General features: G+C 63.9%; 153 protein-coding genes, 13 tRNA genes and 1 pseudogene. 90 read left to right on the forward strand and 77 right to left on the reverse strand.

Features of this window, described 5'->3' with window-relative positions:
• The 9 genes from F2P46_RS15510 to F2P46_RS15550 all read right to left on the reverse strand — a co-directional run.
• On the reverse strand, nucleotides 1-211 hold a 211-nt coding region (locus tag F2P46_RS15510), incomplete at its 3' end, for a transposase (protein WP_166891246.1).
• Nucleotides 212-601: 390 nt separating this feature from the next.
• Complete coding sequence (locus tag F2P46_RS15515) at nucleotides 602-1,882, reverse strand: AMP-binding protein (protein ID WP_166891248.1); 1,281 nt, start codon at nucleotides 1,880-1,882, stop codon at nucleotides 602-604.
• A complete protein-coding gene (locus tag F2P46_RS15520) occupies nucleotides 1,879-2,232 on the reverse strand; it encodes an MmcQ/YjbR family DNA-binding protein (protein WP_166891250.1) in 354 nt (117 codons plus the stop codon). Before F2P46_RS15520 ends, F2P46_RS15515 begins: the two co-directional genes overlap by 4 nt.
• A gap of 10 nt (nucleotides 2,233-2,242) precedes the next feature.
• Nucleotides 2,243-3,064 carry an ABC transporter ATP-binding protein gene (locus F2P46_RS15525; RefSeq protein WP_166891252.1) on the reverse strand — a complete coding sequence of 274 codons (822 nt, stop codon included), beginning with the start codon at nucleotides 3,062-3,064 and terminating at the stop codon, nucleotides 2,243-2,245.
• 62 nt (nucleotides 3,065-3,126) lie between these two features.
• Complete coding sequence (locus F2P46_RS15530; protein WP_166891580.1) at nucleotides 3,127-4,419, reverse strand: ABC transporter substrate-binding protein; 1,293 nt, start codon at nucleotides 4,417-4,419, stop codon at nucleotides 3,127-3,129.
• Between the two features lie 42 nt (nucleotides 4,420-4,461).
• On the reverse strand, nucleotides 4,462-5,520 hold the full coding sequence (locus F2P46_RS15535) for a branched-chain amino acid ABC transporter permease (protein ID WP_166891254.1): 1,059 nt from the start codon (nucleotides 5,518-5,520) through the stop codon (nucleotides 4,462-4,464).
• Nucleotide 5,521: 1 nt separating this feature from the next.
• A complete protein-coding gene (locus F2P46_RS15540) occupies nucleotides 5,522-6,418 on the reverse strand; it encodes a branched-chain amino acid ABC transporter permease (RefSeq protein WP_166891256.1) in 897 nt (298 codons plus the stop codon).
• 166 nt (nucleotides 6,419-6,584) lie between these two features.
• On the reverse strand, nucleotides 6,585-7,391 hold the full coding sequence (locus F2P46_RS15545) for an ABC transporter ATP-binding protein (RefSeq protein WP_166891258.1): 807 nt from the start codon (nucleotides 7,389-7,391) through the stop codon (nucleotides 6,585-6,587).
• A gap of 58 nt (nucleotides 7,392-7,449) precedes the next feature.
• Nucleotides 7,450-9,408 (reverse strand): AMP-binding protein, encoded by a 1,959-nt coding sequence (locus tag F2P46_RS15550; protein WP_208296643.1) that lies wholly within the window; start codon nucleotides 9,406-9,408, stop codon nucleotides 7,450-7,452.
• Nucleotides 9,409-9,636: 228 nt separating this feature from the next.
• On the opposite strand from F2P46_RS15550, the gene F2P46_RS15555 reads away from it, so the two are divergent.
• The 7 genes from F2P46_RS15555 (at nucleotide 9,637) to F2P46_RS15585 (ending at nucleotide 15,443) form a co-directional block, all read left to right on the forward strand.
• Complete coding sequence (locus F2P46_RS15555; protein ID WP_229509315.1) at nucleotides 9,637-10,248, forward strand: Crp/Fnr family transcriptional regulator; 612 nt, start codon at nucleotides 9,637-9,639, stop codon at nucleotides 10,246-10,248.
• 77 nt (nucleotides 10,249-10,325) lie between these two features.
• Entirely contained in the window at nucleotides 10,326-12,134 is a 1,809-nt protein-coding gene (locus F2P46_RS15560; RefSeq protein ID WP_208296640.1) for an aminopeptidase P family protein, read from the forward strand.
• Nucleotides 12,134-12,400 carry a hypothetical protein gene (locus F2P46_RS15565; RefSeq protein ID WP_166891263.1) on the forward strand — a complete coding sequence of 89 codons (267 nt, stop codon included), beginning with the start codon at nucleotides 12,134-12,136 and terminating at the stop codon, nucleotides 12,398-12,400. The genes F2P46_RS15560 and F2P46_RS15565 overlap by 1 nt, the downstream gene beginning before the upstream one ends.
• Nucleotides 12,401-12,424: 24 nt before the next feature.
• Nucleotides 12,425-13,171, forward strand: coding sequence for an MgtC/SapB family protein (locus F2P46_RS15570; protein ID WP_166891265.1), 747 nt, complete (start codon nucleotides 12,425-12,427; stop codon nucleotides 13,169-13,171).
• A gap of 13 nt (nucleotides 13,172-13,184) precedes the next feature.
• Nucleotides 13,185-13,763, forward strand: a complete 579-nt coding sequence (locus F2P46_RS15575; protein WP_166891267.1) for a DUF924 family protein — start codon at nucleotides 13,185-13,187, stop codon at nucleotides 13,761-13,763.
• Nucleotides 13,764-14,591, forward strand: a complete 828-nt coding sequence (locus F2P46_RS15580) for a Rossmann-like and DUF2520 domain-containing protein (RefSeq protein WP_166891269.1) — start codon at nucleotides 13,764-13,766, stop codon at nucleotides 14,589-14,591.
• Between the two features lie 489 nt (nucleotides 14,592-15,080).
• The gene (locus F2P46_RS15585) at nucleotides 15,081-15,443 is read left to right on the forward strand and encodes a hypothetical protein (protein WP_166891271.1); all 363 of its coding nucleotides are present in this window, start codon (nucleotides 15,081-15,083) and stop codon (nucleotides 15,441-15,443) included.
• Between the two features lie 6 nt (nucleotides 15,444-15,449).
• On the opposite strand, the gene F2P46_RS15590 is transcribed toward F2P46_RS15585, so the two are convergent.
• Nucleotides 15,450-16,031 carry a molybdopterin-dependent oxidoreductase gene (locus tag F2P46_RS15590; RefSeq protein ID WP_166891272.1) on the reverse strand — a complete coding sequence of 194 codons (582 nt, stop codon included), beginning with the start codon at nucleotides 16,029-16,031 and terminating at the stop codon, nucleotides 15,450-15,452.
• Nucleotides 16,032-16,089: 58 nt separating this feature from the next.
• Here F2P46_RS15590 and F2P46_RS15595 point away from each other — a divergent pair, with 58 nt between their 5' ends.
• Nucleotides 16,090-16,683, forward strand: a complete 594-nt coding sequence (locus F2P46_RS15595; protein ID WP_166891274.1) for an alpha-ketoglutarate-dependent dioxygenase AlkB — start codon at nucleotides 16,090-16,092, stop codon at nucleotides 16,681-16,683.
• Nucleotides 16,684-16,886: 203 nt separating this feature from the next.
• Entirely contained in the window at nucleotides 16,887-17,444 is a 558-nt protein-coding gene (locus F2P46_RS15600) for a porin family protein (RefSeq protein ID WP_166891275.1), read from the forward strand.
• 143 nt (nucleotides 17,445-17,587) lie between these two features.
• Here the strand turns inward: F2P46_RS15600 and F2P46_RS15605 are convergent, their stop codons facing one another.
• A complete protein-coding gene (locus tag F2P46_RS15605; RefSeq protein WP_166891277.1) occupies nucleotides 17,588-18,061 on the reverse strand; it encodes a transposase in 474 nt (157 codons plus the stop codon).
• Nucleotides 18,062-18,187: 126 nt separating this feature from the next.
• Complete coding sequence (ettA, locus tag F2P46_RS15610) at nucleotides 18,188-19,855, reverse strand: energy-dependent translational throttle protein EttA (RefSeq protein ID WP_054265535.1); 1,668 nt, start codon at nucleotides 19,853-19,855, stop codon at nucleotides 18,188-18,190.
• A gap of 303 nt (nucleotides 19,856-20,158) precedes the next feature.
• Between ettA and F2P46_RS37680 the strand changes: the two genes are divergently transcribed.
• Nucleotides 20,159-20,932, forward strand: a complete 774-nt coding sequence (locus F2P46_RS37680; protein WP_166891280.1) for a choice-of-anchor L domain-containing protein — start codon at nucleotides 20,159-20,161, stop codon at nucleotides 20,930-20,932.
• A 63-nt stretch (nucleotides 20,933-20,995) separates the two neighbouring features.
• On the opposite strand, the gene rarD is transcribed toward F2P46_RS37680, so the two are convergent.
• Nucleotides 20,996-21,862 (reverse strand): EamA family transporter RarD, encoded by an 867-nt coding sequence (gene rarD / locus F2P46_RS15620; RefSeq protein ID WP_166891586.1) that lies wholly within the window; start codon nucleotides 21,860-21,862, stop codon nucleotides 20,996-20,998.
• Nucleotides 21,863-22,118: 256 nt separating this feature from the next.
• Here rarD and F2P46_RS15625 point away from each other — a divergent pair, with 256 nt between their 5' ends.
• The 3 genes and pseudogenes from F2P46_RS15625 to F2P46_RS38815 all read left to right on the forward strand — a co-directional run.
• On the forward strand, nucleotides 22,119-23,999 hold the full coding sequence (locus tag F2P46_RS15625; RefSeq protein WP_166891283.1) for a potassium transporter Kup: 1,881 nt from the start codon (nucleotides 22,119-22,121) through the stop codon (nucleotides 23,997-23,999).
• 134 nt (nucleotides 24,000-24,133) lie between these two features.
• Nucleotides 24,134-24,586: an FKBP-type peptidyl-prolyl cis-trans isomerase gene (locus F2P46_RS15630; RefSeq protein WP_166891286.1), complete on the forward strand. Its 453-nt coding sequence runs from the start codon at nucleotides 24,134-24,136 to the stop codon at nucleotides 24,584-24,586.
• Nucleotides 24,587-24,907: 321 nt separating this feature from the next.
• Nucleotides 24,908-24,961 (forward strand): annotated as a pseudogene (locus tag F2P46_RS38815) (hypothetical protein); the annotation flags it as partial.
• A gap of 15 nt (nucleotides 24,962-24,976) precedes the next feature.
• Here F2P46_RS38815 and F2P46_RS38260 read toward each other — a convergent pair.
• On the reverse strand, nucleotides 24,977-25,108 hold the full coding sequence (locus F2P46_RS38260; protein WP_267875866.1) for a hypothetical protein: 132 nt from the start codon (nucleotides 25,106-25,108) through the stop codon (nucleotides 24,977-24,979).
• Here F2P46_RS38260 and F2P46_RS15635 point away from each other — a divergent pair.
• Nucleotides 25,074-25,730, forward strand: coding sequence for an HAF repeat-containing PEP-CTERM protein (locus F2P46_RS15635; RefSeq protein ID WP_166891289.1), 657 nt, complete (start codon nucleotides 25,074-25,076; stop codon nucleotides 25,728-25,730). The genes F2P46_RS38260 and F2P46_RS15635 overlap by 35 nt on opposite strands.
• Here the strand turns inward: F2P46_RS15635 and F2P46_RS15640 are convergent.
• From F2P46_RS15640 to F2P46_RS15680, 9 genes are all read right to left on the reverse strand, one after another.
• Entirely contained in the window at nucleotides 25,705-26,187 is a 483-nt protein-coding gene (locus F2P46_RS15640) for a GNAT family N-acetyltransferase (RefSeq protein ID WP_229509305.1), read from the reverse strand. The genes F2P46_RS15635 and F2P46_RS15640 overlap by 26 nt on opposite strands.
• A gap of 11 nt (nucleotides 26,188-26,198) precedes the next feature.
• Nucleotides 26,199-27,242 carry a histone deacetylase family protein gene (locus F2P46_RS15645; protein WP_166891292.1) on the reverse strand — a complete coding sequence of 348 codons (1,044 nt, stop codon included), beginning with the start codon at nucleotides 27,240-27,242 and terminating at the stop codon, nucleotides 26,199-26,201.
• Between the two features lie 26 nt (nucleotides 27,243-27,268).
• Nucleotides 27,269-28,861: a glutamate--cysteine ligase gene (gshA, locus tag F2P46_RS15650; RefSeq protein WP_166891295.1), complete on the reverse strand. Its 1,593-nt coding sequence runs from the start codon at nucleotides 28,859-28,861 to the stop codon at nucleotides 27,269-27,271.
• 143 nt (nucleotides 28,862-29,004) lie between these two features.
• Nucleotides 29,005-30,840, reverse strand: coding sequence for a DUF885 domain-containing protein (locus tag F2P46_RS15655; RefSeq protein WP_166891298.1), 1,836 nt, complete (start codon nucleotides 30,838-30,840; stop codon nucleotides 29,005-29,007).
• 47 nt (nucleotides 30,841-30,887) lie between these two features.
• On the reverse strand, nucleotides 30,888-31,721 hold the full coding sequence (gene prmC, locus F2P46_RS15660; RefSeq protein WP_166891301.1) for a peptide chain release factor N(5)-glutamine methyltransferase: 834 nt from the start codon (nucleotides 31,719-31,721) through the stop codon (nucleotides 30,888-30,890).
• Between the two features lie 2 nt (nucleotides 31,722-31,723).
• Nucleotides 31,724-32,197 carry a disulfide bond formation protein B gene (locus F2P46_RS15665; protein WP_166891304.1) on the reverse strand — a complete coding sequence of 158 codons (474 nt, stop codon included), beginning with the start codon at nucleotides 32,195-32,197 and terminating at the stop codon, nucleotides 31,724-31,726.
• Nucleotides 32,198-32,418: 221 nt separating this feature from the next.
• Nucleotides 32,419-33,495: a peptide chain release factor 1 gene (gene prfA / locus F2P46_RS15670; protein WP_166891306.1), complete on the reverse strand. Its 1,077-nt coding sequence runs from the start codon at nucleotides 33,493-33,495 to the stop codon at nucleotides 32,419-32,421.
• 82 nt (nucleotides 33,496-33,577) lie between these two features.
• Nucleotides 33,578-34,852 carry a glutamyl-tRNA reductase gene (hemA, locus tag F2P46_RS15675; RefSeq protein WP_166891308.1) on the reverse strand — a complete coding sequence of 425 codons (1,275 nt, stop codon included), beginning with the start codon at nucleotides 34,850-34,852 and terminating at the stop codon, nucleotides 33,578-33,580.
• A 205-nt stretch (nucleotides 34,853-35,057) separates the two neighbouring features.
• Nucleotides 35,058-35,747 (reverse strand): response regulator transcription factor, encoded by a 690-nt coding sequence (locus F2P46_RS15680; RefSeq protein ID WP_166891310.1) that lies wholly within the window; start codon nucleotides 35,745-35,747, stop codon nucleotides 35,058-35,060.
• Nucleotides 35,748-35,990: 243 nt separating this feature from the next.
• On the opposite strand from F2P46_RS15680, the gene F2P46_RS15685 reads away from it, so the two are divergent.
• Nucleotides 35,991-36,482 carry a hypothetical protein gene (locus F2P46_RS15685; RefSeq protein ID WP_166891312.1) on the forward strand — a complete coding sequence of 164 codons (492 nt, stop codon included), beginning with the start codon at nucleotides 35,991-35,993 and terminating at the stop codon, nucleotides 36,480-36,482.
• A 34-nt stretch (nucleotides 36,483-36,516) separates the two neighbouring features.
• On the opposite strand, the gene minE is transcribed toward F2P46_RS15685, so the two are convergent.
• Genes minE through minC form a run of 3 tightly spaced genes read right to left on the reverse strand, consistent with a single transcriptional unit; the run spans nucleotide 36,517 to nucleotide 38,362 of the window.
• Nucleotides 36,517-36,768 (reverse strand): cell division topological specificity factor MinE, encoded by a 252-nt coding sequence (gene minE, locus F2P46_RS15690; protein WP_166875981.1) that lies wholly within the window; start codon nucleotides 36,766-36,768, stop codon nucleotides 36,517-36,519.
• Between the two features lies 1 nt (nucleotide 36,769).
• A complete protein-coding gene (gene minD / locus F2P46_RS15695; protein WP_166875984.1) occupies nucleotides 36,770-37,585 on the reverse strand; it encodes a septum site-determining protein MinD in 816 nt (271 codons plus the stop codon).
• Nucleotides 37,586-37,612: 27 nt separating this feature from the next.
• Nucleotides 37,613-38,362, reverse strand: coding sequence for a septum site-determining protein MinC (minC, locus tag F2P46_RS15700; protein WP_166891314.1), 750 nt, complete (start codon nucleotides 38,360-38,362; stop codon nucleotides 37,613-37,615).
• Between the two features lie 237 nt (nucleotides 38,363-38,599).
• Between minC and F2P46_RS15705 the strand changes: the two genes are divergently transcribed.
• Nucleotides 38,600-39,478, forward strand: coding sequence for a hypothetical protein (locus F2P46_RS15705; protein WP_166891316.1), 879 nt, complete (start codon nucleotides 38,600-38,602; stop codon nucleotides 39,476-39,478).
• A gap of 26 nt (nucleotides 39,479-39,504) precedes the next feature.
• On the opposite strand, the gene metE is transcribed toward F2P46_RS15705, so the two are convergent.
• Nucleotides 39,505-41,796: a 5-methyltetrahydropteroyltriglutamate--homocysteine S-methyltransferase gene (gene metE / locus F2P46_RS15710; RefSeq protein ID WP_166891318.1), complete on the reverse strand. Its 2,292-nt coding sequence runs from the start codon at nucleotides 41,794-41,796 to the stop codon at nucleotides 39,505-39,507.
• A gap of 109 nt (nucleotides 41,797-41,905) precedes the next feature.
• Here metE and F2P46_RS15715 point away from each other — a divergent pair, with 109 nt between their 5' ends.
• From F2P46_RS15715 to F2P46_RS15760, 10 genes are all read left to right on the forward strand, one after another.
• On the forward strand, nucleotides 41,906-42,814 hold the full coding sequence (locus F2P46_RS15715; RefSeq protein ID WP_166891321.1) for a LysR family transcriptional regulator: 909 nt from the start codon (nucleotides 41,906-41,908) through the stop codon (nucleotides 42,812-42,814).
• 165 nt (nucleotides 42,815-42,979) lie between these two features.
• Complete coding sequence (locus tag F2P46_RS15720; RefSeq protein WP_166891322.1) at nucleotides 42,980-43,309, forward strand: hypothetical protein; 330 nt, start codon at nucleotides 42,980-42,982, stop codon at nucleotides 43,307-43,309.
• A 65-nt stretch (nucleotides 43,310-43,374) separates the two neighbouring features.
• Nucleotides 43,375-44,553, forward strand: coding sequence for an acetyl-CoA C-acetyltransferase (locus F2P46_RS15725; RefSeq protein WP_166891325.1), 1,179 nt, complete (start codon nucleotides 43,375-43,377; stop codon nucleotides 44,551-44,553).
• 151 nt (nucleotides 44,554-44,704) lie between these two features.
• Nucleotides 44,705-45,445, forward strand: a complete 741-nt coding sequence (phbB, locus tag F2P46_RS15730; protein ID WP_166891328.1) for an acetoacetyl-CoA reductase — start codon at nucleotides 44,705-44,707, stop codon at nucleotides 45,443-45,445.
• Between the two features lie 72 nt (nucleotides 45,446-45,517).
• A complete protein-coding gene (locus tag F2P46_RS15735) occupies nucleotides 45,518-46,237 on the forward strand; it encodes an AAA family ATPase (RefSeq protein ID WP_166891330.1) in 720 nt (239 codons plus the stop codon).
• Nucleotides 46,230-47,249 (forward strand): DUF1993 family protein, encoded by a 1,020-nt coding sequence (locus F2P46_RS15740; RefSeq protein WP_166891332.1) that lies wholly within the window; start codon nucleotides 46,230-46,232, stop codon nucleotides 47,247-47,249. Before F2P46_RS15735 ends, F2P46_RS15740 begins: the two co-directional genes overlap by 8 nt.
• Nucleotides 47,230-47,790, forward strand: coding sequence for a hypothetical protein (locus F2P46_RS15745; protein ID WP_166891335.1), 561 nt, complete (start codon nucleotides 47,230-47,232; stop codon nucleotides 47,788-47,790). The genes F2P46_RS15740 and F2P46_RS15745 overlap by 20 nt, the downstream gene beginning before the upstream one ends.
• 59 nt (nucleotides 47,791-47,849) lie before the next feature.
• On the forward strand, nucleotides 47,850-48,806 hold the full coding sequence (gene pip, locus F2P46_RS15750) for a prolyl aminopeptidase (RefSeq protein WP_166891337.1): 957 nt from the start codon (nucleotides 47,850-47,852) through the stop codon (nucleotides 48,804-48,806).
• Nucleotides 48,807-48,870: 64 nt separating this feature from the next.
• On the forward strand, nucleotides 48,871-49,329 hold the full coding sequence (locus F2P46_RS15755) for a DUF2721 domain-containing protein (protein ID WP_166891340.1): 459 nt from the start codon (nucleotides 48,871-48,873) through the stop codon (nucleotides 49,327-49,329).
• Between the two features lie 16 nt (nucleotides 49,330-49,345).
• Nucleotides 49,346-49,801: a hypothetical protein gene (locus F2P46_RS15760; RefSeq protein ID WP_166891343.1), complete on the forward strand. Its 456-nt coding sequence runs from the start codon at nucleotides 49,346-49,348 to the stop codon at nucleotides 49,799-49,801.
• A 19-nt stretch (nucleotides 49,802-49,820) separates the two neighbouring features.
• Here F2P46_RS15760 and F2P46_RS15765 read toward each other — a convergent pair whose 3' ends face one another.
• On the reverse strand, nucleotides 49,821-50,312 hold the full coding sequence (locus F2P46_RS15765) for an SRPBCC family protein (RefSeq protein WP_368737917.1): 492 nt from the start codon (nucleotides 50,310-50,312) through the stop codon (nucleotides 49,821-49,823).
• A gap of 248 nt (nucleotides 50,313-50,560) precedes the next feature.
• Between F2P46_RS15765 and F2P46_RS15770 the strand changes: the two genes are divergently transcribed.
• On the forward strand, nucleotides 50,561-52,600 hold the full coding sequence (locus F2P46_RS15770) for an NADPH-dependent 2,4-dienoyl-CoA reductase (protein ID WP_166891349.1): 2,040 nt from the start codon (nucleotides 50,561-50,563) through the stop codon (nucleotides 52,598-52,600).
• A gap of 64 nt (nucleotides 52,601-52,664) precedes the next feature.
• Here the strand turns inward: F2P46_RS15770 and F2P46_RS15775 are convergent, their stop codons facing one another.
• Both F2P46_RS15775 and F2P46_RS15780 read right to left on the reverse strand, forming a co-directional pair.
• Nucleotides 52,665-53,786, reverse strand: a complete 1,122-nt coding sequence (locus F2P46_RS15775; RefSeq protein WP_166891352.1) for a beta-ketoacyl-ACP synthase III — start codon at nucleotides 53,784-53,786, stop codon at nucleotides 52,665-52,667.
• Nucleotides 53,787-53,896: 110 nt separating this feature from the next.
• Nucleotides 53,897-55,354 carry a S41 family peptidase gene (locus F2P46_RS15780; RefSeq protein WP_166891355.1) on the reverse strand — a complete coding sequence of 486 codons (1,458 nt, stop codon included), beginning with the start codon at nucleotides 55,352-55,354 and terminating at the stop codon, nucleotides 53,897-53,899.
• A gap of 306 nt (nucleotides 55,355-55,660) precedes the next feature.
• Between F2P46_RS15780 and F2P46_RS15785 the strand changes: the two genes are divergently transcribed.
• Nucleotides 55,661-57,910, forward strand: a complete 2,250-nt coding sequence (locus F2P46_RS15785; RefSeq protein ID WP_166891357.1) for a TonB-dependent receptor — start codon at nucleotides 55,661-55,663, stop codon at nucleotides 57,908-57,910.
• A gap of 69 nt (nucleotides 57,911-57,979) precedes the next feature.
• Nucleotides 57,980-60,022, forward strand: coding sequence for a M13 family metallopeptidase (locus tag F2P46_RS15790; RefSeq protein WP_166891360.1), 2,043 nt, complete (start codon nucleotides 57,980-57,982; stop codon nucleotides 60,020-60,022).
• Between the two features lie 123 nt (nucleotides 60,023-60,145).
• On the opposite strand, the gene F2P46_RS15795 is transcribed toward F2P46_RS15790, so the two are convergent.
• The gene (locus F2P46_RS15795; protein WP_166891362.1) at nucleotides 60,146-61,024 is read right to left on the reverse strand and encodes a cytochrome c5 family protein; all 879 of its coding nucleotides are present in this window, start codon (nucleotides 61,022-61,024) and stop codon (nucleotides 60,146-60,148) included.
• A gap of 196 nt (nucleotides 61,025-61,220) precedes the next feature.
• Between F2P46_RS15795 and F2P46_RS15800 the strand changes: the two genes are divergently transcribed.
• The 3 genes from F2P46_RS15800 to F2P46_RS15810 all read left to right on the forward strand — a co-directional run bounded on the left by F2P46_RS15800 (nucleotide 61,221) and on the right by F2P46_RS15810 (nucleotide 62,577).
• A tRNA-Arg gene (locus F2P46_RS15800) sits at nucleotides 61,221-61,296 on the forward strand.
• Between the two features lie 84 nt (nucleotides 61,297-61,380).
• Nucleotides 61,381-61,692 carry a hypothetical protein gene (locus tag F2P46_RS15805; protein WP_166891365.1) on the forward strand — a complete coding sequence of 104 codons (312 nt, stop codon included), beginning with the start codon at nucleotides 61,381-61,383 and terminating at the stop codon, nucleotides 61,690-61,692.
• 288 nt (nucleotides 61,693-61,980) lie between these two features.
• Nucleotides 61,981-62,577 carry an HAD family hydrolase gene (locus F2P46_RS15810; RefSeq protein ID WP_166891367.1) on the forward strand — a complete coding sequence of 199 codons (597 nt, stop codon included), beginning with the start codon at nucleotides 61,981-61,983 and terminating at the stop codon, nucleotides 62,575-62,577.
• 45 nt (nucleotides 62,578-62,622) lie between these two features.
• Here the strand turns inward: F2P46_RS15810 and F2P46_RS15815 are convergent, their stop codons facing one another.
• On the reverse strand, nucleotides 62,623-63,255 hold the full coding sequence (locus F2P46_RS15815) for a hypothetical protein (RefSeq protein ID WP_166891370.1): 633 nt from the start codon (nucleotides 63,253-63,255) through the stop codon (nucleotides 62,623-62,625).
• A 290-nt stretch (nucleotides 63,256-63,545) separates the two neighbouring features.
• Between F2P46_RS15815 and F2P46_RS15820 the strand changes: the two genes are divergently transcribed.
• Nucleotides 63,546-64,352 carry an NAD(P)-dependent oxidoreductase gene (locus tag F2P46_RS15820; RefSeq protein WP_166891373.1) on the forward strand — a complete coding sequence of 269 codons (807 nt, stop codon included), beginning with the start codon at nucleotides 63,546-63,548 and terminating at the stop codon, nucleotides 64,350-64,352.
• Between the two features lie 10 nt (nucleotides 64,353-64,362).
• Here F2P46_RS15820 and F2P46_RS15825 read toward each other — a convergent pair whose 3' ends face one another.
• The 15 genes from F2P46_RS15825 to F2P46_RS15895 form a co-directional block, all read right to left on the reverse strand.
• Entirely contained in the window at nucleotides 64,363-64,929 is a 567-nt protein-coding gene (locus tag F2P46_RS15825; protein WP_166891376.1) for an HNH endonuclease, read from the reverse strand.
• Complete coding sequence (locus F2P46_RS15830) at nucleotides 64,926-65,087, reverse strand: hypothetical protein (RefSeq protein ID WP_166891379.1); 162 nt, start codon at nucleotides 65,085-65,087, stop codon at nucleotides 64,926-64,928. The genes F2P46_RS15825 and F2P46_RS15830 overlap by 4 nt, the downstream gene beginning before the upstream one ends.
• A 47-nt stretch (nucleotides 65,088-65,134) precedes the next feature.
• A tRNA-Cys gene (locus tag F2P46_RS15835) sits at nucleotides 65,135-65,211 on the reverse strand.
• Between the two features lie 8 nt (nucleotides 65,212-65,219).
• A tRNA-Trp gene (locus F2P46_RS15840) sits at nucleotides 65,220-65,295 on the reverse strand.
• Between the two features lie 50 nt (nucleotides 65,296-65,345).
• Nucleotides 65,346-65,431: transfer RNA gene (locus tag F2P46_RS15845), tRNA-Leu, on the reverse strand.
• 163 nt (nucleotides 65,432-65,594) lie between these two features.
• A tRNA-Arg gene (locus F2P46_RS15850) sits at nucleotides 65,595-65,670 on the reverse strand.
• A gap of 5 nt (nucleotides 65,671-65,675) precedes the next feature.
• Nucleotides 65,676-65,765: transfer RNA gene (locus F2P46_RS15855), tRNA-His, on the reverse strand.
• A 61-nt stretch (nucleotides 65,766-65,826) separates the two neighbouring features.
• Nucleotides 65,827-65,912 (reverse strand) — tRNA-Leu (locus tag F2P46_RS15860).
• A 103-nt stretch (nucleotides 65,913-66,015) separates the two neighbouring features.
• Nucleotides 66,016-66,106, reverse strand: a tRNA-His gene (locus F2P46_RS15865).
• 60 nt (nucleotides 66,107-66,166) lie between these two features.
• Nucleotides 66,167-66,252, reverse strand: a tRNA-Leu gene (locus F2P46_RS15870).
• Nucleotides 66,253-66,354: 102 nt separating this feature from the next.
• Nucleotides 66,355-66,430: transfer RNA gene (locus F2P46_RS15875), tRNA-His, on the reverse strand.
• Nucleotides 66,431-66,550: 120 nt separating this feature from the next.
• Nucleotides 66,551-66,641, reverse strand: a tRNA-Asn gene (locus tag F2P46_RS15880).
• Nucleotides 66,642-66,677: 36 nt separating this feature from the next.
• Nucleotides 66,678-66,763 (reverse strand) — tRNA-Tyr (locus F2P46_RS15885).
• A gap of 86 nt (nucleotides 66,764-66,849) precedes the next feature.
• Nucleotides 66,850-66,923: transfer RNA gene (locus F2P46_RS15890), tRNA-OTHER, on the reverse strand.
• 273 nt (nucleotides 66,924-67,196) lie between these two features.
• On the reverse strand, nucleotides 67,197-67,589 hold the full coding sequence (locus F2P46_RS15895) for a hypothetical protein (protein ID WP_166891382.1): 393 nt from the start codon (nucleotides 67,587-67,589) through the stop codon (nucleotides 67,197-67,199).
• Between the two features lie 184 nt (nucleotides 67,590-67,773).
• Here F2P46_RS15895 and F2P46_RS15900 point away from each other — a divergent pair, with 184 nt between their 5' ends.
• Nucleotides 67,774-67,962, forward strand: coding sequence for a helix-turn-helix transcriptional regulator (locus tag F2P46_RS15900; RefSeq protein WP_166891385.1), 189 nt, complete (start codon nucleotides 67,774-67,776; stop codon nucleotides 67,960-67,962).
• A gap of 12 nt (nucleotides 67,963-67,974) precedes the next feature.
• Here F2P46_RS15900 and F2P46_RS37685 read toward each other — a convergent pair whose 3' ends face one another.
• The 3 genes from F2P46_RS37685 to F2P46_RS15915 form a co-directional block, all read right to left on the reverse strand.
• The gene (locus tag F2P46_RS37685) at nucleotides 67,975-68,397 is read right to left on the reverse strand and encodes a type II toxin-antitoxin system YafO family toxin (protein WP_166891387.1); all 423 of its coding nucleotides are present in this window, start codon (nucleotides 68,395-68,397) and stop codon (nucleotides 67,975-67,977) included.
• An 11-nt stretch (nucleotides 68,398-68,408) separates the two neighbouring features.
• Complete coding sequence (locus F2P46_RS15910) at nucleotides 68,409-68,627, reverse strand: hypothetical protein (RefSeq protein WP_166891389.1); 219 nt, start codon at nucleotides 68,625-68,627, stop codon at nucleotides 68,409-68,411.
• Between the two features lie 187 nt (nucleotides 68,628-68,814).
• Nucleotides 68,815-70,662, reverse strand: a complete 1,848-nt coding sequence (locus F2P46_RS15915; protein WP_166891391.1) for a PPC domain-containing protein — start codon at nucleotides 70,660-70,662, stop codon at nucleotides 68,815-68,817.
• A gap of 378 nt (nucleotides 70,663-71,040) precedes the next feature.
• On the opposite strand from F2P46_RS15915, the gene F2P46_RS15920 reads away from it, so the two are divergent.
• The 6 genes from F2P46_RS15920 to F2P46_RS15945 all read left to right on the forward strand — a co-directional run bounded on the left by F2P46_RS15920 (nucleotide 71,041) and on the right by F2P46_RS15945 (nucleotide 79,510).
• Nucleotides 71,041-71,229, forward strand: a complete 189-nt coding sequence (locus tag F2P46_RS15920; RefSeq protein WP_166891393.1) for a hypothetical protein — start codon at nucleotides 71,041-71,043, stop codon at nucleotides 71,227-71,229.
• Nucleotides 71,223-71,609 (forward strand): PIN domain-containing protein, encoded by a 387-nt coding sequence (locus F2P46_RS15925; protein ID WP_166891395.1) that lies wholly within the window; start codon nucleotides 71,223-71,225, stop codon nucleotides 71,607-71,609. The genes F2P46_RS15920 and F2P46_RS15925 overlap by 7 nt, the downstream gene beginning before the upstream one ends.
• Before the next feature lie 308 nt (nucleotides 71,610-71,917).
• Nucleotides 71,918-74,698, forward strand: a complete 2,781-nt coding sequence (gene prsT / locus F2P46_RS15930; protein WP_166891397.1) for an XrtA/PEP-CTERM system TPR-repeat protein PrsT — start codon at nucleotides 71,918-71,920, stop codon at nucleotides 74,696-74,698.
• 523 nt (nucleotides 74,699-75,221) lie between these two features.
• Nucleotides 75,222-75,800: an N-acetyltransferase gene (locus F2P46_RS15935; protein ID WP_229509306.1), complete on the forward strand. Its 579-nt coding sequence runs from the start codon at nucleotides 75,222-75,224 to the stop codon at nucleotides 75,798-75,800.
• A gap of 119 nt (nucleotides 75,801-75,919) precedes the next feature.
• The gene (gene prsT, locus F2P46_RS15940) at nucleotides 75,920-78,688 is read left to right on the forward strand and encodes an XrtA/PEP-CTERM system TPR-repeat protein PrsT (RefSeq protein ID WP_166891399.1); all 2,769 of its coding nucleotides are present in this window, start codon (nucleotides 75,920-75,922) and stop codon (nucleotides 78,686-78,688) included.
• Nucleotides 78,689-78,742: 54 nt separating this feature from the next.
• The gene (locus F2P46_RS15945) at nucleotides 78,743-79,510 is read left to right on the forward strand and encodes an N-acetyltransferase (protein WP_229509307.1); all 768 of its coding nucleotides are present in this window, start codon (nucleotides 78,743-78,745) and stop codon (nucleotides 79,508-79,510) included.
• Here the strand turns inward: F2P46_RS15945 and F2P46_RS15950 are convergent.
• From F2P46_RS15950 to F2P46_RS15985, 8 genes are all read right to left on the reverse strand, one after another.
• Entirely contained in the window at nucleotides 79,507-81,084 is a 1,578-nt protein-coding gene (locus F2P46_RS15950; RefSeq protein WP_166891401.1) for an FAD-binding protein, read from the reverse strand. The genes F2P46_RS15945 and F2P46_RS15950 overlap by 4 nt on opposite strands.
• Nucleotides 81,085-81,193: 109 nt before the next feature.
• A complete protein-coding gene (locus tag F2P46_RS15955; protein WP_166891403.1) occupies nucleotides 81,194-82,135 on the reverse strand; it encodes an EDSAP-1 family PEP-CTERM protein in 942 nt (313 codons plus the stop codon).
• A 157-nt stretch (nucleotides 82,136-82,292) separates the two neighbouring features.
• Nucleotides 82,293-83,393 carry a nucleotidyltransferase family protein gene (locus F2P46_RS15960; RefSeq protein WP_166891406.1) on the reverse strand — a complete coding sequence of 367 codons (1,101 nt, stop codon included), beginning with the start codon at nucleotides 83,391-83,393 and terminating at the stop codon, nucleotides 82,293-82,295.
• A complete protein-coding gene (locus F2P46_RS15965) occupies nucleotides 83,390-84,304 on the reverse strand; it encodes an HprK-related kinase A (RefSeq protein ID WP_166891408.1) in 915 nt (304 codons plus the stop codon). The genes F2P46_RS15960 and F2P46_RS15965 overlap by 4 nt, the downstream gene beginning before the upstream one ends.
• Complete coding sequence (locus F2P46_RS15970; protein ID WP_166891411.1) at nucleotides 84,301-84,579, reverse strand: HPr-rel-A system PqqD family peptide chaperone; 279 nt, start codon at nucleotides 84,577-84,579, stop codon at nucleotides 84,301-84,303. Before F2P46_RS15970 ends, F2P46_RS15965 begins: the two co-directional genes overlap by 4 nt.
• A gap of 43 nt (nucleotides 84,580-84,622) precedes the next feature.
• The gene (locus F2P46_RS15975) at nucleotides 84,623-85,276 is read right to left on the reverse strand and encodes a hypothetical protein (protein WP_166891414.1); all 654 of its coding nucleotides are present in this window, start codon (nucleotides 85,274-85,276) and stop codon (nucleotides 84,623-84,625) included.
• A gap of 224 nt (nucleotides 85,277-85,500) precedes the next feature.
• Nucleotides 85,501-86,109, reverse strand: coding sequence for an XrtA/PEP-CTERM system exopolysaccharide export protein (locus F2P46_RS15980; RefSeq protein WP_166891599.1), 609 nt, complete (start codon nucleotides 86,107-86,109; stop codon nucleotides 85,501-85,503).
• A 144-nt stretch (nucleotides 86,110-86,253) separates the two neighbouring features.
• Nucleotides 86,254-87,084 (reverse strand): serine protease, encoded by an 831-nt coding sequence (locus F2P46_RS15985; protein WP_229509308.1) that lies wholly within the window; start codon nucleotides 87,082-87,084, stop codon nucleotides 86,254-86,256.
• A 473-nt stretch (nucleotides 87,085-87,557) separates the two neighbouring features.
• Here F2P46_RS15985 and F2P46_RS15990 point away from each other — a divergent pair, with 473 nt between their 5' ends.
• The 16 genes from F2P46_RS15990 to F2P46_RS16065 are packed head-to-tail and all read left to right on the forward strand — an operon-like array spanning nucleotide 87,558 to nucleotide 107,632.
• Entirely contained in the window at nucleotides 87,558-89,093 is a 1,536-nt protein-coding gene (locus F2P46_RS15990) for an XrtA system polysaccharide chain length determinant (protein WP_166891416.1), read from the forward strand.
• 25 nt (nucleotides 89,094-89,118) lie between these two features.
• On the forward strand, nucleotides 89,119-90,024 hold the full coding sequence (locus F2P46_RS15995) for an XrtA-associated tyrosine autokinase (protein ID WP_166891418.1): 906 nt from the start codon (nucleotides 89,119-89,121) through the stop codon (nucleotides 90,022-90,024).
• Entirely contained in the window at nucleotides 90,017-91,564 is a 1,548-nt protein-coding gene (locus F2P46_RS16000) for a TIGR03016 family PEP-CTERM system-associated outer membrane protein (protein WP_166891420.1), read from the forward strand. Before F2P46_RS15995 ends, F2P46_RS16000 begins: the two co-directional genes overlap by 8 nt.
• Before the next feature lie 16 nt (nucleotides 91,565-91,580).
• Nucleotides 91,581-92,624 carry an XrtA/PEP-CTERM system-associated ATPase gene (locus F2P46_RS16005; protein WP_166891422.1) on the forward strand — a complete coding sequence of 348 codons (1,044 nt, stop codon included), beginning with the start codon at nucleotides 91,581-91,583 and terminating at the stop codon, nucleotides 92,622-92,624.
• A complete protein-coding gene (locus F2P46_RS16010; protein WP_229509310.1) occupies nucleotides 92,621-93,505 on the forward strand; it encodes an XrtA system polysaccharide deacetylase in 885 nt (294 codons plus the stop codon). Before F2P46_RS16005 ends, F2P46_RS16010 begins: the two co-directional genes overlap by 4 nt.
• Nucleotides 93,502-94,599, forward strand: a complete 1,098-nt coding sequence (locus F2P46_RS16015) for a FemAB family XrtA/PEP-CTERM system-associated protein (RefSeq protein ID WP_166891424.1) — start codon at nucleotides 93,502-93,504, stop codon at nucleotides 94,597-94,599. Before F2P46_RS16010 ends, F2P46_RS16015 begins: the two co-directional genes overlap by 4 nt.
• A 2-nt stretch (nucleotides 94,600-94,601) precedes the next feature.
• Entirely contained in the window at nucleotides 94,602-95,819 is a 1,218-nt protein-coding gene (locus F2P46_RS16020) for a TIGR03087 family PEP-CTERM/XrtA system glycosyltransferase (RefSeq protein WP_166891426.1), read from the forward strand.
• Complete coding sequence (gene xrtA, locus F2P46_RS16025; RefSeq protein ID WP_368737918.1) at nucleotides 95,819-97,378, forward strand: exosortase A; 1,560 nt, start codon at nucleotides 95,819-95,821, stop codon at nucleotides 97,376-97,378. Before F2P46_RS16020 ends, xrtA begins: the two co-directional genes overlap by 1 nt.
• The gene (locus F2P46_RS16030) at nucleotides 97,375-98,538 is read left to right on the forward strand and encodes a TIGR03088 family PEP-CTERM/XrtA system glycosyltransferase (protein ID WP_166891428.1); all 1,164 of its coding nucleotides are present in this window, start codon (nucleotides 97,375-97,377) and stop codon (nucleotides 98,536-98,538) included. The genes xrtA and F2P46_RS16030 overlap by 4 nt, the downstream gene beginning before the upstream one ends.
• Nucleotides 98,526-100,430 carry an XrtA/PEP-CTERM system amidotransferase gene (locus F2P46_RS16035; RefSeq protein WP_166891429.1) on the forward strand — a complete coding sequence of 635 codons (1,905 nt, stop codon included), beginning with the start codon at nucleotides 98,526-98,528 and terminating at the stop codon, nucleotides 100,428-100,430. The genes F2P46_RS16030 and F2P46_RS16035 overlap by 13 nt, the downstream gene beginning before the upstream one ends.
• 17 nt (nucleotides 100,431-100,447) lie before the next feature.
• Complete coding sequence (locus F2P46_RS16040; RefSeq protein WP_166891610.1) at nucleotides 100,448-101,662, forward strand: TIGR04063 family PEP-CTERM/XrtA system glycosyltransferase; 1,215 nt, start codon at nucleotides 100,448-100,450, stop codon at nucleotides 101,660-101,662.
• Nucleotides 101,659-102,840 (forward strand): glycosyltransferase family 4 protein, encoded by a 1,182-nt coding sequence (locus F2P46_RS16045; protein ID WP_166891431.1) that lies wholly within the window; start codon nucleotides 101,659-101,661, stop codon nucleotides 102,838-102,840. Before F2P46_RS16040 ends, F2P46_RS16045 begins: the two co-directional genes overlap by 4 nt.
• The gene (locus F2P46_RS16050; protein ID WP_166891432.1) at nucleotides 102,831-103,790 is read left to right on the forward strand and encodes a glycosyltransferase; all 960 of its coding nucleotides are present in this window, start codon (nucleotides 102,831-102,833) and stop codon (nucleotides 103,788-103,790) included. The genes F2P46_RS16045 and F2P46_RS16050 overlap by 10 nt, the downstream gene beginning before the upstream one ends.
• Nucleotides 103,787-104,893 (forward strand): glycosyltransferase family 1 protein, encoded by a 1,107-nt coding sequence (locus F2P46_RS16055; protein ID WP_166891434.1) that lies wholly within the window; start codon nucleotides 103,787-103,789, stop codon nucleotides 104,891-104,893. Before F2P46_RS16050 ends, F2P46_RS16055 begins: the two co-directional genes overlap by 4 nt.
• 1 nt (nucleotide 104,894) lies before the next feature.
• Nucleotides 104,895-106,175, forward strand: a complete 1,281-nt coding sequence (locus F2P46_RS16060; protein WP_166891437.1) for a glycosyltransferase — start codon at nucleotides 104,895-104,897, stop codon at nucleotides 106,173-106,175.
• Entirely contained in the window at nucleotides 106,172-107,632 is a 1,461-nt protein-coding gene (locus F2P46_RS16065) for a lipopolysaccharide biosynthesis protein (protein ID WP_166891440.1), read from the forward strand. The genes F2P46_RS16060 and F2P46_RS16065 overlap by 4 nt, the downstream gene beginning before the upstream one ends.
• A gap of 67 nt (nucleotides 107,633-107,699) precedes the next feature.
• Here the strand turns inward: F2P46_RS16065 and F2P46_RS16070 are convergent, their stop codons facing one another.
• Entirely contained in the window at nucleotides 107,700-107,957 is a 258-nt protein-coding gene (locus tag F2P46_RS16070) for a hypothetical protein (protein WP_166891443.1), read from the reverse strand.
• A 124-nt stretch (nucleotides 107,958-108,081) separates the two neighbouring features.
• Here F2P46_RS16070 and F2P46_RS16075 point away from each other — a divergent pair, with 124 nt between their 5' ends.
• Nucleotides 108,082-111,291, forward strand: coding sequence for a hypothetical protein (locus tag F2P46_RS16075; RefSeq protein ID WP_166891446.1), 3,210 nt, complete (start codon nucleotides 108,082-108,084; stop codon nucleotides 111,289-111,291).
• Nucleotides 111,292-111,297: 6 nt separating this feature from the next.
• Here F2P46_RS16075 and F2P46_RS16080 read toward each other — a convergent pair whose 3' ends face one another.
• From F2P46_RS16080 to F2P46_RS16100, 5 genes are all read right to left on the reverse strand, one after another.
• Nucleotides 111,298-113,421, reverse strand: a complete 2,124-nt coding sequence (locus F2P46_RS16080) for a GNAT family N-acetyltransferase (RefSeq protein WP_166891449.1) — start codon at nucleotides 113,419-113,421, stop codon at nucleotides 111,298-111,300.
• The gene (locus tag F2P46_RS16085) at nucleotides 113,385-114,551 is read right to left on the reverse strand and encodes a DegT/DnrJ/EryC1/StrS family aminotransferase (RefSeq protein ID WP_166891452.1); all 1,167 of its coding nucleotides are present in this window, start codon (nucleotides 114,549-114,551) and stop codon (nucleotides 113,385-113,387) included. Before F2P46_RS16085 ends, F2P46_RS16080 begins: the two co-directional genes overlap by 37 nt.
• Before the next feature lie 5 nt (nucleotides 114,552-114,556).
• Nucleotides 114,557-116,422, reverse strand: coding sequence for an asparagine synthase-related protein (locus tag F2P46_RS16090; RefSeq protein WP_166891455.1), 1,866 nt, complete (start codon nucleotides 116,420-116,422; stop codon nucleotides 114,557-114,559).
• 88 nt (nucleotides 116,423-116,510) lie between these two features.
• Nucleotides 116,511-117,746, reverse strand: coding sequence for a pyridoxal-dependent decarboxylase, exosortase A system-associated (locus F2P46_RS16095; protein WP_166891458.1), 1,236 nt, complete (start codon nucleotides 117,744-117,746; stop codon nucleotides 116,511-116,513).
• Nucleotides 117,743-119,356, reverse strand: a complete 1,614-nt coding sequence (locus F2P46_RS16100) for an acyl-CoA ligase (AMP-forming), exosortase A system-associated (RefSeq protein WP_166891461.1) — start codon at nucleotides 119,354-119,356, stop codon at nucleotides 117,743-117,745. The genes F2P46_RS16095 and F2P46_RS16100 overlap by 4 nt, the downstream gene beginning before the upstream one ends.
• Nucleotides 119,357-119,926: 570 nt before the next feature.
• Between F2P46_RS16100 and F2P46_RS16105 the strand changes: the two genes are divergently transcribed.
• The 12 genes from F2P46_RS16105 to F2P46_RS16165 all read left to right on the forward strand — a co-directional run bounded on the left by F2P46_RS16105 (nucleotide 119,927) and on the right by F2P46_RS16165 (nucleotide 130,724).
• Nucleotides 119,927-121,249 (forward strand): putative O-glycosylation ligase, exosortase A system-associated, encoded by a 1,323-nt coding sequence (locus F2P46_RS16105; RefSeq protein ID WP_166891464.1) that lies wholly within the window; start codon nucleotides 119,927-119,929, stop codon nucleotides 121,247-121,249.
• Complete coding sequence (locus tag F2P46_RS16110; protein WP_229509311.1) at nucleotides 121,246-122,292, forward strand: polysaccharide deacetylase family protein; 1,047 nt, start codon at nucleotides 121,246-121,248, stop codon at nucleotides 122,290-122,292. The genes F2P46_RS16105 and F2P46_RS16110 overlap by 4 nt, the downstream gene beginning before the upstream one ends.
• A 260-nt stretch (nucleotides 122,293-122,552) precedes the next feature.
• Entirely contained in the window at nucleotides 122,553-122,798 is a 246-nt protein-coding gene (locus tag F2P46_RS16115) for an acyl carrier protein (protein WP_099873596.1), read from the forward strand.
• Complete coding sequence (locus tag F2P46_RS37690; protein WP_229509312.1) at nucleotides 122,798-124,582, forward strand: hydrolase 1, exosortase A system-associated; 1,785 nt, start codon at nucleotides 122,798-122,800, stop codon at nucleotides 124,580-124,582. Before F2P46_RS16115 ends, F2P46_RS37690 begins: the two co-directional genes overlap by 1 nt.
• Before the next feature lie 322 nt (nucleotides 124,583-124,904).
• On the forward strand, nucleotides 124,905-125,531 hold the full coding sequence (locus F2P46_RS16130; RefSeq protein WP_166891467.1) for a M48 family metallopeptidase: 627 nt from the start codon (nucleotides 124,905-124,907) through the stop codon (nucleotides 125,529-125,531).
• Between the two features lie 56 nt (nucleotides 125,532-125,587).
• Nucleotides 125,588-126,799: a VanZ family protein gene (locus F2P46_RS16135; protein WP_166891470.1), complete on the forward strand. Its 1,212-nt coding sequence runs from the start codon at nucleotides 125,588-125,590 to the stop codon at nucleotides 126,797-126,799.
• A gap of 117 nt (nucleotides 126,800-126,916) precedes the next feature.
• Nucleotides 126,917-127,582 carry a tetratricopeptide repeat protein gene (locus F2P46_RS16140; RefSeq protein ID WP_166891473.1) on the forward strand — a complete coding sequence of 222 codons (666 nt, stop codon included), beginning with the start codon at nucleotides 126,917-126,919 and terminating at the stop codon, nucleotides 127,580-127,582.
• Between the two features lie 185 nt (nucleotides 127,583-127,767).
• Nucleotides 127,768-128,583, forward strand: coding sequence for a tetratricopeptide repeat protein (locus F2P46_RS16145; protein ID WP_166891476.1), 816 nt, complete (start codon nucleotides 127,768-127,770; stop codon nucleotides 128,581-128,583).
• Between the two features lie 23 nt (nucleotides 128,584-128,606).
• Nucleotides 128,607-129,266: a tetratricopeptide repeat protein gene (locus F2P46_RS16150; protein ID WP_166891479.1), complete on the forward strand. Its 660-nt coding sequence runs from the start codon at nucleotides 128,607-128,609 to the stop codon at nucleotides 129,264-129,266.
• A 214-nt stretch (nucleotides 129,267-129,480) separates the two neighbouring features.
• Nucleotides 129,481-129,813: a T6SS effector amidase Tae4 family protein gene (locus tag F2P46_RS16155; RefSeq protein ID WP_368737920.1), complete on the forward strand. Its 333-nt coding sequence runs from the start codon at nucleotides 129,481-129,483 to the stop codon at nucleotides 129,811-129,813.
• On the forward strand, nucleotides 129,810-130,220 hold the full coding sequence (locus F2P46_RS16160) for a hypothetical protein (RefSeq protein ID WP_229509313.1): 411 nt from the start codon (nucleotides 129,810-129,812) through the stop codon (nucleotides 130,218-130,220). Before F2P46_RS16155 ends, F2P46_RS16160 begins: the two co-directional genes overlap by 4 nt.
• A 225-nt stretch (nucleotides 130,221-130,445) precedes the next feature.
• Nucleotides 130,446-130,724, forward strand: coding sequence for a hypothetical protein (locus tag F2P46_RS16165; protein ID WP_166891484.1), 279 nt, complete (start codon nucleotides 130,446-130,448; stop codon nucleotides 130,722-130,724).
• Between the two features lie 16 nt (nucleotides 130,725-130,740).
• Here the strand turns inward: F2P46_RS16165 and prsR are convergent, their stop codons facing one another.
• From prsR to F2P46_RS16190, 5 genes are all read right to left on the reverse strand, one after another.
• Nucleotides 130,741-132,099, reverse strand: a complete 1,359-nt coding sequence (gene prsR / locus F2P46_RS16170) for a PEP-CTERM-box response regulator transcription factor (RefSeq protein WP_208296641.1) — start codon at nucleotides 132,097-132,099, stop codon at nucleotides 130,741-130,743.
• Between the two features lie 31 nt (nucleotides 132,100-132,130).
• Nucleotides 132,131-134,206 (reverse strand): XrtA/PEP-CTERM system histidine kinase PrsK, encoded by a 2,076-nt coding sequence (prsK, locus tag F2P46_RS16175; RefSeq protein ID WP_166891490.1) that lies wholly within the window; start codon nucleotides 134,204-134,206, stop codon nucleotides 132,131-132,133.
• 120 nt (nucleotides 134,207-134,326) lie between these two features.
• Nucleotides 134,327-135,733, reverse strand: coding sequence for a TIGR03013 family XrtA/PEP-CTERM system glycosyltransferase (locus F2P46_RS16180; RefSeq protein ID WP_166891494.1), 1,407 nt, complete (start codon nucleotides 135,731-135,733; stop codon nucleotides 134,327-134,329).
• A 68-nt stretch (nucleotides 135,734-135,801) separates the two neighbouring features.
• Entirely contained in the window at nucleotides 135,802-136,863 is a 1,062-nt protein-coding gene (locus tag F2P46_RS16185) for an SDR family oxidoreductase (RefSeq protein ID WP_166891497.1), read from the reverse strand.
• Between the two features lie 42 nt (nucleotides 136,864-136,905).
• Entirely contained in the window at nucleotides 136,906-138,198 is a 1,293-nt protein-coding gene (locus tag F2P46_RS16190; protein ID WP_166891500.1) for a nucleotide sugar dehydrogenase, read from the reverse strand.
• 966 nt (nucleotides 138,199-139,164) lie between these two features.
• On the opposite strand from F2P46_RS16190, the gene F2P46_RS16195 reads away from it, so the two are divergent.
• Nucleotides 139,165-139,614, forward strand: coding sequence for a hypothetical protein (locus F2P46_RS16195; RefSeq protein WP_166891503.1), 450 nt, complete (start codon nucleotides 139,165-139,167; stop codon nucleotides 139,612-139,614).
• Nucleotides 139,615-139,706: 92 nt separating this feature from the next.
• Nucleotides 139,707-140,042 (forward strand): hypothetical protein, encoded by a 336-nt coding sequence (locus F2P46_RS16200; protein ID WP_166891505.1) that lies wholly within the window; start codon nucleotides 139,707-139,709, stop codon nucleotides 140,040-140,042.
• Nucleotides 140,043-140,056: 14 nt separating this feature from the next.
• Here F2P46_RS16200 and F2P46_RS16205 read toward each other — a convergent pair whose 3' ends face one another.
• Nucleotides 140,057-140,869, reverse strand: a complete 813-nt coding sequence (locus tag F2P46_RS16205; RefSeq protein WP_166891508.1) for an ATP-grasp domain-containing protein — start codon at nucleotides 140,867-140,869, stop codon at nucleotides 140,057-140,059.
• Nucleotides 140,870-141,194: 325 nt separating this feature from the next.
• Here F2P46_RS16205 and F2P46_RS16210 point away from each other — a divergent pair, with 325 nt between their 5' ends.
• Nucleotides 141,195-141,704: a hypothetical protein gene (locus tag F2P46_RS16210; protein ID WP_166891511.1), complete on the forward strand. Its 510-nt coding sequence runs from the start codon at nucleotides 141,195-141,197 to the stop codon at nucleotides 141,702-141,704.
• 131 nt (nucleotides 141,705-141,835) lie between these two features.
• On the opposite strand, the gene F2P46_RS16215 is transcribed toward F2P46_RS16210, so the two are convergent.
• On the reverse strand, nucleotides 141,836-142,147 hold the full coding sequence (locus F2P46_RS16215) for a hypothetical protein (RefSeq protein ID WP_166891514.1): 312 nt from the start codon (nucleotides 142,145-142,147) through the stop codon (nucleotides 141,836-141,838).
• Between the two features lie 121 nt (nucleotides 142,148-142,268).
• Here F2P46_RS16215 and F2P46_RS16220 point away from each other — a divergent pair, with 121 nt between their 5' ends.
• Together F2P46_RS16220 and F2P46_RS16225 are read left to right on the forward strand one after the other, a co-directional pair.
• On the forward strand, nucleotides 142,269-142,538 hold the full coding sequence (locus F2P46_RS16220) for a MoaD/ThiS family protein (RefSeq protein WP_166891517.1): 270 nt from the start codon (nucleotides 142,269-142,271) through the stop codon (nucleotides 142,536-142,538).
• A 2-nt stretch (nucleotides 142,539-142,540) separates the two neighbouring features.
• Nucleotides 142,541-143,629, forward strand: a complete 1,089-nt coding sequence (locus F2P46_RS16225; RefSeq protein WP_166891520.1) for a sialidase family protein — start codon at nucleotides 142,541-142,543, stop codon at nucleotides 143,627-143,629.
• Here the strand turns inward: F2P46_RS16225 and F2P46_RS16230 are convergent.
• Nucleotides 143,608-144,246, reverse strand: coding sequence for a TetR/AcrR family transcriptional regulator (locus F2P46_RS16230; protein ID WP_166891523.1), 639 nt, complete (start codon nucleotides 144,244-144,246; stop codon nucleotides 143,608-143,610). The two genes, F2P46_RS16225 and F2P46_RS16230, sit on opposite strands and share 22 nt — an antisense overlap.
• Nucleotides 144,247-144,372: 126 nt before the next feature.
• On the opposite strand from F2P46_RS16230, the gene F2P46_RS16235 reads away from it, so the two are divergent.
• Nucleotides 144,373-145,410, forward strand: coding sequence for an MBL fold metallo-hydrolase (locus F2P46_RS16235; protein ID WP_208296642.1), 1,038 nt, complete (start codon nucleotides 144,373-144,375; stop codon nucleotides 145,408-145,410).
• Nucleotides 145,411-145,733: 323 nt separating this feature from the next.
• Nucleotides 145,734-146,087 (forward strand): energy transducer TonB, encoded by a 354-nt coding sequence (locus tag F2P46_RS16240; protein WP_166891529.1) that lies wholly within the window; start codon nucleotides 145,734-145,736, stop codon nucleotides 146,085-146,087.
• Between the two features lie 52 nt (nucleotides 146,088-146,139).
• On the opposite strand, the gene F2P46_RS16245 is transcribed toward F2P46_RS16240, so the two are convergent.
• Nucleotides 146,140-148,581, reverse strand: coding sequence for a TonB-dependent receptor (locus tag F2P46_RS16245; RefSeq protein ID WP_166891530.1), 2,442 nt, complete (start codon nucleotides 148,579-148,581; stop codon nucleotides 146,140-146,142).
• Between the two features lie 277 nt (nucleotides 148,582-148,858).
• On the opposite strand from F2P46_RS16245, the gene F2P46_RS16250 reads away from it, so the two are divergent.
• The 12 genes from F2P46_RS16250 to F2P46_RS16305 all read left to right on the forward strand — a co-directional run bounded on the left by F2P46_RS16250 (nucleotide 148,859) and on the right by F2P46_RS16305 (nucleotide 159,462).
• A complete protein-coding gene (locus F2P46_RS16250; RefSeq protein ID WP_229509314.1) occupies nucleotides 148,859-149,902 on the forward strand; it encodes a LacI family DNA-binding transcriptional regulator in 1,044 nt (347 codons plus the stop codon).
• Between the two features lie 114 nt (nucleotides 149,903-150,016).
• Complete coding sequence (locus F2P46_RS16255) at nucleotides 150,017-152,362, forward strand: glycoside hydrolase family 65 protein (protein WP_368737919.1); 2,346 nt, start codon at nucleotides 150,017-150,019, stop codon at nucleotides 152,360-152,362.
• Nucleotides 152,359-153,003 (forward strand): beta-phosphoglucomutase, encoded by a 645-nt coding sequence (gene pgmB, locus F2P46_RS16260; RefSeq protein ID WP_166891533.1) that lies wholly within the window; start codon nucleotides 152,359-152,361, stop codon nucleotides 153,001-153,003. The genes F2P46_RS16255 and pgmB overlap by 4 nt, the downstream gene beginning before the upstream one ends.
• A gap of 143 nt (nucleotides 153,004-153,146) precedes the next feature.
• Nucleotides 153,147-154,376, forward strand: a complete 1,230-nt coding sequence (locus F2P46_RS16265) for an MFS transporter (RefSeq protein WP_166891536.1) — start codon at nucleotides 153,147-153,149, stop codon at nucleotides 154,374-154,376.
• A gap of 51 nt (nucleotides 154,377-154,427) precedes the next feature.
• Nucleotides 154,428-155,438, forward strand: a complete 1,011-nt coding sequence (locus F2P46_RS16270; RefSeq protein ID WP_166891539.1) for a substrate-binding domain-containing protein — start codon at nucleotides 154,428-154,430, stop codon at nucleotides 155,436-155,438.
• A gap of 236 nt (nucleotides 155,439-155,674) precedes the next feature.
• On the forward strand, nucleotides 155,675-156,601 hold the full coding sequence (locus F2P46_RS16275; RefSeq protein WP_166891542.1) for a reverse transcriptase family protein: 927 nt from the start codon (nucleotides 155,675-155,677) through the stop codon (nucleotides 156,599-156,601).
• A gap of 39 nt (nucleotides 156,602-156,640) precedes the next feature.
• Nucleotides 156,641-157,039, forward strand: coding sequence for a hypothetical protein (locus tag F2P46_RS16280; protein WP_166891545.1), 399 nt, complete (start codon nucleotides 156,641-156,643; stop codon nucleotides 157,037-157,039).
• Nucleotides 157,040-157,062: 23 nt separating this feature from the next.
• On the forward strand, nucleotides 157,063-157,353 hold the full coding sequence (locus tag F2P46_RS16285; protein WP_166891548.1) for a hypothetical protein: 291 nt from the start codon (nucleotides 157,063-157,065) through the stop codon (nucleotides 157,351-157,353).
• Between the two features lie 59 nt (nucleotides 157,354-157,412).
• On the forward strand, nucleotides 157,413-157,604 hold the full coding sequence (locus F2P46_RS16290; protein ID WP_166891551.1) for a hypothetical protein: 192 nt from the start codon (nucleotides 157,413-157,415) through the stop codon (nucleotides 157,602-157,604).
• A complete protein-coding gene (locus tag F2P46_RS16295; protein WP_166891554.1) occupies nucleotides 157,605-158,048 on the forward strand; it encodes an AAA family ATPase in 444 nt (147 codons plus the stop codon). It abuts the gene before it with no gap.
• Nucleotides 158,038-158,796 carry a tRNA(His) guanylyltransferase Thg1 family protein gene (locus F2P46_RS16300; protein WP_166891557.1) on the forward strand — a complete coding sequence of 253 codons (759 nt, stop codon included), beginning with the start codon at nucleotides 158,038-158,040 and terminating at the stop codon, nucleotides 158,794-158,796. Before F2P46_RS16295 ends, F2P46_RS16300 begins: the two co-directional genes overlap by 11 nt.
• 123 nt (nucleotides 158,797-158,919) lie before the next feature.
• Nucleotides 158,920-159,462 carry a phage holin family protein gene (locus tag F2P46_RS16305; protein WP_166891560.1) on the forward strand — a complete coding sequence of 181 codons (543 nt, stop codon included), beginning with the start codon at nucleotides 158,920-158,922 and terminating at the stop codon, nucleotides 159,460-159,462.
• Between the two features lie 48 nt (nucleotides 159,463-159,510).
• On the opposite strand, the gene icmF is transcribed toward F2P46_RS16305, so the two are convergent.
• From icmF to F2P46_RS16320, 3 genes are all read right to left on the reverse strand, one after another.
• Nucleotides 159,511-162,810 carry a fused isobutyryl-CoA mutase/GTPase IcmF gene (gene icmF, locus F2P46_RS16310; protein ID WP_166891563.1) on the reverse strand — a complete coding sequence of 1,100 codons (3,300 nt, stop codon included), beginning with the start codon at nucleotides 162,808-162,810 and terminating at the stop codon, nucleotides 159,511-159,513.
• Nucleotides 162,811-162,934: 124 nt separating this feature from the next.
• Complete coding sequence (locus F2P46_RS16315; protein WP_166891566.1) at nucleotides 162,935-166,498, reverse strand: indolepyruvate ferredoxin oxidoreductase family protein; 3,564 nt, start codon at nucleotides 166,496-166,498, stop codon at nucleotides 162,935-162,937.
• Nucleotides 166,499-166,719: 221 nt separating this feature from the next.
• On the reverse strand, nucleotides 166,720-167,652 hold the full coding sequence (locus tag F2P46_RS16320; protein ID WP_166891569.1) for a LysR substrate-binding domain-containing protein: 933 nt from the start codon (nucleotides 167,650-167,652) through the stop codon (nucleotides 166,720-166,722).
• 117 nt (nucleotides 167,653-167,769) lie between these two features.
• On the opposite strand from F2P46_RS16320, the gene F2P46_RS16325 reads away from it, so the two are divergent.
• Nucleotides 167,770-168,990, forward strand: a complete 1,221-nt coding sequence (locus tag F2P46_RS16325; protein WP_166891572.1) for an HD-GYP domain-containing protein — start codon at nucleotides 167,770-167,772, stop codon at nucleotides 168,988-168,990.
• 67 nt (nucleotides 168,991-169,057) lie between these two features.
• Here the strand turns inward: F2P46_RS16325 and F2P46_RS16330 are convergent, their stop codons facing one another.
• Nucleotides 169,058-170,098, reverse strand: coding sequence for a GGDEF domain-containing protein (locus tag F2P46_RS16330; protein WP_166891575.1), 1,041 nt, complete (start codon nucleotides 170,096-170,098; stop codon nucleotides 169,058-169,060).
• Nucleotides 170,099-170,560: 462 nt separating this feature from the next.
• Here F2P46_RS16330 and F2P46_RS16335 point away from each other — a divergent pair, with 462 nt between their 5' ends.
• Complete coding sequence (locus F2P46_RS16335) at nucleotides 170,561-170,743, forward strand: Flp family type IVb pilin (RefSeq protein ID WP_166891577.1); 183 nt, start codon at nucleotides 170,561-170,563, stop codon at nucleotides 170,741-170,743.
• Nucleotides 170,744-171,221: the final 478 nt, after the last annotated feature.

A 171,221-nucleotide genomic window follows, 5' to 3' on the forward strand; every position in this document is an offset into this window, starting at 1 on the left:
ACGCCGATTTCGCCACGAAATGGTGAAGGGACTGGTGTTTGGCGCGTACTTGCGTCGGCTTGATGTGCGCCGCCAGCGGCTCGACGCTCTTACGCGCGATCGGCAGCATCAGCCCTTGACAGTAGTCTTTCAGACTTGTCCTGCGATCCATATGACCCAACGCGCTGCACAGCCGCTCAAGATACATATCCAGCTCAGCCAAATTCGTCATTCCCGTCTCCTGTCGTTATGGACATTTCAACAGTATACGCACATAATTGAATTTATGACACAGTAAGACTAGCAGCCTGTCGGACTTGGGATCGTCGGCTGCAAAAATACCTGGAACGGTCCATATTTCGCCGCTTTCTCGGCCAATAGCTCGCTATTGGCACGGCGAAATCGTCAAAATCTGGCCTCGCCCAGCTATTTTTTCGCTTCGACTCCCCAAGTCCGACAGGCTGCTAGCGGTGATTTTAGCGTTTTGAGACAGCCTTGAAGGCGGGGATGCATAGCACCTTTGAGCATACGTGTTATGGATCCCCGCCGAGTGCCGCCTTGGCGCGAGGACGACGGCCTGAAGGTTCGCTGTACTAACTGGTCGCCGTATCGAGTCTGCGATTTAACTGTAATCCCGCAAATCCTCGATCACCTTGCCATCGTCAGCCAGGGTCCCCGGCGACTCGAACCGCACCTCCCCGCGCAGCTTGGTCACCTCGCGAATCGACTCCACAATCGCCGCCGCCTGCGCCGCGTCCGGCGCCGTGGCCACCTCGCAGTGCAAGGTCATCACATCGTTCGCCATCCTCCCGGTCACCACCAAACGCGCCTTCAAAATCCCCGGATGGCGCCGCACGATATTATTCACCTGCGACGGATGCACGAACATCGCGCGCACCTTGGTAGTCTGGTCGGCGCGTCCCATCCAGCCGCGAATCCGCGTGTTGGTGCGCCCGCAGCGCGACGGCGCCGCGTCCACCAGCAGCGCCGACATATCCCCGGTCGCAAAACGGATCAGCGGATAATCCGCATTGAACAAGGTCACCACGATCTCGCCGATGTCGCCCGGCGCCACCGGCTCGCCGCTGCCGGGCCGCACGATTTCGAGCACCACGTCTTCGTCCAGCACCATGCCCGGATTGAGCACGCCGCCGGTGGCGGTTTCGTACGCCATGCTGCCGATATCGGCCGACGCATAGGTCTGGAACACGTGCGGCACGCCGTTCTCGCGAAACCATGTGCGCAAGGACTCCGGCAGCGCCTCGGCGCCCATCAGCGCGCGCTGCATGCTGCTGATATCGGCCCCCATCTCGCGCGCCTTCTCGATGATGATGCGCAAAAACGACGGCGTGCCCACATACGTATCCGGACGCAGGTCGGCGATCGCCTGCACCTGCATCTCGGTCTGCCCGGCGCCGGCCGGAATCACCGCGCAGCCGATGCGCGCCGCCCCGCCTTCGACCATGAAGGCGGCCGGCGTGAAGTGATACGAAAAACAGTTCTGCAGCAGCCCGCCCGCGCGCACGCCGGCCGCGTACATCGGTCGCGCAAAGCGCCACCAGTCCTGGCCGCGCCCCTCCGGATCGAAAATCGGCCCCGGCGACACATACACGCGCGCCAGCTCGCCCACGGGCGTCACCGCCAGCCCGCCGAACGGGCGCGACGCCGTCTGCAGCGCCTTCAGGTCGGCCTTGCGCGTGATCGGCAGCGACGCCAGCGCGGCGCGGCTGTTGATGGCGGGGCTATCGACGCCGTCGAGGATGCGCGCCCAACCCGGCGCGCTGCGGGCGCGCTCGATCAGTTGCGGCAAGCGCGCCATCAGGTCGCGTTCGCGTTCCCGCGGGTCGCGCCTCTCCAATGCGTCGAGCGTGTCGACGGTATCGACGGGGCAGTCCACCTTCATGCTTCTTCTCCGATCTGGCGTTGCAGCTTGCGCGTCAGTTTTGCAAAAATCAGTTCATAGGCGCGCCGCAGCAGCGCCGCCGCTTCGGCATCGCTGAGCGCCTTAGCGTTCTCCACGTACACCCACTTCGCCCGCGCCAGGTACGGTGCCGGAATGATGCCGGGGCGGTCGGTCAGCTCCAGAAACCGCTCGTCTTCCACCTTGAAGCAGATGCCTTGGGCGGGCACCGCGTGGTCCGACATCGCGAACATTTTCTCGCCCACCGAATACACGGCCCGCGTGTCCCACTTCCGGTCTTCGGTTGCGCCGGGAAAGGTGCGGCACAGCGCCTTGGCAACTTCAAAATCCATGGTCGATCCTTCAAGCCAGCCAGCGTTTGCGGCGGCGATAAAATTTCATGTCCCTGAAGCTCTTGCGCCCGGCCCCGGACACGCCCAGATAGAATTCCTTCACATCCTCGTTGCTGGCCAGTTCCTTCGCCTCGCCTTCCATCACCACACGGCCGTTTTCGAGGATGTAGCCAAAGTCGGCGTAGCGCAGCGCCACCGTGGTGTTCTGCTCGGCCAGCAAAAACGACACGCCTTCCTTCTGATTGAGATCCTTGACGATGTCGAAGATCTCTTCGACGATCTGCGGCGCGATGCCCATCGACGGTTCATCGAGCAAAATCATGGACGGCTTGGCCATCAGCGCCCGTCCGATCGCGCACATCTGCTGTTCGCCGCCCGATGTATAGCCGGCCAGGCTGCCGCGCCGCTCTTTCAGGCGCGGAAAATACTGGTACACAGCTTCCAGCGCGGCTTTCAGTTCGGCGCGCGAGATATTGCGCGTGTAAGCGCCGGTCAGCAGGTTTTCTTCGATGGTCAGGTGGCCGAAGCAGTGACGGCCCTCCATCACCTGCGACAGGCCGCGCTTGACCAGCTCATTGGGCGTGAGATGGTCCACCCGTTCACCCTTGAACTGCACCTCGCCCTTGGTCACGTCGCCACGTTCGCCGCGCAGCAGGGTCGAAATGGTTTTCAGCGTGGTCGACTTGCCGGCGCCGTTGGCGCCCAGCAGGGCCACGATCTTGCCCTTTGGGACCTGCAGCGACACGCCCTTCAAAACCAGGATCACATGGTCGTAAATGACTTCGATGTTATTGACCGACAGGTACGGGGTGCTGGCAGCGATGCTGTTCATAGGCTCTTTGCGGTGTAAAAATCCCGCGCGCCGCTGCTCTGGCGCGCGGGCAAGGGACTGGTTTATTTCATGCAGCTAGGCGTGATCTTTTTCTCGGCGGCGTAGGCTGCCGACGACTCCTCGACCAGCTTGCGCGTGAGGGCCTTGTCGCCCACCACCCAGGTCGGCGTGATGGCGATCCACTTCTTGCCGTCCCACTGCTGCACCTTGACCGCGCCCGAACCTTCGTGGTCGTCGCAGCTGGTTTTGATGGTCGGGAACATGCCGAACGCACCCAGCGCCTTCTGGCGCGCCTCGTCCACGTTCAGGTTTTCCAGGCCCCAGCGAATCTGCTCGCCGCTCATGGTCTTGCCCTTGCCGAATTTGTCCTGCGCCACGCGGATCGCCTCCACCCACAAGATGCCCGCGGTCAGGCCGCGCATGTGGTACACCGAGCCGATACGCGCCTGGTCTGCCAGGTTGCCTTTGCCGGCCGCGTAGACCTTCTTGCGGATATCGTCGATCAGCGGGTAGTTACCCGGCGTGTTGAAGGTCATCGAGGTGTAGCCCTTGGCGGCGTCGCCCGACGGGATCATGTCTTCTTCCGAACCGGCCCACCACACGCCCAGCATTTTCTCGCGCGGGAAGCCGTTGCGCTGCGCGGTCTTGATGGCGACCGAATTCATCACGCCCCAGCCCCACAGGATCACGTGGTCCGGCTTGGCCTGGCGGATCTGCAGCCACTGCGACTGCTGTTCGCTGCCCGGCGGCGCCACCGCGATCTTGATCAACTCGAAGCCGTACTGCTTGGCCTGCGCTTCCAGTACCGGTAGCGGTTCCTTGCCGAAGGCCGAGTCGTGGTACAGGTGGACGATCTTTTTGCCTTTCAGCTTGGCGTAGCCGCCTTCCTTGTCGGCCAGGTACTTGATCATCGCCGCCGCCTGGTTCCAGTAGCTGGTAATGAGCGGGAACACGTACGGGAACACCTTGCCGTTGGCCGCGTCCGAGCGACCGTAGCCGAGGGTCGTCATCGGGATCTTGTCCTGCACCAGGCGATCGAGCACGCCGTAAGCGATGCCGGTGGAGAGCGGCTCGACCATGCTGGCGCCGCCGTTCTTGGTCTTGAGCCGTTCGTAGCACTCGATCCCGCGCGACGGGTTGTATTCGGTCTCGCATTCTTCCCACAGGATCTTGACGCCATTGACGCCGCCATTGGCGTTGACCAGGTTGAAGTAATCGATCGCGCCGCCGTAAAAGCCCGAGCCGCCGGACGCGTAAGGACCCACGCGGTAGGAGGGCAGCGCGATAAACTGGTCGGCCGCCTGCACCTGGTTGAAGGCGCCGATCAGGGTGGCGCACAGCATGATGCTCTTCATCTTATGTTTTACGTGATTCATTGTCGTCTCCGGAAGAATGCGTTAATGCGGGAACGGCCAAAGCCGCAGTTTTTCTTTACCTACCTGCCACAGGCGCGCAAGGCCATGGGGCTCCACGATCAGAAAAAAGATAATCAGCGCGCCGAACACCATCAACTCCAGGTTCGACGCCACCGAGGTTGGCAGCGAGAGGCTATGCGCCAGGATATTCAAAAAGACCGGCAGCAGCACGATGAAGGCCGCGCCAAGGAAGGAACCAAGCACCGAGCCGACCCCGCCGATGATGATCATGAACAGGATGCGGAACGACAGGTCGAGGTTGTACGCTTCCGGTTCGACCGTGCCCAGATAGGCATAGGCGTACAGCGCGCCGGCCACGCCGCAGTAGAAGGAACTGACCGCGAACGCCAGCAGCTTGGTGCGCATCGGCCGAAATCCAATCACTTCGGCCGCCACGTCCATGTCGCGCACCGCCATCCACGAGCGGCCCACGTTCGAGCGGATCATGTTCTTGGCCAGCAGCGCCATGAGCGCAACGATCGCCAGCACCAGCACGTATTTGCTGGCCGGCGTATCGAACTGGTAGCCGAAGATGACGATCTTCTGGGCCGTGATCACGCCCGAAGCGCTGCCATTGGTCAGGTAGGGGATCTTGGTCAGGCACCAGACCACGAAGAACTGGGTCGCCAGGGTCGACGCGGCCAGGTAGAAGCCGCGGATGCGCAGCGACGGCAGGCCGAAGGCGATGCCCACCATGGCCGCGCACAGGCCACCGAGCACAAAGGCGAGCAGCATCGGAATGCCGGGCAGGCGCGCGATGAAGTTAAACGAGGCGAACGCGCCGACCGCCATGAAGGCGGCGGTGCCGAGCGAGAGCTGGCCGCAATAGCCGGTGAGAATGTTCAGGCCCAGTGCGGCCAGCGAAAAGATCAGGAACGGGATCAATATCGCCGAGAGCATGTAGGGCGAGGCGAACAGCGGCACGATGCCGAGCGCCAGCAGCAGCAGGGCGCCCAGGGCGATGCGGTCCTGGCGGATCGGGAAGATCTGGCCGTCGGCTTCGTAGGTGGTCTTGAATTGTCCGGCTTCGCGGTAAAACATATCAGATTCTCCGGATGATTTTTTCGCCGAACAGGCCTTCCGGCCGCACCAGCAGGAACAGCAGGGCCAAGACGTACGGGAACCAGCCTTCGATGCCGCCGCCGACCATCGGCCCGATGTAGACCTCGGCCAGTTTTTCGGACGCGCCGATGATCAGGCCACCGACGATGGCGCCGGGGACGGAGGTAAACCCGCCCAAAATGAGTACCGGCAGCGCTTTGAGGGCGATGAAGGTCAGTGCGAACTGCACGCCGTTGCGCGCGCCCCACAACAGGCCCGCCACCAGCGCCACCAGTCCGGCCACGGACCACACTACGGCCCAGATCTGCTGCAGCGGGATGCCGACGGCGAGTGCAGCCTGGTGGTCGTCGGCCACCGCGCGCAGGGCGCGGCCGACTTTGGTTTTCGAGAACAGCAGGGCGAGCGCGGTGACCAGCAGCGCGCAGATGGCAGCGGCGGTGACGTCGAACTGGGAGACGATGATGTTGTAGTTGTCGAGCAGGTAGGGAATCGGCACGTCTTCGATCGGCAGGTCCAGCTTGTGCACCTGCGAGCCCCACAGCAGCTGCGCCAGGCCTTCGATGAAGAAAGCAAGGCCGATGGTGGCCATGAAGAGGGTGATTTCGGGCTGGTTGACCAGCGGGCGCAGGACCACCCGTTCGATGGCCAGGCCGAGCGCGATCATGACGACGATGGTCATCGGGATGGCGAGCCAGATCGAGACGCCGAACTTGTCGATGATGCCGACGCAGGTGAGGGCGGCGAAGAACACCATCGCGCCCTGGGCGAAGTTGAACACGCCGGAAGCTTTGTAGATCAGCACGAAACCGATGGCCACCAGCGCGTACATGACGCCGGAGAGCAGGCCGCCGATGAGGACTTCAAAGAAAAAATTCATGGTGCGTCCCTAAAGAAGAACTCGTCGTTCCCACGCAGGCCCCGTAGGCCACCGACCGCAGAACCGTCGTTCCCGCGCAGGCGGGAACCCAAGTTCGTAGATACGCCATTGGCTGCGGCAAAAAATTGGGTTCCCGCCTGCGCGGGAACGACAGTCAGGTGCGGCCTCAATGCGCTACTCCCAGATACGCATTAATCACGTTTTGATTGCTGCGCACTTCATTGGGCGTGCCGTCCCCGATCTTCTTGCCGTAATCGAGCACCACCACCCGATCCGAAATATCCATCACCACGCCCATGTCGTGCTCGATCAGAACGATGGTGGTCCCGAACTGGTCGTTCACATCGAGGATGAACCTGCACATGTCCTGCTTCTCTTCCACGTTCATCCCCGCCATCGGCTCGTCGAGCAGCAAAATATCGGGTTCGGCGGCCAGCGCCCGTCCCAGCTCCACGCGCTTTTGCAGCCCGTACGGCAGCCGTCCCACCGGCGTCTTGCGGATCGCCTGGATCTCCAGGAAGTCGATGATCTCTTCCGCCTTTTCGCGGTGCGCAATCTCCTCGCGCCGCGCCGGACCCCAGTACAAGGCCTGCATCAAAAAATTCGACTTCATCTTCAGGTTACGGCCGGTCATGATGTTGTCCAGCACCGTCATCCCCTTGAACAGCGCGATGTTCTGGAACGTGCGTGCAATGCCCGCCTTGGCCGCGCTGTAGCAGTCCATGTTCTTGCGGTGCTCCCCGCGCAGCACGATCTCCCCTTGCTGCGGGCGGTACACGCCGTTGATCACGTTCAGCATCGAGCTCTTGCCCGCACCATTCGGACCGATGATCGCGCGGATTTCGTGCTGCCTGACGTTGAACGAAATATCGGTCAGCGCCTTGACCCCGCCGAACGACAGCGAGATATTGTTCAGGTCAAGGATCACCGGCCCGATCTTGCGCGTCGAGCCCTGCGTCGCTGGATCATTCATCGCTGGTTCATTCTTCGCCGGTTCATTGGGTTCGTTCATGTTCATCGCGACGCGCTCCTCACGCAGCCTTCTCCAAAACGGGGTAGGTAGTGGCCCCGCAGATGCGCAAATCGGCGCTGGCCAATCCCACGCGGCCATCTTCGAACTTGACCTGGGTGCTGATGAACTGACTGGCCTTGTCGGTGTACAGCGCCTCGATCAGCACCGCGTATTTGTCGGCGATGAATTTGCGCCGCACCTTGCGCGTGCGCGTCAGTTCATCGTCGTCCGGGTCGAGTTCTTTGTGCAAGATCAGGAAGCGGTGGATCTGGGTCGCGCCCATCAGCTCCTCGACAGCCAGGTCGGCGTTGACCTTCTCCACGCAGTCGCGTATCAGGTCGTAGGTGGTGCCGTGCGCAGCCAGGTCGGTGTAGCCGGCGTAGGCGATATTGCGCCGCTCGGCCCAGTTCCCGACCGCTTCCATGTCGATATTGATGAACGCGCATACCTGCTTGCGCGCGTTCCCGAACGCGACCGCCTCTTTGATAAACGGGAAGAATTTGAGCTTGTTCTCGATGTAGTTCGGCGCGAAGATCGCGCCGCAGTCCATCTTGCCCACGTCGGCTGCGCGGTCGATGATTTTCAGGTGGCCTTCGCTGTCGAAAATGCCGGCGTCGCCCGTATGAAAGTAGCCGTCGGCGTCGATGACCTCAAGCGTGGCGTCGGCGCGCTTGAAGTAGCCCGCCATCGTGGCGATGGACTTGACCAGCACTTCGCCGCTGGCGGCAATCTTGACCTCGACGCCGGGCGCCGGCAGGCCGACGCTGTCGAATTTGATGTTCCCGTCCGGTTGCAGGCACACGTAGGCGCAGGTTTCGGTGGAGCCGTACAGCTGCTTGAGGTTGACGCCGATCGAGCGGTAGAAGCGGAACAGATCCGGTCCGATCGCTGCGCCGGCGGTGTACGCCACGCGCACGCGCGACAAGCCAAGCACGTTCTTGAGCGGTCCGTACACCAGCAGGCTGCCCAGCGCATAGGCGGCGCGGTCCGCGCTTGACACCGGCTTGCCATCCAAAATATCGGCGCCGCAGCGCTTGGCCACGTCCATGAAGTGGTGGAACATCTTGCGCTTGATGGCGCCGGCGTCTTCCATCCGGATCATGACGGTGGTGAGCATGTTCTCGAACACGCGCGGCGGCGCAAAATAGTAGGTCGGCCCGATCTCGCGCAGGTCGGTCAGCACCGTGTCGCCCGACTCCGGGCAGTTGACCGTAAAACCGGCCACCATGGCCTGCGCCAGCGAGAACAGGCAGTCGCCCACCCACGCCATCGGCAGGTAGGAGAGAATGTCTTCGTGGTCGGTGAGTTTATCGAAACCGACCCCGCCCACGCCGGCCGCCATCAGCGCCGCATGCGACTGGCATACGCCCTTCGGTTTGCCGGTGGTGCCGGAGGTGTACAGGATGATTGCTATGTCGCCGCCGCCGCCGGCCGCCACGGCCGCGTCGAACGCGCCGGGATGGGCTTTGTCCCACGCGCGGCCGAGCACCTGCAGCGCCGCGAACGAGGTCAGGCCGGCCTGCTTGTAGTGGCGCATGCCGCGTTCGTCATCAAAAGCGATGTGGCGCACCTGCGGGCACAGGGCCTGCAATTCGAGCAGCTTGTCGACCTGTTCCTGGTCTTCGACGATGGCAAAGCATATTTCAGCGTCGTTCAATACGTAGGCCATGTCGGCCGCCGGCGCATCCTGGTACAGCGGCACCGGCACGCCGCCAAAGGCTTGCGCGGCCAGCATGGCCCAGTACAGGCGCGGGCGGTTGTCGCCGATGATGGCCAGGTTCATTCCGCGCGTGAAACCGAGCGAGGCCAGGCCGCAGGCCAGCGCGCGCACCTCGGCGTTGACCTCCAGCCAGCTCCAGGTCTGCCAGATGCCCAGGTGCTTTTCGCGAAAGGCGGGGCGCTGCGGGCGTTGCTGTCCGTGCGCCAGCAGGCGCCGTGGAAAAGTCTGCAATTGCGAGCCATCGAATGTCTGCACCAGCGTCCCCTTTTGTTTGTCCGGCCCCCCTCCGCAACGGCAAATGCGGGGTGGCGCGCTTTTTGTGTGATGATATTAGCTCGCGTTGGACAAGGAGGTTGTCTTTTGGATGACAATTGCGCCTCAAATTCGCGACTTTCGATGCTGCGATGCACAATGACAAACCAGACACAGACATTAATAGATCACTTGCGCTCAACCATCTGGGCGCGCACCCTCACGCCCGCCGAGATGATCCGGGTGGAGGCCGACTGCTTCGAACAGTTCGTGCCCAAGGGCGGCTTTGTATGCCGCAAGGGTGAGCCGCTGGAAAACTGGGTCGGGATCATCGACGGCCTAGTCAAGATCAACAACTTTTCGCCGTCCGGGAAAAACGTCACTTTCGCCGGCGTGCCGACCGGCGGCTGGTTCGGCGAAGGCTCGCTGCTCAAGGACCAGACCCGCAAATACGATGTGATGGCGCTGCGCGACACCCGCGTGGCGCGCATGCCGCGCGAAACGTTCGAGTGGCTGCTGGAAGTGAGCCTGCCGTTTACCCGCTTTTTGCTGATGCAGCTCAACGAGCGCCTGGGCCAGTTCATCGGCCTGGTCGAAAACGACCGCATGCTCGACATCGACACCCGCGTGGCGCGCTGCCTGGCCGCCATGTTCAACTCGCATTTGTATCCGGGGCTGGAAAAGCTGGTGCAGATTTCGCAGGAAGAAATCGGCTACCTGTCGGGCGCTTCGCGCCAGCGCGCCAACCAGGCCTTGCAACTGCTGGAGAAGGAAGGCCTGGTACGGCTCGACTACGGCGGCATCCGCGTGCTCGACCTGGAAGGGCTGCGCCACTTCCAGGCGTGACCCCCGCGTTCGCGCCACGGCCGGGCGCGATAGAGGTATCATAAGACCCAATGACACCACCCGATTCAACGCTGCCCATGCCTACATCCACCGCGCGCGACGAGCGCCTCGCGCAGCTGCGCGCCGCCATGCGGCTCGCCCGCGTCGACGCCTGCGTCATCCCTTCGTCCGATCCGCACCTGTCCGAATACCTGCCCGGCCGCTGGCAGGGGCGCGAATGGCTGACCGGTTTCACCGGCTCGGTGGGCACCTTCATCGCCACCGCCGACTTTGCCGGCTGCTGGACCGATGCCCGCTACTGGACCCAGGCCGAGACCGAACTGGCCGGCAGCGACGTGCAACTGATGAAAATCCCGTCCGGCGCCAGCCTGCTGCACATCGACTGGCTGGCCGCCAACCTGGCTGCGGGCCAGACGGTGGCGGTGGACGCGCGCGTGCTCGGCCTGTCCAGCGCGCGCCTGCTGGCGGACGCCTTGAAAGCGCGCGGCGTCCATCTGCGCACCGATATCGACCTGCTGGACGCCGTCTGGAGCGAGCGCCCGGCGCTGCCGCCCGCACCGGTGTTCGAGCACGCCGCGCCGTTCGCGTCCCTAAGTCGCGCCGACAAACTGGCCGCCATCCGCGCCGCCATGGCTACACTGGGCGCGAACCGCCACTTCATCTCGACTCTCGACGACATCGCCTGGCTGTTCAACCTGCGCGGCGCCGACGTAAGCTACAACCCGGTCTTCCTGGCGCATGCGCTGCTGACAACCGATAGCGCGACCCTGTTTGTGGCCGAAGCCAAGGTCCCGGCCGACCTGCGTGCGCGCCTCTTGCAAGATGGCGTGACCCTCGCCCCGTACGAAGACGCCGCCGCCGCCCTGGCCGCGCTGCCGCCAGGTGCAACGCTGCTGATCGACCCGCGCCGCATCACCGCCGGCATGCGCGAGGCTATCGCAGCGGGCGTCAACGTGATCGAAGCGGTCAATCCGAGCACCTTCGCCAAGTCCAGAAAATCCGCGCTTGACGCAGCCCACGTGCGCGCCACCATGGAGCACGATGGCGCCGCCCTGTGCGAATTTTTCGCCTGGCTGGAGGCCGAACTGGCCAACCCGGCGCGCGCGCCGTTGACCGAAGTGGCGATCGATCGCCAGATCACGGCCGCGCGCACACGCCGGCCCGGTTTCGTGAGCCCCAGTTTCGGCACCATCGCCGGTTTTAACGCCAACGGCGCCATCATCCACTACCGCGCCAGCGAGGCCGCGCACGCCGTCATCGAAGGCGACGGCCTGCTGCTGATCGACTCCGGCGGCCAGTACCTGGGCGGCACCACCGACATCACCCGCGTGGTGCCGGTCGGCGCCACCAGCGAGGCGCAGCGGCGCGACTTTACCCTGGTGCTTCAGGGCGTGATCGCGCTGTCGTCGGCGCGCTTCCCGCGCGGCACCCGCTCGCCGATGCTCGATGCGCTGGCGCGCGCCCCGATCTGGGCCGCCGGCATCGATTACGGCCACGGCACCGGCCACGGCGTCGGTTTCTTTTTGAATGTACACGAAGGGCCGCAGTCGATTTCGGCAAGCGCCATGCCGGAGCCGCACACCGCCATGGAAGAAGGCATGATCACCTCGGTCGAACCGGGCATCTACCGGCCCGGCCGCTGGGGCATCCGCATCGAAAACCTGGTTCTCAACGTGGTGCTTGATGCGACCGAATTCGGCCACTGGCTGCGCTTCGAAACCTTGACCTTATGCCCGATCGACACGCGCTGCCTGCACCTGCCGCTGCTGCGCGCCGACGACATCGCCTGGATCAACGACTACCACGCCACCGTACGCGCGCGCCTCGCGCCGCATGTCAGCGGCCCGGCCGCCGCCTGGCTTCAACTACGCACACAGGAGATCTGATGTCGACCGCACGTTCAACCCGCGCCAGCGCCGCCGTCGACCGCCTCAAGGTCCGCAGCGGCAACGCCGGCTATTCCATGGCCCGCACCGGCGACGGCCTGTTCTTCCTGTCCGAAGCGCCGGGCGAGCCGCCCCTGTGCGCGCCGCTCGAACTTGATGAGTTTGTCGCCTTCGTCAACAAGCTCGGACCGCAGGTGGCGCGGCGCGTCAGCAAGCTCGATGTCGCCTTCGAAAAGCAGCTGGTGAAGAAGAAGCCCGCACCATAATGTAGTTCCGCACAAGGACAGCGCATGCCCACCATGGAATTACTGTCGGCCTACTGGTCGAAACCCGAAATCGCCACCAATGGGCTGATCCTGCTCAATTTGCTCGGCGCGCTGATACTCGGCCTATTGGTCGGCTACGAACGCTCATACCACGGGCGCGCGGCCGGCATGCGCACCTATGGCCTGGTGTGCATGGCCTCGGCCGCGCTGACCATTGTGGGCGGCTATCCGGGCTTCTGGTTCGGCGGCCATGGCGCCTCGCTGCTGGCCGCGGTCGACCCCACGCGCGTCATCCAGGGCATCGTCACCGGCATCGGTTTTTTGGGCGCGGGCGTGATCATGCGCGAAGGGTTCAATATCAGCGGCCTGACCACGGCGGCATCGATCTGGACCTCGTCGGTGATCGGCATCCTGGTCGGCGTCGGCTTTTATCTGGCGGCGATGGGGCTGGCCTTCTTTTCGGCGATGATCATGATTTACCTGTCCAAGGTCGAAGCATGGCTGCCCTCGCGCCACGCGGTGGCGGTGATGATGCGCTTCAAGCGCGACTTCGTGCCGCGCGAAGATGCGCTGCGCCGCATTGCGCTGGCGCGCGGCTACGCTATCGCCGGCGGCTCGCTCACCATCGGCAGCGAGAACAATATGCAGGAATGGCGTTTCGTGGCGCTGGCGCTGTCCAAAAAGAGCGGTGCGCCGCTGTCCGACCTGGCGGCCGAACTGGCGCAATTTAACGGCATCGACAGTTTTCAAATCTCCCATGCCCGTAACTAGCCAAGGAGCTGCCATGAAGGCACAAGACGTACTTGATTTCTGGTTCCTGCCCGCCGGCGCCGAAGGCCACGGCCAAGCGCGCGACGCCTGGTTTCGCAAGAGCGACGCTTTCGACGCCGAGGTGGCCGAGCGCTTCGGCCCCCTGCTCGAACACGCGCTCGCCGGTGGACTGCGCGAGTGGGACGACGAAGGCCCCCAAGGCGCGCTGGCGCGCATCGTGCTGCTCGACCAGCTCACGCGCAACGCCTGGCGCGGCCAGCCGGCGTCGTTTTCTGGCGACGCGCTGGCGCTGGCGGCGGCCATGCGCCTGGTCGAGAGCGGCGCCGACAAAACGCTCACGCCGGTGCAGCGCTGGTTCGCTTACATGCCCTTCGAGCACGCCGAGGATGCCCGCATGCAGGGGCGCGCGGTGGAACTGTTCTCCGACCTGGCGCAGTACGGCAAGGCCTTCGAAGGCGCGCTCGATTATGCGCACCGCCACCGTGGCGTGATCGCGCGCTTCGGCCGCTTCCCGCACCGTAACGCGATCCTGGGACGCGCCTCGACGCTTGACGAAATCGAATTCCTCAAGCAGCCGGGATCGGGCTTCTAGGTGGCGCGCACGCTCAATATCGTCGGCGCCGGCCATGTGGGGCGCGTGCTGGGGCGCCTGTTCGCCGCCGCTGGCGCATTTGCGGTGGGCGATGTGCTGACCCGCTCGCACGCGGGCGCGCTCGACGCCGTCGGCTTCATCGGGGCCGGGCGCGCGGTGTCGGCCATGGACCAGATGCGCAGCGCCGACGTGTGGATGCTGGCCGTCGGCGACGACCAGATCGGCGCCGTGTGCGCGCAACTGGCGCTCTGTCATCCATTACAGGGCGCCATCGTGTTCCATTGCAGCGGCGCCAAGTCGTCGGCGCAGCTGGCGCCGGCCACGCAGGCCGGGGCGCTGGCGGCGAGCGTGCATCCGATCCGCAGCTTTGCCGATCCGGCACAGGTGGCGCAGCACTTCGGCGGCACTTTTTGCGGGGTCGAGGGCGATGCCGGGGCGCTCGCCGTGCTCACGCCGGCCTTGCAAGCGATCGGCGCGCAGCCGGTGGCGATCGACGCGCAAGCAAAAACCGTGTACCACGCGGCCTCGGTGTTCGCTTCGAATTACCTGGTGACGGTGCTCGACGCCGCGCTGCGCGCCTACCAGGCGGCGGGCGTGCCGGAACCGGTGGCGCGCGCGCTGGCGCAGCCGCTGGCGGCGGAAAGCATGGCCAATGTGTTCCGCCTGGGCGCGCCGGCGGCGCTGAGCGGGCCGATTGCGCGCGGCGACATGGATACCGTGGCGCGCCAGCAGGCGGCGCTGGAGGCGTGGGACGAGCCGACCGGGGCGCTGTACGCGGCGCTGGTGCCGCCGACGCAGGCTCTGGCGCGGCGCAAGGCGCGCGGCTAAGGAGCACGGTTCACGCTTATGCAACGCGGCTGATGCATTAATGCGAAAAGATGCAACCATGCATCGACAAACGCAAAAAATCGCAATAAGCTAAGTAAGTGTGCAGAAATTATTGTCACTTATAGCGAACAGAAGCGGATGCCTTGCAAGGCGCACGCCGCGCAGACTCCTAGCAGCCTGTCGGACTTGGGGAGTCGAAGCGAAAAAATAGCTGGGCGAGGCCAGATTTTGACGATTTCGCAGTGCCAATAGCGAGCTATTGGCCGAGAAAGCGGCGAAATAGGGACCGTCCCAGGTATTTTTGCAGCCGACGATCCCAAGTCCGACAGGCTGCTAGCGGTGGGCAACGCAGCAAGGCGCCGCTTATGGAAGCTAGAAATGACAAGAATTTATGCGCACTTACTTAGACCGTTACGGTGATGTTGCGGGAGACTTGCCAAAACGGCAGGGATCGCCATGCCGCTGCTTACGTCGACCAGGGAGACCAGCATGCTATTTTTGAAAAGTACGTCTGTCACAAAGGCGCCCGGCATTTATGAAGTCGACATCGCCGCCAAGCCGCCCGGCAAGACCTTCGGCGTATTCATCGCCACCGACCCCGACAATCCCCCGAATTCGATTCTCGCCGGCCTGACCGAGCTGGGCTTCCAGAACACCCACAGCGAGGCCTACACCCACAAGGATCGCGGCAAGGTGCTCGACCTGCACTTTCAAAAAGATGGCACCGACATCTTCAAAGGCTGGAAAACCGAAGAGTGCGAGGAGAACCTGAAAGCCATTGATACCTTGTTCGGCAACGTCGGCATCAGCGTCACGCCGCGCGTGATGTCGCTGGCCGAAGCGTATTCCTGAGCCGACCTAGCCGGCCACCTCGATGTGATACAGGGCCCACGGACAGGCGCCGAAGCGTTCGGCCAGCGGCCGCGCCGCCATGTCCGCAAAGCGGTCCGCATCGTACACCGCCCATAGCGGCCCCAGTCCGCCCAGCGCCATCGGTTTGCCGTCCAGATGGGTGGCGACAATGAAGCGCTGCGCGCGCGCCTGCGCCACCGGCAGCGCCACCGCATAGCCATCGACCGCGCGCAGCAGCAGTTTGCCGTCCTCGCGCGGGCGCGTGCCGGAGAGCGCCACCACATCGAGCAGCACCGGCCCGCGCAGCGTGTGCGGCCTGGCGTCGTATTCCAGGGTAGGGCGGATGCTCAGCGCGGGCAGCGCCAGCAGGGCGCCGAAGTCGATGCCGAAGGCTTTGTCGAAGCTGAGCTTTTGTTTGTGCATCATCTGGTCGAGCACCGGGTCGAACGGGCCGCGGTTGCTGTGCGCCAGCGCCCCGGTCAGGGTCAGCAGGGCCGGTCCGGCTGCGCGCCCGGCATTCGCGCCGCTGGCTGCGCCCGGCAGGGCGGCCGCGCTCAGGGCCGCGCCCAGGAAGTGGCGTTTTTTCATGCGAAAATAGCTCCGTCGTTAAGTACCCACAGTGTCTTCCTGCCATCATACCGCCCCCATGGACCTGTTTCAAGAAAGCCTGCTCACGCCGTTCCCGCTCGACGACGGCACCTTGTCGGTGCTGACGCAACTGCCCTTGCGCCTGCCTAACGCCGAGGTGCTGGCGCGCCTGGTTGCCGATACCGACTGGCGCGCCGAGTCGATCACCCTGTGGGGCAAACAGCACCTTCAGCCGCGCCTGACCGCCTGGCATGGCGAGGCGGCCTACACCTATTCCGGCCTGCGCCTCGCACCGCTGCCGTTGACGCCGCTGCTGCTGGAACTCAAGCATGCCGTCGAGGCCGCCTGCGGGCACCGCTTCAATAGTGTGTTGCTCAATTACTACCGCAACGAACGCGACAGCATGGGCATGCACAGCGACGACGAACCCGAGCTCGGAGCGCAGCCGGTGATCGCTTCGCTCAGTTTCGGCGCGTCCAGAACCTTCATCCTGCGCCATAAAGGGACGAAACAGACACTTAAACTAGGCTTAAATGACGGTACTCTAATAGTGATGTCAGGAAACACTCAAACGTACTGGCAGCATGGAATCAACAAGTCAACGCGCACGATTGGGCCGCGAGTGAACCTAACTTTCCGCTACATCTATTAATTTTCGCTTAACGTGCGCTAACTGAAAAATATATATAGATGAACCCCCGGTCAGTTATTTGCCGCGAGGGTGATTTTTCTCGTTACATCTGCTTACAAGTCTTACGGAATGGGACTTCATGCGTCCTTTCGCTGGTGCTATCTTGATTACCTCGCAATTCATTGGGAATTGCGGAACAGACTGTTTCACACAAAGGATTCCGCATGAAAAAGCTCATTTTTGCATTGATCGCCGGCGCCACCGCGATGACCGCCGCACAAGCTCAAAGCCCTGCTCCGTACATCGGTCTGGGCGTGGCATCGTCCGACCACAATTTCAAAATCGGCGGTAGCGACTTCGACGGCGACGGTTTCAAGCCATCGCTGAAAGTCTTCGGCGGCGTGGACATTACCCCGATGTGGGGCGTGGAAGCCGGTTACACCGACCTGCGCAAGGCTGAATACGATTACAAGATCGGCAACAACAGCTACACCGGCAGCACCGAAGGCAAGCGCGCTTATGTCGCCGGCAAGGGCACCATGCCAGTGAACGAGATGTTCTCGGTCTACGGCAAGCTGGGCGTCGGTTACAGCAAGGTCGACAGCACCTCGTCGAACCTGAACTACAAGGAAAGCGACACTGGCGTGTACGCGGGTGTTGGCGCTCAGTACAACATCAACAAACAGGTCGCCCTGACGCTCGAATATGAGCGCTATGGCAAGAGCAAGGACTTCGGTGCCAAGGCAGACGCCATCACCGTTGGCGCTCGTTACAACTTCTGATGATGGGCCAGGGCTGACGCGCCACGCGCGCAGTCCGGGCCGCTCCTGACAGAAGGGCAGACCGGAACAGGCACGGCGCCTTCCAGTGTGTGCAGCAAGCGCCCCCTCCGCTTGTTGTACCCATCGGGAGGCGCTTTGTTTGTTTACAGGCGCTCGTCGGCCACCATGCCCGCCGCGATGAAACGGTGCAGCGACGACCATTGCCAGTCGCGCGGCGCGGCGCACAGGCCGTGGCGCAGGGGATTGTGGTGGATGTAGTCGACCAGGCCGGCGTAGTCGTCGGCGCCGACCGGATGCTGCTGGTAGTGCGGTTCCCAGATGTTGTCCAGGCCCGCTCTCGCGCGCGACTTGCCCAGCGACTTGGAAAACGCGATCTTGACCGCGCGCCAGCGCGCCGCGCAATCGTGGTCGCCTGGGGGCAGGGTCCAGATGGCGTGGGCGTGGTCGGGCAGGGCGACCCAGGCATCGACATGGAATGGTTTGCGGCTGCGCGCCTGGCGGATCGCTTCGCCGAAGGCGGAAATATGGTCGGTCAGCAGAGTGCCGCCGCGCCCGGACAGGCGCACCGTGAAGAAGTAACTGTGCCCGGCGACCCGGTTGGCGCGATAGTCATTCATCTTTCCAGTATGCCGGGCAGGGCGGGCTTGTCGTTCGGTCAGCGCCAATCTGGCGTGGTTTTATAGCGTGCTGTGCTGCAAAAAACGCTTGCGCCACCCCGCAGGCGGGGTGGCTTGCGGCGCCGCTTACACCGTGAGCGGCTTGTAGCGGATGCGCTTCGGCTTGGCGCCTTCTTCACCCAAACGCTTCTTCTTGTCCGCTTCGTATTCCTGGTAGTTACCGTCGAAGAAGGTCACTTGCGAGTTGCCTTCGAAGGCCAGGATGTGGGTCGCGATACGGTCCAGGAACCAGCGATCGTGGGAAATGACCATGACGCTGCCGGCAAATTCCAGCAAGGCATCTTCCAGCGCGCGCAGGGTTTCCACGTCCAGGTCGTTGGACGGTTCATCGAGCAGCAGCACGTTGCCGCCTTGCAGCAAGGTCTTGGCCAGGTGCAAACGACCGCGTTCACCACCCGAGAGGTTGCCGACGATCTTTTGCTGGTCCGAACCCTTGAAGTTGAAGCGGCCCAGGTAGGCGCGCGAGGGCATGTCGAAACGGCCCACGGTGAGCGTGTCGGCGCCGCCGGCCACGTCGTCGAACACGGTCTTGGTATTGGCCAGGTCGTCGCGGTTCTGGTCGACGATGGACACGCGCGCGGTCTGGCCGATCGCCACTTCGCCACTGTCGGGCTGCTCTTTGCCGGTGATCATCTTGAACAAGGTCGATTTACCGGCGCCGTTGGGGCCGATGATGCCGACAATCGCGCCCGGCGGCACGATGAACGACAAATTCTCGATCAGCATGCGGTCGCCGAAGGACTTCGAGACGTTCTTGAATTCGATCACGTCATTGCCCAGGCGCTCGGCCACGGGAATGAAGATCTCGGAAGTCTCGTTGCGCTTCTGGTATTCGTGCTCGGACAGCTCGTTAAAGCGCGCCAGGCGGGCCTTGCTCTTGGCCTGGCGGCCCTTCGGATTCTGACGCACCCATTCCAGTTCCTTGGCGATGGTTTTCTGGCGCGAGGACTCGGTTGCTTCTTCCTGCTTGAGGCGGTTGCTCTTTTGCTCCAGCCACGAGCTGTAGTTGCCTTTCCATGGAATGCCATGGCCGCGGTCGAGTTCGAGAATCCATTCGGCGGCGTTGTCGAGGAAGTAGCGATCGTGGGTGATGCCGACCACGGTGCCCGGGAAGCGCAGCAGGAATTGTTCGAGCCAGTCGACCGATTCGGCGTCGAGGTGATTGGTTGGTTCGTCGAGCAGCAACATGTCCGGTTTCGACAGCAGCAGGCGGCACAGCGCCACGCGGCGCTTTTCGCCGCCGGACAGGATGCCGATCTTGGCGTCCCACGGCGGCAGGCGCAGCGCGTCGGCGGCCATTTCCAGCTGCAGGTTCAGGTTGCCGCCGTCGGAGGTCGAGATGATCGCTTCCAGGCGCGCCTGTTCGGTCGCCAGCGCATCGAAGTCGGCGTCTTCGTCGGCGTACGCCGCGTACACCGCTTCGAGCTTGCCTTGCGCTTCGAACACTTCGCCCAGGCCCGATTCGACCACCTGGCGCACCGTCTGCTCGGGATCGAGCACCGGTTCCTGCGGCAGGTAGCCGATGTTCAGGCCCGGCATCGGCACGGCTTCGCCCTGGATGTCGGTATCGATCCCGGCCATGATTTTCAGCAAGGTCGACTTGCCGGAGCCATTCAGGCCCAGCACGCCGATTTTGGCGCCGGGGAAGAACGACAGGGAAATATCCTTGAGGATCTGACGCTTGGGCGGGACGATTTTGCCCACGCGATTCATGGTATAGACGTAATTGGCCATTGAGTTTCTTGAAATGGGGACGGAAGGTCAACAGGATACAATAAGTCGCCCCGGCTTTGGCTCTTTCCTGCGCCGGCCGGCTGGCCGGTCCGGCGAACAGTGTCCCCTTTTATGCATATTGCAAGTTTTATGCCGGGTGAGTGTCGGGATTATTTACACTTGCAAACATAGCGACGCGCAATGTTTCCGCAAGTCATTGATTTTGCGCATCTTTTGCTTTTGGGCATGAAAATTGCTTTAATTGCATGGGGCAGCAAGCGCCAATAAAAACAAATTCCACCTCTTACCTGAAAAGATAACTCAATGACATTCAATTTGATCCGCAGCGTGATGTCGGCCGCCGCACTGATTCTGGCCACCAGCTCGGCGCATGCCCTGGTTGTAAGCAACTCCACCAACGCGACTGACTTGGCCAAGGCCCTGGGCGGCACTGGCGTCGCCATCAGCAACGCCAGCCTGGTCAGCGCCACCCCGACCGCGAGCGGCATCTTTACCAAAGGCGGCAATATCGGTTTCGAGCAAGGCGTCCTGCTGACCAGCGGCGTAACCAGCTGCGCAGTCGGCGTCAACAACGGCCCTGGTTGCTCGGGCGCCGGCACCACCACCTCGCTGAAATTCGACTTTACCAGCACCACCGGCAACATCTTCTTCAACTATGTGTTCGCATCCGAGGAATACAACGAATACGTCGGCTCCAAGTTCAACGACCTGTTCGAACTCAAGCTCAACGGCGTGAACATCGCCCTGGTGCCGGGCAACAACGGCGTGGTGTCGATCAATAACGTCAACGCGGGCATCAATGCCGGCTACTACCGCGACAATGGTACGAACACCATCGCGACCGGCTATGATGGCTTGACCACGGTCATGACCGCCAAGGCCTTCGGCCTGGTTGGCAAGAACACCTTCGAATTCCTGATCCAGGACCGTGGCGACGCCAACCTGGACTCGGGTGTGTTCATCCAGGGCGGCACCTTCGCCGCCGATCCGGTCGGCGTGCCTGAACCGGGCAGCCTGGCCCTGCTGGGCCTGGGCCTGGCCGGACTGGCCGTCGCCAAGCGCAAAAAAGCGGCGTAAGCACATCGCCTGATAAAAAATAGCGGCCCGCGGGCCGCTATTTTTCATGCCGACGCAGCGCGTCTATTTGCGCCTGAGCAATCCTTCCGCCGCATACAGCGCCAGCGCGCCCCAGATGATGGCAAAGCCGATCATGCGCTCCTGGGTAAACGCTTCGTGGAACAAAAAGATCCCGAGGCTGAGCTGGATGGTCGGCCCGATGTATTGCAGCAAGCCGAGCACCGACAGGGGAATCTTGCGCGCGCCGCTGGCAAACAGCAGCAGCGGAATGGCCGTGATCGGCCCCGAGGCGATCAGCAGCCAGCGGGTGGTGTTCGATGGCGTGTCGAGAAAGGCGTTGTCACCGGTCATGGTCAGCCAGATGACGAAGCCGAGCGCGAACGGGAACAGCAGCATGGTTTCGAAGGACAAGCCTTCCAGCGCGCCCAGCGAGGCGGTCTTGCGCAGCAAGCCGTAGCCGCCGAAGGAGGCGGCCAGCGCCAGCGCGATCCAGGGCATGCGCCCGGCTTGCCAGGTCAGCCACAGCACGCCGCAGGTGGCCAGCGCGATCGCGAGCCACTGGACGACACGCAGCCGTTCCTTGAGGATCAGAAAGCCGAGCATCACATTGAACAGGGGATTGATGAAGTAGCCCAGGCTCGCTTCGATCACGTGGCCGCTGTTGACCGCCCAGATGTACAGCAGCCAGTTGAGACTGAGCAGCAGGGCGCTGAGCGCGAAACTGGCCACCACGCGCGGCTGGCGGCGCAGTTCGCCCAGCCATTTCCATTGCTGGCGGATGGTCAATACGATTACCAGGAACAGCAGCGACCACAGCACCCGGTGGCCCATGATCTGGGCCGGCGGCACTTCTTTGATGGCATGGAAATACAAGGGAAACAGACCCCAGCACAGGAAGGCCAGGGCGGCGGACAGGATGCCGGTACGCATGAGTGACAATCAGAGATTCATTGGATCAACATTATCCCGCAGTTAGGGGAAGCTTGCTGGCCACCGGCCATTTGCCGATGATGCCAATCTGCCATCGGGAACGCGCTCATCCGCACAGTGGGTTTATCATGGCGTCTTCAAAAGCAAGTGCAATCTTGCTGTAACCAGAGGTATACATGATGCAACGAATTGTGCTTGCTTTTTCCACAGTCATCTTTTATTGTGCAATGCACCAAAACAAGAATATGGTGCAATCTTGACAGCGCAACACAAGAAGAGCAGCCTGGCGGCCCTGACCCTGGCCGCCGTCGGTATCGTGTACGGCGATATCGGCACCAGTCCCCTGTATACCCTCAAAGCCGTGTTCCACGAAGACCACGGGCTCACGCTGAACACCCCCAACCTGCTGGGCATCATTTCCCTCATTTTTTGGGGCCTGACCCTGATTGTCTCGCTCAAGTACGTCGCCCTGATATTGCGTGCCGACAACCGCGGCGAGGGCGGCATCATGGCCTTGATGGCGCTGGCGCTCAATTCGGTGACCAAGGCCTCCAAATGGTATTTCCCGCTGATGGTGCTGGGCGTGTTCGGCGCCACCATGTTCTATGGCGACAGCGTGATCACGCCCGCCATTTCGGTGCTGGGCGCGATCGAAGGGCTGGAAGTGGCGCTGCCCGGCATCCCCAACTGGGTGGTGCTGCTCATTACCGCCGTGGTGCTGGTGGCCCTGTATTCGGTGCAGCGGCGCGGCACGGCCGGCATCGGGCGCTGGTTCGGTCCGGTCATGCTGGTCTGGTTCATCGCCCTGGCGGTGATGGGCGTGGTCAATATTATCGAGGCGCCGCAGATCCTGGCCGCGCTCAATCCCCTGCATGCCTTGCGCTTCATGCTGGAAAACAAGTACACCGCCTTCATCGCGCTCGGCGCGGTGGTGCTCTCGCTGACCGGGGCCGAGGCCTTGTACGCCGACATGGGCCACTTCGGCAAGAAACCGATCCGCGCGGCCTGGTTCCTGATCGCCTTTCCGGCGCTGGCGCTGAACTACATGGGCCAGGGCGCGCTGCTGATCATGCATCCCGAGCACGTCAGCAATCCTTTCTACAACCAGCTCGGCAGCTGGAGCATCTACCCGCTGGTGCTGCTCTCGACCATGGCCGCCGTGATCGCGTCGCAGGCGACCATTTCCGGCACCTTCTCGATGACCAAGCAAGCCATCGCGCTGGGCCTGATGCCGCGCATGCGCGTGCTGCACACCTCGGAAAGCGAAATCGGCCAGATCTACATCCCGGCCGTCAACTGGCTGCAACTGGTGGTGGTGCTGATCGGCGTATTGATTTTCCAGTCTTCGGACGACATGGCCGGCGCCTACGGTATCGCGGTCACCGCCACCATGCTGTGCACCACCGTGCTGACCTTTTTCGTGACCCGCTACCGCTGGCACTTGCCGCTGGTGCTGTGCTTCGGCGCGACCGGCTTTTTCATCATCATGGACATCATGCTGTTCTCGTCGAGCACCCTGAAACTGTTCCACGGCGGCTGGTTCCCGCTGTTGCTCGGCGCAATTTTGTTTACCGGCATGATGACCTGGAAGCGCGGGCGCCAGCTGGTGTTCGAAAACCTGCAGTCGCACGCCATTCCGCTCGACGAATTCCTGCAGTCGCTGTTCGTGGCGCCGCCCACGCGCGTGTACGGCACCGCGATTTTCCTGCGCGGCGAAAGCGACGGCGTGCCGCATGCGCTGCTGCACAACCTGTCCCACAACAAGGTGCTGCACGAGCGCGTGGTGTTCCTCACCGTGCACATGATGGAAGAGCCGTGGGTGCCGGCCGCCGAGCAGGCCAAGGTGACCGACCTGGGCCACAACTGCTTCCAGATCAATGTGTTCTACGGCTTCAAGGATGAACCGGATATTCCCAAGGTGCTGGTCCAGTGCGCCGAGCTCGGCCTGCCGTTCGAGATGATGGAAACGTCCTTCTTCATCGCGCGCCAGACCGTCATTTCGGCTCCGGGCGGCGGCATGGCGCCCTGGCGCGAGCACCTGTTCGTGACCATGTCGCGCAACGCCCGCGGCGCCGCCGACTACTATCAGATTCCACCGAACCGGGTGATCGAGCTGGGTACCCAGGTTGAAATCTGATCGGCGGCGACGCAATACAAGTCGATACATATGCGCCACATAATCGCCACACTTTTGATGCGACACGAATAGTGCGGTGACGGGCAACTGCTGCTAAACTTTGGCAACTTTTTCCGTCACCGTCCAAGGATTCCATGAAACTCAAGCTTACTCTCGCCGCCGCCTTTGTCGCCACGCTCGCCCTGACCGCTTGCGGCAGTTCCGATGACAGCCCGGTCCAGGTGCCGCCACCGGCGGTCACCAACCCGACCACCTTCGCCAGCAAGGACGTGGTGATCGGCACCGGCACCACAGCGGCGCTGGGCAAAAACATTACCGTGCATTACAGCGGCTGGCTGTACGATTCGAGCAAACCGGAAAACAAGGGCACCCAGTTCGAAACCACCGTCGGCAAAACGCCGGCCACGTTCGCGCTGAACCCGGGCAACCTGATCGAAGGTTGGACCGACGGCATCCCGGGCATGAAAGTGGGCGGCAAGCGCACCCTGACGATTCCCGCCGCCAAGGCCTACGGCGTCGCCGGCCGGGGCGTCATTCCAGGCAACGCCGGCCTGGTGTTCGACATCGAACTGACCGAAGTGAAGTAATTTCCCTCCCGGCGCGCCTCCGGTGCGCCGCTGTCCGATCCTTTCCCATCCCGAAAGGATCGGGCCATGCCTGCCCGCGCACGCCTGCCCGCCAATACCGATCCTCCCCGCCATCGACCATGCCGGGCTGCCGCCGCCTGCGCGGCGCACGCATGACATAACACAGCATGCGCGGCCCTGCGGCGCGCACGATGGCAGCTTGTCCACCTTTGAGGATGCGCCATGTCCACTCGCCTTGCACTCGCGCTGTTGCTGTCCGCCACGGCCGCCACGGCCGCCGCCGCTGTACCGACCTATACCGTGACCGTCCTGCCCGATGGCATGAGCCCGGCCGGCATCAACAATGCCGGCCAGATCGTCGGCACCCGCAACGAGCACGCCTACCTGTGGTCAAGCGCCGGCGGCGTCGACCTCGGCACCTTGGGCGGCGCCAGCAGCACCGGCGCGGCGCTCAACCGCTTCGGCGAGGTGACCGGCCAGGGCCTTTTTGCACAGCGGCGGCACGATGAAAGATCTCGGCACGCTCGGCGGCGACTACGCGGCCGCCGCCGGCATCAACAACGCCGGGCAGGTGGTCGGCACCTCGGTGGTGCAAAAGGATGCGTCCTATCCGGTCTCGGCCTTCATCTACCAGAACGGGGTGATGAGCAAACTGCCCGGCTGGAGCGACGATTCGAGCGGCGCGGCCGCCATCAACCAGAAGGGCCAGGTCACCGGTTTCGCCTGGGACGGCGGCGAAAAAGCCTTTCTGTACACCGACGGCAGCATGCGCAAGCTCGGATCGGTGGGTGAATTGCTCAGCTGGGGCACGGCGCTCAACAAGCTCGGGCAGGTGGTCGGCCATCTTGGCGAGCCGCCCGATCCCGTCATGTTCGGCTTCGTCTACGCCGACGGCGTGATGCGCGACCTGAACACGCTGATCGACCCGGCGCTGGGCTGGGTGGTGCGGGACGCGGTGGGCATCAACGACGCTGGCCAGATCGCGGCCTGGGGCTGCCGCGGCGACGAGTGCGGCGGCCTGTTGCTGCAGCTGGCCAGTCCCGTGCCCGAGCCGCGCGCCACGGCCATGCTGATGGCGGGATTGGCGCTGCTGGGGCTGGCGTGGCGCAGCCGCAAGTTCAGCGCAGCATATCGACGTGCATGATGCCGTCTTCGTCGTAGGGCGCGCCGACGGTGGCGAAGCCGAAGCTGGCGTAGAACGCTGCCAGGTGCTGCTGGGCGCCGATGCGGATGCGCTGGCCCGGATACTGGCGTTCGGCGCGCGCGATGCCCTCGGCCAGCAGGGCGCGTCCGCTGCCGCCGCCGCGCGCCCCCCTGGTGGTGAGCACGCGCCCGAGCGACATCTCGGCGAACTTCACGCCGGGGGCGAGGCAGCGCAGGTAGGCCGCCAGCACGCGCGCGCCATCGACCGTGTGCCAGCCGAGCAGGTGGTGCGCGCCCTGGTCGTAGCCATCCATGTCCGGATACAGGCAGGTTTGTTCGAGGATGAACACATCCTGGCGGCTGGCCATGACCGCGTACAGGTCGGCGCCGGAGAGTTCGTCGAAGTGGCGCCATTCCCAGGCGATGGACGGGTTGATGGTCATCGTTTCTACTTTCATTGTTGTGCGTTCTAGTTAGCGGTTTCAAAACCTTCAAGCACGTTGACCACATTGATGCCGATCTCGCTGACCGCATAGCCGCCTTCGAACACGAACGCGGTCGGCAGTCCGGTATGGGCGATGCGTTCGCCGATACGCAGGAAATCGCTGCTTTGCAGCGCGAACGACGACAGCGGGTCGCCCGCGAACGTATCGACCCCGAGCGAGACCACCAGCGCGTCCGGCGCGAAGCCGGCCAGCTTGACGCAGGCCGATTCGAGCGCCAGGAACCACTGCGCCGGAGTCGATCCGGCCGCCAGCGGCAGGTTCAGGTTGTAGCCCGCGCCTTCGCCGTCGCCGCTCTCGCCGGCGTGCCCCAGGTAGAACGGATACTCGCCGCGCGGATCGGCATGGATCGAGATGAACAACACGTCCTTGCGGCTGTAGAAAATGCTCTGCGTGCCGTTGCCATGGTGGTAGTCGATATCGAGGATGGCGACCTTCCTGGCGCCGTCGTCGAGCAAATGCTGGGCCGCCAGCGCGGCATTATTGAGGAAGCAGTAGCCGCCGAAAAAATCGGCGCCCGCATGGTGGCCGGGAGGGCGGGTCAGCGCGAAGGTGCCGCGTTCGCCCAGGCGCAGCGCATGCGCGGCGTTGACCGCGCAGTCGGCCCCGGTCTTGGCGGCGATCCAGGTGCCGGCCGTGAGCGGGGTGCCGCTGTCCATCGAGTACAGGCCCATGCGCGCGGCAAAATTATCGGGCTCGATATCGGTGCGCATGCCGCGGATCGGCCACACCGACGGAAACGCGTCCTTGTCGGCATTGGCTTCGTCGAGCGCGACCCACTCGCTCCAGGCGCTGCGCAAGAAATGCAGGTAGCGCGGCGTGTGGATGCGCTCGAGCGAGACCAGCGACACGCCATGCGGCGTGACCACCTTGCCCAGGCCGCGCCGTTCGAATTCGGCCAGCACCATCTCGACCCGCTCCGGCTTTTCGAAGCAGGGCACGAGGGCGCCGCGGAACATCTCGTGGCGCCCCCGGTGCTGGGCATGGTGCTCGTTATAGAAGGTCAGCACGGCCGCTCCCGCTGTCAGTGACCACCTCAGTCACCACATAATGTGCTGCTGTTGTAGGCCGCCACGAAGTCGTCGAAGCTGCCGCTCTGGGTCTGCTCGATGATGGCTTGTTCGGCCAGCGAGGCCGCCGCCATCTCGTCGAACAGCGCCGCTTCGGCCGGCATCAAGGGGCTGTCGCGGAAGGTCGCCGCATGCAGCTCGCTCTGGCGCAGGCCGAAGGCGGCCGAGGAGCCGAGCGCGCGCACTTCGTCCAGCACCCGCGCCGATGGCGTCAGGGCCGCATTGGCGACCTTGGCGCGCTGCGCGGCCAGCGAGGCCGCATGCACGCCGTCTTCGTTGTGGGCGCTGTCGAGCAGCGCCGCCACCGGGGCGATGCGCTCGATCAGTTGATCGGCCCACTCCCGCAAGCCGATCTCTTCGCCGTTGCGGGTCAAGGCCAATCCGGGACGGCGGCCTTCCTTGACCGTGCGCGCGAAATTGCGCGCGTGGACCAGGCTTTCCATGTGGTTGATCAGCGGGCTGTCGTCGAGCGCGCAAAACAGCAGGAAGGCATCCATGAAGCGGCCCGTTTCGACGCTGATGCCGATCGGTTCGAACGGATCGACATCGAGGCAGCGCACTTCGATGTACTGCACGCCGCGCTTGCACAGCGCCTGCACCGGACGCTCGCCGGTGCGGATCACGCGTTTCGGGCGGATGGTCGAATAGTATTCGTTCTCGATCTGCAGCACGTTGGTCGAAAGCTGGATCCACTGGCCATCGCGCTTGGTGCCGAGCGCCTGGTACGGCTTGTAGGGCCGGTTCACGGCATCCATCAAGGTGCTGACATAGCTTTCGAGCGAGTTCTCGTGCGGCGTCAGGCCAGATTGCGCGTCGTTCTGGTAACCGAGGTCGCTCATGCGCAGGCTGGTTGCATACGGCAGGTACAGCGTGTCGTCGGACAGTTTTTCGAGCTGGTGTTCGCGCCCGCGCAAAAAGCCGGTGGAGAGCGCCGGCGAGGCGCCGAACAGGTACATCAGCAGCCAGCTGTAGCGGCGGAAGTTGCGGATCAGGGCGATGTAGCTTTCGGACTGGAAGTCGCGCAGCGCGCTGCGCCGTTCTTCGGCGATGCCTTCGCTGCTGGAAAACAGCTGGAACATCTGCTCCGGCAGCGAGTAGTTGTAGTGGATGCCGGCGATGCACTGCATCGCTTTACCGTAGCGCAGCGCCAGGCCGCGCCGGTACACGTGTTTGAGCATGCCGATGTTCGACTTGCCGTACCAGGCGATGTCGATGTCTTCTTCGGCCGGCAGCTCGCACGGCATCGATTCGCTCCACAGCATTTCGTCGCCCAGTTTGGTGTAGGCGTAGCGGTGGATGGCGTCGAGTTTGTGCAGGGTGGTGCCGATATCGTTTTCCGCCGGCGTGATGAATTCGAGCAGGGCTTCAGCGTAGTCGGTGGTGATCTGCGGGTGGGTCAGCGCAGCGCCCAGCGCTTGCGGGTGCGCGCTGCGCGCCAGGCGCCCGGCGCGGTCCACGCGCAGCGTTTCGCGCTCGATGCCGCGCAGGCCCTGGCCCAGCAGGGCGCGGTGTTCATCATCGTCGAGCAGGGCCAGGCGGCGGGTCAGTTGGTTCGACACGGTGAATCCTTTCTTGTACTGCCAAATAGGTAAGTGCTGCGAGATTAACCGAAATCCGGCCAGCGCGCCTGAGGGTTGGATTTGTTGCCGGGATGGGGCTTGGGTTTTGCTACAAAGATTATTGTATATGCAATGCGGCCGCGCTAAGAGGCCGGTTTTTTGGCCGCCGCGATCCACGCGTCGACCTGCTGTTCGAGCAGCGCCAGCGTCAGCGGCCCGTTATCGAGCACCACGCTGTGAAAGCGCCGCAGGTCGAATTTGTTGCCCAGCGCGGCCTGCGCCTTCTCGCGCAGCGCGCGGATTTTCAACTGTCCGACCTTGTAGCCGAGCGCCTGCGCCGGCCAGGCGATGTAGCGGTCCACTTCCAGCTCGTTGTCGCCCGGCGCGTTGGCGGTGTTGGCGTTCATGTAGTCGAGCGCCTGCTGGCGCGTCCAGCCCTGGGTGTGGATGCCGGTATCGACCACCAGCCGCACCGCGCGGAACATCTCGGCATTCAGGTGGCCGAAGGCGGAAAAGGCATCCTTGTAAAAACCCAGCTCGGGGCCGAGCGTTTCCGCGTACAAGGCCCAGCCTTCGCCATACGCGCCGTGCCAGCCGTGGCGGCGGAAGGCCGGCAGGTCGGCGATGTCGGCCGCGCGCGCCACCTGCAGGTGGTGGCCGGGCAGCGCTTCGTGCAGGGCCAGCGTTTCCATTTCCCACATGGGGCGCGTTTCGATCAGCGAGGTGTTGACCACGAACGCCGCCGGCCGGTCGGCGGCGCCGGCCTCGTACCAGGCCGCGCCCAGCTTCTCGGTGCCCGCGCCGGTGGCCGCCTTGACCAGCACTTCCTGCGCCGGCGCGGTCGCGAACAGTTTCGGCACGGCCGCGTTGGCGCGCGTGATGATGCGCCGGTAGCGCGCCAGCAGCGCGTCGCCGCTGGTGTAGAACAGGCGCGGATCGGTCTTGGCGAACACGATGAACTGGGCGAAGCTGCCGCTAAAACCGGTGCGCGCGATCGCTGCCGTCATCCCGGCGCGCAGGCGCGCCACTTCCTTCAGTCCCAGCGCGTGGATGGCGGCCGGCGCCATTTCGATGGTGGTCTGGCGCGTCACCGCCAGCAGGTAGTAATCGAGGCCGGACGGCAGCGCGCTGGCCGCGATCGACTCGCGCGCGACCGGCACGTATTCGTTGCGCAGGAATTCTTCCAGCTCCTGCAGCGCCGGCGCCACCCGGTTGCGCAGCGCCGCCGGACCGGCCAGCGCCAGGGCGTCGCGCACCGGCTTGTCGATGCTGGCCGGGATCTGGCGGAACGGCTGGCCGAGCGGACCGTCGACCGCGTTTTCGCGCAGCTGCTTGAGCAGCGGCGGCACCGCGCGCACGGTCACCTTGGGCGCCACCCAGCCGCTGCGCATGCCTTCGCGCAGTTGCTCGATCAGGCCCGCGACGTGGGCCGGCACCGCGTCCAGGCGCGCCAGGTAGTTACGGTAATCGCCCTCGGTGGCGAACGGCATCTGCGCGGCCAGTTGCGCCAGCGTGATGTGCAGGCCGGCGTAAGCGCTGATCGGCTGCGCCTGGAACGGGTACAGGGCGGCCGCCTTGACCGCCTGTTCTTTCTCCCACACGAACAGGTCGTAGGACAGCTGTTGCTGCGGACTCAGCTTGTCGCGCTCGATCTGCCTGGCCTGGTCGAGCATCTTGCGCTGGTGCGCATTGGCGGCGCGGCTGGCGACCAGGGTGGTCTCGCTCAGGGCCGCGTCGTAGCGGTAGTCGCCCACCGAGGTGGCGTATTCGGGCTGGTTTTGCAGGCGCCATTCCCAGTCGCCGTCGAACAGCGCGCGCGCCTGCTGGTCGGCTGCCTGTCGTTCCGCTGTGGGGCGTTCCGCGGCGAGGCGTTCGACGGCCGGGCGCTCTTGCGCCGGCCGTTCGGGCACGCCGGCTTGCCCCGCGCCGGCGGCCAGCGGGGCGAGCATCAGGACAGAGGTGGCGATCAGTTTGCGCATCTGATCATTTTAGCAAAGGGGACGGTGCGCACGTTGCACCGCAGAACTTATATGGCGCCGCCGATCCGTGCGCCGCTGACGCGTTCGATGCCGGCCAGGTCGCGCCAGCTCTGCACCTCGCGGTAGCCGCCTTCGGCCAGCAGGGCGCGCACCTGGGCGGCCTGGTCGTAGCCGTGCTCCATCAACAGCCAGCCTGCGGCCGCCAGATGGTGTGGCGCGCCAGCCACAATGGTGCGCAGTGCCGACAGGCCATCGGCGTGGTCGGTCAGCGCGCCGACCGGCTCGAAGCGCAAATCGCCTTGGGCCAGGTGGACGTCGCCGTCGGCGATGTAGGGGGGATTGGCGACGATCAGGTCGAACGACTCGCCGGCGATGGCGCCGAACCAGTCGCTTTGCACGAAGCGCACGACGGCGCGGTTGGCTTGCGCGTTGGTGCGCGCCACCTCGAGCGCGGCGGCGCTGACGTCGAGCGCCGTGACGCCGGCGTCGGGCCGGGTGTGCGCCACGGCCACCGCGATGGCGCCGCTGCCGGTGCCCATGTCGAGCATGCGGCCGCGCACGGGCAGGCGTTCGAGCGCCAGTTCGACCAGCAGTTCAGTGTCGGGACGGGGAATGAGCACCGCCGGGTTGACGGCGAAATCGAGGCCGTAGAATTCGCGCCGCCCGACGATGTAGGCAATCGGTTCGCCCGCCAGGCGCCGTTGCACCAGCGCCGCCAGCGCCCCCGCCTCGGGCGCGCTGAGCACCCGTTCGGACTGGGTAATGAGGCCAATGCGCGTGATGCCGAGCGCATGGCAGGCCAGGATGCGGTTTTCCAGCGGGTCGAGCGGCAGCAGCGACTGCAGCGCGCCGACGCGCGCGCCGGCGCCAATCGTCCACATGATCAGCGGTTGCCGCGCCGTGCCAGCACGAACAGCAGCAAGGCGCTGATGATGGCCAAGCACAGGGTCGACCATTGCGGGATCGACAGGCCGAGCAGGGTGTCGACCGCGTCTTCGCACAGGCCGTCGGCTTCGAAGATCCATGGCAGGTAGACCGCGGTCGGGACTTTATTGAGCATGGTCTGCATCGGGTCGATGCCGCACGACAGGCCCGGATGGGCCAGCACCCACAACTGCTTGCCGGCGTAGAACAGGCCGGTCAGGGAGCCGGCCAGTCCGAAGAAGGTCCACAATTTGAACTGCTTGGCCGACGCCGCCGCCAGGCACACCAGTCCGCAAAAGAAGTAGGCGTAGCGCTGGATCACGCACAGCGGGCATGGCAGCATGTTCTTGTAGTGCTGCAGGTACAGCGCCGCGCCAATCAGGGCGAAGCAGACGGCGGAAAGGGTCATCAGGAGCGTGCGGTTGTTGGGCATCGTTTCAGGTCCTAGAAGTGTTTTTGTTTGCGGGGACCTCGAACAACCTACTGCGCGCCGCAATTGTCGTCCTGCGATGCTCACCGTACCTTCGTACGGCTGCGCTTCTCGGACGACACTTGCGCCGCTCGCTACGGTTGTTCGAGGTCCCCTGGCGTCTCTTGACATGCGGCCTGGGTACGCCGCATTGCACAGTCTACAACGTAAGGCTTACGAATTGTTTAATCGCCGAGGGCGGCCAGCAATTCAGCCTGGTGTTCGGCCGCCAGCGCGTTGGTCAATTCGGTCAGTTCGCCGTCCATGATGAAGTCGAGTTTATACAGGGTCAGGTTGATGCGGTGATCCGTCATGCGGCCCTGCGGGAAATTATAGGTGCGAATCCGTTCGCTGCGGTCGCCCGAGCCGATCAGGCTTTTGCGGGTGGCCGCTTCCTTCGACTGCTGCTCGCGCAACTGCACGTCCTTGATGCGCGCCGCCAGCACTTTCAGGGCCGAGGCCTTGTTCTTGTGCTGGCTGCGGTCGTCCTGGCATTCGACCACGATCCCGGTCGGCAGGTGGGTGATGCGCACCGCCGAATCGGTCTTGTTGATGTGCTGCCCGCCGGCGCCCGAGGCGCGGTAGGTGTCGATGCGCAGGTCGGCCGGGTTGATGTTGACGTCTTCGACTTCGTCCGCTTCCGGCATCACCGCCACGGTGCAGGCCGAGGTGTGGATGCGGCCCTGGGTTTCGGTGGCCGGCACGCGCTGTACGCGGTGCCCGCCCGATTCGAATTTGAGCTTGGAGTAGGCGCCGTTGCCGATCAGGCGCACGATCACTTCGCGGTAGCCGCCCAGGTCCGACACCGATTCCGACACCGTCTCGACCTGCCAGCGATTGCGCTCGGCGAAGCGCGCGTACATGCGCAGCAGGTCGCCCGCGAACAGGGCCGACTCGTCGCCGCCGGTGCCGGCGCGGATTTCAAGGAAGATGTTGCGCTCGTCGTTGACGTCTTTCGGCAGCAGCATTTTTTGCAGGTCCATCTCCAGCTGCGCCACGCGCGCCTTGCCGGCTTCGATTTCTTCCTGCGCGAAGTCCTTCATGTCCGGGTCCGAGAGCATCTCCTGCGCGTCGGCGATATCGTCCTGGGCGCTCTGGTACTCCTTGAACAGCGCCACCAGCGGGCCGATTTCGGCGTGCTCGCGCGTCATCTTGCGGTAGGCGTCCATGTTCGAGGTGGCGCCTTCGCTCATGAGCAATTCGTCAAGTTCGACAAGGCGGTTGGCCAGTTGATCCAGCTTGGCCAGCATCGATGGTTTCATAGGGTGCTCGTGTAAGGTAAGGGAAGCTAACAACCGGGAACGGCCGCAGGGCTGCGGCGCGGTACGACAACTGGCTTGGGCGCTAACGGCGGCCGCGGAACAACTGGGGCAGCAAGGTCGCCAGGCGCGCGCGCTCGTCGCCCTGGGCGCGGTGCAGCGCCTGCTGCGGGCCGTGCAGGAACTTGGCGGTCAGGCCCTTGGAGAGGGCGTCGAGCACGGCGTCGACATCGTCGCCGCGCGCCAGCATTTTTTTGGCGCGTTCGAGTTCGAACAGGCGCATCGCTTCGCTGTTTTCTTGCAGGTCCTGGATGACGGGCACCATGGCGCGGTCGTCGATCCAGTGCATGAACGACTGCACCCGCGTTTCGATGATGGCTTCGGCCTGGGCCACGGCGGCCTGGCGGCTCTCCAACCCGGTCTGGACCACTTGTCCGAGGTCGTCGACGGTGTACAAAAACACGTCGTCGAGACGCCCGACTTCGGCCTCGATATCGCGCGGCACGGCCAGGTCGACCATGAACATCGGTTTATGGCGGCGCGCCTTGATCGCGCGCTCGACCAGGCCCAGGCCAATCAATGGCAGCGAGGACGCGGTGCAGGAAATGACGATGTCGAACTGCGCCAGCTGCTCGGGCAGCGCGGCCAGGCGGATCGCACGGCCGTTGAAACGGTGCGCCAGCGTCTCGCCGCGCTCCATGGTGCGGTTGGCGATGGTGATGTTTTTCGGGTTCTGGGCCGCAAAGTGCGTGGCGCACAACTCGATCATTTCGCCGGCGCCGATGAACAGCACATTCTGGTCGGAGATCTTGTCGAAGATGCGTTGCGACAGGCGCACCGCGGCGGCCGCCATCGACACGCTGTGGGCGCCGATTTCGGTGGTGCTGCGCACTTCCTTGGCCACCGAAAAACTGCGCTGGAACAGCTGGTGCAGGTAGGTGCCGAGGCCCCCGGCTTCGTCGGCCAGGCGCATCGCGTCTTTCATCTGGCCGAGGATCTGCGGTTCGCCCAGGACCATGGAATCGAGCCCCGAGGCGACCCGGAATGCATGACGCACGGCGGCATCGTGCGGCAGCATGTACAGATGCGGGCGCAGTTCGGCGAAGTTGAGCTTGTGGTAATCGGCCAGGAAGTGGGCGCTCGCATCGAGCGGATTGGCGACATCGCTGGCGGCGTACATCTCGGTGCGGTTGCAGGTCGAGAGGATCGCCGCTTCGTCGCCGCCACGGGCGTCGATGCGGGCAAACCAGCCGCGCGCCGCCTGCACCGCCTGGCCGAGCTGGTCAGGCGCGAGCGCCAGCTGCTCGCGAAGCGAGACCGGTGCGGTGGTGTGATTGAGGCCGACGGCGAGCAGTTGCATGGCTTTACATTGTACGGATGTGTACCGCCATTATACCGTGATGTGTCAAGGACCTACTGAAAGGAGGGTTTTTTGGTGCGGGAGGGCAACGATTGGGGAAGTTGCGGCGATCTTGGCACGCTTGCGTTACGGTCGTTTCCGCCACTGGCAAAACCGTCATCCCCCACCTTCGCGGGGACAACAAAGCCGAGTTTGCCGGCTCAGGCTACGCCCCAAGCTTTTCCAGCCGATATCCATAGCTGTACACCGGCACCAGCCTGAAGCCATTTTCCGGGCGCAACTGCAACTTGTTTCTTACACGCGACACATGGGTATCCATGGTGCGTGACGGCACCGCCGTTTCGCGGATCCACACCGCTTCATGAATATACGCGCGCGACAGGGGACGGCCGATATTCCGAAAAAACAACAGTGCCAGGTAGAATTCTTTGTGTGTGACTTCGATGACGTTGCCGTCCATCAGCAACCGGCCCGGCCGGGTTTCGAAAATATACGGTCCGAACTGGAGTTGTTCGGCCCCGTTCTGGGCCGGGTAGGCGCGCCGCAGCAGGGCTTGCACGCGCGCCACCAGTTCGCCCCGGCGTAGCGGCTTGACCATGTAATCGTCGGCGCCGGCGCCGATGCCGGCCACGATGTCATCTTCGGCCGAGCTGCTGGTAAGGAACATCATGGGGGTGGTGGAGGGCAGCTTTTCCTTGGCGCGGCGCAGTACTTCGGTGCCGTTCATGTCGGCCACCTGCCAGTCCAGGATCAGCATGTCGACGCTGTCTTTACGTAGCTGTCCGAGCAAATCTTTACCACTGTCAAACGACTGACAGACGTGTCCGGCGGAGGTCAGCACCTGGCAAATCAGGTCTGCCTGGCTGCGGTCATTGTCTAGGACGGCAATTCTCATGGTGGCGTGTGTCGAACGTAAAAACGTGTCGTAGGAGGAGTCCTACCTTGTGCTATTGAATAGTTACTCTGAATATAACAGACTTTTACAAAGCAACACTAATTGGAACACATTAATTTACATTCGGCAACGAACTGATCTGCCGTGCCATCCCCTCGTTTGATTACACGGTACACTGGAAAAACGCCGATTTCAATCGACTTTTTGAGTCTAGAAGGAAATTTACATATCGAAAGGAAAACCATGAACAAAGACTTGACAGCGATTCCAGGCAATCCCGAAGCGATTTTGCAAGTGCGCGAAGCATGCCGGCGCATGGTGCGCAACCGCGCGGCCGTCTCGGCCGGCATATCGGCGTTGCCGGTTCCCGGGCTCGATGTGATGTCCGACCTGACCATGCTGACCGGACTGGTGAACGACGTCAACGCGGCCTTTGGCCTGTCCGCCGAACAAGTCGAGCACTTGCAGCCGACCTACAAGCGCATCGTCTTCGGGGCGGCGGCGGGGGTGGGCGGCATGATGGTGGGAAAATTAATCACGCGCCAGCTGGCGCTGCGGCTGCTCAAGCGCAGCGGCGGCAAGGCGTTTGTGAGGTCGGCCGCGCGCTTCGTGCCGCTGGCCGGCCAGGTGGCCTCGGCGGCGATCGGGTTTACCGTGTTCCGCAAGCTCGGCTACGACCATGTGGACGCCTGCGCCACGGTCGCGCGCGAATTGCTGGCGGCGCGCGCCGTTTAGCAGCGCGCCGGGTGGCACGCCAGTGCCGGACCGGTCAGGTATCCGGCAACACCACGTTTACTTCAAGCACTTCCAGGTTGCCCTGGCGGTCCAGCGACAATTTGATGTCGTCCGGATTGACGCGGGTGTACTTCGAGATCACTTCAAGCAGTTCGCGGTGCAGCGCCGGCAGGAAATCCGGGCCGGTGCGGTGACCGCGTTCGCGCGCGATGATGATCTGCAGGCGCTCCTTGGCCGCAGTGGCGCTTTTCGGCTTGGAGGGAAACAGGAATGAAAGCAGGGCCATATCACTTTACTCCGAAGATGCGCTGGAATATGCCTGGTTTTTCATAGCTGGTAAAGCGCAGCGGTACATCGTCGCCGAGGAAGCGCGAGACCACGTCCTCGTAGGCCTCGGCCACGTCGGTGCCCTTGAAATGAATCGCCGGATTGCCCTGGTTCGATGCGTGCAGCACCGATTCGGACTCGGGAATGATGCCGACCAGGGGAATGCGCAGGATTTCCTGCACGTCCTGGTAGGACAGCATTTCGTCGTTCTCGACCCGCTTGGGCGAGTAGCGCGTGATGAGCAGGTGTTCCTTGACCGGCTCGGCACCGGTCTGGGCGCGGCGCGACTTGGCCTGGATGATGCCGAGGATGCGGTCCGAATCGCGCACCGACGACACTTCCGGATTGGTCACGATGATCGCTTCGTCGGCGAAGGTGAGCGCCATCAGCGCGCCATGCTCGATGCCGGCGGGCGAATCGCAGATGATGTATTCGAAGCCCATGTTGATCAGGTCGTGCAGCACGCGTTCGACGCCTTCTTCCGACAAGGCATCCTTGTCGCGCGTCTGCGAGGCCGGCAGGATGAACAGGTTGTCGCAATGCTTGTCCTTGATCAGCGCCTGGTTGAGCGAGGCTTCGCCATTGATGACGTTGATCAGGTCGTAGACGACCCGCCGTTCGCAACCCATGATCAGGTCGAGATTGCGCAGGCCGACGTCGAAGTCGAGCACGGCGGTCTTGTGGCCACGCATGGCCAGGCCGGTAGAAAAGCTGGCGCTGGAGGTCGTCTTGCCGACGCCACCCTTGCCGGAAGTCACAACAATAATTCTTGCCACAGGGGGTCCTTTTTTCGTATCTGGTATTTAAACGCGGGATGCCGGACTGATCGACAGTATATCGATGCGGTCGCCGATCAAGCGGATTTGCGTCGGCTGGCGCGCCAGCTGCGGCGCGAAGCCATCTTCGAACGTGCGGTAGACGCCGGCGATCGAGACCAGCTCGGGCTGCATCGCCATGGCGAAGATGCGCGCGTCGGCATTACCCGAGGCGCCGGCCAGGGCGCGTCCGAACAGCGACGCGTAAATATGAATGCTGCCGTCGGCGATGATTTCGGCGCCGTTGTTGACCACCGCCGTGACGATCAGGTCACCGCCGCGCGCATACACGCGCTGGCCGGCGCGCACCGGGGTGTCGATGATCATGGTGCCCGGCGCGACGATCGCGCTGGCCGGGGCGGGCGCCGCGATGGTCGCTGCCGGCGCGGCCGCTTCGCTGCGCGCCTTGTCGCCGCTGGCGCCGTCGTCGAGCGAGAGGCCGCGCGCGCGGATCGCCTCGTGCATGGACGCCGGGGCGCCGCGCACGGCCACCGCGTTCAGGTGGTATTTCTTGAGCAAGGTGACCATCTTGTCCCAATCGATGCGCGGCGCGTTCTCGGCCAGGGCGCTGATATCGATCACGGCGAATTCGTCTTCGAAGAAATCGGCCGAGCCGCCCGTCATCTGCTTGAGCGCCGCATCGATCGCCAACGGGTCGGCCGAATACAGAATCGTGGAGATCGCCACCACGGTGGAGATCTTGATTTCGATAGGCAGTTGGGACGGGCTTTTGAGCATAGACGAGTCGTGAGGGATGGGCGGATCACCGTCCAAAGTGGCGCAGGCTCGTGCATTCTACTGTGAAAATTGCGGTTAGGGGAGGGTTGTCCCGCATGTTCCGCGAGGCAACTTCAAACCGGTTTTGAGGCATGCGTCATTCATGCGGGGCGAATAATTGGTGTAGTCTCGATGGCCTTTGATCCCCCGCTCGGGGAGGATGTGGTACAAGCGTGCGGTACACTGAAAGGAACCATCGTGAATAAGCCGGTCGACAAAACAGCGCTGAAATTGCTATCGAAATATAGCAGCCTGTCGCAGGCGATTGCCCGTTCTGAACATCCACTGGAGGCATACGAACAGCGTTGGATCGACGCGCGCGGGGTCACCAGCGACGAGCAATTCGCTTACCTGAAAGAGCAGGGCCTGGCCTTCGATCCGGTCGACATCGAGCATGATGAAGCGGTCCAGCGCTGTGTCGAGTACGCGAAGCAATGCCAGAAGTCCCACGTGACCGATCTTTTCCTGTCGAGCTTTACGAGCGGGCGCCTTGATTATCGCAGTGGCCTCGCGCCGTTTGCCATGATGCAGACCATGCCGGACCATGGCTTCACGCAATCGTCCGCGCCGCGCTTTTGCGCCATTTGTTCCGGCTACGATATCTATAGCGGGATGGACGCCACCGACTGGAACGTGGATCGCTACACCGCCGGATCGATCAGTCTGCTGAAAACGCCGGAGGTGATCCAGTTTTACCTCGCTCAACATGTACAACTCACCCGCCAGGCGCCCACGGCGGAGGATTTCCGCATTTTCAACGCGATTCTCGATACCTTGCGCTCGCTCGAGGCGCAGACCAAACCGACGCAAGTGCACCGATACCTGAAAAAAATCGACGGTTTCAAGGCGAGCGTCCACCAGTGCAGGGTCTTGCTGGAAGCGCTGGGCATCGCCGGCATTCTGGAGACCGAGAAACACAAAGGCTACCTGACGCACTACACCAATCCCGGGCTCGCGCCATCGAAATCGCACAAATCCGATTGGGCCTACCCGGTCGATTTCTGGACCGGCGCCGATGGGGTTAACAAGGAAGCCCTCGCATTCTGGTTTGGCGCCTATCCCGAGATCCGGCTTTGATGCGACGCCTTACCGCAAGCGCCGCCTCAGGCCCGCATGCGCCGCGCCGCCGCCACCATGTTGACCAGCGCCGCCTCGGTCTCGGCCCAGCCGCGCGTCTTCAGCCCGCAATCCGGATTGACCCACAGATTGGCCGCCGGAATCACCCGCGCCGCCTTGCGCAACAGGCGCTCGATGGCGTCCGTGCCCGGCACCGCCGGCGAATGAATGTCGTACACCCCCGGCCCGATCTCGTTCGGATAGCGGAACTTGCCAAAGCCATCTAACAGCGCCATGTCCGAGCGGCTCGTTTCGATGGTGATCACGTCGGCGTCGAGCGCGGCGATCTGCGGCAGGATGTCGTTGAACTGGGCGTAGCACATATGCGTGTGAATCTGGGTGTCGTCGCGCGCCGCGCCGGCCGTGATGCGAAACGCGCGCGTGGCCCACGCCAGGTAATCGTCCCAGCGCGCGCGCCGCAGCGGCAAGCCTTCGCGCAGGGCCGGTTCGTCGATCTGGATGATGCCGATTGAGGCCGCCTGCAAGTCCGCCACTTCGTCGCGCATCGCCAGCGCGATCTGCAAGGCGGTCAACGCGCGCGGCTGGTCGTCGCGCACGAACGACCACTGCAGGATCGTCACCGGCCCGGTCAGCATGCCCTTGACCGGGCGCGCCGACAGGCTCTGCGCATGCACGGCCCAGTCGACCGTCATCGCGCGCGGGCGCGCCACGTCGCCATACAGCACCGGCGGCTTGACGCAGCGCGAGCCGTACGACTGCACCCAGCCATGCTGCGTAAAGACGAAGCCGTCGAGCTGTTCGCCGAAATACTCGACCATGTCGTTGCGCTCGGCTTCGCCATGCACCAGCACGTCGAGCCCGATGGCTTCCTGGCGCGCCACCGCGTGCGCGATTTCGGCCCGCATCGCGCTTTGATACTGGTCCAGCGGCAGGGCGCCCCGACGAAAGGCGGCGCGCGCGGCGCGGATCGCCGTCGTCTGCGGAAACGAGCCGATGGTGGTGGTGGGAAACGCCGGTAGCCGCAAGCGCGCACGCTGCACCACCTGGCGCGCGGCAAACGGGGCGCCGCGCCGGTCTGCGTCGCCCGGCAAGGCTTGCACCCGGGCCGCGACGGCGTCCCTGTGGACGCGGGTGCTGCGGGCGCGGCTGGCAATCGCGGCGCGCGCCTCCATCAACTGCGGCGCATCGTCTGCGCGCAAGGCGGCTTTCAGGGTCGCCAGCTCAGAGAGCTTTTCGGTGGCAAACGCCAGCCATGAACGCACCTCGGGGTCGAGCGCGCTTTCGTCGGCCAGGCTCAGGGGCACGTGCAGCAGCGAACACGAGGGCGCCAGCCAGAGCGCGCCGCGCTTGTCCAGCAGCGGCTTGAGCACGGCGATGGCCGCGTCGAGGTCGGTGCGCCAGATGTTGCGCCCGTCGACGATGCCGACCGACAGCACCTTGGGCAGGGCCAGCCAGTCGCACACGCTGGTCAGCTCATGCGCCGCGCGCACGCCGTCCACATGCAGGCCGGCCACCGGCAGGCGGCAGGCCAGGCCGAGGTTTTCTTCCAGCGGCGAAAAATAGGTCGCCAGCATGATGCGCGCGCCGGACTGCGCCAGCAGCCAGTAGGCGATCTCGAAGGCGTTGCGCCATTCCTGCGGCAAGTCCAGCCCGAGGATCGGTTCGTCGATCTGCACCCATTCCACTCCCTGGACTTTCAGGCGCATCAACAGGGTCGTGTAGACCGGCAGCAGCTTTTCGAGCAGGCCCAGGCGATCAAAACCGGCCTCGCGCGCCGTGCCCAGCCAGAGGAAGGTGAGCGGGCCGATCAGGGTGGCCTTGACCCGGTGCCCGAGCGCTTGCGCTTCAAGCACCTCCGCCAGCAGGCGTTCGCCGGCCAGCGTAAAGGCGGTCTCCGGGCCGAATTCCGGGACCAGGTAATGATAGTTGGTGTCGAACCACTTGGTCATGTCGAGCGCGTGGCCGCTGTGTTGTCCAGCATGCGGATGGCCGCAGCAACCGTCATGCTCGCCGCGCGCCATGGCGAAATAGCGCGTCAGCGGCGTGCTCGCGCCATCGAAGCCGAAGCGCGCCGGTTCGCAGCCGAACAGCTGGATGTGGCCGGCAACCTGGTCGTAGAAGGCGAAGTCGCCCACCGTCACCAGTTCCAGCCCGGCGTCGGCCTGCAAGGCCCAGTGGCGCGCGCGCAGGGCGGCGCCGGCCGCTTCCAGCCCGGCTTCGTCGAGCTCGCCGCGCCAGAAGGCTTCGAGGGCGGTTTTCAGTTCGCGCCGCGCGCCGATGCGGGGAAAGCCAAGTACGTGGGTGTGCAGCGTTTTCATGATGTCATCGAGATTTCATTGTTGGTGTGTAAAGTTTGCGGCAAAGTGTCATATAATCAAAACGAAACATTTTGCAGTTCCGCATGAAAAATTTTCATTGATCGAGATCATGCTAGAACTTCGACATCTGCGCACGCTGACCGCCTTGCGCTCATCCGGCAGCCTGGTGCGCGCCGCCCAACTGCTGAACCTGACGCAATCGGCCCTGTCGCACCAGGTCAAGCTGATGGAAGAGCGCTATGGCGCACCCCTGTTCGAGCGCAAGTCGCTGCCGATCGCGTTTACCGCCACCGGCATGCGCCTGTTGCAGCTGGCCGACCAGGTGCTGCCCGAGGTCGAGCAGGCCGAACGCGACGTGGCGCGCCTGTCGCAGGGCGACCGCGGCCAGTTGCGCGTGGCGCTCGAATGCCACACCTGCTTCGACTGGCTGATGCCGGTGATGGACGCCTTCCGCCAGCGCTGGCCCGACGTCGAGATCGACCTGGTGTCGGGCTTTCACAGCGAGCCGATCGAGTTGCTGCGCAGCGGCCAGGCCGACCTGGTGATCGGTTCGGCCGGCGGGCCGGAGTACACCGTGTTCCCCCTGTTCCGCTACGAGATCCTGGTGGTGCTGGCCCAGAAGCACCGCCTGGCCACCCAGCGCCGCCTGGAAGCGCCCGACTTCGAGGGCGAAACCCTGATCACCTACCCGGTGCCGGAAGAGCGGATCGACCTGATCCGCGAAGTCTTGCGCCCCGCCAATGTACGCTTCGAGCGCCGCACGGCCGAGCTGACCGTGGCCATCCTCCAGCTCGTCGCCAGCCGGCGCGGCCTGGCCGCGCTGCCCAACTGGGCCATCAAGAATTACGTCGATTACGATTACGTGCTGTCGCGCCCGGTGGGCGAGTTCGGCCTGTGGAGCGACCTGTTCGTGTCGGTGCCGCCGGCGCTGGCGGCCAAGGCCTACGTGAGCGACTTCGTCGGCGTGATCCGCGAACAATGCGCGCGCACCCTGGACGGCATCACCTTGCTTAGCTGATATTCAAGCGGGGTAATTTGCGGCCGCACGGCAATCCCCGATTGTTTTTAGTAAATAAGCTGATAAGATTGATTTTGCTCAAACTCGAACGGAACCTGGAAACTAAGATGGAGGACTTTGTCACGCTGTGAGCTGTCAAAGCCTGTCCATCCGAAAAGGGAAACCATGTTTTCAAGTTCCGACCCATTTTTCCGCTCCATGCGGGAACTGTTCGACACCCAAGCGGGCATGTATCAACGCAGCGTCCACGCAGCCATGGATGCGGGTGTGTCCGCGACGCAAGTCAATGTCGATTCGATAAGAACCCTGCTTGCCACCGCCACCGTCGCCATCCGGCAGTGGCAATGCGCGGGCGGCGCCAGCAACTGGCTGACCCCGGTTCCGCGCGATGCATGGCAGTTTGCAATTTTCGGTCGGCCCCAGCTGGCCGCGCCGCCCGCCGGCGCAGCCTCCGGAACGGCGGACGGCACCGCGCTCGCCGAAGGGCAAGCCTAGTGCCGGGCCGCTCACTTGAAACCCCACTGGCCACAGCGCCAGAACACAGCACATCGGAGATTCACATGGAAGACGTCGTAATCGTGGCCGCTGGCCGTACCGCAGTCGGTAAATTTGGCGGCGCACTCGCGAAAATCCCCGCCGCCGAACTGGGCGCCCACGTCATCAAGCACCTGCTGGCCAAGATCGACCTCGATCCGGCCAAAGTGAACGAGGTCATCCTCGGCCAGGTGCTCACCGCCGGCGCCGGCCAGGGCCCTGCGCGCCAGGCCGCCCTCAAGGCCGGCTTGCCCGACATGGTGCCGGCGTTCACCGTCGGTAAAGTCTGCGGCAGCGGCCTGAAGGCCACCCACCTGGCGGCCCAGGCCATCAAGTGCGGCGACGCCGACATCATCATCGCCGGCGGCCAGGAAAACATGAGCGCCTCGCCGCACGTGCTGCCTGGCTCGCGCGACGGTTTCCGCATGGGCGACACCAAGCTGGTCGACACCATGATCGTCGACGGCCTGTGGGACGCCTTCAACCAGTACCACATGGGCGTAACGGCCGAAAACGTCGCCAAGAAGTATGAAGTCTCGCGCGCCGAGCAGGACGAATTCGCGCTGCAGTCGCAGCTCAAGGCCGAAGCCGCGCAAAAGGCCGGCAAGTTCAAGGATGAAATCATTCCCTTCGAAATCGTGTCCAAGAAGGGCACCGTGGTGTTCGACACCGACGAGTATCCGAAGCACGGCACCACGCTCGAATCGCTGGCCAGCCTGCGCCCCGCTTTCGACAAAGCTGGTACCGTTACGGCCGGTAATGCGTCGGGCCTGAACGATGGCGCCGCCGCCGTGATCATGATGTCCGCGTCCAAGGCCAAGGAACTGGGCTTGAAACCCCTGGCGCGCATCAAGGCCTATTCCTCGGCCGGGCTGGACCCGTCCATCATGGGCATGGGCCCGGTCTCGGCGACCAGGCTGTGCCTGCAAAAAGCCGGCTGGACCCACGAAGACGTGGACCTGATGGAAATTAACGAAGCCTTCGCCGCACAGGCGGTTGCCGTCAACAAAGAAATGGGCTGGGATACCAGCAAGATCAACGTCAACGGCGGTGCAATTGCACTGGGGCACCCGATTGGTGCATCGGGCTGCCGCGTGCTGGTGACCTTGCTGCACGAAATGATCCGCCGCGACGCCAAGCGCGGGCTGGCCAGCCTGTGCATCGGCGGCGGCATGGGAGTTGCTTTGGCAGTAGAACGCGACTGAACCTCGTTGCGCGCAAGCGCAATGGAGTGACACGGAGCGACAATGAGCGCAGCGGGGCACGACCCGGCGGCGCTCGAGCGGAGCAAGGGCGGTTCCAATCCCGCCCCCGCGATTTGGTTGGAGTTGGTGTATAAAAACAGGAGAAGACAACATGGCTAGAGTTGCATTAGTGACCGGCGGTATGGGCGGTTTGGGCGAGGCGGTCTGTTTCAAACTGGCCGCCCTCGGGTATCGGGTCGTCACCACGTATTCCCCTGGTAACAAAAAGGTCGCCGAATGGCTGGCGACCACCAAGGACATGGGCTACGACTTCAAGGCGTATGAGTGCGACGTGGCCGACTACGATTCGGCGCAGGCTTGCGTGGCCAAGATCGCCGACGAAGTCGGTCTGATCGACGTGCTGGTCAACAACGCCGGCATCACGCGCGACATGACGTTCAAGAAAATGGACAAGCCGAACTGGGATGCCGTCATGGCGACCAACCTCGACTCCGTTTTCAACATGACCAAGCCGGTGTGCGATGGCATGGTCGAGCGCGGCTGGGGCCGCATCATCAACATCTCGTCGGTGAACGGGCAGAAGGGCGCCTTCGGCCAGACCAACTATTCGGCCGCCAAGGCCGGCATGCACGGCTTCACCAAGGCGCTGGCGCTGGAAGTGGCGCGCAAGGGCGTGACCGTCAACACCATCTCGCCAGGCTACATCGGCACCAAGATGGTCATGGAAATCCCGAAAGAAGTGCTCGACACCAAGATCATCCCGCAAATTCCGATGGCGCGCCTGGGCAAGCCGGAAGAAGTCGCCGGCCTGGTCGCCTACCTGTCGTCGGACGAAGCCGCTTTTGTGACCGGCGCTAACATCGCCATCAACGGCGGACAGCACATGTCCTGATCGCCGCACACCAGCGGCAGGACCCGAAAAGCACTGCCTGCGGGTGGTGCTTTTTTTCACCGAGGACGTCCCATGGCGATCAGCGCCAAACCCTATCTGCGCGAAATTTCGATCGCTGATGAAGCCGAGATCGATTTCGACAACTATCCCTTCACTATTCCCGCCGTGCGCGACATGGGGGTGATAGAGCCGCATGCCGACGTGACTTTTTTTGTCGGTGAGAACGGTGCCGGCAAGTCGACCCTGCTCGAAGCGATCGCCGTGGCGCTGGGTCTGCCCAGCGAAGGCGGCAGCCGCAACGTCCATCGGGCGCAGCAGGATGTGTCGTCGCTCCAGAACTGCCTGAAACTCGTCAAAAGCTTCCGCAAGCCGGCCTGGTCGTACTTCCTGCGCGCCGAAAGCCTGTTCAATGTCTTCAGCTATCTTGACGACCTTCCTCCTGGCGGCGGGCCGTCGAAGCACATCCGTTCGCACGGCGAAGCCTTCATGGACGTGATCCTGGAGTTTTCCGCTGGCGGCCTGTACCTGCTCGACGAGCCCGAGGCGGCTCTCTCGCCCAATCGCCAGCTGGCCGCGTTGTCAGCCATCGACCAGCTGGTCAAGCAGGACTGCCAGTTCATCATCGCCACCCATTCGCCGATCCTGCTGTCGTACCCGAACGCCAAAATCCTGCAGTTCGACGGCAGCGGCATTACTGAAGTGGCGTTTGAGGACACCGAACATTTCGCGGTAACGCGCGACTTTCTCAACCACTATCCGCAGCGCCTCAAGCAACTGCTCGCCGATGACTGACCACAGGAACACCACCGACTTGAATACCACCTCCACGCTCACCTTCAGGCTCGCCACCGTTGCCGACATCGCCGCCATGTCGGCCATTCGCCTGGCCGTCACCGAAAACCGCCTGCGCGATGCGGGCCGCATCACCACCGCCATGTACCGCGACTATCTGGATGGCGTGGGCCGCAGCTGGGTGTGCGAGGACGACGGCGTCATCGCCGGCTTTGCCAGCGCCGACCGCGCGCAAGGGTCGATCTGGGCGCTGTTCATCGACCCGGCGCGCGAAGGGCAGGGCATCGGCAAGCGCCTGCTGGCGCTGGCGGTCGAGGATTTGTTCGCACAGGGGCACGAGCAGATCGTGCTCTCGACCGGCGCCGACACGCGCGCCGACATCTTTTACGAATCGCAGGGATGGGAGCGCGGCAAGATGAAAGACGATATCGAAGTCCAGTATTCGCTGCAACGCCTGCGCGAGGCGCCTGCGGCGACCGACAATCTGTACGAAGCGAGCGTGCCGGTGTTCCTGCGCTACCTGGGCCGGCTGCGCGCCATGCTGGCGCTGGCCGAAGCGCATCCGCAAGGCACTGCGCTGCTCGACGCGCGCCTGGCGCCGGGCATGCTGACCCTGGCGGTGCAGGCCGAGGTGGCGGCCAACTTCGCCGTGCGCGCCTGCGCCCCGCTGGCCGGCAGCACCTTGTCCGACAGCGGCGCCTTTCCCGCCAGCGCGCTGCGCGACAGCGGCAAGTTCCCGGCGACCTACAAGGGCCTCGGCCAGCGCATCGACTTCGTGCTCGGTTTCCTGGACGCGCTCACGCCCGCGCAGTTCGACGGCGCCGCCAGCCGCATGTTCAGCGACCGCGCCGGCGAAGCCCTGGTCACCTTGCCCGGCCAGCCCTTCCTGCTGCAGTACGCGCTGCCGAACTTCTTTTTTCACCTGACCGCCGCTTACGCCATCCTGCGCCAGAACGGCGTTGCGATCGGCAAGGCCGATTTCGACGGGTTTCATGTCTACACCAATGCTTGACCATTCGCCGGCGGCCCTGCTGCATGAACTGCTGCTGCGCGGCCTGTGGAGCACCGTGATCGACGAAGCCGCGCCGCAAGCGCTGCGGCGCCAGGGCGGCGCGGTAGCGCGCTTGCTCGCTGCCGGCGTCGACCCGCACGACCTGGTGGACGTCATCCGCGAGGCGCAGGTCGACACCATCTACAACGTGGCGCAACTGATCGACTGGCCCGATGAGCATCTGGCGCCGGATGCGGCGCCCGAGGTCCGGTTGACTGCAAGCCTGGTGCACGCCGCCGGCGTGGCGCAGCCGCTGCCCGAGCTGCATTCCTGCCTGATGGAGCGCGACCCGAGCGGGCGCGCGGGCGAGCCGCGTTCTCCCGAGCTGCGTCAATACGGCATGCTCGAGGCGGACGCGCGGCAGCAAATCGGCGCCCTGATCGGCGAGCGCAAATTCCCGGCCGCCGCCGTCCTGTGGAAGCGGCACGCCGGCGGCGATCTGAAAGCCGCCCTGGCCGCAGTACAGCAGCTGGCCGCGCAAGCGTGGCAGGGCGCCTGCTGAAGCGGCGGCCGCGCCGCGCCAGTGCGCTACAATCGACTGTCAACCATAAGAGGACTCCCATGCCCGCCATCCCGACCTGCCTGTTCCCGCCGATCCAGCCGACCCGGCACGGCATGCTGCAAGTCGATGCGGTCCATACCATCTACTGGGAGGAAGTGGGCAACCCGAAAGGCATCCCCGTGCTGTTCCTGCACGGCGGCCCGGGCGCGGGCCTGTCGCCCCAGCACCGGCGCTTTTTCGACCCGCAGCAGTACCGCATCATCCTGTTCGACCAGCGCGGCGCCGGCAAGTCGACCCCGCTGGGCGAGTGGCGCGACAACACCACCCAACTGCTGATCGAGGATATCGAAACCCTGCGCGCGCAGTTCGGCGTGGACAAGTGGCTGGTGTTCGGCGGCTCGTGGGGCTCGACCCTGGCGCTGGCCTACGGCGAAGCGCACCCCGAGCGCTGCCTCGGCTTCATCCTGCGCGGGATTTTCCTGTGCACCGCCGCCGAAGTGGACTGGTTCCTGCACGGCGTGCGCTGGTTCTACCCGGAGCTGTACGACGAATTCGTGGCCCCGATTCCCGAAGCCGAGCGGGCCGACCTGCTCACCGCCTACACCACGCGCATGCTGTGCGACGATCCGGCCGTGTACTGGCCGGCGGCGCGCGCCTGGAGCCGCTTCGAAGGACGGCGCGTGTTCCTGCTGCCGCAGCCGGAAGATACCGCCTCCGACACGCTCGACCTGGGCGTGGGCCGGCTCGAATCGCACTACATGGCCAACGGCGGCTTTTTGCGCGAAGACCAGTTGGTGCACGATGTCGGCCGCATCGCGCACCTGCCGTGCGTGATCGTGCAGGGCCGCTACGACGTCATTTGCCCGCCGCTGTCGGCCTACCGCCTGCACCAGGCCTGGCCCGGTGCGCGCCTGCGCATGGTGGCCGACGCCGGCCATGGCGCGCTGGAGGCGGGCATCGCCCGGGCGCTGGTGGGCGCCACCGAGCAGTTCAAGCGCAGCGGGCGCTTCGATTAGCGACGGCGGGGGTGGCCCTGCTACACTAGCGGCTGTGCATGCATAACCACTATTTTAGCGCCCTATGAACCTCCAGCTCACCGATATCGGCCACGTCATCCAGCTGGCCATTGCGCCGGTGTTCCTGCTCACCGGCGTATGCACCAACCTGATGGTGCTGACCAACCGCCTGGCGCGCATCATCGACCGCTCGCGCGTGCTGGAAGACCGCCTCGACATCGCCTACCAGGACGCCTACATGGATGAACTGGACGTGCTGTACCGGCGCTGGCACCTGATTAACTACGCCATTGCACTGAGCACCGCCTGCGGCCTGCTCGTTTGCCTGGTCATTGCGCTGCTGTTCCTGGGCGATACCACCAACGTCCCGCTCGACCAGTACATCGCCGGCCTGTTCGTGATCGCGATGCTGTGCCTGATCGGCGCCTTCGTGTACCTGCTGGTCGAAATTTTTGTCGCGTCCAAGACGCTGCGTTCGCGCAGGCACGTGCGTCCGCCCGGGTCCCTGCCGAATCCACACTAACAGATTGAGTTTTCTTATGCACGATTATCAACGTCCCCCGACCCTGTACCGCTACGCGCCGCGCGCCGAACTGGAAGCCGCGCTGACCCTGGGGCAGTTTCGCCTGGTCCCGGTCAACAACTGCCTGACCCTGTCGTTTTCGCAGGCCTGGGACAAAGCCCTGTTCGACGTGTTTTCGCCGGCCGACTGCTGTCTGGTGATCCACAATAGCGAGGAATTCGGCGAGCGCCTGCACCGCGCCGTGCAGCGCACCCTGCCAAGTTGGGCCGGCATCGACGGCGCCGTCGAATACGGCGTGCGCGCGGCCCTGGGCGCGGCCTTCACCAAGAGCAGCGCCGAAGCCGAAGAACGCGAGTGGCAGTTCGCCTGGCGCGCCATGGCGCCGCAAATGAGTCTCAATCCCGTGACGGTCAAGATCGGCAGCATCGAAACCTTCGCCGAACTGCGCGAGCCGCACAGCTACCAGGCCTGAGTTTCCCAGCTATCCCAGCTCAGTTACCGGGACTGTCGCCCCGTTCGAGCCGCGCCAGCACCGCTTTCATCATGCGCTCGATGTCGGAGCGGATGATGTTCGCGCCCAGCATGCCGGGCACGTAGAACTTCGGCACCAGCTTGCCGCTGTAGACGATGCGCGTGCCGCCCGTCTCGGGCACCGGCACCAGCTCCCAGCGGCACTGGTAGACGCGCATGTCGCCGGTGACCAGGCTGATGTCGATGGCCGTCATCGGCTCTTCGCTGGCCTGCACGATCAGGTGGATATCGCGCCGGATGAACAAAAAGCTGGCCACCCCGAACTGCTCGATGATGGCCTTGTTGCCGGTGCGCGAAAGGACCTTGGAGGTTTTCAGGTCCGGCACGAACTCGGACATGCGGTCGTAATTGGTCAGCACTTTCCATACGGCAGCCGGCGACGCGCGTACCTCGCCGCTCGACGCGACCTCGAACACGTGCTGGTCGGCCACGTCGACACGCTTGACCGTCACCTCCAGCCTGGATTGGGCCAGGACGGGCTCGGAACAGGCGAGAAGGCAACAAAATAGGATTCGCGGAAACATGGACCCAGCCTACGGGAAAGCGGCGGGCCTGACAAGCAGGCACGCTCAAGCGTGCGCGCGATAGCGGGTCGGCGGGCCGGCCGAAGATTAGAACCCGGCATCTACAGAAGTAGGTTGTAATGTCGTCTCGACATGCAGTGCCGACGCTCCGTCTTTACGCCTCCACCCAACCGACCATGACAAACCAACCTTATCCCCACCTGCTCGCGCCCCTGGACCTCGGCTTTACGACCCTGCGCAACCGCGTCATCATGGGGTCGATGCACACCGGGCTGGAAGACCGCTTCTACAACTACGGCAAGCTGGCCGCGTTCTACCGCGAGCGCGCCAGGGGTGGCGTGGGGCTGATCGTCACCGGCGGCATTTCGCCCAACCGCCAGGGCTGGCTGCTGCCGTTCGGCGGCACCCTCAATTTCGCGGGCGACGTGATCAACCACCGGCGCGTGACGAAGGCGGTGCACGAGGAGGGCGGCAAGATCCTGATGCAGATCCTGCATTCGGGGCGCTACGGCTACCAGCCGCTGGTGGTGTCGGCGTCGAACGTGAAGTCGCCGATTTCGCCGTTCAAGCCGCGCGCGCTGACGGAAGCCGGGATCGAAGCGACCATCCGCGACTACGCGCGCTGCGCCAGGTTGGCCAAACGGGCCGGCTACGACGGCATCGAAGTGATGGGCAGCGAAGGCTACCTGCTCAACCAGTTCCTGTGCGCGCGCACCAACCTGCGCCAGGACCGCTGGGGCGGCAGCATCGAGAACCGCATGCGCCTGGCCATCGAGATCATCAAGCGGATTCGCCTGGCGGTCGGTACCGACTTCATCATCATGTACCGCCACTCGCTGCTCGACCTGGTCGAAGGCGGCAACACCTGGGACGAGGTGGTCAAGGTGGCGCATGCGCTGGAAAGCGCCGGCGTCACCATCCTCAACACGGGGTATGGCTGGCACGAAGCGCGCGTGCCGACCATCGTCACCTCGGTGCCGCGCGCGGCCTTTGCCAGCGTGGCCGGGCGCCTGCGGCGCGAGGTAAAGATTCCGGTGGTGGCGTCGAACCGCATCAACATGCCGTTCGAAGCGAACGACATCATCGCGCGCGGCGACGCCGACATGGTGTCGATGGCGCGCCCGTTTTTGGCCGATGCGCAGTTCGTGGCCAAGGCGGCGGCCGGGCGCGCCGACGAGATCAACACCTGCATCGGCTGCAACCAGGCCTGCCTCGATCACACCTTCTCGAACAAGCGCGCCAGCTGCCTGGTGAACCCGCGCGCCTGCCACGAGACGGAGCTGGTGTACGCGCCCACGCGCCGCGCGCGCAAGGTGGCGGTGGTGGGCGCCGGCCCGGCGGGCTTGTCGGCGGCGACCGTGGCGGCCGAATGCGGGCACGCGGTGACCCTGTTCGATTCGAGCGAGTCGGTCGGCGGGCAATTCAAGATCGCCATGCAAATCCCGGGGAAGGAAGAATTCGCCGAAACGATCCGCTATTTCTCGCGCAAGCTGGAGCTGACCGGCGTGACCGTGCGCCTGGGTGAACGGATCACGCGCGAAGCGCTGCTGGCCGGTGGTTTCGACGACGTGATCGTCGCCACCGGCATCAAGGTGCGCATGCCGCCGATCGAAGGGATCAAGCATCCCAAGGTGCTCTCGTACATCGACGTGTTGCAGAACAAGGCGCCGGTGGGCAAGCGCGTGGCGATCATCGGCGCGGGCGGGATCGGGTTTGACGTAGGCGAGTATTTGCTGCACAACCCGGCGCACCCCTTGCCGTTGCCGGTGGCCGAGTGGGCCGGCGAGTGGGGCGTGGACCTGGAAGCGACCACCAGCGGCGGTCTGGTGGCGCCGCACGCGGCCGAACCGGTGCGCCAGCTGTTCCTGATGCAGCGCAAGGCATCCAAGCTGGGAGCGGGGCTGGGCAAGACGTCCGGCTGGGTGCACCGCGCGACCTTGAGCCGGAATGGCGTGGTCATGCTGGCGGGGGTCACGTACAACAAGATCGACGATCACGGGCTGCATGTCACGGTGAACGGGGAAGAGCGCCTGATCGCGGTCGACAACGTGATCATCTGCGCGGGGCAGGACAGCCTGACGGAGCTGATGCCGGAAGAGGGCGCGGCGGCGCAGGGCGGGCCGGTGTTCCACAAGATCGGCGGGGCCGCGCTGGCGGCCGAACTGGACGCCAAGCGCGCCATTAAGGAAGGCGCCGAACTGGCCGCGCGGCTTTAGACATCGTCGTTCCCGCCAAGGGGGCCGCCGAGGCCGGGAACGACGGATCGAAGGTTAGCGGCTATTACTTCTTGCGCACCACCACGCAGCCGATCGAGTACCCCGCGCCGAACGAGCAAATCACGCCGTGCGAGCCGCTCGGCATATCGTCCTGGTACTTGTGGAAGGCGATGATCGAACCGGCCGACGAGGTATTGGCGTACGTGTCGAGGATGACCGGCGCTTCCTGCGGTTCGGCGTCGCGCCCGAGCAGCATGCGGGTGATCAGCAGGTTCATGTTCAGGTTGGCCTGGTGCAGCCAGTAGCGCGCTACCTGCGCCACTTCCAGCCCGGCGTTGGTGACCGTCTCGCGGATCATCTCGGCCGCCATCGGGCACACTTCCTTGAACACCTTGCGGCCCTGCTGGCGGAACAGCTTGTCCGGCTTGCCCACGCCGGATTCGTCGAAACGGTTCATGAAGCCGAAGTTGTTGCGGATGTTGTTCGAAAATTTGGTCTTGAGCTTCGACTCCAGGATCTCGAACTGGTGCGCGCTGGTCGCCGTGTCGGCCGCTTCGATCACGATCGCGGTGCAGGCGTCGCCAAAAATGAAGTGGCTGTCGCGGTCGCGAAAGTTCAGGTGGCCGCTGGTGATCTCGGGATTAAGCACCAGCACCGCGCGCGCCTGCCCGCTTTGCACCGCCGCCATCGCCATCTGGATGCCGAAGGTGGCCGAAGAACAGGCCACGTTCATGTCGAAGCCGAAGCCGTCGATGCCCAGCGCTTCCTGCACCTCGACCGCCATGGCCGGGTAGGCGCGCTGCATGTTGCTGCAGGCGACCAGCACCATGTCGATGTCAGCCGCCGTGCGTCCGGCCCGGTCCAGCGCCTGGTGCGCCGCCGCCACGCAGATTTCGGCCTGCAGCGAGATGACCTCGTCGGCGCGCTCGGGAATGCGCGCCGTCATGCGCGCCGGATCGAGAATGCCGGTTTTTTCCATCACATAGCGCGATTTGATGCCCGAGGCTTTTTCGATAAAGGCCGCGCTCGAGCCCTCAATGGCGGTCAGCTCTCCCGCCGCGATGGCATCGGCGTGCTCGGCGTTGTACAGCTCGGCGTAGGCGTTGAAGGCGACAACCAGCTCTTCGTTGGAGATCGAATGGGGCGGCGTGAACAGGCCCGTGCCGCTGATGACGACTTGTTTCATGGTGAAGCTTTCAAATAGGGTAAGCCGGGCATGACCCGGCAGGTGGCGACGATTCTACACAATGAGATTGGCGCTGGCGAGAAAAGCGCGGGGGGAGCGGCGGCCGGCGCTTATTTTGCTTTGTTGGCGGGCGTGGGCGCGGGCGTGGCCTGGGCCACCGGCGGTCGCTCTGCCATGGCCGCCTTGGCCAGCTGCACCGGCAAGCCTTTCAGGTGCTTGATGGCCTGCGCCAGCTGGAAGTCGTCGGCGCCGCCGTACTCGAGCGGTTTGCGCTTGCGCTCGAGCGCAACCAGGCGGCGCTGGGCCTCGAGCTGCTCGCGCGTGCTGGCCGCGCTTTCCTTGTCACGATCGTTCGACAGGTGTTTTTCCAGGTCGGCCTCGCGCATGCGAAAGCCGTTCAAGCCATCGCCATCGGCGTTTTCGTCCACCAAAAAGTCGGGAATGATGCCGCGCGCCTGGATCGAACGCCCGGCCGGGGTGTAATAGCGCGCCGTGGTCAGCTTGACGGCGGTGTCGCTGCCGAGCGGCTTGATGGTCTGCACCGAGCCCTTGCCGAACGTGCGGCTGCCGAGGATGACGGCGCGCTTGTAGTCCTGCAGCGCGCCGGCCACGATTTCGGAGGCCGAGGCCGAGCCGGTGTTGACCAGCACCACCATCGGCACCGTCTTGAGCGCGGCCGGCAGCCTGGCCAGCGCGTCGCCGTTGCCCTGCAAGGTGTAGAACTCGGGAGTGCCAAGGTAGTTCTGGCGCGAGTTGGCCAGCTGGCCGTTGGTCGAGACGATTTCTGCGCCTTTGGGCAAAAACGCGGCCGAGACGCCGATGGCGCCCTGCAGCAAGCCGCCCGGATCGTTGCGCAGGTCCAGCACCAGGCCCTTCAGGCCCGGATCCTGCTGGTACAGGGCCGCGAGGCGGGCCGCCATGTCGTCCACGGTCGGCTCCTGGAATTGCGAAATGCGCAACCAAGCATAGCCCGGCTCGATCATCTTGCCCTTCACGCTTTTCTGGATGATTTCCTGGCGCATGATCGTCATCACCAGCGGCAGCGGCACATCCTTGCGCTGCAAGGTCAAGGTGACCTTGGTCATCGGCTCGCCGCGCATCTTCTTGATGGCTTCGTCGATGCCCAGGTTCTGGATGGCCTCGTTGTTGATGCGCGTGATCAGGTCGCCCGCCTTGATGCCGGCGCGCCAGGCCGGCGAATCCTCGATCGGAGCCACGATCTTGATGAAACCTTCTTCGCTTTGGGCAATTTCGATGCCGAGGCCGACGAACTTGCCCTGGGTGCCTTCGCGCAGGTCGCGATAGGCTTTCTTGTCGAGATAGGCCGAATGGGGATCGAGCGAGGCCACCATGCCGGTCAGGGCCTCGGTCAGCAGTTTTTTGTCGGAAACGGGTTCGACATAATCGGTTTTGATCAGATCGTAGGCCTCGGACAGCTGGCGCAACTCCTCGAGCGGCATGCCTTGCTCGACCGGCTTTTGCGCGAGTGCCGAAAACTGCATGGAAATAGCCACGCCGGCAATGGCGCCCAGGCTGAGCAGCCCGGAGTTTTTGAGGGTAGAGCCCATGATGTCACCTACGATGCGAAGAAAAGGCGCCAGTTCACCTGATGAGCTGGCACGAATCCAGTATAACCCCCGAAGGCGGTGTCAGGTCTGACATTCGTACACGATCCCGGCTGTAGCGCAAACCCTGATGTCGAGGCCGTGTCCGAATGTCAGACCTGACACCGGGGTGGGGTTGTGTATCGAAAAGTAAAAAAACCATGCCCGATGGTTCCCCCCGGAATGCAGGGGCTAGAATGCGGTCATCGCGAGCCACGTGACGCGCCAACATTTGCCGTCCAGCCAGCCTGATCCACCACTGAACCCCCGATGAGCAAACTGATTCCCTTCGCCTGCGCCGCCCTGATTGCCGGTAGCGCTTGCTCCGTCCATGCGCAAGACACGTCCGCCGTGCCTCCGGCCGTGTCGGCGGACATGCCCGCCGCACCGGTCGCCAAGGCCGGCCCGGCGCCAGCGGCCAAGCCCGCAGCCGGCGTGACTGCGGTCACCATCAACGGCAGCCGCGCCGACGATACCGAATCGCGCCGCCTGTCGACCGCCGCCAAGATGGTGTTCGGCCGCGAGGAACTCGACCGCAATGGCGACAGCAGCGTCGGCGAAATCCTCAAGCGCTTGCCTGGCGTGACCATGGGCGGCCCGCCGGGACGCGGTGGCGGCGGGGTGCGCATGCGCGGCCTGGGCAACGGCTACACGCAAATGCTGGTCAACGGCGAGCGCCCGCCGGCCGGGTTTTCGCTCGAATCGCTCTCGCCCGACCAGGTCGAACGCATCGAAGTCATGCGCGGCCCGGTGGCCGAGCACAGCACCCAGGCCATCGCCGGCACCATCAACGTGGTGTTGCGCGAGGGTTACCAGCAGAAAGATATCCAGCTCAAGCTGTCCGACAGCATCGAGGACGGCCGCCACGGCCCTAACGTGTCGCTCACCATGCCCGGCAAGGCGGGCGCGCTGAGCTGGCTGATGAGCGGCTCGGCCGGCACCAGCCGCCAGTATGACGAGAGCGTCACCACGTACGAAGATGCGGATCCGGCCGGCCTGCTCCTCAAAGACCAGCAAGTCGACGCCCACAGCAGCCGCAGTGCGCGCTCGCTGCACCTGACCCCGCGCCTGTCGTATAAATTCGACAATGGCGACACGCTCAATTTCCAGCCGTTCTTGATGTATAACCGCAGCGAAGGCAACAGCGACAGCCTGCTGACCCAGCGCATCGGCCCGCCGCAACGCGAATACGCGCTGGCGCTGGCGGACTCGAGCTCGTCGATGACAATGTTGCGCGGCTTCGGCAACTGGCTGCACCGGATGGACGCCGGCGCCAAGCTCGACGTCAAGTTCGGCTTCGGCGCCGGCCGCAGCGAAAGCACCTCGCTGCGCAATCAGTACGCCGACAATGGCGCGCTCAAGGATGACTTCAACGACGTCGATACCTCGCGCAACCATAGTTTGAACAGCGGCGGCAAGTACAGCACGCCGCTGGCCAAGGGCCATCTGCTGGCGGCCGGCTGGGAGGTCGAAGGCGGCCACCGCGAGCAAAGCACGGTGGCGCTGGTCAACGGCCGCGCCCAGTTCGCCGAATCGGGATCGAGCATGACGGCCGACACGCGCCGCGTGGCAACGTACGTGCAGGACGAATGGGACATCACGCCGCAATGGTCGGCCTATGTCGGGCTGCGCTGGGAAGGCATCCGCACCAGCGCCACCAACCAGGGGCGCGACGTGCGCAACAACAGCAGCGTGTGGAGCCCGGTGCTGCACTCGGTCTGGCGCATTCCCGGCCATGACAAGGACCAGGTCCGCGCCAGCCTGACGCAGAGCTACCGCGCGCCCCAGCTGAACGACCTGATCGCGGTGCCGACCTACTCGCAGCTCAACAGCGCGACCCGTCCCGACCGCACCGGCAACCCCAACCTCAAGCCGGAACTGGCGCAGGGTATCGACCTGGCCTACGAGCATTACCTCGGCAAGGGCGGCATCCTCAGCGCCAGCGGGTTTATCCGCAAGATCGATAACCTGATGCGGCGCGAACTGACCCTGCGCGACACCCCGGACGGTCCGCGCTGGCTGTCGAGCCCGTCGAACATCGGCAGCGCGCGCACCAGCGGCATCGAACTGGAAGCGAAGTTCCAGCTGGCCGACCTGGTGACGGGCGCCCCGACTATCGACCTGCGCTCGAACTACAGCCGCTTCTGGTCGAGCGTGGACGGCATTCCCGGCCCCGACAACCGGCTCGACCAGCAGGCCAGGCAGACCGCCAACGTCGGCCTCGACTGGCGCCTGAAAGAGATGCCGATGACGCTCGGCGGCAGCGTCAACTGGACCCCGGCAATCCTGGTGCGCACCAGCGCCGACGAAGTGGCCACCAGCGGCGTGAAACGCCAGTTCGACGTCTACGGATTGTGGAAGTTCAGCCCCGCCACCCAGCTGCGCATTTCGGCCAACAACCTGCTGAACGACGACTACCTGTCCGGGCGCACGGTCACCAAGGGCGGTATCGCGCAATCGTCGGACGCGGCCAGCCGCACCTACACCACCTGGACCGTGCGCCTCGAAATGAAGTTATAGTATTCGACTGTGGCCACAAGCCATTTTTCACTTGCCCCATCATTACTTGCCCCATAAGGACACCCACCCGTGAAACGTTATCTCCTGAGCACCCTGACCCTGAGCCTGGCGGCCGCGTTTGCCAGCGCCGCCGAACCGGTAAAACCCGTCGGCCCGCTTTCCGGCATCGACATGCAATACATCGACAGCAGCGTGCGTCCGCAGGACGATTTCTTCAATTACCTGAACGGCGTGTGGCTGAAAAAGACCGACATCCCGGCCGACAAGTCGAGCTGGGGCACCTTCGCCCAGTTGCGCGACGACACCTTGCCGCAACTGCGCACCCTGATCGAAGCCGCCCAGGCCGAGAAGAACAAGAAAGCCGGCAGCGAAGCCCAGAAAATCGGCGACCTGTACACCAGCTACATGAACGAAGCCAAGCTGGAAAAGCTCGGCTACAAGCCGCTGGCCGGCGAACTGCAGCGCATCCGCGCGCTGCGTGAAAAGAAAGCCATCCCGGCCCTGATCGCGCACCTGTCGCAGATCGGCGTCGCCACGCCGTACGGCATCTATGTGGGCCAGGACAGCCGCGAATCGACGCGCTACGCCACCTACATCAGCCAGAGCGGCCTGGGCTTGCCGGACCGCGACTACTACCTGAAAAAAGACGACGCCAAGCTCTCCGAGGTGCGCGCCAAGTACGAGCGCCACATCGAGAAAACGCTGGGCATGGCTGGCCATAAAGATGCGGCCGCCGCAGCCAAGGGCATCCTGGCGCTGGAAACCGCGCTGGCCGAAGTGCAGTGGAGCAAGGTCGACCTGCGCGACCCGGTCAAGCGCTACAACAAGGTCGAGCTCGCCAAGCTGGGCGAGCTGACCCCCGCCTACGACTGGAAGAACGCGCTGGGCGCGGCCAATATCGCGGGCAAGGTCGACTACGTCATCGTCGGCCAGCCGAGCTATCTGTCCGGCTTTAACCAGGTGCTGGAAAAAACCGACCTGGCGACCTGGAAATCGTATTTCGAATGGCATCTGCTGAGCAGCTATGCCGAATACCTGTCGAAAGAGTTCGTCGACGCCGATTTCGCTTTCTTTGAAACCGTGCTCAAGGGCGTGCCGGAGAATGAACCGCGCTGGAAGACCGGCGTTGCGACCGTCAACACGGTGCTGGGCGAAGCGGTCGGCAAGCAATACGTCGGCAAGCATTTCCCGGTCGAGCGCAAGGCGCGCATGGAAGAGCTGGTGCAAAACCTGCTGATGGCCTACAAAGAGAGCATCGACACGCTCGACTGGATGGGGCCGGAAACCAAGAAAGAAGCCCAGGCCAAGCTGGCCAAGTTCCGCCCGAAGATCGGTTATCCGAGCAAATGGCGCGATTACTCGGCGCTGACGGTCAAGCAGGACGATTTGGTCGGCAACATGATGCGCGCGCGCACATTCGCCTACAACCGCAGCATCAACAAGCTGGGCAAACCGATCGACCGCGAAGAGTGGGGCATGACGCCGCAGACAGTGAACGCTTACTACAGCTCGACGATGAATGAAATCGTGTTCCCGGCGTCGATTTTGCAGCCGCCGTTCTTCGACATGCGCGCTGACGATGCGGTGAACTACGGCGCCATCGGCGCGGTGATCGGCCACGAGATCAGCCATGGCTTCGACGACAAGGGCAGCCAGTCCGATGGCGACGGCAACCTGCGCGAATGGTGGACCAAGGAAGACCGCGCCAAGTTCCAGGCCAAGGCCGACATGCTGGTCAAGCAGTACAGCGGCTACAGCCCGCTCAAGGGCTACAACGTCAATGGCGAGCTGACCCTGGGCGAGAACATCGGCGACAACTCGGGCGTGGCGATCGCCTACAAGGCCTACAAGCTGTCGCTGGGCGGCAAAGCGGCGCCGGTGATCGACGGCCTGAGCGGCGACCAGCGTTTCTTCATGGGCTTCGGGCAGGTATGGCGCATGAAAATGCGTGAAGCGCAGCAGATCGTGCAGGTCAAGACCGATCCGCATTCGCCGGGCCAGTTCCGCGCCAACGGCACCATGATGAACCAGCCGGCCTTCTACGAAGCGTTCGGCGTGAAGGAAGGCGACAAGATGTACCTGCCGCCGAAAGAGCGGGTCACGATCTGGTAATGTCGTGAGATGAGATGACGAGGGCCACGCGAGTGGCCCTTTTTTGTACGCCAGGTTTTGGGTGGATATCTCCAGACGAAAAAAACCGCCCTGAACGAGCGGTTTTTGTTGAATGCTGAACGCTTACTTGGCTGCGGCAACCATGAAATCGACCGCGGCCTTGACTTCATCATCCGAAGCCGACGAACCGCCTTTGGCAGGCATGGCACCGGCTTTGCCGATGTAGCCCTTGAGCGCGTGTTCGTACAGCAATGGTGCGCCCTGGGCGATGCGTGCGGTCCAGGCGGCCTTGTCGCCGAGCTTCGGCGCACCGGCGATACCTGCACCGTGGCAAACGACACATGAGGCGTTATAGATGGTCTTGCCTGTATCGGCGGCCAGCTTCGGCGCTTCGGCCGGTGCTGCCGCCGCAGGGGCCGGGGCCGCAGCAGGTGCTGGTGCGGCTGCTTCGGCTGGCGCCGGCGCCGCTGCTTCGGCAGCCGCTGCCGCTGCTGCCGGTGCTGCTGGTTCCTTGAACTTGGCGCCGCTCTGGTTCGCCATGTGCACGACCGCGCGCGCTACTTCGACATCATCGAGGTCCGGATTGCCGCCGCGGGCAGGCATCGCGCGGATACCCTCGATCGCGTGCTTGACCAAGGTATCGTAGCCTTGAGCGATACGCGAGCCCCATGCGCCGGGATCGCCCATTTTCGGCGCACCAGCTGCGCCCGTTGTGTGGCAGGCTGCGCAGTTAGCCGTGTACACGGCGTCGCCAGCGAGGAAAATCTTCGGTGCGTTGACATCCTTGAGCGTGAAGCCTTCGTCGGCCAGCGGACGCAGGCGTGCGGCGATCGCTTCGGCTTTCTGGCTTTCGGTGCCGGCGCCCGTGGTTTTGGTCGTCGTCACGAACGTCACGAGCAGAATGATGCCGATGACAGTGACCAGGAAGAAGCCGGCAACCGCAGCGACGAGCTGCTTGGGTGTCCGGATCGCGGATTCGTGTTCGTTGTGTGCGTCGCTCATGATGTCCTTAGTACAATATTCAAAAAGCTGCCGGCCGGTCGTGTTCGCATGATGAACTTGCAAATACTCGCCAAACCCGCGATTATAGACTCAAAGCACCTCTTATGGAACGCAAATTCCCTGTAACGCGACACTTTCCATGGACGCGAGGCCAGAAAAAACGGTATCCTTCGCCTCACGTTCGATTTTCCTCAGCGCGGCTGTAGCTCAGTGGATAGAGTATTGGCCTCCGAAGCCAAGGGTCGTGGGTTCGATCCCCGCCAGCCGCACCAACATCTTCAATCAAATCAACAGCATGGCGATTGCGATGTTGCGCGCTGCTGCGCTCGTGTCGGCACCGTTTATCCACGAAGGACATGATGGCAATCAGCGCAAAAGGCAAGCGTCGCATCTCCGTCAATGAGCGCGTGTATCTGTGGCGCATGTTTGAAAACTACGATCAGAGTTGGTTTGATGGCGTTCAGGTGACTGTCGCAGCGGTGGACCAAGCGCTGTTCGTGCGCTATGGACTTCATCAGCCCGATGACAGTCGAACCGCTGTGATCTCTCGCGGTCGTGGCGCGCCGGATATTCGCACAGCCTGTCCCAGGTTCGAGGGCGAGGATCGTGTCTTGACCCCGCAGGGCGTTCGGGACCTCATCGATTGGGGGCTCGCAGTCGCGCTGTGATCACCCGCCACAGGTGGGGCTTGTTCAGCCATGTTTGGGAAGTGGGAGAGCACGACCATCTCTGGCGATCGGCTCGGCCGGGCCAAATCGCCGACCCACACAGCGACAACGCTTGAGCCTGCAGGGAAAAATGACTTTCAATTCCCCTGCTCTTGCTTCCCTTGCCTGATTCTGCAAGTCCGGAATATGATGTTATTTCAAGGCATTAGCCAAGGGAAGCCGATGCTTGCGAATGTCTCATTCGGTTCCAGGGCCAAGGTCGCGGTTTCGTACAAAGGGGAGCATCGTATGGCAATCAAGGCGGTCGCGTTCGATGCCTTCGGCACGCTGGTGGAGATCGGTGATAAACGCCGGCCGTTTGAAGCCATCCTGCGCCTGTCGACAGCGGCCCCGGTCAGCTCGCCCATGGTCGGTGCAGTCGATCTGGCCGCATTTGCCCACGCATGCGGTGTCGCGCCGGATCCCCGCCATGCCAGCGACCTGGCGGCCGAGCTGGCGTCGATCGCGCCTTACCCCGAATCGCGCTCCGTGCTCATCGAACTGCGCCGGCGCGGCATTCATACTGCCGTGGCATCCAATCTGGCGCTGCCATACGCTCAACCGATCCGCGACCTCCTTGGCGACCTGATCGATACCGCATGCCTGTCGTTCGAGGTCGGCCATGTCAAACCCGATCCCGACTTTTATCGCGCCCTGTGCCACCAGCTGAACCTGGCGCCCGACGAAGTATTGATGGTGGGCGACACTTGGCGTTGCGATTATCTGGGCGCCACGGCAGCCGGCCTGCACGCCTTGCATCTGGACCGGCGCGGCAACGCCAGCCCGGAGCAGGCGGCGGTGTCGATCAGGGACTTGACGGGCGTGCTTCATGAAGCTAATAGTTGAGCCTCTGATCAGCGCCGACATCGCCAGCCGGACCGCTTTCGATAGTCAGTAGCGCCGTTCCTGGCTCAGCAATTGGGTGCGGGCATACGTGTCAATGGCGGCGTCCACGCCGCCGCCGCGAAAAGCCACGCGTACCAGCTCGCGTTCGGCCTCGACCTGCTGAAAATCGAAGGCCGGACGAAATACCGTGGACGGCAGCGGCGCCCGCGCCAGCACCGCGCGCAGTCGATGGATGAGTTGTTGGAGCGCCGGGTCCACATCCCATTGCCGGCCATCGATTTCGGCCAGGGCCAGGTCGATCAGCCACTGGCCCCGTGGAAGTTGGTCGTAAAGGACGAAGAGATGGGTGCGGTAGACGGGGTCCGGGGCCAGCGCCACCAGGAATGCCGCGTACGGTACCCCCATCCCGCACATGCTTGCCGAGTTCAGGTCGCTCATCAGCGCTTCACTCATCCCGCCGAGCAGCTTGAGGAGGACATAATGCTGGTCCAGCGGTTCATACTTGAGCGACGGATACTGCGCCAGGGTTTCCGCCAGCTCTTCCCCATCGCGCACCAGCGGCGTGATGTAGTTCCGTACGGCGTTCATGGTCTGTAGGCAGCGCGAGGGCATGCAGCGCATCAGCGCGAACACATCATCGCTGTTGAGCAGCAGGGGCACATAGGGTGGCAGGCTCATGGCATGAAAGGGCAGTCGATCCTGCCGCTCCGGCAACATAGGAACGGGTAGTTTACCGCGAATGCCCTGTCACCAGCCCCCAGGCCTGTAGGGCAGTTGGTCCCGCTATCCTTGCCGCCGTGGGTGCGCGCCCGGAGCGGTGGGTAAGAAATACTTGTTCATGCGCGCAGGATTCCTCGTTTGACCCTGCTGCCTTGTCGCTCGGATAATCAATTTTTTCTGACCGGTAGCACGCAAATGATGAACAAGCATTTCTGCAGTGATCGATCCGCTAGCGCTTCGGGTGGCGCATGACGGCGCACAAAGTTCTTATTACTGGCGCGGCAGGGCGAATCGGGACGGCCTTTGTCCGCGAGCTGAACGGCCAGTTCGACCTGCGCCTGGGTGACCTCGATAGCGCCGCGCTGGCGCACCTGGGCGGCGAGGCCGTGCATCTTGACGTCACCGACCTCGACGCTTGCATGCGTGCCTGCGCGGGCGTGCAGACCGTGCTTCACCTCGCGGCGGACCCTTTGCCCGACGCCGACTTCCACACCTCACTGCTGCCGACGAACATCGTCGGAAGCTATAACGTGTTTCTCGCGGCAAAGGCGCAGGGTTGCCGGCGTGTTGTGTTTGCCAGCAGCGCCCAGGCCGTTGAAGGTTATCCGCTGGACGTGCAGGTGCAGGAAAACATGGCGCCGCGACCCAAGAATATGTATGGCGTGAGCAAGGCGTTCGGCGAAGCGCTCGCCTCCTTGTTTGCTGATGATGGCACGCTCGTTACGGTGGCTGTGCGGATAGCCAACGTGGCAACGTTCCATGCAGGCGAACGGCACAGCGCGCGCGACGTTGCCGCGTTCATTAGCGAGCGCGATGTGGTGCAGTTGCTGGCGCGCTGTATCGATGCCGACCTGAGCGGTTTTACGGTCGTCCATGGGGTATCGGACAACCGCTACAAGCGCCTGGCCATCGAACGCACGCGCAGTGCGCTCAATTACCGGCCGCGCGATGACGCTTTTGCGATACTTGAAGGTGAAGCGGGCGCGCGGCGTAGCGCACCATCGCTCGCCATGACGGATGAGGTGGGCGCTACGCCGGCGCGTACTTTCGGATAGGGCCAGGCGGTCACGCCAGCATGCGCGAGTGCTTGGGCAGTTTGGCCGACAGATAATCGTGCTGGTCGGCCAGCACATTCCTGCCGCTCAGGATGAAGTGCTCGAAACGGCATGGCACATACGGCACGTACAGCAGCGGATGAAAATCGTGCACCATGGTGGCCCCCTTGGCCTGGTTGCACGGCTTGCAGGCGGTGACGCAGTTGGTCCAGCTATCCTTGCCACCATGGGTGCGCGCCAGGATGTGGTCGCGCGAGAGGTGCTGGCGCGCAAACACATTGCCGCAATAAGCGCAGGTATGGCGGTCGCGCGCGAACAGCAACTGGTTGTCGTCTCCGAGCGGCAGCGCCACCCGCAGTTTCTTGGTCATGCGCTCGCTGCCCATGATCGAAATGATCGGCTTGACCGTCATGGTCGAGAGCACGCCCGCATTCGACACCCCGCCGCGAAACAGAAATTCACGGTCGCCCAGTTCCCACGCCACCTTGCCGACGGCGTAATAATGGATCGCTTCCTGGGCGGAGATCCATCCGAATGGATTTCCTGCGATGTCGAGTGCTAAGATTTGCGGAGTCATATTTTCACTTTTACTGATGCCTGTTTGAATGGAATAGCAGAAAAGGCCGGCGCCGTGGCGCTGGCGGGAAGATGAAAATCCGGACAGGTGTTAAACGTGATAATACGCCTTGCAGGCAAACCAGCAAGCACGAAAATAAGGCGCAGCGCACCGCGCATTCCCGGGCGCCGTGAGGGACGCCCGAGCGATATCGCTTGCGCTGCATTGGAGTGGGGTGCCGGATTCGAACCGGCGAACAACGGTGTTGCAGACCGCGCCCTTGGACCGCTCGGGCAACCCCACGTAAAAAATGGCATCCCAGGAAGGAGTCGAACCTTCAGCCTTCGGTTTTGGAGACCGCTGCGCTGCCAATTGCGCCACTGAGATAGAAAATGTGTGATCGCGGCGCCAGGCGCGCGATCGACATCGGAAAAACGTGGTGCGCTCGGAGGGCGTCGAACCCCCAATGCCTTGCGGCGCCAGATTCTAAGTCTGGTGTGTCTGCCATTTTCACCACGAGCGCGGTGCGGGTCCCGGTTGCCTGCCGGGGTAGTGCGCATCAAACTTTCGGAGCGCACCACGGCTTGCGCGTGCCGGGCTGATATCCGGAACCCGAATACGGCCTTCGCCACGAACCCTATCCGGGAACTATGGGAATACCGCATGCGGGCGACACGTGCCTTGCTTGGACCCACCTGCAGGATTCGAACCTGCGGCCTCGACGTTCGTAGCGTCGCGCTCTTCCAGCTGAGCTAAGGTGAGAATAATGGGGTGACGTACCGGATTCGAATCGGCCGTCGCTACGGCGGCGGCCCTTGAATCACAATCCAAAGCTCTGCCAACTGAGCTAACGTCACCATCGAAAACGTGAACTTCTTACGGCTTGCTGCCGGCGCAAGCCGTAGCAAAGCCGGTATGTGGTGCGCTCGGGGGGCGTCGAACCCCCAATGCCTTGCGGCACCAGATTTTGAATCTGGCGTGTCTGCCATTTCCACCACGAGCGCGGTGCGGGTCCCGGTTGCCTGCCGGGGTAGTGCGCATCACCTTGTCGGAGCGCAGCACGGCTTTCGACCTCGCGCTCATTGAACTGAGCCGGGGTGGGAATAATGGGGTGACGTACCGGATTTGAATCGGCCGTCGCTACGGCGGCGGCCCTTGGAATCACAATCCAAAGCTCTGCCAACTGAGCTAACGTCACCATTGAATACTGCGTCATTGACTTGTTGCCGCCGCTGCGGATCGGTGCAAACGGCGTGATTGGTGCGCTCGGAGGGGATCGAACCCCCAATGCCTCGCGGCCTCGGATTTTAAGTCCGGCGTGTCTGCCATTTCCACCACGAGCGCGGTGCGGATCCCGGTTGCCTGCCGGGGTAGTGCGCATCACCTTGTCGGAGCGCAGCACGGCTTTCGACCTCGCGCTCATTGAACTGAGCCGGGGGGGAATAATGGGGTGACGTACCGGATTCGAACCGGCGGCCCTTGGAATCACAATCCAAAGCTCTGCCAACTGAGCTAACGTCACCATTGAAAAAGAACCGCGCGGTCATGCGCGGCAAACTGGCAGTGGATGCAGGGTTCGAACCTGCGACAACTTGAGTCAAAGTCAAGTGCTCTACCAGCTGAGCTAATCCACAATTGAAACTGGCTCCCCAAGCAGGATTCGAACCTGCATAACCCTGTCGGGCCTACAACGCATTAACAGTGCGTCCGCTTACCAGTTAGCGTATCGGGGAAAAGGGGAATGCCCGGTAAACCGGGGCATGAAAGGATGGTGGGCGACCAGGGATTCGAACCCCGTATGCACAAAGACGGCGGATTTACAGTCCACTGCAGTCACCAATGCTGCTCGTCGCCCAAGGATGATATTGGCCATTCCACAAAGCCTCTCGGCGTGACTGGCCCCTGGCAGGGCCATGCGCTGCTTGAAAGCGCTTTGTGGAATGGCGCGGGAGGGGAGATTCGCACTCCCTGTCTCAACCCATCAGGGTTGCGCTCTGCGATTGAGCTATTCCCGCACCGGTTCCACCCGCACTGGTATCGCACGTGAGGGTGCGATACCGATACAGGCGGAACCGTTTTAGTACCTGTCCGAATTGTGAAAGAACTGCGTCTGGTCCGGGTTGTCCGGGGACGGCCTCAAACTGAAAGGGCTTGACTGCGATTGCTGCGGTGCTGCGGTGCTGCGGTAAAACTGTTGGCCAAAACAAAAAGGGCCCGGAGTCCTTGCGGAACATCCGAGCCCTTGAGCTTGACCTGTCGGTCAGCCGGGGAGGGGTAAGCCTCCGCAGCTAGGGGTTGCCCCCTCGGATGTTCGTTATCGGTTCCAAATTCGCGCCGCCACATGCCGGCCACTGGTGATGTTGGTGGTAATACGGTGCTGGCAATGGACGGAGCGCATTATTCGCGGCGGCGGCCAGGGCGCCGAGGCCCTTGTCCGCTGCGGCGCTGACGCCTTGCAGGGCGGCCAGCAGCGCAACTTGCAGCGACGCCAACAGACTGCAAGGGAGCAGCGACAGGCCGCGCGCTGGGCGCTGCGTCGTCATCTGTTGCTGTTGCGTCGTTGTTTTCACGGTAAATCCCTGTGGTCGTTGCTGCGGTTGGTGCTCTTGCTGAGCGAGTGAATGCATTCTGACATGCACAAAATCGGAACGCAAGCAAATTTGGAAAATAATTTGCATCATATGCAAATAAATCGCCCTGCTTGGGTTTTTTTGCAACACATGAAAACGGGGTCAGCGGCAAACGGGTATGATGGCGCCTGTCGTAGTGAGGTACGACCAACCCATGCACACACTAAAACCATCCCCTATCTCCAAGCCCCTCCAGGGGCCACAGCGCAAAGCCGTCCTACGGGTCCAGGTTTTGATGGCTGAACACGACATCCGCTTCGTCACAGAATTGTGGAAACGCCTGAGCGCCATGGGCGTGGAAATTTCGCACTCCCAGCTCACGCGCGTGGTCAACAACAGCACCAAGTCCCTGAGCATCGACCTGCTCGAGGGACTGGCCAGCCTGTTCGACTGTCCGGTATCGGCGCTGTTCAAGGACGGCTAGCGCGACAGGGAACTAAGGGACAATCCCTTGATTGTGGAATCGCTCGGCCATTTGGTCCCATTTCTTGCGAAGATCCGCATTCGACTTATGCCAAATAGCATGCCCGCCCGGATCATTAATGATGGCAAGGAGGAGGAAGCCGTAGGCCGCGCCACCGTCGACGTAGAAAAGATAACGATCACTTTTGTTGCCGCGCTTTTTGCGAAAGTTCTCCTTCCAGCGCGCCGCTTCGGCGGTTCCCAAGGGAACCATGTGCACATGGCTAAGGATTGTAGAACCTGCGTTCAAGCTGTTACGCCCGAATACCGCTGTTTCTGCGTCGCGTCCCGGCATGGCTTTCCAATGATCGAAATCGGCGATCAACTGAGCCACACTCATATTGTTTGCTGCGAACTGCGCGTGAATGAAGCTGGACGCCTGCGTGGGCTTGGCCACAACGGGAGGTTTCAGCTACGGGTGCGTTTGGATCCGGGTGGGGACGCTTCTCCGAGAAAGTGTCGGCGAGCATCATCGATGGAAAAACCGTTCTCGGATGTCAACGCGCTATACAGCGCAATCTGCTCCGCAGTCAGCTCTTCAGCGAGGGCGGGTTGGGCAATGGCGACTGGTGATTTGCGCCGTCCAGGGCCATTGACCGTGAGCGGTTTTTTTTTCAGTTGGGGCATGATGTTCCTGACCTTGCGAAGGTCTCTCAATCTAGCATGTTCCAGCGGCCCGATCAAATACCAGTCGAATGTCGATTTGTTTGAAATCAGACAAACTTCGTATTCGGCTTCATTGTCTTCAACGTGCGGAAACGTTGACTGCTGCAGCGGTTGTTGTTAACGACGACCGCTGCAGTCAGTCCCATCCTTACGGCTGGTAAGTCGCCTTCACGCTCAGGTTGTTATACGCCGCGTACGCATAGATACCCACATAATAGCGGCCCGCCGCCGGCGCATTGACGCTGCAGTTTTCCACGCTGCTCGGCCCGTCCGACTTGCAGTTGTAGCTGGCCGTGGTCGGGATGCCGCCGAGTTTGACGAACATGTCGGCGTCGCCATTGGCGCCGTTGAGCGCGAACGCGACCTGGCTTTTCCCCGCCGGAACGTCAATCGTGAAATATTGCCAGCCGCCCGTCGCCGCGCCCTGGCCGTTCAGCGCCTGGCCGTTGCCCAGCACCGGATAGCTGGAGCCGCCCGCGCCCGTCAGCGTCCCCTTCATCGCGTAGTAACCGAGCGAGGAATAGTTCGAGAAACCATTGGCCGGCGTGCCCTCGGCGCCGCCGCGCACCACCAGCCGGTAGCTGCCGGCCGGCAGCGACAGATTGGTGAACTGGGCCGAGCGGTTGACCGCCAGGTTGCTGCGCGCCACCACGGCTCCCGCCGCGTTGACGATGCTGGCGTCGACGTCGAGCATGCGCAGGTATTCGAGCGGGTCGATGCGCAGGTTCAGGGTGCTCACGCCGGTGGTCGCGAAGGTGAAGGTGTCGCTGTCGGTATTGCGTTCGATCTGGCCGAAGTTGCGGGTCGGATCGATGGCGCCGCCCGTGCCCAAGGTCAGCGCGCGCGTGTCCGGGATGTCGTCGGCCATGTAGGGCACGGCCTCGTCCACGTTCATGATGCGCAGGTCGTCTTCGAAATTGCTGGCCGTCGTGTATTCGCCGCGACTCCAGGTAAACAGCTGGTTGGCCCAGCCGCCGCCCATCCAGTAGTTGCCCATGATGGGACCCCACTGATAGGCGGCAATGCCTTCGAAATACTCGCCGCCGCTGCCGCCGCGGTCGTGGTTCATGCCCATCTGGTGCCCGACTTCGTGGGCGCCGGTCATGCCGATGCCGTAACCGTAGTCGAAACCGGAGGAGGGATTGCGGTACAGGGTGCCGGCGGCGGTGGTGCCGAAGGCGCGCAGCGGCGCGAACGAGCGGCCATCCTGGTTGACGAAGTTGATGATGCCGGTGCGCAGCACGTTGGCCGTGCGCGCGGCGTCGTACACGGCGCGGCTGGTGGTCACGTTCAGGTTCAGCATCGAGTACTGGTCGGCGATCGATTGCCAGGCGCGGTACATATTGTCCTTGGTCACGCCGTTCAAGGGCGTGCTGCCGCTCATCACCGCCGTGGTGTTGAGGTAGAACACGTACGGGCTGCCCGGCTTGCTTTGCAGCTGGGTCACGTCTTCATTCTGGTACGGGCCGATATGGCGCGCCTGGCGCAGCGCCATCGGGCTGTAGACCGGGTGCGACACCGCCAGCGCCAGCATGGCCGGGGTGCGTTTGTCGCGGAAATCGGGGTCGAAGTCGGGCACGATCTTGGTGATCGGCACTTCCGTTAGCCAGACCTTGCCGGCGCTGTCGGTGGTGTATTCCCAGGCTTTCCGGGTGTCGTACTTGAGCAGGTAGCCGTACACGGCTTTTTTGTTCCCCTTGAGCACGAACACCGAATCTTGTGTGTCGATCGCGGTACCGGTGATCGATACTACGCCGTTCTTGTTGGCGTAGTCGCGGATGTGGGCGGCAACGGTGTTGCCGCCGACCGATTGCACTTGCAAGCTGCGGCCGTTGGCGTGTTGCGCGGCAAAGCCGCTCAGGACCGCGTCGACGCTGCCGATCTGCAGGCCGGCGGTGGGGCGAGCCCCTTGCGCGCTGGCGATATCGGTCTGGGCGGTGGCGCTGCCGGCGAGGGCGGCGGCCATGAGCAGGAACAGGGTGGGCGAGGATGTCATTCAGTCTCCGGTTTTATCATTTTTTATCAATCTGGCACTTTCCGCGCGGATTGACAGGAAGTTGTCGGCAGGATATCTATTCCCACTGCATAACGTTACCATGAGGGAAAGATGCCGTATGTATCCAAACGGCACAACAAGACCAGTGGCGACAACGACGCCGTTCATTCACGCAAGCCGAATTTTCTTACTGTAAATACCAAAATTTCGCTAGATTGCTAGCTATAAGGGGCCTCAGTTCCACGCTTATTCGGCACAGGCCGCTGATTTCCGTTTTCTCTATGCAAGGTGGGTAAGCCGGCACGGCGGCGAGCCCTGCTGACGGGGCGCAAACGATGCTATACACTACTTATCATTGAACAACTTTCGAGGCGCCACATGGGCCGCAAACCGAACGACGTCGCGGTAACCCATGTTCCAGGTGTCATTGCCGATGAAACAGGCCTGTCCGCACCCGTCGCCCCCCAGCGGCGCGCACCGCCTCAGCCGAGCGCCTTCGGGCTGTGGAAAAAGCGCATCCTTGAGGATGGCGTCAGTTACCAGCACCGGTTGCGCGACGAATGGTAAAAGCGCTGTTCGATACCAACATCCTGATCGACTATCTGAACGGCGTCGCGCAAGCGGAACTGGCCTGTGATCACTATGTCGACAAGGCCATCAGCGTGGTGACGTGGATGGAAATCATGGAAGGCGTGTCCGACGACGAGGACGAACGGCTGTTGGTCGAAGCCTTCCTGGGCCAGTTCGAACTGCTGCCGATCGACCACCTGCTGGCGCTGGAAGCGTCGCGCGTGCGCGAGGCGCACGCCATGCGCCTGCCGGACGCCGTGATCCTGGCCACCGCGCACCTGTCCGGGCGCGTCCTGGTCACGCGCGACACCCGCGATTTCGTGCCGGGCGAGAGCGTGCTGGTACCCTACACCCTGGCCGCCGCCGACCCGCTGTAAACGGCGGCGGCGCGGGCGCCTGTTCGGGCGCCTGTTCTTCTCGTTCCCCTGAGAAATCGATATAGAATATCAAGTAAGTGCGCATAAATTCTTGTCATTTCCAGCTTTCATAAGCGGCGCCTTGCTGCGTTGCCCACCGCTAGCAGTGCTCGCACTGCGTCGCGGCGTGCGCCTTGCCAGGCATCCGCTTCTGTTGGCTAGAAATCACAATCATTCCCGCACACTTACTTAGAGCGCAAAGACCGGCCACCCGGGCCGGCGCAGCGTTGTCCAGCCACTCATTTCACGTTGCACACGATAGGGAAGTCATGTCAGTTACCAGATCAGTTACCAGATCCAAGGCGCACGCCGGCGCCGCCGTGGTGTCCGCATTATTACTGCTGGGCGCCGTCAGCGCTTGCGGCAAGACCGAAACGTCGGCGTCACTGGTGGCTGACGCCAGGCAGTTCATCGCCAAGGGCGACAGCAAGGCCGCCGTGATCCAGCTCAAAAATGCGCTGGTGAAAAACCCGTCGGATGCGGACGCGCGCCTGACCCTGGGCCTGGTGTATCTCGACATCGGCGACGCCGTCTCGGCCGAGAAGGAATTGCGCAAGGCCATCGAACTGGGCGCGCCCAAGGACAAGGCCGTGCCCGCCCTGGCGAAAGTCCTGATGATGCAGCAGCAATACCAGAAGGTGCTGGACGAGACCGGTAGCGCGACTGCCGACGCCGACATGCTGGCGCTGCGCGCCGAGGCCAGCGCCGGTCTCGGTCACGCCGACCAGGCCAAGGACTTGTACGCCCAGGCCCTGGCCGCCAAGCCCGGCCATGTCGGCGCCCTGATCGGCGCGGCGCGCCAGGCGCTGGCGCGCAAGGACCTGGAAGAAGCCAACCGCCTGGCCGACCAGGTCGTCGCCAGCAACCCGTCCGACGCCACTGCCTGGATGTTCAAGGGCGACCTGCTGCGCGCCCAGGCCAAGGGAAAAGAAGCGCTGGCCGCCTACGACCAGGTCATCAAGCTCAAGCCGGAGCACCGCTCGGCGCACCTGGAGCGCGCCTTTGTCGAGATCGCGGAAGGCAAGTTCGACGCCGCCAAGGCCGACCTCGAGGCCGCCCGCAAGATCAGCCCTAACGCGCTGATGGTGTCCTACGCCCAGGCTTTGCTCGACTTCACCCAGGGCAAGCACGCCGCCGCCAAGGAAACGCTGCAAAAAGTCTTGCGCGTGGCGCCCGAGCACATGCCGAGCGTGCTGATGGCCGGCGCGGTCGAGCATGCGCTCGGCTCCATGCCGCAGGCCGAACAGCACCTGCGCAAATACCTGGCCGCCATGCCCGAGCACCGTTACGCGCGCAAGCTGATGGTCAGCACCCTGCTGAAAATGGGCCAGACCACCGAAGCGCTGGCCCAGTTGACGCCGATGCTCGAGTCCGGCAAGGATGACGTGCAATTGCTGGCGCTGGCCGGCGAAGCCTACATGCAGGCGCGCGACTATGCCAAGGCCACGGCTTACTTCGAGCAGGCCAGCGCGCTGGCGCCCGACGCGGCCGGGCTGCGCACCTCGCTGGCGCTGGGCAAGCTGGCCACCGGCGACGATGCGCGCGCGATCAGCGAGCTCGAACAGTCGACCAAGCTCGACGCCAAGTCGCCCAAGGCGGCGGTGTTGCTGGTGATGACCGAGCTGCGCCTGAAGCGCTACGACAAGGCGCTGGCCGCCGCCAAGGCGCTCGAAGCGACCCAGCCCCTTGACCCGATGGTGCATAACCTCAAGGGCGGCGTGTACCTGGGCATGAACGACATGGTCAACGCCCGCGCCAGCTTCGACAAGGCGCTGGCGCTCAAGCCCGACTATTTCCCGGCCGCCGCCAACCTGGCCCAGCTGGCCCTGCGCGAGAAAAAGCCCGACCTGGCGAAACAGCAACTGGTCAATTTCCTGACCAAAGACAAGAAAAATGTCGAGGCCTATTACGCCCTGACCAAGCTGGCCCTGGCGCAAGGGCGCAACGACGAAGCGAACCAGTGGCTGGAAAAGGCCAGCAGCGAAAATCCCGACGCCATCGGCCCGGCGCGCACCCTGGGCGCGCATTACCTGTCGATCGGCCAGAAAGACAAGGCGCTGAACCTGGCGCGCAAGTTCCAGGTGGCCAATCCGAAAAACCTCGACCTGCTCGACTTGCTGGGCCAGGCGCAGCTGGCCAACGGCGACGTGCCGGGCGCGCTGGACACCTACGGCAAGCTGGCCGGCGTGGCACCGAAATCGGCGATGGCGCATTTCCGCCTGGCGACGGTGCACGCGCAGATGAAGAACCTGAACGCCACCGCCGAGGACCTGAAAAAGGCGCTGTCACTGCAAGCGGACTTTGTCGACGCCCAGGTGGCCCAGGCCGAGCTGGCCGCCAATGCGGGCAAGCTCGACGACGCGCTGGCAATTGCGCGCCAGATCCAGAAACAGCGTCCGAAGGAAGCGCTGGGTTTCCAGCTGGAAGGCAACCTCAGCCTGGCGCAGGGCAAGCCGGCGCAAGCGGTGGCCTCGTTCGACAAAGCGTTCGCGCTGACGCCGTCGAGCGCCAACCTGATCAAGCTGCATGCGGCCATGCGCCAGTCCGGCAAGGGCAAGGAAGCCGACGCGCGCCTGGCCAAGGCCGCCAGCGAGCATCCGAACGACGTGGCGCTGGCCTTGTACGTGGCCGAGAACGACCTGGCGGGCAAGCGCTACAAGGCGGCCATCGGCGGGCTCGAAGCGGTGCTCAAGCAAGCGCCAGAGAATGCCGCAGCCCTGAACAACCTGGCCTGGGCCTACCAGCAGGAAAAAGATCCGCGCGCGCTGAAAACCGCCGAAAAGGCCTTCGCGCTGGCCGGCAACAGTGCGGCGGTCACCGATACGCTGGGCTGGATGCTGGTCGAGCAGGGCGACGCCAAGCGCGGCCTGAGCCTGCTGCAAAAGGCGGTCGCGCTGGCGCCGGACGCGGCCGATATCCGCTTCCACCTGGCGGCCGGGCTGGCGAAAACCGGTGACAAGGCCGGGGCCAAGCGCGAACTGGAGAAAGTCATGGCCAGTAAGAACTTTGCTCAGATGGAGGAGGCGAAGGCGCTGGCCAAGGAGTTGTAAGCCGGAGGGGCGCTTGAGCGTCGCCGGGTAATCGCAACGATCGCCGGCATACGCACTTACAGGGGCGGCGAACGCACTTACAGCGCCAGCCAGCAACCTAAAAACCGTCATTCCTGTGGGGGCGCCTAGCCCTGCGCGGGAATGACGGTTTTTCAGTTTGTGGAGCAAGGAAGCACAGGCATGATGCCGCTGGCCGACATGAGCGCCCGGCTGTTGCATATTTGCGAACAAAAATTTTAATTGTCTCCCTGCATCTTGCCGTCGATGTTAGGATAGTCCCTGTTAGCAATATGTTACTGAATTCGCAGCTTGGACAATATCTTCGGGATCATAGTCGATGGATCAGTTTCTCAATAATGTTGAAACAAATCGTTTCAATTTTCACGCGCCCGATACAGGGAATCTGGGCAGCCATTGTGTTTTTGTGGAAGATAATTCTGATAACATCTCCGAGATGACGATCAATACACGAAGCTTCGGGATTCGCGTTGCCGACACCGAGGAAGGGCGTAATCGCGCCAGCATGCTCATCAATAAGATGTATGCCTGGCGTGGCTATGCCGGTACCCATCGGCTTGAAGACAATCCCAACCAGATCACCCTGTCGGCCTTCGACCAGGGCGACGTCATCGGGACCGTCACGCTCGGGGTCGATTCCCCGGTCGGTATCCTGGCCGACGAGGTGTTCAAGGATCACATCGACGAATTCCGCGCGCGCGGCGCCAAGGTCTGCGAAATCAGTAAACTCGCCTTCGACCCCACGGTGCGCTCCAAATTCGCGCTCGGCTCGCTGTTCCACATCCTGTACATCTACGCCCATCATATTTACCAGTGCACGGATGCGTTTATCGAGATAAATCCGCGTCACCGGCGCTATTATGAGCAGATGCTCGGTTTTCGCACCCAAAGCGGGGTGCGCGTCAACCCGCGTGTCGACGCGCCCGCCCATTTGCTCTGGCTCAGCCTCGATTTCATGGGTTCCGAGATCGAACGCCTCGGCGGCGTGCACGAAGACGCGGGCACCGAACGTTCGCTGTACCCCTATTTTTTCTCGCAGCGCGAGGAAGCCGGCATCGCCGAGCGCCTGCTGTCGATCGGTTGACCGTGGTGTTCGCGGTGTAACGATCCGCAGCCGCGCCGGTGCGGTATCCCTGCGCCGCTTCATTCATGCAATTGGCGGCAGGCGCGACCACGCCACCGCTGTGTAACAACAGGATCGTCATGTCAACCCAAGCGCACTCCCTGGCCACCGCCGCCCTCACCACTGTCCTTATGCTCGGTGCATTGGCCGGCTGCGGCAAGCCCGACACGGCGGCGACCCTGCTGGCCGAGGCCAGGCAATTCCAGCAGAAGGGCGACCATGTGTCGGCCCTGATCCAGCTCAAGAACGCGGTCGCCAAAAACCCGTCCGACCCGGAAACGCGCCTGGCGCTGGGCGAAGCCTATAACAAGCTCGGCGACGCCGTCTCGGCCGAGAAGGAAGTGCGCAAGGCCATCGAGCTGGGCATGGCGGCGGAACGCGCCTTGCCCGAATTGTTGATGGCGCAATTGTTCCAGGGACAGTTCCAGAAAGTCATCGACGGCACCGCCGACAGCGCCTACACGGCCAACGTCAAGGTGCTCAGCCAGCGCGGCGCCGCCTTTTACCAGCTCGGCAAGCGCGCCGAAGCGGCCGACGCCTTCGAGCGCGCCCTGAAAATCGATCCGGGCTACCCGGTCGCGCTGATGGGCCTGGCAAATATCGCGCTGGCCAATGGCGACAAGGCGGGCGCGGCGCGCTATGTGGCGCAGGCGGTCGAGAAAAATCCGAAGGATGTGGCGAGCTGGCTGTTCAAGGGCGACTTCGAGCGTTCCCAGGGCAAGCCGGCCGAGGCGCTGGCCGCCTACGACCAGGTGCTGGCGCTCGAGCCGGGCAGCGCCGGCGGCCACCTGCAAAAGGCCTATCTGTTCATCGCCGAACGGCGCTACGATGAAGCGGCCGTCTCGCTGGCCGCCGCCAGGAAAAGCGCACCGAAGAACCTGATGGTGACCTACGCCCAGGCCATGCTCGACTTCACCCAGGGCAAGCACGCGGCCGCGCTCGAATCGCTGCAGCAAGTGTTGCGCGTGGCGCCGGACCACATGCCGTCGGTGCTGCTGGCCGGGGCCGTGCACTTTACCCTCAAGTCGCTGCCGCAGGCCGAGCAAAACCTGAAGAAATACCACGAAGCCCACCCCGAGAACGATTACGCGCGCAAGCTGCTGGCCTCGACCCGCATCGCCGCAGGCGACCCCAAGGGCGCCATCGCGGTGCTGGCGCCGGTGCTGGCCGCCTCGCAGGACCCCCAGTTGCTGGCGATCGCCGGCAAGGCCTACACCGACAACCGCGAGTTCGGCAAGGCTACCGGGCTGCTCGAGCGCGCCAGCACGCTCGACCCGAAAAAGGCGCAACTGCGCACCGCCCTCGGTTTGAGCAAGCTCGAGCAGGGTGAAGAAGCGCGCGCCCTGTCCGAACTGGAACTGGCCAGCACGCTCGACCAGACCACCAGCACTGCCGGCACCACCCTGGCCATGACGGCGCTGCGCCTGAACCAGTTCGACAAGGCGCTGGCGGCCTTGGTGCCGCTCGAAGCGCGCACCCCGGGCGACCCGATCCTGCTGAACCTCAAGGGCCTGGCGCTGCTGGGCAAGAAGGACCAGGCGGGCGCGCGCATCGCCTTTGAAAAAGCGCTCAGCCTGCACCCCGATTTCTTCCCCGCGCTCGACAACCTGGCGCGCCTCGACATGCAGGCGAGCAAACTGGACGCCACGCGCCAGCGCTACCAAGGCTTTTTGGCCAAGTATCCCAACAGCGTCGAGGCGCTGACCGCGCTCGGGGCCATGGCCGTGGCCCAGCGCCGCCTGCCCGAAGCCGGCGCCCTGCTCGAGCGCGCCAGCGCGGTCGACCCGGCCGCGGTCGGGCCGGCCATCGTGCTGGCCAATCACTACGTGCGCATGGGCGAGGCCACCCGCGCCCTGACCCTGGTGCGCAAGCTGCTGGTGGCCAATCCGGACAATCCGGCCGTGCTCGACCTGCTCGGCCAGTTGCAGGCCGCCACCGGCGACCAGGGCAGCGCCATGGAAACCTTCACCAAGCTGACCGTGGTCGCGCCGCAGTCGGCCGAAGCACATTTCCGCCTCGGCGCGGCCCATGTTGCGATCGGCAACCTGCCGTCGGCCAGCGCCTCGCTCAAGCGCGCCCTGGCTTTGCAGCCCGATTATCTCGACGCCCAGCTGGCGCTGGCGGCCGCCCAGCTGCGCCAGAAACAGTACGGCGATGCGCTCGGCGTGGCGCGCAGCATGCAAAAGCAGCGCCCCAAGCTGGCGGTCGGCTTCGTCTCCGAAGCCGACGTGTTATTGGTGCAGGGCAATGCCGCAGCCGCCATCCCCTTGTACGATAAAGCGTTTTCGTTGGGCAACAACGCCGAGCTCTTGATCAAGCTGTACGAAGCCTTGCGCATCGGCGGCAAGGCCAAGGAGGCCGATGCCAAAGTGCAACAGTGGCGCGCCGCCCATCCGGACGATGTCAAGGTGCCGGGTTACCTTGGAGAGCAGTATATTTCCAATAAAAAATATCAATTAGCAATTACGGAATTTGAAGCCATACTGAAGAAGTCACCTGGCTATCCTAGCGCGCTCAACAATCTGGCGGTGGCCTACGACCTCGCCGGCGATGCGCGCGCGCTGCCGGCCGCCGAGGCGGCCGCCAAGGCATTGCCTGGCAACCCGGTGGTGATGGATACCCTGGGCTGGCTGCTGGTGCAGCAGGGCGACCTGGCGCGCGGGCTGGCCCTGTTGCGCGAGGCCAGCGCCAGGCTGCCGGGCGTGCCCGACGTCCGCCTGCACCTGGCCAAGGCCCTGATCAAGTCGAAGCAGGAAGCGGCCGCGCGCAAGGAACTTGAAATTTTGCTGGAGAAACATAAGCAATTTCCGCAAGTGGAAGAAGCGCGGGGCTTGCTCAAACAACTATAAACCGGTTGCTTGCCGCTTTCCGCGGGTCGCGCCGGCGCCACTGGGAGTTTTCACATGAGTGCAGAGCACGACGCAGTGGAAGCAATGGGCAGGGAGCAGGCCCATCTTGAGTCATCCTACGTGGTCGGCGGCGAGGAGGACCAGGCGGCCGACGATGGCAGTCTCTTGATCGGCAACTTTACCGATAACGACCGTACTTTCGGCATCCGCCTGGCCGATACCGACGAGGGCCGCAATTCGGCCAGCCTGTTGATCAGCAAAATGTACGCCATGCGCGGCTACAATGTGGCGCGCATGGAAAAGGACCCGAACCGGATCACCCTGTCGGCCTCGGACAAGGGCAGCGTGATCGGCACCGTGACCCTGGGGCTCGATTCCGAGCGCGGCATCCTGGCCGACGAGATTTTCCACGACCATGTCGACGCCTGGCGCGCGCGCGGCGCCAAGTTGTGCGAGATCACCAAGCTGGCCTTCGACCCGCAGGTGAAATCGAAGATGGCGCTGGCGGCCCTGTTCCACACCCTGTTCATCTACGCGCGCTACATCCATGAACGCACCGACGTGCTGATCGAAGTCAATCCGCGCCACCGGCGCTTTTACCAGACCATGCTCGACTTCCAGGACCAGGCCGAGTTGCGCCACAATACCCGGGTCGACGCCCCGGCCTACCTGATGTGGCTCAGCGTCGAGCACATGGCGCAGCAAATCCGGCGCCTGGGCGGCACCAGCAGCCATCCCGGCAGCGAACGTTCCCTGTATCCCTTCTTTTTCTCGCAGCGCGAGGAAGACGGCATCGCCAATCGCCTGATCAAGCTGGGTTAGGTTTTCGGCACGGCCGGCTGGGCGTCGTAGCGGCCCGGCGCGATGATGCCGTCCGGGTCGAGCCGGGTCTTGAGCGCGTGGATGACGGCCCAGTAATGCGGATCGCGGCGCACGATGGCGGCCATCATGTCGGCGCGCGCGCGGTACACTTCCAGCCCCATGGCGTGGATCTTGTCGAGCAGACGGTCGGCGCAGAAGTGGGCGCGCTTGACCCCTTCCAGGTTGCTGCGGTCGAACAGCAGGTTGATCACCGCCACCAGCGAGGTCGGGGTTTCGATATTGATGGTGATGTACAAGGTGTCGTGATAATAACGCGCCGCCGTCTTCTTCATTTCAGTGATGAAGCGGTCGACGAAGGCCCCGTCCAGCGGCAGCGCCGGATTAATGAACAGCAAGCCGCAATTCGACTGGTCGAGCTGGGCCGCGCTGAGGTCGGCGCGTCCGAATTTCCACAGCAAATTATCGATCGCCGCATCGGTCGGCACCCCCAGCGCCAGGGTATGCAGGGGCCGGATCGCCGAGATCGCGGCGGCGTTGGCGCGCGCGGCCGGAATGAAGCGCAGCCGGTGCGCCACGGCGTAGGCGGTGTCGAGCAACTGGTGCGTGATCGGGCGCACCCGCGCCAGCCCCTTCATGCGGCGCCGGATCTCGACCAGGTTGGCCTTCACTTGCGCCTTGGTGCCGGTGATCGCGCCCAGGCTGGCCCACTCGCCCGGCGCGATCAGGTCCATCACGCTCTCGGCCTCGGCAAAGGCGCGCTCGGGCGTGTAAGCGCATTGCTCCTCCAGGTAGCGCGTCACCCCGTAGGCCAGGGTGGCGTGGGTGCGCGCGCGGTTGGCGATGTGGGTGACCGACTCGATCAAGCCTTCGCGCTTGCAGTTGGCCAGCTCGTCGATAAAGGCTGGCAAGTCCTCTTCGCGGCGCAGCGACAGCGACAGCGCCACTTGCTTGGGACGCTTGGGCACCAGGCGGAAACAGGCGCTGACCACGAGGCCGAAATTACTCTGGAAAAAAAGTCCGTCGAGCATCGGCCCCAGGCCATACGGATTGCTGGTGCCCAGCGGCGAGCGCTTCAGGCGGCGGAAACCGGTGCGCAGCAGCTTGCCGTTGCCGCACACCACGGCCAGCCCGAACAAGTCTTCCTTGCGCGGGCCAAAGTAACCGACCCCGCGGTCGAGCGAATTGCCGATGATGCTGGTGGCACGCGCCGAGCCGGTCACATTGAAGGTCAGGTTCGGATGGTGTTCTTCCAAGAAGTCGTACAGCATGCCTTGCGTCACGCCCGGTCCGATCACGGCCACCGGCAACACCCGGCCGTTGCTCTTGTCGACCGTCATGCGGATCGTGTTCAGGGCGCCGAGGTCGACCAGCAGGCTGCCGGCGGCGGTGGGCGACTTGCCGCCGTAGCCGAAGTTCAGGCCGGTGGAGAAGGGGTACAGCGGGGTGCCGTTCCTGCGCGCTTCGCGCACCAGCTTGATGACGGCGCGCACATTGGCCGGACGCACCTGGCCGAGCACATCGGTGGCGCGGCCGGTGATGTTATTGCTCGGATGCTCGCTCTGGGTGTAGGCCATGGGACATTATCGCCTAAAAGGACGAACGACCCGAGCGCCACCGGCGGTCGGGTCGTTCGTTGATGCAATGCGCAAACCGGCTGGCAAGCCCGGCTGGCGCATGCGCTGCTTACTTCTTGGCCGCTTTGCGACGCGATGCGGCGCCCAGGGCCAGCAGGCCCAGGCCGACCAGCACCATACTGCCCGGTTCAGGCACGGCGCGCACTTCCGAAGCGATCGAATTCGACGCCTGGTTGATGGTCAGCTTGTAGGTGCGGCCGGTGGTCAGGGTCACCAGGTTCGACAGCACGGTGCCCGACGTTTCCTTGATCGAATTTTGCGACAGTTCGCTCGAAGCGACACCATCGTTGATTTCGCTTGGCGTCCAGTTCATGATCGTGGTCGACACATTGCCGATCACTTCCTGCAGCGACAGCGCCCAGCTGATCGTGCCCAGCGAGGAACCGTTGACGCCGGCGGCGGCATCGACGAACGCGGCCACATAGGCTTCGAAGCCGAGTGCGAAGCGCGCTTGCAGGGTGCTGCTGGCGACGAACACGGTTTCCGACGTCGCCGAGTTGGCGATGGTGGCGTTCGCGCTGCCGGCGTTACCTGGCGACATGACGGACGAATCGGCGCGGGTCAGGCCGTTGGCGCCGATACCGATCGCGCTACCGGCGATGTACATATCGCCCAGGGCGTAGTTGCCGTTCGGCGCAGGAATGTGCGCGGAGAAATTGTTTTCCACGCCGCCTGGGTAGTTACCGGCTGGCATGGCAACGCAGGAAGGACCGGCGCAACGGTTCTGGACGTCGACGGTGCCGCCGATGGTCGTGCTGAAGATGTTGCCGCTGCCGGCGCCGGTGCCGTCGTTACCGTTGAAGTTCGACGCGGCGGTGCCGGTGCGGTTTTCGGTTTTGATGGTGATGCCGGTGGCGGCGTTGTTGTTCGCATCGAGGATGATCAGGCCGGTGATGGCCAGGTCGGCCATGCCCATGGTGGCGGCCGATGCCGGCGCTGCGATGAACGCGGCTGAGACGGCGGCGGCGGCGAGGTATTTTGTCAGTTTCATAAGTGGTTCTCCCGATTTTTGTTTGTTGATCCAGCGTGCCTTCCTATAAGCACGACTCGTGCCAGAAGCGTTGGATTGTTTAAAATCAAGTACTTAGCACCGTTTTCATGGTATGTGCATGCCTTGGTGTAAGGAAAACCGACAGCCTGGACGCCGCTTAGTCTTTACTAGAAGAAATAAATGCCTTGTGAAACAGATGTCGGGTTAATAACATCGGTGGCATGCGCAGCCAGTTGCCGCGGATATACAGCAAAAAGCGCGCTGCGCCGCTGAAGCGGTCGCCGCAGCTGCGGTGATGCGGCAGCAGGGCGCGCAGGAACAGGGCGTCCATCAGGGCCAGCAGCGGCGCGCCGGGGCCGGCCGCGCGCACGGCGGCCTGGGCCGCCTCGGGCACGGGCGTGTGCAGCAGGCGCGCGCCATAGCGCAGCGCGTAGAACAGCGGGCGGCCCAGTTCCAGTTCGGCCGCGCGCGCGGCCAGCAAGTCCCAGAAGCCGGGCGTGGCGCTTGAGTGGCTCAGCAGGCGGTGCAGGTCGAGCAGGTCGCGCAGGCCATGGTCGAATTCGCCGTCGTAGAACAGATGCAGCGCGCTGTGCAGCACCATGTCGGCCGGGGCCAGCACCTGCAGCGGCGCCTGGCCGGCTTGCGCGGGCAAGGCCACGGCGGCGGCGCGCAGCTTGGCCGGGTCGGGCCGCAGGCGCGCCGTTTCCGGCAGGATCGCGTGGTGGACATCGATCACGCTGGCGCGCCGCCCATGCTTCATCGGCGGCAATTCGTGCATCCAGGTACGGTAATAGCGCTGGTCGTAGGCGTCCTGCGCCACCGTGGCCCAGCCGTGCAGCATCAGCACCGCCTCCACCTCGGCCAGGCGGTCCTTGGGCACCAGGATATCGATGTCGGAAAACAGGCGCCCGCGCCCGGCCGCCAGCTGCGCCATGGCGTAGGCGCCGCCCTTGAGCAGGAGCAGCGGTATCGCGCCGCCCCCGCTGGCGGCCAGCGCCGCGCCGATCTGCGCCACTTCGAAGCGCACCGCGCGCGCGTGCCGTTCGGCGTGCACCCCGGCCCAGTCCAGGTGGCGGCGGGCGGCGGGCGGAATCGCGCCGGCCACGCCGTGTTCGTCCAGCAAGCCGTGCAGGCTCGCTTCGAGCCGCGCCGCCGCCGCCTGGCGCAGCAGCAAGTCCCATTCGGCCAGGCCCAGGCTGGCCGCGCGGCTTGGGTCGCGCAGCAGTTGCAGCAGTAACGGCACGGCGCAGCGGGTCACGCCGCGCCCGCCAACTGCTCGAACACCGCGATCGCCTCGTCCAGCGCGCTGTAGGTAAAATCGATGCAGCGCGATTGCGCCACCAGCTCGCCCAAGGCGCTAAACCCGCGCGCGCCCAGCACGCTGTAGTTGAAACCATTCTCGGCCACGCGCATGAAGGCGCGCGCCGGCGTCAGGTCGAGCAGCGTCGTGGCCGCGCCCGCTGTGTATTTGGGAAACACGATCCAGCCCGGGCGCGCCAGTTCGTGCGCGCGCGCGATGCTGTCGGACGGCGCTTTCAGGTGCGCCACCGTGCCCTTGGTGGTGTCCGGCACCGGATTGCTGATGACGGCGTCCGGCTGGTAGCGCCGCATCACCGCGATCGAGGCATTCTTCAGGCTGATCGGGCGCGGCAGCGGCGCCAGCAAACCGTCCTGCGGGCGCACCAGCGCCAGTTCGTCCGACAGCAGGCGCCAGCCGCGGCTGACCAGGGCCGCGCACAAGGTACTTTTGCCGGAACCCGGCGGGGCCGGCAGGATGGCGGCGCGCCCGTTCTTCTCGACCACGGCCGCGTGCAGGATCAGGTACTCATGCGCGCGGCTCGACACGCACCAGTTCATGCCCCATTCGAACATCGGAAACGCTTGCGCGGCCGGCAGCGGCAGGAACGGCGCCATGCCATCGTAGACGAAGCGCGCCAGCGGCTTGTACCAGCGGCGCAGCGAGGGCGGCGGCGCGATATCGACGTGGAAGTCGGCAAACTCATTGTTGTCCAGCAGGGGGTAGTCGGCGTACAGCAAATGCAAGCCATCGGCCACGCTGGCGAACGGGCTGTGGATGCGGGTGACAAAGGCGCCGGTGCGCAGGTCGATGCTGCCCTCGCGCAGGCGGCGGCCCAGTTCGGCGCGGCCGAGCGCGCTGACAGTGCTCATGCGCGCTGTTCGATCAGGGCAATGGACGCCAGTTGCTCAAGCAGCGCTTGCAGCGCGCCGTTGGCGTCCTGGTCCTCGTCCGGCACGCCCAGCGCCAGCCGCAGCGCCGCCACATCGCGCGCGCCGCCGCGCACGGCCAGCAGCAGCGCCAGCGCATCGGCGTCGAGCAGGTGGGTGTCGCCACTGAGGTCGTTGAACAGGACCGCTTCCTGTTCCCATTGGCGGTATTGGAGGCGCTGGCCGGGAAGGACGTGCCAGGAAAGGGCGTGCGGCATGATCTGGGAAGGGCGGGCGCGCGTGGCGCCGGCGCCGTGCAGGCTACTGATGGAAGGTGGTTTTCAGGTATGCGACGATCTCGTCGCCATACCATTTGACGCCGGCCGTCGGCGAGTAGTAGCCGAGCTTGCCGCCGCCGTTGAACTGGTATTCTTGCCAGATGGCGCGCAATTGGTTCTCGGTCAGTACGGTCGAGCGCTTGCTCTGGATGTTCAGGTAGGCGGCGAGCACATGGCTGGCCACATTGTGGGGATCCAGGTCTTCGCTCTTGAACGGCCCTTTGCCGCCCTTGCCGCCGTGCGGATTGCCGTTGGTCTTGAACACCTCGGCCAGGGTCAGGTCGCCGAGCGCGGCCTGGCTGGCGTTGACCGGGAAAATATCCTTGAATTTACGCGCCGGCGCCGGGTTCGACGGCCATCCGGCCGCGTTGTTGGCATAAAAGCCGGGCGAATTGCCGCCGCAGGTGAGCGGATTGTCGGGCCGGTGGCTCGATTGCAAGCCGTTCGACAGCGAGCCGGACGGCGAGGCGCAGACGGTGGCGGCCATGCCGGGCTGGCTGGCCAGGGTCATCAGGACCCCGGACGCGCCCAGGCCGGCGCGCGTAAAGCGGCGCCGCGCGTTGCCGGACGCCGACAAAGGCGCTGGCGGCGCTACTGCTTCGCCGTTGGCGCGGTCCGGTTGATGATTGATAGTCACGTCAGTTTCCTCGAATTGAACGGCAGCGTCAGGCGCGCCTGATACAGAGTTAAAGCAACTTTTATTCCAATGCCGTGCCCCGACGCTAAAATCTGATGCAGATCAAGGGCTTGGTGGCGCTTTGGGTTAGCGGCGCCGGCGCCAGGCGGTCTGTCCTGTAAAAAAAACCGACATCCTGTCTTTCGCGCAAGTATTCCACCATTTGGGCCGTCTGTCGACCGCCTTTAGAAGAAGCTTTCCGGAATCACCAGCACATCGCCCGGGCGCATGTAGATATTCGCCGAAATATCGCCCTGCTTGATCAGGTCGTTCAAGCGCACGGCCAGCTTTTCCGACTTGCCGTCCACCTTGCGGATCACGATGGCCTTATTGCCCGAAGCAAACTCGGTGACGCCGCCGACCGCGATCAGCACATCCATCAGCGACATGTCGCGCCGGTAAGCGAGCGCTTGCGGACGGGCGGCCTGCCCGATCACGCGAATCTGCTCGCTGTAATTGCCGACGAAACTGGTCACGATGACGGTCACCACCGGTTGCTGGATGTATTTTTCGAGCGCTTTTTCGATATCGCGCGCCAGGATGGTCGAGGTCTTGCCGCTGGCCTGCAAGTCTTCCACCAGCGGGGTGGTGATCTTGCCGTCCGGACGCACCGGCACCGTGGTCGACACTTCCGGATTGCGCCACACCACGATATTGACGGTGTCGCCCGGGCCGATCAGGTATTCATGGGCGCTGGCCGGCGCCGGATCCGGCACCACGGTCGAGACCGGGGAGGCGCAGCCGCCCAGGAGCAGGGCCGACAGGGCCAGCGCGCTGGCGCCAAGCCATTTCATCGTATGCGATTTGAACGTGTTCACCTGATTTTCCTTTATGCGGACCGCGCCGGTATTAAATTACTATCGTGCAATTTTAATTACAACAGTTTCTATTTTAGCATGAAGTTTTTCAAGCGAAAGGGAGGACGCGCTTTTCTTTCCTCACGGTGTTGTTTGCGGCATTGTTTGCGGTGATGTTTGTTGTTGCAGCAGCGCCCGCACATGAATCACCGGGATGGCGTAGCTGATGCCGCTCGGGTTGGTGATCGCATTTTCCTTCAATCCCTTGACAAACACCATGTTCAGCACCGCCAGCACCTGGCCGCTGTCGGGATCGTAGACCGGGCTGCCGCTGTTGCCCGGATACGCCGTGCCGTCAAGCTGATAGATGGGCGAGGGCGCGCGCGCCAGTTGCGCAATCGCGCGCGCATCGAGCTTGCGCGCACTGACCGAGGGCATCACCAGCGGCGTAATGGCCGATAACATGGCGCGGTGGGTCACCGGATGCAAGCCGAGCACCATGCCGAGCGGAAAGCCGGTAAACGCCAGCGCCTGGCCTTCCTCGACCGCGCCGCCGTCGCCCAGGCGCAGGGCCGGCATCGGTGCGCCGGCCAGGCGCAGGTGGGCCAGGTCGTGCAGGCGGTCGAGCCCGGCCAGCCTGGCGGGGCGGAAGTCGACCTTGTCGCCTTTGGCGATGACGATGCCCAGCGTTTCATTGCGTTCGCTGTCGAGCGTCTCGGGGATGCCGTGCGCGTTCGTGATCACGCTCAGGCCGTCGCCGGTGACGAAGCCGGTGGCCACGAACACGATGGCCGGGCTGCGCGTGGGCTGGTAGGTGCCGATCCCGACCACCGAGGGCTTGACCGAGGCGATCACCTGGCCGAAGGTGGCGCCGGCGGCCGCAGCGGGCGCCCATGCAAGAGCGACAAGCAGTGCGCCGGCCAGGCCCGAGCCCATGCCGATACCAGCGCGCAAAAGGAGGGAAGAAGTCATGCCCCGACAGTACCCGATTGGCGCGCCGGCAACAACTAGTTTCATTCACGCAAACCGCCTGACAATGGTCGCTTCACCACTGTTGTAATTTCGGCTTGCAGGCCACGGTTTTCTTCCTTTTTTTCGAATCGATGTGCGAAACTCTTTGCGAGGGGCAACAGGATTGGCCGAATTGTCATTGAATACATGAGTGATGCCGTAAACAATTGTCGAACGTATACTATACCGGGCGAATTCAGTATCAGTAGGCAAGAGATTTCCTGTATCATATGATTATTAATCAATGCCTTAGAGCAATTTATTGTCATGCTCCTTGAGCTGCCCCAGCAAATTGCTTTTTGTGCATCCGATAACACTTCGGCTGGCGCGATGCGGCACCGGGCGCTCCGCCCGCATGTGCGCGCAAAGCGGCCGGCCTGGGCCACCCTCCCGGGACACCTTCCCGGGATACCCTTTATGGCGAGATTGACGAGATGGCAGAACTGCAGGCCCTACTGACGAACTTCCTCAAAGCGATCTGGAAATACCGCTGGTATGCGGTCGTCATTTCCTGGATCGTGGCCATCGTGGGCTGGGCGGTGGTGTACCGCTTGCCGAATGAATACCAAGCCTCGGCCCGGGTGTACGTCGATACCCAGAGCATCCTGCAACCGCTGCTGTCGGGCATGACCTCGGTACCGAACGTGGACCAGCAGGTGGCCTTCATGCGGCGCACCCTGATCAGCCGTCCCAATGTCGAGCGCGTCATGCGCATGGTCGACCTCGACATCAAGGCGTCCACGCCCAAGGACAACGAAAAGCTGATCGACGAGCTGATGGCGCAGATCAGCATCGGCGGCACCGAGCGTGACGACATCTACACGATCTCTTACAAGAATTCCAACCCCAAGCTGGGCAAGGACATCGTGCAGTCGCTGCTGACCATCTTCGTGGAAGGCAGCTTCGGCGGCAAGAAGCAGGATTCCGAAAAAGCGGTGCAGTTCATCGACGACCAGATCAAGAATTACGAAGAAAAACTGGTGCAGGCCGAAAACGCGCTCAAGGAATTCAAGATCAAGCACCTCGGCATGCTGCCGCGCGCCGGCGGCGACTTCAGCGCCAACATGGCTACGCTCGAAGACTCGCTCAACCAGGCGCGCCTGGAACTGACCGAAGCCGAGCAGGCGCGCAACGCCATCAAGCGCCAGATCGCCGGCGAAGAACCGGCCCCGCTCACGCCGCCGGAAGCGGCCACCGTGGCCAATCCCGAAATCGATGCGCGCATCGCGGCGCTCAACAAGAATCTCGACGGCCTGCGCATGCAGTACACCGACGCCCATCCCGACATCGTGGCGGCGCGCCGCCTGATCGCCCAGCTCGAAGCGCGCAAGCTCGAAGAAGCCAAGCGCAACAAGCGCAACAACGACCCCGGCGCCAACTACAGCCCCATGCTGCAGCAGATGAACGTGGCGCTGTCGGTGGAAGAAGCGCGGGTCGCTTCGCTCAAGGCGCGCGTGGGCGAGTACACGACCCGCGTGGCGCGCCTGCGCTCGCAGAGCACCAACGCGCCCGAAGTCGAGGCCCAGCTGGCCCAGCTCAACCGCGACTACCTGATCAACAAAGAGAATTACGAAAAACTGGTCGGCCGGCGCGAAGCGGCCAAGCTCTCGGGCGACCTCAGTTCGGCCACCGACATGCTGACCTTCCGCGTGATCGATCCGCCGACCGTGCCCTCGACGCCGTCGGGACCGAACCGCCATCGCCTGTTCTCGTTCGTGTTCGCCGCCGCGCTGGCGGCCGGCCTGGGCGTGGCCCTGTTGATGAGCCAATTGCGTCCGACCTTCATGAGCCAGGGCAGCTTGCGCGACGTGACCGGCATTCCTATCCTCGGCAGCATTGGCATGAACTGGACCAACGAACAAAAGGTCATGCGCACCAAGCGCCTGTACGCCTTCAGCGCGGCCGTGATCGTCCTGTTCGGCGCCTACGGCGGCGTGATGGCGGCCCTATTTGTCCGACCGCTGCTCTGATGCGGCCTTCACTGGAGAGAACAGCGTGAGCATTATCGAAAAAGCGGCCAGCCGCATCGAACAAAAAAAAGACGAACAGGGCGTGCCAGGCGCCGCTGCGCGCGCGGCCGACACCCCGCCGCCGCCGCCGCCGCCGCCGTCCGTGGCGGCCCCTTCGCACGAGCCGGCCGCGCCGCCTGCGGCCCCGCCGCACGCGCCGCGCCGCACCGCCAACCACGTCGAACTCGATCTGGAACGCATGCAGCGGCTCGGGCTGGTGACGGCGGCCGGCGGGCGCACCACCCTGGTCGAGGACTTCCGCATCATCAAGCGGCCCTTGCTCAAGCGCGCCTTCGGCCCGCGCGCGCCCGGCGAAAAACCGGGCAACCTGATCATGGTCACCAGTTCGCTGCCGGGCGAAGGCAAGACCTTCTGCTCGATCAACCTGGCCATGAGCATCGCCATGGAGCTTGATCACACGGTGCTGCTGATCGACGCCGACGTGGCCAGGCCCTCGGTGCTGCGCACGCTCGGCCTGCCGGCCCATCGCGGCCTGATGGACATCCTGCTCGACGACAAACTCGACATGGCCGACGTCATGCTGCGCACGAACGTGAACACGCTCAGCATCCTGCCGGCCGGCAGCAACAACCCGCGCGCGACCGAACTGCTGGCCAGCCAGGCGATGAGCACCTTTGTCAACGAAATCGCCAACCGCTACCCGGACCGGATCGTCATTTTCGATTCGCCGCCGCTGCTGCTCACCAGCGAAGCGCACGTCCTGGCCAGCCACATGGGCCAGATCGCGCTGGTGGTCGAAGCCGAGGGCACCACCCAGCACGCGGTCAAGGAATCCCTGCGCCAGCTGGAAGGGTGCAGCAATGTGAACCTGATCTACAACAAGACGCGCGAATTCCCCGGCACCGAAACGTATGACTACCACTATGGCTAAGCGTTGCGACAAGCGGCGCCGCGCCGTGCTCGTGCCGGCGGCGCTGGCGGCCCTGTTGGCCGCACCAAGCGCACGCGCCGAGTGGCGCTTCACGCCCACCGTGGACCTGCGCGAGACCTACACCGACAACGTCGCCCTGAGCCGCGCGGAAGACGCCAAGAGCCGCTTCGTGACCGAACTGACGCCGGGCTTCACGCTGCTTAACCGCGGCCCGCGCCTGAAAGCCTCGGCCAACTACCAGCTGCACTACTACGCTTTCGACGACGACGGCGTGGAAGGCGTGCGCCACGCGCAGTCGCAACTGCGCACCGACGTGCGCGCCACCGTCATCGACGACCTGCTGTTCCTGGACGCCGACGGCGCCATCGGCCAGCAGCCGGTATCGGCCTTCGGCCCGCAAGTGAACGGCAACGGCTATGCCAGCGCCAACCGCGCCAACGTCAAGACCTGGAGGGTCAGTCCCTACCTGCTGCACCGCTTCGGCAACAGCGCCACTGCGGCCGTGCGCTACACCCACGACGCGGTCGACGCCGGCCGCACCGGTTTTGGCGACAGCACCGGCGACGTGTTGACCATGAACCTGAACAGCGGGCGCGCCTTCCGCCGCCTCGGCTGGGGCTTGCAATACAGCCTCCAGCGCGTGGACGACAGCATCGCGCCCGAATCGAGCGTCAAAATGGTCAGCGCGAATACGCGCTACCGCCTCGGCGAAGACCTCAACCTGACCGCCAGCGCCGGCTACGACGAATACGATTACCAGTCCGATGGCGAGCCGACCAAGGGCCGCTTCTGGCAGGGCGGCGTCGAATGGACGCCGGGTCCGCGCACCAGCCTGGTGGCCGGGGCCGGCAAGCGCTATTACGGCAATACCTACAACCTGCAGGCGCTGCACCGCAGCCGCCGTTCGGTCTGGAGCATCAACTACAGCGATTCGGTCACCACCACCCGTTCGCAACTGCTGCTGCCGGCCACCATCGACACGGCCACCATGCTCGACCGCCTGTTCATCGCGCAGATTCCCGACGCGGCGGCGCGCGCGCAGGCGGTCGACGCCTACATCCGCGCCACCGGGCTGCCGGCCGCGCTGGCCGACAGCATCAACTACTTCAGCAACCGCTTCATCCTGCAAAAGCAGTTGCAGGCGTCGGTGGCCTTCAACACGGCGCGCACCACCCTGATCCTGAGCGCGTTCGACAGCCGGCGCGAGGGCCTGTCGCTGATCCAGACCGACAGCCTGCTCACCGGTCCGGCCAGCGCGCGCCTGAACGACGACACCACCCAGCGCGGCGGCAGCGCCATGTGGAACATGCGCCTGACCTCGCGCAGCGCGATCAACGCCTCGTGGATCAGTTCGCGCCAGGAGTCGAACGGCACCGGCATAGCGAGTAAGAATAGCGCCTTGCGACTGGCCGTGACGCGCCAGTTTTCGCCCAAAGTGCGGGGCGCCTTCGAGGCGCGCCGCGTGTCCGGCACCACGGCCGACCAGGCCGCGTCGTACCGCGAGAACGCCTTAACGGCTTCTCTGTCCTTGCAGTTCTAGCCGAATCGAGTCAGCGATGTATGAAACTTATTATGGGCTGAGCGACAAGCCCTTCCGGCTGCGGCCGGACCCGCATTTTTTCTTTGCCAGCAAAGGCCACAAGCGCGCCATGGCGTACCTCGAGTACGGCCTGTCGCACGGCGAAGGCTTCATCGTCATCACCGGTGAAGTCGGCGCCGGCAAGACCACCCTGGTGCGCAACCTGTTCAAGCAGATGCCGTCCGAGCAGATCGTGGCCGCCCACATCGTCAACACCCATCTCGATGCCGACGACACCCTGCGCACGGTGGTTGCCGCGTTCGGACTGCCGTATGAAAACGCGAGCAAGACCGCGCTGCTCGAGCGCCTCGAACAGTTCCTGCGCGCCTGCGACGCCGACGGCAAGCGCGCCTTGCTGGTGGTCGACGAAGCGCAGAACCTGACCCCGCGCGCGGTCGAGGAACTGCGCATGCTGTCGAACTTCCAGACCGACGACAAGTCGTTGCTGCAAACCTTTTTGCTGGGCCAGCCGGAGTTTCGCACCACCTTGCACAGCGCCGGCATGCAGCAGCTGCGCCAGCGCATCACGGCCAGCTATCACCTCGGTCCCATGGATGGCCCGGAAACCCAGGCCTATGTGGAGCACCGCCTGCACACGGTCGGCTGGAAGGATGATCCATCCTTCTCGGCCGGCGCGCACGCCGCCATCTACGACTACAGCGGCGGCATTCCGAGGAAGACCAACGCCCTGTGCGACCGCCTGCTGCTGATGGGCTACCTGGAAGAGATGCACGCCTTTACCGAAGCCGACGTCAACGAAGTGGTGCGCGACATCCGCCAGGAATACGAACTGCCGCCCGAAGTGGTGCGCGAGCAGGCCGCCGCCGCCCTGGCCGGCGTGACCTCGCTCGGCACGCTGGATAATCCTGGCTACCTGGACGAACGCATCCTGAAGATGGAAAAGTCGATGGCCTCGGTGCTGTCGATCCTCAAGAAAGTCGTCAGTACCTTGCCGGCGCTGTCGCACCAGGCGTCGGATCACCACGCGTCGGATTACCGCTCCCCGGACCATCACGAATGAACGACCGCCTGCATCCCGCCGCCATGCCGCGCGCGCTCGGCCAACCGATCCGCAATGCGATGACGATCGACGTCGAAGATTACTTCCAGGTGTCGGCCTTCGCGCCCATCATCGCGCGCGAGTCCTGGCCGTCGCGCGAGTGCCGGGTCGAAGCGAACATCGAACGCATCCTGGCCATCCTGGCTGGCGGCGACGTGCACGCGACCTTCTTCACCCTGGGCTGGATCGCCGAGCGCTATCCCGACATGGTGCGCCGCATCGTTGCCGGCGGCCACGAACTGGCCAGCCACGGCTACAGCCACCTGCGCGCTTCCGACCAGACGCGCGCCGAATTCGCCGACGACGTCGGGCGCAGCAAGGCCCTGCTGGAAGACATCGGCGGCCAGGCCGTGCTGGGCTACCGCGCGCCGAGTTTTTCGATCGGCAGCGCCAACCTGTGGGCGCTCGACGTGCTGCACGACGCCGGCTACCGCTATAGTTCGAGCATCTACCCGATCGCCCATGACCACTACGGCATGCCGGACGCGCCGCGCTTCGCGTTTTTCCCGAACGGGCCGGATGGCTTGCTGGAAGTGCCGATCACCACCGCCATGCTGGGCCGGCGCAAGCTGCCGGCCGGCGGCGGCGGTTACTTTCGCCTGCTGCCTTACAGCCTGTCGCGCTGGATGATGCGGCGCGTGAACAGTGACGACGGCCAGTCGGCGATCTTCTACTTCCACCCGTGGGAGCTCGACCCCGGCCAGCCGCGTCCCGCGGGCGCCAGCCTGAAAACCCGTTTCCGCCATTACGTTAACCTGCAACGCATGGAAGGGCGCATCAAGCTGCTCACCCGTGACTTTGCCTGGGACCGCATGGACCGCATTTTTTTAGGGACCAAATGAGTTCGACTACCGACGCAGTGCAGGACCGCCCGGCCACCACCACTGGCGGAGCCGCCACCGTGCATCTGCTGCGCGCCGGCGACGCGGCCGACATGGCGCGCTGGGACGCGTTTGTCGCCGCCTGCCCGGAAGCGACCTTCTTCCACCGCGCCGGCTGGCAAACCATCATCGAGCGCGTGTACGGCCATAAAACCTGGTTCTACTACGTCGAACAGGATGGCCGGATCGTCGGCGTGCTGCCGCTGGCCGAAATCAAGAGCCGCCTGTTCGGCCATTCGCTCGGCTCGCTCCCGTTCTGCGTGTTGGGCGGCGTCGCCGCGACCAATGACGCGGCGCGTCCCTTGCTCGACGCCGCCGCCGACAAGCTGGCCGCGCAACTGAATGTCGGCCACCTGGAATACCGCAACCTGCTGCCGGCGCACGCGGGCGACCCGGCCTGGCACCAGAAGGAGTTGTACGTCACCTTCCGCAAGGCCATTACGGCCGACGACGACGAGAACATGAACGCCATCCCGCGCAAGCAGCGCGCCATGGTGCGCAAGGGGATCAAGTGCGGTTTGACGGCCGAAATCGACCAGGGCGTGGACCGCTTCTTCATCGCCTACGCCACCAGCGTGCATCGCCTGGGCACCCCGGTGTTCCCGAAAAAGTACTTCGCCGTGATCAAGGAAGTCTTTGGCGAGGAATGCGAAATCCGCATCATCGTCAAGGATGGCGCGATCGTGGCCGGGGTGCTCAGTTTCTACTTCCGCGACGAAGTGCTGCCGTATTACGGCGGCGGCATGCCGGCCGCGCGCGAATTTGCCGGCAATGACTTCATGTACTGGAACCTGATGCAGGCCGCTAGCGCGCGCGGCGCGCGCATCTTCGACTTCGGTCGCAGCAAGCTCGGTACCGGCGCTTTCGATTTCAAGAAGAACTGGGGCTTTTCGCCCACGCCGCTGGCCTACGAATACCGCCTGTACGCCTCGACCGAACTGCCCGACAACAACCCGCTCAATCCCAAGTACCAGCTGTTCATCAAGCTGTGGAAAAAGATGCCGCTGGCGCTGGCCAATGCATTGGGTCCGCACATCGTCAAGAGCCTGGGCTGAGCGTGGACGACCTGCTGCTGCTGATCCACCGGATTCCCTACCCGCCCAACAAGGGCGACAAGATCCGTTCGTATCACCTGCTCAAGCACCTGGCGCGCCACTACAAGGTGCACCTGGCGACGTTTGTGGACGACGCCGACGACTGGCAGCACCTGCCGCGCGTGCAGGCCCTGTGCGCGTCGAGCCACTTCGCCCGGCTCGATCCGACCAGGGCGCGCCTGCGCAGCCTGGGCGCGTTGCTGGCCAACCGCTCGCTCTCGCTCGACTACTACCGCGACAAGGGCCTGCGCGACTGGGTCGCCCAAGCCATGGCCGCCAACAAGATCGAACGCATCCTGGTGTTTTCGTCGGCCATGGCGCAGTATGCGGAGCCGTACCGCCAAGCGCGCCGCGTGGTCGACTTTTGCGATGTCGATTCGGACAAATGGCGCCAGTACGCCGCGCAAAAGTCCTGGCCCATGAGCATGCTGTACGCGCACGAGGCGCGCCAGTTGCTGCGCTACGAGCGCAAGGTGGCCCTCGACAGCGCCGCCGCGCTGTTCGTCTCGGCGCCGGAAGCGGCGCTGTTTCGCCAGCTCGCGCCCGAAAGCGCCGAGCGCACCGGCTTTTTCAATAACGGCGTCGATACCGACTACTTCACGCCGCAGGCCGCGCAGGTCGAGTACCCGAATCCGTTCGTGGCCGGCCAGCAGGCGCTGGTGTTTTGCGGCGCCATGGATTACTGGCCCAACGTGGACGCGGTCAGCTGGTTCGCGCGCGAGATTTTTCCATCGGTGCTGGCGCGCCATCCGGCGGCGCAATTTGTCATCGTCGGCGCGCGTCCGTCGGCCGAGGTGCTGCAACTGGCGGCGCTGCCCGGCGTGACCGTCACCGGCACCGTGCCCGACGTGCGCCCGTTCGTGGCCCACGCCGCGCTGTGCGTGGCGCCGCTGCGCATCGCGCGCGGCATCCAGAACAAGGTGCTCGAAGCCATGTCGATGGCCAAAACGGTGGTGGTCTCGGCGCAAGCGCTGGAGGGCATCGCCGCCGAGCCGGGGCGCGACCTGCTGCTGGCGCACGATGCGCCGCAATTCGCCGCCGCCATCGACCAGGCCTTGGGCGCGCCGCGCCCGGAGATGGGCGCCTGCGCGCGCCACGTGGTCGAAACCCGCTACGGCTGGACCAGCAACCTGGCGCCGGTTGTCTCCCTGCTGGAACAGATGTCCGTCGAAAGCGCATAGTGGAACAAGGCCTGACCCTCAACCCGGCGCGCCCGGCCCGATCGTATGCGCTGCAAGCGCTCCTGATCGGCGCCGTGCTGCTGTTTCCCCTGCTGGCCTACTTCCGGACGGCGGCCTCGATCGTCAACATCTGGGACAGTTCCGGCACCTTCGCGCACGGCTACGTGATCCTGCCGATCAGCCTGTGGCTGATCTGGGGCCGGCGCGACCTGCTGCGCAGCATGCAGGTAGCGCCATGGTGGCCGGCCCTGCCGATGCTGGCCGCCTGCGGCGCGGCCTGGCTGCTGGGCGAAATGGGCGACGTACAGATCGTGCGCCATTACGCGTTCGTGGCCATGCTGCCCTTGTCGGCGCTGGCGATCCTCGGCCTGCCGATCGCGCGCAGCCTGGCGTTTCCATTGGGGTTTCTGTTGTTCGCGGTGCCGTTCGGCGACGTGTTCATCGAACCGCTGATCGGCATGACCGCCAACTTCACGGTCGACGCGCTGATCGCCACCGGCATTCCGGTTTTCCGCGAAGGGAACAACTTCAGTATCCCGAGCGGCAACTGGTCGGTGGTGGAAGCGTGCAGCGGCGTGCGCTACCTGATTTCGTCGGTGACGCTCGGTTCCCTGTACGCCTACCTGACCTACCGCACCACCTGGCGCCGCGCGCTGTTCATCGTCGCCTCGATCATCGTGCCGATTTTCGCCAACGGCGCGCGCGCCTACCTGATCGTGATGATCGGCCACCTGAGCGGCATGACCCTGGCGGTCGGCGTCGATCACCTGATCTACGGCTGGATCTTTTTCGGCATCGTGATGTTCCTGCTGTTCTGGATCGGCGCGATCTGGCGCGAAGACACCGCGTCGGCTACCGCGTCGGCCGTCGTGGTGGAGGCCGCGCCGGCACTGCCGGATGCGCCGCCGGCGCCCATGGCCAAACTGCTGCCGGCCGCGCTGGCGATCGTCGCCTGCGTCGGCCTCTGGCCCGCCTACCAGTATTATCTGGAGAAGACCGCAGCGGCGCCTGCGCCGGTGGTGCTGAACGAGGTGGTCACAAGCGCGCCGCGCGGCCCCGCGTTCGTCGACTGGACCCCGGCCTTCCCGAAAGCGAGCGCCGAACTGCAGCAGTTCCACACGGCCGATGGCCAGCCGGTCGGCGTCAAGCTGCTGTATTACCGCAAGCCGCCGCCAGGGACCAAGCTCATTACCACCACCAACCGCCTGTCGCCGGTCGAGGCCCCTGTGTGGCGCACCGTCAGCACCATTGTCCGCGATGAAGCCATCGGCGCGCGCGGCTTGCGCCTGCGCGAGAGCGACATGTCCGGCCCGGGCGGCAAGATGCTGGTGTGGCACTGGTACTGGATCGACGGCAGCACCACCAGCAACGACTATGTCGGCAAACTGCTGCAAATCCGCCAGAAGCTGCTGCACGCCAGCGACGACGGCGCCGCCGTGATGGTGTTCGCCCACTACGACGAGAATCCGGAGCCGGCGCGGGTGGCGATGCGCGCCTTCCTCAAGGGCGACCTGGCCGCCATCGAGGCCGCGCTGGCCGCCAACACGGGGACCAGATGACCGCGCATGCGAACAACACACCACCGCTCGTCGTCCACCTGATCTACCGGCTCGATTTTGGCGGCCTGGAGACCTTGCTCGTCGAGCGCATCAACCGCATGCCGGCCGCGCATTACCGTCACGCGGTGGTATGCCTGACCGACTACACCGCCTTCGCCGACAAGATCACCAAGCCAGGCGTGCAGCTGTTCGCGCTGCACAAGCAGCCCGGTTTGTCGCCCGGCACCCACGCGGCCCTGTTCACACTGCTGCGCCGCCTGCGCCCGACCATCCTGCACACCTACAACCTGTCGGCGGTCGAATACGCCCCGGCGGCTTTGCTGGCCGGCGTCCCGGTGCGCATCAACGGCTTGCACGGGCGCGACGCGGGCGACCCGCAAGGGCGAAACCGCAAGCACAATCTGCTGCGCCGCCTGATGGTGCCGTTCTACGACTGCTGCTACGCCAATTCGGCCGACATGGTGGCCTGGAACCGCACCGTCATCGGCGTGGCCGGGAACAAGAGCCGGCTGCTGTCGAACGGCATCGACGCCGACAAATTCACCCCGCAGGGCAGCGTGGCGCGGCATTTCGGGCCTGAGACCATCGTGATCGGCACCGTCGGCCGCATCCAGGACGTGAAGGACCACGCGACCTTGCTGCGCGCCTTCGTGCTGCTGCACGCGCGCCTGCCGCAGGTGCGCCTGGCGATCGTCGGCGGCGGCCCGCTGCTGGCGGCCTTGCAGGCGCAGGCCGAGCAGGCCGGCGTGGCGCACCTGGTCTGGCTGCCCGGCGCGCGCACCGACGTTGCCGATATTTTGCGCGGCTTCGACATGTTCGCGCTGTCCTCGATTGCCGAAGGCACGCCCGGTTCGGCCCTGGAAGCGATGGCCAGCAGCCTGCCGGTGGTCGGCACGCGCGTCGGGGGCGTGCCCGAAGTACTCGCCGACGGCGTGACGGGACTGCTGGTGCCGCCGTCCGACGCCCCCGCCATGGCCGCCGCGCTGGAACGCTATGCGCTCGACGCCGCAATGCGGCTGGAACACGGCGCAGCCGGGCGCGCGCGGGTCGAGCGCCACTACAACATGGCGGCCATGGTGGCCGCTTACGAATCTTTGTACGACGCCTTGTGCGAACATAAAAAACAATTCAGGAAGAGTGCGAAATCATGTGTGGAATAGTCGGCATTTTTGATACGCGCGGTGCGCGCGAAATCGACCCGGCGCTGGTCAAGCGCATGAACGAAACCCAGCACCATCGTGGTCCGGACGAAGGCGACGTGTACACCGAGCCCGGCGTCGGCTTCGGCCACCGGCGCCTGTCGGTGATCGACATCCTGAGCGGCCAGCAGCCGATGTTCAACGCCGAAGGCAATGTCGGCGTGGTCTTCAATGGCGAAATCTACAACTACCCGGAGCTGACCGAGGAACTGCAAAAGCTCGGCTACGTGTTCCGCACCAAGAGCGACACCGAAACCATCGTGCATGCCTGGTCGGCCTGGGGCGAGGACTGCGTGCAGCACTTTCGCGGCATGTTCGCCATCGCTGTGTGGGACCGGGTCAAGCAGACCATGTTCATGGCGCGCGACCGCCTCGGGGTCAAGCCGTTCTATTACGCCGTGCTGCCGGACGGGATGTTCATCTTCGGTTCCGAGCTCAAGTCCCTGCGCGCGCACCCTGGCCTGCCGCGCGCCATCGACCCGCGCGCGGTCGAAGATTACTTCGCCTACGGCTACGTGCCGGAACCGAAAACCATCTACAGCGGCGCCCTTAAACTGTCGCCGGGCTTTTGCCTGCTTGTTACCATCAACCAGCCGATTCCGCAGCCGCGCCAGTTCTGGGACGTGCCGTTCAAGCTGCACGGCGCCATGACCCAGGCCGACGCCGAGGGCGAGCTGGTGGTGCGCCTGCGCGAAGCGGTCAAGATCCGCCTCAAGGCCGAAGTGCCGCTGGGCGCGTTCTTGTCGGGCGGCGTCGATTCGAGCGCCATCGTGGCCATGATGGCCGGCCTGATGAAGGACCCGGTCAACACCTGCTCGATCGCGTTCAACGACAAGGCCTTCGACGAATCGGAATACGCCGAACAGGTGGCGCGCCAGTACAAGACCCACCACCACACCGAAACGGTGGACACCGACGACTACGCGCTGCTCGACACCCTGGCCGACCTGTACGACGAGCCGTATGCCGACAGTTCGGCCATTCCGACCTACCGTGTGTGCCAGTTGGCGAGAAAACGCGTGACGGTGGCCTTGTCCGGCGACGGCGGCGACGAGAACCTGGCCGGCTACCGCCGCTACCGCTACGCCATGGCCGAAGACAGCGTGCGTTCGCGCCTGCCGACCGGCCTGCGCAAGCTGGTCTTCGGTCCGCTCGGAAAATACTATCCCAAGGCCGACTGGGCGCCGCGCATGTTCCGCGCCAAGACGACCTTCGAGGCGCTCTCGCGCGACCTGGTCGAAGGCTATTTTCACGGCGTGTCGATCATGTCCGACGCCATGCGCGCGCAGCTCTTTACGCCCGCGTTCCGCACCCAGTTGCAGGGCTACCGCGCGATCGACGTGATGAAAGGCCACGCGGCCAAGTCGCCCACCGACGATCCGCTCTCGATGATCCAGTACCTCGACATGAAAACCTACCTGCCGGGCGATATTCTCACCAAGGTCGATCGCGCCAGCATGGCGCACGCGCTCGAAGTGCGCGTGCCGCTGCTTGACCACAAGCTGGTGGAATGGATTTCGGGCCTGCCGCCCGAGATGAAGCTGCGCGGCAGCGAAGGCAAGTACATCTTCAAGAAAAGCCTGGAGCAGTACCTGCCCAACGATATTTTGTACCGCAAGAAGATGGGCTTCGCGGTGCCGCTGGCCGGCTGGTTCCGTGGCCCGCTGCGCCAGCGCGTACGCGATTCGCTCCTTGGCGACACGCTCAAGGAAACCGGCATCTTCAACATCGACTACCTGACCGAGATGGTCGAGCAGCACGAGTCGGGCCGGCGCGACTACAGCGCCCCGATCTGGACCCTGCTGATGTTCGAAGCCTTCCTGCGCAAGGAATTGCTGGGAGCGGGGGCATGACGGTGGAGGGCGCACCATTGCGCATCCTGCACGTGCTCGATCACTCGATTCCGCTGCACAGCGGCTACACCTTCCGCACGCGCGCGATCCTCAACGAACAGCGCATCCTGGGCTGGCAGACCTTTCATGTCACCAGTCCCAAACAGGGGATGACCCAGGCCGCCTTCGAGCACGTCGACGGCCTCGATTTCTACCGCACCGCCGCCGCCGGCGGGCCGCTCTCGCGCCTGCCGGTGTTCAACCAGGTCGCCGTCATCGACGTGCTGGAAGACCGCCTGCTCAACGTCGCCCTCGAAGTCAAGCCCGACGTGCTGCACGCGCATTCGCCGGCCTTGAACGCCGTGGCCGCGCTGCGCGTGGGGCGCCGCCTCGGCATCCCGGTGGTGTACGAAATCCGCGCCTTCTGGGAAGACGCCGCCGTCGATCATGGCACCAGCCGCGAATGGGGCCTGCGCTACCGCATGACGCGCGCGCTGGAAACGTATGCGCTCAAACGGGTGGACGCCGCCACCACCATCTGCGAAGGCTTGCGCGCCGAAATCGTCGGGCGCGGCATCCCGGCCGACAAGATCACCGTCATCCCGAACGCGGTCGACGTGGCCGACTTCAGCGTCGATGGCGCGCGCGACGAGTCGCTGGCCTTGCGCCTGCACTTGGACGGGAAGTCGGTGCTCGGCTTCATCGGCTCGTTCTACGCCTACGAAGGCCTGGACGTGCTGCTGCGCGCCTTGCCGGCCATGCTGGCGGTGAACGCCGCCATCCGCGTGCTGCTGGTTGGCGGCGGCCCGCAGGACGCGGCGCTCAAGGCGCTGGCGCAGAAGTTGAACGTGGCGGACCAGGTGATCTTTACCGGCCGCGTGCCGCACGACCAGGTGCAGCGCTATTACAACCTGATCGACGTGCTGGTCTACCCGCGCCTGAAGATGCGCCTGACCGATCTGGTCACGCCCCTGAAGCCGCTCGAAGCGATGGCCCAGGGCCGGCTGCTGGCCGCGTCCGACGTGGGCGGCCACCGCGAACTGATCGACGACGGCCGCACCGGCGTGCTGTTCGCCGCGGGCGATCCGGCCGCGCTGGCGCACAAGGTGCTCGATCTCCTGGCCACGCCGCAACGCTGGGCCGCGCTGCGCGCCAACGGCCGCGCATTCGTCGAGCGCGAACGCACCTGGGCCGGCAGCGTGGCGCGCTACCAAAAGGTGTATGGCTCGCTCAAGCGCGCCGGCGACCGATGAAAATCCTGACTTTCACGACGCTGTTCCCGAACCAGGTCAAGCCGAACCACGCCATTTTTGTCGAGACGCGCCTGCGCCACCTGGTCGCCAGCGGCCAGGTGGAGGCGCGCGTGGTCGCGCCGGTGCCGTGGTTTCCGTTCACGGGCAAGCGTTTCGGCCAGTACGGCGACTTTGCGCGCGTGCCCGCCAGCGAAGAGCGCTTCGGTCTGCCGGTGCTGCACCCGCGTTATCCGGTGATCCCGAAGATCGGCATGAATTTTTCGCCGGCGCTGCTGGCCAACGCCGCCAGGGCCACGGTGGGGCGCATGCTGGACGAGGGATTTGACTTCGACCTGATCGACGCCCACTATTTTTATCCCGATGGCGTGGCGGCGGTCAAGCTGGGCAAGCATTTCAACAAGCCGGTGGTGATCACTGCGCGCGGGTCCGACATCAGCCTGATTCCCAATTTTGCCAAACCGCGCAAGATGATCCAGTGGGCCGCCGCCAACGCCGCCGCCGTGATTACCGTGTGCGACGCGCTCAAGACGGAGCTGGTGCAACTGGGCGCCGACCCGGCGACCATCACGCCGCTGCGCAACGGCGTCGACCTGCAGCGCTTCCGGCAGGGCGAGCGCGCCGCCTTGCGCCGCGAGCTCGGGCTCGATGGCTTTACCTTGCTGTCGGTCGGGCACTTGGTGGAGCTCAAGGGCCATGACCTGGCCATCGGCGCGTTGCCGCTGCTCCCTGGCGTGACCCTGCTGATCGCCGGCAGCGGCGTGGAACTGCCACGCTTGCAGGCACTGGCGCGCGAACTGAAGGTCGAAGAGCGCGTGCGCTTTTTGGGCGCCGTGCCGCAGCCCGAGCTGCCGCGCTACTACGGCGCCGCCGACGCCTTGGTGCTGGCGTCGAGCCGCGAAGGCTGGGCCAACGTGCTGCTCGAATCGATGGCTTGCGGCACGCCCGTGGTGGCCAGTCGCGTATGGGGCACGCCGGAAGTGGTGGCGGCGCCCGCCGCCGGGGTGCTGATGAGGGAACGCAGCCGCCGGGGCGTGGCCGACGCCGTCAACGCGCTGCGCGCCGATTATCCGGCGCACGACCACACGCGCCGCTACGCCGAGCAGTTCAGCTGGGACAGCACCACCGCCGGCCAGCTCAAACTCTTTAGCGCGATCGTGGGGAAACAGCCATGCCGCTGACGACGACACCGCTGGTATCGGTCATCATCCCCTGCTACAACGCGCAGCGCTACATCGGCGCGACCATCGCCTCGGTGCTGGCGCAAAAAGACATCGCGCTGGAGATCATCGTCGTTGACGACGGTTCGCGCGACGAGTCGGTGGCGCTGGTGCGCAAGGGTTTTCCGGCGGTGCGCATCATCGAGCAAGCCAATGCCGGCGTGGCGGCGGCGCGCAATACGGGCGTCGCGGCGGCGCGCGGCGAGTGGATCGCGTTCATCGACGCCGACGACATCTGGTTGCCCGGTAAGCTGGCCGCCCAGCTGGCGCAGATGGCGGCGCTGCCCGAATGCCGCATGTGCTACACCGCGTGGAAGGTGTGGCCGAGCGACGTGCCGCAGCCGGCGCAGGACTACCTGGCGCGCCTGCAAGAGGAAGCGATGGATACCGCGCGCTGGCGCGGCGCGACCGGCTGGATCTATCCGCAACTGCTGCTCGACTGCGTGGTGTGGACCTCGACCGTGCTGATGCAGCGCACCTTGCTGGCCGAATTGAACGGTTTTGATGTCACCCTGCGCCTGGGCGAAGATTACGACCTGTGGCTGCGCGCCTCGCGCATCACGCCGATTGTCCGCGTGGCGCGGCCGTACGCCCTGTACCGGATTCACCCGGCCAGCATCACCCGCGCCACGCCGGCCGAAAACTACCGCGCGCGCGTGATCGGCCAGGCGCTCGGCCGCTGGGGCCTGGCTTCGCCCGACGGGCGCAGCGGCGACGCCCACGCGGTGCGGCGCATGCTGGCCAAGAGCTGGAGCGACTTCGCCGGCGCGCACCTGGCCGCGCGCAACCTGGGCCAGGCGCGGCGCGCCGCCTTGGCTGCGCTGCGCTCCGACCCCACCCACGTACCGGGATGGAAAGTGCTGGTCAAGACGGGCCTGAAGGCGCTGTCGCCATCAAAGGAAAAAGCATGACACTCAATATCGGACTGGTGGCGCGCTGCCTGAACACCGAACATATTCGCGGCATGGGCAAGTACGTGTTCGAGCTGCTCAGCCACTCGAAGGAGCATCCCGAGATGCACTGGCGCCTGTTCGGCGACGACGACCGCCACGGCATGGTCACGCCGCCCGGCGCCAACCTGGAAACCGATGTGTTCACCTTTCGCGGCGACCGTTTCCGCGCCTGGGAGCAGCTCGGCCTGCCGCTGCGCCTGCGCAAGCTCGATATCGACCTGCTGCACGCGACCGAAGGCGCCTTGTCGCTGTGGCAGCCGAAACCGACGGTGGTGACGGTGCACGATACCCTGGCCTGGGAAGAACGGGCCGACACGCTCGGCGCGCGCCTGTACTGGGACCACACGATTCCGGCGGCTTTGAGAAAGTGCGCGCACGTGATCACCATCAGCGAATGCTCGCGCACCGACATCCTGGCGCGCTGGCCCTGGCTGGAACCGAAGCTGACGGTGATCCCGCACGGGATCGACGAAGCCTACTTCACTAACGAACAGAGTCCGATGCACGCGGATCTGGCGCAGGCAATCGGCAGCGCGCCCTACGCCGTCTACCTGGGCGGGCCGATGAAGCGCAAGCGCCCCGAGTGGGCGATGGAGGTGATCGCCGCGAGCGCCCAGAAGGACCTGAAACTGGTCATCTGCGGCTTCGGCGCCGCCGCCCGCCGCACCGCCCTGGCCGAATTGCCGCCCCATTTGCAGGGCCGCGTGCTGTTTGCCGAATTCCTGTCCGACGCCGAACTGCGCGCCTTGTATCGCGGCGCCCAGGCGGTGCTGTACCCGACCCTGTACGAAGGCTTCGGCTTTCCCGCGCTGGAGGCGCAGGCGGCCGGGGTGCCGGTCATTTTCAGCGCCTTGGGCAGCCTGAAGGAGTTGATTGGCCCGCTGGCGATGGTGGTGCCGCCGCACGACCTGGACGCCTGGGTCGCGGCGCTGGACCGGGCCGGCAAGCTGGGCGAGCAGCGCGCGCCGATGGTGGCCGCCGCCGCGACATGGGTGCGCAAGTTCGCCTGGTCCGAGAGTTTCGCCAGCCACCTGGCGGTGTATCGCAAAGTGCGCCGCTGAGATGAAGAAAGTGCTGGTCATCGCTTATTTGTATCCGCCGATTTTCAATTCGGGGACGCGCCGCAGTCTCGAATTCGTCAACCATTTGCCCGACCATGGCTGGACCCCGACCGTGCTGACGGTCGACAGCCCCGACCCCCAGCACTGCGACCCCTCGCTGCTGGACGAAGTGCGTCCCGGCACCCGCATCGAACGCGCGCCCTTGTGGACGCGCCACATGGCGCCCAGGTTCGCGGCAAAATTCGCCGCCGTGGTCGACCCGCAACGCCTGGCCGACGCCCTCGAGTGGCGCGTGCGCCGCCTGTGGAACGTGCCGGACGAATGCGCCAGCTGGATTCCGATGGCGGTGGAGCATGCGCTGCGCCTGCACGCGCAGGAACCGTTCGACGCCATCTACGCCACCGGCTGGCCGTGGTCCTCCTTTTTGGTCGCCGAAAAAGTCAGCCGCCGCAGCGGCGTGCCGTTCGTGGTCGATTATCGCGACCTGTGGAAGCCGGCCGAGGTGGCGTGGGACAAGACCAGCTGGCTGCAACGGCGCCTGAACCCGGGCCTGGAGCGGCGCGTGCTGCGCGCCGCCTCCGGCGTGATCGCCACCACCGAATCGTTCCTGGGCCTGCTGCCGCAAGCGCTGCTGCCCAAGAACCGCTTTTTCATCACCAACGGCTTCGATGAAGACGACTTTCCACCGGCCGCGCCGGCGCCGGCCGATGACCGCATGCGCATCGTCTACACCGGCGTATGGCGTCCCGGCTACGGCCCGGACGACCTGTATGCGGCGGTGCGGCTGCTCAAGGAGCGCGGCACGCCCAAGCTGGCGCGCCTGAGAATCGTGGTGGCCGGCTATGCGCCCGGTCCCGCGCGCGAGTACGGCATCGACGACATCGTCGAGGAACGCGGGCGCGTGCCGCATGCCGAGGCGACCGCGCTGATGTCGGGCGCCAGCGTCTTGTACCTGCCGGTCTCGAAAGGCGTCTACGAGCACGCCAGCATGCCGGGCAAGCTGTTCGAATACCTGGGCAGCGGGCGCCCGATCCTGGCGTCGGCGCAGCCGGTCAGCGAAGTGGCCAAGACGCTCACCCAGGTGGGCGGAGCGCGGCGCGCCGATCCGGGCGATGTGGCCGGACTGGCCGACATCCTCGCCGCCCTGTGCCAGGGCGGCCCGGGCGCGATTTTTTCGGCGCGTATTCCGAGCGAACTGGCGATGTACACGCGCGCCAGCCTGACCGGCAAGCTGGCGCTGGCCCTTGGCGCCATCGTGCGGCACCCACGGAGCGCCGCATGAGCACCGTGCGGCGCGCCATGGTGTTTTCCTTCCTCGAGAGTTATCTCGGCATCGCCCTGAACCTGGTGTCGTTCGTACTGCTGGCGCGTTTGCTCACGCCCAAGCAGGTCGGCCTGTTTTCGGTGGCGCTGGCGATCATCAGCGTCACGCAGGTCATCCGCGATTTCGGGCTGGTGAATTTCCTGATCCAGAAAAAGGAGCTCACCGGTGAATACATCGCCAGCGCCTGGGGCCTGGCCCTGATCCTCGGTTGCAGCCTGTTTTTGCTGATTCAACTGTGCGCGCCGCTGATCGGCGCCTTTTATCATGAAGAGAGCCTGACCACCATCGCCCGCATCGTCGCGCTCAATTTCCTGATCCTGCCCTTCAATTCGGTATGCCTGGCGCTGCTGCGGCGGGAACTCAATTTCCAGTCGGTGATGCGGATTAACCTGTCGGCGGCCGTGCTGTCGACCATCGCCACCCTGCTCATGGCGTGGCAGGGCGCGGGCGCGTATGCGCTGGCCTTCGGCGCGGTGTTGAACAACGCGATCATCGCCGCCGGCATCTGGCACGTGGGCGCGGCCGGCCGCCTGCTGCGTCCCGCCCTCACCAAGTGGCGCGAGATCATGAAGTTCGGCGGGCCGCTCACCGTGGCCAACGTGATCACCTCGATCACGATGGATATCAACGATCTGGCGGTCGGCAAGATCATGGGCTTTTCGGCGGTGGCCATCGCCAGCCGCGCGCAGGGCTTGATGAACCTGTTTCATCGCGATTTCATGGGCGCGGTGCGCAATGTGGCTTATCCGGCGTTTTCGAAAGCGGTGCGCAATGACGATAAGCTGGAAGAAAAGTATGTCGTCAGCGTCACCAATGTGACCGCGATTGCCTGGACCTTTTATGGCTTTGCCGCGCTGTTTCCGCTTGAAGTACTGCGCTTGATGTTCGGCCCGCAGTGGGACCAGTCGGCGCCGCTGGTGCCGTTCTTTTGCCTGGCCGGCGCGGCCAGCGCCATGATCAACCTGACCCCGACCGTGCTGCTGGCCGCCGGCCACTCGAAACTGGTGGCCACGGCCGAACTGATCATCCAGCCGGTCAAGGCGATCGCCCTGTGCCTGGTGGTTTTCTATTACCGCAACCTGCAGTATTTCGCGATCGGCTTCATGGTAATGGCCCTGGTCAGCGTGCCGTACTGGTATGCGCTCAAGCAACGCCGCCTGCCGACCGACTTCGGCGCCCTGTTGCGCTACGTGGGCATGAACCTGATGCTCGCGCTGCTCAGCCTGGCGCCTGCGATCGCGCTCACGCTATGGCTGCGTCCGGCCGGCCAGGCGCTCGGCCACGCGGCCTTCTTTACCTGCGCCGGCGCCACCTGCGTGGCCTGGCCGCTGCTGCTGTGGGCCTTTCGTCATCCCTTGTACCGCGAGTTCCTGGCCATCGTCCAGGCCCGCCGCGCGAGCGCCCCCGGCAAATAAGACGGCGCTATTGTCAAACATATTAGCGCCGTTGGTTTTCTATAATTGTTATCCCGATCGCCGCAAGCTATTCATTGCCGGCCTCAGCGGTTAATATGGCGGCGCTGCGGCCGCGATAATGCCAGGCCGGCCATAATATTATACTCGCGGTAATATTGACCGGCTCTTCATTCTTATTCCAATTCGGCAAGTTAATAATCATTGCCATTCCATCATTCCACGAAAATATATATTCATATTTCCCGTTTTGTTTATGAACCGTCATTTCATACGCATGAAATATGCGGGTAAAATGCTGTTTCCATGCTGCAACTAAAGAGTCCATCGCCGCGCTATTGGGGTTGTTTAAAGAACGAGCGACGCCGCGTTAATAGCACTTTTTTCATTGTTATTACGAAGAAACCATTATGACCGACTTGCAACGCCGTATATTCCTCCGACGCTCCACCATGCTCGTTGCCTCCGGCGCGCTCACCGCTTGCGGTGGGGGCGGTGGCGGCGGCGATGGCGCCGCAGCGGCGCCCACCTCGACCGCCGCCAGCGGCGTGCAAACCACCGCTTCCGGTCCCTTCGACCAGGGGACGCCGCCGGTCGTGCCGCAGCCGGGCGCGCCGGTTCCGAACGCCTCGTTTACCGTTGTCAGCACCACCGGCCAGGCCTCGGCGCCGTTCTGCCTGGGCTTCGCCTTCCGTCGCGGCGATGTGCCGGCGGGACGCACGCTCGGCTCGGACCAGGGCGCCTTGCAGGTCAACGTCAAAAACGTGTGGCCGGACGGTTCGCTCAAATTCGCGCTGCTCTCCGGCCAGGCCAGCCTGCCCACGCCAGCCGGCACCACCGTCAACCTGGGCGTGCTCGCGACCGGCGCGAGCGCGAGCCCGATCGAGACGGCGCGCCTGCGCACCAGCGGCGCCGTGGCCGCAGTCGGCTGCGGCGCGTTCGGCACCGTCAGCTGGCAGGGCGCCGACTGGGACAGCCCGTTCAAGGCGTGGGTCAGCGGTCCGCTGATGTCATCCTGGATCTACCGCAAGCCGGTCGGCAGCGACCCGCACCTGGTGGCCTGGCTGGAAGTGCGCCTGTGGGCCAGCGGCGCGCTCGAAGTGCTGCCGTGGATCGAAAACGGCTACCTGCGCGTGGCAGCGCCATCGAACAAGGCGGCTACCTACACCTTTTCGCTCAATGGCAGCTTGCGCATGTCGGCCGCGATCGACCTCAAACACCACCAGCGCACCCCGTTGATCAGCGGGACCGCCCTGTCGTACTGGGGTGGCGCCGATCCCGGCGTGGTGCCGCGCCAGAATGCGATCTATTTGCAGGCGAGCGAACTGGTGCCGTCGTACCAGGCGCGCCTGACCGCCGACGCAAGCGCGGTAAAGACCCTGGTGGCCAGCTACACGCCGCTGCAGGCGGGTAACTTCACCTACGACAGCGACAGCATGGCCTCGTCCGGCTACCAGGACCCGATCGGCCTGCTGCCGCAGCACGACGTGCTGTTCCTGGTGGCCGACACCCCGGCCACCTTCGCCGGCGTGGTGCGCAACGGCTTTTCGGCCGGCCGCTACGGCCTGCATTACCGCGACGAGAACACCAACCGCCCGCTGCGCTTTTCCAGCTATCCGACCCTGAACATCCGCGCCAGCCATGGTTTCAAGGATACCGGCGGCTCCACCAACGGCCAGTACACCCCGGTGGCCACGGGCGGCAATCCGCCCAGCTGGGATGTGGCGCACAGCCCCTCGGTCGGTTTTGCGGCCTACCTGGTCACCGGCCGCTTTTACTTCATGGAGCAGGTGCAGTTTGCCGCCACCGCCAATTACCTCGGCAATGGCGACAATACCGCGCTGCGCACCGGCAGCCAGGGCCTGGTGCAGACCGCCGTCGCGGCCTGGCAGACCCGCAGCTGCGCGTGGGACTGGCGCACGCGGGTGCAAGCCCTGTGCGTGACGCCCGACGACGACCGCGAGCTGCGGGCCGAATTCATCGCTTCGGTGGAAGCGAATATCGACCACTTCCACGGCCGTTACGTGGCCCGTCCGAACAACCCGTTCGGCTGGATCAAGCCGGGTGAAGGCTACGACGGCACCATCCGCATGGGTTCACCATGGCAGCAAGACTTCGTCACCGCGGCCTTTGGCTATTCGGTTTCGCTGGGCTTGCCGATTTCGGCGGCCGCCAGCACCAAGCTGGGCGCCTTCTTCGCCTGGAAGGCGCGCAGCGCGGTCGGCCGGCTCGGCGCCAAAGACGCTTTCTGGTACATCAACGCGGTGCCGTACACAATGGTGATCTCGCCCGCCGCCAGGCCCGATTACGATAACGGCACCGGTCCCTGGTACAGCTCCGAGGCCGAGGTGTACCGCGCCACGTACGCCACGCCGCCGGTCTGGCTGGGCAAGACCGAGGGCGTGCTGGCCGCCGAATACATGCCGGGCGAGCGCGCCATGTGGGGCAACCTGGTGCCGGCCATCGCCTACGCGGTGCGCCATGGGGTGCCCGGCGCGCGCGAGGCGTACGAGCGCATGACGCGCGCCACCAACTGGGGCGCCTTGCGCGCCGCCTTCGACGCCAAGCCGGTGTGGGGCGTGAAACCGGCGCTGTATGCGCCGACCCAGCCAGTGCCGGTGCCAAGCACGCCGCAGGAAGGCGACCCGTCCTGGTTCGCCGGCACCGGGCTGGGCGAGTGGATCGAGATCGCCGGCACCGCTGGCGCCGGCGGCTCGGCGGTGCATGCCTACAGCGGCATCGCCTTCAATGAACGCAGCAACGAAATCCTGATCGCGGCCGCCGGCGGCCACCTCGATTCGCCCGACAACCGCGTGGTGTCGCTGCGCCTGACCGACAATGCGCCGGTGTGGCGGCTGCTCCACAGCCAGAGTTCGCCCGCAGCGATGGACGTGGCCTATTACGCGGACGGCACGCCGACCTCGCGCCACCTGTACAGCACCATGCATTACGTGCCGCAGTTGAACCGGGTGATGACCTTCGGCGTGCGCGGCGCCTACGGCAATGCGCACTCCTTCCACAACGTCGATGGCTTCGACCTGGAAACGAACACCTGGGACCGGCCCGGCACCTGGGCCGACATTCCGACCGGTCACCTGGGCGCGGTATCGATCCGCGCCACGGGCGACATCTGGAGCACCGGGCTGGCGCGTTTTTCGGCCAGTACCCGCACCTGGAGCGAGCCGATCACGCAGCGCACCAACGATACGATCCGCTGGCCGATCGCGCACGACGTGCTGCGCAACCAGCTGTTTTCGCTGAACTGGGCGGACGGCATGGGTTACGGGGCGCCCGGGGTGTTCGCTTCACGCGTGCCGCTCGCCGGAACGGCGCAGATTTCGGTGGCGTTCAATCCGAGTGCGGCGCTCGAGAGCTTCAAGGCCGACAAGCCAACCTACGCCGGCATGGATTACGACCCGGCCAACGACCGCTTCCTGTTCTACTGCGGCCAGGGCGCGGGCGCCGGCCGCATCTACGTGATCAAGCCGAACGGGGGTAATACCTGGGACATGAGCATGTTCGAACTGGCCGGCCGCACCCGTCCGCCCGAGAGTACCGGGGCCGGGGTGCATAACCGCTTCCGCTACATCGCGGCGCTGCGTGGTTTCATGCTCATGCCGAACGGGAAGGACAGCATCTTCTTCATCCGTACCTCGGCCTAAGCACGTTCAGCCCAGGCGGTCGGCCACCCCGCGCGCGGCGCGGCCGGCCGCTTCGCGCGCCAGTCCCTTCAGGCCGCGCAGCGACTTGGGGTTGTACGCCACCATGCCCCAGCGTTCGCGCCGGTGGCTCATCCACGTCTTTTTATAGGCGTCGTCGCCGATCAGGTAATCGATTTCGGTGACCTTGTCCTTGTCGATCGCGTGCTCCATCAGCATGGCCGTGACCAGGGTCCCCGGCGAATAGGCCTTGAAGCCTTCGTCGTAGGCCAGCTTGTAGATCTCGGCCCGTCCGTACGAGACGATCCACAATTGCGCGGCCACCGGTTCGCCCTTGATCCACGCCAGTCCCAGGCGCAGGAAGCCCTTGGCGGCGTAGGTCTGCATCAGCGCCGGCATGAACGCGGGGAAGGGCTCGGGCTTTTTCCAGCTGGCCGCGTACACCTTTTCGTAGGCCGCAATGGCCACCGGCAGGTCCCTGGCGCTGGTGACGATTTCCAGGGTGCCGCCATCGTTGGCGAACTTCTTGCCCATGCGCCGGATGGTGTTTTGCAGCTGTCCGCCGCGCGCGGCCAGGTAGCCGGCCCAGTCGCCGCTGATCGGCTGGTACCAGTTGCCGAAGGCGAAATACTCGAACGCCAGCCAGCCCTTGATGCGCATCGCGCCCAGCAAGGTCTGGTAGGCGTGCGAATCCGGGTCCATCGGCGTGAGCGTCAGCGACGCGATGCTGGGAAACTCGTCGTGGATGGCCGAGAGCACCGTCACCATCTCGCGTGGTTTCAGGCCGGCGTCGAGCACCGGCTCGTACAGGCTGGTATAAAAATTCGACAATGAACTCAGTTGCCAGGCGCGGCCGGTTTTCTGGGCGCGCAGCGGCAGCACCGCCATCACGTGCTGGCCCTGGCGCAGCACGTAGAAGCGCAGCCCCGGATTGGCCGGATAGACCGTCTCGACCAGGTTGCGGTACCACGCCAGGCCGCCGGCCACATTCTGCTTCTCGGCCTTGGTCATGAAGCTTTGCACGTCGGGGGCCAGCGCGTCCGGATGGTGGACCACCTCGACCGCCAGGCCGTCCTGCGCGGGCGGCTTGCTGTGCCATGCGCGCAGCGACACCTTCAGCGCTTCGGCCACGTTCCAGCGGTACAGCGTGCGGTGCCGGATCCAGCGCTGGCTGCTGGCCCATTCGAGCAGGTTGTGGTCGGCGTCGGTGTAGAACTCGATGGCGCCGCCCGGGTCGGCCTCGAACGCCCGGTCGATCACGCCGCGCAGCAGCAGGCGGCCCGGCGAATATTCGGCAAAGCTCTCGTCGTAGCTGGTCTTGAGCATCACGTACATGCCGTTCTGGCACAGGATCAGGCGCGAGGCGGCCAGCTTGTCGTCCAACCACAGCTCGCAGACCAGGGCGTGGCCGTCGACGGCGGCGCGCCGCAGCAGGTCGCGGTAGAACTGGTGCTGGGCCGGGGTGGCGCCGACCGCGGTGCCGGTGCGGCCCTTCCAGCCGGCGCTTTCGAGCGCAGCGTAGCGCTCCACCGCCGCGTCCATCTGGTCGGCTTCGACGATGTGCACGTGGCGCTTGGCGACGCCCTTCTCCAGCAGGCGTTTCTGGTAGCGCTTGATATTGCTTTGCAGGTGAGCGCGCGCCGACCAGTAATCGTCAACGCCGCCATCGAGCGCGATGCGCATGGTGCGCGCGTGGTTCATCAACTGCTGGCCCGGCGCCGGGCCGGCCAGCACGGCGCCCACTTGCGGGTCGTTGCAGAGCAGGTCGAGCTGGATCACCAGCGGCGGCAGGCTGCCCCAGAGCGAGTCGAGCAGCGCGGCGTCGGCCACCAGGGTGGCGCCGATCTGCGCCTGCGGCGGCAGGAAACTGGCCCACACCAGCGCATTGCGCCGCTTGAGCACGCACATCGCCTCGACCTGGCCGTCGCGCCGGCAGGTCCACAACTGCTCGCTGCCGTCGCCGAACTGGGCCAGCAAGCCGTCGATGAAGCGCGCGTCGAGCAGCGGATGGCCGCCGAACAGGCGCCGGTTCAATGCATCCCAGGCCGCGCCGTGCTCGCCGAGGGAGCGCTGCAGCGGCACGCCGCTCCAGCCGCTCATGCCAGCGCTTTCGATACCAGCGCCGTCATCCACGTCATCTGCTGCGCCGACAGTCCCTGGTGGCAGGGCAGGTGCAGCAGGTGCAGGCGGTAGTTGCGCGCCACCGTGCAGCTCGACACCGCCATGTCGTCCCAGCGGAAAATCGGCATGCCGGCTTGCTTTAACTGGTAAAACACCGGGTCCGGGCGGGCGATCGTGATCGGGAACATATAGGGCGCGCAGTCGTCGGGCAGGTCGGGCATCAGCGCCTGGCCGCCGCGCGCGCCGGCCACCGCCTCGAGCCACTGGCGGTAATGCTGGCGGCGCTGTTCGACCAGGGGGGCGAGGCGGGTGCGCCGCATGACCCAGCGCGACAGCGCCAGGCTGTTCTTGTTTTCCATTGCACGCTCGTAGGAGGGGGAAGGCTGGTCGTGGCGCTCGAAGATATCTTGCCCGCGCAGGGTGGGGTCGCGCGGCTCGGCATCGGCGGCGATCGCGCGCGCGGCGCGGTTGCGCGACCAGGCCGTCTTGAACGCCTTGATTTCGCGCAGCAGGCCGGGTTTGGCCGGCGGCGTGATCGGAAACAGCGCCGGGTTGGCCCACAACACGCCGCCGTCTTCGCAACCGAAAAATTTGTAGGGGCTGGCCATGAGCACATGGTCGGCGTTGGCCTGGCCGGTCTGGGCGCGCTTGGCCGCCACCTGCCAGGCATGCGAACAGTCTTCGATCAGCATGATGCCGTGGTGGCGGCACACCGCGCTCACCGCCGCCATCAGGGCCGGCGGCTGCTCGAAGCCGAAGTAGTGCGGCAGCACCAGCGCCTTGATGCCGTGGTCGCGCGGCGCCAGCAGGGCGCGGATGCTGTCCACGCGCGGCGTCAGGTCGCTGTCGACTTCATAGAACAGCACCGTGCCGCCCAGCGCCAGCGCCGGGTCGATCATGGTGCGGCAATGGTAGGACGGCGCCAGCAGCACCGTGCCGGGACCGATGCCGCCGGCCTGGCAGGCGGCGTGCATGGCGTAGCGGCCGCGCGCGAAGTGGCGCACGGCGGTGCCGTCGATCAGGGCCGGGGCCACGGTGCCGCTGCCGAAACTGAGGTCGGCCCAGCGCAGGACCGGCAACAGGGGAGCGCGCGGACGGGGGAAATCACATGCAACGGCGTCGAAACGCTGGTAATCGGGCATCGGTATCAGCTTTGCGGTGCGGAGCGCTGCTTGAACCACTGCTCCATCATCATCAGGACCCACACCATGGTCCCATGGTAGCCGGCGTGTTCGTCCAAGTGCTGGCCGACCAGCGCGTCGATAAACTCGGGACGCACGATCTGGCGCGCCTTCAGGTCGGCCAGGCTGTCGAGCGCGAGCTGCTGGAGCGGCTTGTGCTTTTGCAGCCACACGCCGAACGGCAGGCCGAAGCCATGCTTTTGCTTGGTGATGATTTCGTCGGGCAGGAAGCCGCGCAGCGCTTCCTTGAAGAAGTAGCGCAACTGGGTGCCATTGAGTTTCTGTTTGGCCGTCAGGCGCGCCGCGAAGGCCACCATTGGGTCCGACAGGAAGGGGAAGGCCGCTTCCATCGCCGCCAGTTCGCACGCCTTGATCACCTTGGGCAGGTCGTTGTCGGCCAGCGTGACTTTCAGGTCGAGCGCCAGCATGCGGTTGATCAGGCTCGATGCGTCGTTTTGGGCGTACGTGTGCGACAGGCTGGCCAGCGGCGCGCCGACGTCGGCGCCGGCCAGGAAACCGGCGGTAAACACTTGCGCGGGGCCGAAGCGGCCCAGCAGGTTGTAGGTTTCCAGGCGCCCCGGCATCGGCAGCGAGGCTTGCTCGATGTAGCTGCGCGCCTTGCGAATCAGTTTGAGGCGCTCGCCGGCCGGGAAGTTGAAGACGGCCGGTTCCAGCAAGGCCTTGCGCAGCAGGCCAGGCACCTTGTCGTACAGGGCGAACACGTGCTGCTTGGAGTAGCGCTCGTTGCCGCCGAATAGTTCGTCGCCGCCGTCGCCGCCCAGCATGCGGGTGACGCCGTCTGCGCGCGCCAGGCGCGCGCAGTAAAAGGCCGGCACCGCCGAGGCATTGCCGAAGGGCTGGTCGAACACCGCGCCGATGCGCGGAATGGCGGCCACCACGTCGTCCGGCGTGACGTAGTATTCGTGGTGGCTGGTGCCGAAGTGTTTCGAGGCCAGGCGCGCGTACGACATTTCGTCGTAGCCTTCGGCTTCGAAGCCGATCGAGTAGGTGTTGACCGGCTGGTCGCTCAGCTCGCGCATGATGCCGGCGATGGTGGAGCTGTCGGTGCCGCCACTGAGGAACGCGCCGTACGGCTGCTTGCCGGCCGCCTCGCGCACGCTGCTGCGCAGCAGGTCGCGGAACTGCTGCTTGAGGTCCTCGAACGCGTGCTGCGGCTGTTCGTCGAACACCATGCGCCAGTAAGCGCGTTTTTCGACGCTGCCGTGCCGGAAGCGCAGGCATTCGCCCGGCAGCAGGCGTTGCTGGCCACGGTACACGGTGCCCGGCGCCGGAACCATGTGGAAGTAGACGTAGTTGTACAAGCCTTGCGGATCGATCGCCGCCGGCGTTTTGGGGTGGCGGATCAGCGCGTCCGACGAGGTGGCGAACACCAGCGCCTCGCCTGCCGTTTGGTAGCTCAGTTGGTGCGTGCCCATGCGGTCGATCGCCAGCAGGGCGTCGCCTTTGGCGTCGTCGAGGATGGCGAGCGCAAAGGCGCCGCTCAGTTTGACGCAGACGGCGTCCGGGTCGCGCCGCCACAGGCGTGCCACTCTTTCAGCCAACCCGTCAGCCAAGCCGGCGTCCTGCCGGCCCTGGGCGTCGAGGCCATCGTCGAGTTCCGGTGCGCCCCACACGGCCACCAGCAGGCCGTCGCCCTGGTACAGGTGGGCGCTGGCCGCGCGCGCCGACACCGCCAGCGCGCTGCGCGCCGCTTGCAGGGTGCCGATGGCGTTCTGGTCGAAGGCCGCCAGCGGCGCCGCCATGGCGCCGATCAGGGCCTGGTTGTCAGCGACACTGGCGCCGTGGCCGATCCAGCCACACAAGCCGCTCACTGCGGCTTCCCGGAAAATTGACTCATTGCTATCCTCGCGCTTGCGTTGATGTTATTCGTTGATTGCGGATCGAGTGCGGATTATGGCATCAGACCAGCACTTCCAGCGCCACGGGATGGCTGAGGAAGGCGACCGGGCTGGCGGACAGGCCGTAGGCGCCCGACTGGAACACCACCACCAGGTCGCCCACCTCGGCTTTGGCGAGCGACATCTGGTCGGCCAGCAGGTCGAGCGGGGTGCACAGCGGACCGACCACGGAGACGGTTTCGCGCTCGCCTTCGTGCATGCGGTTGCCGATGGCGACCGGGTAATTCTTGCGGATCACCTGGCCGAAGTTGCCGGACGCCGCCAGGTGGTGGTGCAGGCCGCCGTCGGTGACCAGGTAGACCTGGCCGCGCGACTCTTTGCGCTCGATCACGCGGCTGACATAAATACCCGCTTCGGCCACCAGGTAGCGCCCCAGTTCGATCACGATCTCGGTGCCGGGCAGTTGGCGCCGCACGTCGGGCAGGATGCGCTTGAGGTTCTCGCCCACGGCGGCCAGGTCGAGCCGCTCTTCGCCGGGGAAGTAGGGAATGCCGAAGCCGCCGCCGATGTTGAGCGAGCGCAGGGGACCGGGCCAGTGCGCAGCCAGGCGGATCGCCAGGGCGAAGGTTTTTTCGTGCGCGTCCTGGATCGACGCCGCTTTCAGGTTTTGCGAGCCGCTGTAGATATGAAAGCCCTGGAAGTCGAGTTCCAGTTCGCCGATGCGTCCCAGCATGGCCGGCACGCGCTCGGCGTCGACGCCGAACTGCTTTGGCCCGCCGCCCATTTTCATGCCCGACGATTTGAGTTCGAAGTCGGGGTTGACCCGCACCGCCACGCGCGGCGCGAGGCCCAGGCGCCGGCCGATGACGGCGATGCGCTCCATCTCCGCTTCGGACTCCATGTTCAAGGTGACGCCGGCGGCGATCGCGCAAGCGAGGTCGGTATCGCTCTTGCCCGGGCCGGCGAAGCTGACCAGGTGCGGCGCCATGGGCGTGTCGAGGGCGACGCGCTGCTCGCCGCCGGAGGCGATGTCGATGCCGTCGACCAGGGTGGCCATGTGCTGGACCACGGCCGGCATCGGATTGGCTTTCATGGCGTAGTGCAGATGGATCTCGGGCGGCAGGTGGCGGCGCAGCAGTGCGACCCGCTCGCTCAGCTTGGCGCGGTCGTAGGCGTAGAAGGGCGTGCGCCCGACCCGTTCGGCCAGGCGCGTGAGCGGCATGCCGCCGATCTGCAGGCAATCGCCCTCGACCTCGAATTGCGCCAGCGACGCGTGTTGCGGGCGGGGGGCGCTCATTGTGCGGCCTTCGGGTTTGCTTCGGCCGATGCTTGCATAAACAGCTGTTCCATTTGTACGCTCAAGAGTTTGCGGTCGATTTTGCCGTTCGGGTTGCGCGGCAGGCTCTCGGGCGCGATGATCACGCGCGCCGGCAGCATGTAGGCCGGCAGGTGCGGTTTGCAGGCGGCCAGCAGGCTTTCCGCAGTGAGGCCGCTGCCTTCTTTCGGGTGGGCGATGACGACGATGGCCTGGCCCAGGGTCGGGTGGGCCAGGCCGATGGCGGCCGCTTCGGCCACGCCCTCGCGCGCGTAGACCACTTCTTCGACTTCGGAAGGGCTGACCCGGTAGCCGGAGGTCTTGATCATTTCATCGTTGCGGCTGATGAAGTATAAAAAGCCGTCTTCATCCTTGCGCACCGTGTCGCCCGACCATACCGCCATTTCGGTCAGGGTCAGGCCGTGATGCACGCTCACCACCGGCTTGAAGCGCTCGGCGGTCTTGGCGCGGTCGTTCCAGTAGCCGAGCGAGACCAGCGCGCCACGGTGCACCAGTTCCCCGGCTTCGCCCGGATCGCATTCGGTCCCGTCGGGGCGCAACACCATCACTTCGGCATTCGGGATGGCCTTGCCCATCGAATCGGGACGGCGATCGAGTTCGGCCGGCGGCAGGTAGGTGCTGCGGAAGGCTTCGGTCAGGCCATACATCAAAAACGGTTGCGCGTTCGGCAGTGCGCGGCGCAGCGCGTCGAGGGTGGGGCGCTGCATGGCGCCGCCCGAATTGGTCAGGTAGCGCAGGGTGCAGTCGGCCGGCCAGGGCAGGGGGGCGATCTGGATCCACAGCGGCGGCACCGCGGCCAGGCCGGTGATGCGTTCCGCTTGCACGGCCTTGAGAATGTCGCGCGCCAGCAGGTGGTTGATCAGCACGGCGGTGGCGCCGACGCTGAAGGCCGTGGTCAGCTGGCTCAGGCCATAGTCGAAGCTCAGCGGCAACACGGCCAGGATGCGGTCAGCCGGGGTATTGTCCAGGTAGCCGGCCACGCTGTTGGCGCCGGCCACCATGTTGCGGTGCGACAGCACCACGCCTTTTGGCTTGCCGGTGCTGCCCGAGGTGTACAAGATCGCCGCCATGTCGGTGTCGATATTGCGCGCCGGGGTGGCCGGTTCGGCTGCGCCTTCCAGGGCGGCGTCCCAGGCCAGCACCTTGATGCGGGTCAAAGCGGGCGCGTTGTCGATGTTGCCGGTGACGATGACGGTGTGCAGGTCGGGACAGGCGTCCAGGGCGCCGGCCAGCAATTTCAGGCGGTCGGCCGAGGTCACCAGGATGCGCACATTGCAGTCGGCCAGGATATAGGCCACCTGTTCCGGCTTGAGCAAGGGATTGACGGGAACGAACACGCCGCCGGCGGCGGCGGCGCCGAACATGGCGGCCACATTCTCGATGTTTTTCTCAAGATACACCGCCAGCCGCTCGCCACGGCCGAGGCCCAAGCCGAGCACGCTTGTCGAGACTTGCCGTACGGAATCCGCAAGTGTTGCGTAATCCAGACGGCGGCTGCCATAAACGAGCGCCTCCGCTTGTGGGGAGCGGCCGGCAGAGCGGAAGATGAAGTCGTGGATCAAGTCACTCATTGAAACCTTGCGTACGGCTGGAAGCCAAAGCGTTGCTGTTCGGGACGATAAGGGGCGACTTGCGCCGTGGATTGTGCCATGCGTGACGTTAAGTACCCGCCCATAAATAACTGTGATTTTTGTCTTCCATAGCCGGCGCGCTGCGGCGTTGCCCTCCACTAGCAGTGCTCGCACTGCGTCGTGTCGGGCGCCTTGCATCGCATCCGGCTATGTTCGCCAAAATCTCACACTTATTCCTGCGCGGGTACTTAGCCAAATTGTGCGGAGATCAATTTCTCCGTGCAAGCGAAATTTGGAAGAAGTTCAAGTACAATCTTACCACTTGAACACTAACAATATCAATTACATATTACTTAAGCGAGTCCGGCAGCAGCCAGTCGGGATTGGGGAGTCGAAGCGAAAAAATAGCTGGGCGAGGACAGATTTTGACGATTTCGCAGTGCCAATAGTGAGCTATTGGCCGAGAAAGCGGCGAAATATGGACGCCCCAGGTATTTTTGCAGCCGACGATCCCAGTTCCGGCTGGCTGCTAAGGCTCGCTTAGCCTAACCGGACCGCGCCAGATCGTTCATGAGAGACTTAGTCATTACGCTGCTTGTGTTCGGTTCGCTGCCGTTCATCCTCAAGCGCCCGTATATTGGCGTGCTGATGTGGGTATGGATCAGCGTGATGAATCCGCACCGGCTCAGCTGGGGCTTTGCCTATTCGTTTCCGTTCGCCGCCATCATCGCCGGCGTGACCCTGATCGGCCTGCTGGTCACGCGCGACCCCAAAAAGCTGCCCATGACGCCCATTGTGCTCACGCTCATGGTGTTCTGCCTGTGGATGGGGATCACCACCATCTTCTCGATGTGGCCGGACGAATCGGTGGTGATGCTCAACCGCGTCTCGAAGATCTTCCTGATGACGTTTGCCACCATCATGCTGATCAAGACGCGCCGCCAGGTGGAGCTGCTGATCTGGACCCTGGTCGGCTCGCTCGCCTATTACGGGGTCAAGGGCGGCATCTTTACCGTGGCCACCGGCGGCAGCAGCATTGTGTGGGGACCGCAGGGCAGCTATATCGAGGGCAATAACGAAGTCGCGCTGGCCTTCATCACCATCATTCCCGTGATGTGCTTCCTGTACACCATCCTGAAAAACAAGTGGGCGCGCCGGGCCATGGTTGCGTCGATCATCCTGTGCGCCTTCGCCGCGCTCGGTTCTTATTCGCGCGGGGCGCTGGTGGGGATCGGGGCGATGCTGTTCTTCCTGTGGCTGAAAAGCCCCAAGAAGGTGCTGCTGGGCGGCTTGATGGTGCTGATGGTGCCCATTGCCATCACCTTCATGCCCGACAAATGGTCTTCGCGCATGGAGACCATCAATACCTACAAGGAAGATAGCTCGGCCATGGGGCGCATCAATGCCTGGTACATGGCTTACCACATGGCGTTGGACCGCCCGCTCGGCGGCGGCTTCGAGATCTATAACCGCACCGCGTTCGAGTTGTACGCGCCGGTGCCGGATGATGTCCACGCGGCCCACAGTATCTATTTCCAGGCGCTGGGCGAGCATGGCTTTATCGGGCTCGGCATCTATTTGTTGTTGGCTTTCCTCACCTGGCGCAAGGCGGCCTGGATCGTGCGCACGACGGCGAAAAGGGAGGACCTGAAATGGGCGGCTGACCTTGCCCGCATGATCCAGGTCAGCCTGCTCGGCTTCGGCGTGGGCGGCGCTTTCCTCAGCCTGCTGTATTACGACGTGCCCTATTACCTGATGGCGGCGGTGGTGAGCACCGGCTACATTGTCGAGAAAACCCTGGAGGCCGAGGCCGCCGCCGCCAAAGCGGCCGCGCGCGACGCCGCCCGCGCCGCCCAGCTCGACGCCCATGCGCACGGCGCGGCTACCCCATGACCCGTTTCACCACGAAAGAGCACGCCATGTCGCTACAGCGCACCGATCGCATCGATTCCGCGCCGGCAGGACCGGCCTGGGCCGGCATGGCCAGTCGCGCCATGCGTCATCTGGGATTTTTGGGCAGTGCGCGCCAGCGCCTGTCGATCCTGATTTTCCACCGCGTGCTGGCGCGCCAGGATGCGATTTTTCCGGACGAGGTCGATGCGCGCCGTTTCGACGCCCAGCTGACCCAGCTGAAACAGTGCTTCAACATCATGCCGCTGGCCGACGCCGTGCGCGCCTTACAGGCGGGCAAGCTGCCGCCGCGCGCGGCCTGCATCACGTTTGACGACGGGTATGCCGATAACGCCACCATCGCGCTGCCGATCTTGCAGCGGCACGGGGTGCATGCGACGTTTTTCATCGCCAGCGGATTTCTGGACGGTGGGCGCATGTGGAACGACACGGTGATCGAGCTGATCCGCCGGGCGCCGGACCGGATCGACCTGCGCCCGGCCGGGCAGGACGCGTTCGAGCTCGATACGGTGGCCAAACGGCAGGCGGCGATTGCGACATTGCTCGGTGCGCTCAAGTATTTGCCGCTGGACGAGCGCCTGCGCCAGGTGGCGGCGCTGTGCGCGCTGGTGCCGGTTCAGTTGCCGACCGACCTGATGATGACCTCCGGCCAGGTGCGCCAGCTGCACCGGGCCGGGATGGGCATCGGCGCGCATACGGTGAACCATCCGATCGTGGCGCGCATGGAGGCGGCCGCTGCGCGCCAGGAAATTGCCGACGGCAAGGCCGCGCTGGAAGCGATCATCGGCGCGCCGGTGACCTTGTTCGCTTACCCGAACGGCAAGCCGGGACAGGATTACCTGGCCGAGCATGTGGCGATCGTCAGGGAACTGGGGTTCGAGGCGGCGGTGTCGACCTCGTGGGGTGCGGCGCGGCCGGGAGGCGACCTGTTTCAATTGCCGCGATTCACGCCGTGGGACCGCAGCCAGTTCCGTTACATGCTGCGCATGATGCAGAATTTGCGGCGTAATGGCGACACGGTGTAAGGCGCGCACGTGGAGTGGCGGTCTGGACTGTTGGTCGGGACGCCGTGTACCATGTCACCCTATGAATACGGCGCTAAACAGCCGTACTGGAACTGCATTACCTGCACGCTTCAAGCCGTCGTTCCCGCGCCAAGGCGGCCCTCGGCGGGAACCCAAGTTGGTGCCGCAGACACAGGCTGATCTACGACATTGGATTCCCGCCGAGGGCCGCCTTGGCGCGGGAACGACGGTGCATCTACATTCATCTATCTAGGATTTCCATGTATCTCGAAGACATCAAAACCATCCTCACCGACGTGCTCAGCCTGGGCGACGCCGGCAAGGAACTGAACGAACAATCGGCCCTGCTGGGCAGCATCCCCGAGCTCGACTCGATGGCGGTGGTGAACCTGATGGCCGCGCTCGAAGAACACTTCGGCATCACCATCGACGACGACGAAATCAGCGCCAGCACCTTCGAGACGCTGGGCAGCCTGAACGCTTTCGTCAAGCAAAAACTGGCCTGATGACTGCCCATCCCAAGCCGCCGGGGGCCGAGCCCTTCTTTCTCCAGACGGGCTTGGGACAACGTTTCTGCCTGTTCCACCCGCCCGCCGGCGCACGCTGCCGTGGCGCGGTCCTGTACATCCATCCTTTCGGCGACGAAATGAACAAGGCGCGCCGCATGGCCGCCGTGCAGGCGCGCGCGCTGGCGGCGCAGGGCTATGGCGTGCTCCAGCTCGACCTGGCCGGCTGCGGCGACAGCGGCGGCGAATTTGCCGAGGCCCGCTGGGACACCTGGAAAGGTGACCTGGCCGCCGGCTGCGCCTGGCTGTCGGCGCGCCTGGACGCGCCGCTGACCCTGTGGGGCCTGCGCCTGGGCGCCTTGCTGGCGCTGGACTACGCGCACGACGTCCGTCATCCCATCGCCCGCCTGGTGTTGTGGCAGCCGGTACAAAACGGCGCCACCTTCCTGACCCAATTCCTGCGCTTGCTCACCGCCAACGCCATGCTGGCCGAGGGCGGCGATGGCAAAGCGGCCGCCAAAAGCGGCGGCACGGCCGCCTTGCGCGCCACCCTGCTCGGCGGCGAGATGCTGGAAGTGGCCGGCTACGAAATCGCCCCGGCCCTGGCCGCCGCCATCGACAGCCGTGACGCGGGCAAGCTGGCGCCGCTCGGCTGCCCGGTGCACTGGCTGGAAACTTCGGCCTCGGCCGAGCGCCCGCTCACGCCCGCCGTCACGCGCCTGGCGGACGCCTGGCGCGAGGCCGGCGTCGACCTGCACCTGCAACAAGTGACCTGCACGCCATTCTGGTCGACCCAGGAAATCGCCGAGTCGCCCGAACTGCTGGCCGCCACCTCGGCCCTGTTCGACGCCGCGCCGCCAGCAGGGCAGCCCGGACAGGCCGCAACGCACGGCACGCACACTGCGCCGCCCGCGCCGGTGATCCCGGGTGCGCCCGCCTGCCGTGAGGACGTGCTTCGCTTTAGTTGCGGCGGCGAGGCCCTGTTCGGCATTCTCAGCGTGCCCGCGCAGCCGGCCAAACGGGCCGTGCTGATCGTGGTCGGCGGCCCGCAGTACCGGGTCGGCAGCCACCGCCAGTTCACCACGCTCGCACGCGGACTGGCGGCGCAAGGCATCGCCGCGCTGCGCTTCGACTATCGTGGCATGGGCGACAGCCACGGCGCCATGCGCGACTTCGAGGTCGTCGGCGAGGACTTGCGCGCCGCCGTCGACACTTTGTTCACGGCCCTGCCCGGCGTGGAAGAGGTGGTCATCTGGGGCTTGTGCGACGGCGCCTCGGCCGCGATTTTCTATGCCGCCGACGATGCCCGCGTGAGCGGGCTGGTGCTGCTCAACCCGTGGGTGCGCACCAGCGGCGGCCACGCCAAGGCCACCATCAAGCACTATTACCGCGCACGCTTGTTTGACCCGGAACTGTGGAAAAAGATCCTGCGCGGTCAATTGAATGTGGGTGCGGCGGCCGCCTCGTTCCTGCGCATTGCCGGCGCCGCTGCCGGCAAGGGCACGGGGAAGGACAAGGCCGGCGCCGCGCCGGCCGCGCTGCCCGAGCGCATGCGGGCCGGCCTGGCGCGCTTTCGCGGCAAGGTGCTGTTGATCATCAGCGGCGCCGACCTGACGGCCCAGGAATTTCTCGACACCGCCGCCGGATCGGACCAGTGGCAAGCCGTGCTGGCCGCGCCGCAAGTGTCGCGCCAGACATTAGTTGAAGCGGACCACACATTTTCGCGCCGCGTGTGGAAAGACCAGGTGCTGCACTGGACCGGCGACTGGCTGCGCTCGTGGTAAGAGCCTATCCCAGTAGATCGGAGTCGCTGCTGGCGCGCCTGGCAAGCGAGTGCCGCCTCGGTATTCCTTCGGAATACCCTCGTCGTTGCATGGCTAGCCATGCGGCCTCCTCGCGCCTTGCCCTCGCTTGCCATGCATCGCCTACGCGCATGTCGCCTACGCGCATGTCGCCTACGCGCATGTCGCCTACGCGCATGTCGCCTACGCGCATGTCGCCTACGCGCATGTCGCCTACGCGCATGTCGCCATCAGCTTCCCCCGATCTACTGAGACAGGCTCTAAGCCTGCGCGCCGCCACCTTCACGCCCCCCAAAGGATATCGATGAAACTATTGCCTTACCTGTTAGCCGGCACTGTGCTGCTGACCTCGACCGGCGCTCACGCGCTCAATTATTGCGGCGAACTGAAGAATCACTTCGGTCCGCTCGATTACCGCAAGCGCGGCGAGGTCAACCTGGAAATCGTCGAGAACGCCCACTTCACGCCCGAGGTGGAAGCCGGCATCAAGGGCAACACCAGCTATCTCGGCGGCGACCTCGACTACACCTTGCGCGCCATTCCCAACCACCCGCGCGCGCTGGCCACGCTGGCCATGGTCGCCTTGCGCGACAAGCAAGTCAAAGTGCCGGCGACCAAGTGGCCGGTGGAATGCTATTTCAACCGCGCCATCCGCTTTGCGCCCGATGACGCCGCCGTGCGCGCCACCTACGGCACCTATCTGCTCGCGCTCGGCAAGACCGACGACGCGGTCGGCATGTTCGCCACCGCCGTCGAGATGGCGCCGGAAGACCCGACCATCAATTACAACGCCGGGCTCGCTTACTTGAAGAAAAAAGAGTACGCCAAGTCCAGATTGCACGCGAAAAAAGCCTACGCGCTGGGCTTTCCTTTGCCTGGGCTCAAGAACAAGCTGGTCGAGGCCGGCAAATGGGACGAGCCGGCGCAATGACGGGCACGCCGCCACCGGGCTGGCGCCGCCTTCCCGGCACGGACTGAGGCGCACCGATGCGCCGCCTGGTCCTTGTCTTCCTGGTCCTGATCGTCTACGGCAGCCTGTATCCGTTCAGCGGCTGGAGCGAGCCGATCGCTCCCCTGTTCGGCTTCCTGTTCGCCAGCCCCGCGCGCGTGGAAAAGGCCGACCTGGTCCAGAACGTGCTCGCCTACATGCCGTTCGGCCTGTTCATGGTCGCCTGGCTGATGCGCGGCACCCGCTTTCACGTGGCGCTGGTGACGGCGGCCGTGGCCGGCGGCGTGCTGAGCCTGTCGATGGAAGCGATCCAGCAATTCCTGCCCAGCCGCGACGCCTCGCGCATCGACCTGGCATTGAATATTTTCGGCAGCGTGGCCGGCGGCCTGCTCGCGTCCCTGCTGCACGGCCACACCCTGGCCGGGCCGCGCCTGGTGGCCGTGCGCGCGCACTGGCTGCGCAGCGGCACCCTGCCCAACCTGGGGCTGGCGACGCTGGCGCTGTGGGCCTTGTCGCAAACGAGCCCGCTGGTGCCGACCTTCGACATGGGACAGGTGCGGCACGGGCTGGCGCTGCTCTACCGCTCGCTGCGCGCACCGGAGACCATGCAGGTCGCCCAACTGCTGACCTACGCCTGCTACCTCGCCGGGCTCGGCTTGCTGGCGCGCACCGTCACGCGCGAGGACAAGCCGGCCTTGCTGTTGTTCGGTTCGCTGGTTGCTTGCGTGCTCGTGCTCAAGATCATCATCGAGGGACGCCAACTGTCGCTCGAAGCGGTGGCCGGGGCCTTTGCGGCGTGGATGTTCTTGCTGGTCGCCGGCCGCCTGCGCCAGGGTGCGTGGATGGGCATTGCGCTGATCGGCGCCGCTTTCGTCATCAGCGAACTGGCGCCGGGGCCGGACGGCATGGTGTACGGCTTTAACTGGATTCCGCTGGTGGGGCAGATGCGCTCCTTGTCGGGCTTGCAGAATATCCTGGAGATTTTCTGGCCGTTTTTCGCGATCGCGTATTTTGCGCGATTGAGCACGCCGATCGGGCGCCGCCAGCCGGTGGTGGTGATCGGCACGGTGGCCATTGCGGCGGCGGTGTTCTGGCTGGAATGGTCGCAGCAAGGCTTGCCGGGGCGTTTCGGCGATATTACCCAAGTGCTGCTGGCGTGCGCCGGATGGATGATCCCGTGGATGTTCGCCGGGCCGGACTTTAGCGGGACGCCTGGCGCAACAAGGGCGGCGGGCCGGATCGATCCCTGATTCCTGATTGCGCAAACCGTCGCGCCGGCATGACACTGGCAGTCAAGCCATTGGGCTTTCTGCAAGATGGCAAGGTTCGCTTATGATCGAAATTCGGAAAACCAAAGGAAAGACCAGATGTTAATGTCAGAAGAACGCAAGATCCCGGCGCGCAGTCCCGAGCTGGCCCCGTTGAAACGCGCGGCCGAAGATGGCGACGCCGGGGCGCAGGTCGACTACGCGAAATACCTGCATCAGCAATTCGACGATCCGGCCGAGGCATTCCGCTGGCTGGAGCGCGCCGCCGCGCAACAGCATCCGGAAGGCTTGTATATCCTCTCCTTGTTCTATCTTAACGGCTGGAATGGGGTGCAAAGCCCCGGCGTCGGGTTCAAGCTGATGGAGGCGTCGGCCGAGACCGGCTTCCCGGCGGCGCAACTGGACCTGGGCTTAATGTACATCAAGGGCACCGGCACCGCGCCTGATTTGCCGATGGCGGCGCAATGGATTGCGAAAGCGGCGGCGGCCGGCCTGCCGGTAGCCGAGTATGAAATGGGTTTGCTGCATTTGAATGGCGAAGGGGTGGAACGCGATTTCCTGACAGCGCTGGGGTGGTTCAAGAAAGCGGCGGATCAGCATCATCCCGATGGACTGTTCTATATCGGCGCCGCCGTGTACGAAGGTTTGGGGACGGATAAAAACCCGGCGCATGGCTGGGAGATTATTCAAGAGGCCTTGCGCATGGGCTCGACGGTCGCGCGAAACAACCTCCAGAACTATCCGGAGGCCGCCGCCGCGCCCTGACCGGGGCCAGAGGGCGAAAGGCCGATCCCCCGGCTTTTTGCCTGATCCGGATGAAGGGTGGCGCCGGACGCCACCCGAAGGCGTAAATATTTACACTCCCTCCATTCTCCTTCCTATAATGGGCCAACGGTCTGCAAGATAGCCGTCCGAACATATCCCGATGATGGTTTTGAAGGAGCGTCACCATGCAAAAAAATGAAAAGACCCGACAGCGGATTAGCAACGAACCGTTCGAGCTCCCTGCGCGCGGCGCGTTGAAAGCGCGCCTGCTGCTGTGCGCGGCAGTGTTGCTGGCCTGCGGTTCGGCGTCGGCCGAGGTGCAGAGGGCGGAAGCGCAAAACCGGAAGACGATAGCCGAGGAACGCAAGATCCCTGCGCGCACGGCTGAACTGGCCCCGTTGAAACGGGCGGCCGAGGATGGCGACGCCGCGGCGCAGGTCGCATATGCGAAATATCTGCATCAGCAATTTGACGATCCGATCGAGGGATTTCGCTGGATGGAACGCGCTGCCGCGCAAAACCACCCGGAAGGCTTGTATGGGCTGTCGCTGTACTACACCAACGGCTGGAGCGGCCTCAAAAGTCCGGGACTGGCTTTCAAGCTGATGCAGTCCTCTGCCGAGAAGGGCTATCACTGGGCGGAACTGGACCTGGGCTTGTTCTACATAAAAGGCACCGGCACCAAGAAGGACTTGAACAAGGCGGCGGAATGGATTTCGAAGGCGGCCGCCGCCGGCCTGCCGGTGGCCCAGTATGAAATGGGTTTGCTCAATCTGAATGGCGAAGGGGTGAAGCGCGACTTTTTGGAAGCGCTGAGATGGTTTGATAAAGCGGCACAGCAAAATCATCCCGACGCGATGTTCTATATTGGCGCCGCCATGTATGAAGGTTCGGGTACCGATAAAAACCCGGCGCAGGGCTGGGCAATGATCCAGGAAGCGCTCAGGTTAGGGTCGAAGGTTGCCAGCGATAATAGCAAGAACTACCCCAAGCCCCGCTGACGCCTACTTGAAGAAGATGCAACATGCGAAAAAATGAACAAGCACGACAGCGCACGGGCGGCTTCTTGAAAGTGCGCGTGCTGCTGTGCGCGGCCGTGCTGCTGGCCTGCGGTGCGGCGTCGGCCGAGGTGCCGCAGGCGGACGGACAAAATCGGAAGACGATCGCCGAGGAACGCCAGATGGCGCCGCGCACGCCGGCTCTCGCAGGCCTGAAACGGGCGGCGGAAAATGGCGATGCCGATGCGCAGGTCGAGTATGCAAGAAAATTGCACCGCCAATTCAACGATCCGGTCGAGGGATTCTGCTGGCTGGAACGCGCTGCTGCGCAAAACCATCCCGAAGGCCTGTACATCCTGTCGCTGTATTATCTGAACGGCTGGGGTGTCGTCAAGAACCCGGAGGTCGCTTTCAAAATCATGCAGGCGTCCGCCGATACCGGATATATGAATGGCGAAGGCGTGCAACACGATTTTCTGACAGCGCTGCGCTGGTTCCAGAAAGCGGCCGAGCAGCATCATCCCGATGCCATGTTCTATCTGGGCGCTGCCGTGTACGAAGGGTCGGGCACCGATAAAAATCCGGCGCAGGGCTGGGCCATGATCCAGGAAGCGTTGCGACTGGGCTCGTCGCTGGCGCAACATCACATCCGGATCTACGCGGATCCGGCGGTGACCCAGAGCTGATCAACAACGAGGGCAAACCGTATCGCACGCCTGCAAGTTTCTCCATTCGCAAGGTCAATTTCTCTCCTGTGCGGGTTTCTTTCTTATCTGTTATAGCGGAGAAATGCACGGGCAGAATTTTATCTGAATTTCTACAATGGCAAGTTGACAATGCCCTGCACGATGTCTATATTGGTTCGAGCGGCAGCGCTGTCGGTGCGAAGGCGGTGCTCCTATCAGCACAGCAATGGCGAATGCAGTCAACGCGCGCACGCTGGGTACAAGCGACGGTTCGCGAATTATCTACGGCGTGGCCGACTTCAGAAATTACCTGCTCAAAGTCCTGGGCAAACCAAGCGTGGATAACATGAGTCCCTATGACGACGAGTTCAATAACCGCAAAGGTATTATCGCCTTCAGCGTCAATTGGACCGGTGCTACCGGACATATCGCTCTGTGGAATGGATCGAACTATCGTGAGCCAGGCCACGATAATTATTCAAGCTATGTCAACCCGGCTAATCCTGACGTTAAAACGTCAAAGGGCGAATTTTGGGAACTTGCATGATGCGCATGGTCTGCATCGGATGGGGGCTGGCGCTTGCCGGCTGCGCCTCCAGCGTGAATACGGCGGGCGCGCCACGGCCTGCAGTACAGCGCGACGTCGAAGGCTATGCAATAGCGAGCTGCATGACTTATCAAGCGGATGCTTTTACCAAGGATCAAGGCGATGCCTGGGCGTCCGTGATTGTGCAGCGGATGAAAGGCGATCTTGATGCCATGGCGGAGATCGCAGAGCAGGTCAAACGGGAAAACGCAGCGAGTGGGGTGGCTGTGATGCGTGACGAGTCAGAGCCGCAAAAGGGCAAGGTGTTGCCTGTACTGCACTGTGGCGAGATGATCGACAGGCCAGCTGTGCGGGCAGCCATTCAAAAAGCCGTCGCGGCGCTTCGTCCATCGTACGGTCAGGAATAAGGGTGGGACGAGCCCAAGGGGCTTGTCAAATCCGTCGCCATGTCTGGCCAGTTCATCGCCTGGCCCTTTGACGGGGGGAGGCCGGCAGCGCTGCGGACGGGGTAAGCGCCACCAGGGCGACGCTTTTCTGAGACAATCAATGGCAGGCAACGCTACCTGGGCGCTGTGAACCAGAATTGCGCAGTCACCCTTCAGAATCATCGTCATCATTCGACAATTCCGCCAATGACCCTGTCTACCATATTCCTCTGCCTGCTGGCAGCGAAAGCCATTTCCGAACTGCTCAGCCTGTTCCTGACCCACCCGCTGGTGGACCTTGGCGCCGGCCTGTTCTTTGGACTGGGTTCCGCCGCCATGCTGGCCGGGAGCCCGGGCAATGCGTTCGCCTGGGTCGCCCTGGCCCTTGCGCTGTACTGGCTGTTGCAAGGCGCTACCGCCCTGTCGCGGCAAAAAGGTCGCAAGGCCAAACTGGCTGGCGCCGCGTCAGCAGCCAGCGCCTCCTGAGCCCCATGAGCCGACCTTAAGCGCCGCCAGCCGCCGCCGACTTGATCGCGTGCCGGCCCATCAGGTCGTACAAGGTCGGCCGGCTGATCCCCAGCAACTCCGCCGCGCGCACAATGTTCCCGTCCACCCGCGCCAGCGCCTTGACAATGGCCGCATACTCGGCTTCGTCGCGCACCTGGCGCAGGTTGATCGGCTGTTCCGGTTCCGCCGACGCCGACAATCCCAGATCCTCGGCCGTGATCTGCGGCCCGTCCGCCATGATGATCGCGCGCTTGATGCAGTTTTCCATCTCGCGCACATTGCCCGGCCACGGATAGCTTTCGATCACGCCAATCGCTTCCTGGCTGAAATGCAAGGTCGGCCGCGATTCCTGCGCGCAGAACTTGTTCTTGAAATGGTGCGCCAGCAAGGCGGCGTCGCCCACCCGGTCGCGCAGCGGTGGAATGGTGACCACGATTTCCGACAGGCGATAATACAAATCCTCGCGGAAGCGCCCGCTGGCCGACAGCGCCTTCAGGTTCTGGTGCGTCGCGCAGACAATGCGCACATCGACCGCAATCTCTTCATGTCCGCCCACGCGCTCGATCACGCGTTCCTGCAAAAAGCGCAGCAATTTGGCTTGCAGCGACATCGGCAAGTCGCCCACTTCATCGAGGAAGAAGGTGCCGCCATGCGCCAGTTCAACCTTGCCCTTGGTCTGCTTGGCCGCGCCCGTGAACGCGCCTTTTTCGTAGCCGAACAATTCGCTTTCGAGCAAATTCTCGGGAATCGCCGCGCAGTTGATCGCCATGAAGCGCTGGTTGGCGCGCGGACTCAACTGGTGCAGCGCGCGCGCCAGCACTTCCTTGCCAGTCCCGCTTTCGCCCAGCACCATCACCGACGCCGACGTCGGCGCCACTTTTTCGATATTGCGGCACACGCGCTGCATGCCGGCGTCGCGGCTGATCACGCCGCTCAGCGGCGAATCGACCTGCGACTGGCGCATGCGACGGTTTTCCTGCTGCAAGGCGTGCAGGTAGAAGGCGCGCTGCACCACCAGCCCCAGCATTTCGGGGTCGAACGGCTTCTGGTGGAAGTCGTACGCTCCCAAGCCAATTGCTTCGACCGCGTGCGCGTGATTCTGGTTCCCGGTTAGGACGATGACTTTGGTGTCCGGCGCCAGCGCCAGGATCTGGCGCAGGGTGGCCAGCCCTTCGGTGGCGCCGTCCGGATCGGGCGGCAAGCCCAGGTCCATGGTCACCACCGCCGGTTCGTGACGGCGCACTTGCGCCAGCGCGGCGTCGCGGTCGCCCGCCACCACCACCTCGTAGGCGTCGAAGCACCAGCGCAACTGCTTTTGCAGGCCGGGGTCGTCTTCGATGATGAGCATCTTCATTTTGTTTTGGGTCACAGCGATCCTCTAGCCGTCATGCGGCTTTATCGACAGTTTGAGTGTCCTGCTGGCAAAGCGGCAGGGTGATTCTGAACGTGGTGCCTTGCGGCGGCGTGCTGCTGACCGCCAGGTTGCCGCCGAGCTCGTGAATGTATTCGCGGCTCTCAAAAGCGCCAATCCCCATGCCGGCCGATTTGGTCGATTCGAACGGCTTGTACAGGCGCTCGCGGATGAATTCTTCGCTCATGCCTTCGCCGGTGTCGCGGATCTCGATGATAACCGAATCGCCCGCACGGCTGAGCGTGATTGCCACCTGGCCCTCCTTGGGCGTGGCTTCGATGGCGTTCTGGATCAGGTGGCCCACCACCCGTTCCAGGCGTTCCCAGTCGGCCACCACGCGCAGGCGCGGTTCGGCAATCGTGAGCAAGGGGCGCGGCTCGAAGGCGGCCTTGTTGGCCACCGCCTGGGCCAGCAGTTTTTCGATCGACAGGGGGGCCGGGCGCTCCTGCGAGGCGCTGCGGCTGAGCTTTTGCAGCATCAGGCGCATCTTTTGCACCGACAGGGTCACCGTTTCGAGCATGTCGCGCTGGAATTCGGGGTTGTCCTTGTGCTTTTCGGCATTCGGAATCAAGAGGCCCAGTTGCGACACCAGGTTTTTCAAGTCGTGCACCACGAAGGTCGACATGCGGTTGAACGATTCGAACTGGCGCGCCAGCATCAGGGCGCTGGCCGCTTCGTGCTGGGCCAGATAGCTGGCGGCCTGGCTGCCGGCAATCTTGAGCAGGTCGATCACTTCCCAGTTCAGGGTGATCGCGCTGCGCGGCTGCAACAGCAGCATGAAGCCGAACAGGCGCCCTTGCAGCATCAGCGGCACCACCAGCCGCCCGCGCGGAAATTTACCCAGCCAATCGGGCAGCATCAGGCCTTCGTATTTATCCGGGTCCGCCGTGAACTCCTGCAGGTCGACCACCCACTGGCGCGATTCCAGGAAGCGGCAGAAGGCTGAATCGTCCGGCTCGGATGGGGCCAGTTCCGGCATGTGCCAGTTGGCCACCGGTTCGCACAGGCCCGCTTCGCGCCGGATCCACAGCATGCCGCCGGAACTTTCGACCAGCTCGCCCACCGCTTGCAAGGTACGCTCGCCCAGGTTGGGACCGGCTTCGGACAGGGTGCGCGTAAAGCGCAGCCATTCTTCGCGGTAGTCGTAGTTGTAGCTGTAGAAATGCTTGCTGATGAATACTTTCAGCCAAGAGCGGAAAGTGCCCGAGAACAAAATGCCGGCCAGCAGCACCAAGGCGCCGAACAGGAAGGCCATCTGCATCAGCGAGCCCCACTGGCCGCCGAAGTAGCGCAGATAATAGCCGGCCGCGCCCATGGCCAGCAGGTAAGCGGCCGAGCCGAACAGGGCGGCCGAATGGAACAGCAGGCGGCGCGAAACCGCGATGTGCGACGACCACGATGCGCTGCGCGCCACCGACACCGCGATCAGGGGCGCGGTCAGGGCGTCGACCACGCCGCGCGCGGACCAGATTTCGGGATTGATCTGACGCATCAGCAAGGCGTTGCTGTACAGATAGAAATCGAAGACGAAGATGCCGCCGATGCCGAGGCAAGCGAATTTGATGGCCCAGCGTTCCTGCACCGGCTTGTTGCGGTACAACTGTTCGACCAGCAGCATGCCGAGCACGGCCATGCCGATGCGTGCCATCACGCCCACGATGCCGCTTTGGTGGCCGAGCACGGCCGGCATGAATTCGGACAGGATCTTGTCGCCCAGCACCATCAGGTAGAGCAGGGCGATGGCCGGCAGGGCCGGGGTGCGACGCAGCTGGCGCCAGCTGGTGCCTTCGAAGTGGCCCAGCAGCGACAGCAGCACCACGGTCCAGGCGCCGTTGCGCGCCACTTCCAGTAGTTCGCCGGCCCAGATGTGGGCCAGCACGCCCCAGGCCTGGGCCGCCAGTGCGCCGCCCCACAGCATGGTCAGCGCGCAGGCGCACGCCAGCACGGACGCATGCTGGCGGCTGCGCCAGCGCGTCAGCAGGACGACGCCGAGCAGCGCAAACGCGAGCGCGGCGATTGAATAGCTCATGGTGGCGATGTTGCTCAGCATTCCGATGCGCTTGTCTTTCCGGTGTGGATCACGGTGTGGGGAGCAAGGCGCCGGGCGAGGCCGGCGCCAGGGCCCGCCCCAAGGGGGGACCCAAGGGGGGGCCCAAGGTGCAGGCCGCGGTCAACGCCCGTGACTGCCCATGACCACCTTGAGGGTGTCGATCAGGATCAGCAGGTCGAGGAACAGGCTGTTGTTTTTCACATAATACAGATCATACTGGAGCTTTTGCACCGCGTCATCGACAGATGCGCCGTAACCGTAGCGTACCTGGGCCCAGCCGGTGATGCCGGGCTTGATGCTGTGGCGTACGTTGTAGTAGGGAACCTGCTCGCTCAACTGTTCGACGAAGTAGGGCCGCTCCGGACGCGGACCGACGAAACTCATCTCGCCCTTGAACACGTTGAGGATCTGCGGCAATTCATCGATGCGGCATTTGCGGATGAAGTTGCCCACGCGCGTGATGCGCGGATCGTTCTGGGCCGCCCATTGCGGCTTGCCGCCCTTTTCGGCATCGTTGAACATGCTGCGGAACTTGAGCACCTTGAAAGTCTGGCCATTCGTGCCGACCCGTTCCTGCTGGTAAAAAATCGGGGCGCGGTCTTCGATGTAGATCGCCAGCGCGGTCAGGAACATCACCGGCAGCGATACCACCAGCAAAGTGCCGCTGACCACCAGGTCGAAGGTGCGCTTGACGAAGATGCGGATAAAACTCTGGTCGAAGCCGCCGCCGAATACCAGCCAGCTCGGCTGCAAGGAATCGACCCGGATCTGGCTCGTCTCGCGCTCGAAGAAGGTGGCGGCGTCGATTACTTTCACGCCGTACAGTTTGCACTCGAGCAAATCCTTGATCGGGAAGGCGCCGCCGCGGCGGTTTTCCACCGAGACCACGATTTCCTCGACATCATGGCGGCGCGCCAGGGTCAGCAGCGATTCGCCGCCGCGCACTTCCAGCAGGGCCGAGGCCGGCACGCGCGAGTCCTCGGACGGCATGGCGATGAAACCGGCGATTTCGTAGCGGTGGTAGACCTGGTCGCGGTTGGCCAGTTCGCGGCATTCGTTGGCCAGGGCGCCGCCGCCGACGAACAGGATGCGCGATTCGAATTTGCGCGCTTCGGATGTCTTGAGGAAAATCGTGCGCGCCACAAAGATGCCGGCGGCCCCGATCATAAACACCAGCAACATGATGCCGCGTCCGAAGTACAGGTTCGGCACCACGTAGAACAGCAGTGTCAGGATGCAAAAGCCCATCGCGAACGAGGGCAGCAGCTTCTGGAAGAAGGGATTGCGCAAGCCTTCGGTCAGGTTCAGCTGGTACATGCCGAGCGCGCTCATGCTGAACACGATGGCGATCGCGTAGGCGATCGCCGAAATCAGGAAATTGTCCAGGTGCGGCGGCAGCGAGGTCTTGCCGTCTTCATACACGCGCAGCGCCGCGCCCGCGTAAGCCGAGCCGATCAGGATCAGCACCTCGACAAACAGCAGCACGAACACGACGCGTGAGACATAGTGATTAGAAATCCGAAGCATTTTTCCACCCCTGGACAGGATAAGAGGCCTTGCATGGCGGGCACTGTGCTGCCTCCGCCGCAACGCTTTTAATTGTTATAAGTCAAATTCCGGATGTACCACGCCATGGCTTGTTGCATGCCCTCGCCGATCCGGTGGGTGGGGGCAAAGCCGAGCAACTTGATCGCTTTGGAAATATCGGCCTGCGAGTGACGCACATCGCCGGCGCGGAAAGGCGCGTATTGCGGGCGATGGTCGCGCACGTGCGGAAACTGTTCTGCCAGCAAGTCGCACATCATCGCGTGCAGCTGGTTCAGGCTGGTGCGCTCGTTGAGCGCGACGTTGTAGACCTGGTTGCTTGCTTCCGGGTTGTCGGCCAGGGCGGCCAGCAAGTTGGCCTGCACCACATTGTCGATGTAGCAGAAGTCGCGGCTGGTTTCGCCGTCGCCATTGATGAACAGGGGCTTGTTCTTGATCAGCGCGGCAATCCATTGCGGGATCACGGCGGCGTAGGCGCCATCCGGGTCCTGGCGCGGGCCGAACACATTAAAGTAGCGCAGGCCGATGGTCTGGGTGCCGTAGCAGCGCCCGAACACTTCGGCGTACAGTTCGTTGACATACTTGGTGATGGCGTACGGCGAGAGCGGGCTGCCGATCTCGTCTTCGACCTTGGGCAGGGCCGGATGGTCGCCGTAGGTTGAGCTCGAGGCGGCGTACACGAAGCGTTTCACCTTGGCGTCGCGCGCGGCCAACAGCATGTTCAGGAAACCGGTGACGTTGGTGTCGTTGGTGGTGATCGGGTCTTCCATCGAGCGCGACACCGAGCCGAGCGCCGCTTCGTGCAGCACATAGTCGGCGCCGGCCACGGCCTTGGCGCAGTCGCTTGGGGTGCGGATGTCGCCGCGGATAAAGGTGAAGTCGGCCCAGGCCGCGCTGCCGACCAGCTCGCGCACCTGGTCCAGGTTGTGCTGGTGGCCGGTGGCGAAGTTGTCGAGGCCGGTGACCTTCTGGCCGAGCCGCAGCAATGCTTCGACCAGGTTCGACCCGATGAAACCGGCCGCGCCCGTAACCAGCCAGTGGCTGCGGTGCGCGCGCAAGTGCTGTTGAACCTCGATAAATTTACCCACGACAGACTCCAGTTTCTTATTCATGCTGCATACAGGGAAGCGCCAGCGGGCGCTTCCCGGAGGCCACTACAGGCGCCAGACGGAAAAACCGGCGGCGCGCAAGGCGTCCTGGTCGAACAGCGATTTGACATCCATGAAGCAGCCGCCCTTGTTCAGTTTGGCCTGGAGGTCGGACAGCGGGCGCGCCAGCAATTCCTTATGCGAGACCGCCGCGATGATGGCGTCGGCCTGCGGCAACTGGTCCCAGCTGTCGAGCTTGACGCCGTACTCGTGCATGGCTTCGGCGGCGTCGGCCACCGGATCGTGCACGTGCACCTGCACGCCGTAGGTTTCCAGCTCGGCGATGATATCGGCCACCTTCGAATTGCGCAGGTCCGGGCAGTTTTCTTTGAAGGTGAGGCCAATCACGTTCACTTTCGCGCCCTTGACGTTGAAACCGGCGGCAATCATCGACTTGACGGTCTTTTCGGCCACGAACTTGGCCATGCCGTCGTTGATGCGGCGCCCGGCCAGGATCACTTGCGGGTGGTAGCCGATCATTTCCGCCTTGTGCGTCAGGTAATACGGATCGACGCCGATGCAATGCCCGCCCACCAGGCCCGGGCGGAACGGCAGGAAATTCCACTTGGTTCCCGCCGCCTTCAGCACTTCCAGGGTATCGATGCCAATTTTATCGAAAATAATGGCAAGTTCGTTCATCAGCGCGATATTCAGGTCGCGCTGGGTGTTCTCGATGACCTTGGCCGCTTCCGCCACTTTGACGGAGGATGCGCGATACACGCCGGCCGTGATGATCGATTCGTACAGCTTGGCCACTTCGTCGAGGGTCGCTGCATCGTCGCCCGACACCACTTTCAGGATGGTGGTGAGCGTGTGTTCCTTGTCGCCCGGATTGATGCGTTCCGGCGAGAAGCCGACGTGGAAGTCTTCCATCCACTTCAGGCCCGAATGCTGTTCGAGGATCGGAATGCAGACTTCCTCGGTCGCGCCCGGATATACGGTGGACTCGAAAATGACAATCGCGCCCTTCTTCATATGCAGGCCGACGGTCTTGCTGGCGCCCGCGAGCGGGGTGAAGTCGGGATTGTGGGCGATGTCGACCGGAGTCGGCACGGCCACCACGATGTAGTCGGCGCCGGCGATGGCGGCCGGGTCGGCGCTGACGGTCAGGTGCTGCGCGGCGCGCAACTCTTCACTGCTCAGTTCGCCGGTAGGATCGATGAAGCGCTGATAGCTGTCGATCTTGCTGGTCGACAGGTCGAAACCAATGGTCGTGCGTTTCTTGCCGAATTCGACAGCCAATGGCAGGCCGACGTAACCGAGGCCAACGACGGCCACTACTTTTGCTGCTGCTTCCATCTGGGATTCCCTGTTTAAAACGTATTTTGTTATTATAGCAACAGAATTACGCCTACATAATTTACAACTTGAAAACAATCGTGCGCCCTGTCGTTGCAGGGGCTTGGCACATGCGGGCTGCGTCGGGGCTCTCCCGCAGGCGCCGCGCGCTCTGCCAGCGCCCGCCAAGGGCCATCCCCTTAACGCCGGCCAACGGGTTTTGGCCTACACGCGACAGCTGTCGCCGAGCAATAAATAATGATCGGAACTATATTCTTAGGAATATACACTCTTTCCTTGCGAAGTAGCAAAGTTCGTTACAACTTAACTAACTATTAGAGAAATGCGTGTTGTTATTTTTATGTGTCCATGACAGGGCGGGTCGTTCGCGGGAGCAGCGCACCCGGAGGCGTCCGGATGCGACGGCGCAGGCCGTGCCGCGTTCCGGAAAGGCCGCATAAGTCGGGCCTGAATCCTCATTGTAATGACGTGCAAGCGGCCCAAAAAAGTATTATTAGTAACTGTTGCGTTTTTGCCCTGACGGTTCTTTCAGCTATGAGAATGGCTGGGTTGGCCCGGATTGACGCCCACGCATCCGGTCCATCGCAGCGCCATCCGGCGGCCGCTCCACCGTCGCCCCCGCGAAGGCGGGGGCCCAAGTTCTTGGCGCTGTCAAGGCCTTCCTGCCCGCGTGGCCGAACGGCGTGGCCGAACGGCGCGGCCGAACGGCGTGGCCGAACGGCGTGGCCGAACGGCGTGGCCGAACGGCGGGGCCGAACGGCGGGGCCGAACGTTAGGCCGCAGGCCCGGCCCGAAGTGTCGAGTTTATCCACGAGCGGTATCAATCCGCGCTACCGTGCGCGATATTTCCTTTTTTGAAACCTTGTTACCTATACTGCGACTCATTCGAACTTGCAGTGCGTCAGCCAGACTGGATGACGCTGCAAGGGCGTGTTGCAGTGCGTTTTTACTCAGGAGATTGGTAACATGGTCAAGGCAAAACATATTCTGGCATTGGTAGCGGTATCGAGCCTGCTGTCGGCATGCTACGTCGTTCCGATCGATCAATATCCGCCGCGCGGCAACGGCAACTACAACAACGGCGGCGGTGTCGCCATCGTGCCGGTGCCGGCCGTTCGCCCGATCTACACGGCGCGCCTGTACCCTTCCAACGACGAGGCATCGCGCATGGGCCGCATTTCCGGTACCATCAGCAATCCTGAACGCGGCCATGGCGAATTCTCGTTCGCGGCCGGCGGCGAAGCGTTTTCCGGCGAGGCGACGCGCGATCCGGGCGCGGCCAAAGGCGTGGCCAACGCTTCCGGCAACCGTGGCGGCTATGTGCGCTGCGATTACGTGATGACCCGCGCCGAAATGGGCTCAGGCACCTGCGTGTTTTCCAGCGGCGCCCGTTTCGACATGCACATCACGCAGTAAGCGGTGGGGCAGATACTGAACACGCAGGGTGTGGTGCATGCCACCTGGCGTGGGCAGTATCTTTCCAATCCGCTTTGTGAGTAGCCGTAACGATGAAAATGTATATCTTGGTGCGCGACGACGTGCCGCTCGGTTTTGCGATGGTGGCCGTGGCCCATGCGTCGCTGGCCGGCTATCTCAAGTTCAAGGACACGCCTGAGGTCCAGGCGTGGCTGGCCGGCCCGTTCTTCAAGGCGGTCTGCATCGTCAACGCCAAAGAGTTCGAGAATGCGAAGCAGGTGGCCGACCATGTCGTGCTGACCGAGTCCGCGCTCGAGAACCGCGAAGTGGCCATCGCCTTCCGTCCGCGCGAGGAATGGCCGAAGATGTTCAAGTTCCTCAAGCTATACCGCGCGGCGCCCGTCATCGCCGTTGACGGCGGCACGTAACGGCGCTCGCCGGTTCAGGCTGGCCTGCTGTCGAGCATCTCCATGAAGCGCTTGACCGGCCACTGCTTGCGGTCCGATACCTGGCCGTCGCCCAGTTCGATCAGCCGCAGTGTCCCCTCGCTGGAAGCGACCACGTCAACCGAGAAAAACGGGCTGTCGATGCGGCTTGCCAGTGCGTGCACGAGCGCAGGCACCGTGCCGTCGCGCCCAAACGCCTGTCCGCGCAGCACGAAATAGCGCTCCTCGCTGTCGGCTTGCAACTGTTCAAATTTGCGGATGCACACGCCGCCCTCGAGCGCGCCCCGGTAGCGTTCGATCAAGCCGACCACCTCCGCAATCTCGTGCGGCGTGGCTGCCACCGAGCCGCGCTGGGTGGTCAGCGATTTCACGTAGTCCTTCACGAAATAGGCGGGCCAGTTTTTGCCTTCCACGGCGGCGGCAAAGTCCGCATCGCGCGCGACGATCACCGTTTCCGGCGTAAATTCTTCGCACAGCGCGTACCACTCGGGCAAGTAGTGGCAATGGCGGTACTGGGCCGGACTGGTCAGCATCGCGCAGTCCTGCCCGGCAAGGGCCTGATGCAGGCGCGCGTAGCCATCCGGCGTCAGCATCCAGCCACGGTACAGCACGGTGACACCGGCGGCGAGGGCCGGCTGCGCCTTGAATTGCCCCGCTTCAAAATCTTCGAAGGAAAACAGCGAACAGGCGAATCCGGCCACGCGCGCGGCGTCGTATTCCTCGCCATAGGCCTCGTCGGCAAGGCGCTTGTTGAAGGGGTCGCAGGGAAACAGCATCTGCACCGATGGGGCGGGGTGGACGCTGGTCATTTGTTCAGCCGCACGTTGTAGTCCTCGGCGACCTTATTCTCAGCGCCTGCGCTGATGCCGCGCAGCGCGGCAAACATGAAGGGACGTGCTTTGATCGACGGCATACAGGCTTTCTAAGGGGAACCGGTCGATTTTAACATCGCGCGATTGGCCCAATAGCGGCCGCGCCGTCGCCCCACGAAGGCGCAGGCCCAAGCTCTGTGGTCGGCTGTATTGGCTCAAACTTGACCTGACAGCTCTTGTCAGGTCAAATCCAGCTTTGCCCGCTCTAGTGACTAGATCCGGGATTGAGTCGCGACAATAGCGAAACAGGATCGGGGCGTACATGGACGATTGGGCTTTGGATTTTCCCAAGATAGAACGATGGGCGTATACCGATGTACTCGACAAAGAATTTGAACAATGGCAGGAAGAGGATTGTGATTTGTTCGAGCACATGGTTTCGGACTACTGTGGCCTCGACACGCTGGTTCGATTTACCGGCGACCCAACATGCGTAAAACGGCCATTCTTTGCACAACTACTGTTGCCATACCTAAGTTGGATTTTGAGCGGCGCTCCCGGTCTTCCGTTTCATTTCTCAAGATTTGCTGGATTGGTAAAGAGCGAGACATTTTTCGAGCAATCGGCCAAACATGCAGAAGAGGTTTACAAGATAGCGGAAGTGATCGATAGGATGCGATGTTCGGACGACGCCCTCTTACAGGCTCTTGCCCACATCATTTATGATTTCCGCAATGAGCGGCAAGACGTGGATAATGGTTTGCGTATGAAACTGGCTCGTACGTTGCACGAAAAAGTGAACGATATTTATCCACCGTCAGATTCCAAGTGATTGGGTCCCGACCTCCCCTTGGGGCGTCCCCTTGGGGCGTCGAACTTTCCGATGCAAAGCTCATCGGCCACCAACGTTGTCGTTTCCATCGTCGCCCCCACCCACCCGATACCCGACCCCGTCCCGTCCGCTCACCCCCCATCCTGCTTGCGTAGCCGGCTCAGCAGTTCCTCGACACTGTCGCTCACCGGCAAACCATGCTGGCGCAGCAATTGCAGATGCAGCACCAGGTTTTCCAGCACCAGTTTGGCCGACACCGCCAGCAAGGTCATCAGCCGGTCTTCGGTGCTGAAGTTGTCCATCGCGGCGGCCATCTCGCACAGGTGCGCCGCCACCAGTTCGCGCAGCTCGTCCTCGCCGAAGGGCAGGTCGGCGAAATCGATGGGGTCTTCCTGCTCGACTTCGTGCATCAGCGCGGCAAGTTCGTGAGGTTTGATCGGCATGCTCGTCTCCAGAAAGTTGACTCGCTTCCATTCTAGGCCCGCACGCGACAGCCACGCCGATCCGGGATAAAATTAAGCGGCTTTGATTCCCCCATCGTCGTCAGCCACGTGATCGGATGCCATGGCGCGTCTCATTTTCACCCAGCAGCTTGCCCGGTTTACCGCCGTGCCGCAGGTCGACACCAGCGCCGCCACCCTGCGCGGCGGACTCGACGCCGCCTTCGCCGCCAACCCTTTGTTGCGCGGCTACGTGCTCGACGACCAGGACCACCTGCGCGAGAACGTCGTCGTGTTCATCGATGGCCGCCGCAGCGACGAGCGCGTCCGCCTCGACGACCCGCTCGCGCCCCACAGTACCGTTTACATCCTGCAAGCACTTTCCGGAGGCTGAACATGCATGCGCTTGCCTATCTTTCCACCCGCAAGGGCCTGTTCGAACTACAGCGCGGCAACGCCGGATGGGATATCGGCCCCCGCCACTTCCTCGGCGAGCCGGTCTCGATCGCGCTGGCCGATCCGCGCGATGGGGCCGTCTACGCGGCGCTGAACCTGGGCCACTTCGGCGTCAAGCTGCACCGCAAGGATGGCGGCAGCGATGTCTGGACCGAAATCGCCGCGCCCGCCTATCCGCTCAAGCCCGAAGCGAGCACGGACAAGGTCGAGTGGAAGAATAAACTCATCTGGTCGCTGGAAGCGGGCGGCGCCGACCAGCCCGGCGTGCTGTGGGCCGGCACCCTGCCTGGCGGCCTGTTCCGGTCAAGCGACCGCGGCGCCTCATGGGAACTGGTGCGCTCGCTGTGGGACGTGCCCCAGCGTGCCGAATGGTTCGGCGGCGGCTACGACGTGCCCGGCATTCACAGCATCTGCGTCGATCCGCGTAACAGCGAGCACGTGCTGGTGGGCGTCTCTTGCGGCGGCGTCTGGCGCACCGAAGATGGGGGGGCCAGCTGGACCATCAGCGCCACCGGCATGCGCGCCGATTACATGCCGCCCGAGCTCAACGAAAATGAAGCCGTGCAAGATCCACACCGCATCGTTCGTTCGAAGGGCGACCCGGATGTGCTGTGGTGCCAGCACCATAACGGCATCTGGCGCTCCGCCGACAACGGCCACCACTGGACCGAAATCACGCACGCGCCGCTGTCGAACTTCGGCTTTGCCGTGGCCGCTCATCCGCGTGACGGCGGCACCGCCTGGTTCGCCCCCGCCGAGGCCGACCAGCGCCGCATTCCGGTCGGCGCCGCGCTCGCGGTCACCCGCACTGACGATGGCGGCAACAGTTTCAAGGTAAAAAACGCGGGCTTGCCGCAGCAGCATTGCTACGACCTGGTGTACCGCCACGGGCTGGCGGTGGCCGACGATGGCGCCACCTTGCTGATGGCCTCCACCAGCGGCGGGGTGTGGATGTCGGACAATGCGGGCGACAGCTGGCACACCGTCTCGACCACCATGCCGCCCGTCTACGCGGCGTGTTTTGCCTGAGCGAAGTAGCTCAGGAACATGCTCACGGCCGCGTCGACCACGGCGCCGTGCAATTGCTGCGCCAGCGGCGGCGCGCCCATGGTCACTTGCGGCCAGAACGCCATCGCCTTGACCTGTCCTTGAAGCAAGGTGGCGGCGAAAACCGGGTCGCATTCCTTCAGTTTGCCGTCGGCCAGGGCCGCGCGGATCCAGCGCGTCACGCCTTCCTCGCGCTCGCCCAGGCGGGTCACGATGGCGCCGACCCGCTCCGGTTTATGCATGGCCTCGGCAATGGCCACCCGCGCCAGGTCGAGAAAATCCTGGTCGGCCATCGCCCGTACTTTAATGGACATCAATTCAGTCAACTGCGCGCGCAGGCTGGCGTCGCTGCGATAAGGCAAGTCCAGCCCGGCGGCGCTGCGCTCGAACAAGGCCACCAAGGTCTCGGCGAATAACTCATCCTTGCTGGGAAAATGGTTGTACACCGTGCGTTTCGACACGCCGGCATTGGCGGCGATCTTATCCATGCTGCTCGCTTCGAAGCCGAGGCTGCGGAATTGCTCGGCGGCGGCGCTCAGGATAGCCAGGCGTTTGCGGTCGGTCAGGCGCTGGGGTGGGGTGATGCGGGGTGTGTTCATTCCATTATTTTACACCCACCAGTTTACTTTTCCAAAAAAGGAAACTACACTGTGTAGTGTACATTTCTGATTGGATCATCTGTGCACCGACTTTTTCTCAGCCTCCTGTTAATAGGAACATTCCTCATGGCCTCTTGCACCTTCGCCGGCAGCCCCGCGCCGCAGCATCCATCGCCCCAGTTCAGCGACGGCAAATTCCGCAATCCGGTTCCCATGTTCAAGCAGAGTCCCGCGCAACTCGTGCGTCTCAGCTGGACATTTTTGATGGGCAAGAACAAGGATACGGTGCCGAGCGGCGTGATTCCGGTGCAAGCGCTGACCCGCGCTCAGTTGCTGGCGGCGCCCGACAACACCCTGTTCCGCCTCGGCCATTCGACCCTGCTGCTCAAGCTCGACAACGCGTTTTACCTGACCGACCCGGTGTTTTCCAAGCGCGCGTCGCCAGTGCAGTGGGCCGGCCCGGCGCGCTTTCACCAGCCGCCGATCAGCATCGAGGAACTGCCGCCGCTCAAGGCCGTGATCCTCTCGCACGACCATTACGATCACCTCGACCATGCATCGGTGCTGGCGCTGGCCGCCAAGACCGAGCACTTCCTCACCCCGCTGGGCGTGGGCGAGCGCCTGGTGGCCTGGGGCATCGACGCCGCCAAGGTGACCGAGCTCGACTGGTGGCAAGAGCGCAAGGTCGGCAATGTGCGCCTGGTCGCCACCCCGGCCCAGCATTTTTCCGGACGCAGCCTCACCGACGGCAACGCGACCTTGTGGGCGTCGTGGGTGTTTGTGCATAAAGACCTGCGCGTCTTTTTCAGCGGCGACACCGGCTATTTCGACGGTTTCAAGGCCATCGGCGACAAGTTCGGCCCCTTCGACGTGGCCATGGTGGAAACCGGCGCTTACGACGAGCAGTGGCCCGACGTGCACATGCAGCCGGAACAAACGCTGCAAGCGTTCCTCGACCTCAAGGGTAAATGGCTGATGCCGGTGCATAACGGCACCTTCGATCTCAGCCTGCATCCCTGGCACGAGCCCTTCGACCGCATCGCCGCGCTCGCCAGCGCGCGCGGGGTGCGCCTGGCTACCCCCGAAATGGGGCAGGCGCTCGACCTGAAGAACCCGGCGCCCGGCCAGGCGTGGTGGAAACGGGTCGATCCGGCACCCGGCTGAAAACTATTTGCATGGGCGTCGCATACTTTTCACACGCTAATACAACGCACTACAACAGGGTTTCGCTATAAATCAGGTCCATTGAAACCGTTTTCGTGAGTATATGCACCAACATAGATCGCGCATAACTGGTATGCGGTTTGTGAATGCTAGATGTTGGTGCAATGCAATAAGTTATGCGAAACTGACATATCCGCCATTGGGATAATAAATTGAGAAAATATGCTGCGCCGCAGTATATTTTGAACTGTCAGCTGGCTACCCAGCAGACGATTCGAGCGCCAGAAGCGCCGGATTTATCCATCATCCCCTCTGGAGGTTTTATGTTTGCCACTACCCGCTTCGCTACCGTCCTGTCCGCAACCCTGCTGTGCCTGAGCGCGACCCAAGCCATGGCTGCCGACCGCCCGGCCCGTCTCGATGTAGCCGGCTGCGAAAAACCGGAATTTCCAGTGCGTTGGCAGGATGACGGCGAAACCGGCACCGTGACCGTCGCTTATCTGATCGATACCGATGGCAAAGTGGTGCAGTCGAAAGTGGTGGAATCGAGCGGCGCGGTGCGCGTCGATCGTGCTTCGGTCCGCGCTGGCGCCCGCTGCAAGTTCGAACCGGGTGCAAAGGACGGCCAGGCTGCGCTGGCGTGGGCCAAGGTCAAGTATTCGTGGGTCGTCGAGTAAATGGCTGTGGCCCCGGCGTGGACATGCAAAATGTCCACGCCTGCTGTCTGCTCTAGAAACGGTACAGCACCGACGCCTCCACCGCGCGTCCGAAAATCGGCCGTGCATTGATCGGACCGCTGCTTTGCGCCCCGGTCAGGCGCGAATTACCCTCCGTCAGCCCCAGTTCATTGCCCAGGTTCGTGCCCGCGAGCCGGAATTCCCAATGCGTGCCCACCGATGCCAGGATGCCCGCGTCCACTGTTTGATACGAGGGCAGGTACGACAGATTGGCCTGGTCGGCCCAGCGGCTGCCCACGTGCGCGTAGGTGCCATACAGTTTCAGTGAATTGTCGCCCATCGGAATGCGGTAGCTTGGCGACAGGCGGAACTGCATCTTCGGCTGGCGCTGCACCAGCTTGCCGGTAATGGCCGGATTGTCGCGGTATTTCGACTCTTGATAGTTGCCCATCAAGCTCACCTGCAGGTTTTTCACCGGCCGCACGGCCAGCTCGAACTCCACGCCATGCCCGCGCGAACCGCTCACCGAGTTCAGCACCGCGTCGGTCGTGATCTGCTGGAAGGAAATGCCGGTAAAGTCCGTGTAAAACCCGTTGATGTACGCGCTGTACATCTCGCCCACCGTCTTGAAGCCGACTTCGTACTGCGTCACTTTCGGGGTCGGCACGCCGTTGCGGTCGTTCAGCGCGGCCTGGGTGCCGGCGTTGCGCATGTCGTCGAAATAGATGAAGGTGTGGCCGGTATTGGCGCGCGCAAACACGCTCATATCCTTGGAAAACTTGTAAATTCCGCCCACGGTGAAGGAATTGACGCTGTCGTCCCGGCTGAGCTGGGTGTTGGTGCCGGTCGGAACCGAGGTGCCGTTGTTGTAGACGGTTAGCGGATTGGCGTCCGTATCCATCGAGGTCAGGTTCGAAATGGTCGCTTTCAGGCTCTGCTTTTCGCGGCGCGCACCCACGTCCACCTTGATCTGCTCGTTCACTTTCCACTCATTGGCCACGAACAGGGCGGTATTGTTGCCCTTGTACGATGCCAGCGGCGCATAAAACACATTCCCGTCCACCCCGTTGCGCGAGACGATGGTGCCGTTGCTCAGTTGCACATTGATCAGGCTGGCGTTGGGCGTGGCCGTCATCAGGTGGCTGTTGCCCAGGTACCATTCGTCATTCGACTTGTAGCGCGCCACATACGCGCCGACGGTGGTCGTATTGTTCTTGAGCAGCTCGCGGCTGAGACGAAATTCGTTGGTGAACGAGCTCAGTTTCTTCTCGACCGACCACAATCCGGCTTGCACCACTTGCTGGTTGGGATCGACCACGCCGCCTTTCACATAGCTGATGCTGCCCGAACCGCTTGCCGCCAGCGGATTATGGGTCGCGTTGGCGTTGGCCAGGTAAGCCGCCGCCGTCAGCGGGTTGTTCCCGGTGAACATCGAGATCGTGTTCAGGTCGCCGCTGAAGTAATTCGCCTTGTTCGACACATCCCAGCCGCCCAGTTTTTGCTCGTACTCGGCCCCGAATACGGTCGCATCCATGCCGCGCCCGTCGGCCAGGTCGCGCGTGAGGGTCTTGCCGGGCGCCGCGTCGATGGTGAAGTGGCGCATTTCATTGCTCATCAAGGTGCCGGTGAGCGGATCGAAGCCGGGAAACTCCGTGATCGTGCGCCCGTTGTCGCTCGAAATGAGCGGCACGCCGGTGTAAAACGCGTTCTTTTCCTTGGTGGTGCGTACGTAGGCGGTCACCTCGCCTACATCGAGCTTGCGCGTGATGGACGCGGTCAGCTGCTTGCCGTCGTCGGCCTTGAACTGCGGATCGCGCACGCCCTGGGTCTGGCGCGCAAAGCCGCCGATGGTCCCGTACCAGCCGTCGGCAATCTTGCCGCCCACAAAAGCGTCAAGCCGGCGCAGCTTGCCGGTGCCGGTGCTAAAGCGCAGGGTAGCTTCCGGCGTGTCTTCCCCCTTTTTCAGGATGAAGTTCATGGTCGCGCCGGGCTGGCCGACCGAGTAGATCGTGCTTGGCCCGCCGCGCAGCACTTCCACCCGCGCCACCGTGTCGTCCAGGCGGAAGGCGGATGAACCCTCGAAGAACGACAGCACCGGCACCGGATAGATCGGATTGCCGTTCATCTGGACCGACACGAAGGGCGAATCGCTACCCGACGGAAAGCCGCGCACCTCGATATTCGCACCCGATTGGCCGCCGGTCGACTCCGCATACACGCCCGGCACCAGTTTGAGCACGTCGGCGGTGCTGCTGGGCGAGGCCGATTTGAGTTGCTCTTCGGTCGCCGTGGTGATCGAAAAACTGGTGTCGATTTTGCGCGTGCCGCGCGCCGACGCCGTGCCGGTCACCACCACCTGCTGGATTTCGGTCGCCACCGCGTCTGGCGCCGCCGGGGCAGGGGGCGCGGCCTGGCCGGCCGCCTGGGCTTGGTTCATCAGGGTCAGCACGGCCAGCGTGACTGAGGAAAGCAGGAAGTGCTTGTGACTGTTCATCGTTATGCTCGCTTTTTTATCTGTGCTCTTGTTGAAATCCGTCTCCTGGACTGGCTGGCTGTGTGCCTGCCGCATGCATGTCCCCTGTCTTTCGTCGCCGCGCCCCGTACCAGCCGGTCTGCAATTTATTATGATGGCAAGAAAAGACGAATCATTGAAACAAGAAATGATATCGATGTCAATCGAAATGTTATCGATGTCATTTGGCCTGTGGCGAGGCGTAAACCTGTCATAATGCGGCGGTGTCGTTGTTTTCCTACCAAAATTGAGCGTTTCCATGGCCGCAAACAAGGCTGCAAGCAAGACTGCCGCGCCGGCAGCAAGCATGATCGCGCCGCGCAAGAACGACGCTGCCCTGACGATGGAAGACCTCGCCAGCCTGGCGGGCGTTTCCACGATCACGGTATCGCGCGCGCTGCGCGACAGCCCGCTGGTGACGGAAAAGACGCGCGAAAAAATCCGTCGTATCGCCGACGAGCAGGGCTACCGCCTCAACATCAGCGCGCGCAACCTGCGCATGCGGCGCAGCTACTCGGTCGCGGTGGTGGTCGAAATGACGCCCGTGAAGGGCCGCCCCATGTCCGACCCGTATCCGCTCGAACTGTTGGGCGGCATCACCCAGGAACTGACCACGGCCGGCTACAGCGTGGTGCTCACCTCCAAGCAGTTGATGGACACCGCGCCGGTGCAGGGCGCCGATGGCCTGATCTTGCTCGGCCAGGGTTCGCACGGGGAAGCGGTGCGCTTCCTGCAAAAGGCCAAGCTGCCGCTGGTGGTGTGGGGCGCGCTTGACGCCGACACCACCACCATCGTGGTCGGCAGCGACAACCGGCGCGGCGGCGCCAGCGTGGCCGAACGCTTTTTGGCGCAAGGCCGGCGCAAGCTGGTGTTTTTGGGCGACGTCGATCACGCCGAAGTCCAGGAGCGCTGCGCCGGCTTCATCGACGCGCTGGGCGGGCAGGGCACGGTCCACATCATCCGCCCCAAGGCCTTCACCTTCGAATCGGGGTTCGACAGCATGACCGCGCTGCTCAAGAAAAAGGGCCACGCCTTCGACGGCGTGTTCGCCGCCAGCGACCTGCTGGCCATGGGCGCGATCCGCGCGCTCACCGAACATCAATTGCGCGTGCCGGACGACGTGTCCGTCATCGGCTACGACGACACGCCCGGCGCGGCCAGCTTCGTGCCGCCGCTGACCAGCGTGCACCAGTACCTGCGCGATGGCGGCGTGCTGCTCGCCAAAAAAATGCTGGCGCTGATGAACGGCGAGCAGGTCGAGTCCGAAATGCTGCCGACCACCCTGATCGCCCGCCAGACCTGATTTTCCCGGCCAAATCTAAATAAATTGACATTCCAAACCGATTTGAAATAAACTCGGCTCACATCCAAACCGGTTTGAAACGCAAATTTCAAAAGACAGACAAAGGACAAAACCGTGCCGCACGAACGAATCCCACACGCTCTCCCGCTTGACCCATGGTGCCTTCGCGAGACCTTCTTCGACCCCGCCACGCACTTTTTGAACGAGACCCTGTTCGCCCTCGGTAACGGCTACATCGGCCTGCGCGCCACGCCCGAAGAAGGCTACAGCGGCCCGGCCGGCACTTCGCTCGACGGCACCTACCTCAACGGCTTTTACGAGTCCGAACCGATCGTCTATCCGGAAGCGGCGTTTGGCCTGGCCAAGTCCAACCAGTTCATGCTCAACGTGCCCAACGCCAAAGGCATCGAAGTCTGGCTCGGCGACGAGCGCTTCGACCCTTTGCAAGGCACGCTCGATCGCTACGAGCGCGTGCTCGATTTTCGCACCGGCGTGCTGCGCCGCAGCCTGGAATGGACTTCGGCCAGCGGCAAGCGCCTTGGCCTGGTCACCCGGCGCGTGGTTTCGCTGGCCGACAAGCATCTGTTCGCGCTCGATGTCGAACTGACCGCGCTCAATTTCTCCGGCCAGGTGCGCGTGGTCTCGACCATTGACGGCGCCGTGCGCAACCAGGAAGCCGGCGACGACCCGCGCATCGGTTCGGCCGTCTCCGGCCCGGCGCTGCATTTGCTGGCGGTGGAGCAGGGCGCCACCATGTCCAGCCTCACCCAGCGTACCCACAACAGCGGCTTCACTTTGGTGAGCGCGATCGAGACCGTGGCGGCGGTGGCGGGCAGCGCCAGCCACCAGGACCTGGCGGCCAGCCACAGTTTTACGTTCGACCTGGACGTGATGCTGCCGCAAAGCCTGACCAAGTACGGCGTCTACTTTTCGTCGCGCGACTATCCCGAGGCCGAACTGGCGGGCCTCGCAGGCGCCGCGCTGGCCAAGGCCAGGCTCGATGGCTTCGACGCCCTGTGCGCGCGCCAGGCCGCGTACCTGGCCGACTTCTGGGAGCGCGCCGACGTCGAGATCGCCGGCGACGACGCGCTCCAGCAAGGCATTCGCTTCAACCAGTTCCACCTGCTGCAATCGGTCGGCCGTGACGGCAAGACCAACATCGCCGCCAAGGGCGTGACCGGCGAAGGCTACGAAGGCCACTACTTCTGGGATACCGAGATCTACATCTTCCCGTTTTTCTTGTACAGCAAACCGGAAGTCGCCAGGCAGTTGCTGGCCTACCGCTACGCTGGCCTGGAACAAGCCCGCGCGCGTGCGCGCCAGATGTCGCACGCCAAAGGCGCGCTGTACCCGTGGCGCACCATCGCCGGCGAAGAATGCTCCGCCTACTTCCCGGCCGGGACCGCGCAGTACCACATCAACGCCGACATCGCCTACTCCATCAAGCTGTATCTGGACGCCACGGGCGACCTCGATTACATGGCGCAGGCCGGCGCCGAAATCGTATTGGAGACCGCGCGCATCTGGATCGGCATCGGCAACTACGACCGCGCCGGGCGCTTCTGCATCAACGAGGTCACCGGTCCCGACGAATACACGGCGCTGGTCAACAACAACTACTACACCAACGCCATGGCGCAGATGCACTTGCGCTTCGCGGCGGAGATCGTCGACAAGTTGCGCGGCGCACGTGCGCACGACTTCGAGCGCATCGCGCAAGCCATCGGCCTGGACGACGCCGAACCGGCCGCCTGGCGCCGCGCCGCCGGCCGCATGGCGCTGCCCTACGACACCGCCCTCGGCATCCACGAGCAGGACGACAGCTTCCTCGGCAAGAAGCCCTGGGACTTCGCCGCCACGCCGAAAGAAAACTATCCGCTGCTGCTGAACTACCACCCGCTGGTGATCTACCGCCACCAGGTCTGCAAGCAGGCCGACGTGGTGCTGGCGCTGCTGCTGCTGCCTGACCAGTTCACGCAGGACGACAAAAAGCGCGACTTCGACTACTACGAAGCGGTGACGACGCACGATTCGTCGCTCTCGTCCTGCATCTTCAGCATCATCGCGTCCGAGGTGGGCTACCACGACAAGGCCTACGACTATTTTCTCGAGACCGCGCGCCTGGACCTGGACGACACGCACGGGAATACCCACTACGGCGTGCACACGGCGGCCATGGCCGGCACCTGGATGGGCGTCGCTTATGGCTTTGCCGGCATGCGCGTGGCCGACGGTGCGTTGCGCTTCGCGCCCACCTTGCCGGCGCGCTGGCAGCACTACCAGTTCCAGATTCACATCCACGGCGCGCTGCTGCAAGTGCGCATCGACGTCGCCGAAGCGCGCTATACGCTGGTCGACGGCGACGCGCTGACGTTGACGCACTGCGGCGAGCGCGTATCGCTCACGCGCGCCGCGCCATCGGTATCGGTCGCGCGCCCACTTCAGGAGAAAAAGGCATGAGCAGGTTCAAGGCAGTGATTTTCGATCTGGACGGCGTCATCACCGACACCGCGCACTATCATTACCTGGCGTGGAAGCGGCTGGCCGAAGCGGAAGGCGTGCATTTCGACGAAACGTTCAACGAACAGTTGAAGGGCATCGACCGCATGGGGTCCCTGGACCTGATCCTGGCCGGTGCGAAGCGCAGCTACAGCGATGCAGAGAAGCTGGCGCTGGCCGACGCCAAGAACCGCCACTACCAGGAGCTGATCGCCACCATGTCGGCGGCCGACCTGCTGCCCGGCGCGGTCGATGCGCTGGCGGCGGTGCGCGTGGCGGGCCTGCGCATTGGCCTGGCCTCGGTCAGCAAGAACGCCTTCACGGTGCTTGAACGGCTGGGCATTCGCGATCGCTTCGACTATGTGGTCGACGCCGCGCTGATCGCCAACAGCAAGCCGCACCCGGAGATCTTTTTGACGGCCGCGCGCGAACTGGGCGTGGACCCGGCGGATTGCCTGGGCGTGGAAGACGCGGTGGCCGGCGTGGCATCGATCAAGAGCGCCGGCATGTGGGCGCTCGGCATCGGCAACCCGGACGTGCTCACGCAGGCAGACCGGGTGATTCCGGCGCTTGACCGCTTCAAGCTGGAGGATTACCAGTAGGCGCCACGCTACGTCATTCCCGCGCAGGCGGGAATCCAATTCTGTCGAGCTGCCCGTTGCTGCGGTACGAAATTGGATTCCCGCCTGCGCGGGAATGACGGCGCAGGTAGTAGCACACCAAAATAAAAAATATTGGAGACCGTGTGAAAAACCAACGCATCATATTAGCCCTTTTTTTGATTTACTTCGTCTTTGCGATCCTGCTTAACAGCGTCGGCACGGTCATCCTCCAGGTCATCGGCAACTATGGTGTGAGCAAATCGAGCGCCAGCAACCTCGAAGCATTCAAGGACTTGCCGATCGCGGTCGTATCCTTCCTGGTGGCGTCCTTCCTGCCGCGCATCGGCTACAAGAACGCCATCCTCGCCGCGCTGGCGCTGGTCACCGCGGCCTGCATCGCCATGCCGCTGCTGCCCGCCTTCTGGACCGCCAAACTGCTGTTCCTGTGCGTTGGCGTGGCGTTCGCGCTGGTCAAGGTGTCGGTGTATTCGACCCTGGGCCTGATCGCGCGCGACCGCCGCCACCATGCCGGCATCATGAATACCCTGGAAGGCGTGTTCATGGTCGGCGTGTTGAGCGCCTACTGGATCTTCGGTTACTTTATTGATTCCTCCGATCCGGCCTCGCGCAGCTGGCTGCAGGTGTACTGGGTGCTGGCCGCGCTGTGCGCCGTCACCTTCGTGCTGGTGCTGTCCACGTCTTTCGACGAAGGCACGGCGCAGCTGCCGGAAGGGCGCAGCCGCTGGGACGACTTCACCGCCATGCTCAAGCTGTTCTTCAAGCCGCTGGTGTGCGTGTTCGTCATGACCGCTTTCCTGTATGTGCTGATCGAGCAGAGCGTGGGCACCTGGCTGCCGACCTTTAACAACGAAATCCTCAAGCTGCCGGCGGCCATGAGCGTGCAGGTGACCAGCATCTTCGCCGCCTGCCTGGCGATCGGCCGCCTGTCTGCCGGTTTCGTCATGCGCCGGATGAACTGGTACCCGGTCATGAACATCTGCGTGATCGGCATGGCCGCCATGGTGCTGCTGGCGCTCCCGCTCACGCACGACGTGGTGGCCGACCCCAACATCACCTGGTCCAGCGCGCCGCTGGCGACCTTTTTGTTCCCGCTGATTGGCTTGTTCATGGCGCCGATCTACCCCGGCATCAATTCGGTCATGCTCAGCTCCCTGCCGCCGCACCAGCACTCGTCGATGACCGGGCTGCTGGTGATTTTTTCGGCGCTGGGCGGCACCACCGGCTCGTTCATCACCGGCTACGTGTTCGGCAATTTCAGCGGCCACTTCGCGTTCTACCTCACCTTGGTGCCGATCACGCTGGTGCTGATCACCTTGTACTTCTTCAAGCGGCAGGTCGATCATGCCGCTTGAACGTATTGCTATAATTGCAGTCTTTACACCATCTTCCAACGAAGTTCGACCATGAATCTCAAGAGCCTGGCCCGTACGCTCGGGATTTCGAAGACCACTGTCAGCCGTGCCCTGAACGGCTACCCGGAAGTCAATGTCCACACCCGCGAACGCGTGCTGGCCGCCGCCAAGGAAGCCGGCTACGAAGCCAATCCGATGGCGCGCAGCCTCGCGGTGGGGCGTACCAACGTCTTCGGCATCATCTATCCGCTGCTGCCGAGCGACCTGGGCGACCCGATGTTCCTGGGCGTGGTGGGCGGCATGTCGGCCGCGCTCGAAAAGAGCAAGATGAACCTGATCATCGCGCCGGTCTCGCCGCAAAACGAGCTGCCCTCGTACGAGCAGATGGTGCGCGGGCGCCGGGTCGACGGGCTGGTGGTCAGCCGCACCCTGGTGCACGACGAGCGCATTGCGTACCTGGTGAAGAAGGGCTTTCCGTTCGTGGCGCACGGCCGCACCGAACTCAAACAGCCGTACGCCTGGTTCGACTACGACAACGAAGCCGGCATCGGCCTGGCCTGCGCACACCTGATCGAACATGGCCACCGCCGCATCGCGCTGGTGAGCGCACCGCTCGAACTCAATTTTGCGTGCCAGCGCAAGCACAGCTTCATCGCCTGCATGACGCAAGCGGGTCTGGCCGTCGATCCGCGTCACCTGGTCGAGAATACGCTCGACCGCCGCACCGGGTACCAGGCAATGCAGGAGCTGCTGGCCTGCTCGCCACGCCCGACCGCCGTCATCGTCGACAATCACCTCTCCGGCGTGGGCGCGGTGCGCGCGCTGCTCGACGCCGGCATCGAGATCGGCAAGGATATGTCCGTCATCGTCTGGGGCAGCATCGAGGACAGCCTGGTGGGATCGAACGTCACCACCATCGACCAGCCCGGCCCCAACCAAGCTGGCGCCAAGATGACCGAAATGCTCTCGGCGCTGGTGGCTGGCGCGCCGCCGGGGCAGTTGCAGGTCCTGTGGCAGCCGGTGCTGCTGCCCGGCGCCACGGTCGGGCGCTGCATCGGCTGATTGCGGCGCGGCAGTCGCATTGACGTTCATGCAAAATTGCCTTACTCTCTACGCGGGCGGATCCTTCAAGCCGGCCTGTTCTTGCCTTGTGTAAGGACAAGCCTCTGCGGGGCTACCCCGTGGGAACTATATTGCTGTGCAATTGACCGCATGAGTGCCAGTGCGCTGCCGCGCACCTGAACCCATGCTTCACGAGACTGGTTGAAGGCTCTCCGCCCCCTCAAAGTTAGCCAAGTATGATTCCCAAAGACGCCATCGCCCTGGCGCTCGCCGACACCATGCTGGCGCGCGACGCTACGCTCGCCGGCCTGATCGCCAGCGCGACCTGGGCGTTCGGCCATCCGTGGCCGTGGATACCGGACTTGTGCGAGCAAATCCACGCGCGCACCGCCGAACACTTTTACTATTTCAGCCGCGATGAGCTGGCGCGGATCATCTTTGACCTCGACGTATTTCACGATGCGTGGGAGGGCGAGGGACCCGCACCGCAACTCAAACGCTACTGCCTCGACCTGCCTGTGGTGCCGCCAGCGCCCGACTGGCTCGCCGCGCTTGCGCTGCCGGCGCTGCCGTCCGTGGGCGAGCTGGCGCAGTGGCTGGGCCTGCGCCCCGACGAACTTGGCTGGTTCGCCGACCAGTGGCGCAAGGAGCCGATGCCGGCCGCCCAACTGGAGCACTACCACTATCGCTGGGTACCCAAGCGCAGCGGCGGCGTGCGCCTGATCGAAATTCCCAAGCAGCGCCTGCGCGCCATGCAGGCGACCATCTTGCGCGACCTGCTCGACCGCGTGCCCGCGCATCCGGCCGCGCATGGCTTCCGGCGCGGGCATTCGTGCGTCACCCATGCGGCCCTGCATACTGGCCAGCGCGTGGTGATCCGCATGGACCTCAAGGATTTCTTCCCCAGCATTCCGGCCTCGCGCATTCACGCGCTGTTCGCCAAACTCGGTTACTCGCAGAGCGTGGCGGGCGTGCTGGCGCGCCTGTGCGTGAACCGCGTGCCGGCCGGCGTGCTGCGCGAACCGGCCGGCGAGAACGCGCTCACATGGGCGCAGCGCCAGGCACTGCGCGCACCGCACCTGCCGCAAGGCTCGCCCTGTTCGCCCGCGCTGGCCAATGCCTGCGCATGGCGGCTCGACGTGCGCCTCGAGACGCTGGCGTAGTCGCTCGGCGCGCGCTACAGCCGCTATGCGGACGACCTGGTGTTTTCCGGCGGGCGCGAACTGGAACGGGCGCTGGACCGCTTCCACGCGCAGGTCGGCGCCATCGCCCTCGAAGAAGGTTTTGCGATCAACACGCGCAAGACACGCATGATGCGCGCCGGCGTGCGCCAGCAGGTCACCGGCATCGTGGTCAACCGCCATCCGAACATCGCGCGCGACGAGTTCGACATGCTCAAGGCTATGCTGACCAACTGCGCGCGTCACGGGCCGCAGGGGCAGGATCGCGAGAACCGGCCGGATTTCCGCGCCTGGCTGGCAGGGAAGGTGGCGTATGTCACCATGGTCAATCCCCAGCGCGGTGCGCGCTTGCAGGGCCTGTTTGACGCCATCACATGGCCGGCCGATCCCGTATGTGATGTCAGCCAGCCGCGCCGATGAGTGCCTCACAAGCAGAGCCCAACATGATTGAACTAGAATTAACGATAAATCAGTTGCGTGCTGCTGGCATGGTGGCGCGCAGGGCCACTGGCGCAAGAGTGGGAATAATGGGCGGCATTGGCAGAGTCAACAATTGCGCCCTCGTTCTATATGAGAGTGCATTCTCCATTTATCTGGAAGACGATGGAAAATGGCTTGCCAGATACCCGGGTTCTGGTCAACTCGTGCAGGAAGTCGCATGTGCAAACGTGGAGGAGGCCGTCAATGCCATATTCTGCGCGTATGGCCTTCCTTGCTTGCGTGCGTCAACGTGATTAAAAGTCATATTCGCGTATCAGCTAAAATTGCTGACAAAATTTTTCCGGAGTGCGCAGTGAGACCGACTTCGACCAATCCCTATTCAGCACCCACGGCCTCATTGATGATCCTGGCCAGCCTGCTGCTGCGCATCGCCGCCATGCGCATTCTGCGTCCGGTGTTCATCGACCAGCACGACATCCGCCTGAAAGGCTGTGGCCCCACCTTTCTCGATTCGCTCCCCACGCTGGAACAACAAAGGAAATAAGTGGAAGCCATTATCTTCGTCGGCTTGCAAGCAAGCGGCAAGTCGACTTTTTACAAGAATAACTATTTCAACACGCACCTGCGCATCAGCAACGATCTGTTGAAAACCAAATACCGCGAGAAAAAGCTGCTCGACATTTGCCTGGAAACCAGCATGCCCTTCGTGGTCGACAACACCAACCCCACACGGGAGGTGCGGGCGAAATACATCGATGCCCTCAAAGGCAGCAAGTTCAAGATCCGCTGCGTGTACTTTCGCATCGACCTGGAGCGCTCGCTGGCCTGGAACCGCAGCCGCAGCGGCGCCGCGCTGATCCCGGACGTCGGCATTTTCGACACCCACAAGCGCATCGAACTGCCCAGCATGGCGGAAGGCTTCGACGACATGCATTACGTCGATATCATCGACAAGCAATTTACTGTAAAGGCATGGAATGAAATTTGACGAACTCGACGCGATAATGCGCGCCTACGAAACCGCGAGCGACCGCTATGTCGAGAAGGGCGTGTACTTGGTGGCGCGCATCGACGGCCGCAGTTTTACCAGGCTGACCAAGGAAAAGGTCAGTTTCGAAGCACCGTTCGACGTGCGCTTTCGCGACCTGATGGCCGAGACCACACGCCACGTGATGAACTGCGGCTTCAAGGTCCTCTACGCCTACACCGAAAGCGACGAAATCTCGCTGCTGTTCGACCTGGACATCGATCTGTACGGCCGCAAGCTGCGCAAGTACACGTCGATCCTGGCGGGCGAGGCCTCGGCCAAGTTCAGCCTGATGCTGGGCGAGCTGGCGGCGTTCGATTGCCGTATTTGCGAACTGCCGGACCGTAAAACCGTGGTCGATTATTTCCGTTGGCGTAACGAGGACGCGCACCGGAATGGCTTGAACGCGCACTGCTACTGGATGCTGAGAAAAGAAGGCGTGGCCAAGGGCGCCGCAGCGGCGCAGATCGAAGGCAGGAGCATCGAGGACAAGGTGGCGCTGCTGGCCAGCCGCGGCATCGATTTCGATGCGCTGCCGTCGTGGCAGTTGCGCGGGACCGGGTTTTACTGGGTGGACGAGGAAAAGCGCGGCTACAACCCGAAGGAACAGGTGGAGGTGGTGTCGAGCAAGCGGGCGATCAGGACCGAGACCGATTTGCCCCGGGGCGAGGCCTACGGCGATTTTATGCGCAGTATCCTGGGTTGTTAAGCTTGTATCGTCCTCATCGCGCAGCTCGGTAAAGTAGGCAATAAAACAACAAGACCAGAAAATAGTTTCTGGTTATTACTTATTGTTGATTAAGATGCCAGCCTTACCATGAAGGAGTACTGTGTGAACGATATGCCGAACAATCCCTATGCAGCACCCAAGGCACTGAGTTCGCCGATGGTGTCTTCCGAGTGTTATCGCGACGGTAAGATTCTGGTGGTGCCGCTCAATCACGATTTGCCGCACCGTTGTATCAAATGCAACGCGCCCGCCGAGATGGATAAGCCGCGCATGTTTACCTGGCACCCGGCGGGCTGGTATTTGTTCTTTTTGATCAATTTCGTAATCTATATCGTGGTGGCCGCCCTGGTCCAGAAAAAGGCCCGGTTGTCGATCGGCTTGTGCGAGCAGCACCGTGCGCGCCGCCGCAACTACAAGATCGCCGCGTGCGTCGCGGTGGGCGTGGGCAGCGCAGCCTTGTTCGCCGCAATGGACGAGGATGGCAACGGCAACCTGTACGGCGTGCTCAGCGCACTGTCGTTCCTGATCGCACTTGTGCTGGCCATGGTCGGCACGCGCGCGCTCACGCCAGTACGAATCACGCCCCAGGAAGCGCGACTGAAAGGCTGTGGCGAAGAATTTCTGGCCAGCCTGCACAGCCGCTGACACGCACGGCGCCGTCTGCGCGACGGCGCCTCCTGCTTGCAGCGCGTGTTACATATTGCGCCGGTACTGTCCACCCACCTCGAACAGCGCCGTCGTGATCTGCCCCAGCGAGCAGACACGCACCGCTTGCATCAGCTTCTCGAACACATTCGCATTGTCGATCGCGGCCTGCTGCAATGCCGCCAGCACCTGCGGCGCCTGGTCGGCGTTACGGCGATGGAAGTCGTCCAGGCGCGTCAACTGCGACTGCTTCTCGTCGTCGGTGGAACGCGCCAGCTCGATCTTCTGCGGCGTGTCGTTGGCCTTCGGATTGCGGAAGGTGTTCACGCCGATGATCGGAAGGGTGCCGTCGTGCTTCTGGTGCTCGTACAGCATCGACTCTTCCTGGATCTTGCCGCGCTGGTAGCCGGTTTCCATCGCTCCCAGCACGCCGCCGCGTTCGGCGATGCGTTCGAATTCCTGCAGCACCGCTTCTTCCACCAGGTCGGTCAGTTCCTCGATGATGAACGAGCCCTGGTTCGGATTCTCGTTCTTGGCCAGGCCCCATTCGCGGTTGATGATCAACTGGATCGCCAGCGCGCGCCGTACCGATTCGTCGGTCGGCGTGGTGATCGCCTCGTCGTACGCATTCGTGTGCAGCGAATTGCAGTTGTCGTAGATCGCGATCAGCGCCTGCAAGGTGGTGCGGATATCGTTGAAGTCGATCTCCTGCGCGTGCAGCGAGCGCCCCGAGGTCTGGATGTGGTACTTGAGCTTCTGGCTGCGGTCGTTGGCGCCGTATTTGTCGCGCATGGCCACTGCCCACAGGCGGCGCGCCACGCGGCCCAGCACCGTGTATTCCGGGTCCATGCCGTTACTGAAGAAGAACGACAGGTTCGGCGCAAAATCGTCGATGTGCATGCCGCGCGCCAGGTACGCTTCGACGAACGTGAAGCCGTTCGAGAGCGTGAACGCCAGCTGCGAAATCGGGTTCGCGCCCGCTTCGGCGATGTGGTAGCCCGAGATCGACACCGAGTAGAAATTGCGCACCTGGTGGTGTACAAAATATTCCTGGATGTCGCCCATGACTTTCAGCGAAAACTCGGTCGAGAAGATGCAGGTGTTCTGGCCCTGGTCTTCTTTCAGAATGTCGGCCTGCACCGTGCCGCGCACGTTGGCAAGCACCCAGGCGCGGATCTTGGCCGCTTCATCAATAGTCGGCTGGCGCTTGTTCTCGACCACAAACTTGTCGATCTGCTGGTCGATGGCGGTGTTCATGAACATCGCCAAAATGGTCGGCGCCGGGCCGTTGATCGTCATCGACACCGAGGTGCTCGGGCTGCACAGGTTAAAGCCGTCGTACAGCACCTTCATGTCGTCCAGGGTGGCGATCGAGACACCCGAGTTGCCGACCTTGCCGTAGATGTCCGGGCGCAGCGCCGGGTCGGCGCCGTACAGGGTGACGGAATCGAACGCGGTCGACAGGCGCTTGGCGTCCATCCCTTCCGACACCAGCTTGAAGCGGCGGTTGGTGCGGAACGAATCGCCTTCGCCGGCGAACATGCGGGTCGGGTCTTCGCCTTCGCGCTTGAACGCGAACACGCCGGCCGTGAACGGGAACGAGCCCGGTACGTTTTCCAGCATCAGGAAGCGCAGCACTTCGCCGTGGTCTTCATAGCGCGGCAGCGCCACCTTGCGGATTTTGCTGCCCGACAGGGTGTGGGAGATCAGGCGCGTGCGGATTTCCTTGTCGCGGATCTTGACCACGTAATCGTCGCCCGCGTACGCGGCCTGCATCTCGGGCCACATCGCCAGCAGCTTCTTGGCGGCGGCGTCGAGGGCGTTGTCGCGCTCCGTAATCAGTTCGTCGAAGTCCGCTGTTTTGGACGCCAGCGCCAGCATGCGTTTCGCTTCCGTGAGCTGTTGGCGTTCGCGCGCCAGCTTGACCTGTTTCGACGCGTTCTTGTGGTAGCCGCGCACGGCGTCGGCGATTTCGGCCAGGTAGCGCGCGCGCGCCGGCGGCACGATCACGTGCTTGCCGCTGGAATGGCGGATGTCCGCTTGCGGCAGCTTGCCCGGCGTGATGGTCAGGCCGAATTCGCCGAGTTTCGGCAGCAGGCCGTGGTACAGGGCGGTGACGCCATCGTCGTTGAAGCGCGACGCCTGGGTGCCGAAGACCGGCATTTCTTCCGGGCGCTTGCTCCACATTTCGCGGTTGCGCTGGTACTGCTTGGCGACGTCGCGCAGGGCGTCGAGCGAGCCTTTGCGGTCGAATTTGTTAATCGCGATGAAGTCGGCGAAGTCCAGCATGTCGATTTTTTCGAGCTGCGAGGCGGCGCCGAATTCCGGCGTCATCACGTACATCGACACGTCCACGTGCGGCACGATGGCGGCGTCGCCCTGGCCGATGCCGGACGTTTCGACGATCACCAGATCGAAACCGGCCACTTTGCAGGCGGCGATCACGTCGGGCAGCGCCTGCGAGATTTCGGAGCCGGCTTCGCGCGTGGCGAGGGAGCGCATGAATACACGAGACTGCGCGCCCGCCTGGCCGTTCCACGGGTTGATCGCGTTCATGCGGATACGGTCGCCGAGCAGCGCGCCGCCCGATTTGCGGCGCGACGGGTCGATCGAGATGATCGCGATATTGAGCGCGTCGTTCTGGTCGAGGCGGATGCGGCGGATCAGTTCATCGGTCAGCGAGGACTTGCCGGCGCCGCCGGTGCCGGTGATGCCCAGGGTCGGCACGTGCAGGCTTTCGGCCGCGTCGACGATGGCTTTGCGCAGTTCGGGCGTGGCTTTGTCGTTTTCGAGCGCGGTGATCAGCTGCGCCAGCGGGCGGTGGCGCGAGGCCACGTCGCCTTGCTGCAGGGGCGCGAGCGTGGTCGGGGAATACGTGGACAGGTCGATGTCGCAGGTCTGGATCATGGACTGGATCATGCCCACCAAACCCATGCGCTGGCCGTCTTCGGGGCTGAAAATACGGGTCACGCCATAGGCATGCAGGTCCGCGATTTCGTCGGGGACGATCACGCCGCCGCCGCCGCCGAACACCTTGATGTGGGCGCCGCCGCGTTCGCGCAGCAGGTCGATCATGTACTTGAAGTATTCGACGTGGCCACCCTGGTAGCTGGAGATGGCGATGCCCTGCACATCTTCGGCCAGGGCCGCGGTGACGACTTCGTCGACCGAGCGGTTGTGGCCGAGGTGGACCACTTCGACGCCGTTCGATTGCAGGATGCGGCGCATGATGTTGATCGATGCGTCGTGGCCGTCGAACAGCGAGGCGGCGGTGACGAAGCGGACTTTGTTGGCCAGTTTCGGCTGTTCGGGGAGATTCAGTTTGGCGGCGGAGGTCAGGTCGTTCATGATGATCCTTGCGATAGCGTTCTTGTAAGGTATATGACGTTTACGTAAACGTCAAGCGACGTGTCCGTAACGGGAGGAGCGGAAAAAGCCATCGTCGCTCCCGCGCCAAGGCGCGGGGACGACGTCAGGCCGCGTGCTTGCGCGCCCCATCTCCCAGCAGCCGCGCCTTCTCCACGCGGAACTGCGCCACAGCCTTTTCCTTCACATGTCCATACCCGCGAATCTGCTCCGGCAAATTCGCCAGTTCCACCGCGGTCGCGTGATTGTCGGCATTGAGTCCGGCGATCAAGCCTTCGATCATCTGGCGATACTCCACGATCAGCGCGCGCTCCATCTTGCGCTCTTCGGTGCGGCCGAAAATATCGAAGGTCCCGCCGCGCAGGCCCTTGAACTTGGCCAGCAGTGCAAACGCCTTCCACATCCACGACCCGAATTCGGCCTTCACCAGGTGGCCCTTGGCATCCTTCTTGGCGAACATCGGCGGCGCCAGGTTGAACTTGACCGAAAAATCGCCCTCGAACTGCGACTTGAGCTGCTCCACGAAGCGCCCGTCGGTGTACAAACGCGCCACTTCATACTCGTCCTTGTACGCCATCAGCTTGAAGTAGTACTTGGCCACGGCTGTCGACAGGCGGTTGCCCAGCCCTTGCGCCGTTTCCGCCGCGCGCACCCTGGCCACCAGTTGTTCGTAGATTGCCGCATACGCGCCATCCTGGTATTCGGTCAGGAACTCGACCCGCTTCTTGATCACGTTCTCCAGGCTTTGCGGCATCTGCACCACGATGGCCTGGGTCGGCGTGGCGACCTTCTCCACGCGCTTGAGGTCCACGGCGGCGCGGCGGCCCCACAGGAAGCTCTTCTTGTTCGGCTCCACGCCCACGCCATTTAACTCGATGGCGCGCAACAGCGACGCTTCGGTCAAGGGAATGCGGCCCTTCTGCCATGCGTAACCCATCATGAACAGGTTGGCGGCGATCGAGTCGCCCATCAGCGCCGTCGCCAGCTTGGTCGCGTCGATGAAGTCGGCGGCGTCATTGGCAGGCGCACCCACCGATTCCATGATCAGCGCGCGCACTTCGGCGGCCGGATACTCCCAGTCGGCCTGCTGCGCGAAGGTGCCTGGCGGCTGCTCGTGCAGGTTGATCACGGCCATGGTGCGGCCCGGGCGCATCTTGGAAATCGCATCCTGCGCGCCGGCCGTGAGCATGTCGCAGCCGAGGATCAGGTCCGCTTCGCCGGTGGCGATGCGCTGCGCGCGCAGGTGCTCGGGTGAACGCGCCACCTTCACGTGCGAGGTGACCGAGCCGTTTTTCTGTGACATGCCGGTCATGTCCAGCACCGACGCGCCCTTGCCTTCGAGGTGGGCGGCCATGCCCATCAGCGCGCCGACGGTGATCACGCCGGTGCCGCCGATGCCGTTGATCAGGATGTTGTACGGCTGGTCGATGTTCGGCAGCACCGGTTCCGGCAGCGCTCCGAAACCATCGTCCACATTGCCCTTGGTGACGCCGGTCTTGGTTTTCTTGAGCGTGCCGCCTTCGACGGTGACGAAACTTGGGCAAAAGCCCTTCACGCACGAGTAGTCCTTGTTGCAGGACGACTGGTCGATGGTGCGCTTGCGACCGAATTCGGTTTCTTTCGGCAGGATCGAGACGCAGTTCGACTGCACGCCGCAGTCGCCGCAGCCTTCGCACACGGCGTCGTTGATCACCATGCGCTTGTTCGGGTCGGGGAACTCGCCTTTTTTGCGGCGGCGGCGCTTTTCGGCCGCGCAGGTCTGGTCGTAGATCAGTACCGACACACCTTCGACCTCGCGCAGCTCGCGCTGGACCGCGTCCATGTCCTTGCGGTCGTGCAGGGTCACGATGGCCGGCAGCGAGGAGCGGTCGCTGTAGCGCGACAGGTCTTCGGTCACCAGCGCGATGCGCTTGATGCCTTCGGCCGCCATCTGCTGGGCGATCATCGGCACCGAGGTCTGGCCGTCGACCGGCTGGCCGCCGGTCATCGCCACCGCGTCGTTGTAGAGAATCTTGTAGGTCATGTTGACCTTGGCCGCCACCGTCGCGCGGATCGCCAGGTAACCGGAGTGGAAGTAAGTGCCGTCGCCCAGGTTCTGGAACACGTGCGGCACTTCGGAGAACGCCTGCTGGCCGATCCACGGCGCGCCTTCGCCGCCCATGTGGGTGGTCAGCTTGTTCATGCCCGGATAGATGGCGGTGGCCATCACGTGGCAGCCGATGCCGGCCAGCGCGAAGCTGCCGTCCGGGACCTTGGTGGAGGTGTTGTGCGGGCATCCGGAGCAGTAGAAGGCGGGACGGAACGGCGTGTTGATGGCCTTGCGCAGCACCGCATCCTTGGCGTCCAAAAAGCTCAAGCGCGCCTTGATCAAGTCGCAGGTGCGCTCATCGGTGATCAGGCGCGAGATGCGCGAGGCGATCACGCGCGCCACTTGCGAGACCGAGAAGTCGGCCTTGGAGGTGAGCAGCCACTCGCCGCGCGGCGCCACCCATTCGCCCTTTTCGTCGAACTTGCCGATGACCTTCGGGCGCACATCGTCGCGCCAGTTGTACAACTGCTCCTTGAGCTGGTATTCGACGATCTGGCGCTTTTCTTCGACCACCAGGATTTCGTCGAGGCCCTGCGCGAATTCGCGCACGCTGTCCGGCTCGAGCGGCCAGGGCATGGCGACCTTGAACAGGCGCAGGCCGACGTCGGCCGCCATTTTCTCGTCGATGCCCAGTTCTTCCAGCGCCTCCAGCACGTCCAGGTAGGACTTGCCCGAGGCGATGATGCCCAGTTTGGCGTTGGCGCTGTCGATGGTGGTGTGATTGAGCTTGTTCTCGCGCGCATAGGCCAGCGCCGCGTAGATCTTATAGTCCTGCATCAGCGCTTCCTGCTTGCGCGCCTGCAGGCCGAGCGGGTCGGACGACAGGCGCGTATTGAGGCCGCCTTCGGGCATCACGAAATCCTGCGGAATTTTCACTTGCACGCGGAACGGATTGGCGTCCACCGAGGCGCTCGATTCGACCGTGTCGGCCAGCGCCTTGAAGGCCACCGTGCAGCCGGAAAAACGCGACATCGCCCAGCCGTGCACGCCCAGGTCCAGGTATTCCTGCACATTACATGGGTACAGCACCGGCACCATGCAGGCCGAGAAAATATGGTCCGACTGGTGCGGCAGGGTCGAGGAATAGGCGCCGTGGTCGTCGCCGGCTACCAGCAGCACGCCGCCGTGCTTGCTCGTGCCGGCGTGGTTCATGTGCTTGAAGACATCGCCGCAGCGGTCCACGCCAGGGCCTTTGCCGTACCACATGGCGAAGACGCCGTCGTACTTGGCCGGGCCGATCAGATCCACCGTTTGCGAGCCCCAGACGGCGGTCGCGGCCAGGTCTTCGTTTACGCCCGGCACGAATTTGACGTGGTGGGCTTCGAGGTGGGCCTTGGCCTTCCACAGGTTTTCATCGAGGCCGCCCAGGGGCGAACCGCGGTAGCCGGAAATGAAACCGGCCGTGTTCAGGCCGGCGGCCTGGTCGCGTTCGCGCTGCATCATCGGGAGGCGCACCAGCGCCTGGATACCGGACAGGAAAATATTGCCCGTGGTCGCCGTGTATTTGTCGTCGAGGGTGACCGTGGTCAGGCGTGAAGCGACGTCCTGCTTGACAGGCGTCGTTGCCGTGGTATCTGGCATGGTGTGTCTCCAAAAGGGTATTCGGGGTGTTGCCCCGCCAGGACGGCGCCGGGTAGGCGCTTAGATGGCGGGGTAGGGTGCTGTTATAGGCAGCTTGATTCTACAAGACTCTCCGGTATGGAGCGCCGTTGGCGTGGAGTGTATGACCTTCCCGTCCGTAGGGGAAATACGGTTTTCGGATGGGGGTATAAGAAAAAGTGATGGCTCGTGGCCGCTGCGACTTATTTGAGCAGGCGCGCACCCGGCCAGGCGCCGCCGGCGCACAGCTCGGCGGTCACCTGGTGCACCAGGCGCTTGACCGCCGCCGCCGCGTTGGTGAGCGGAATATTGCGCGAGGCGCACAGGGTGACGCTGCGCGCCAGCGCCGGGCTGTGGATCGGGCGGGCCAGCATGGCGCCGCGTTCGATGTCGGCCAGCAAGGGGGCGACCGGCAGGATGGTGGCGCCCATGTCGGCCAAGATCGCCGACTTGAGGATCGCGATCGAGTTAATTTCAATCACGTTCGAGAGGCGCAGGCCGGCTTCGCGCGCCACGTTGTCGATGCGCGGGCGCACGCCCTGCTGCTGGGCCGGCAAAATCAGGGTGGTGGCCAGCGCGTCGGCCAGCGCCACCGTGTCGCCCGGCGGGCTGAAGGCCGAACCGGCGCGGCAGATGAAACTCAGTTCTTCCTCCACCAGCGCGCTGCTGGCAAAGGCGCCCAGTTGGCCGTCGTCGAACAGCACCGCCAGGTTGATCCGGCCCGATTTCAATTGTTCGTTCAGGTTGCCGGACAACTCCTCGGTGAGCTGCAGGGTGATCTCGGGAAAAGTGCTGCGCGCCGCCATCAACAAGGGCAGGGCGAGCGCGCCCGAGATGCTGTGCGGCAGTCCCAGGGTGACGCTTCCCGAGGGCCTGGTGGTAGACTGGATCACGGCCGAACGGGCGTCGCCGACCTGCTTGAGGATCGCCTGTGCATGCTCGTAAAACACCTTGCCGGCGTCGGTGGTGAGCACGCCCTGGGCCGAGCGGTGCAGCAGTTGCGCGCCGAGCTCGTCTTCAAGCTGGCGCAGCTGCTGGGTCAGGGCCGGCTGGGCCACGTGCAGCACCAGCGCCGCGCGCGACAGTGAACCGTGGTCGACAATGGCGACGTAATAGCGCAGCTGGCGTAATTCCATGTGGGTCCGGGTGCGGTTAGTGAGCTACGGAAAGCATAGATGCATTAAAGAAATATTGACGTTATACTGGGCGTGTTGCCGCAATTGCGCGAGATTACACCACAGACGGACAGAAAAATGCTGAAGAAAGTCGATGCTCGCCACCTCAAGACAGGCATGTATATCCATGACCTGAGCTGCGACTGGATGACGCATCCGTTCGTGCGCAATCGTTTCTTGCTCACCAGCGAGGATGAAATCCGCAAGATCATCGACGCCGGCATCCACGACGTGGTCATCGATTGCGCCAGGGGGCTCGATGTGGACCATGCGCCGACCCTGGAAGAAACCCGCCAGAGCACCGAAGCGGCGCTGGTGGACATCGCCGCGCGGCCGCTGATCGTCACCCGCACTACTTTGGGCGAAGAGCTCAAGCGCGCCGCCGTGATCCGCCGCCAGGCCACCGGCCTGGTGCGCACCGTGATGCAGGATGCGCGGCTGGGCAAGGCCATCGAACTCGACAGCGTGTCGCCGATGGTGGAAAACATCACCGAATCGATCCTGCGCAATCCCGGCGCGCTGATGGGCATGCTGCGCATCAAGAACAAGGATGACTACACGTTTTTGCATTCGGTCAGCGTGTGTACCTTGCTGGTGGCGTTTTGCCGCTCGCGCGGGATGGATGCCGCGACCACCTACCAGGCCGGCCTGGGCGGCTTGCTGCACGATACCGGAAAAGCGCTGGTGCCGGACCATATCCTCAACAAGCCGGGGCCGCTGACGGACGAGGAATTTGCCATCATCAAGAAGCACCCGCGCGACGGCTACGATATTTTGCTCAAGTCGCCCGGGATCGGCCCTATTCCGCTCGACATCACCCTGCACCACCACGAGCGGCGCGACGCCAGCGGCTATCCGGACAAGCAGGGCGAGGGCGCGATCAGCGAGCTGGCGCAGATGGCGGCCATCGTCGACGTGTACGACGCCATCACGGCCGAGCGCTGCTATCACAAGGGTATGCCGGCAGCCGAAGCGCTGCGCAAGATTTATGAGTGGAGCAAGTTCCACTTTCATCCCACGTATGCGCAGGAATTCATGCGCTGCGTGGGGATTTATCCGGTCGGCACCATGGTGATGCTCGAATCGGGGCGGCTGGGCGTGGTGATCGAGCCGCACGAAACCAAGCTGCTGGCGCCCAAGGTGAATGTGTTTTTCAACACCAGGCGCAATGTCTACATCAAGCCGGAAACCGTCGATTTGTCGCGCCCGGTCGGTTTTGGGGGCGGCGACAAGATCGTGCGCCCCGAGTCGCCCCAGAAGTGGAATGTGGATCCGATGCGGTTCATCAGCGTCGGTTAGACTGGGCAGCAGGTAAACCGTCGCCCCTGCGCAGGCGGGGGCCCAAGTTTCTTCGCGCAGCCGCGTCCTAGAAGAACTCGGCCGTATCGTTCGACGCCACCGCGTGCAGCAGGCCGCCCGAGACCAGCTGGTCGTAGTGGCAGGCCTGGTTGCGCCCGTGGCTCTTGGCGTAGTACAGCGCCTGGTCGGCATGTCCGAGAATGATCACCGGCGACTCGTACGGGCTGATGCTGACGAAGCCCACGCTCACCGTCACCTGTCCAACCTGCGGGAAATCGTGCGACTCGACATTGGTGCGGAAGCGGTCGATGATCTTTTGCGCATTGTCCAGGGTCGTCGAGCGCAGCAGCACCACGAATTCCTCGCCGCCGAAGCGGAACACCCGGTCCTGCGAGCGGAACGACGATTGCATCAGGTTGGCGATCAGGATCAGCACTTCGTCGCCGTACAGGTGGCCGAACTTGTCGTTGACCAGCTTGAAATGGTCGACATCGACCACCGCCAGCCACTGCTTTTCGGCATCCGAAGGCTGGCGCCGTTCTTCCCGGCCCGGTTCCAGCGACTCTTGCTCGGCCGTGACGTGCAGCATCTTGGCCAGCTGGTCGTCGAAGGTCTTGCGGTTGAGCAGCCCGGTGAGCGAGTCGCGCTCGCTGTAGTCGAGCAGGTTCTGGAAGTTGCGGTACACGCTGACGATCCCGCCGATGACGTGGATGGTGTCGCTCGTGTACGGGGTCGGGTGCAGGATTTCGAGGCAGGTGTCGACCTTCTCGCCGATCCAGATCGGCAGCCACAGGGTGCGCTTGCCGTCTTCCGACAGGCTTTCGGCGCTGGTGTCGTTGCGCTCGATGCAGGCGGCCAGGGCCGGGAAACTGCTGATCGGCTCGCCCAGCGCATTCACGTCGGCAGGCTCTTCCATGCGGGCCACGCCGCCGGCGCAGATGCTGGCGCGCGCGCGCACGTACTGCTGGCCGCGCACATGCATGATGGTCAGCACGCGCGTCTGCGACGCCCGCGCCAGTTCCTGCACCGCCGAGATCACCGAGATGTCGAGCATCGTGTGGTCGCGGTGGCCAGTCATGTCCACCATGTGTTTAAGAAGGGAATCCATGTCGTTCTCGGAAATGTGAATCAAACTACTACCACGGTGCGGAGGCATGTCCATCGACACGACGAGCTAGTCTACCTGATTGCCGGACCCCCTCGGCTGGCGCTTCGCCTTGGCGCCGCGTCCCGCGCCAGGCGACGCTGTGCACGATAACCTCATTTTGCTTTTTAGGCAATTGTCATGCATAAACGCTTGCGCTCACCCGATTCTACCGTTGTGTGACGGCTTACGGCTCACCGCACAGCAACTTTTTCGCCATCGTGTCGTATATCGACAGTTTCCATAATAACAAAAATAGTACCATTAGGAAAGTTGTGTTAAGTCAAGTCGCCATTTCTGCGGATCTTTATAGTGAACTCAATGGCGGGAAAATTGAAGTACAGCAGCAACGTACCTCAAGGTAAGGCAGTAGCGCAGCCGCACCCTGTGCCAGAAGTTGGCAGTTTTAACTAACCGGAGGTCACCATGAGCACCATCACCACCGCAGTGCAAGCCTTTATCAATGACGAAGACGGCGCCACCGCCATCGAGTACGGCTTGATCGCCGCGCTGATCGCCGTTGCGATTGTATCGTCGTTGAAGTCAGTGCAAGACCAGCTGAAAACCTTGTTCGGTAAAGTTGTCACCGGCCTGACGGTTACGCCCTAATCCCTTGCAGCTCGGATAAGCCGTCCATTCACCCCACCGCGCTTCCCGGAACAGGGCCCTGTTCCGGGAGCTTTTTCACGTCCGCCGCCATGCCCTTCCGCCCCGCGCACTCTCCCTTTCTTTGCTAAAAATTCCCATTGCGAAAGTTGTCTTGCGTCAAGTTGTCGCTGTCCAAGCTCTCTATAGTCGACTCAATGGCGGAAAGTTGGAGTGCAGAAGCAACGTACCTCCACGCTAGCAGCCTGTCGGACTTGGGGAGTCGAAGCGAAAAAATAGCTGGGCGAGGCCAGATTTTGACGATTCCGCAGTGCCAATAGCGAGCTATTGGCCGAGAAAGCGGCGAAATATGGACCGTCCCAGGTATTTTTGCAGCCGACGATCCCAAGTCCGACAGGCTGCTAGCCTGAATTTTGCATAAAAAAGGGCAAGAATGCCGTAAGTGATTGATAAAATGTGAGTTATCCATAAAACACAATTT

This window comes from Massilia sp. CCM 8734, from assembly GCF_011682155.1.
GTDB classification, from domain to species: Bacteria; Pseudomonadota; Gammaproteobacteria; order Burkholderiales; family Burkholderiaceae_D; genus Telluria_A; species Telluria_A rubra.

Coding starts and splice junctions, on each gene's coding strand:
- F2P46_RS15515 (WP_166891248.1), bottom strand. CDS start 1,882: ATGAAGGTGGACTGCCCCGTCGATACCGTCGACACGCTCGACGCATTG.
- F2P46_RS15520 (WP_166891250.1), bottom strand. CDS start 2,232: ATGGATTTTGAAGTTGCCAAGGCGCTGTGCCGCACCTTTCCCGGCGCA.
- F2P46_RS15525 (WP_166891252.1), bottom strand. CDS start 3,064: ATGAACAGCATCGCTGCCAGCACCCCGTACCTGTCGGTCAATAACATC.
- F2P46_RS15530 (WP_166891580.1), bottom strand. CDS start 4,419: ATGAAGAGCATCATGCTGTGCGCCACCCTGATCGGCGCCTTCAACCAG.
- F2P46_RS15535 (WP_166891254.1), bottom strand. CDS start 5,520: ATGTTTTACCGCGAAGCCGGACAATTCAAGACCACCTACGAAGCCGAC.
- F2P46_RS15540 (WP_166891256.1), bottom strand. CDS start 6,418: ATGAATTTTTTCTTTGAAGTCCTCATCGGCGGCCTGCTCTCCGGCGTC.
- F2P46_RS15545 (WP_166891258.1), bottom strand. CDS start 7,391: ATGAATGATCCAGCGACGCAGGGCTCGACGCGCAAGATCGGGCCGGTG.
- F2P46_RS15555 (WP_229509315.1), top strand. CDS start 9,637: ATGATCCGGGTGGAGGCCGACTGCTTCGAACAGTTCGTGCCCAAGGGC.
- F2P46_RS15560 (WP_208296640.1), top strand. CDS start 10,326: ATGCCTACATCCACCGCGCGCGACGAGCGCCTCGCGCAGCTGCGCGCC.
- F2P46_RS15565 (WP_166891263.1), top strand. CDS start 12,134: ATGTCGACCGCACGTTCAACCCGCGCCAGCGCCGCCGTCGACCGCCTC.
- F2P46_RS15570 (WP_166891265.1), top strand. CDS start 12,425: ATGCCCACCATGGAATTACTGTCGGCCTACTGGTCGAAACCCGAAATC.
- F2P46_RS15575 (WP_166891267.1), top strand. CDS start 13,185: ATGAAGGCACAAGACGTACTTGATTTCTGGTTCCTGCCCGCCGGCGCC.
- F2P46_RS15585 (WP_166891271.1), top strand. CDS start 15,081: ATGCTATTTTTGAAAAGTACGTCTGTCACAAAGGCGCCCGGCATTTAT.
- F2P46_RS15590 (WP_166891272.1), bottom strand. CDS start 16,031: ATGAAAAAACGCCACTTCCTGGGCGCGGCCCTGAGCGCGGCCGCCCTG.
- F2P46_RS15595 (WP_166891274.1), top strand. CDS start 16,090: ATGGACCTGTTTCAAGAAAGCCTGCTCACGCCGTTCCCGCTCGACGAC.
- F2P46_RS15600 (WP_166891275.1), top strand. CDS start 16,887: ATGAAAAAGCTCATTTTTGCATTGATCGCCGGCGCCACCGCGATGACC.
- F2P46_RS15605 (WP_166891277.1), bottom strand. CDS start 18,061: ATGAATGACTATCGCGCCAACCGGGTCGCCGGGCACAGTTACTTCTTC.
- ettA (WP_054265535.1), bottom strand. CDS start 19,855: ATGGCCAATTACGTCTATACCATGAATCGCGTGGGCAAAATCGTCCCG.
- F2P46_RS37680 (WP_166891280.1), top strand. CDS start 20,159: ATGACATTCAATTTGATCCGCAGCGTGATGTCGGCCGCCGCACTGATT.
- rarD (WP_166891586.1), bottom strand. CDS start 21,862: ATGCGTACCGGCATCCTGTCCGCCGCCCTGGCCTTCCTGTGCTGGGGT.
- F2P46_RS15630 (WP_166891286.1), top strand. CDS start 24,134: ATGAAACTCAAGCTTACTCTCGCCGCCGCCTTTGTCGCCACGCTCGCC.
- F2P46_RS15640 (WP_229509305.1), bottom strand. CDS start 26,187: ATGAAAGTAGAAACGATGACCATCAACCCGTCCATCGCCTGGGAATGG.
- F2P46_RS15655 (WP_166891298.1), bottom strand. CDS start 30,840: ATGCGCAAACTGATCGCCACCTCTGTCCTGATGCTCGCCCCGCTGGCC.
- prmC (WP_166891301.1), bottom strand. CDS start 31,721: ATGTGGACGATTGGCGCCGGCGCGCGCGTCGGCGCGCTGCAGTCGCTG.
- F2P46_RS15665 (WP_166891304.1), bottom strand. CDS start 32,197: ATGCCCAACAACCGCACGCTCCTGATGACCCTTTCCGCCGTCTGCTTC.
- prfA (WP_166891306.1), bottom strand. CDS start 33,495: ATGAAACCATCGATGCTGGCCAAGCTGGATCAACTGGCCAACCGCCTT.
- hemA (WP_166891308.1), bottom strand. CDS start 34,852: ATGCAACTGCTCGCCGTCGGCCTCAATCACACCACCGCACCGGTCTCG.
- F2P46_RS15680 (WP_166891310.1), bottom strand. CDS start 35,747: ATGAGAATTGCCGTCCTAGACAATGACCGCAGCCAGGCAGACCTGATT.
- F2P46_RS15685 (WP_166891312.1), top strand. CDS start 35,991: ATGAACAAAGACTTGACAGCGATTCCAGGCAATCCCGAAGCGATTTTG.
- minE (WP_166875981.1), bottom strand. CDS start 36,768: ATGGCCCTGCTTTCATTCCTGTTTCCCTCCAAGCCGAAAAGCGCCACT.
- minC (WP_166891314.1), bottom strand. CDS start 38,362: ATGCTCAAAAGCCCGTCCCAACTGCCTATCGAAATCAAGATCTCCACC.
- metE (WP_166891318.1), bottom strand. CDS start 41,796: ATGAAAACGCTGCACACCCACGTACTTGGCTTTCCCCGCATCGGCGCG.
- F2P46_RS15715 (WP_166891321.1), top strand. CDS start 41,906: ATGCTAGAACTTCGACATCTGCGCACGCTGACCGCCTTGCGCTCATCC.
- F2P46_RS15720 (WP_166891322.1), top strand. CDS start 42,980: ATGTTTTCAAGTTCCGACCCATTTTTCCGCTCCATGCGGGAACTGTTC.
- F2P46_RS15725 (WP_166891325.1), top strand. CDS start 43,375: ATGGAAGACGTCGTAATCGTGGCCGCTGGCCGTACCGCAGTCGGTAAA.
- phbB (WP_166891328.1), top strand. CDS start 44,705: ATGGCTAGAGTTGCATTAGTGACCGGCGGTATGGGCGGTTTGGGCGAG.
- F2P46_RS15735 (WP_166891330.1), top strand. CDS start 45,518: ATGGCGATCAGCGCCAAACCCTATCTGCGCGAAATTTCGATCGCTGAT.
- F2P46_RS15740 (WP_166891332.1), top strand. CDS start 46,230: ATGACTGACCACAGGAACACCACCGACTTGAATACCACCTCCACGCTC.
- F2P46_RS15745 (WP_166891335.1), top strand. CDS start 47,230: ATGTCTACACCAATGCTTGACCATTCGCCGGCGGCCCTGCTGCATGAA.
- pip (WP_166891337.1), top strand. CDS start 47,850: ATGCCCGCCATCCCGACCTGCCTGTTCCCGCCGATCCAGCCGACCCGG.
- F2P46_RS15755 (WP_166891340.1), top strand. CDS start 48,871: ATGAACCTCCAGCTCACCGATATCGGCCACGTCATCCAGCTGGCCATT.
- F2P46_RS15760 (WP_166891343.1), top strand. CDS start 49,346: ATGCACGATTATCAACGTCCCCCGACCCTGTACCGCTACGCGCCGCGC.
- F2P46_RS15770 (WP_166891349.1), top strand. CDS start 50,561: ATGACAAACCAACCTTATCCCCACCTGCTCGCGCCCCTGGACCTCGGC.
- F2P46_RS15775 (WP_166891352.1), bottom strand. CDS start 53,786: ATGAAACAAGTCGTCATCAGCGGCACGGGCCTGTTCACGCCGCCCCAT.
- F2P46_RS15780 (WP_166891355.1), bottom strand. CDS start 55,354: ATGGGCTCTACCCTCAAAAACTCCGGGCTGCTCAGCCTGGGCGCCATT.
- F2P46_RS15785 (WP_166891357.1), top strand. CDS start 55,661: ATGAGCAAACTGATTCCCTTCGCCTGCGCCGCCCTGATTGCCGGTAGC.
- F2P46_RS15795 (WP_166891362.1), bottom strand. CDS start 61,024: ATGAGCGACGCACACAACGAACACGAATCCGCGATCCGGACACCCAAG.
- F2P46_RS15805 (WP_166891365.1), top strand. CDS start 61,381: ATGATGGCAATCAGCGCAAAAGGCAAGCGTCGCATCTCCGTCAATGAG.
- F2P46_RS15810 (WP_166891367.1), top strand. CDS start 61,981: ATGGCAATCAAGGCGGTCGCGTTCGATGCCTTCGGCACGCTGGTGGAG.
- F2P46_RS15815 (WP_166891370.1), bottom strand. CDS start 63,255: ATGAGCCTGCCACCCTATGTGCCCCTGCTGCTCAACAGCGATGATGTG.
- F2P46_RS15820 (WP_166891373.1), top strand. CDS start 63,546: ATGACGGCGCACAAAGTTCTTATTACTGGCGCGGCAGGGCGAATCGGG.
- F2P46_RS15825 (WP_166891376.1), bottom strand. CDS start 64,929: ATGACTCCGCAAATCTTAGCACTCGACATCGCAGGAAATCCATTCGGA.
- F2P46_RS15830 (WP_166891379.1), bottom strand. CDS start 65,087: ATGCGCGGTGCGCTGCGCCTTATTTTCGTGCTTGCTGGTTTGCCTGCA.
- F2P46_RS15895 (WP_166891382.1), bottom strand. CDS start 67,589: ATGATGCAAATTATTTTCCAAATTTGCTTGCGTTCCGATTTTGTGCAT.
- F2P46_RS15900 (WP_166891385.1), top strand. CDS start 67,774: ATGGCTGAACACGACATCCGCTTCGTCACAGAATTGTGGAAACGCCTG.
- F2P46_RS15910 (WP_166891389.1), bottom strand. CDS start 68,627: ATGCCCCAACTGAAAAAAAAACCGCTCACGGTCAATGGCCCTGGACGG.
- F2P46_RS15915 (WP_166891391.1), bottom strand. CDS start 70,662: ATGACATCCTCGCCCACCCTGTTCCTGCTCATGGCCGCCGCCCTCGCC.
- F2P46_RS15920 (WP_166891393.1), top strand. CDS start 71,041: ATGGGCCGCAAACCGAACGACGTCGCGGTAACCCATGTTCCAGGTGTC.
- F2P46_RS15925 (WP_166891395.1), top strand. CDS start 71,223: ATGGTAAAAGCGCTGTTCGATACCAACATCCTGATCGACTATCTGAAC.
- prsT (WP_166891397.1), top strand. CDS start 71,918: ATGTCAGTTACCAGATCAGTTACCAGATCCAAGGCGCACGCCGGCGCC.
- F2P46_RS15935 (WP_229509306.1), top strand. CDS start 75,222: ATGCTCATCAATAAGATGTATGCCTGGCGTGGCTATGCCGGTACCCAT.
- prsT (WP_166891399.1), top strand. CDS start 75,920: ATGTCAACCCAAGCGCACTCCCTGGCCACCGCCGCCCTCACCACTGTC.
- F2P46_RS15945 (WP_229509307.1), top strand. CDS start 78,743: ATGAGTGCAGAGCACGACGCAGTGGAAGCAATGGGCAGGGAGCAGGCC.
- F2P46_RS15950 (WP_166891401.1), bottom strand. CDS start 81,084: ATGGCCTACACCCAGAGCGAGCATCCGAGCAATAACATCACCGGCCGC.
- F2P46_RS15955 (WP_166891403.1), bottom strand. CDS start 82,135: ATGAAACTGACAAAATACCTCGCCGCCGCCGCCGTCTCAGCCGCGTTC.
- F2P46_RS15965 (WP_166891408.1), bottom strand. CDS start 84,304: ATGAGCACTGTCAGCGCGCTCGGCCGCGCCGAACTGGGCCGCCGCCTG.
- F2P46_RS15970 (WP_166891411.1), bottom strand. CDS start 84,579: ATGCCGCACGCCCTTTCCTGGCACGTCCTTCCCGGCCAGCGCCTCCAA.
- F2P46_RS15980 (WP_166891599.1), bottom strand. CDS start 86,109: ATGAAATGGCTTGGCGCCAGCGCGCTGGCCCTGTCGGCCCTGCTCCTG.
- F2P46_RS15985 (WP_229509308.1), bottom strand. CDS start 87,084: ATGACTTCTTCCCTCCTTTTGCGCGCTGGTATCGGCATGGGCTCGGGC.
- F2P46_RS15990 (WP_166891416.1), top strand. CDS start 87,558: ATGGCAGAACTGCAGGCCCTACTGACGAACTTCCTCAAAGCGATCTGG.
- F2P46_RS16000 (WP_166891420.1), top strand. CDS start 90,017: ATGGCTAAGCGTTGCGACAAGCGGCGCCGCGCCGTGCTCGTGCCGGCG.
- F2P46_RS16005 (WP_166891422.1), top strand. CDS start 91,581: ATGTATGAAACTTATTATGGGCTGAGCGACAAGCCCTTCCGGCTGCGG.
- F2P46_RS16010 (WP_229509310.1), top strand. CDS start 92,621: ATGAACGACCGCCTGCATCCCGCCGCCATGCCGCGCGCGCTCGGCCAA.
- F2P46_RS16015 (WP_166891424.1), top strand. CDS start 93,502: ATGAGTTCGACTACCGACGCAGTGCAGGACCGCCCGGCCACCACCACT.
- F2P46_RS16030 (WP_166891428.1), top strand. CDS start 97,375: ATGACCGCGCATGCGAACAACACACCACCGCTCGTCGTCCACCTGATC.
- F2P46_RS16035 (WP_166891429.1), top strand. CDS start 98,526: ATGTGTGGAATAGTCGGCATTTTTGATACGCGCGGTGCGCGCGAAATC.
- F2P46_RS16045 (WP_166891431.1), top strand. CDS start 101,659: ATGAAAATCCTGACTTTCACGACGCTGTTCCCGAACCAGGTCAAGCCG.
- F2P46_RS16050 (WP_166891432.1), top strand. CDS start 102,831: ATGCCGCTGACGACGACACCGCTGGTATCGGTCATCATCCCCTGCTAC.
- F2P46_RS16055 (WP_166891434.1), top strand. CDS start 103,787: ATGACACTCAATATCGGACTGGTGGCGCGCTGCCTGAACACCGAACAT.
- F2P46_RS16060 (WP_166891437.1), top strand. CDS start 104,895: ATGAAGAAAGTGCTGGTCATCGCTTATTTGTATCCGCCGATTTTCAAT.
- F2P46_RS16065 (WP_166891440.1), top strand. CDS start 106,172: ATGAGCACCGTGCGGCGCGCCATGGTGTTTTCCTTCCTCGAGAGTTAT.
- F2P46_RS16070 (WP_166891443.1), bottom strand. CDS start 107,957: ATGGACTCTTTAGTTGCAGCATGGAAACAGCATTTTACCCGCATATTT.
- F2P46_RS16075 (WP_166891446.1), top strand. CDS start 108,082: ATGCTCGTTGCCTCCGGCGCGCTCACCGCTTGCGGTGGGGGCGGTGGC.
- F2P46_RS16085 (WP_166891452.1), bottom strand. CDS start 114,551: ATGCCCGATTACCAGCGTTTCGACGCCGTTGCATGTGATTTCCCCCGT.
- F2P46_RS16095 (WP_166891458.1), bottom strand. CDS start 117,746: ATGAGCGCCCCCCGCCCGCAACACGCGTCGCTGGCGCAATTCGAGGTC.
- F2P46_RS16100 (WP_166891461.1), bottom strand. CDS start 119,356: ATGAGTGACTTGATCCACGACTTCATCTTCCGCTCTGCCGGCCGCTCC.
- F2P46_RS16105 (WP_166891464.1), top strand. CDS start 119,927: ATGAGAGACTTAGTCATTACGCTGCTTGTGTTCGGTTCGCTGCCGTTC.
- F2P46_RS16110 (WP_229509311.1), top strand. CDS start 121,246: ATGACCCGTTTCACCACGAAAGAGCACGCCATGTCGCTACAGCGCACC.
- F2P46_RS16115 (WP_099873596.1), top strand. CDS start 122,553: ATGTATCTCGAAGACATCAAAACCATCCTCACCGACGTGCTCAGCCTG.
- F2P46_RS37690 (WP_229509312.1), top strand. CDS start 122,798: ATGACTGCCCATCCCAAGCCGCCGGGGGCCGAGCCCTTCTTTCTCCAG.
- F2P46_RS16130 (WP_166891467.1), top strand. CDS start 124,905: ATGAAACTATTGCCTTACCTGTTAGCCGGCACTGTGCTGCTGACCTCG.
- F2P46_RS16135 (WP_166891470.1), top strand. CDS start 125,588: ATGCGCCGCCTGGTCCTTGTCTTCCTGGTCCTGATCGTCTACGGCAGC.
- F2P46_RS16140 (WP_166891473.1), top strand. CDS start 126,917: ATGTTAATGTCAGAAGAACGCAAGATCCCGGCGCGCAGTCCCGAGCTG.
- F2P46_RS16145 (WP_166891476.1), top strand. CDS start 127,768: ATGCAAAAAAATGAAAAGACCCGACAGCGGATTAGCAACGAACCGTTC.
- F2P46_RS16150 (WP_166891479.1), top strand. CDS start 128,607: ATGCGAAAAAATGAACAAGCACGACAGCGCACGGGCGGCTTCTTGAAA.
- F2P46_RS16160 (WP_229509313.1), top strand. CDS start 129,810: ATGATGCGCATGGTCTGCATCGGATGGGGGCTGGCGCTTGCCGGCTGC.
- F2P46_RS16165 (WP_166891484.1), top strand. CDS start 130,446: ATGACCCTGTCTACCATATTCCTCTGCCTGCTGGCAGCGAAAGCCATT.
- prsR (WP_208296641.1), bottom strand. CDS start 132,099: ATGAAGATGCTCATCATCGAAGACGACCCCGGCCTGCAAAAGCAGTTG.
- prsK (WP_166891490.1), bottom strand. CDS start 134,206: ATGCTGAGCAACATCGCCACCATGAGCTATTCAATCGCCGCGCTCGCG.
- F2P46_RS16180 (WP_166891494.1), bottom strand. CDS start 135,733: ATGCTTCGGATTTCTAATCACTATGTCTCACGCGTCGTGTTCGTGCTG.
- F2P46_RS16185 (WP_166891497.1), bottom strand. CDS start 136,863: ATGAATAAGAAACTGGAGTCTGTCGTGGGTAAATTTATCGAGGTTCAA.
- F2P46_RS16190 (WP_166891500.1), bottom strand. CDS start 138,198: ATGGAAGCAGCAGCAAAAGTAGTGGCCGTCGTTGGCCTCGGTTACGTC.
- F2P46_RS16195 (WP_166891503.1), top strand. CDS start 139,165: ATGGTCAAGGCAAAACATATTCTGGCATTGGTAGCGGTATCGAGCCTG.
- F2P46_RS16200 (WP_166891505.1), top strand. CDS start 139,707: ATGAAAATGTATATCTTGGTGCGCGACGACGTGCCGCTCGGTTTTGCG.
- F2P46_RS16205 (WP_166891508.1), bottom strand. CDS start 140,869: ATGACCAGCGTCCACCCCGCCCCATCGGTGCAGATGCTGTTTCCCTGC.
- F2P46_RS16210 (WP_166891511.1), top strand. CDS start 141,195: ATGGACGATTGGGCTTTGGATTTTCCCAAGATAGAACGATGGGCGTAT.
- F2P46_RS16215 (WP_166891514.1), bottom strand. CDS start 142,147: ATGCCGATCAAACCTCACGAACTTGCCGCGCTGATGCACGAAGTCGAG.
- F2P46_RS16220 (WP_166891517.1), top strand. CDS start 142,269: ATGGCGCGTCTCATTTTCACCCAGCAGCTTGCCCGGTTTACCGCCGTG.
- F2P46_RS16225 (WP_166891520.1), top strand. CDS start 142,541: ATGCATGCGCTTGCCTATCTTTCCACCCGCAAGGGCCTGTTCGAACTA.
- F2P46_RS16230 (WP_166891523.1), bottom strand. CDS start 144,246: ATGAACACACCCCGCATCACCCCACCCCAGCGCCTGACCGACCGCAAA.
- F2P46_RS16235 (WP_208296642.1), top strand. CDS start 144,373: ATGGCCTCTTGCACCTTCGCCGGCAGCCCCGCGCCGCAGCATCCATCG.
- F2P46_RS16240 (WP_166891529.1), top strand. CDS start 145,734: ATGTTTGCCACTACCCGCTTCGCTACCGTCCTGTCCGCAACCCTGCTG.
- F2P46_RS16245 (WP_166891530.1), bottom strand. CDS start 148,581: ATGAACAGTCACAAGCACTTCCTGCTTTCCTCAGTCACGCTGGCCGTG.
- F2P46_RS16250 (WP_229509314.1), top strand. CDS start 148,859: ATGGCCGCAAACAAGGCTGCAAGCAAGACTGCCGCGCCGGCAGCAAGC.
- pgmB (WP_166891533.1), top strand. CDS start 152,359: ATGAGCAGGTTCAAGGCAGTGATTTTCGATCTGGACGGCGTCATCACC.
- F2P46_RS16270 (WP_166891539.1), top strand. CDS start 154,428: ATGAATCTCAAGAGCCTGGCCCGTACGCTCGGGATTTCGAAGACCACT.
- F2P46_RS16275 (WP_166891542.1), top strand. CDS start 155,675: ATGATTCCCAAAGACGCCATCGCCCTGGCGCTCGCCGACACCATGCTG.
- F2P46_RS16285 (WP_166891548.1), top strand. CDS start 157,063: ATGATTGAACTAGAATTAACGATAAATCAGTTGCGTGCTGCTGGCATG.
- F2P46_RS16300 (WP_166891557.1), top strand. CDS start 158,038: ATGAAATTTGACGAACTCGACGCGATAATGCGCGCCTACGAAACCGCG.
- icmF (WP_166891563.1), bottom strand. CDS start 162,810: ATGAACGACCTGACCTCCGCCGCCAAACTGAATCTCCCCGAACAGCCG.
- F2P46_RS16315 (WP_166891566.1), bottom strand. CDS start 166,498: ATGCCAGATACCACGGCAACGACGCCTGTCAAGCAGGACGTCGCTTCA.
- F2P46_RS16320 (WP_166891569.1), bottom strand. CDS start 167,652: ATGGAATTACGCCAGCTGCGCTATTACGTCGCCATTGTCGACCACGGT.
- F2P46_RS16325 (WP_166891572.1), top strand. CDS start 167,770: ATGCTGAAGAAAGTCGATGCTCGCCACCTCAAGACAGGCATGTATATC.
- F2P46_RS16330 (WP_166891575.1), bottom strand. CDS start 170,098: ATGGATTCCCTTCTTAAACACATGGTGGACATGACTGGCCACCGCGAC.
- F2P46_RS16335 (WP_166891577.1), top strand. CDS start 170,561: ATGAGCACCATCACCACCGCAGTGCAAGCCTTTATCAATGACGAAGAC.